This window comes from Serratia sp. NPDC087055 (assembly GCF_044900985.1).
GTDB lineage: Bacteria > Pseudomonadota > Gammaproteobacteria > Enterobacterales > Enterobacteriaceae > Serratia.
This window is the reverse complement of the sequence record NZ_JBJDOG010000001.1, coordinates 574,083-804,768: the sequence shown is the minus strand read 5'-3', so window position 1 is coordinate 804,768 and position 230,686 is coordinate 574,083. Positions and strand designations below refer to the sequence as shown.

Annotated in this window: 214 protein-coding genes and 1 riboswitch (1 of these 215 running past the window's edge); of the genes, 78 read left to right on the top strand and 136 right to left on the bottom strand. The window is 53.3% G+C overall.

Annotation, left to right across the window (positions count from 1 at the left end; translation table 11 throughout):
- Positions 1 to 92 carry the 3' portion of a glyceraldehyde-3-phosphate dehydrogenase gene (gapA, locus tag ACI2J2_RS03775; protein ID WP_404759434.1) on the top strand. It extends 904 nt beyond the left edge of the window, so only the last 92 of its 996 coding nucleotides appear in the window; its start codon lies beyond the left edge, outside the window; its stop codon occupies positions 90 to 92.
- 78 nt (positions 93 to 170) lie between these two features.
- A complete protein-coding gene (locus ACI2J2_RS03770) occupies positions 171 to 1,046 on the top strand; it encodes a D-hexose-6-phosphate mutarotase (protein ID WP_209633927.1) in 876 nt (291 codons plus the stop codon).
- Positions 1,047 to 1,161: 115 nt separating this feature from the next.
- Here the strand turns inward: ACI2J2_RS03770 and ACI2J2_RS03765 are convergent, their stop codons facing one another.
- Positions 1,162 to 1,926 carry a MipA/OmpV family protein gene (locus tag ACI2J2_RS03765; RefSeq protein WP_265553586.1) on the bottom strand — a complete coding sequence of 255 codons (765 nt, stop codon included), beginning with the start codon at positions 1,924 to 1,926 and terminating at the stop codon, positions 1,162 to 1,164.
- Between the two features lie 428 nt (positions 1,927 to 2,354).
- Between ACI2J2_RS03765 and yeaG the strand changes: the two genes are divergently transcribed.
- The 3 genes from yeaG (at position 2,355) to ACI2J2_RS03750 (ending at position 6,811) form a co-directional block, all read left to right on the top strand.
- Positions 2,355 to 4,289, top strand: coding sequence for a protein kinase YeaG (yeaG, locus tag ACI2J2_RS03760; RefSeq protein ID WP_209633930.1), 1,935 nt, complete (start codon positions 2,355 to 2,357; stop codon positions 4,287 to 4,289).
- A 189-nt stretch (positions 4,290 to 4,478) separates the two neighbouring features.
- Positions 4,479 to 5,747: a YeaH/YhbH family protein gene (locus tag ACI2J2_RS03755; protein WP_265553588.1), complete on the top strand. Its 1,269-nt coding sequence runs from the start codon at positions 4,479 to 4,481 to the stop codon at positions 5,745 to 5,747.
- A gap of 488 nt (positions 5,748 to 6,235) precedes the next feature.
- Complete coding sequence (locus ACI2J2_RS03750) at positions 6,236 to 6,811, top strand: type 1 glutamine amidotransferase family protein (protein ID WP_404759433.1); 576 nt, start codon at positions 6,236 to 6,238, stop codon at positions 6,809 to 6,811.
- Between the two features lie 39 nt (positions 6,812 to 6,850).
- Here ACI2J2_RS03750 and ACI2J2_RS03745 read toward each other — a convergent pair whose 3' ends face one another.
- From ACI2J2_RS03745 to ACI2J2_RS03720, 6 genes are all read right to left on the bottom strand, one after another.
- Entirely contained in the window at positions 6,851 to 7,513 is a 663-nt protein-coding gene (locus ACI2J2_RS03745) for an anti-sigma factor domain-containing protein (RefSeq protein WP_404759432.1), read from the bottom strand.
- Positions 7,510 to 8,070 (bottom strand): RNA polymerase sigma factor, encoded by a 561-nt coding sequence (locus ACI2J2_RS03740; protein ID WP_404759431.1) that lies wholly within the window; start codon positions 8,068 to 8,070, stop codon positions 7,510 to 7,512. The genes ACI2J2_RS03745 and ACI2J2_RS03740 overlap by 4 nt, the downstream gene beginning before the upstream one ends.
- A 64-nt stretch (positions 8,071 to 8,134) precedes the next feature.
- Entirely contained in the window at positions 8,135 to 8,695 is a 561-nt protein-coding gene (locus ACI2J2_RS03735; RefSeq protein WP_209633935.1) for a fasciclin domain-containing protein, read from the bottom strand.
- Positions 8,696 to 8,853: 158 nt separating this feature from the next.
- Complete coding sequence (locus ACI2J2_RS03730; RefSeq protein WP_404759430.1) at positions 8,854 to 9,543, bottom strand: alpha/beta hydrolase; 690 nt, start codon at positions 9,541 to 9,543, stop codon at positions 8,854 to 8,856.
- 157 nt (positions 9,544 to 9,700) lie between these two features.
- The gene (locus ACI2J2_RS03725; protein WP_404759429.1) at positions 9,701 to 10,252 is read right to left on the bottom strand and encodes a GNAT family N-acetyltransferase; all 552 of its coding nucleotides are present in this window, start codon (positions 10,250 to 10,252) and stop codon (positions 9,701 to 9,703) included.
- 341 nt (positions 10,253 to 10,593) lie between these two features.
- Positions 10,594 to 10,752, bottom strand: a complete 159-nt coding sequence (locus ACI2J2_RS03720) for a YqaE/Pmp3 family membrane protein (RefSeq protein ID WP_037419737.1) — start codon at positions 10,750 to 10,752, stop codon at positions 10,594 to 10,596.
- Positions 10,753 to 11,051: 299 nt separating this feature from the next.
- Between ACI2J2_RS03720 and ACI2J2_RS03715 the strand changes: the two genes are divergently transcribed.
- Positions 11,052 to 12,125 carry an acyltransferase family protein gene (locus ACI2J2_RS03715; RefSeq protein ID WP_404759428.1) on the top strand — a complete coding sequence of 358 codons (1,074 nt, stop codon included), beginning with the start codon at positions 11,052 to 11,054 and terminating at the stop codon, positions 12,123 to 12,125.
- A 200-nt stretch (positions 12,126 to 12,325) separates the two neighbouring features.
- Positions 12,326 to 12,502: a GhoT/OrtT family toxin gene (locus ACI2J2_RS03710; RefSeq protein ID WP_012145459.1), complete on the top strand. Its 177-nt coding sequence runs from the start codon at positions 12,326 to 12,328 to the stop codon at positions 12,500 to 12,502.
- A 51-nt stretch (positions 12,503 to 12,553) separates the two neighbouring features.
- Here the strand turns inward: ACI2J2_RS03710 and ACI2J2_RS03705 are convergent, their stop codons facing one another.
- Both ACI2J2_RS03705 and ACI2J2_RS03700 read right to left on the bottom strand, forming a co-directional pair.
- Positions 12,554 to 14,671 carry a TonB-dependent siderophore receptor gene (locus ACI2J2_RS03705; RefSeq protein ID WP_209633937.1) on the bottom strand — a complete coding sequence of 706 codons (2,118 nt, stop codon included), beginning with the start codon at positions 14,669 to 14,671 and terminating at the stop codon, positions 12,554 to 12,556.
- A gap of 404 nt (positions 14,672 to 15,075) precedes the next feature.
- Positions 15,076 to 15,366, bottom strand: a complete 291-nt coding sequence (locus ACI2J2_RS03700) for a hypothetical protein (RefSeq protein WP_209633939.1) — start codon at positions 15,364 to 15,366, stop codon at positions 15,076 to 15,078.
- A gap of 171 nt (positions 15,367 to 15,537) precedes the next feature.
- Between ACI2J2_RS03700 and ACI2J2_RS03695 the strand changes: the two genes are divergently transcribed.
- From ACI2J2_RS03695 to ACI2J2_RS03685, 3 genes are all read left to right on the top strand, one after another.
- Positions 15,538 to 16,020, top strand: coding sequence for a hypothetical protein (locus tag ACI2J2_RS03695; RefSeq protein WP_265553607.1), 483 nt, complete (start codon positions 15,538 to 15,540; stop codon positions 16,018 to 16,020).
- Between the two features lie 341 nt (positions 16,021 to 16,361).
- Complete coding sequence (locus ACI2J2_RS03690; protein WP_209633943.1) at positions 16,362 to 16,922, top strand: 3'-5' exonuclease; 561 nt, start codon at positions 16,362 to 16,364, stop codon at positions 16,920 to 16,922.
- A gap of 108 nt (positions 16,923 to 17,030) precedes the next feature.
- Entirely contained in the window at positions 17,031 to 18,224 is a 1,194-nt protein-coding gene (locus tag ACI2J2_RS03685; protein ID WP_265553609.1) for a multidrug effflux MFS transporter, read from the top strand.
- A gap of 5 nt (positions 18,225 to 18,229) precedes the next feature.
- On the opposite strand, the gene dadX is transcribed toward ACI2J2_RS03685, so the two are convergent.
- The gene (dadX, locus tag ACI2J2_RS03680; protein WP_404759427.1) at positions 18,230 to 19,303 is read right to left on the bottom strand and encodes a catabolic alanine racemase DadX; all 1,074 of its coding nucleotides are present in this window, start codon (positions 19,301 to 19,303) and stop codon (positions 18,230 to 18,232) included.
- 72 nt (positions 19,304 to 19,375) lie between these two features.
- The gene (locus ACI2J2_RS03675) at positions 19,376 to 20,680 is read right to left on the bottom strand and encodes a D-amino acid dehydrogenase (RefSeq protein WP_265553613.1); all 1,305 of its coding nucleotides are present in this window, start codon (positions 20,678 to 20,680) and stop codon (positions 19,376 to 19,378) included.
- Positions 20,681 to 21,218: 538 nt separating this feature from the next.
- On the opposite strand from ACI2J2_RS03675, the gene ACI2J2_RS03670 reads away from it, so the two are divergent.
- Positions 21,219 to 22,754 carry a SpoVR family protein gene (locus tag ACI2J2_RS03670; protein WP_037419977.1) on the top strand — a complete coding sequence of 512 codons (1,536 nt, stop codon included), beginning with the start codon at positions 21,219 to 21,221 and terminating at the stop codon, positions 22,752 to 22,754.
- Positions 22,755 to 22,816: 62 nt separating this feature from the next.
- On the opposite strand, the gene fadR is transcribed toward ACI2J2_RS03670, so the two are convergent.
- The gene (fadR, locus tag ACI2J2_RS03665; RefSeq protein WP_037419750.1) at positions 22,817 to 23,536 is read right to left on the bottom strand and encodes a fatty acid metabolism transcriptional regulator FadR; all 720 of its coding nucleotides are present in this window, start codon (positions 23,534 to 23,536) and stop codon (positions 22,817 to 22,819) included.
- A 243-nt stretch (positions 23,537 to 23,779) separates the two neighbouring features.
- On the opposite strand from fadR, the gene nhaB reads away from it, so the two are divergent.
- Positions 23,780 to 25,351, top strand: coding sequence for a sodium/proton antiporter NhaB (gene nhaB, locus ACI2J2_RS03660; protein ID WP_404759426.1), 1,572 nt, complete (start codon positions 23,780 to 23,782; stop codon positions 25,349 to 25,351).
- A gap of 124 nt (positions 25,352 to 25,475) precedes the next feature.
- Entirely contained in the window at positions 25,476 to 26,006 is a 531-nt protein-coding gene (dsbB, locus tag ACI2J2_RS03655) for a disulfide bond formation protein DsbB (RefSeq protein ID WP_037419753.1), read from the top strand.
- 622 nt (positions 26,007 to 26,628) lie between these two features.
- On the opposite strand, the gene ACI2J2_RS03650 is transcribed toward dsbB, so the two are convergent.
- Positions 26,629 to 27,075: a YcgN family cysteine cluster protein gene (locus tag ACI2J2_RS03650; protein ID WP_209633953.1), complete on the bottom strand. Its 447-nt coding sequence runs from the start codon at positions 27,073 to 27,075 to the stop codon at positions 26,629 to 26,631.
- A gap of 394 nt (positions 27,076 to 27,469) precedes the next feature.
- Here ACI2J2_RS03650 and ACI2J2_RS03645 point away from each other — a divergent pair, with 394 nt between their 5' ends.
- Positions 27,470 to 27,718, top strand: coding sequence for a CsbD family protein (locus ACI2J2_RS03645; protein ID WP_037419760.1), 249 nt, complete (start codon positions 27,470 to 27,472; stop codon positions 27,716 to 27,718).
- A 66-nt stretch (positions 27,719 to 27,784) separates the two neighbouring features.
- Here the strand turns inward: ACI2J2_RS03645 and ACI2J2_RS03640 are convergent, their stop codons facing one another.
- The 3 genes from ACI2J2_RS03640 to ACI2J2_RS03630 form a co-directional block, all read right to left on the bottom strand.
- On the bottom strand, positions 27,785 to 28,441 hold the full coding sequence (locus ACI2J2_RS03640; protein ID WP_017893079.1) for a fumarylacetoacetate hydrolase family protein: 657 nt from the start codon (positions 28,439 to 28,441) through the stop codon (positions 27,785 to 27,787).
- An 83-nt stretch (positions 28,442 to 28,524) separates the two neighbouring features.
- Complete coding sequence (locus ACI2J2_RS03635; RefSeq protein ID WP_404759425.1) at positions 28,525 to 29,586, bottom strand: lytic transglycosylase domain-containing protein; 1,062 nt, start codon at positions 29,584 to 29,586, stop codon at positions 28,525 to 28,527.
- 63 nt (positions 29,587 to 29,649) lie between these two features.
- Positions 29,650 to 29,922, bottom strand: a complete 273-nt coding sequence (locus tag ACI2J2_RS03630) for a YcgL domain-containing protein (RefSeq protein WP_209633957.1) — start codon at positions 29,920 to 29,922, stop codon at positions 29,650 to 29,652.
- A gap of 136 nt (positions 29,923 to 30,058) precedes the next feature.
- On the opposite strand from ACI2J2_RS03630, the gene minC reads away from it, so the two are divergent.
- From minC to minE, 3 genes are read left to right on the top strand one after another with little or no spacing between them, the layout of a single operon-like run.
- Positions 30,059 to 30,760, top strand: a complete 702-nt coding sequence (minC, locus tag ACI2J2_RS03625) for a septum site-determining protein MinC (RefSeq protein ID WP_209633959.1) — start codon at positions 30,059 to 30,061, stop codon at positions 30,758 to 30,760.
- Between the two features lie 25 nt (positions 30,761 to 30,785).
- A complete protein-coding gene (minD, locus tag ACI2J2_RS03620; RefSeq protein ID WP_037419763.1) occupies positions 30,786 to 31,598 on the top strand; it encodes a septum site-determining protein MinD in 813 nt (270 codons plus the stop codon).
- 3 nt (positions 31,599 to 31,601) lie between these two features.
- Entirely contained in the window at positions 31,602 to 31,871 is a 270-nt protein-coding gene (gene minE / locus ACI2J2_RS03615) for a cell division topological specificity factor MinE (protein WP_012145482.1), read from the top strand.
- A 236-nt stretch (positions 31,872 to 32,107) separates the two neighbouring features.
- Here the strand turns inward: minE and rnd are convergent, their stop codons facing one another.
- The 5 genes from rnd to ACI2J2_RS03590 all read right to left on the bottom strand — a co-directional run bounded on the left by rnd (position 32,108) and on the right by ACI2J2_RS03590 (position 38,592).
- Positions 32,108 to 33,229, bottom strand: coding sequence for a ribonuclease D (gene rnd, locus ACI2J2_RS03610; RefSeq protein WP_130381011.1), 1,122 nt, complete (start codon positions 33,227 to 33,229; stop codon positions 32,108 to 32,110).
- Between the two features lie 89 nt (positions 33,230 to 33,318).
- Entirely contained in the window at positions 33,319 to 35,007 is a 1,689-nt protein-coding gene (gene fadD / locus ACI2J2_RS03605; protein WP_209633961.1) for a long-chain-fatty-acid--CoA ligase FadD, read from the bottom strand.
- Between the two features lie 206 nt (positions 35,008 to 35,213).
- On the bottom strand, positions 35,214 to 35,804 hold the full coding sequence (locus ACI2J2_RS03600; RefSeq protein WP_265553632.1) for a Slp family lipoprotein: 591 nt from the start codon (positions 35,802 to 35,804) through the stop codon (positions 35,214 to 35,216).
- A gap of 101 nt (positions 35,805 to 35,905) precedes the next feature.
- Positions 35,906 to 36,607: a tRNA (adenosine(37)-N6)-threonylcarbamoyltransferase complex dimerization subunit type 1 TsaB gene (gene tsaB / locus ACI2J2_RS03595; RefSeq protein ID WP_265553634.1), complete on the bottom strand. Its 702-nt coding sequence runs from the start codon at positions 36,605 to 36,607 to the stop codon at positions 35,906 to 35,908.
- 80 nt (positions 36,608 to 36,687) lie between these two features.
- The gene (locus ACI2J2_RS03590) at positions 36,688 to 38,592 is read right to left on the bottom strand and encodes an ATP-dependent DNA helicase (protein WP_404759424.1); all 1,905 of its coding nucleotides are present in this window, start codon (positions 38,590 to 38,592) and stop codon (positions 36,688 to 36,690) included.
- A gap of 133 nt (positions 38,593 to 38,725) precedes the next feature.
- Between ACI2J2_RS03590 and ACI2J2_RS03585 the strand changes: the two genes are divergently transcribed.
- Positions 38,726 to 39,070: a RidA family protein gene (locus ACI2J2_RS03585; RefSeq protein WP_209633966.1), complete on the top strand. Its 345-nt coding sequence runs from the start codon at positions 38,726 to 38,728 to the stop codon at positions 39,068 to 39,070.
- Between the two features lie 50 nt (positions 39,071 to 39,120).
- Here the strand turns inward: ACI2J2_RS03585 and mdtI are convergent, their stop codons facing one another.
- From mdtI to zwf, 4 genes are all read right to left on the bottom strand, one after another.
- Complete coding sequence (gene mdtI, locus ACI2J2_RS03580) at positions 39,121 to 39,450, bottom strand: multidrug/spermidine efflux SMR transporter subunit MdtI (RefSeq protein WP_209633968.1); 330 nt, start codon at positions 39,448 to 39,450, stop codon at positions 39,121 to 39,123.
- A complete protein-coding gene (gene mdtJ, locus ACI2J2_RS03575; protein ID WP_209633969.1) occupies positions 39,437 to 39,805 on the bottom strand; it encodes a multidrug/spermidine efflux SMR transporter subunit MdtJ in 369 nt (122 codons plus the stop codon). The genes mdtI and mdtJ overlap by 14 nt, the downstream gene beginning before the upstream one ends.
- Positions 39,806 to 40,370: 565 nt before the next feature.
- Positions 40,371 to 41,012 carry a bifunctional 4-hydroxy-2-oxoglutarate aldolase/2-dehydro-3-deoxy-phosphogluconate aldolase gene (locus ACI2J2_RS03570; protein ID WP_404759423.1) on the bottom strand — a complete coding sequence of 214 codons (642 nt, stop codon included), beginning with the start codon at positions 41,010 to 41,012 and terminating at the stop codon, positions 40,371 to 40,373.
- A 152-nt stretch (positions 41,013 to 41,164) separates the two neighbouring features.
- A complete protein-coding gene (zwf, locus tag ACI2J2_RS03565; protein ID WP_209633973.1) occupies positions 41,165 to 42,640 on the bottom strand; it encodes a glucose-6-phosphate dehydrogenase in 1,476 nt (491 codons plus the stop codon).
- Positions 42,641 to 42,992: 352 nt separating this feature from the next.
- Between zwf and ACI2J2_RS03560 the strand changes: the two genes are divergently transcribed.
- The 3 genes from ACI2J2_RS03560 (at position 42,993) to ACI2J2_RS03550 (ending at position 46,486) form a co-directional block, all read left to right on the top strand.
- Positions 42,993 to 43,865, top strand: coding sequence for a MurR/RpiR family transcriptional regulator (locus ACI2J2_RS03560; protein ID WP_037419984.1), 873 nt, complete (start codon positions 42,993 to 42,995; stop codon positions 43,863 to 43,865).
- A 188-nt stretch (positions 43,866 to 44,053) separates the two neighbouring features.
- On the top strand, positions 44,054 to 45,496 hold the full coding sequence (pyk, locus tag ACI2J2_RS03555; RefSeq protein ID WP_209633975.1) for a pyruvate kinase: 1,443 nt from the start codon (positions 44,054 to 44,056) through the stop codon (positions 45,494 to 45,496).
- A 105-nt stretch (positions 45,497 to 45,601) separates the two neighbouring features.
- Positions 45,602 to 46,486: a leucine-rich repeat domain-containing protein gene (locus tag ACI2J2_RS03550; protein ID WP_404759422.1), complete on the top strand. Its 885-nt coding sequence runs from the start codon at positions 45,602 to 45,604 to the stop codon at positions 46,484 to 46,486.
- A 66-nt stretch (positions 46,487 to 46,552) separates the two neighbouring features.
- Here ACI2J2_RS03550 and lpxM read toward each other — a convergent pair whose 3' ends face one another.
- The 3 genes from lpxM to znuA form a co-directional block, all read right to left on the bottom strand.
- Positions 46,553 to 47,521 (bottom strand): lauroyl-Kdo(2)-lipid IV(A) myristoyltransferase, encoded by a 969-nt coding sequence (gene lpxM, locus ACI2J2_RS03545; RefSeq protein ID WP_265553640.1) that lies wholly within the window; start codon positions 47,519 to 47,521, stop codon positions 46,553 to 46,555.
- A gap of 149 nt (positions 47,522 to 47,670) precedes the next feature.
- Complete coding sequence (gene mepM, locus ACI2J2_RS03540; protein ID WP_404759421.1) at positions 47,671 to 48,993, bottom strand: murein DD-endopeptidase MepM; 1,323 nt, start codon at positions 48,991 to 48,993, stop codon at positions 47,671 to 47,673.
- 21 nt (positions 48,994 to 49,014) lie between these two features.
- Positions 49,015 to 49,968: a zinc ABC transporter substrate-binding protein ZnuA gene (gene znuA / locus ACI2J2_RS03535; RefSeq protein WP_404759420.1), complete on the bottom strand. Its 954-nt coding sequence runs from the start codon at positions 49,966 to 49,968 to the stop codon at positions 49,015 to 49,017.
- 78 nt (positions 49,969 to 50,046) lie between these two features.
- Here znuA and znuC point away from each other — a divergent pair, with 78 nt between their 5' ends.
- Positions 50,047 to 50,805, top strand: a complete 759-nt coding sequence (gene znuC / locus ACI2J2_RS03530) for a zinc ABC transporter ATP-binding protein ZnuC (RefSeq protein WP_209633985.1) — start codon at positions 50,047 to 50,049, stop codon at positions 50,803 to 50,805.
- Positions 50,802 to 51,587 carry a zinc ABC transporter permease subunit ZnuB gene (gene znuB, locus ACI2J2_RS03525; protein WP_209633987.1) on the top strand — a complete coding sequence of 262 codons (786 nt, stop codon included), beginning with the start codon at positions 50,802 to 50,804 and terminating at the stop codon, positions 51,585 to 51,587. The genes znuC and znuB overlap by 4 nt, the downstream gene beginning before the upstream one ends.
- A 68-nt stretch (positions 51,588 to 51,655) precedes the next feature.
- On the opposite strand, the gene ruvB is transcribed toward znuB, so the two are convergent.
- From ruvB to ACI2J2_RS03490, 7 genes are all read right to left on the bottom strand, one after another.
- Complete coding sequence (ruvB, locus tag ACI2J2_RS03520) at positions 51,656 to 52,660, bottom strand: Holliday junction branch migration DNA helicase RuvB (RefSeq protein WP_209633989.1); 1,005 nt, start codon at positions 52,658 to 52,660, stop codon at positions 51,656 to 51,658.
- 20 nt (positions 52,661 to 52,680) lie between these two features.
- Positions 52,681 to 53,295 (bottom strand): Holliday junction branch migration protein RuvA, encoded by a 615-nt coding sequence (ruvA, locus tag ACI2J2_RS03515; RefSeq protein ID WP_404759419.1) that lies wholly within the window; start codon positions 53,293 to 53,295, stop codon positions 52,681 to 52,683.
- A 112-nt stretch (positions 53,296 to 53,407) separates the two neighbouring features.
- Positions 53,408 to 53,929: a crossover junction endodeoxyribonuclease RuvC gene (gene ruvC / locus ACI2J2_RS03510; protein WP_037419817.1), complete on the bottom strand. Its 522-nt coding sequence runs from the start codon at positions 53,927 to 53,929 to the stop codon at positions 53,408 to 53,410.
- Positions 53,930 to 54,002: 73 nt separating this feature from the next.
- Positions 54,003 to 54,746 (bottom strand): YebC/PmpR family DNA-binding transcriptional regulator, encoded by a 744-nt coding sequence (locus tag ACI2J2_RS03505; RefSeq protein ID WP_209633992.1) that lies wholly within the window; start codon positions 54,744 to 54,746, stop codon positions 54,003 to 54,005.
- Between the two features lie 17 nt (positions 54,747 to 54,763).
- Entirely contained in the window at positions 54,764 to 55,210 is a 447-nt protein-coding gene (gene nudB / locus ACI2J2_RS03500; protein ID WP_037419820.1) for a dihydroneopterin triphosphate diphosphatase, read from the bottom strand.
- Positions 55,210 to 56,994, bottom strand: a complete 1,785-nt coding sequence (gene aspS, locus ACI2J2_RS03495; RefSeq protein WP_209633994.1) for an aspartate--tRNA ligase — start codon at positions 56,992 to 56,994, stop codon at positions 55,210 to 55,212. The genes nudB and aspS overlap by 1 nt, the downstream gene beginning before the upstream one ends.
- 84 nt (positions 56,995 to 57,078) lie before the next feature.
- A complete protein-coding gene (locus ACI2J2_RS03490; RefSeq protein ID WP_037419991.1) occupies positions 57,079 to 57,270 on the bottom strand; it encodes an FmdB family zinc ribbon protein in 192 nt (63 codons plus the stop codon).
- A gap of 241 nt (positions 57,271 to 57,511) precedes the next feature.
- Between ACI2J2_RS03490 and ACI2J2_RS03485 the strand changes: the two genes are divergently transcribed.
- From ACI2J2_RS03485 to ACI2J2_RS03460, 6 genes are all read left to right on the top strand, one after another.
- Entirely contained in the window at positions 57,512 to 58,090 is a 579-nt protein-coding gene (locus ACI2J2_RS03485; RefSeq protein WP_265553650.1) for a hydrolase, read from the top strand.
- Positions 58,091 to 58,137: 47 nt separating this feature from the next.
- Entirely contained in the window at positions 58,138 to 58,953 is an 816-nt protein-coding gene (locus tag ACI2J2_RS03480) for a DUF72 domain-containing protein (RefSeq protein WP_404759418.1), read from the top strand.
- Between the two features lie 102 nt (positions 58,954 to 59,055).
- Positions 59,056 to 59,451: an MAPEG family protein gene (locus ACI2J2_RS03475; protein WP_061806450.1), complete on the top strand. Its 396-nt coding sequence runs from the start codon at positions 59,056 to 59,058 to the stop codon at positions 59,449 to 59,451.
- A gap of 103 nt (positions 59,452 to 59,554) precedes the next feature.
- On the top strand, positions 59,555 to 60,298 hold the full coding sequence (cmoA, locus tag ACI2J2_RS03470; RefSeq protein WP_265553655.1) for a carboxy-S-adenosyl-L-methionine synthase CmoA: 744 nt from the start codon (positions 59,555 to 59,557) through the stop codon (positions 60,296 to 60,298).
- Positions 60,295 to 61,266, top strand: a complete 972-nt coding sequence (cmoB, locus tag ACI2J2_RS03465; RefSeq protein WP_209634002.1) for a tRNA 5-methoxyuridine(34)/uridine 5-oxyacetic acid(34) synthase CmoB — start codon at positions 60,295 to 60,297, stop codon at positions 61,264 to 61,266. Before cmoA ends, cmoB begins: the two co-directional genes overlap by 4 nt.
- 173 nt (positions 61,267 to 61,439) lie before the next feature.
- Entirely contained in the window at positions 61,440 to 63,281 is a 1,842-nt protein-coding gene (locus ACI2J2_RS03460; RefSeq protein WP_404759417.1) for an exopolysaccharide biosynthesis protein, read from the top strand.
- Positions 63,282 to 63,375: 94 nt separating this feature from the next.
- On the opposite strand, the gene cutC is transcribed toward ACI2J2_RS03460, so the two are convergent.
- The gene (gene cutC / locus ACI2J2_RS03455; protein ID WP_404759416.1) at positions 63,376 to 64,134 is read right to left on the bottom strand and encodes a copper homeostasis protein CutC; all 759 of its coding nucleotides are present in this window, start codon (positions 64,132 to 64,134) and stop codon (positions 63,376 to 63,378) included.
- 162 nt (positions 64,135 to 64,296) lie between these two features.
- On the opposite strand from cutC, the gene ACI2J2_RS03450 reads away from it, so the two are divergent.
- On the top strand, positions 64,297 to 65,448 hold the full coding sequence (locus ACI2J2_RS03450; RefSeq protein WP_404759415.1) for a MalY/PatB family protein: 1,152 nt from the start codon (positions 64,297 to 64,299) through the stop codon (positions 65,446 to 65,448).
- On the opposite strand, the gene ACI2J2_RS03445 is transcribed toward ACI2J2_RS03450, so the two are convergent.
- Positions 65,445 to 66,008, bottom strand: a complete 564-nt coding sequence (locus ACI2J2_RS03445; RefSeq protein WP_209634007.1) for a VOC family protein — start codon at positions 66,006 to 66,008, stop codon at positions 65,445 to 65,447. The genes ACI2J2_RS03450 and ACI2J2_RS03445 overlap by 4 nt on opposite strands.
- An 863-nt stretch (positions 66,009 to 66,871) precedes the next feature.
- Between ACI2J2_RS03445 and argS the strand changes: the two genes are divergently transcribed.
- A complete protein-coding gene (gene argS / locus ACI2J2_RS03440; protein ID WP_404759414.1) occupies positions 66,872 to 68,602 on the top strand; it encodes an arginine--tRNA ligase in 1,731 nt (576 codons plus the stop codon).
- A gap of 74 nt (positions 68,603 to 68,676) precedes the next feature.
- On the opposite strand, the gene murJ is transcribed toward argS, so the two are convergent.
- The 4 genes from murJ to rimJ form a co-directional block, all read right to left on the bottom strand.
- Positions 68,677 to 70,212, bottom strand: a complete 1,536-nt coding sequence (gene murJ / locus ACI2J2_RS03435; RefSeq protein ID WP_037419854.1) for a murein biosynthesis integral membrane protein MurJ — start codon at positions 70,210 to 70,212, stop codon at positions 68,677 to 68,679.
- A 122-nt stretch (positions 70,213 to 70,334) separates the two neighbouring features.
- Positions 70,335 to 71,255: a Gfo/Idh/MocA family protein gene (locus ACI2J2_RS03430; RefSeq protein ID WP_209634011.1), complete on the bottom strand. Its 921-nt coding sequence runs from the start codon at positions 71,253 to 71,255 to the stop codon at positions 70,335 to 70,337.
- Positions 71,248 to 71,892: a DUF480 domain-containing protein gene (locus ACI2J2_RS03425; RefSeq protein ID WP_404759413.1), complete on the bottom strand. Its 645-nt coding sequence runs from the start codon at positions 71,890 to 71,892 to the stop codon at positions 71,248 to 71,250. Before ACI2J2_RS03425 ends, ACI2J2_RS03430 begins: the two co-directional genes overlap by 8 nt.
- A gap of 9 nt (positions 71,893 to 71,901) precedes the next feature.
- The gene (rimJ, locus tag ACI2J2_RS03420) at positions 71,902 to 72,486 is read right to left on the bottom strand and encodes a ribosomal protein S5-alanine N-acetyltransferase (RefSeq protein WP_037419996.1); all 585 of its coding nucleotides are present in this window, start codon (positions 72,484 to 72,486) and stop codon (positions 71,902 to 71,904) included.
- Between the two features lie 345 nt (positions 72,487 to 72,831).
- Between rimJ and mdtH the strand changes: the two genes are divergently transcribed.
- The 5 genes from mdtH to ACI2J2_RS03395 all read left to right on the top strand — a co-directional run bounded on the left by mdtH (position 72,832) and on the right by ACI2J2_RS03395 (position 77,519).
- Complete coding sequence (mdtH, locus tag ACI2J2_RS03415; protein WP_265553664.1) at positions 72,832 to 74,037, top strand: multidrug efflux MFS transporter MdtH; 1,206 nt, start codon at positions 72,832 to 72,834, stop codon at positions 74,035 to 74,037.
- An 86-nt stretch (positions 74,038 to 74,123) separates the two neighbouring features.
- Positions 74,124 to 74,372, top strand: a complete 249-nt coding sequence (locus tag ACI2J2_RS03410) for a hypothetical protein (protein WP_209634017.1) — start codon at positions 74,124 to 74,126, stop codon at positions 74,370 to 74,372.
- Positions 74,373 to 74,501: 129 nt separating this feature from the next.
- A complete protein-coding gene (grxB, locus tag ACI2J2_RS03405; RefSeq protein ID WP_404759412.1) occupies positions 74,502 to 75,149 on the top strand; it encodes a glutaredoxin 2 in 648 nt (215 codons plus the stop codon).
- 28 nt (positions 75,150 to 75,177) lie between these two features.
- Positions 75,178 to 76,818 (top strand): ABC1 kinase family protein, encoded by a 1,641-nt coding sequence (locus ACI2J2_RS03400; RefSeq protein ID WP_404759411.1) that lies wholly within the window; start codon positions 75,178 to 75,180, stop codon positions 76,816 to 76,818.
- A 137-nt stretch (positions 76,819 to 76,955) separates the two neighbouring features.
- Positions 76,956 to 77,519 (top strand): lipoprotein, encoded by a 564-nt coding sequence (locus ACI2J2_RS03395; RefSeq protein ID WP_404759410.1) that lies wholly within the window; start codon positions 76,956 to 76,958, stop codon positions 77,517 to 77,519.
- A gap of 89 nt (positions 77,520 to 77,608) precedes the next feature.
- On the opposite strand, the gene yebF is transcribed toward ACI2J2_RS03395, so the two are convergent.
- The 4 genes from yebF to dbpA form a co-directional block, all read right to left on the bottom strand.
- Positions 77,609 to 77,968: a protein YebF gene (yebF, locus tag ACI2J2_RS03390; RefSeq protein WP_209634024.1), complete on the bottom strand. Its 360-nt coding sequence runs from the start codon at positions 77,966 to 77,968 to the stop codon at positions 77,609 to 77,611.
- A 70-nt stretch (positions 77,969 to 78,038) separates the two neighbouring features.
- A complete protein-coding gene (yqfB, locus tag ACI2J2_RS03385; protein WP_037419871.1) occupies positions 78,039 to 78,347 on the bottom strand; it encodes a N(4)-acetylcytidine aminohydrolase in 309 nt (102 codons plus the stop codon).
- 39 nt (positions 78,348 to 78,386) lie between these two features.
- Positions 78,387 to 78,710 carry a YebG family protein gene (locus ACI2J2_RS03380; protein WP_209634028.1) on the bottom strand — a complete coding sequence of 108 codons (324 nt, stop codon included), beginning with the start codon at positions 78,708 to 78,710 and terminating at the stop codon, positions 78,387 to 78,389.
- A gap of 88 nt (positions 78,711 to 78,798) precedes the next feature.
- Positions 78,799 to 80,181 (bottom strand): ATP-dependent RNA helicase DbpA, encoded by a 1,383-nt coding sequence (gene dbpA, locus ACI2J2_RS03375; protein WP_265553676.1) that lies wholly within the window; start codon positions 80,179 to 80,181, stop codon positions 78,799 to 78,801.
- 243 nt (positions 80,182 to 80,424) lie between these two features.
- On the opposite strand from dbpA, the gene purT reads away from it, so the two are divergent.
- Positions 80,425 to 81,603 (top strand): formate-dependent phosphoribosylglycinamide formyltransferase, encoded by a 1,179-nt coding sequence (gene purT / locus ACI2J2_RS03370; protein ID WP_404759409.1) that lies wholly within the window; start codon positions 80,425 to 80,427, stop codon positions 81,601 to 81,603.
- A gap of 33 nt (positions 81,604 to 81,636) precedes the next feature.
- On the opposite strand, the gene ACI2J2_RS03365 is transcribed toward purT, so the two are convergent.
- Positions 81,637 to 81,879, bottom strand: a complete 243-nt coding sequence (locus tag ACI2J2_RS03365) for a YoaH family protein (protein ID WP_209634034.1) — start codon at positions 81,877 to 81,879, stop codon at positions 81,637 to 81,639.
- Positions 81,880 to 81,942: 63 nt separating this feature from the next.
- Complete coding sequence (locus tag ACI2J2_RS03360) at positions 81,943 to 82,950, bottom strand: glycosyltransferase (RefSeq protein WP_209634036.1); 1,008 nt, start codon at positions 82,948 to 82,950, stop codon at positions 81,943 to 81,945.
- 496 nt (positions 82,951 to 83,446) lie between these two features.
- Here ACI2J2_RS03360 and pabB point away from each other — a divergent pair, with 496 nt between their 5' ends.
- The 4 genes from pabB (at position 83,447) to ACI2J2_RS03340 (ending at position 89,106) form a co-directional block, all read left to right on the top strand.
- Entirely contained in the window at positions 83,447 to 84,820 is a 1,374-nt protein-coding gene (gene pabB, locus ACI2J2_RS03355) for an aminodeoxychorismate synthase component 1 (RefSeq protein ID WP_265553680.1), read from the top strand.
- Complete coding sequence (locus ACI2J2_RS03350) at positions 84,817 to 85,395, top strand: CoA pyrophosphatase (protein ID WP_404759408.1); 579 nt, start codon at positions 84,817 to 84,819, stop codon at positions 85,393 to 85,395. Before pabB ends, ACI2J2_RS03350 begins: the two co-directional genes overlap by 4 nt.
- 446 nt (positions 85,396 to 85,841) lie before the next feature.
- A complete protein-coding gene (sdaA, locus tag ACI2J2_RS03345) occupies positions 85,842 to 87,206 on the top strand; it encodes an L-serine ammonia-lyase (RefSeq protein WP_209634042.1) in 1,365 nt (454 codons plus the stop codon).
- A gap of 283 nt (positions 87,207 to 87,489) precedes the next feature.
- Complete coding sequence (locus tag ACI2J2_RS03340; RefSeq protein ID WP_209634044.1) at positions 87,490 to 89,106, top strand: EAL domain-containing protein; 1,617 nt, start codon at positions 87,490 to 87,492, stop codon at positions 89,104 to 89,106.
- Positions 89,107 to 89,124: 18 nt separating this feature from the next.
- Here ACI2J2_RS03340 and ACI2J2_RS03335 read toward each other — a convergent pair whose 3' ends face one another.
- Positions 89,125 to 90,669, bottom strand: coding sequence for a TerC family protein (locus tag ACI2J2_RS03335; protein ID WP_209634046.1), 1,545 nt, complete (start codon positions 90,667 to 90,669; stop codon positions 89,125 to 89,127).
- A 572-nt stretch (positions 90,670 to 91,241) separates the two neighbouring features.
- On the opposite strand from ACI2J2_RS03335, the gene manX reads away from it, so the two are divergent.
- The 5 genes from manX to mntP all read left to right on the top strand — a co-directional run bounded on the left by manX (position 91,242) and on the right by mntP (position 95,549).
- Positions 91,242 to 92,213, top strand: a complete 972-nt coding sequence (gene manX / locus ACI2J2_RS03330) for a PTS mannose transporter subunit IIAB (RefSeq protein ID WP_209634048.1) — start codon at positions 91,242 to 91,244, stop codon at positions 92,211 to 92,213.
- 181 nt (positions 92,214 to 92,394) lie between these two features.
- A complete protein-coding gene (locus ACI2J2_RS03325; protein WP_037419902.1) occupies positions 92,395 to 93,192 on the top strand; it encodes a PTS mannose/fructose/sorbose transporter subunit IIC in 798 nt (265 codons plus the stop codon).
- A 15-nt stretch (positions 93,193 to 93,207) separates the two neighbouring features.
- Entirely contained in the window at positions 93,208 to 94,050 is an 843-nt protein-coding gene (locus tag ACI2J2_RS03320) for a PTS mannose transporter subunit IID (RefSeq protein WP_209634050.1), read from the top strand.
- A gap of 55 nt (positions 94,051 to 94,105) precedes the next feature.
- The gene (locus tag ACI2J2_RS03315; RefSeq protein ID WP_265553684.1) at positions 94,106 to 94,564 is read left to right on the top strand and encodes a DUF986 family protein; all 459 of its coding nucleotides are present in this window, start codon (positions 94,106 to 94,108) and stop codon (positions 94,562 to 94,564) included.
- 221 nt (positions 94,565 to 94,785) lie between these two features.
- Positions 94,786 to 94,972, top strand: a riboswitch (yybP-ykoY riboswitch).
- 7 nt (positions 94,973 to 94,979) lie between these two features.
- Complete coding sequence (gene mntP / locus ACI2J2_RS03310) at positions 94,980 to 95,549, top strand: manganese efflux pump MntP (RefSeq protein WP_209634054.1); 570 nt, start codon at positions 94,980 to 94,982, stop codon at positions 95,547 to 95,549.
- A 145-nt stretch (positions 95,550 to 95,694) separates the two neighbouring features.
- Here the strand turns inward: mntP and rlmA are convergent, their stop codons facing one another.
- Complete coding sequence (rlmA, locus tag ACI2J2_RS03305; protein ID WP_265553687.1) at positions 95,695 to 96,516, bottom strand: 23S rRNA (guanine(745)-N(1))-methyltransferase; 822 nt, start codon at positions 96,514 to 96,516, stop codon at positions 95,695 to 95,697.
- 144 nt (positions 96,517 to 96,660) lie between these two features.
- On the opposite strand from rlmA, the gene pgeF reads away from it, so the two are divergent.
- Positions 96,661 to 97,377, top strand: coding sequence for a peptidoglycan editing factor PgeF (pgeF, locus tag ACI2J2_RS03300; protein ID WP_209634058.1), 717 nt, complete (start codon positions 96,661 to 96,663; stop codon positions 97,375 to 97,377).
- Between the two features lie 52 nt (positions 97,378 to 97,429).
- On the opposite strand, the gene cspE is transcribed toward pgeF, so the two are convergent.
- From cspE to ACI2J2_RS03285, 3 genes are all read right to left on the bottom strand, one after another.
- Positions 97,430 to 97,639, bottom strand: coding sequence for a transcription antiterminator/RNA stability regulator CspE (gene cspE, locus ACI2J2_RS03295; protein ID WP_002221949.1), 210 nt, complete (start codon positions 97,637 to 97,639; stop codon positions 97,430 to 97,432).
- Between the two features lie 41 nt (positions 97,640 to 97,680).
- Complete coding sequence (locus ACI2J2_RS03290) at positions 97,681 to 97,797, bottom strand: DUF2627 domain-containing protein (protein ID WP_071593021.1); 117 nt, start codon at positions 97,795 to 97,797, stop codon at positions 97,681 to 97,683.
- A gap of 876 nt (positions 97,798 to 98,673) precedes the next feature.
- Positions 98,674 to 99,672 carry an MBL fold metallo-hydrolase gene (locus ACI2J2_RS03285; RefSeq protein WP_404759407.1) on the bottom strand — a complete coding sequence of 333 codons (999 nt, stop codon included), beginning with the start codon at positions 99,670 to 99,672 and terminating at the stop codon, positions 98,674 to 98,676.
- A 223-nt stretch (positions 99,673 to 99,895) separates the two neighbouring features.
- On the opposite strand from ACI2J2_RS03285, the gene ACI2J2_RS03280 reads away from it, so the two are divergent.
- Entirely contained in the window at positions 99,896 to 100,186 is a 291-nt protein-coding gene (locus ACI2J2_RS03280) for a hypothetical protein (protein WP_209634062.1), read from the top strand.
- A gap of 39 nt (positions 100,187 to 100,225) precedes the next feature.
- On the opposite strand, the gene ACI2J2_RS03275 is transcribed toward ACI2J2_RS03280, so the two are convergent.
- The 3 genes from ACI2J2_RS03275 to ACI2J2_RS03265 all read right to left on the bottom strand — a co-directional run bounded on the left by ACI2J2_RS03275 (position 100,226) and on the right by ACI2J2_RS03265 (position 102,388).
- The gene (locus ACI2J2_RS03275) at positions 100,226 to 101,593 is read right to left on the bottom strand and encodes an amino acid permease (protein WP_209634064.1); all 1,368 of its coding nucleotides are present in this window, start codon (positions 101,591 to 101,593) and stop codon (positions 100,226 to 100,228) included.
- A gap of 176 nt (positions 101,594 to 101,769) precedes the next feature.
- On the bottom strand, positions 101,770 to 102,006 hold the full coding sequence (locus tag ACI2J2_RS03270) for a DUF4060 family protein (RefSeq protein ID WP_037419924.1): 237 nt from the start codon (positions 102,004 to 102,006) through the stop codon (positions 101,770 to 101,772).
- Positions 102,007 to 102,073: 67 nt separating this feature from the next.
- Positions 102,074 to 102,388 carry a phage protein NinX family protein gene (locus ACI2J2_RS03265; protein ID WP_265553694.1) on the bottom strand — a complete coding sequence of 105 codons (315 nt, stop codon included), beginning with the start codon at positions 102,386 to 102,388 and terminating at the stop codon, positions 102,074 to 102,076.
- Between the two features lie 170 nt (positions 102,389 to 102,558).
- Here ACI2J2_RS03265 and fos point away from each other — a divergent pair, with 170 nt between their 5' ends.
- Positions 102,559 to 102,966 carry a fosfomycin resistance glutathione transferase gene (gene fos, locus ACI2J2_RS03260; RefSeq protein WP_265553695.1) on the top strand — a complete coding sequence of 136 codons (408 nt, stop codon included), beginning with the start codon at positions 102,559 to 102,561 and terminating at the stop codon, positions 102,964 to 102,966.
- A gap of 49 nt (positions 102,967 to 103,015) precedes the next feature.
- Here fos and ACI2J2_RS03255 read toward each other — a convergent pair whose 3' ends face one another.
- Complete coding sequence (locus ACI2J2_RS03255) at positions 103,016 to 103,288, bottom strand: YebO family protein (protein WP_265553697.1); 273 nt, start codon at positions 103,286 to 103,288, stop codon at positions 103,016 to 103,018.
- A 98-nt stretch (positions 103,289 to 103,386) separates the two neighbouring features.
- Positions 103,387 to 103,545: a PhoP/PhoQ regulator MgrB gene (locus ACI2J2_RS03250; protein ID WP_073963402.1), complete on the bottom strand. Its 159-nt coding sequence runs from the start codon at positions 103,543 to 103,545 to the stop codon at positions 103,387 to 103,389.
- Positions 103,546 to 103,711: 166 nt separating this feature from the next.
- Between ACI2J2_RS03250 and ACI2J2_RS03245 the strand changes: the two genes are divergently transcribed.
- A complete protein-coding gene (locus tag ACI2J2_RS03245) occupies positions 103,712 to 103,945 on the top strand; it encodes a YobH family protein (protein ID WP_209634072.1) in 234 nt (77 codons plus the stop codon).
- Between the two features lie 42 nt (positions 103,946 to 103,987).
- Here ACI2J2_RS03245 and ACI2J2_RS03240 read toward each other — a convergent pair whose 3' ends face one another.
- Positions 103,988 to 104,227: a DUF2766 family protein gene (locus ACI2J2_RS03240; RefSeq protein ID WP_004945684.1), complete on the bottom strand. Its 240-nt coding sequence runs from the start codon at positions 104,225 to 104,227 to the stop codon at positions 103,988 to 103,990.
- 201 nt (positions 104,228 to 104,428) lie between these two features.
- On the opposite strand from ACI2J2_RS03240, the gene ACI2J2_RS03235 reads away from it, so the two are divergent.
- Positions 104,429 to 104,641, top strand: a complete 213-nt coding sequence (locus ACI2J2_RS03235) for a YccJ family protein (protein WP_037419942.1) — start codon at positions 104,429 to 104,431, stop codon at positions 104,639 to 104,641.
- Positions 104,642 to 105,095: 454 nt separating this feature from the next.
- Positions 105,096 to 105,482: a helix-turn-helix domain-containing protein gene (locus ACI2J2_RS03230; protein ID WP_209634074.1), complete on the top strand. Its 387-nt coding sequence runs from the start codon at positions 105,096 to 105,098 to the stop codon at positions 105,480 to 105,482.
- 29 nt (positions 105,483 to 105,511) lie between these two features.
- Here the strand turns inward: ACI2J2_RS03230 and ACI2J2_RS03225 are convergent, their stop codons facing one another.
- The 4 genes from ACI2J2_RS03225 to lysM form a co-directional block, all read right to left on the bottom strand.
- Positions 105,512 to 105,865: a DUF1304 domain-containing protein gene (locus tag ACI2J2_RS03225; protein WP_209634076.1), complete on the bottom strand. Its 354-nt coding sequence runs from the start codon at positions 105,863 to 105,865 to the stop codon at positions 105,512 to 105,514.
- A 427-nt stretch (positions 105,866 to 106,292) separates the two neighbouring features.
- Positions 106,293 to 107,234: a pirin family protein gene (locus ACI2J2_RS03220; RefSeq protein WP_314588193.1), complete on the bottom strand. Its 942-nt coding sequence runs from the start codon at positions 107,232 to 107,234 to the stop codon at positions 106,293 to 106,295.
- A gap of 97 nt (positions 107,235 to 107,331) precedes the next feature.
- Positions 107,332 to 107,496: a hypothetical protein gene (locus tag ACI2J2_RS03215; protein ID WP_209635303.1), complete on the bottom strand. Its 165-nt coding sequence runs from the start codon at positions 107,494 to 107,496 to the stop codon at positions 107,332 to 107,334.
- Between the two features lie 455 nt (positions 107,497 to 107,951).
- Positions 107,952 to 108,398, bottom strand: coding sequence for a peptidoglycan-binding protein LysM (gene lysM / locus ACI2J2_RS03210; RefSeq protein WP_037419951.1), 447 nt, complete (start codon positions 108,396 to 108,398; stop codon positions 107,952 to 107,954).
- A 226-nt stretch (positions 108,399 to 108,624) separates the two neighbouring features.
- On the opposite strand from lysM, the gene ACI2J2_RS03205 reads away from it, so the two are divergent.
- Both ACI2J2_RS03205 and ACI2J2_RS03200 read left to right on the top strand, forming a co-directional pair.
- Complete coding sequence (locus ACI2J2_RS03205) at positions 108,625 to 108,816, top strand: YebW family protein (protein WP_012145560.1); 192 nt, start codon at positions 108,625 to 108,627, stop codon at positions 108,814 to 108,816.
- A gap of 130 nt (positions 108,817 to 108,946) precedes the next feature.
- Positions 108,947 to 109,174: a biofilm development regulator YmgB/AriR family protein gene (locus ACI2J2_RS03200; RefSeq protein ID WP_209635304.1), complete on the top strand. Its 228-nt coding sequence runs from the start codon at positions 108,947 to 108,949 to the stop codon at positions 109,172 to 109,174.
- 86 nt (positions 109,175 to 109,260) lie between these two features.
- Here ACI2J2_RS03200 and ACI2J2_RS03195 read toward each other — a convergent pair whose 3' ends face one another.
- From ACI2J2_RS03195 to ACI2J2_RS03170, 6 genes are all read right to left on the bottom strand, one after another.
- Positions 109,261 to 110,343 (bottom strand): porin, encoded by a 1,083-nt coding sequence (locus ACI2J2_RS03195; protein ID WP_404759406.1) that lies wholly within the window; start codon positions 110,341 to 110,343, stop codon positions 109,261 to 109,263.
- Positions 110,344 to 110,994: 651 nt separating this feature from the next.
- The gene (gene astE, locus ACI2J2_RS03190; protein WP_404759405.1) at positions 110,995 to 111,978 is read right to left on the bottom strand and encodes a succinylglutamate desuccinylase; all 984 of its coding nucleotides are present in this window, start codon (positions 111,976 to 111,978) and stop codon (positions 110,995 to 110,997) included.
- A gap of 11 nt (positions 111,979 to 111,989) precedes the next feature.
- The gene (astB, locus tag ACI2J2_RS03185) at positions 111,990 to 113,330 is read right to left on the bottom strand and encodes an N-succinylarginine dihydrolase (protein ID WP_209635306.1); all 1,341 of its coding nucleotides are present in this window, start codon (positions 113,328 to 113,330) and stop codon (positions 111,990 to 111,992) included.
- 54 nt (positions 113,331 to 113,384) lie between these two features.
- Entirely contained in the window at positions 113,385 to 114,857 is a 1,473-nt protein-coding gene (gene astD / locus ACI2J2_RS03180; protein WP_404759404.1) for a succinylglutamate-semialdehyde dehydrogenase, read from the bottom strand.
- Positions 114,857 to 115,891 (bottom strand): arginine N-succinyltransferase, encoded by a 1,035-nt coding sequence (gene astA / locus ACI2J2_RS03175; RefSeq protein ID WP_209635309.1) that lies wholly within the window; start codon positions 115,889 to 115,891, stop codon positions 114,857 to 114,859. Before astA ends, astD begins: the two co-directional genes overlap by 1 nt.
- Positions 115,892 to 115,943: 52 nt before the next feature.
- Positions 115,944 to 117,158 carry an aspartate aminotransferase family protein gene (locus ACI2J2_RS03170; protein ID WP_209635311.1) on the bottom strand — a complete coding sequence of 405 codons (1,215 nt, stop codon included), beginning with the start codon at positions 117,156 to 117,158 and terminating at the stop codon, positions 115,944 to 115,946.
- Positions 117,159 to 118,036: 878 nt separating this feature from the next.
- On the opposite strand from ACI2J2_RS03170, the gene ACI2J2_RS03165 reads away from it, so the two are divergent.
- The 6 genes from ACI2J2_RS03165 to ACI2J2_RS03140 all read left to right on the top strand — a co-directional run bounded on the left by ACI2J2_RS03165 (position 118,037) and on the right by ACI2J2_RS03140 (position 124,885).
- Positions 118,037 to 119,311, top strand: a complete 1,275-nt coding sequence (locus ACI2J2_RS03165) for an ABC transporter substrate-binding protein (RefSeq protein WP_404759403.1) — start codon at positions 118,037 to 118,039, stop codon at positions 119,309 to 119,311.
- A gap of 186 nt (positions 119,312 to 119,497) precedes the next feature.
- Positions 119,498 to 120,439, top strand: a complete 942-nt coding sequence (locus tag ACI2J2_RS03160; RefSeq protein WP_404759402.1) for a carbohydrate ABC transporter permease — start codon at positions 119,498 to 119,500, stop codon at positions 120,437 to 120,439.
- Positions 120,429 to 121,262, top strand: a complete 834-nt coding sequence (locus tag ACI2J2_RS03155) for a carbohydrate ABC transporter permease (RefSeq protein WP_209635317.1) — start codon at positions 120,429 to 120,431, stop codon at positions 121,260 to 121,262. Before ACI2J2_RS03160 ends, ACI2J2_RS03155 begins: the two co-directional genes overlap by 11 nt.
- 3 nt (positions 121,263 to 121,265) lie before the next feature.
- Positions 121,266 to 122,675 (top strand): leucyl aminopeptidase family protein, encoded by a 1,410-nt coding sequence (locus ACI2J2_RS03150; RefSeq protein WP_404759401.1) that lies wholly within the window; start codon positions 121,266 to 121,268, stop codon positions 122,673 to 122,675.
- Entirely contained in the window at positions 122,675 to 123,832 is a 1,158-nt protein-coding gene (locus ACI2J2_RS03145; RefSeq protein ID WP_404759400.1) for an ABC transporter ATP-binding protein, read from the top strand. Before ACI2J2_RS03150 ends, ACI2J2_RS03145 begins: the two co-directional genes overlap by 1 nt.
- Positions 123,833 to 123,892: 60 nt before the next feature.
- Complete coding sequence (locus ACI2J2_RS03140) at positions 123,893 to 124,885, top strand: LacI family DNA-binding transcriptional regulator (protein ID WP_265553732.1); 993 nt, start codon at positions 123,893 to 123,895, stop codon at positions 124,883 to 124,885.
- Positions 124,886 to 125,040: 155 nt separating this feature from the next.
- Here the strand turns inward: ACI2J2_RS03140 and ACI2J2_RS03135 are convergent, their stop codons facing one another.
- Positions 125,041 to 125,967 (bottom strand): N(4)-(beta-N-acetylglucosaminyl)-L-asparaginase, encoded by a 927-nt coding sequence (locus ACI2J2_RS03135; RefSeq protein WP_209635325.1) that lies wholly within the window; start codon positions 125,965 to 125,967, stop codon positions 125,041 to 125,043.
- A 243-nt stretch (positions 125,968 to 126,210) separates the two neighbouring features.
- Here ACI2J2_RS03135 and ACI2J2_RS03130 point away from each other — a divergent pair, with 243 nt between their 5' ends.
- Positions 126,211 to 127,185, top strand: a complete 975-nt coding sequence (locus ACI2J2_RS03130) for an alpha/beta hydrolase (protein ID WP_404759399.1) — start codon at positions 126,211 to 126,213, stop codon at positions 127,183 to 127,185.
- 1 nt (position 127,186) lies between these two features.
- Here the strand turns inward: ACI2J2_RS03130 and ACI2J2_RS03125 are convergent, their stop codons facing one another.
- The 6 genes from ACI2J2_RS03125 to ACI2J2_RS03100 all read right to left on the bottom strand — a co-directional run bounded on the left by ACI2J2_RS03125 (position 127,187) and on the right by ACI2J2_RS03100 (position 134,346).
- Positions 127,187 to 128,155: an ABC transporter ATP-binding protein gene (locus ACI2J2_RS03125; RefSeq protein ID WP_265553738.1), complete on the bottom strand. Its 969-nt coding sequence runs from the start codon at positions 128,153 to 128,155 to the stop codon at positions 127,187 to 127,189.
- A complete protein-coding gene (locus ACI2J2_RS03120) occupies positions 128,145 to 129,131 on the bottom strand; it encodes an ABC transporter ATP-binding protein (RefSeq protein ID WP_404759398.1) in 987 nt (328 codons plus the stop codon). The genes ACI2J2_RS03125 and ACI2J2_RS03120 overlap by 11 nt, the downstream gene beginning before the upstream one ends.
- On the bottom strand, positions 129,128 to 130,078 hold the full coding sequence (opp4C, locus tag ACI2J2_RS03115) for an oligopeptide ABC transporter permease (RefSeq protein WP_404759397.1): 951 nt from the start codon (positions 130,076 to 130,078) through the stop codon (positions 129,128 to 129,130). Before opp4C ends, ACI2J2_RS03120 begins: the two co-directional genes overlap by 4 nt.
- 2 nt (positions 130,079 to 130,080) lie before the next feature.
- Positions 130,081 to 131,037 (bottom strand): ABC transporter permease, encoded by a 957-nt coding sequence (locus ACI2J2_RS03110; RefSeq protein ID WP_209635335.1) that lies wholly within the window; start codon positions 131,035 to 131,037, stop codon positions 130,081 to 130,083.
- Positions 131,038 to 131,085: 48 nt separating this feature from the next.
- Entirely contained in the window at positions 131,086 to 132,774 is a 1,689-nt protein-coding gene (locus ACI2J2_RS03105; RefSeq protein WP_404759396.1) for an ABC transporter substrate-binding protein, read from the bottom strand.
- A gap of 153 nt (positions 132,775 to 132,927) precedes the next feature.
- A complete protein-coding gene (locus ACI2J2_RS03100) occupies positions 132,928 to 134,346 on the bottom strand; it encodes a PLP-dependent aminotransferase family protein (protein WP_209635339.1) in 1,419 nt (472 codons plus the stop codon).
- A 144-nt stretch (positions 134,347 to 134,490) separates the two neighbouring features.
- On the opposite strand from ACI2J2_RS03100, the gene ACI2J2_RS03095 reads away from it, so the two are divergent.
- Genes ACI2J2_RS03095 through ACI2J2_RS03085 form a run of 3 tightly spaced genes read left to right on the top strand, consistent with a single transcriptional unit; the run spans position 134,491 to position 137,059 of the window.
- Complete coding sequence (locus ACI2J2_RS03095; RefSeq protein ID WP_404759395.1) at positions 134,491 to 135,891, top strand: cytochrome ubiquinol oxidase subunit I; 1,401 nt, start codon at positions 134,491 to 134,493, stop codon at positions 135,889 to 135,891.
- Positions 135,892 to 135,893: 2 nt separating this feature from the next.
- Positions 135,894 to 136,901: a cytochrome d ubiquinol oxidase subunit II gene (cydB, locus tag ACI2J2_RS03090; protein ID WP_265553749.1), complete on the top strand. Its 1,008-nt coding sequence runs from the start codon at positions 135,894 to 135,896 to the stop codon at positions 136,899 to 136,901.
- Between the two features lie 14 nt (positions 136,902 to 136,915).
- On the top strand, positions 136,916 to 137,059 hold the full coding sequence (locus ACI2J2_RS03085; RefSeq protein ID WP_404759394.1) for a DUF2474 domain-containing protein: 144 nt from the start codon (positions 136,916 to 136,918) through the stop codon (positions 137,057 to 137,059).
- A 46-nt stretch (positions 137,060 to 137,105) separates the two neighbouring features.
- Here the strand turns inward: ACI2J2_RS03085 and ACI2J2_RS03080 are convergent, their stop codons facing one another.
- The 29 genes from ACI2J2_RS03080 to ACI2J2_RS02940 all read right to left on the bottom strand — a co-directional run bounded on the left by ACI2J2_RS03080 (position 137,106) and on the right by ACI2J2_RS02940 (position 172,800).
- Positions 137,106 to 138,194, bottom strand: coding sequence for a fatty acid desaturase family protein (locus ACI2J2_RS03080; RefSeq protein WP_404759393.1), 1,089 nt, complete (start codon positions 138,192 to 138,194; stop codon positions 137,106 to 137,108).
- Positions 138,191 to 139,273 carry a fatty acid desaturase family protein gene (locus tag ACI2J2_RS03075; protein ID WP_404759392.1) on the bottom strand — a complete coding sequence of 361 codons (1,083 nt, stop codon included), beginning with the start codon at positions 139,271 to 139,273 and terminating at the stop codon, positions 138,191 to 138,193. The genes ACI2J2_RS03080 and ACI2J2_RS03075 overlap by 4 nt, the downstream gene beginning before the upstream one ends.
- Entirely contained in the window at positions 139,266 to 140,399 is a 1,134-nt protein-coding gene (locus tag ACI2J2_RS03070) for a sterol desaturase family protein (protein WP_404759391.1), read from the bottom strand. The genes ACI2J2_RS03075 and ACI2J2_RS03070 overlap by 8 nt, the downstream gene beginning before the upstream one ends.
- Positions 140,396 to 141,013 carry a phosphatase PAP2 family protein gene (locus ACI2J2_RS03065; RefSeq protein WP_209636119.1) on the bottom strand — a complete coding sequence of 206 codons (618 nt, stop codon included), beginning with the start codon at positions 141,011 to 141,013 and terminating at the stop codon, positions 140,396 to 140,398. Before ACI2J2_RS03065 ends, ACI2J2_RS03070 begins: the two co-directional genes overlap by 4 nt.
- Positions 141,013 to 142,296 (bottom strand): F390 synthetase-related protein, encoded by a 1,284-nt coding sequence (locus ACI2J2_RS03060; protein ID WP_404759390.1) that lies wholly within the window; start codon positions 142,294 to 142,296, stop codon positions 141,013 to 141,015. Before ACI2J2_RS03060 ends, ACI2J2_RS03065 begins: the two co-directional genes overlap by 1 nt.
- The gene (locus ACI2J2_RS03055) at positions 142,293 to 143,099 is read right to left on the bottom strand and encodes an MBL fold metallo-hydrolase (RefSeq protein ID WP_404759389.1); all 807 of its coding nucleotides are present in this window, start codon (positions 143,097 to 143,099) and stop codon (positions 142,293 to 142,295) included. The genes ACI2J2_RS03060 and ACI2J2_RS03055 overlap by 4 nt, the downstream gene beginning before the upstream one ends.
- Complete coding sequence (locus tag ACI2J2_RS03050; RefSeq protein ID WP_404759388.1) at positions 143,092 to 144,108, bottom strand: NAD-dependent epimerase/dehydratase family protein; 1,017 nt, start codon at positions 144,106 to 144,108, stop codon at positions 143,092 to 143,094. The genes ACI2J2_RS03055 and ACI2J2_RS03050 overlap by 8 nt, the downstream gene beginning before the upstream one ends.
- A complete protein-coding gene (locus ACI2J2_RS03045; RefSeq protein WP_404759387.1) occupies positions 144,105 to 145,115 on the bottom strand; it encodes a 3-oxoacyl-[acyl-carrier-protein] synthase III C-terminal domain-containing protein in 1,011 nt (336 codons plus the stop codon). Before ACI2J2_RS03045 ends, ACI2J2_RS03050 begins: the two co-directional genes overlap by 4 nt.
- Positions 145,116 to 145,337: 222 nt before the next feature.
- On the bottom strand, positions 145,338 to 145,628 hold the full coding sequence (locus ACI2J2_RS03040) for a hypothetical protein (protein WP_404759386.1): 291 nt from the start codon (positions 145,626 to 145,628) through the stop codon (positions 145,338 to 145,340).
- Positions 145,625 to 145,849, bottom strand: coding sequence for a hypothetical protein (locus tag ACI2J2_RS03035; protein ID WP_209635364.1), 225 nt, complete (start codon positions 145,847 to 145,849; stop codon positions 145,625 to 145,627). Before ACI2J2_RS03035 ends, ACI2J2_RS03040 begins: the two co-directional genes overlap by 4 nt.
- 161 nt (positions 145,850 to 146,010) lie before the next feature.
- Positions 146,011 to 146,688 carry a respiratory nitrate reductase subunit gamma gene (narI, locus tag ACI2J2_RS03030; RefSeq protein ID WP_265553766.1) on the bottom strand — a complete coding sequence of 226 codons (678 nt, stop codon included), beginning with the start codon at positions 146,686 to 146,688 and terminating at the stop codon, positions 146,011 to 146,013.
- Between the two features lie 2 nt (positions 146,689 to 146,690).
- Positions 146,691 to 147,428 carry a nitrate reductase molybdenum cofactor assembly chaperone gene (gene narJ, locus ACI2J2_RS03025; RefSeq protein ID WP_404759385.1) on the bottom strand — a complete coding sequence of 246 codons (738 nt, stop codon included), beginning with the start codon at positions 147,426 to 147,428 and terminating at the stop codon, positions 146,691 to 146,693.
- Complete coding sequence (gene narH, locus ACI2J2_RS03020; RefSeq protein ID WP_209635369.1) at positions 147,425 to 148,969, bottom strand: nitrate reductase subunit beta; 1,545 nt, start codon at positions 148,967 to 148,969, stop codon at positions 147,425 to 147,427. Before narH ends, narJ begins: the two co-directional genes overlap by 4 nt.
- A complete protein-coding gene (locus ACI2J2_RS03015) occupies positions 148,966 to 152,742 on the bottom strand; it encodes a nitrate reductase subunit alpha (protein WP_265553773.1) in 3,777 nt (1,258 codons plus the stop codon). Before ACI2J2_RS03015 ends, narH begins: the two co-directional genes overlap by 4 nt.
- A gap of 323 nt (positions 152,743 to 153,065) precedes the next feature.
- Positions 153,066 to 154,319: a hypothetical protein gene (locus tag ACI2J2_RS03010; RefSeq protein ID WP_209635373.1), complete on the bottom strand. Its 1,254-nt coding sequence runs from the start codon at positions 154,317 to 154,319 to the stop codon at positions 153,066 to 153,068.
- A 47-nt stretch (positions 154,320 to 154,366) separates the two neighbouring features.
- Positions 154,367 to 155,269 carry a glycosyltransferase family 2 protein gene (locus ACI2J2_RS03005; RefSeq protein WP_404759384.1) on the bottom strand — a complete coding sequence of 301 codons (903 nt, stop codon included), beginning with the start codon at positions 155,267 to 155,269 and terminating at the stop codon, positions 154,367 to 154,369.
- Positions 155,270 to 155,370: 101 nt separating this feature from the next.
- Positions 155,371 to 156,360, bottom strand: coding sequence for a glycosyltransferase family 2 protein (locus ACI2J2_RS03000; RefSeq protein ID WP_404759383.1), 990 nt, complete (start codon positions 156,358 to 156,360; stop codon positions 155,371 to 155,373).
- Positions 156,361 to 156,366: 6 nt separating this feature from the next.
- A complete protein-coding gene (locus ACI2J2_RS02995; RefSeq protein ID WP_404759382.1) occupies positions 156,367 to 158,253 on the bottom strand; it encodes a carbohydrate binding domain-containing protein in 1,887 nt (628 codons plus the stop codon).
- Positions 158,250 to 158,993, bottom strand: coding sequence for a glycosyltransferase family 2 protein (locus ACI2J2_RS02990; protein ID WP_209635382.1), 744 nt, complete (start codon positions 158,991 to 158,993; stop codon positions 158,250 to 158,252). The genes ACI2J2_RS02995 and ACI2J2_RS02990 overlap by 4 nt, the downstream gene beginning before the upstream one ends.
- A gap of 1 nt (position 158,994) precedes the next feature.
- A complete protein-coding gene (locus tag ACI2J2_RS02985) occupies positions 158,995 to 160,056 on the bottom strand; it encodes a glycosyltransferase family 4 protein (RefSeq protein ID WP_404759381.1) in 1,062 nt (353 codons plus the stop codon).
- 1 nt (position 160,057) lies between these two features.
- Complete coding sequence (locus ACI2J2_RS02980) at positions 160,058 to 160,963, bottom strand: glycosyltransferase (protein ID WP_209635387.1); 906 nt, start codon at positions 160,961 to 160,963, stop codon at positions 160,058 to 160,060.
- Positions 160,964 to 161,104: 141 nt separating this feature from the next.
- Positions 161,105 to 161,953 (bottom strand): ATP-grasp fold amidoligase family protein, encoded by an 849-nt coding sequence (locus ACI2J2_RS02975; protein ID WP_265553781.1) that lies wholly within the window; start codon positions 161,951 to 161,953, stop codon positions 161,105 to 161,107.
- Positions 161,943 to 163,232: a flippase gene (locus ACI2J2_RS02970; protein ID WP_404759380.1), complete on the bottom strand. Its 1,290-nt coding sequence runs from the start codon at positions 163,230 to 163,232 to the stop codon at positions 161,943 to 161,945. The genes ACI2J2_RS02975 and ACI2J2_RS02970 overlap by 11 nt, the downstream gene beginning before the upstream one ends.
- 4 nt (positions 163,233 to 163,236) lie before the next feature.
- The gene (locus ACI2J2_RS02965; RefSeq protein WP_209635393.1) at positions 163,237 to 165,417 is read right to left on the bottom strand and encodes a polysaccharide biosynthesis tyrosine autokinase; all 2,181 of its coding nucleotides are present in this window, start codon (positions 165,415 to 165,417) and stop codon (positions 163,237 to 163,239) included.
- 28 nt (positions 165,418 to 165,445) lie between these two features.
- Positions 165,446 to 166,579 carry a polysaccharide export protein gene (locus ACI2J2_RS02960; protein ID WP_404759379.1) on the bottom strand — a complete coding sequence of 378 codons (1,134 nt, stop codon included), beginning with the start codon at positions 166,577 to 166,579 and terminating at the stop codon, positions 165,446 to 165,448.
- 45 nt (positions 166,580 to 166,624) lie between these two features.
- Positions 166,625 to 167,674, bottom strand: a complete 1,050-nt coding sequence (gene wecA, locus ACI2J2_RS02955; protein ID WP_209635397.1) for a UDP-N-acetylglucosamine--undecaprenyl-phosphate N-acetylglucosaminephosphotransferase — start codon at positions 167,672 to 167,674, stop codon at positions 166,625 to 166,627.
- Between the two features lie 207 nt (positions 167,675 to 167,881).
- On the bottom strand, positions 167,882 to 168,838 hold the full coding sequence (locus tag ACI2J2_RS02950; RefSeq protein WP_209635398.1) for an NAD(P)-dependent oxidoreductase: 957 nt from the start codon (positions 168,836 to 168,838) through the stop codon (positions 167,882 to 167,884).
- A gap of 181 nt (positions 168,839 to 169,019) precedes the next feature.
- A complete protein-coding gene (locus ACI2J2_RS02945) occupies positions 169,020 to 169,922 on the bottom strand; it encodes a transcriptional regulator (RefSeq protein WP_404759378.1) in 903 nt (300 codons plus the stop codon).
- Between the two features lie 1,489 nt (positions 169,923 to 171,411).
- Positions 171,412 to 172,800 (bottom strand): NarK family nitrate/nitrite MFS transporter, encoded by a 1,389-nt coding sequence (locus tag ACI2J2_RS02940; protein ID WP_404759377.1) that lies wholly within the window; start codon positions 172,798 to 172,800, stop codon positions 171,412 to 171,414.
- A gap of 363 nt (positions 172,801 to 173,163) precedes the next feature.
- On the opposite strand from ACI2J2_RS02940, the gene narX reads away from it, so the two are divergent.
- Together narX and narL are read left to right on the top strand one after the other, a co-directional pair.
- A complete protein-coding gene (gene narX / locus ACI2J2_RS02935) occupies positions 173,164 to 174,948 on the top strand; it encodes a nitrate/nitrite two-component system sensor histidine kinase NarX (protein ID WP_209635404.1) in 1,785 nt (594 codons plus the stop codon).
- Positions 174,949 to 174,982: 34 nt separating this feature from the next.
- Positions 174,983 to 175,633 carry a two-component system response regulator NarL gene (gene narL, locus ACI2J2_RS02930; protein WP_209635406.1) on the top strand — a complete coding sequence of 217 codons (651 nt, stop codon included), beginning with the start codon at positions 174,983 to 174,985 and terminating at the stop codon, positions 175,631 to 175,633.
- Here the strand turns inward: narL and ACI2J2_RS02925 are convergent.
- The gene (locus tag ACI2J2_RS02925) at positions 175,630 to 177,141 is read right to left on the bottom strand and encodes a YchO/YchP family invasin (RefSeq protein WP_404759376.1); all 1,512 of its coding nucleotides are present in this window, start codon (positions 177,139 to 177,141) and stop codon (positions 175,630 to 175,632) included. The genes narL and ACI2J2_RS02925 overlap by 4 nt on opposite strands.
- A 528-nt stretch (positions 177,142 to 177,669) precedes the next feature.
- Between ACI2J2_RS02925 and ACI2J2_RS02920 the strand changes: the two genes are divergently transcribed.
- Both ACI2J2_RS02920 and ACI2J2_RS02915 read left to right on the top strand, forming a co-directional pair.
- Complete coding sequence (locus ACI2J2_RS02920; protein ID WP_404759375.1) at positions 177,670 to 178,422, top strand: prepilin peptidase; 753 nt, start codon at positions 177,670 to 177,672, stop codon at positions 178,420 to 178,422.
- A 66-nt stretch (positions 178,423 to 178,488) separates the two neighbouring features.
- Positions 178,489 to 179,052 carry a YbhB/YbcL family Raf kinase inhibitor-like protein gene (locus tag ACI2J2_RS02915; RefSeq protein ID WP_404759374.1) on the top strand — a complete coding sequence of 188 codons (564 nt, stop codon included), beginning with the start codon at positions 178,489 to 178,491 and terminating at the stop codon, positions 179,050 to 179,052.
- On the opposite strand, the gene cobA is transcribed toward ACI2J2_RS02915, so the two are convergent.
- The 15 genes from cobA to ACI2J2_RS02840 all read right to left on the bottom strand — a co-directional run bounded on the left by cobA (position 178,999) and on the right by ACI2J2_RS02840 (position 200,220).
- The gene (cobA, locus tag ACI2J2_RS02910; protein ID WP_209635415.1) at positions 178,999 to 179,871 is read right to left on the bottom strand and encodes a uroporphyrinogen-III C-methyltransferase; all 873 of its coding nucleotides are present in this window, start codon (positions 179,869 to 179,871) and stop codon (positions 178,999 to 179,001) included. The genes ACI2J2_RS02915 and cobA overlap by 54 nt on opposite strands.
- A 13-nt stretch (positions 179,872 to 179,884) precedes the next feature.
- Positions 179,885 to 182,536 (bottom strand): molybdopterin-dependent oxidoreductase, encoded by a 2,652-nt coding sequence (locus ACI2J2_RS02905; protein ID WP_404759373.1) that lies wholly within the window; start codon positions 182,534 to 182,536, stop codon positions 179,885 to 179,887.
- Complete coding sequence (gene nirB, locus ACI2J2_RS02900) at positions 182,533 to 186,678, bottom strand: nitrite reductase large subunit NirB (RefSeq protein ID WP_404759372.1); 4,146 nt, start codon at positions 186,676 to 186,678, stop codon at positions 182,533 to 182,535. The genes ACI2J2_RS02905 and nirB overlap by 4 nt, the downstream gene beginning before the upstream one ends.
- Before the next feature lie 10 nt (positions 186,679 to 186,688).
- The gene (locus tag ACI2J2_RS02895) at positions 186,689 to 187,477 is read right to left on the bottom strand and encodes an ABC transporter ATP-binding protein (protein WP_404759371.1); all 789 of its coding nucleotides are present in this window, start codon (positions 187,475 to 187,477) and stop codon (positions 186,689 to 186,691) included.
- Between the two features lie 10 nt (positions 187,478 to 187,487).
- Positions 187,488 to 188,384, bottom strand: a complete 897-nt coding sequence (ntrB, locus tag ACI2J2_RS02890) for a nitrate ABC transporter permease (RefSeq protein ID WP_404759370.1) — start codon at positions 188,382 to 188,384, stop codon at positions 187,488 to 187,490.
- An 8-nt stretch (positions 188,385 to 188,392) separates the two neighbouring features.
- Positions 188,393 to 189,652, bottom strand: a complete 1,260-nt coding sequence (locus ACI2J2_RS02885) for a CmpA/NrtA family ABC transporter substrate-binding protein (protein ID WP_209635426.1) — start codon at positions 189,650 to 189,652, stop codon at positions 188,393 to 188,395.
- A gap of 270 nt (positions 189,653 to 189,922) precedes the next feature.
- Positions 189,923 to 191,203 carry a nitrate- and nitrite sensing domain-containing protein gene (locus ACI2J2_RS02880; RefSeq protein ID WP_404759369.1) on the bottom strand — a complete coding sequence of 427 codons (1,281 nt, stop codon included), beginning with the start codon at positions 191,201 to 191,203 and terminating at the stop codon, positions 189,923 to 189,925.
- Between the two features lie 58 nt (positions 191,204 to 191,261).
- Positions 191,262 to 192,836, bottom strand: coding sequence for an ABC transporter substrate-binding protein (locus ACI2J2_RS02875; RefSeq protein WP_404759368.1), 1,575 nt, complete (start codon positions 192,834 to 192,836; stop codon positions 191,262 to 191,264).
- Positions 192,837 to 192,969: 133 nt separating this feature from the next.
- Positions 192,970 to 193,641 (bottom strand): ABC transporter ATP-binding protein, encoded by a 672-nt coding sequence (locus ACI2J2_RS02870; RefSeq protein ID WP_209635433.1) that lies wholly within the window; start codon positions 193,639 to 193,641, stop codon positions 192,970 to 192,972.
- The gene (locus tag ACI2J2_RS02865) at positions 193,638 to 194,474 is read right to left on the bottom strand and encodes an ABC transporter ATP-binding protein (protein ID WP_404759367.1); all 837 of its coding nucleotides are present in this window, start codon (positions 194,472 to 194,474) and stop codon (positions 193,638 to 193,640) included. Before ACI2J2_RS02865 ends, ACI2J2_RS02870 begins: the two co-directional genes overlap by 4 nt.
- Positions 194,464 to 195,333, bottom strand: a complete 870-nt coding sequence (locus ACI2J2_RS02860) for an ABC transporter permease (protein ID WP_209635436.1) — start codon at positions 195,331 to 195,333, stop codon at positions 194,464 to 194,466. Before ACI2J2_RS02860 ends, ACI2J2_RS02865 begins: the two co-directional genes overlap by 11 nt.
- Positions 195,330 to 196,382 carry an ABC transporter permease gene (locus ACI2J2_RS02855; RefSeq protein WP_265553810.1) on the bottom strand — a complete coding sequence of 351 codons (1,053 nt, stop codon included), beginning with the start codon at positions 196,380 to 196,382 and terminating at the stop codon, positions 195,330 to 195,332. Before ACI2J2_RS02855 ends, ACI2J2_RS02860 begins: the two co-directional genes overlap by 4 nt.
- A complete protein-coding gene (locus ACI2J2_RS02850) occupies positions 196,382 to 197,950 on the bottom strand; it encodes an ABC transporter substrate-binding protein (protein ID WP_404759366.1) in 1,569 nt (522 codons plus the stop codon). Before ACI2J2_RS02850 ends, ACI2J2_RS02855 begins: the two co-directional genes overlap by 1 nt.
- 241 nt (positions 197,951 to 198,191) lie before the next feature.
- Positions 198,192 to 199,145, bottom strand: coding sequence for an HTH-type transcriptional regulator Cbl (gene cbl, locus ACI2J2_RS02845; RefSeq protein ID WP_209635451.1), 954 nt, complete (start codon positions 199,143 to 199,145; stop codon positions 198,192 to 198,194).
- Positions 199,146 to 199,524: 379 nt separating this feature from the next.
- Positions 199,525 to 200,220, bottom strand: a complete 696-nt coding sequence (locus ACI2J2_RS02840; protein ID WP_209635453.1) for a gamma-glutamylcyclotransferase — start codon at positions 200,218 to 200,220, stop codon at positions 199,525 to 199,527.
- Between the two features lie 373 nt (positions 200,221 to 200,593).
- Between ACI2J2_RS02840 and ACI2J2_RS02835 the strand changes: the two genes are divergently transcribed.
- The gene (locus ACI2J2_RS02835; protein ID WP_404759365.1) at positions 200,594 to 201,412 is read left to right on the top strand and encodes a siderophore-interacting protein; all 819 of its coding nucleotides are present in this window, start codon (positions 200,594 to 200,596) and stop codon (positions 201,410 to 201,412) included.
- A 473-nt stretch (positions 201,413 to 201,885) separates the two neighbouring features.
- Entirely contained in the window at positions 201,886 to 202,986 is a 1,101-nt protein-coding gene (gene chaA / locus ACI2J2_RS02830; RefSeq protein WP_209635458.1) for a sodium-potassium/proton antiporter ChaA, read from the top strand.
- Positions 202,987 to 203,026: 40 nt separating this feature from the next.
- Here chaA and lpxO read toward each other — a convergent pair whose 3' ends face one another.
- The 7 genes from lpxO to putP all read right to left on the bottom strand — a co-directional run bounded on the left by lpxO (position 203,027) and on the right by putP (position 213,033).
- The gene (gene lpxO, locus ACI2J2_RS02825; protein ID WP_209635468.1) at positions 203,027 to 203,929 is read right to left on the bottom strand and encodes a lipid A hydroxylase LpxO; all 903 of its coding nucleotides are present in this window, start codon (positions 203,927 to 203,929) and stop codon (positions 203,027 to 203,029) included.
- A gap of 235 nt (positions 203,930 to 204,164) precedes the next feature.
- Entirely contained in the window at positions 204,165 to 204,950 is a 786-nt protein-coding gene (gene phoH / locus ACI2J2_RS02820; RefSeq protein WP_209635493.1) for a phosphate starvation-inducible protein PhoH, read from the bottom strand.
- Positions 204,951 to 205,634: 684 nt separating this feature from the next.
- Positions 205,635 to 207,782, bottom strand: a complete 2,148-nt coding sequence (gene pqqU, locus ACI2J2_RS02815) for a TonB-dependent receptor PqqU (protein WP_209635495.1) — start codon at positions 207,780 to 207,782, stop codon at positions 205,635 to 205,637.
- 213 nt (positions 207,783 to 207,995) lie between these two features.
- The gene (efeB, locus tag ACI2J2_RS02810; RefSeq protein WP_209635497.1) at positions 207,996 to 209,294 is read right to left on the bottom strand and encodes an iron uptake transporter deferrochelatase/peroxidase subunit; all 1,299 of its coding nucleotides are present in this window, start codon (positions 209,292 to 209,294) and stop codon (positions 207,996 to 207,998) included.
- An 11-nt stretch (positions 209,295 to 209,305) separates the two neighbouring features.
- Positions 209,306 to 210,442, bottom strand: a complete 1,137-nt coding sequence (efeO, locus tag ACI2J2_RS02805) for an iron uptake system protein EfeO (protein ID WP_209635499.1) — start codon at positions 210,440 to 210,442, stop codon at positions 209,306 to 209,308.
- Between the two features lie 18 nt (positions 210,443 to 210,460).
- Positions 210,461 to 211,306, bottom strand: coding sequence for an iron uptake transporter permease EfeU (gene efeU, locus ACI2J2_RS02800; protein WP_209635501.1), 846 nt, complete (start codon positions 211,304 to 211,306; stop codon positions 210,461 to 210,463).
- Between the two features lie 242 nt (positions 211,307 to 211,548).
- Positions 211,549 to 213,033, bottom strand: a complete 1,485-nt coding sequence (putP, locus tag ACI2J2_RS02795; protein WP_265553825.1) for a sodium/proline symporter PutP — start codon at positions 213,031 to 213,033, stop codon at positions 211,549 to 211,551.
- 568 nt (positions 213,034 to 213,601) lie between these two features.
- On the opposite strand from putP, the gene putA reads away from it, so the two are divergent.
- The 3 genes from putA (at position 213,602) to ACI2J2_RS02780 (ending at position 218,348) form a co-directional block, all read left to right on the top strand.
- Complete coding sequence (gene putA / locus ACI2J2_RS02790) at positions 213,602 to 217,573, top strand: trifunctional transcriptional regulator/proline dehydrogenase/L-glutamate gamma-semialdehyde dehydrogenase (RefSeq protein ID WP_404759364.1); 3,972 nt, start codon at positions 213,602 to 213,604, stop codon at positions 217,571 to 217,573.
- Between the two features lie 149 nt (positions 217,574 to 217,722).
- On the top strand, positions 217,723 to 217,905 hold the full coding sequence (locus ACI2J2_RS02785; protein WP_265553829.1) for a type II toxin-antitoxin system HicA family toxin: 183 nt from the start codon (positions 217,723 to 217,725) through the stop codon (positions 217,903 to 217,905).
- Positions 217,906 to 217,934: 29 nt separating this feature from the next.
- The gene (locus tag ACI2J2_RS02780; RefSeq protein WP_404759363.1) at positions 217,935 to 218,348 is read left to right on the top strand and encodes a type II toxin-antitoxin system HicB family antitoxin; all 414 of its coding nucleotides are present in this window, start codon (positions 217,935 to 217,937) and stop codon (positions 218,346 to 218,348) included.
- Between the two features lie 31 nt (positions 218,349 to 218,379).
- On the opposite strand, the gene tcyN is transcribed toward ACI2J2_RS02780, so the two are convergent.
- The 7 genes from tcyN to ACI2J2_RS02745 form a co-directional block, all read right to left on the bottom strand.
- A complete protein-coding gene (tcyN, locus tag ACI2J2_RS02775; protein WP_209635511.1) occupies positions 218,380 to 219,132 on the bottom strand; it encodes an L-cystine ABC transporter ATP-binding protein TcyN in 753 nt (250 codons plus the stop codon).
- Between the two features lie 3 nt (positions 219,133 to 219,135).
- The gene (gene tcyL, locus ACI2J2_RS02770; RefSeq protein ID WP_209635513.1) at positions 219,136 to 219,798 is read right to left on the bottom strand and encodes a cystine ABC transporter permease; all 663 of its coding nucleotides are present in this window, start codon (positions 219,796 to 219,798) and stop codon (positions 219,136 to 219,138) included.
- Positions 219,798 to 220,598, bottom strand: a complete 801-nt coding sequence (gene tcyJ / locus ACI2J2_RS02765; protein ID WP_404759362.1) for a cystine ABC transporter substrate-binding protein — start codon at positions 220,596 to 220,598, stop codon at positions 219,798 to 219,800. The genes tcyL and tcyJ overlap by 1 nt, the downstream gene beginning before the upstream one ends.
- 114 nt (positions 220,599 to 220,712) lie before the next feature.
- Positions 220,713 to 221,705 carry a D-cysteine desulfhydrase gene (locus ACI2J2_RS02760; protein WP_265553841.1) on the bottom strand — a complete coding sequence of 331 codons (993 nt, stop codon included), beginning with the start codon at positions 221,703 to 221,705 and terminating at the stop codon, positions 220,713 to 220,715.
- Positions 221,706 to 221,832: 127 nt separating this feature from the next.
- Positions 221,833 to 222,342: a flagella biosynthesis regulatory protein FliZ gene (fliZ, locus tag ACI2J2_RS02755; RefSeq protein WP_037419066.1), complete on the bottom strand. Its 510-nt coding sequence runs from the start codon at positions 222,340 to 222,342 to the stop codon at positions 221,833 to 221,835.
- A gap of 58 nt (positions 222,343 to 222,400) precedes the next feature.
- Positions 222,401 to 223,123 carry an RNA polymerase sigma factor FliA gene (locus ACI2J2_RS02750; RefSeq protein WP_209635520.1) on the bottom strand — a complete coding sequence of 241 codons (723 nt, stop codon included), beginning with the start codon at positions 223,121 to 223,123 and terminating at the stop codon, positions 222,401 to 222,403.
- Positions 223,124 to 223,306: 183 nt separating this feature from the next.
- Positions 223,307 to 224,362, bottom strand: coding sequence for a flagellin (locus ACI2J2_RS02745; protein ID WP_404759361.1), 1,056 nt, complete (start codon positions 224,360 to 224,362; stop codon positions 223,307 to 223,309).
- A 280-nt stretch (positions 224,363 to 224,642) separates the two neighbouring features.
- On the opposite strand from ACI2J2_RS02745, the gene fliD reads away from it, so the two are divergent.
- The 4 genes from fliD (at position 224,643) to ACI2J2_RS02725 (ending at position 228,024) form a co-directional block, all read left to right on the top strand.
- Entirely contained in the window at positions 224,643 to 226,040 is a 1,398-nt protein-coding gene (gene fliD / locus ACI2J2_RS02740) for a flagellar filament capping protein FliD (protein WP_404759360.1), read from the top strand.
- Between the two features lie 27 nt (positions 226,041 to 226,067).
- Positions 226,068 to 226,478: a flagellar export chaperone FliS gene (gene fliS / locus ACI2J2_RS02735; RefSeq protein WP_209635526.1), complete on the top strand. Its 411-nt coding sequence runs from the start codon at positions 226,068 to 226,070 to the stop codon at positions 226,476 to 226,478.
- A complete protein-coding gene (fliT, locus tag ACI2J2_RS02730) occupies positions 226,478 to 226,846 on the top strand; it encodes a flagella biosynthesis regulatory protein FliT (RefSeq protein WP_209635536.1) in 369 nt (122 codons plus the stop codon). Before fliS ends, fliT begins: the two co-directional genes overlap by 1 nt.
- A gap of 311 nt (positions 226,847 to 227,157) precedes the next feature.
- Positions 227,158 to 228,024, top strand: a complete 867-nt coding sequence (locus ACI2J2_RS02725; protein WP_404759359.1) for a helix-turn-helix transcriptional regulator — start codon at positions 227,158 to 227,160, stop codon at positions 228,022 to 228,024.
- A gap of 551 nt (positions 228,025 to 228,575) precedes the next feature.
- On the opposite strand, the gene ACI2J2_RS02720 is transcribed toward ACI2J2_RS02725, so the two are convergent.
- Entirely contained in the window at positions 228,576 to 229,490 is a 915-nt protein-coding gene (locus ACI2J2_RS02720; protein WP_404759358.1) for a LysR family transcriptional regulator, read from the bottom strand.
- A gap of 145 nt (positions 229,491 to 229,635) precedes the next feature.
- Between ACI2J2_RS02720 and ACI2J2_RS02715 the strand changes: the two genes are divergently transcribed.
- A complete protein-coding gene (locus tag ACI2J2_RS02715; protein ID WP_209635542.1) occupies positions 229,636 to 230,235 on the top strand; it encodes an NAD(P)H-dependent oxidoreductase in 600 nt (199 codons plus the stop codon).
- Between the two features lie 45 nt (positions 230,236 to 230,280).
- Here ACI2J2_RS02715 and fliE read toward each other — a convergent pair whose 3' ends face one another.
- Positions 230,281 to 230,595: a flagellar hook-basal body complex protein FliE gene (gene fliE, locus ACI2J2_RS02710; protein ID WP_209635544.1), complete on the bottom strand. Its 315-nt coding sequence runs from the start codon at positions 230,593 to 230,595 to the stop codon at positions 230,281 to 230,283.
- Between the last annotated feature and the right edge of the window lie 91 nt (positions 230,596 to 230,686).

Sequence of the window (230,686 nt, the reverse complement as noted above, 5' to 3'; positions counted from 1 at the left end):
GCGACACCTTCGTGAAACTGGTTTCTTGGTACGACAACGAAACTGGCTATTCCAACAAGGTTCTGGATCTGATCGCTCAGATCTCCAAATAATGGATTGATGTTAAGTGATGATGAGGGCGACATTTGTGTCGCCCTTTTTTGTTTCTACGGCGAACAAAAGGCAATCTGATGAACGAAAAGATTTTCACCCTACCCGTTACCGAACAAATTTCACCTTACATCAGCCAACGTCAGCTCGACGAACTGCCTGTGGTGGTCGTTTCCCACCCCAAAGTACGCGCAGCAATCTCGTTGCAAGGCGCACATCTGTTGGCCTGGCAACCTAGCGGTGAAAAACCGGCTATTTGGCTGAGCAACAACACGCCGTTTAAAAAAGGCAATGCCATCCGCGGTGGCGTGCCTATTTGCTGGCCCTGGTTTGGCCCGGTGGCAAAACCCTCTCACGGCTTCGCCCGCAATCAGCCGTGGAGCCTGACGGCGCATGACGAAGACGAGAACGGCGTCATACTGACATTCACGCTGAAAGACAATGAGCAAACTCGTAGCCTGTGGCCCCATGCCTTTACGCTGATTGCTCGCTTTAAGCTGGGTGAAGAATGCGAGATAGAACTGGAGTCACATGGTGACTATCAAGCAACCGCTGCGCTGCACACGTATTTCCAGATCGGTGATATTGCACAAGTTAACGTTGCCGGTCTCGGTGAACCTTATATCGATAAGGTCGCTGGCGGTTCAGAAGCACGCCAGGTGGGCGATGTGACCTTCGTGGGGCAAACTGACCGGGTTTACACCAAGCCAGATGCTTACAGTCTGATTAAGGACGCATCGCTGCGGCGCACCATTGAGGTTCATCATCACCATATGAGTGATGTGATTGCCTGGAATCCAGGGGTGGAATTGTCTTGCAGCATGGCAGATATGCCAAACGACGGTTATAAAACCATGGTTTGCGTGGAAACAGGTCGCGTCAGCAAGCCTCTGGTGGCTGCAGGTGAACAACCGGCACGTTTGGCTGTGACCTTCCGCATTCGTAGCAACGCGTAGTCTTTCTTAGTGCGGTCAATAAGACCGCCTTCCGTTACCGCACCAAGAGTGTGCAAAAGGGGCGTAAACGCCCCTTTTTGATGCACGTGTTGCACACTATTTGTGCGCAGCTGGATTAGAAGCTGTATTTCACGCCTGTCATCAACAGCCCGGTGTAAGATTTATCCACCATTGGGCTATCTTTCACTTCGTCAGACAGTTTGACATAGCGACCGACAAAGAAGGCATCCCAATCCTTGTTGATCTTGTAGTTAGCGCTCAGCTCAACATAAGGTGCCCAGCTATCGCTCGGCGTGTAGCTGTCAAGACCACTGCGGCGAGACTCGTCTTCACTCACGCCAAAGTAGTATTTGTTCTGGTTTTTGCTGCTCCACATCACACCCACTCCGGGTACCAAGGTAAAGGCGTCCAGATCAAATTTGTACAGATAGGCCAGGTCACCGACGATACCGTTGCTGTAATTCAGCGTATCACCTGTCAACGTCGTCCGCAGGATGCCCCACTCGGCAAAATGCGAATAAGCCAGGCCGGCCATCAGCGTGCCGCGACGTTTGTTCAACTGCTTCATGCGATCGTCGTCGCTGTCACCTGGGCGGTAACCCAACGGCGAGTAGTAGCCCATCAGGCTCAGTTGATTTTCCTGATCTTTCCACAGGTAATAACCGGCAGTCAGCGTCCGGAAGTAGAAGTCGTCACCTTCATAATTAATAACGGGTACCGGGTACACGCGGTCCTGATAACCACGATACGGGTCCGGACTAACCAGTGCGGAAGCACCGAGTGACCAAGTTCCTGCCTGAACACTTTGCGCACAAACCATTGCGGAAGCGATAATTGCTAGCGTTTTGAGTTGAAAAATCTTCACTGGTTCTTTTTCCATAAATAACAGAGTTAATTGCGGACATAGTTTATGTGAAAAATTCGTTACGCGCTGAATCTTTACAATGGAAAACGACTAAGATCGAATAACTTAGAACAGAAATATGAATTAATCATGGCAGAACAGTGACGTTTTTTGCCGCAGGCCGCGCCAGACAAGGCATTTGATACGCCTGTAATAACTGAGTCATTGATATGACTTAAAAAAAGCTTTTTATGACGCAGGAAATTTTCCGGTATGCAAACTAAGCTTAAATCAGAAGGTGAATGAATCCTGAGCCAGTGGCAATACAGCGCAACTCGCGATTATAAGCGCACCAAGTTGGCATACGGGTTGCTGTACTCAGGGATAACTTCTTCTTTCGGGGGCCACAAGACTATCACTAGCTCCCTTTAACCTGTGCTAATAACGAAAGGACGGGCATCGCCATGAACATATTTGACCACTATCGCCAGCGCTACGAAGCTGCCAAGGACGAAGAGTTCACACTGCAGGACTTTCTTACCATTTGCCGGCAAGATCGCAGTGCATATGCCAATGCGGCCGAACGTCTGCTGATGGCTATCGGTGAACCAGTTATGGTCGACACCGCGCTTGAGTCGCGCATGTCTCGCCTGTTCTCCAACCGCGTGATCGCACGCTACCCGGCATTCGAAGAGTTCTACGGCATGGAAGAAGCTATCGAACAGATAGTCTCTTATCTGAAGCATGCCGCGCAGGGCCTCGAAGAGAAAAAACAAATTCTTTACCTGTTGGGCCCTGTGGGCGGCGGGAAATCATCGTTGGCGGAACGCCTGAAGGCGCTGATGCAACTCGTACCGATTTACACACTGAGTGCCAACGGCGAACGCAGCCCGGTCAACGATCATCCGCTGTGCCTGTTCAATCCGCAGGAAGATGCCAATATTCTGGAAAAAGAATATAACATTCCTAATCGCTATCTCGGTACCATCATGTCCCCGTGGGCGGCTAAACGCCTGCATGAATTTGGCGGAGACATCACCAAATTCAAAGTGGTGAAAGTGCGCCCTTCCATCCTGGAACAGATCGCCATCGCCAAAACAGAACCGGGTGATGAGAACAACCAGGATATTTCTGCGCTGGTAGGTAAAGTGGATATCCGCAAGCTGGAAAACCACGCGCAGAACGATCCGGATGCCTATGGCTATTCCGGCGCCCTTTGCCGTGCCAACCAAGGGATCATGGAGTTCGTAGAGATGTTCAAGGCACCGATCAAGGTGCTGCACCCTCTGCTGACTGCCACCCAGGAAGGTAACTACAACGGTACCGAGGGGATTTCTGCCCTGCCGTTCAGCGGCATTATTCTGGCCCACTCCAACGAATCCGAATGGGTGACCTTCCGTAACAACAAAAACAACGAGGCATTCCTGGACCGTGTTTATATCGTTAAGGTCCCGTACTGCCTGCGGGTGTCGGAAGAGATAAAAATCTACGACAAACTGCTGGATCACAGCGAACTGACCCATGCCCCATGCGCCCCTGGCACACTGGAAACGCTGGCTCGCTTTACCGTGCTTTCACGCATGAAAGAGCCTGAAAACTCGAGCATCTACTCTAAGATGCGCGTCTATGATGGCGAAAGCCTCAAGGATACCGATCCGAAAGCCAAGTCGTATCAGGAATACCGCGACTATGCGGGGGTTGATGAAGGCATGAACGGCCTGTCCACCCGTTTTGCATTTAAAATCCTCTCAAGGGTGTTCAACTTTGATCACGCTGAGGTCGCTGCTAACCCGGTACACCTGTTCTACGTACTGGAACAGCAGATCGAACGCGAGCAATTCCCACAGGATTTGTCGGAGAAATACCTGGAACATCTGAAAGGCTATCTGATCCCGAAATACGCCGAGTTTATCGGTAAAGAGATCCAAACGGCCTATCTGGAATCCTACTCGGAATACGGCCAGAACATTTTCGACCGCTACGTGACCTATGCAGATTTCTGGATCCAGGATCAGGAGTACCGTGATCCGGATACTGGGCAACTGTTCGATCGCGAGTCCCTGAATGCTGAACTGGAGAAAATCGAAAAACCCGCTGGCATCAGTAATCCGAAAGACTTCCGCAACGAAATAGTCAACTTCGTGCTGCGTGCCCGGGCTAATAATAGCGGTCGTAACCCTAACTGGACCAGCTATGAGAAGCTGCGTACCGTGATCGAGAAGAAAATGTTCTCGAACACCGAAGAGTTACTGCCAGTGATTTCGTTTAACGCTAAAACCTCAACGGATGAGCAGAAGAAACACGACGACTTCGTCGACCGTATGATGGAAAAAGGCTACACCCGCAAACAAGTGCGTCTGTTGTGTGAATGGTATCTGCGGGTCAGGAAGTCTTCATAACGACTATATCCAAAGTCGTTGGCGGTTGTATCGACGGCAACTGAGCCTTTCCCCGGGTGCGTACAAAGAGTACGTGGCCTGGGGTAAGCCGGGAAACCAACCAAAATACAGCCTCAAGTATGGCGGATATAATGAGAATTGGCGTCATGGAGATGGCATAGCAAGTTGGCAACGTCGTTTGGGGGATGTATGGCGTATTTTATTGACCGACGGCTTAATGGCAAAAACAAGAGCATGGTTAACCGCCAACGTTTCTTGCGCCGTTATAAGTCGCAAATCAAACAGTCGATTGCCGAAGCCATCAACAAGCGTTCGGTCACCGACGTAAACAGTGGAGAATCCATCTCGATCCCCACTGGTGATATCAACGAACCAATGTTTCATCAGGGTCGCGGTGGCACACGCCATCGCGTTCATCCAGGTAACGATCATTTCGTGCAGAATGACCGTGTCGAACGCCCTCAGGGTGGCGGGGGCGGTGGCAGCGGTCAAGGTAACGCCAGCCAAGACGGTGAAGGCGAGGACGAATTCGTCTTCCAAATTTCCAAGGACGAATATCTTGACCTGCTGTTTGAGGATCTGGCGCTGCCGAATCTGAAAAAGAACCAGTATAAGCAGCTTACAGAATACAAAACCCATCGGGCTGGTTACACCGCCAACGGCGTACCGGCCAATATTAGCGTGGTCCGTTCGCTACAAAATTCGCTGGCGCGACGTACTGCGATGACCGCCGGCAAACGACGCGCGTTACATGCGTTGGAGGACGAACTCACCCAGATGGAAAACACCGAACCGGTGCAACTGCTGGAAGAGGAAAGGCTGCGCAAAGAAATTGCTGAATTACGCAAAAAAATCGAAAGCGTGCCCTTTATTGATACGTTTGATTTGCGTTACAAAAACTATGAGCGCAGACCGGAACCTTCAAGCCAGGCAGTCATGTTCTGCCTGATGGACGTTTCCGGCTCAATGGACCAGGCCACCAAGGACATGGCTAAGCGTTTCTATATCCTGCTCTATTTATTCCTGAGCAGAACCTATAAAAACGTAGATGTCGTCTATATCCGTCACCATACTCAGGCAAAAGAAGTGGATGAACAGGAGTTCTTCTATTCGCAAGAAACCGGTGGGACTATCGTTTCCAGCGCGCTGAAACTGATGAACGAAGTGGTTGAAGAGCGTTACGATCCTGCGCAATGGAACATCTATGCTGCACAGGCGTCAGATGGTGACAACTGGGCCGATGACTCACCGTTGTGTCATGAGTTGTTGGCAAAACAACTGCTGCCCATGGTGCGTTATTACAGCTACATCGAAATCACGCGTCGCGCCCACCAGACGCTGTGGCGGGAGTATGAAGACTTGCAGGCGAAATTCGACAACTTTGCCATGCAGCATATCCGCGAACCGGATGATATCTACCCCGTATTCCGCGAGCTATTCCACAAGCAGACCGTGTAATTAACATTGTGAATCGCAGCCGGCTAATCTCATTAGCCGGCTGTTTTTTTGCAGGATAAGCACGTTCTTTCAGCACCAAGCCTAAACGACGATAAGGCACCAAGCCTGACGCTTATCCTACAGCCCCACAATCCTCTTCTCTGCGAACATTCCGTGATCTTGGCGGGATAAATGCGTCGCAATTTTGTTGAGGATATTCTGATACCTGCGTCATTTCGTCTTTTCCCCTTGTCGCTGAAATTTAGCTGCGGTACTGTCGCCATCTGGACACACACCACACCAAAATCAGAATAGAATCCAGTTTGTCGCTATCATCCCTTAATCCCGCCGCTGTGCGGGATTTTTTTGATATCAGCCTTGGCAAGACAATGAGATAGCACGTCACAAACCCTACTGACAGAAATTGGCAGTGGCAGCCTTTAAGCTGGGTACTCCTGCGTGGGGTAACGCCTCGCTCCACGCCAACAAATGCAGGGAAAGACGCACCAATGAAACGCGCTATCACCGTTATTACTGACAACTTTTCCGATTGGGAAACGGCTTTAATCAACTCAACTTGCCGCGGTTATTATGGTTTTGATATCCGCTTTGCGGCCCCAAATGGTGACCCGGTCATCTCTTCCAGCGGTATGTTTGTGACGCCGCAATTGTCGATCGAAGCCATCCGGTTGGACGACATTGATTTGTTAATCATTTGCGGTGGTACGGCATGGCAGACAAAAGAAGCGCCTGATATTAATGGCCTGGTGGCTGAGGCATACAGCAAGAATATCGTTGTCGCAGGCATTTGCGACGGAACCCGGGTACTGGCACAGGCGGGCGTGCTTGATAACTGCCGTCATACCTCTAATTCGGCAGAAAACCTGTCATCAGTACCGGACTATCGGGGAGGTGCGCACTATCAAGACGTGCCTTATGCCGTGACCGATCAACGTATTGTGACAGCGCCGGGGAGTGCCCCCGTCAGCTTTATGGCAGAAATTTTAGCGACGCTGGGGATCAGAGACCACAACATTCAGGCTTATCTGGCAATGCACGCGGCTGAACACAGTAAGCCGGTTTAATCCGCTTGCGCAATGACCACCGCAACGGCCCATAAGTCACTACAGTGAAACGAGCTGCCCAGCATACAGAACTGGCCCTGTAGGCTGTCCAGTGGGGGATCCACCCGCAGGTTCCAGGCTGATGGCGATGGTCATTCCTTTGGACAACTGAAGCTGATCCAAAGTCAGCCTGGTCACGTCTCTCGCCGCAACCACACCAAGCGACACCGGTTTTTCCCCGACGGGTATCGCCCACAGTTGCAGACTGTTTGTCGCAGCAATTTGTTGTGGATTAACTGGGGTGAGTTGCAGATGTTTTACCGCTTTGTCGAGACTGACAATCCACTGCTCGCTACCGCGTTGCCCACTACTCAGCACCAACGCAGGGGTAAACTCCGGCGGTTGTGCGATAAAACGCGGCACCAGCACCACCGCGGCCAAACCCGCGGCGAGTGCCCAGGCGAGATAATCCCAGCGCCACTGGCGTTGGCGTGACAGCGGTGGCAGGCTAAGTTGGATTTTCTTCCATACCCGTTCCGGCGGCGTTATCGGGATCAACGCGTGATCAAGAGGCGCTAATAACTGCTGCCAACGTGCCACCAATGCGGCCAGCTCTGGCTCGTGGCGAATTCGCTGTTCCAGTTTGAATCTCGCCGGGCCGCGCAGCGTGCCTAACGCATACTCCGCAGCCAGGGCTGAGTCATACTCCCCCCGGTTTTTCATAATCCCACGCAGTCTTTTAGATGGTCGAGAGCTCGGCGGATCCAGCTTTTAACCGTGCCAAGCGGTTGTTGAAGATAAACGGAAACTTCACCGTGCGACATTCCCTGATAATATGCAAGCACGATACTTTGTCGTTGATCGGTGGGCAAATGATCCAGACACGCCGTGAGCTTTTCTCCCTCTTGCGAGCGTTCCAACGCCTCGGCTGGTTCAGCGAAACTGTCACCGTCACCATCAAAATCAACCAGCTCATCCTCGCGTTCTGCCGCCTTTCCGCCCGCACTTCGTAACCAGTCAATAGCGCGGTTGCGCACAATGTGTGTCAACCAGGTCAGTGGAGAACTGAGCAGCGGATCGTAACTGGCTGCCCGATTCCATACGCTGATGAAGCTCTCATGCAGCACGTCTTCTGCCCAAGATTGCCGCCTGAGGATACGCAAGGCAACGGCATACAAACGCGGTGACGTTTGGCGATAGAGTTGTTCAAAAGCCTGGCGATCGCCACGTCCAATGGCTTTCATCATCGCCACATCATGTTCTGGTAAGGGTTCAGTCATGTCCCATCCTGATTAAGGTGCGGGGGCTGTCGCTCAGGCCGCCCGCACCAAGTATAGACCCAATTTATTTAGGCATCAGGACGGTATCAATAACATCGATCACCCCATTATTCTGGAACACATCATAGGTGCTGATATTCGCAATATTACCCTTTCCATCTTTAAGCTGAATATTGTGTGGCCCATTGTTCATGATCCACAAAGGTTGCCCATTCACCGTTTTCAATTCTGCTGTTCCCTTGCCGTCATGGATTTTTTTCTCCAGTTGTTTCATGTCATACCTGCCTGCTACGACGTGATAGGTCAGCACGCTGGTGAGCAACGCCTTGTTTTCCGGCTTCAGTAAATTATCGACGGTACCCGCCGGTAATTTGGCAAAGGCAGCATTGGTGGGCGCAAAGACAGTAAATGGCCCTTTCCCCTGCAGAGTATCCACTAACCCAGCAGCCTTAACCGCAGCCACCAGGGTTGAATGGTCTTTGGAGTTAACCGCATTTTCGATGATATTTTTACTCGGATACATGGCTGCACCACCGACCATAACCTGATCACCCATCATGGCAGCAGCAGACACACCGCTGAACAAGACTGATGCACATAAAACGCCAGTAATAAGCTTTTTCATGACCATTTCCTCGAAGGTAAGGGAGGTAAACTTTTGCCTCACATTCTGATATACGTACGAGGAGATGCTTTTGGATGCAGCTGGAGAGAAATTATTTAAGCAGTCAATCTCTATAAATGAAAAACCCCACGGCAGTGGGGCCTTGAAGCGAACAACCTTTACGAAGCCTTCGCTGCTTCATCAATTAAAGCCGCCACTTCCTGAGGGTGCGAAGCGAGAGAGGCATGACTGGCATTCAAGGTAATGACTTTTTTCGCTTTTAACCGCGCTGACATTCGCTGTTGATTCTCTGGCGCAATCATCCGGTCATTACGGGAGATTTGATACCATGATGGTTTGTGCTTCCACGCAGGCTCAGTAATAGCATTACCGAAGGTACTGGCCAACGGCGCCTTTTGCGTCACAGCCATCACCAGAGCTTCATCGGCAGCAAGATCCTGACAGAAGCTTTCGTGAAATTTATCCGCTTTGATCCATAAATAACCGTCACTGTCCGGCATTAGGTTCACTGCCGCAACGGGAGGATGTTCTTGCGTAATTCCACCCGCGCTTTCACCCGCGTCCGGTGCAAACGCGGCGATATACACCAACCCGACGACGTTCGGTAGATTACCCATTTCACTAATAACTGCACCGCCATAAGAATGTCCGACCAAGAGCACCGGGCCGCCCTGCTGTGCGACCATCTTACGCGTGCGTTCAGCATCATCAGCCAACGATGTCAGCGGCAGTTCTACGGCGTGAATGGAGTCATATCCCTTACGCGACAATTCGGTAATGACGTTGCTCCAGTGCGCTGCACCGCCCCAAAATCCATGAACCAGGACAACTGTGGGTTTTGTCTTCATTACTGATTCCCTCTTTAACGTGGAGGCGCTACGTCAAACTCGTTCATTGAGTGCTGTGATCCTCTCAGCATCCTCTGCCCTGAATCAAAACGCCTTATATGCCCTGTTGTATATAGTGCACACCTATCGTTTTCAGCAATAGCTCCGAATAGTTAACTTATGGGGCATCCCTCCTCGCACTCCATTCGGTACGGGTTATTTCCCAGATTTCCGTAAGCATGCGGCCACCCACATAGTCATTTTCTTTTGTTGCGACCACACGCATACCGCTCTGCATAGAAATAGATCGTGACGCCAGGTTATCCTTTGCCTTGGGCACCCTCAACACAGTTTGCTCCAGCACATTGAACCAGTAATCTGTCACGATCTGACTGGCTTCCGTCATCAATCCCTGACGTTGCCATTCTTGGGCAAGCCAGAAACCCCGGTTGCTGCCACCGTCAAGACTCAGGTTAATCACACCGATCAAATGCCGTTCATCCTCTTGGCGCCGGATAGACCAAAACCAGCCAGTCCCTGCCGCCATCGCCGGTAATGCCACATGATTGATAAATTCAAGCGCGGCACCATCAGGGTATGGCCAGGGTATTTGGCATGTCATATGACGTACGATTTCCCATCGTGGAAACAAACGCTGAATATCTCCAGCATCGGCACGCTCCAATGGGCGTAATACCAATCTACCGCTGACTAATACAGGAATATCCAAGGGAAAGTCTCCAATACTTAGGGCTGGTCTGGCGGCAAAGCACTCCTTCGCTGACATTAAAACTAGGATTTATACCCATTACGATCTAAAATCTCATGTAAAAACAATAAGAAGTAATTCCACCAAAATCGAAAGGGAAGTTTTACATGAAGGAAATGATCTCTATCCTTTTTATCGCAGGCCTTTTGGCCATGCTGTTTTCATGGCTGTTTGTCTATGGCCTCAACATCCATTAGGGTTCCATAAAATAAAAAACCCCGACATGTACAAACGCCAGGGCCTATTGTGCTACACGACATTCACGGATGCATTTCCATTGAAAACACCGGGAAATTAGACAGTTATTGCTTCGTCTGGATCCAGAATGCGTGGATCAACCCTGGGAAGTAGCCCAATAAGGTTAAGATGATATTGAGGATAAACGCCCCGCCGATGCCTTTATCAAGCAATACACCCAGTGGCGGCAGGATGATGGTAAATACGATTCTCCAAAAGCCCATAATTGCACCTCATTTTGTTCTACATGACACCAACATATTACATTATCTTAACATTTTCAAATGGCAAGACAGTATCGGTATCAAATCATGGGTGTGAATTTCATTATGTCATATACATAGATCATGCCATTTATCACATGGAACAATTTCTGTACCGATGCATGAACACATAACTTAACTGAAAAAACGACTCATTTATGTAACAATGATGCTTCATGTACATCGCTATCGTACGGTGGATGAGTTGGATTTATACTATAAGAAACCGGTTAATCATTTGAGTGAGCAAGAATCAACCAATGTCAAATAAAATGAATCCCTGGCTGGACGTTTGCCGTTCTATGGCAATATTACTGGTTGTATTCTCCCACGGTAGAACCTTCCTTACTCCAGTGATTCCACATGCGCAGACACTCAAGTTTGGCGGTTTTTTAGGCGTGGAGCTATTTTTTGTTTTGTCTGGTTTTTTAATAGGTCGCATACTCATAGATAAAACAAGAAATGCTACCACACCAATGGGCTGGATTACCCTGTTTTGGGCTCGTCGATGGTTAAGAACATACCCTAGCTACTTGCTTTTTCTAATCATTAACTTACTAATCTTAAATAATATAAGGCCCGATGTCTTTCCTCAATTGATACGGTATATTACATTTACCCAAAGCCTGCTCACTCCTCACCCAAGCTTCTTTGGCGAGGCATGGAGTTTAGCCATTGAGGAGATATTTTATTTTCTGACACCGATACTCCTTGGTGTACTCCTTAAAATTACCGGTGATTTTAAAAAATCATTGGGGCTCACCCTTCTTATTTTATTTATCATTCCGTTAGCCCTAAGAATCAATGCCGCAACAACGACTATGACCTTTAATGAGATAAGGTCAACGGCTTTATTTAGGGTCGACTCCCTCATGTTCGGCGTTTTGGCAGCTTGGGCCTATCATGAGTCAATGCAATTGAGAAACCTGTTAATAAAGGTCTGTAGTTTAGGCATTCTATTGTTTCCATTAGTTATTTATATCGCCGCGCAACCAGATACAGTAATGGACGAAAATAGATTTCTGAAAATATTCTTTTTCAACATAGCTAACATAAGCTGCATTAGTTTGATAATCTTAGGGATAAATTTACCTGTTAACAAATATGTAACTTACTGCTCATCTAGAATTGCCCGCTGGTCTTATGCAGCTTATTTAACAAATTTGCCAGTACTATTCCTAATTCACCGTCTATTTCCACAACCTGTGGGGTTGAGTTCACACCTGATTATTTGGTTTATATTTACTCTCAGCGTATTTTTTTCCGCATTTATTGTTTATACATTTTTTGAGCGTAAAGTACTCACATATCGTGATCGGGTGTTTAACCGCTAACATAGACGGAGTTTGCTTTTGGTACAGTACCTCACCTTTCTCTGTCCTAATAAATGAGAAGTGTCAGTACATTATTGTAAAAAGCCATTATAAACAAAGGGGTCTTTAGGATGAGAGCGCATAAAAAACCAATAAGCATTGATTATGTAGAATTAAGCTCCTAGAATTCACAGATTAAAAATACATCTGGGATCGGTTTCATGTCGTCGCTGTGGGTTGCAACACAATACTTTTATTTAATTGGCCTGTTAGTCTCTATGATTTTTACCTACCTGGTCAGTCGGGACACGATTAAGATTCGTTTTATCAGTGCATTAACGATTGGTTTGACCTGGCCTCTGAGCTTGCCTGTAGTGTTGATGTTCTCCTTGTTCTAACGCTATAGAAACCGCCCCGCCAAACATCGACGGGGCGATATTGCCCTTTCTTTAGAAGTCGTATCCGACCGTTGCCACCAAGGTACGCTCCGCTCCCCAGTAACAATAACCGGTGCCGTAACACGCAGCAACGTACTCTCTGTCCGTCAGGTTATTCACGTTCAATTGCACATAGGCACCTTTCAACGACGGATTAACGCGGTCTAAATTCATTCGTACCGAGGCATCGAGTAGCGTCACGGAAGGAATACGCAGCGTATTTTCATTGTCCGCCCACTGTTTACCGATGTAACGCGCCCCAGCCCCCACCTCAACGCCGTAAGCCGTCGCGTATTTTCCCCACAGTGACGCCATTTGTTCTGGCACCAAATACGGTGTATTGCCGTCGTTGCCATCAATTGCGTCTTTGAACTTCACTTTGTTATAGGTATAGCCAGCAATCAGATCGAAACGATCGGTGATCTTGCTGCGAGCCTCGAGTTCAACACCTTGAGAATGCACCTTACCGGCAGGCAGATAATAACTTTGCTGTACAACGCGGTTGGCTACATCTTTCTGCGTCAAGTCATAAAGCGCCACGCTGTAGATTGATGAACTGCCTGGCGGCTGGTACTTCAAACCCACCTCATATTGCTCGCTGGTGCTCGGTTTCAACATATGTCCGTTCTGATCGGGCAGCGCCTCCGGCGTCACCGCCGTGCTATAACTGGCATAAGGTGAAAAACCACTATCAAAATGATAAAGCAACGACGCACGTCCGCTGAAGTTATCATCACTACGCGCATCGCTAGTGCCCGTGTTGAGCACCGTATTTTTTGAATCTATGCGGTCAAAACGGCCGGACAGATTCAGATACCAGTTCCGCAGACTGATTTCATCCTGTAAATACACCCCCGTCTGCTCATAGTGACGCCTGGAATCGGTATGCGTCAGATGGGTTAACCCCGCGCCACCGGACACGCCGGTATAGGGATTCAACGTAGAAGCCCCTGCTGACTCATCCCACAGATTGTTACGAAAGCGCTGGTAATCCAGCCCCAGCATCACTTTATGTTCCAGCAAGCCGGTAGCAAAATCAGCTTCAAGTTGATTATCGACAGCAAATGCATCCAACGAGGTCGCGGAACCGCTGTAATAGCGGTTCAACAATTGGTGTTCTGGATCCCAGCCAATCTGGTATACCTGCTGTAATTCAACATTGGAATGGGTATAGCTGGCATTTTGCCGGAATGACCAAACATCGTTAAAACTGTGTGAGAAAACGTAGCTGTAGATTTGTTCCCAGCGTTTGAACACATTACGGCTGCTTTCGCCGTCGAAGAACCCTCGGCCCAGTTTGTCTCCTGAGCTTGAGTAAAGGCTCCCATCTGCCGGCACCGCGCTGTGATAGCCGCCAGAAGGATCCTTTTGCAAATAGGCTTTTAACAACAACGAGGTATTCTCGTCCGGCTGCCACAGTAATGACGGTGAAATAGCATAACGTTCTTCGCGCTGGTGGTCATACATGGTTTCACTGCTGCGCGTCATTCCCGTCAAGCGATAAGCCCATTGATCCGATAATGGCCCTGTCACATCAAAGGCACCGCCTTTAGTGCTATTGTTACCGGCACTGAGATTAACGTGCCCCTGCGTGTCGAACTGCGGCCGCTTGGACGTGAGCGCGACCAACCCACCCGGAATGCTTTGCCCATACATCACCGATGAGGGCCCTTTAATAATATCGATACGCTCCAGGAACCAAGGGTCAACCTGCAAGGCATTGTAAGTGCCGCCGTCACTCAACAAACGTAAACCATCAAGGAAAGTATTATTAACGTCACCACCATGAAAACCACGTAACGCAATGGTGTCATAGCGCGTCGCACCACCGGAAAAATTGGTAAAGACACCCGGTGCATATTTCAACGCATCGTTAACCGTCTGGCTACTCTGATCGGTCATCTGCTGGCGCGTAACCACCGAGACAGACTGCGCCGTCAGGACCAGGGGGGTATCGATTTTAGTGGCTCCCTGGCTGGTAGTGGCCTGGTAGCCTTGTGTTTGTGCCTCTGCCGTGTCTGCGGTTTTTGCCGTGACGACCAACGTATCTTCAGCTAACGACGTCAATGGCAGGAAGATCGCGAATGCACATAAAACACGCGACCTTTTGACAGGAAAAATAATCGACATGCTTGTAATCCCTAGTAAATATCATTAAATCGCACTCTATGAGCCAGCTCGCCCGTTACAACGAGTAATGCGTCCACAGAGGCTTACAAAATGTAAATACTAATGATAATCACTCTCTTTATCCATAATGATTTACACTATACGTTGGCTTTTTATGAGCCTCCGAAGTGACTCAGCCCACGGGTGCCCCCATAGTCAGAATGGACATATCTTATTGAAAATAAAAAAGTGCCAGCTCTAGGCTGGCCATAGAAAAGGAGTAAATGTGACAGGTACGTACCGGATTGGGTGGCGCATAAGGGGCTATCCCTTCTCACCCTTCCTCGTTAAAAATGATAACGATTATCATTATATTTTGAAAGGTGCTTAGTATCTACAACTTTTACAGCATTGAGCAGTGACCTTCAACGAGGTCTGGTGAACCGGGCATACAAACGTCCTATCGCAAACAGCGTTCCCCAAACCAGAACATTCAACCCACCCCATACGACGAATACGTATATAAAGGTTTGATAAATGGGAATGCCCCGATCGGCGGAGAATGGATTAAAATGCCAAAATCGAATAATGACGAAAGGGTTTAAGTTAAACCACTTAAAAAAGAAAGCGACCAGCATTGGCGGAAGCAAAAAATAAAGACCCAGCGTAAAAATCAACAGATATGCTGCGAAGCGGCTATTTTTATAATCTTTCATATCAATGAATTACCATTAGAATTCAACTATTAACGCCAAAGGCCGTATTGTCCGATACAGACCTGACATACCTTGATTAGTTCCCATTCGGGGCCAAAATAAAGCCTGTTTGGCGTTTCAAATTCATTTAGTTTTTGGGTGCTATAACGCTAGTCAGCTCAGGAGGCTTCAATGATACCGGACTATTGCCCTATACCACCAACCCCCAAAAAACTCAAAGTCATCTATGGCTGGTATATATATACCGTCTATGCACAGTTGATCTTTAATGTTTACCTGGCGGTATATAACGGCTGTGTCAGGCACCCGATTGAAGCGCCGTTGATCTCAGTGTGCCACAGCCTGTTCATCGCATTTATTCTCTATCAGGTGTTGAAAAAACGCACGCATTTCGCGTGGGTTATGTTGGCCTATTACATTCTGATGCGACTGTATTACGCCAATGTGCTGCATATCGAATTCAATGCATGGAGCCGTGGGCTGGTATTCATTTTTCTGACGCTGCTGCTTACGGGCACCGTCGCCGTAGGGCAACTGGCAACGCCACCCCTGCGTCAAGATTGGTTGGCACGCCTGGGCTGGCGGCAATGGATAACACTGGCTAGTTTGGCAGGCATATTGACACCGTTGATTACCATCGATTATTTGGGCTGAGCGCCGGTCATTGTCTTGGGATGTGAGGCTCAGAGATATCTACCAGACGGCATACTTTGGTGTAGTTGTTAGACTTTTCACATATTTTATCAGTGACAAAAACGCCAAGGTAGCTCAATACCAGCAGATAACCGACCATACACAAAATGAAAATAAACGTTCTCACCGATAGAACCAACCCGACAACAGAACCCTGAGTATCATACCTCGGTTACCCTGCCTTAGACTATTTCAAAGTATTCTTTAAATCCGCCGGTCATTTCAGACATACAGGCCTGACGGCGCATCCTCGCCCGGTTTGTAGTAAGATTATGCACGACCTCACTTAGCCGGGAGCCCCAATGCACCATCTCATGTTAGACATTGAAACGCTGGACATAAAGCCAAGCGCTGTGATTCTGGTCGTTGCCGCTGTCTTTTTCGATCCCCAAACCGGCCAACTGGGCGCCGAGTTTGAAAACGCCGTGAGTAGCCAAAAAGATCAACCCGGCAGGACCATCAGCCTGGATACCGTCGCCTGGTGGGCGAAACAATCAGATGGAGCCCGTAAGCTGGCTTTCGGTGGCACTGAGACACTTAAACGAACGCTGACCAACCTGAGCCGGTTTATCCATATGAACAGCACCGACCCGGTAAAAGTCTGGGGTAACGGTAAAGAATTCGACTGCGCCATTCTCGAACATGCCTTTCAGCAGCTTGAAATGCCGTGCCCCTGGAAGTTTTGGGATACGCAAGACGTTCGTACCGTGATCACGCTGGCCGAACTGCTGGGTTTCAATCCCAAGAAGGAACGGGCATTCGAGGGCACGCCTCATCGCGCCTTGGATGACGCCAAACATCAGGCGCGCTACGTGGCAGATACGATCTCAGCACTTTACTACCGCAAAAACTCTGCACTGTAAGCGGAGCAGACAGGCGAAGCGATAACCAGCCTATGTTTTGCCCCTTTCTATTTAACGCCAGAGTCTCTACTCTAGCCCTCTTTGTCACTCGGACGTGCTGTTTTTGTTATGCAAAAATTTCTGTTTCTGCTTCTTAGCCTGGTACTTCTCGGCCCGCTGGGCATCGATCTTTATTTGCCGACTATCCCCGCGATCGCTCTCGGCCTTAACAGCAGCGAAGCGCTGATTCAGTCCACTATTTCGTTGTTCATTCTGGTATTGGGCCTTGGGCAGATTATCGCCGGCCCGTTGGTGGATAACTACGGTCGCAAGCCGGTGGCGTTGGCAGGTATTGTTATTTATATGCTTGGCGCGGCCATGGCGGCGTTGGCAACCACGCCAACGGTGTTTGTTGCCTCACGGCTGCTGCAAGGTGTCGCGGTTTGTTGCACTGCGGTAGTGGCATTCAGCGGTGTGCGTGACCGAATGAACGGTGACGATGCGGCGCGCGCCTTTGGTTTTCTCAACGGCACGCTGAATATTATCCCTGCACTGGCACCGCTGCTCGGCGGTCTGCTAGCTGAAGCCTTTGGCTGGCGCGCACCGTTCTGGTTCCTGGTGTGTTACGCCCTGGCTGTCTTGATACTGATCGCCCTGCGGCTGCCAGAGACTCGCCCGGCGGATACTGTGCGTGTCAAAGGATTACCGGTGCGACAATATGCCCGAATTCTTAGCGACCGCCGCTTTTTGTCCTTCGCCGTAGTTAACTCTGGGGCGATGGGGATGGCGCTGACGTATGTTTCGCTAGCGCCTAACGTGTTGATGGGAACCGCCGGCCTAACCCCGTTGCAATTCTCACTGGTGTTTGGCGCTAACGGCTTTTGGATCATGCTGGTGAGTTTTTTCGCCAACCGGATTATTCACAAGGTCGGGCGGCCAGTATGCCTTGCGACCGGCGGGCTGTTGATGGGCATCGGCTGTGTTGGATTGCTGCTTGGCGTGTTCTTGCTGTCAGGCCCGGCGCAAACTCACTGGCTGGCTTATATGCTGCCTGTCGCCTGTGCCTGCGCAGGGCTTGCCTTTGTGATGGGGCCGGCAACCAGCTACGCGCTGGAGCCGTACTCTAACGAGGCTGGAGTTGCCTCTGCCCTGGTGGGATTTGTACAGATGGCCGGTGGTGCGGGGCTAGGCTTGTTGGCAATGGCACTGCCGTTGCAACCCAAGCTGTCACTCGCACTGGTGATGCTGGTGGGTTGCCTGCTGGCGCTGCACGCGCGGCAGCGCAGCAAGCAAATTAAAGGTCAATTGAAGAAAGTCGCCTGAGGCTTTTAAGCCTCAGTGGTCACGGGTACCCTGGCGGCCAACGCCGTCAGTAATTCATAGCCCAACGTGCCTGCCGCGGCAGCAACATCGTCAACCGGCAGGCGTCGTCCCCAAAGCTCTACTTCCGCCCCAATTTGGGCATTTGGGCATAGCGTTAAGTCAACCACCAGCATATCCATTGAAACCGTACCCAACGTCCGCGTCAGCACACCGTCTACCCAGACAGGTGTCCCGGTCTGCGCATGGCGCGGATAACCGTCTGCATAGCCACAAGCAACTACGCCAATACGCTGCGCACCTTCGGCACGGTAGCGCCAACCATAGCCAACCTGATCGCCGCGTTTCAACGTTTGAATCCCTATGATCTCGCTGCTCAGCGTCATGGTGGGCTGCAAACCGCTCTCCGCAATGTCACGCCATTGCCCGCTGGGCGAAGCGCCATAGAGCACAATACCTGGCCGCACCCAGCTACCATGGGTTTCTGGGTGCCACAACGTGGCGGCAGAGTTAGCTAAACAACGCGGCAAAGGGATAGACGACGCCGCGTCTTCAACAACCCTCATTTGCTCTACCACTCCCTGAGGGCCATCAGCAGTGGCGAAATGACTCATCACCGTCATGTTCGCAATATTGCTTATCTCCCTCGCTTTCAACCAAACCGCGTGCAAACGTTCCGGTGCAAATCCCAGACGATTCATACCGCTGTTCACTTTCAGGTAAACATCCAGTGGCGCCGACAGTTTAGCTTCAGCTATCGCCGACAATTGCCAATCACTGTGCACCGATGTGGTCAAACGATAGCGATCGAGCAAGGCCAAATCTTGCGGCTTGAAAAAACCTTCCAGTAAAAGAATCGGCCCCTGCCAGCCAGACTCTCTCAAGGTAATGGCTTCAGCGAGATCCAACAGAGCAAAACCGTCGGTCTGTGCCAAACTGCGCCAAATATGTTTAATACCATGACCATAGGCATTGGCCTTTACGACCGACCAGACTTTAGCGCTGGGGGCAAAACGCCGAACAACCTGCAGGTTATTTTCAAATGCGCCAAGGTGCAACGTGGCGGAAATCGGGCGAGGCATGGGCACTCCTACGGGCCTGCGAATGCCGTCACGGGACAACGCCCGTGACGACAACATCAATAAATTGGGTTCTTAACGCGCGGGATGCACATCATTTAAAGGGCCGGCGTAGCGGTTATGAAATCCAGCGCTGTATCGCGCCACCCCCAGGTCCTCCGAAGGAATAGCCGGCGTGATACCGGAAATGAGATCAGAAAGTAGCTGCCCAGAACCGCAGGCCATTGTCCACCCCAGTGTGCCGTGTCCGGTGTTCAGGAACAGGTTTTTCAGCGACGTTTTACCGACAATCGGCGTGCCGTCCGGCGTCATCGGGCGCAGACCTGTCCAGAACGTCGCATCTTCCACCCGCCCACCGTTAGGGTAAAGATCGCGTACTACCATCTCCAGCGTCTCGCGCCGTTTTTGCTCAAGCTGGGTATTAAAACCGACAATTTCCGCCATGCCACCGACGCGAATACGCTGGTCGAAACGGGTGATGGCGATTTTGTAGGTTTCATCCAGTACGGTCGAGAATGGGGCAGCAGCCTCATCCGTGATCGGGATGGTCAGTGAATAGCCTTTCAGCGGGTATACCGGGATCGACACGAGGTCGCGCAACAGCGCTGTGGAATAGGACCCGAAAGCAACCACGTAACTGTCAGCCTTGAAGATTTCGCCGCCGCACTGTACGCCACTGATTTTATCGCCTTCAACCAGCAAGCGATCAACGCTGCGGTTATACAAAAAGGTGACTCCTGCTTGTTGTGCCAGTTTAGCCAGTTGCTGGGTAAACAGTTGGCAATCACCGGTTTCGTCGTTTGGCAGTTGAAGCCCGCCGGTCAGCTTGTGCGCGACCTGGGCCAATGCGGGCTCAACGCTGGCCAGTTGGTTCGCTTCCAACAGCTTGTAAGGCACGCCGGCATCTTCCAGAACAGCAATATCCTTCGCTGCACTTTCAAACTGTTGCTGCGTTCTGAACAGTTGCAGCGTACCGCCTTGGCGGCCTTCATACTGGATGCCGGTTTCCTGGCGCAATGCTTTGATACAGTCGCGACTGTATTCTGCCAACCGCACCATCCGCCCTTTATTGGTCATATAGTGTTCAGTATTGCAGTTTTTTAGCATCTGCCACATCCAGCTTAACTGGAAACTGCTGCCATCAAGACGAACAGCGAGCGGCGCGTGGCGCTGGAACATCCACTTGATCGCCTTCAGCGGCACACCCGGCGCCGCCCACGGAGCCGCATAGCCCGGTGAGATTTGCCCGGCATTCGCTGCGCTGGTTTCCATCGCCGGACCAGGCTGACGATCAATCACTGTGACCTCATGCCCCGCCTTCGCCAAATACCAGGCGCTCGCAACACCCACAACTCCACTACCTAAAATTACCACTCGCATCGCTGACTCCAGCTCAAGGCATCACAAAGCATAATCTTCTGCTCACAGGAAATTAACTCAGTGGAAAAATCCGTCCAACATCTTAGTCATCAAACGTGACAACATTCACAATTAATTTATCGTTCATGGCCGGTTCTTTTGCAATAGCTACCTATAAATAGCGATAAGATGTTGTGAAAGCCCGATTTTAGAGCGAAACAATGACCCATATGCTATCAATGACAGCATTGATAGCATAGAAAAAAACCCTAGTACGCAACATGGATTTAACAGAACATAAAAATGAAACACCCGCACATAAACAGAATAAAAAACCATAAAAATGACATTAAACTGCCATAACCTTTTGTAAGCCTTCAGCCCCCCTACAGCAGAAAAAACTCACGATAAAAGCCCTCAGGTACATCATTATTGGGAATCGGCGAGACAGATCGTTGAATTTTTAAGCTTTATATCATTATTCCCTCTGCCCAGATTGAGCTACGATTGATCTAGGGTCTGCCGTTTGAGCAAGGTCCGTAATAACGAGGGTGCGCTGATGACTACTTCAACACATGACAAGGTCAAGGAAGATAAACGTCTGAGTGATGGACCGGACTGGTCGTTCGAGCTGCTGCAGGTGTACCTGGAGCACATCGATCGCGTGGCCAAACATTACAAGCTAGACACCTATCCGCATCAGATTGAGGTCATCACCTCTGAGCAGATGATGGACGCTTATTCGAGCGTCGGCATGCCGATTAACTATACCCATTGGTCATTCGGTAAAAAATTCATTGAGACCGAGCAGCGTTATAAACATGGGCAGCAAGGCCTGGCCTATGAAATTGTGATTAACTCTAACCCCTGCATCGCGTATCTGATGGAAGAAAACACCATCACCATGCAGGCATTGGTTATGGCGCATGCCTGCTACGGGCACAACTCCTTTTTCAAGAATAACTATTTGTTCCGCAGTTGGACCGATGCCAGTTCTATTGTCGATTATCTGTTGTTCGCCCGTCACTACATCAGCCAGTGCGAAGAACGCTACGGGGTTGAAGAGGTAGAGAAGCTGCTTGATTCCTGCCATGCCTTGATGAATTACGGCGTTGATCGTTACAAACGACCGCAGAAGATTTCATTGGTTGAAGAAAAAGCTCGCCAGAAAAGCCGCGAAGAGTACCTGCAAAGCCAGGTAAATACGCTATGGAAAACCCTGCCGCGTGTCGAGCGTGAAGAGGCCCCTGAGCAAGCTCGCCGTTATCCAAGTGAACCTCAGGAAAATATCCTCTATTTCATGGAGAAGAATGCACCGCTGTTGGAACCGTGGCAGCGCGAGGTTCTGCGCATTGTGCGTAAAGTGAGCCAGTATTTTTATCCGCAGAAGCAAACGCAGGTGATGAACGAAGGCTGGGCGACATTCTGGCACTACACCATCCTTAATCATCTGTACGATGAAGGCCGGGTCACCGAACGTTTTATGCTGGAGTTTTTACACAGCCACACTAACGTGGTGTATCAACCGCCTTACAACAGCCCTTATTACAACGGTATTAACCCGTATGCACTGGGCTTTGCCATGTTCCAGGACATCAAACGCATCTGCCAATCGCCAACCGAGGAAGACCGCTATTGGTTCCCGGACATCGCTGGTAAAGATTGGTTGGAAACGCTGCACTTCGCCATGCGTGACTTCAAGGATGAAAGTTTTATCAGCCAGTTCCTGTCACCGAAGATCATGCGCGACTTCCGGCTGTTCACCGTGCTGGATGACGATCGTAATAACTATCTGGAAATTGCGGCAATCCATAATGAAGCGGGTTACCGGGCGATCCGAGAAGAGCTTTCAGCGCAATATAACCTGAGTGACCACGAGCCAAACATTCAGATCTGGAATGTGGATTTACGTGGCGATCGCTCATTAACGCTGCGCTATATCCCGCAGGACCGTGCACCACTGGACAAGAGCCGGCGTGAAGTGATGAAACACTTACACCGTTTGTGGGGGTTCGACATTATTTTGGAACAGCAAAACGAAGACGGTAGCGTCGAGCTACTGGAGCGTTGTCCGCCGAGGCCCACACCGTTATAGCCTTACAACCATAACAAAAGGGGCGCCATTGGCGCCCCTTTTACATCATGCGGGAATGTTGGTTAACGACGCGCTTCGGTCAGATCACTCGGCATGGTGCCTTGCATGCTCTGCCAGATAGCACCGCTGTCTTTACCGTAGTTACGCACGCAATCCATTACCTGATCGTACGACTTCTCATGACACAGCGTTGACAGCTTGCTGTAGAAGGTCAACGCCAGTTTGCGCGATTCAGGGTTTGAGAAATAGTAGCGGCCAACGCGGGTATATAACCCTTTCAACCCGTTAAAAATCAGGCCGTAAATCGGGTTACCGGAGGCAAACGCCAAACCACGGAAAATTTCGTAGTCCAGCAGATTGAAAGCATCAGCTTGATCTTCCACCTGGGTGGCTTTCGCTAACACTTCCTGAGCGGCCTCTGGATGATTACGCACCGCTGCGCGAATAAAGATCGCCGCAATATTGGTGCGAACAGACAGCAGGTTGTCGATCAGTTGCGGGACGCTTTGGTGATCAAGGCGTGCCACTGTCTCAAGAATATTAAGGCCTGAGGTTTCCCAGAAATTATTTACTTTGGTCGGTTTGCCATGCTGAATGGTCAGCCAGCCATCACGGGCCAGGCGTTGTAAAACTTCGCGTAACGTGGTGCGTGTAACACCAATCAACTCTGAAAGCTCACGCTCCGCGGGCAAAATAGAGCCAGGGGGGAAGCGATTATTCCAGATACTCTCGATAATGTATTCTTCCGCGAAACCGGCAGGACTCTGCGCCTTTATGACCATGTGTTTGACGTTCCGTAGCGACGATAATGAGTAATAGTAGTCGGCTGATCATACCAGATCGCCAAAGCATGACATAGCGTGAGCGAAAAACATTAAACGAAACTGTGCATAAAGTGGCAAAAATTGTGCAAAAACACCGCGTCAGAGAAATTTCACGTCGTAAAGCAAGCCCAGGTTGCAACTGCCCCGGCAGCATTGTTAGGGTATTATGCGATAACTTATTTTCAGGACGTATAACGCATAATGGAAACGACCTTACGCAGTGCCCTGGTGAAAAACTTCCTTGGGCAATCACCTGACTGGTACAAACTGGCCATTCTTATTTTCTTGGTGGTCAACCCGCTGGTTTTCTTTTTCGTCGACCCGTTCATTGCCGGTTGGCTGTTTGTCGTCGAATTTATTTTCACCCTGGCTATGGCGCTGAAGTGCTACCCCCTGTTACCGGGCGGTTTGCTGGCGATTGAGGCCGTGCTAATCGGTATGACCAGCCCCGACCGTGTAAGCGAGGAAATTGCTCATAACCTGGACGTCCTGCTATTGCTGGTATTTATGGTGGCAGGTATTTACTTTATGAAGCAGTTGCTGCTGTTCGTCTTCACCAAGCTACTGCTGAACATTCGTTCTAAAATGCTGCTTTCTTTGGCATTCTGTTTTGCGGCCGCGTTATTGTCAGCGTTCCTCGATGCACTGACGGTCGTCGCGGTGGTTATCAGCGTCGCAACCGGATTTTATTCGATCTACCACAACGTGGTGTCGAACCCGTCCGACGGCAATGCCGACGTCAATGATGACAGTGGGCTGATAAACGACGATAACAAACAGACGCTGGAACAGTTCCGTGCCTTTTTACGCAGCCTATTAATGCACGCAGGTGTCGGTACCGCGCTGGGTGGCGTAATGACCATGGTGGGTGAACCACAAAACCTGATCATTGCCAAAAGCGCCGACTGGGGGTTTGTCGACTTTTTCCTGCGCATGTCACCCGTGACTCTACCGGTACTGGTCTGCGGCCTGTTGGTCTGCCTGCTGCTTGAGCGTTTCTGCATATTCGGCTACGGGGCAAAACTGCCGGATCGCGTACGCGAAGTGCTGACAGAGTTTGATCGCCAGGCGACTGCCGGGCGCAGCAAACAAGAACAGGTTAAGTTAGCGGTCCAGGCACTTATCGGCGTTTGGTTGGTTGTCGCGTTGGCCTTTCACCTTGCGGAAGTGGGCCTGATTGGCCTGTCGGTGATTATTCTCGCCACTTCCCTGTGTGGTGTCACCGATGAGCACGCCATCGGCAAAGCCTTCCAGGAAGCCCTGCCCTTCACCGCTCTACTGACGGTATTTTTCACCGTGGTGGCCGTGATCATTGAGCAACACCTGTTTACCCCAGTGATTCAATTTGTTCTGCAGGCAGAGCCTTCTTCTCAACTTTCGCTGTTTTACCTGTTCAATGGCCTGCTGTCTTCAGTCTCTGACAATGTGTTCGTCGGTACGGTTTACATTAATGAAGCACGCGCCGCGTTTGAAAATGGTGCCATTTCTCTGAAACAGTTCGAAATGCTGGCGGTCGCCATTAACACCGGGACCAATTTACCGTCGGTCGCCACGCCAAATGGGCAGGCCGCCTTCCTGTTCTTGCTGACCTCCGCCCTGGCACCACTGGTACGTTTATCCTATGGGCGAATGGTATGGATGGCGCTGCCCTATACTGTGGTGTTAACGCTGGTCGGGCTACTGTGCGTACAGTTTACTTTGGCGCCCGTGACCGATCTGCTTACCCAGTGGCATTGGTTGACGTTGCCGTCCATCGACGCCGCTGTACGCTAATCCTGTAAACCCTCTCCGCTGCCAGCGACTATTTTTGTGCTGAATACGCCTCAAGTGGCTGGCAGCAGGGTTGAATTGGTTTACACTGCCGGTTCAATTGCTTACTGCATGGAAGAATAAATATATGTTGCAATTCTTTAACCGTTGCTCGCAGGGGCGCGGTGCTTGGCTGTTGATGGCCCTGACTGCATTGGTACTGGAATTAGTTGCACTCTACTTTCAGCACGTAATGCTGCTGCAACCCTGTGTGATGTGCATTTACGAACGCTGCGCATTGTTTGGTATTCTGGGCGCCTCGCTGCTCGGAGCCATTGCACCCAAAACGCCGCTGCGCTATGTCGCTATCCTGCTGTGGATTTACAGTGCCTGGGAAGGCCTGCAACTGGCGTGGAAACACACCATGATCCAGCTGCATCCTTCGCCGTTTAATACCTGCGATTTCTTCGTCAGCTTCCCTTCTTGGCTGCCACTGGATAAATGGCTACCGGCGGTGTTTCATGCGTCGGGCGATTGCTCCGTGCGCCAATGGGAGTTCCTGACGCTGGAAATGCCACAGTGGCTGGTCGGCATCTTCACTGCGTATCTGCTGTTCGCCATTATCGTGCTGCTCGCACAATTTGTTCGTCCGCGACGTCGCGACCTGTTTGGCCGCTAAGCGCGAAAGAATAAAAAACGGCGCCCCAGGGCGCCGTTTTTTATCGAGTTACTGATGATCTTCAGAGGTAAATCGGTATTAAGTATGTGTAAGGTAATAAACAAGCACAATCAGTGCACCAGCCACGGCAAACAGACGTATCATTTTCATTGTTTTACTCTCGGAACTTAGCGTGAGAGCGGTCAAACTACCTAACCTTATGTATAAAAAGAAGCATCCGAACGGGATCCAGTGCGTAATTTACATAACATTAAGTTAGGAGCGAGAAAAGCCGTATGCGAGGGCGAGCAAATTACGCGATCAGGATTAACAGCCTGAACGTTTGAGGCGTTGAAAATCTAAACCCATCTGCTTCATACAAAAAAACTCATCATAGTGATGCATTATTGCATCAATATTTTGATGAAGTTTTGCCGAAAAATCCTTATAGTATCTGCAAGTTAGTATCACCGATTTCCCTGGTGTTGTTGTGTGTCTTGCCCCTCATCTTTGCAGGGGCTTTTTTCCCTCTCTTGCATACCGTTTTTTTTGATCACGTCCAATTCTGAAGATTCACCCGCTATACGCCGCCCCGAGCAATACAACGCGTTAGCCAACCGTAAATCCATTGAATTTCAGCGTATTAACGAGCCCAGTCAGGTTTGTTCAGAATGTGATCTTGCCAGTCCACCACTTCGCTTTCGCGTACAGCAATATGGCGCACCGTAATACGTTCACCGTGCATCGCCGCTTTGGAACCGCTAACCAGCGGATGCCATGGGAATAAAGGTTTACCTTCACCAATCAGGCGGTATGCACACGTCGGCGGCAACCAGTCAAACGTCGTAAGATTTTCCCGCGTCAACTTGATGCAATCCTCTTCCAGTTCAAAGCGGCGCTCATAATTGCGGCACTGGCACGATTTAATATTCAGCTGGTTGCAGGCTACGTTGGTGAAATAAATCTCGTCGGTATCTTCGTCGATCAGCTTATTCAGACAGCATTGCCCACAACCGTCGCACAGCGATTCCCACTCTTGTTCTGACATTTCAGCCAGCGTTTTTTGTTGCCAAAAAGGGGTTTGTGACATGTTCGCGTCCGGTATAGGTAAATGAATAGATAACCTGCGTACAGGTTTTGAGGGTGCACTATATAGATATCCCAGCCAGATAGGAAGGCTGAAAACACAATATAATCATAGCGATAAAAAAACATCGCTTAAAAAAAACGCTATTTAAAACAACGGTATTTAATATTAAACGGCATCACTGCCAGACGATTACGCCATGTCTTCGGTGGGTGAACACAACGTGCCTATCGTTCAATTATACGTACAAATCGCAGGTCCATCACCCTTTCGTTTTCCTCAGACGCTTAACAACCCACAGGATAAGATTCCTCTCATAAAGCACGTTACGCCGCCCCAATCAGCATAATCCTGCTATGGTTAATGTTCGCCTTTATACGAAGATAGGGAGCCAAGTATGTTTGGGAAAGCAGAAGATAAAGTGAATGAAGCTGCCGGCGCCGTGCAAGAAGCCTTTGGCAAAGCAACAGATTCGCCGGAACATCAGGTTAAAGGCGCGGCCCGTAAATACGCCTCTCAGGCTAGCTACGCAGCACGTGATGCAGCCGATACGGTAAGGACCCAAGTTGAATCCAACCCACTGGCTGGTGTGGCTATCGCCGCGGCGGTTGGTATTGTTTTCGGTTTCTTGTTGGGCCGTAAGTAACCTTTCACTCAGCTCTGACCGAAAAAAAGGCCCTGCGGGGCCTTTTTACGTTGTTCCAGTGTGGTTTCAAATCACACGCGTCGTTAACGACTTACCGTTGAGAGTGATTTTCAACATGTCGCCCGAGTTCATTGGGCCAACACCTTGCGGTGTACCGGTAAGAATAATGTCGCCAGCACGCAGAGTGAAGAAACGGCTCATATAACTGATCAGCGGCAGGATCGGCGTGATCATGTCACGGGTATTGCCCTGCTGACGCACTTGGTCATTCACTGTCAGAGACAATTCTGCGTTTTGCGGATCGCCAAACTCTGCAACGGGAATGAAGCCGGAGATCGGACAGGAACCGTCAAATCCCTTGGCTTTTTCCCACGGTTGCCCCGCTTTCTTAAAGCCGGCTTGCAGTTCACGCAGCGTCAGATCAAGCGCCACGCCGTAACCGGCAATAGCGCGGGCCACACGATCTTCATTCGCTTGCTTTAACGGCGTGCCGATCAGCACCGCAAGCTCCACTTCATGATGCACCGAACCGAACTCTTTGGGGATCGCCACCGGCTGACGGATATCACAGAGCGCCGTTTCAGGCTTAATAAACACTACCGGTTCTGCAGAGGTTGCACTGCCCATTTCCTTGATGTGGTCAGCATAATTACTGCCGACACAGACCACTTTATTCACCGGAAAATCAAGTAATGAACCCTGCCAGTCTCTATGTTGATACATACTACCTCTCCCTACAATCATGTAGGGGCTTAGCATGCTAAGCCCGTTATTCCACGCTCTGGTGGAGGCACCGTGGTCTTTATCTATTGCCCGATGCCGTCAGCCATCATACCCACACCGATCGCAAAATAGTAAGAGCGATTCCAGTGCATAATTGTGCGGAAGTTATCATAAACCAGGAATGCACGGCCTTGCATGTCATCGGGCGTGATCACCCAACCACGTAAGGTAGAATGCGGCAAAGCTGAACCGTCAGGGCGGCGCACACCACGCTTTTGCCATTCATTCACGCTGTGCGCCTGACTGTCTTTCAACCCTGCATTATCGGCGTTGAAACCGGCAGGCAGTTTCACCTCTCGGCCCCAACCAACACCGGGTTTCCAGCCTTCACTCGACAGATAATGAGCCGTCGAAGCAAACACATCGTCAACGTTGTTCCAAATATCAATACGGCCGTCCCCATCGCCGTCAACCGCATAGTGAAGGAACGAGGTCGGCATAAATTGACACTGTCCCATCGCACCAGCCCAGGAGCCTTTCAGCTGTTCACGGCTAACATGCCCCTGTTCAAGGATTTGCAACGCCGCCATCAACTGCTGGCTGAAGAAGGCCTCACGACGGCCTTCAAATGCCAAGGTGGCAAGCGCGGATATCACATCCTCGCGCCCCTGAATCTTGCCAAAGGCACTTTCCATCCCCCACAGTGCAACCACATAACGTCCCGGAACACCATAACGTGCAGTGATGTGCGACAGTTGCGGCTGATACTGCCGGTACAAGGTTCGCCCTTGCGCAATCTTGGCTGCAGGCAACACCCGCTTAAGATAATCATCCAGCGTAATTTTCTTTTCTGGCTGACTGCGGTCTGCCTTTATGACCCGATCAACAAAATGCACATTGGCAAAAGCACTTTCAACGACGGCAGGACTGATACCCTTCACCAATGCCTGGCGCTTTAGCTGCTCAACATAAGCTGGGAACTGCACGGGATCACGGCCGGTTTCGGCAAGCGTACTCTGCGCCGGAGGGTTGGTCGCCCCCGCTAAAGCAGCTTGCGGCGGAGTAACAACCTGCGCCTCGGCACGCTGGCCGACACATCCCAGCGTCAGCAGAGTCAACACCGTCGTTATCGCCGACAATCTCATTACACAGCTCCTTTGTCAGTTTAGGGTCACTGATCCAGCGTAGCTCCTGTGCACCAACGACGGTTATTTTTTATCGTTAGACAAATGCAGGTTTAATAAATTTTCCAACGGCGGTGGAACCTGCAGATAAAACCCTTCTTCTTTCAGGGCTTCCTTCACTTTTTCAATATCCGCCGAGGCTAACTTTTCCCGACCTTCAAGAGAAAGCGTCATGGCCAATTGCGGCGTACCGAAACTTTTCATCAGATCTTCGGGCACGCGAGAGAAATCGTCTTTTTTTTCGACATAAAGATAAGTTTGATCGCGTTTCGAGCTTCTATAGATCACACAAAGCATGTTTTTAACTCTATTTAATTGGGGCAGCGTCTTGCCTGGATATAACTCTGACTATAACATGCTTATAGTACTTCGGAATATCGCACCCCGATTGGTATTCCGGGGATTTAAAGTTGCTGAGACTGAGTCAGGATAGATGTCACAATCGCCAATTGAGCTAAAAGGCAGCAGTTTTACCCTATCGGTTGTTCATTTGTATAATTCGGAACCCGAGGTAATACGTCAGGCATTACTAGAAAAGGTGGAGCAAGCGCCTGCCTTTTTGAAAAATGCCCCTGTTGTTATCAACGTTGCAACGCTAAACGGCGACGCAAACTGGAAAGAACTTCAACAGGCTGTCACGGCAGCAGGACTGCGCGTTGTAGGTATCAGCGGTTGCAGAGATGAGCGGCAAAAACGCGCGATAGCCCGTGCTGGACTGCCATTATTGAACGAAGGCAAAGGCCAAAAGATGGCTGCCCAGGAACCGGTGCCCGCACCTGTCCCCGTGGTGGATCCCAACGCCCCCGCCAAGACGCGCATCATCAGTGCTCCTGTCCGTTCCGGCCAACAGATTTATGCCCGCAATAGCGATCTGATTGTGACCAGCAGCGTCAGCGCCGGCGCCGAATTAATTGCCGATGGCAACATTCACGTCTACGGCATGATGCGCGGTCGTGCGCTGGCCGGTGCATCAGGTGATACACAGTGCCAGATTTTTTGCACGCACCTGGGTGCTGAGCTAGTCTCTATCGCAGGGCAGTACTGGTTGAGCGACCAAATCCCGTCCGATTATGTCGGGCAGGCCGTACGACTCAGCCTGTTGGATAACGCTTTAACCATACAACCTTTAAATTAAGCCCTTTTGACAAGGAATCCATTTCATGGCACGCATTATTGTTGTTACATCGGGTAAAGGGGGCGTTGGCAAGACCACTTCAAGCGCGGCCATCGCTACCGGCTTAGCCCAAAAAGGGAAGAAAACCGTTGTCATCGATTTCGATATCGGTCTGCGGAATCTTGACCTGATCATGGGCTGTGAACGCCGGGTTGTTTACGATTTCGTCAATGTGATTCAGGGTGATGCCACACTGAATCAAGCGCTAATCAAAGACAAACGCACGGAAAACCTCTTTATCCTGCCAGCATCGCAAACACGTGATAAAGACGCGCTGACCCGCGATGGCGTCGAGAAGATCCTCAACGATTTGGGCGAGATGGATTTTGACTTTGTAGTCTGTGACTCTCCGGCCGGGATCGAAACGGGTGCGCTGATGGCCCTGTACTTCGCTGACGAAGCCATCATTACCACCAACCCGGAAGTCTCCTCGGTACGTGACTCTGACCGCATCTTGGGCATTTTGTCTTCCAAATCCCGTCGTGCTGAGCGTGGCGAGTCCGCGATCAAAGAACACTTGCTGTTGACCCGTTATAACCCAGGCCGCGTTAGCCGTGGCGACATGCTGAGCATGGAAGACGTGCTGGAAATCCTGCGCATTCCACTGGTCGGCGTTATCCCGGAAGATCAGTCCGTACTGCGGGCATCTAACCAGGGTGAGCCGGTGATTCTTGATGCTGAGTCAGATGCCGGTAAAGCCTATGACGATACCGTTAGCCGCTTGTTAGGGGAAGAACGCCCCTTCCGCTTCATTGAAGAAGAGAAGAAGGGTTTCCTGAAACGCCTTTTTGGGGGATAAACCATGGCATTACTAGACTTCTTTCTGTCCCGCAAAAAGCAGACAGCCAATATAGCCAAGGAACGGCTGCAAATTATCGTCGCAGAGCGCCGACGCGGGGACAGCGAGCCCCCGTATCTGCCTGATTTAAAACGCGATATTCTGGCGGTAATTTGCAAATACATCCAAATCGACCCTGAGATGCTGCACGTACAGTTTGAGCAGAAAGGGGATGATATTTCGGTACTTGAACTCAACGTGACATTACCGGAATCGGAAGAAGTAACTAAATGAGTGTGACGCATTAATTACCCCCTGTATATTTTCTTGCAGGGGGTAACTGTATGCATAACCAGTTATTGAGATAAAAAAGACCCCATTATCATTTTACCCTTTGGGATTAATCTCAATTAATCTTGCGTCACTGTTGTTTAGAGTAAATGCTGGTAGTAAGAGTCAGTACTTCTATTATCCCTAATAAATAATCAGAGCAGTGTTTCCTTACCCTGCCCTGACTTTTTAAAATCCGATTAATAATCCTTCAGAATGTCCTGAAGCGGCGTCGATAATAAATCACCTCGCCAGCCGCTGACTAATTCTGGCAAGTTGTCGCCACCTTTCAATTTCCAATGCCAATTCAGCAACTGATTAATCTGTCGACGTGATGCCAGCAATTCGCTGCTCAGCCCACTTTGCTCACTGACAATGACGATCGCCGCTTTGATTTCCTTGAACACCTTCTTATAACCGGGCTGATCGACCAGGTTCGACAACGGCTCAGGCAAGACGGATTCATCCAGCTCGGCAGCTTCAGCAACCAAGGCCAATAGCGTTTTACCGTGATAGCGAATTTCCGGGCCGCTTAGCCCAAGTGAGTCCAGTTCTCCCAAAGACGTCGGCATATGACGCGCCACCTGCCAGAGGTTCTCTTCGCGCACCACGAAATTCACTGCCAGATCACGTTCACGCGCCTGGCGCAGACGCCATTCCGCCAGTTTTTGTAAACACCCCAACTGACGCGGACGTAATTGCCAGGCATTGGTGATTTCACGGTAGGCCAATTCCGGCGCCAGTGTCTCGCTACGGCGTTGACACAACAACAGGCATTCATTGCTTGCTGCTGCCGTCCAACCGGCCTCCTCCGTCTCCTGCACGAGCCGTTTGGCCATGGGCAGCAGATAGAACACATCCGCAGCGGCGTAGACACATTGTTTTTCTGTCAGTGGACGAGCGAGCCAATCGGTACGGGCTTCGCTTTTATCCAGATCCACCTGCATATATTCCGACACTAGCGTCGCAAAGCCGCACGATAATGGTCGACCGGTAAAGGCAGCCAGAATCTGGGTATCCACCATCGGCGTCGGCAACGTTTTGAACGCATTGAGGAACACTTCCAAATCCTCACTGCCGGCATGCAGGAACTTCACTATCTGGGTGTCACTGAGCAACTCGATAAATGGCTGCCATTGCTTGATTGGCAAAGGATCAATCAGGGAGAGTTGTTCACCGTCGTATAACTGAATCAGACCTAACTGAGGATAGTAGGTGCGCGTTCTGACAAATTCGGTGTCCAGCGCAATCTGGGCATGCTTTTTCGCCTGCTCGCAGACCTGCTGCAATCCGGCATCGGTAGTGATCAACTGATAGTTCAAAACATCATTCTCTTGGTCGCTTTCATGATTCAAACACAACAACGCCGGCATTCACCGGCGTTGTTGATCTGTAAGGCGTGGATGCTGACCTAGGCGGCATTGGCCGCCGCAGGTTTTTTCTGCTCATCACGCAGTTCTCGCCGCAAAATTTTACCGACGTTAGACTTCGGCAACTCGTCACGGAACTCAACAATTTTAGGCACTTTATACCCGGTAAGCTGCCGACGGCAATGTGTCAACAGCTCTTCTTTGGTCAGAGAGGCGTCTTTCTTCACCACGCAGATCTTGACCGTTTCACCGGAAACCTCGTTCGGCACGCCAATCGCCGCACATTCCAATACTTTCGGATGCTGACTGACCACGTCTTCGATCTCGTTCGGGTAGACGTTAAACCCGGACACCAGAATCATGTCTTTCTTACGATCAACGACGCGCACAAAGCCCATGTCATCCACTGTAACGATATCACCGGTCGCGAGCCAGCCATCTTTTAATACTTCATCCGTCGCGTCCGGCCGTTGCCAGTAGCCTAACATAACTTGCGGCCCTTTGACCCACAGTTCACCCGGCTCACCGACAGGAACATCATTGCCATTATCATCCACCAACCGAATATCCGTAGAAGATACTGGCAGACCGATGCTGCCGCTATAGTGCTTCAAATCGTGCGGGTTGCAGGTGACCAAGGGTGCACACTCTGTCAGACCATAGCCTTCCAGCAAGTGCTTACCGGTCGTTTCTTCCCATCTGTCCGCCACCGCTTTCTGCACCGACATGCCCCCGCCTACCGAAAAGCGTAGCGTCGAGAAATCCAATTGATGGAAATCGCTGTTATTCAGCAATGCATTGAACAAGGTATTCACCCCGCTTAGCGCGGTAAACGGATAACGGCCCAGTTCCTTGACCAACCCCGGAATATCACGCGGGTTAGTGATCAGGAGGTTGCGGCCGCCTAGCTCGATAAACAACAGGCAATTCACCGTTAATGCAAAGATGTGGTAAAGCGGTAATGCGGTGACAATCAGCTCCTGACCGTCACGGAACAGTGGCTCGTAGGCGGCTTTGGCCTGCGCTACGTTCGCTTGCATATTACGGTGTGTCAACATCGCGCCTTTCGCCACACCGGTAGTCCCCCCGGTATATTGCAAGAACGCCAGGTCGGAATTGATGATATCAGGTTTAACATACTGCTGGCGGCGCCCGCGTTGCAGTGCGCTGCGGAAAGATATCGCGGCAGGCAGGTGATATTTTGGGACCAGCCGTTTGATGTATTTCACCACGAAGTTAACCAAGGTGCCTTTCGCAGTAGAAAGCTGGTCGCCCATACGTGTCAGGATCACATGTTTGACTTGGGTGTTGAACACCACTTTTTCCAGCGTATGAGCAAAGTTGGAGACAATCACGATGGCAGTGGCGCCACTGTCGTTCAGTTGGTGCTCCAACTCACGTGGCGTATAAAGCGGGTTAACGTTTACCACCACCATACCGGCACGCAAAATACCAAACAGCGCGATCGGATACTGCAAAAGATTCGGCATCATCAAAGCGACACGATCGCCTTTCTGCAACCCAAGCTCGTTTTGCAAGTACGCTGCGAAGGCGCGACTGCGCTCTTCCAGCTTACGATAGGTCATCACTTCGCCCATGTTAATGAAAGCCGGTTGATCCGCATAACGCTTAACCGCATTCTCAAACATTTCGACCAAAGATGAATAACGATCGGCATCGATCTCTGCTGGAACATCTGCCGGGTAACGTTTTAACCAAACCTTATCCAAGGTATTACTCCTGAAATCATTACTCATTATCATCGCAGCCCCTAACCCGCAGCCAAACCATAACAATATTTTAACTCAGCGGACCAGTTTGGGTTTTAAACATTATTCAGGTTGCGATGTACGTCACTAATTGGCGCTAATTCCCTGCGCCAAAAGAAAAAGGCGGCCGGAGCCGCCCTAATAAAATCGTTAACAACAAGCGAGCATTACTCGGTGACGATGGTTTGCACCTGCACCGGGCCAGGATTATACCAGCCGTAACCGACGCCCCAACCTGGGCCCCAGGTACCGCCACGCCAGCCCCACGGCCCCATCGGCGCAGGTGGCATCATCACCTGTTGAGTCAGGTGCCAACGTTTGTAGCCGGTGGCGTTCATGGTGACAAACTTGTAGGGTGTCATTCCAATCTTGCCGTCTCTTACACCCGTGATCGGGCCAACAACGGTAACCAACTGGCCTTTGAAATCAACTGGCTCCAGGAAACCGTTCACCGACGCCAGCAGCCTCCCCTGCGACGGTTCGCCCAGGATCGGCCGTGCGCCTGAATCGAGCGGAACCGTAGCGATTTCCAATACGGTCTTTCCCTGCTCGTTCGCAACATTCACCACGGTTCCGCCAAAACGGGCTTCAGCCCCCACAAACAGGTTCGGCGCATTCTGAACCGAAGTGAGCTGCTGGACCGGCGTTGCCGTACTTCCTTTGATCGCATCAGGTACAGAGACACAACCCGACAAAGCGAGCGCACCGCAGGCAATAGCCAGCAGCGACATTTTTTTACTTACAGTGTGAGTTAACATCGTCGCAATCTCCTGAAATAGCTGTAACTTTGACATCAATACACAAAGCAAGTTGCAGACCATTCATTTCCTGGCATCAACCAAAGCACAATAGGCTACGGCTATTCGCGACCGGGCAGTTTTTTCCAGGTAACTTCATTGCGCAAATAAGTTGGCTCGGCATTTTCTACCTGTACCGCCAGCCCGTTTTGCCAGGCTTGCACCGCTAATGGCAGCATATCTTCCGCATGCGGCAGCAATATTTGGCCATCGCGCAGACTTAATGCCGTGCCAGCGACCAGGTCTGGGTAGGTTTGCCAGCCGGTGCCAACATGTGCCCAATCGCCTTGCAGACCTTGCGCTCGCGCCAACGCCTGCGGCGGAGAAAGCACCGCCTCACCTTCGCTCTCCAGCCAGTTACCGTCTTGCTGACGCTCAAACTGGCCCCAGTAAACCTCACCCATGCGTGCATCTATCGCAGCAAGAACGCGATTTGCGCCAGTCACGCGCCAAGCCCCTTGCGCCATAGTTTGCAACGTAGAAATGCCCAGTAATGGCAACCCGGCACCCAAAGCCAACCCCTGCGCAATACCAATGCCAATACGCACGCCGGTAAAGCTGCCAGGTCCACGGCCAAAGGCCAGAGCATCGAGCTGATTAAGGGTTACACCGGATTCCGCCAGCACGTGCTGCACCATCGGTAAAATGCGTTGCGTATGCTCACGTGGGCACAGCTCAAACAGGGCGTGGATCTCGCCTTGATTCCAGAGCGCAACGGAACAGGCTTCCGTCGCTGTATCGATCGCTAAAATTCGCGTGGACATGCCAACCTCAGGCGGGAATAAAACAGGGTTTTTCATACAGGGCGCGCATTGTAGCACAGCCCTGCTGTCACGCCTATCCGCTAGCGCGCTGCCTGCAAGAAGGCGATCGCTTGAGCGATATCGCGGGTGCGTGGCGTCGGCGGTAAACTGTTAAGGAACACTTCGCCATAGGGTCGCATCACCAAGCGGTTATCACAGATCACCAGCACGCCGCGATCGTCAGTATCGCGAATCAGGCGCCCAACGCCCTGTTTCAGGGTGATGACCGCATCCGGCAGCTGCACGTCGTTAAACGGATCGCCACCACGTAGCCGGCAGTCTTCAATGCGGGCTTTCAACAAGGGATCGTCGGGCGAGGTAAACGGCAGCTTGTCGATGATCACGCATGACAGGGCATCGCCACGCACGTCCACCCCTTCCCAGAAGCTGCTGGTCGCCACCAACAGCGCGTTGCCAGCCTCGACAAACTGCGCCAGCAATTGCCCTTTACTGGTTTCCCCCTGAAGCAGTACCGGCAACGTCATGGTCGCACGAAACTCTTCCGCCAGTTCACGCATCATCTGGTGGGAAGTACAAAGGAAGAAACAGCGGCCGTTATTGGCCTCAATCAACGGGCGTAGCATGCGCGCCAGTTGCCGAGCACCTCCGGGCTGATTGGGAGATGGAAGAAAGCGCGGCACACACAATAAGGCTTGTTTTGCATAGTCGAATGGGCTGGCCAGCAACAACGTTTTGGCTTTGTTCAGACCCAAACGATCGGTGAAATGCCCCATTTGCTCATTCACCGACAACGTTGCCGAGGTGAAAATCCAACTGCCTGGTTTTTCATCCAACAATTCACGGAAGCGGTCAGCCACCGTCAGCGGCGTTAACGCCAGCACGAAATGGCGTGAGTTGCACTCATACCAGTAGCTGAACCCCGGTTCGTTGACCTCTTTCAAGCGTTTGAGACGTGCACGGTACAGTGTGGCCCGTTCGAAAGCAGCATCCAGCAGAGCCGAGCGCCCCAGAGACAGTTTGACGACGTCGTAACACAACTCCAGAGCGTCATCGAGCAGCAGCAAAGCGCGCTGTACGTTTGGCTGACTCAGTACCTCACGCAGGTTCCCTCGAAACCCCGGTTCGCCCAGCATCAAACGGAAGTCCTGGGTACTTTGGCTGAGCCGGTCTGCACTTTTTTGGAGCTGAGCGGCGTCGCGAACTTCGGTTCGGTAGGCAATGGAAATGTCTTTGGCCAGATCCAGCAATTGGCGGCTGGTCAACTGTTTACCGAAGTACTGACTGGCGATGTCCGGGATCTGATGCGCCTCATCGAAGATCATCACGTCTGCTTCCGGGATCAATTCAGCAAAGCCGCCTTCTTTCACCACCATATCTGCCAGGAATAAATGATGATTCACAACCACCACATCTGCATCCATCGCACGGCGACGCGCCTTAACCACAAAGCAATCTTTATACAGCGGACAGTCACTGCCCAGACAGTTATCGTTAGTGCTGGTCACTAACGGCCAGACGAAGCTGTCTTCCGCGACGTCACTGCAGCTACTGATATCGCCTTCTTTGGTCATTGACGACCATTTGCGCAGATGAACCAGATCGATCAACGCCTGCCCAGCCAGCTCCCCGCCCGCCATCGACTGCTGCTCCAGACGCTCCAGGCACAGGTAGTTTGACCGCCCTTTCAGTAACGCCATCTTCCCCTTGTACTTCAGTGCCTTAGCGACGGTAGGCAAATCGCGCGCGTAAAGCTGGTCCTGCAGCGCTTTCGAACCGGTAGAGATGATCACTTTACGATCGGCCCGCAGTGCCGGTACCAGGTAGGCGTAGGTTTTACCGGTGCCGGTGCCCGCTTCGACCACCAGCTCCTGCTTGAAGTTAATGGCCTCTGTGACTGCTTCCGCCATCTGCCGCTGTGCTTCACGCGGTTTGAAACCCTTGATTGCCTGCGCCAGGGCGCCGTCTGTTGCGAAATCGTCTGTCACGCTATCTCTCTGCCGATGTAATTCAGCGTTGATTATGCCAATCCTGATGCACGGCTACCACCGACTTTCTCATCAAGCATTTATGTCGATGGCTGTGATACCCTTAAGGCGATGATGATATGGAGATAAATGAATGAATATCGAACGAATTGATCCGGACAAGCGCTGGTCAGAAGCAGTTGTTCATAACGACACAATCTATTACACCAGCGTGCCGGAAAATCTGGATGACGACGCCACCGCGCAGACCGCCAACGCCCTGGCGGCGATTGATGTGATTCTGGCCCGTGTTGGCTCAGACAAGAGCCGGGTGCTGGATGCCACCATTTTTCTGGCTGACGGCGCAGACTTTGCTGCCATGAACGCCGCCTGGGATGCCTGGGTCGTTGCTGGTAGCGCCCCTGTGCGCTGCACGGTAGAGGCTAAATTGATGAACCCGAAGTACAAGGTTGAAATCAAAATCATTGCCGCACTGTAAAAAAAAAACGCAGACGGTAACGCCTGCGGTTTTTACTTGTTGTCTGCCGATTAAGCCAGTTTGATAATGACCATCCCCGCCAGCAACAAGGCCAGGCCGATCCAACCTTTGGCATTCAATCGCTGACCGAACAAGATCCAACCGGCTGCGATAGTCGCGGCAATACCAAATCCGCCCCACAGTGCATAAGCCACCGACAGATCAATCCCCTTCACCGCCTGTGCCAGGGCACTGAATGCCCCCAGTACCGACAGCAAAGACAACAGACCTAACCAAATTTTACGGAAACCGTCTGACATCTTCAGGAAGATGTTGGCGACAATTTCCAGCACAATCGCCAGTCCCAAAAACCCAATGTGGTACAACTCAAGCTGTTGCATGGTTGTCACCTCGCGGGCTGGCCTGTTTTCGTGATTTGCGGGTACCCGACTTCACCAACAGGATGCCGGCAATCAATGTCACCAGACCCAGGACTTTCAGTACCGAGATAGGTTCATCAAACCACAGCACGCTGAACAAGGTAATGAACAGGATACCGATACCTTCCCACAATGCATAAGCAACACCTAAGGCAACACGCTTTATCGCTAATGACAGCATCACGTACGACGCTGTGATCATGATATACATCACGATATGCCCCGTCATGCCACCGCTGATGCTGGCGTATTTCATTGACAAGGTACCGATAATTTCGGCCACGATGGCCAAACCTAAAAAGATCCAATAAATCATAATTTCTCTCCCAAACGGCGAATAACGCACGCTAAGGCATATTTATCCCGATTTATCTCGTCAGACAGGCGCAACAAGGCGCTGACGACGCAGAGATCCCTGGGGATAAACTGACCCAAACGTAATAAAGAAGTTTGCCCGGCTACGCGGAATGACGAAGGACTGAGCCTGTCACCAGCACCGGTTAAGGGAGAAAGACGCTATAGCTCGCTGCACCAGTGATGCTCACTGGCAAGGATGGCAGATAGGAAAAGCTGGCAAGTAGAGGTTCTGAGGGTAATTCCATTAGTTGTCATCATAAGTATTCTCTATTCTCAGCCGCACATTATCTTGTTACACGGAGTGCGATTTGCCCAATATCCTCATCAAGTAAAATTTTCAACTGTGATAGTTGTACCACAGCAAAAATTATAAAGCAAACCCCCGTTTTCGCAAAAACCATATAAAAAAAGTTTAAAAATAATAAAGTTAAGTAATTTAAAAATAAAAAAAGGCTCAACATTGTGTTGAACCTTCACTTGGAACGGGTCGGCCAATAAATCGACAAACCCAGGCTCGGCGCGGGTTACGCCGTGGCACCACTGACGGCGGTACGCGCCAGTTCAGTGATGCGTGCGTAGTCGCCCTTTTCCAACGCATCGGCTGGTACTAACCAAGAGCCGCCAATACACAGCACACTATTCAGCGCCAGATAATCACGGTAGTTATTCGGCGTTATGCCGCCCGTCGGACAGAAGCGCACCTGTGGGAATGGCCCACCGATTGCCTGTAACGCTTTCACCCCCCCATTGGCTTTCGCCGGGAAGAATTTGAACTCGCTCAGGCCATGATCCATCCCCAGCATCAGCTCTGAAACAGTGCTAATGCCAGGAATTAACGGAATGGGACCTGACGTTGCCGCCTTCAGCAGCGCCTCTGTCAGGCCCGGGCTAATGGCGAATTGCGCCCCCGCATCGGTCACAGCCTGTAATTGCTGTGGGTTAATCACCGTACCGGCACCAATAATCGCTTCCGGCACCTCCGACGCGATAGCACGAATCGCCTCCATGGCGCAGGCGGTCCGCAATGTAACCTCCAGTACGCGCACGCCACCGGCTACCAACGCCCTGGCCAACGGCACCGCATGTTCCAGCTTATTGATCACAATCACAGGAACGACCGGGCCTGCGGTCAGAATTTGTTCTGCGCTGGTTTTCCAGTTTTTCATTGTTACTTCTCCATGACTTACGGGTTATCAATGGCACGCCCCTGCCACAGGGCTCCGCGAATTCACGCAGGCGTCCGGCCGTACCCCAAGTGATGTTGCGCCCCGGTATTGCGGGCAAAAAAATGCCGGCAGATAAACTGCCGGCAGAGTCATTACTCGAACTCGTTCCAGGAACGGCCATCGCGAGTAATCATCGCGACTGAGGCTACCGGCCCCCAGGTGCCGGATTGATACGGTTTCGGCGCTTCGTTATCGGCTTTCCACGCATCCATGATGGAGTCAACCCACTTCCATGCCTCTTCCACCTCGTCGCGACGCACAAACAACGCTTGAATGCCGCGCATGGTTTCCAGCAACAGGCGCTCGTAAGCATCCGCGACGTGCTCCTGGTTGAAGGTTTCGGAGAAGCTCAGATCCAGCTTGGTGGTTTGCAGACGATGCTTGTGATCCAGACCAGGCACCTTGTTCAACACCTGAATCTCGATACCCTCATCCGGCTGCAAACGAATGGTCAGTTTGTTCTGCGGCAGTTGCTGGTAAGAATCGCTGAACAGATTCAATGGCGGGTTTTTGAAGTAAACCACCACTTCGGAACATTTGGTCGGCAGACGTTTACCTGTACGCAGGTAGAACGGCACACCCGCCCATTGCCAGTTATCAATATCCACACGAATGGAGACGAAGGTTTCGGTATTGCTGCTTTTGTTCGCCCCTTCCTCTTCCAGATAACCTGGCACTTTTTTACCCTGCACGAAACCGGCAGTGTACTGGCCACGCACCGTGGTTTCACGAACATTGGTCTGATCGATACGACGCAATGAACGCAGCACTTTCACCTTCTCGTCACGAATACGGTCGGTGGTCAGATCCGCAGGGGGTGACATGGCAATCATGGTCAGAATTTGCAACAGGTGGTTCTGGATCATGTCACGCATTTGGCCAGCCTGGTCAAAATAGCCCCAGCGCCCTTCAATGCCCACTTCTTCCGCCACGGTGATCTGCACGGAGTCGATAGTACGGTTGTCCCAGTTGGACGCGAACAGCGAGTTAGCAAAACGCAATGCCAACAGGTTCAGCACGGTCTCTTTACCGAGATAGTGGTCAATACGGTAAACCTGGGATTCGTTAAAGTATTCCGCAACCTGATCGTTGATCACGCGTGACGACGCAAGATCGGTGCCAAGCGGCTTTTCCATTACGACACGGGCCGGCTCGTGGTTCAGCTTGGCTTCGCCCAAGCCTTTGCAGATCGCGCCGAAGGTGCTTGGCGGCATTGCAAAGTAGTTGATGGTGGTACGATGTTTCTGATCCAGCATTTTACCCAATGTGGCAAAATTCTTGCTGTCGTTCACATCCAGGTTGCAGAAGTCCAGGCGCGCGCTCAGCGTGGCCCAGAGTTCGTCATCCAATTTTTCTTTCATAAAGGTGCCAAGCGCTTCCTTGACCACCTTGATATAGGCTTCTTTATCCCACTCGGCACGGCCGACGCCAATAATACGGGTATCCGGGTGGATATGACCGGCTTTCTCTAACTGGTACAGGGAAGGCAACAGCTTACGACGCGCCAAATCGCCTTTCGCGCCGAAAATAACCAGGTCACACGCCTGGGCTGTAGAGGTTACCGCCATGTTCATCTCCTCGTTGCAGGATATTTGTAATTTTCTTACATTACTAATGTACTCTCTTTAACTACGGCCAGTAAACCCGGATCAAAAGTAGAAAAAAAGCCCTAGAAATTGCAGTGTTAAGCGTTATCGGGCATAAATGCCGCTGACCAAACGAAAAACTGTAATTTTCTGTCTTTTTTGACACTCTTTTACCATTATGAAAGTTAGACACAGGTCATGTTCTGATGAAAAAAGACTGCATACCCTCTGTCTACACTGCCAACGGTCTCCAGCACGTAGTATATTTTCACTAAACCGGCATTGATTTCTCCTTTGATTGAAATCGACATACCCTATGAGTGACTCTCGTTATATGAATACGCTGGAAAAAATCCAGAGCCATCTGGAGCTACTGAGCAAATCTGAACGGAAAGTCGCAGAGGTGATCCTCGCCTCTCCACAGACCGCCATTCACTCCAGCATTGCGACGCTGGCCAGGATGGCGGACGTCAGCGAGCCTACCGTCAACCGTTTTTGCCGCCGTCTTGATACCAAAGGCTTCCCTGATTTTAAACTGCATCTGGCACAAAGTCTGGCCAATGGCACACCTTACGTAAACCGTAACGTGGAGGAAGATGACAGCGTCGCATCCTATACCGGTAAAATTTTCGAATCCGTCATGGCGAGTCTGGATACAGTAAAGGCAAATTTAGATATTGCAGCAATCAATCGTGCTGTTGATCTGCTTACCCAGGCAAAAAAGATCTCTTTCTTTGGTTTAGGTGCCTCGGCAGCCGTCGCCCATGACGCCATGAACAAGTTTTTCCGCTTCAATATTCCGGTAGTCTACTTCGATGACATCGTCATGCAACGTATGGGGTGCATGAACTCCAGCGAAGGTGATGTGGTGGTGTTAATCTCCCACACCGGTCGCACCAAAAATCTGGTGGAAATGGCGCAGCTGGCGCGAGAAAACGACGCCACGGTGATCGCCATTACCTCACGCGACACCCCTTTGGCACACGAAGCAACGTTAGCCTTGCTGCTCGATGTCCCTGAAGACACCGACGTTTATATGCCCATGGTGTCTCGAATTGCACAATTAACGCTCATCGACGTTCTCGCCACCGGATTTACCTTGCGTAGAGGGGCCAAATTCAGAGATAACTTGAAGCGGGTCAAGGAAGCGTTGAAAGAATCGCGCTTTGATAAGGGTGTCGTTATCCCCAACAATTTCGACTCGTAACCGATGTGAAAAAAACTGTCGGTCAGGATAACCTGAACGGCAGCATTAGAGGCAGTACCCTGTTAAAACGCTCATGCGGGTAACCCGAGTGAAACATCAGTGTAGTAAAATTACATTTCACTCCTGGTTTCGTTATCCGACGTTATCGCAACACCAATAATTTGCTTCACCAGTCAACGGAGTAATACATGTCCAGACGGCTCAGAAGAACCAAAATTGTTACCACCCTGGGTCCGGCTACTGACCGCGACAATAATCTGGAAAAGATCATTGCCGCTGGCGCTAACGTAGTTCGGCTAAACTTTTCCCACGGCAGTGCTGAAGATCACCAAGCTCGCGCGGACAAAGTGCGCGAAATTGCTGCCAAGTTGGGACGTCACGTCGCTATTCTGGGTGACCTGCAAGGGCCGAAGATTCGTGTTTCCACCTTTAAGGAAGGCAAAATTTTCCTTAACATCGGTGACAAATTCCTGCTCGATGCCAACATGTCCAAGGGCGAAGGCGATAAAGAAAAAGTCGGTATCGACTATAAAGGCCTGCCTGCCGATGTTGTGCCGGGCGACGTGCTGCTGCTGGATGACGGCCGCGTACAATTGAAAGTGCTCGAAGTTCAGGGCATGAAAGTCTTTACCGAAGTCACCGTTGGCGGCCCACTGTCCAACAATAAGGGTATCAACAAACTCGGTGGCGGTCTGTCCGCAGAAGCCCTGACTGAAAAAGACAAAGCCGATATCGTCACTGCGGCAAAAATCGGCGTTGACTACCTGGCGGTTTCCTTCCCACGTACCGGTGAAGATCTGAACTACGCACGCCGTCTGGCACGCGACGCAGGCTGCAATGCCAAGATCGTATCCAAAGTTGAACGCGCTGAAGCCGTGTGCAGCGATGAAGCTATGGACGACATCATCCTGGCGTCTGACGTGGTCATGGTGGCACGTGGCGATCTGGGCGTCGAAATCGGCGATCCTGAGCTGGTCGGCATCCAGAAAAAACTGATCCGCCGTGCCCGTACGCTGAACCGCGCCGTGATTACCGCAACCCAGATGATGGAGTCGATGATCACCAACCCGATGCCAACCCGCGCCGAAGTCATGGACGTGGCGAACGCCGTGCTGGATGGTACCGACGCCGTTATGCTGTCGGCTGAAACCGCAGCCGGTCAGTATCCGGCAGAAACCGTAGCGGCAATGGCGCGTGTTTGTCTGGGCGCTGAGAAGATCCCAAGCATCAATGTCTCCAAACACCGCCTGGACGTGCAATTTGACAACATTGAAGAGGCTATCGCCATGTCTTCAATGTACGCGGCAAACCACCTGAAAGGTGTTACCGCACTGATCGCCATGACCGAATCTGGGCGCACGGCTCTGATGATGTCACGCATCAGTTCCGGCCTGCCGATCTTCGCCATGTCACGTCATGAGCACACGTTGAATCTGACTGCACTGTACCGCGGCGTTACGCCGGTGTATTTCGACAGCCATAACGACGGCGTCATCGCCGCCAATGACGCAGTGAACCGCCTGCGTGATAAAGGCTTCCTGGTGTCCGGCGATCTGGTCATCGTCACCCAGGGTGACGTGATGGAAACCGTGGGCACCACCAACACCAGCCGTATCCTGCGCGTCGAGTAATCACTGCTGCTGCCGGCCGTTAACTCGGCCGGCATTTTTCCCCACTCTGCCCTTTCCCCTGTTAAACTCCCCTCCAGTCGCCGCTCGGCAAACGGAGAGCCATTGATGCTTCATCAACACCCACAGCAAAACTACAGCCTAAACGCGCTGAATTTGGACAGCCAGGGGCTGGAACATTTGGATGATGCCTGCCTGCAAGGCAACGCACTGCTGAAAATCAGTTTATACAACAACCGACTCCGCCAGCTCCCTGCGCAAATGTTCAAACACACCGATCTGCAGGTGTTGAATATTTCCTGCAATCAACTTTGTGAACTGCCGATCGGCATTGGCCAACTGCAACATCTTGCGATGCTGGATTGCGGCCACAACCAAGCCACTCACGTCCCTGCAGAAATCGGTGAGTTGCACAATTTGACCTATTTATATCTGAGTGATAATGCCTTTTGCGATCTGCCCATTGAGTTGGGCCAATTACGCAAATTGCGCTATCTGAATGTGACTGATAACCAGCTGACTCAGTTGCCGGCCGCTATCGTTCAGCTCAGCGCCTTGCAAGAACTCCGGTTGTACAACAACCAAATTGCTGCATTGCCTGGCTCTGTTGGTCAGTTAACGGCACTGCGAGAACTGCATCTGATGAACAATCGCCTGACGGCATTGCCGAATGAGCTCTCTCAGCTGTCCGAGCTGGCGGTGCTGGACGTTGAAAATAACGCCATCGGTCTGCTGCCAGACGCATTTTGTCACCTCAGCAACCTGACTGACCTCAACCTCCGGGCCAATCAGTTACAACAGTTGCCCGCCGATTTGGGCCAATTAACCGCACTGACCACGCTTGACCTGCGCGCTAACCGTTTAAGTACTCTGCCGGACAGTATGGTGAGCTTGACCCGTTTACGACGCTTGGATCTACGCTGGAACAGCTTTGCCCATATGCCTGCCGTGTTGGAACCCCTGATAGCTCAAGGCTGCATGGTGCATATTTAAGCCCCGTAACAAAAAGGGCCAGACCCCCGAAGATGTCTGGCCCTTGGCCGTCAGCAAAAACTGGATTTAGCGATATAAATCGTCACGTGAATAGGGTTCAATTTCCCCTTCTTTACGCGTTTTCAACAGTTTTAGGATCCAGGTGTACTGTTCTGGGTTTGGCCCCACCAGATTCTCAACCTCTTCATTCATTCGCCGTGCAATATAGTGATCATCCGCCGTGGCCAAGTCATCCATCGGCGGGCGAATATGAATATCCAACATGCTGGTTTTGCCATCATAGACCGGGAACAGCGGGACAATAGCTGCGCGACAAACCTTCATCAAACGCCCAACGGCCGGCAATGTGGCCTTATAGGTCGCAAAGAAGTCGACGAACTCGCTGTGTTCTGCTCCGTGATCTTGATCGGGCAGATAATAACCCCAGTAACCCTGGCGCACTGAGCTGATGAACGGCTTGATGCCGTCATTCCGGGCATGCATTCTGCCGCCAAACTTGCGACGCACCTTATTCCACAGATAATCGACTAGAGGATTGCGTTGGTTATGGAACATCGCCGCCATCGGCTGGCCGCGAGCAGCCATCAGCATTGCCGGTACATCTACTGCCCAGCCATGCGGTACCAGAAAGATCACGTTACGACCTTCTTCACGGATTTTATCCAGCACCTCTTCACCGTGCCACCGAACGCGCTTCAACACCTTTTCCGGTTTAGTGCAGGCCAGTTCCGCCATCAGGATCATCGATTGTGGCGCTGTGGCGAACATCTCATCAATGATGTGCTCACGATCGCTTTCCGACACCTCTGGCAAGCAATACAACAAGTTGATACGAGCACGACGCCTTGCGCCTTTAGCAACCTTGCCTGCCAGTTTACCAATCGCACCAAGCACCGGATCGCGCAGGCGCGCAGGCACCAGCGAAATACCGGCCATCAGCCCTGTTCCTAACCAAACGCCCCAGTAGCGCGGGTGGTAAAAGGCTTTCTGAAATTGCGGGATGAACTCAGGATTTGATTTTTTTTCGTTTTGCATGCACAAGCTCTTAACTTAGCGGTTCGGCTAATCATAATTGCAATGATTGATTTTGCAATTAACAACGGCGAAGCGCCAATATAAAACAACATCGGCCCGTAATCAGGCCGATGGAATCACTGGCGCGGTAACGCGCCCCGACAAATGCATTAATCTAGCTGCAGTTGAGGAACCACTTCTTTCACCTGCGCCAGATAATCGCTGCGATCTTTACCGGTCAGCCCTTCAGAGCGTGGCAGTTTCGCCGTCAACGGGTTCACCGCCTGTTGGTTAGTCCACATTTCAAAGTGCAGATGTGGGCCGGTAGAACGGCCGGTATTGCCGGATAATGCGATGCGGTCACCACGTTTCACCTTCTGCCCTGGCTTGACCAACAGCTTTTTCAGGTGCATATAGCGCGTGGTGTACTGACGACCATGACGGATCGCCACATAGTTACCCGCAGCTCCGCTACGTTTGGCGATCAACACCTCACCGTCACCGACAGCCAGCACCGGGGTGCCTACCGGCATCGCAAAGTCGACACCTTTATGCGGTGCAATACGCCCTGTCACAGGGTTAACGCGGCGCGGGTTGAAGTTTGAGGAAATGCGGAACTGTTTCATGGTTGGGAAACGCATAAAGCCACGCGCCAAACCAGAACCCTGACGATCGTAGAATTTACCGTCCTCGGCACGAATGGCGTAATAGTCTTTACCGCCGCTACGCATGCGAACACCCAGTAACTGGCTCTGCGCACTCTTGCCGTCAAAATGTTCACGGGACATTAACACAGAGAACTGATCGCCCTTGCGCAACTTACGGAAGTCCAACTGCCACTGCAACGCTTTGATCACTGCATTGATCTCAGCACGACTCAGGCCGGCATTGCTGGCGCTGCTGACAAAACTGCCGTTTAAACGACCACTGATGACATTGTTGCGCCATTCGCCTTGCTGAGCTTCCTGGGTTTCTTTGAAGGTATTGCCTGTACGATCGTAGGTGCGGGTCTCACGTCGAGACACTTCCCACGTCAAACGCTGCAAATCGCCGGCTTCGTTCACTGTCCAGGACAGTTGTTGGCCGATTTTCAGATTACGCAGATCGCGGTTTTGCGATGCCAACAGCGTGACGTCCGACATATCGATGCCATATTGGGTCAGAATGCTGCCCAGCGTATCGCCCGTCGAAACCACATATTCATGCACTCCATCCTCGCCGGCGACCTTCTGGTCCAGCTCATCCTGTGGGATGTCATCATCGGGGGTGGGTTGGTCAACGTCGATAGGTTCACTGGCTTCAGGTAACAAGGAACGTAATTGGCTGGATTCTAATTCAATGCTCTTAACGATGGGGTTATGTTCTGGGTGATAAACAAAAGGCCGCCAAACAGCGACGGCCAATGTAACGACTGTCAACGACCCCAGCATGACGCGGTGGGGCCGTGGCAGGTTGTTATACGCCAGAGCGATAGTTCGGACTATCTGCTGCACTCGATTTTATCCTCATAATCTTTACTTCAGGCAGCTCACGTACTGGTTTGACAACTGAGTCAGGAAGTTCCCGTAGCTGTCTTTACCCAGTGCGATGCCGATGCCCAGCGGATCCAGCGTTCCTGAACGCACATTGGTCCCTTTGGCAACAGCATTGATTACGGCTGGCCTGAATTGTGGCTCAGCAAAAACGCATACTGCTTTCTGCTCAACCAACTGTGTTCGAATTTGGTGTAAGCGCTGTGCTCCAGGTTGGATTTCGGGGTTAACGGTAAAATGGCCCAATGGGCTCAAGCCGAAGTGTTTCTCAAAATAGCCATAAGCATCATGAAAAACAAAATATCCCCTACCTTGCACAGGCTTAAGCATGTTACCAACATTTTTGTCAGTTTGCGTCAGCAGATTCTCGAACTGGCGCAGGTTTGCGTCTAATTTGTCCTTATTTTGTGGCATAAGTTCCAATAACCTGTCGTGAATCGCGATCGCGGTCACTTTTGCCACTTCTGGGGACAGCCAAACATGCATATTATATTCACCGTGATGATGCCCGTCGCCCTCATCATGGTCGGCATGATTATGCGCATCTGTTGCATGTTCATGATCGTGGTCATCATCTTCGCCTTTCATCAGCAAAGGTTTCACGCCACTCAGTTCGCTGATGGCGACCTGGTGTTTAACCGCTACTGGCGCTAACGATTTTGTCAGGAAGGCTTCCATATCTGGACCTACCCATACCACCAGATCCGCGGCACGCAAACGCTGAATATCGGAAGGCCGCAGCGCGAAGTCATGCGGTGATGCACCGTCCGGCAACAGAACCTCCGTTGGCGTTACCCCATCAGCAATTGCCGAGGCGATAAAGCCCAATGGGCGAATGGACGTCACCACCGCCGCAGAGGCGTTGCTCAGCGGTCCCGCCATTATCAATGCACTGGCCAGTAGCGTGCGTTGTAACCATTTATTTTTCTGTGCCATTATCCGTAATCCCGTCGTTTTCGTTAGCGAAGCGTGATATTATAACATTCGGTTAGTTCTGCAAAATGTAATCATGAGATGTCCACACTGACAACGCTAAAAAATATCTCCGTATCCTTTGGCAACCGTAAGGTGCTGTCGAATATTTCGCTCAGCCTGCAGCCGGGTCGTATCCTGACGCTGCTCGGCCCAAACGGTGCGGGCAAATCCACGCTGGTACGCGTGGTGTTGGGGCTCATTGCACCAACGGAAGGCACACTGGCACGTGAGCCTGGCTTACGTATCGGGTATGTGCCGCAAAAGCTGCACCTCGACGCTACCCTCCCGCTTACCGTCAGCCGCTTTATGCGCCTAAAACCCGGCGTTAAAAAAACCGATATCCTGCCAGCGCTTAAGCGTGTACAAGCTGCGCACCTGATTGATCAGCCAATGCAAAAGCTCTCTGGCGGTGAGAACCAGCGCGTGCTGCTGGCTCGGGCCTTACTGAATAAACCGCAGTTGCTGGTGCTGGATGAACCCACGCAAGGGGTCGACGTCAATGGCCAACTAGCGTTGTACGATCTGATCGATCAACTGCGCAAAGAATTAGGCTGCGCGGTACTGATGGTTTCCCATGACCTGCATCTGGTGATGGCGAAAACCGACGAAGTGCTGTGCCTCAACCAACACATTTGTTGTTCCGGTGCGCCGGAAGTGGTGTCGATGCATCCTGAATTTATCGCCATGTTCGGCAACCGTGGCGCAGAACAACTGGCGGTCTATCGCCACCACCATAATCACCGCCATGACCTGCAAGGACGAATTGTGTTGAAGAAAACCGGGGGCCGTGAGGCATGATTGAACTGTTATTACCTGGCTGGCTCGCCGGGGTGCTTCTTGCCGGTGCCGCAGGGCCACTCGGCTCTTTTGTGGTTTGGCGTCGGATGTCTTATTTCGGGGATACTTTGGCGCACGCCTCACTCTTGGGTGTGGCGTTCGGCCTGCTGCTTGACGTGAATCCGTTCTACGCGGTGATTGCCGTCACGCTGGTGTTGGCACTGGTGCTGGTGTGGCTGGAGCGTCGTCCGCAACTGTCCGTTGATACCCTGCTCGGTATTATGGCGCACAGCGCGCTCTCGCTGGGATTGGTGGTGGTTGCTCTGATGTCCAACGTCCGGGTCGATCTCATGGCCTATCTGTTTGGCGATCTGCTGTCGGTCACGCTCAACGATATTTGGATGATTGGTATTGGCGTTACTCTCGTGCTGCTGATCCTGTGGTGGCAATGGCGTAACCTGCTGTCGATGACCATCAGCCCGGAACTCGCGCACGTTGACGGCGTTAACCTGGTGCGAGCACGCACCGTGTTAATGCTGGTCACAGCCCTCACCATCGGCCTGGCAATGAAATTCGTCGGCGCGCTGATTATCACTTCACTGTTGATTATCCCAGCGGCTACCGCACGGCGTTTCGCCCGCACACCGGAACAAATGGCCGGATACGCGGTACTGGTTGGTGTGCTTGCGGTGACGGGGGGGTTAGCCTTCTCGGCATTTTACGACACGCCGGCCGGCCCGTCGGTAGTTCTAAGCGCAGCCGTGCTGTTTGTTTTGAGCCTATCCAAAAAGCAGCATGCCTGATTCCCCGTGCAGATATGAAAAAGGGCCGCAATTAGCGGCCCTTTTTCATGCAGATGACCACGCAAGACTTACTCTTCGCGCACCATACCAAAGTGCTTATAAGCATGATTGGTAGCCATGCGCCCACGCGGTGTGCGCTGGATAAAACCTTGCTGGATCAGGAAAGGCTCGATAACGTCCTCGATCGTTTCTCGTTCCTCGCCAATCGCAGCCGCCAGGTTATCCAAACCAACAGGTCCACCGGTGAATTTGTCGATAATTGCCAGTAGCAGCTTGCGGTCCATGTAGTCGAAACCTTCCGCGTCAACATTCAACATGTCCAGCGCTTGCATCGCCACATCGCCGCTGATCACGCCATTGGCGCGGACTTCGGCGAAGTCGCGCACTCGGCGCAGCAAACGATTAGCGATACGTGGAGTCCCCCGCGCGCGACGAGCCACTTCATGCGCCCCTTCGTCCGACAGATCCAGCCCCAGGCAGTTAGCGCTACGTGAAACAATGTGCTGCAAATCGGCAACCTGATAAAACTCCAGGCGTTGCACGATACCGAAACGGTCACGCAATGGCGATGTCAGCGAACCGGCACGGGTGGTTGCGCCCACCAACGTAAAAGGCGGCAAATCGAGCTTGATCGAACGTGCAGCGGGGCCTTCGCCGATCATAATGTCCAGTTGATAATCTTCCATCGCCGGATACAGCACTTCTTCTACTACTGGAGAAAGGCGGTGGATTTCATCAATAAACAGAACGTCGTGCGGTTCGAGATTGGTCAGCATCGCCGCCAAATCCCCTGCCTTCTCCAGCACCGGGCCGGAAGTGGTACGCAAATTAACGCCCATTTCATTAGCAACGATATTGGCCAGCGTGGTTTTACCCAACCCTGGAGGGCCGAAGATCAGCAAATGGTCCAGCGCATCGCCACGCTGCTTGGCCGCCTGAATAAAGATTTCCATCTGCTCGCGGACATGCGGCTGACCAACATATTCCGTCAGCAGCTTCGGCCGTATTGCGCGATCAAGAATTTCTTCTTCATTGATCGGCTCGGCAGAAATCAGGCGATCGGCTTCAATCATTCTCTACCTCTTATCGGCGCTTACAGCGCGGCGCGCAACGCGTCGCGGATCAGGGTTTCGCAATCGGCACCCGGCTTGGCGATTTTACTTACCATGCGGCTGGCCTCTTGCGGTTTATAGCCCAATGCCACCAGCGCAGAGGCGGCTTCAGCTTCAGCATCCACCTCGACGGTTTGTGCGGAAGTGGCCGGCAGCGTGATTTCGCTGCTGCTGTTAAACAGATCGCCATTAAGCCCTTTGAAGCGGTCTTTCATTTCTACGACCAGGCGCTCTGCGGTTTTTTTGCCCACGCCCGGTAATTTCACCAAGGACGTGATCTCTTCGCGTTCCACCGCACTGACGAACTGTTGCGCAGACATACCGGACAAAATAGCCAACGCCAACTTTGGCCCTACGCCGTTCACTTTGATCAACTCGCGGAACAGCGCACGCTCTTGTTTATCATTAAAGCCATACAGCAGTTGTGCATCTTCGCGCACCACAAATTGGGTAAACACGATAGCCTCTTGCCCCAGCTCCGGCAGCTCATAAAAACAGGTCATCGGCATATGCACTTCATAGCCCACACCGTTTGCCTCCAGTAATACCAGTGGCGGCTGCTTTTCCAGAATATATCCTCTGAGACGACCTATCATTTACCCTCCTGCTGAATTCCTGAGCATGACCTTCTGCCATGCCGTGCTGGTAAAGCTTATAACATAAAAAAGGCTGGATGAATATCCAGCCTCAGTTATCGCTGATTAAGCACTACTTTAAACGCCCACGCGCCAGGTTCAACCGCCCTTCACTCATCCTCAGCACATTTTGACTGAGGTGGCAGTGGGTAATGGCAATTGCCAAGGCATCGGCGGCATCAGCCTGGGGGTTAGCCGACAGTTTAAGCAACGAACGCACCATATGCTGCACCTGTGCCTTTTCCGCCGCGCCCGTGCCGACCACCGTCTGCTTTACCTGTCGTGCCGCATACTCAAACACTTCCAGATCCTGGTTCACGGCAGCGACAATCGCCACGCCGCGCGCCTGCCCAAGCTTGAGCGCCGAATCCGGGTTTTTCGCCATAAACACCTGCTCAATGGCGAAAAAGTCCGGTTTAAACTGGGTAATGATTTCGCTGACGCCGGCGTAAATCAGCTTCAAACGCGTCGGCATGTCATCCACCACGGTGCGGATGCAGCCGCTGGCGACATAGCTTAACTGACGGCCTTGCTGACGAATAAGGCCGTAACCGGTGACGCGCGATCCGGGATCGATACCGAGTATGATCGTCATCCCTACACCCACCTTGCGTTAAGCATTAATGTTGCCAGGCGCTGCCACGCAGCAGCGCCATACTTCAAGCTGATTACAGCGTAGCTGCAACTTCGTCGGAGATCTCACCGTTGTGGTAAACCTCCTGCACGTCGTCACAGTCTTCCAGCATATCGATCAGACGCAGCAACTTAGGTGCAGTTTCTTCATCCATATCGGCCTTGGTCGATGGGATCATGGAAACTTCCGCTGACTCAGCGGTAAAGCCAGCAGCAGTCAGTGCATCTTTCACTTCGCCGAGATTTTCCCACGCGGTGAACACGTCGATCACCCCATCGTCGTAGCTGACGATATCCTCAGCGCCGGCTTCCAGTGCTGCTTCCATTACCACGTCTTCATCCAGACCCGGTGCGTAAGTGATTACGCCTTTTTTGGTGAACAGGTAAGCCACTGAACCATCGGTGCCAAGGTTTCCGCCGCATTTCGTGAAGGCATGACGCACTTCTGCCACGGTACGGTTACGGTTGTCACTCAGGCATTCGATCATGACGGCAGTGCCGCCCGGGCCGTAACCTTCATAAATGATGGTTTCCATGTTGGAATCATCATCACCACCCACACCGCGTGCGATAGCACGGTTCAGGGTGTCACGCGTCATGTTGTTAGACAGCGCCTTATCGATCGCCGCGCGCAGACGCGGGTTAGCACCCGGATCGCCACCGCCCAGTTTCGCAGCCGTCACCAGCTCGCGAATAATTTTGGTGAAAATTTTACCGCGCTTGGAATCTTGCGCTGCTTTACGGTGCTTTGTGTTGGCCCACTTACTATGACCTGCCATAAAAATCTCCGAAAAAATTACTGGACTGAATTAATCACAAACTCTTCAATCGCCTGCTGATTGCTCCAGGACTTGGTCAGTTTCACGGCTTCCGCCGCGTCAAGCCACTGGTAGGCGTGATGCTCGGTAATCACCGGATCTCGCTCTTCAGGCAAAGCCAGACAGAACCAATGCTCTTTATTGCGCGTGGTCCCCGGGGCATAGCGATGTCGCAAATGGACAAAGAGTTCAAACTCCACACAGCGCTGGCAATCGAACAACGGCAGATTCTCTGCTTCGATATCGATGCCGACTTCTTCCTTGACCTCACGCCGCGCGGCATGCGGCGGCGATTCTGCGTCCTCCAGACTGCCGGTAACCGACTGCCAGAATTCCGTATCATCGCGCCGCTGTAACATCAGCACCCGGCCACTGGAGATGGCATAAATCACTACCAGAATAGACTCGGGTCGCTTGTAGTTCATCACTCGCTCTCTTGTTCCGCAGAGGCTTTCTTTACCACACAGATAGCCAGCTCCTGCAACGACGCCGGATTGGCGAAGCTGGGTGCTTCGGTCATCAAACAGGCCGCAGCCGTGGTTTTCGGGAAGGCGATAACGTCACGAATGTTGTCCGTACCGGTCAACAGCATCACCAGACGATCCAAACCGAAGGCCAGCCCGGCGTGCGGTGGTGTACCGTACTTCAATGCGTCCAACAAGAAACCGAATTTCTCACGCTGTTCGTGTTCGGTAATGCCCAGGATGCTAAAGACCGTTTGCTGCATTTCACTGCGGTGAATACGTACAGAACCGCCACCCACTTCATAACCGTTAATCACCATGTCGTAGGCGTTGGCAATGGCGTTGGTTGGCGTTACGGCCAGCTCTTCCGGGCTCATGTCGCGTGGTGCCGTGAACGGATGGTGCATCGCTGCCAGACCACCTTCACCGTCCTCTTCGAACATTGGGAAGTCAACCACCCACAGCGGTGCCCAGCTGTCCAGTTTAGTCAGTTCCAGATCGCGGCCCAGTTTCAGACGCAGCGCACCCATCGCATCAGTCACAATCTTGAAGCTGTCGGCACCGAAGAACAGAATATCGCCAGTCTGTGCGTTGGTACGCGCCAGGATGGCTTCCAGAACGTCCGCACTGAGGAATTTGGCGATAGGGCTTTGTACACCCTCCATGCCGGCGGCACGGTCATTAACCTTCAGCCAAGCCAGGCCTTTAGCACCATAAATATTAACGAATGCACCGTACTCGTCGATCAATTTACGGGTCAACTGCGCGCCGCCAGGAACGCGAATGGCAGCGACGCGGCCTTTAGCATCGTTGGCCGGACCGGAGAAGACTTTGAACTCCACGTCTTTTACCAGATCGGCAACGTCCACCAGCTCCAGCGGGTTACGCAGGTCTGGCTTGTCAGATCCGTAACGGCGCATGGCCTCTTCGAAGGTCATGATCGGGAAATCGCCCAAATCAACGCCCTTCACGTCCAGCCACAGTTCACGTGCCAGTTTCTCCATCACTTCACGCACCTGTTCGGCAGTCATGAAAGAGGTTTCCACGTCGATCTGGGTAAATTCAGGCTGGCGATCAGCACGCAAGTCTTCGTCACGGAAGCACTTGACGATTTGATAGTAGCGATCGAAACCGGACATCATCAGCAACTGCTTGAACAGCTGTGGTGACTGCGGCAGCGCATAGAATTTGCCTTTATGCACGCGACTCGGTACCAGATAGTCACGCGCGCCTTCCGGCGTAGCTTTAGTCAGCATCGGTGTTTCGATGTCGAGGAAGCCGTGGCTGTCCATAAAGCGACGCACAAAGCTGGTGATTTTAGCGCGGGTTTTCAAGCGGTCAGCCATTTCAGGACGACGCAGATCCAGGTAGCGATACTTCAGGCGCGCTTCTTCGCTGTTAACCTGGTTGGAATCCAGCGGCAATGGTTCGGAGCGGTTGATGATCTCCAGGGCATGGGCGAAGACTTCGACTTCACCGGTGGCCATATCTTTATTGATCTGGCTGTCCGGACGCGCACGCACTGTGCCGACGATCTGGATGCAGAATTCATTACGCAGGTCATACGCCTTATCGAACGCGACCTTCTGGTCTGGATCGAAGAACACCTGCACGATGCCTTCGCGGTCGCGCATATCAATAAAGATCAGGCCGCCCAGATCGCGACGACGGTTGACCCAACCACACAGAGTGACTTCCTGGCCCACGTGGGACAGATTCAACTGCCCGCAATATTCAGTACGCATACGCTATCCTTTTGGCTTAAGCCGATGCCGCGCGGGCTTTTGGCACCTGCCACACGGCTGTTTTCTGATAATTTCTGATGAACTCTATTTCTTGCCCGGTTTGAAGTCTGTTGCATACCAACCGGTGCCCTTTAACTGGAACCCCGTGGAAGAAATCAGCTTGGTTAACGCGGGCTGCCCACACGCCGGACAATCTGTCAGCGGCGCATCGGAAAATTTTTGCAGTTTCTCTAACCGAAGGCTGCAAGCACCACATGCATATTCATAAATCGGCATAGGTCTTTGGCGTAAAGTGTGTTGAAAAAAGGCGATCATTATAAAGGAAATTCATGCGCCAGATAAGTGCGAACACAGCTTTGTTGCAGCACTAAATGACGTGTTTTTGCCCGAAATAACACATTGATTAACAAATTTCCCATTAACCGGTGACCCTTTTTTCACGTAGCCTGAATCAACACGTGTTTGGCGCGCGGTTTCGTTTGCGCGCATTTTATCCACCTCGTCACGAGATATGACCATGTTGAAACTTGATGCCCACACCACTGCCCTGGTGTTGATTGATTTGCAAAACGGCATTCTACCCTATGCCGGGGGGCCGCACAGCGCCGAGAGTGTTGTTGCCCATGGTGCACAGTTAGCCGCACATTTCCGTTCATTGGCGGCCCCGGTGATCCTGGTGCGCGTCGGCTGGTCAGACTCCTTCGCTGAAGCGCTGAAACAACCGGTAGACAAGCCATCTCCCGCGCCAGCTGGCGGGCTGCCTGCCAACTGGTGGGAATTTCCTGACGCTCTGGCAGTGAGTGACAGCGACATTCTGGTGACCAAACGTCAATGGGGCGCATTTTATGGCACCGATCTTGACCTGCAACTGCGTCGCCGCGGCATTAAATCCATTGTGCTAGGGGGAATTGCCACCAATATTGGCGTGGAATCTACCGCCCGCGCCGCCTGGGAACACGGCTACGAATTGGTGATCGCCGAAGACGTGTGCAGCACAGCAAACGCTGAAATGCACCAGTTTGCTTTCGACAATATCTTCCCGCGGCTGGCGCGTGTACGCAGCACTCGCGAAATTCTTGCCGCACTTAACGAGTAACGTTAACGTGTAGACTGACGGGAATAATTAAGGAAGAAGCAAGCCTGATGTATATCGGACTCCCACAGTGGCAACACCCGGCCTGGCACCGTATCGGGCTGCGCGATCTGGCGGATTACAGCCGCTATTTTAATTGCGTGGAAGGCAATACCACCTTCTACGCGTTGCCTAAACTGGACATTGTCCAGCGCTGGCGCGATATGACCAACGACGATTTTCGCTTTTGTTTCAAGTTTCCCGCCACCATCAGCCATCAGGCCGCGCTGCGCAACTGCGCCGCTGAACTGCAGGCCTTTTATCAGTGTCTGAGCCCCGTTCATCAACGCATTGGCCAGCTTTGGCTTCAATTGCCTGCGGCTTTTGGCCCGGCTGAATTGCCGGCGATGTGGCAATTCTTTGATGCATTGCCGAAAGAATTTACTTATGGCGTGGAGGTTAGACACTCCGCGTTCTTCGGCAAGGGGGAAGAAGAGCGGCTGTTAAATCAGGGGTTACATCAGCGCGGTATCAATCGGGTCATCCTTGACAGCCGGCCTGTACATCATGCCATTCCCAACAGCGCTGCTGTACGTGACGCACAACAGAAAAAGCCTAAGCTGCCGGTGCACGCCTTGGTCACGGCCAACAACCCGCTGGTGCGTTTTATTGGTGGCGACGTCTTGCAGGACAACCTGCGCTGGTTCGATGCCTGGCAGCAGAAACTGCCCCTTTGGCAACAAAAACACCAGCCATTTCTGTTTATACATACGCCGGATAACGGCGACTCTCCCCAACAAGCGCAGAAAATCTGGCAGCAGCTGTATCAGGCAATTCCGAATTTACCCTCGCCACCGGACTGGCCGGAGCAGGATGCACTGTTTTAACCGATTAATCTGACTGATTACATCAGATTTTTCCTCGCGACAGTGATTGCAATGGCAGCTATGATGCTCGCTGCCAGTTTTGGTTAGGGAATGGAGTTAAAAATGGTAAGCGCGCTTTATGTAGTGCTCGGCGCATTGTTGTTGATCAAACTCTCTTATGACGTGGTTAGGCTAAGGATGCAATACCGGGTTGCTTACGGCGACGGGGGCTTTTATGAGCTACAGACCGCCATCCGCGTTCACGGTAATGCCGTAGAGTACATTCCTATTGCAGCCGTACTGCTGGTGCTCATGGAAATGAACGGCGCTGAAATATGGATGATCCATATTTGCGGCCTGATGCTGATGGCCGGTCGCCTGGTACATTACTACGGCTTACGTAATCGTGAAGTTCGCTGGCGTCGTTCAGGCATGGCGGCAACCTACATTTCGTTGGTGCTAATGGTATTAGCCAACATTTTCTATCTGCCATGGGATCTTATTTTCAGCCTGCATTGATCCCCTGTTGCTCCTCAGGCGGCTACGCCGCCTGCTTCCGCTGCGCTTTCTTGCCGTTATCTGTTAGAATATGCCCCTTCGAATTCTGAACTGATTTGCCGCTATGCCAAACCGCGATACTCTTTTTTCTGCCCCGATCGCCAAATTAGGCGACTGGACCTTCGACGAACGCGTTGCTGAAGTGTTCCCCGACATGATTCAGCGTTCCGTCCCCGGCTATTCCAATATCATTTCAATGATTGGCATGTTGGCTGAACGTTTCGTTCAACCCGGCAGCCAGGTGTATGATCTTGGATGCTCTCTGGGCGCAGCAACGCTGTCGATGCGACGGAATATCAAGGTGGCGGGTTGCAACATCATCGCCGTCGACAACTCTCCGGCCATGGTTGAACGTTGCCGCCGCCATATTGATGCCTTCCGTGCCGACACGCCGGTAGAGGTTATCGAAGCGGATATCCTCGATATCAAAATCGAAAACGCCTCGATGGTCGTGTTGAACTTTACCCTGCAATTCCTCGAGCCCGCAGACCGTCTGCGCCTGCTGGAAAAGGTCTACCTTGGGCTACGTCCGGGTGGTGCGTTGGTATTGTCAGAGAAGTTCAGCTTTGAAGATGCCGACGTCGGCGAATTGCTGTTCAACATGCATCACGATTTCAAACGCGCCAACGGCTACAGCGAACTGGAAATCAGCCAGAAGCGCAGCATGCTGGAAAACGTTATGCTGACAGACTCGGTAGATGCCCACAAAGCCCGTCTGAAACAGGCCGGTTTTGAACATGCGGAAGTTTGGTTCCAGTGCTTTAACTTTGGTTCACTGATCGCCTTGAAATCGGGGGCCACGGCATGATTGAGTTTGGTGATTTTTACCAGCGTATCGCGAAAAGCAACCTCAGCCACTGGCTGGATACTCTCCCTGCCCAGCTCAGCGCCTGGCAGCGTGAATCGCTCCATGGCAAGTTCAAGCAGTGGTTTAACTCCGTTGACCATCTGCCTGCACTGACACCAACCCGTCTCGATTTATTGAATGGTGTGCGTGCCGATATGGACTCACCGCTGTCACCGGGCCAGTTGGAAGGCATCGAGAAAATGCTGCGCACCATGATGCCGTGGCGTAAAGGCCCGTTCTCCTTGTACGGCATTGATATCGATACCGAATGGCACTCTGACTGGAAATGGGATCGCGTATTACCGCACATTTCACCACTGGCCGGTCGTACCATTCTCGATGTCGGCTGCGGCAGCGGTTATCACCTGTGGCGTATGCTGGGTGCCGGTGCCCAATTGGCGGTAGGTATTGATCCGATGCAACTGTTCCTGTGTCAGTTCGAAGCGGTGCGTAAGCTGTTGGGCGGCGATCAACGTGCTCATCTGTTGCCCCTCGGTATCGAACAACTGCCAGAGTTGGCTGCCTTTGATACCGTCTTTTCGATGGGGGTGCTCTATCACCGTCGTTCGCCACTGGATCACCTGTACCAGTTGAAAAACCAATTGGTCAACGAAGGCGAGCTGGTACTGGAAACGCTGGTGATAGAAGGCGATCGCAATCAAGTGCTGGTCCCGGGTGACCGTTATGCGCAAATGCGCAACGTGTACTTTATTCCGTCGGCTGAAGCCCTGAAGTGCTGGCTGGAGAAATGCGGTTTCGTCGATGTAAAGATCGCCGACATGTGCGTAACCAGTACCGATGAACAGCGTCGCACCGATTGGATGACCAGCGAGTCACTGGCCGAGTTCCTCGATCCAAACGATTCGAGCAAGACCATCGAAGGCTATCCCGCCCCACTGCGTGCCGTGTTAGTGGCGAAAAAGCCTTAACCCCTTCCTGCTTTAAGGGCTCAGCACATGTTGGGCCCTTAACACATGGTAAAAACCCCACTCCTAACACTTTCGTCTCAACGTGTTGTGTCATGTCTCACCGACACGGGAGCGTTGCATTAAAAATGTTCCCTTCTCCTACAATGGCGATGACCCCAATAGAGGATAACGCCATGACGACATTACAATATATCGATAGTATCAATGCACTCCGAGCCTATGCACCTACTGAGAATGGTCAAGTCGTATTTCTGATTTCCCATCAGGCGGGTAGTCATCAAGGATCCGGTAAGTTCTACTATGACACAACGGATAGCACCAGCATCGACAACAATGGCACAGTGATTGTCACCGCCTCAGGCGCGCGTTGGAAAAGGTTCGGCAATAGGATCACCTTCGACGATTTTGGTGCAGACCCAACGGGTTTAACCTCTTCAGATGATGCTGTAGAAGCCGCCATCAAAGCAGTCTCTTCACTGAAGAACAAGATCGTCTTTACCAGCAATAATGCACAATATCTGCTTAACAGAGCCACTGCGATTACCGTTCCTGCGGGAGTCACCCTAAAAGGGAATCGCACAGCCATGGCACAAGGGCCTTCCAGCAATACGACCAACGGCCCTGCCCGCGCGGGGCTTACGGACGACAGTGCATTTATTATCCGTAAGCCGGTGGGGGTGACATGCTTCAGCTGTGCTCGAGACGTGGTTTTTGATGGCTGGTCATTCTTGTATCCAGATCAGATCTATACCGCGGAAAGTAGTGCGCAATTCAGACAGTACGGGGCAACGATCACTTCAACAGGCACGTTGTCGGTATCACATTGTCGCTATGTAGGTGCTTATGACTTCGTTAATGCTAGCGGCGAAGCCAACTACTTCGATAGTATTTACGGCTGGGCTATCCGTTGTGATTACAAGATCTCCGGGAGCCGAGAAATAAACAGATTTACTAATGTTCATGTTAATCCTAACGTCGTTCGCCCGACAGAAAAAGCAGTCACAGCCTCACTAACAGTGGAAGGTTCATGCGCTTTTAACCTGGATCGCCATGACAATACCTTTTTGACCAACGTTTTCGCCTATGGCAAAAAAGTCTTCCTGAGATCCACGACGTTAGGAACCAGCTACTTAGGTGGCGTCAGTCTGACCAACTTTATGGCCGATCGTAACGGCACCTGTTTTGAGATCGACTCTGACTCTGCAGCAAATATTCAGATCGCCAACGGCTCTTACATTAATGATTATGGTGATCTCGACGGGGGGTTCCTGGTGTTAAAAAAATCGGTATCTCGCCAAAATATTACGCCGGTTCACATCACCAATGTGACATTTTCTACCGCCAATAATCCTAAAGGTACCCTTTCACCGCAGGCTATATATTTTGCGGCTGACAGTGGCTATCAGTTGGCTTTCAGTAACAGCGTTATGCCGCTATGGACGAATGGCGCACTTAATAACGCCAGCGGATATAACCTGCTCAGAGGGGAAATCACTATTGCCCAGCGTGTATATCAGCTGACCTCTGCACCGCAGAACTACCTTGATAATGCCAGCCTGGTTGATGTCGATACCACTAGTCAGCCAGTCAACTGGTCAATAGATGGTAATTTGACGGCAAACAGCAATCAAATCACATCAACCGGTGCTAACCCAAGATACAAGGGCATTCTGCAGCGCATTCATCGGAGTATCGGTAATAGAACCTTTTGGGCAGTCGCCTCATCCATTGGTGACCCAAATGCGAGTGTGCCACCTGGCACGCCTGAGCCAAGTGTTTCAACAGGAATATGGGCACGGAGTTTTAACGATAACTATACCGATCTTATCGAAAGTGACACGGTACCTTGGGTACAGATAGGCAACCTGTTTTATGCACAGTTTTATATGAGTAACACCCGGACAATCCACGATATCCTGGTCAACCCGGGTTCAAACGGTAACACAGTGAGAATTCTTGCTTGTGGTATCAGTCCAGGACAAATTTTCGATTTTAGTTCCCTGTCTCTATTCTGAATGACATTAAAAAGGCCCCGATATAATCGGGGCCTGCTATAAGTTTATGCGCGTACCATGGCTTCTTTCCGTCTAAACAACGATAGCTGGGTACTTATGCACTCTGGGCCAACGGATCAACCAGTGCCAACGCGTTTTTCATCGCCTCTACCATTTCGCCATCGACGCAATAGTGGCTAAATTCATCAACCTCGCTGTCTGAACACATGGTCACGCCAGCCTTGCGATAGCGCATGGTCGAAGGCACTTCATGGCCGGATGAGCTATGCACTTCCTGAATGCCAATATCAACGAACTTGTGCAAGTTACTGAGCCGAACTCCTGCCCCTGCCATAATCACTGGCCCCTGGCTAGCCTGCACCAGATCACGCAGCAAGGGTAAACCCAGCTCTGCATTTTGCTGCTGACCGGATGTCAGTATCCGCGCGACGCCCAACTGTGTGAGCTGATCAAGCGCGGCCATCGGGTTTTGGCACATGTCAAAAGCACGATGGAAAGTCACCGCCATATTGCCGCTCAAACGCATCACTTCGCGCATACGCGGCAGATCGATATGCCCTTCTTCATCCAGCATTCCAACTACCACGCCGGCAAAACCCATGTCGCGGATTTGCCCAATATCGTGCTTTATTATGTCAAAATCTACGGCGCTATAACAAAAATCGCCGCCCCGCGGGCGAACGATAGGATGTACAGGTACGCTGACGCGCTCCCGCGCCAGACGTAATGAACCGTAGCTGGGTGTCAGCCCCCCCTCACTCTGACTGGCGCACAGTTCTATACGATCGGCACCTGCCCGCTCAGCCGTCAGCGCACAATCGACGCTATAGCAACAAACTTCCAGTTTAATCATTGTCACCCCCAGATGACGGCTAACATGTGACAGTAATTGTTAATTCTTCCATTTCTCACGTAGGCTCATACAGAGCCCCTAAATAATTGGAGCTGCATCACGTAACAAAAATGCAACGTCAATATGACGGACATAGGTATAAACCAGCTCAGGGTAGTAACTATGGCATTCAATTTTGATCAATGGGTAGACCGTAGTCACAGTGACAGCGTTAAGTGGGATAAATATCGTGACCGCGACATTATTCCGCTCTGGGTTGCTGACACCGACTTCCCTTCCCCCCCCGCTATCATCGATGCATTACAGCAGCGAGTGGCCCATGCCGTGTTCGGCTATGGGCATCCATCCCCTGAACTCATTGAGGTTTTTAGCCAGCGTATGCTAGAACGCTATAGCTGGCGTATCAATCCTGAATGGCTGATTTTCCTGCCTGGATTGGTTTGCGGTCTAAATTTATGCGTGCGGGCTTTTACGGCTGAAAACGAAGGCACGCTGGCACCATCACCGATCTATCCCCCGTTTCGCAAAGCGGCGAAATTCGCTGGGCGCTCGCAGTTGCAGGTACCGCTGGCGCTGAAGGAGAAGCGATGGGTGTTAGATTTCACCGCCATCACGGAACAGCTCAATGGCAAAGAAAAATTACTGCTGTTGTGTAACCCGCAAAATCCGGGCGGCACTGTCTATCGCAGGCAAGAGCTGTTACAGCAACATTCGTTCGCTCAAAACCACGATCTGATCGTCTGTTCCGATGAAATCCATTGTGATCTCCTGCTTGAACCAGGGTGTCAGCACATCCCCTTTGCCACGTTAAATGAGGATGCCGCCCAGCGCAGCATTACGCTGATGTCGCCGTCGAAAACCTTTAATATTGCCGGACTGGGTGCCTCGATGGCGATTGTGCCCAACCCTGCTTTGCGGCAAAAGCTGATCCGCACACGCAGTGGCATCGTACCTGAAGTGGATATATTGGCGCTGGTTGCCGCACAGGCAGCCTACCAGCATGGGCAAGAGTGGTTGGACGAACTGTTGGTTTATCTGCGTGCCAACCGTGATTTGGTGACCGAGCGTATTAATGCCATGCCCGGCCTGCAGCTACAACCGATTGAGGCAACCTACCTGGCGTGGATAGACTGCCGTCAACTGGCCGTCGATAATCCGCATGCCTTTTTTGAACGGGCGGGCGTTGGATTAAGCCCGGGCCTGGATTTTGGTAACCGGCATTTTGTCCGCTTGAATTTTGGTTGTCGGCGCGAGCTACTCATCCAAGCGTTGGATCGTATGCTGATGGCCACCCACTCACTAATGCCAGGCTAACGTTGTTCGCTGGCGACAACGTCCCTAATCGAGTAGGGGTGAAACTTGATCGTCACGCTGCCGTCGGTGATCGCCAACGTCGGGTTCGGCAGACGCTCCCCATCAGTCTGTGGCGAACTCTGTTTCAGTTTTATCCCTTGAGCCAATAGCGCTTCATCAGGCAACTGAGCCAGCGCGCGCGCGTAAAGCGTGGCAGGATCGCCACCCAGTACCAGTTCCACATGTTCCCAGCCTTCATGCGGATAACGTTTATCACCGGGATAAGGCAACTCAATACAGTCAATCTGCCAAGGTCCCACGTTAAGGGGTTGTTGAAGATCAAACAGGTAAATAGGACGCCCCTTGATTATCGCCTCAGACAACAGTGAGCCACACTGTTGTAGCCCTTCGCGCCAGCGATCGGCCGTTGTGTTTTGATGGCAGCGTACCGATATGTGGTCCGCACTGAACTGTGTCAAATCCAGGTGCAACTTCTCGGCAAACCGGTTCAGTGCCTGTTCAAAGCGCGGCAGATCCAGCACCAAATCGTTAAGCTCGGCAATGGCCGTAAAAGTCGTCATAAAATCCTCGAAACAACGGAAAGCGATTTTCAGGTGGTGTAATTTACACGCCGAAGGCTCAGCTATCCATACGGAAACCTTCGGCAAGCGGACTTTTTTGGTGCAGAGTGCGGCCATCAACTCAATCAGGAATGCAGCTGGTTATAAAAAGCACAAAATAACAATTTATTTAGATTTTATTACAGCCGTGTTTCGTTTTTCCCAGTTTTTAATTCCGAAAACTCATTGTTGCATAAGTTTATAACGTTTAATCATGACGTGAGACTTAAGAATACTACTAACTTATTAAGTTATAAAATCGCAATAACAAGAGATACATATGATTAAGAAGACAGCACTCACTGGCACAATAGAAATGAAAAAACAATAAGTTTTTTATTATAACTCATTGTTTTTAAAAACATTAAAATAAAAACAACATAAGAATCATCCTAAACAAGATTTGTGCAATTGCGTGAAAATATCAATTAAGCTACTTTAGTGAAAATTGAGTTTGAGATAATTAGTTATGATACTTTTAATAATGTCCCTGCTATTGATAGTTATTGCCGCATACGCGATATTCCGTCATTTCAAATCACGCCGCAATAACACGTTAGACGGTGGTCGTCGGAAAAAAAGGCACTAGCTTTGCCTATTTTGGTCTCTTCATTCCCTCTCTTTTTTTATCCGTTTACTCCTCTCATTTAGCGCTCCGCGACTTTCAGCTTATCCCTCGCCAACTGCTGACGTCCTCCCTCAAATCGGTTACAATTACAGGCTGTTTTGTGGTGGGCCGCCGTCTTGACGTGCAGCCAGAAAACCACCTTTGAATCCCGTAGGGGCATGGCACACGGCCCCTCGTTCGTCATTAAGGTAACCCGGTGAATATTCAGGTTCTTCTTTCAGATAAAGTCAGCCAGGCGCTGATTGCCGCAGGCGCGCCAGCCGATTGCGAAGCGCAGGTCCGTCAGTCAGCAAAAGCACAGTTTGGTGACTATCAGGCCAATGGTGTGATGTCCGTTGCCAAGAAACTTGGCATGCCACCCCGCCAATTGGCAGAAAAAGTGGTGCAGCTCCTTGAGCTCGGCGACATCGCCAGCAAAGTGGAAATCGCCGGTCCAGGCTTTATCAATATCTTCCTGAACAGCGCTTGGGTCGCACAGCAAACCGACCGCGTATTGAGTGCGCCAAAACTGGATATTGCCCCTGTCGAACAGCAAACCATCGTTATCGACTACTCAGCCCCTAACGTGGCGAAAGAAATGCACGTCGGCCATCTGCGTTCCACCATTATCGGTGACGCTGCTGCACGTACGCAGGAGTTTTTGGGCCATAAAGTGATCCGCGCCAACCACGTCGGCGACTGGGGCACCCAGTTCGGTATGTTGATTGCCTATCTGGAAAAAATGCAGAACGAAAACGCCAGCGATATGGATCTGTCTGACCTGGAACAGTTCTATCGTGAAGCGAAAAAGCACTATGACGAAGACGCAGAGTTCGCCGCGCGCGCGCGCGCCTACGTCGTTAAATTACAAGGTGGCGATCAATACTGCCTGAAAATGTGGCGTAAATTGGTCGACATCACCATGGCGCAAAATCAGCTGACCTATAACCGGCTGAACGTGACCCTGACCGAAGACGATGTCATGGGCGAAAGCCTGTATAACGCGATGCTGCCTGGCATCGTCGCCGATCTCAAGGCTAAGGGGCTGGCAGTAGAAAGCGAAGGCGCAACCGTGGTATTCCTCGATGAATACAAAAATAAAGACGGCGAGCCTATGGGCGTCATCATCCAGAAGAAAGATGGCGGCTACCTGTACACCACTACCGATATTGCCTGTGCTAAATACCGCTATGAGACGCTGGGCGCCGATCGGGTGCTGTATTACATCGACTCGCGTCAGCACCAGCATTTGATGCAGGCCTGGACCATCGTGCGTAAAGCCGGTTATATCCCGGACTCTCTCTCGCTCGAACACCACATGTTCGGCATGATGTTGGGTAAAGACGGCAAGCCGTTCAAAACCCGTTCAGGGGGCACGGTAAAACTGTCTGATCTGCTGGATGAGGCCGTCGATCGTGCCGCTAAACTGATCGCCGAGAAAAACCCGGACATGCCTGCAGAAGAAATGCAAAATCTGGCCAATGCCGTTGGCATCGGTGCGGTGAAGTATGCCGACCTGTCAAAAAGCCGTACCACCGATTATATCTTCGACTGGGACAACATGCTGGCGTTCGAAGGTAATACCGCGCCTTATATGCAGTATGCCTATACCCGTGTCTCTTCCGTATTTAAACGTGCCGGCGTCGACGAAAGCAATCTGACCCTGCCGTTGGTCATGACGGAAGAACGCGAGATTGCATTGGCGACACGCCTTCTGCAATTTGAAGAAGTCATCACCACCGTAGCACGTGACGGCACACCACACGTGATGTGTAGCTACCTGTACGACTTGGCGGGCCTGTTCTCCAGCTTCTATGAACACTGTCAGATCCTGAACGCAGACAGCGAAGAAGCTCGTCAAAGCCGCCTGAAACTGGCCTTACTGACCGCGAAGACGCTGAAAGCCGGGTTGGATACACTGGGTATCGAAACCGTCGAGCGTATGTAAGCCATCCGCGCTGAATACGCAAAAGGGTCGCCGAGGCGACCCTTTTTTACGCGTTGAAAACGGGGAATCTCTGCTTATGCCACTCGGCGGGCAAAGTCGCGTGGACGGAAACCCAATCCCCCCAATACACCAAAGTAGGCCACGACACCGGCGACAACCACCAGCGACAGACGCAATAAACGCTCAAGCATATTGCCTTGATCCCAGGCAGGCATCAGCCACATCACACAAACCAATACCGCTGACATCACAATCACCGCAATCACCAACTTGGTCAAGAACATTGCCCAGCCCGGCTGCGGGTGGAAAATCTTCTGCTTACGCAATTGCCAGTAGAGCAGTGAGGCATTAAGGCAGGCGCCCAAACCGATCGACAGTGAAAGGCCTGCATGTTTCAACGGGCCAATAAACATCAGGTTCATCACCTGGGTCAAAATCAACGTGATAATGGCGATTTTAACCGGCGTTTTGATGTCCTGACGCGAATAAAAACCGGGGGCCAATACCTTCACCACAATTAACCCCATCAAGCCCACCGAATAGGCGACCAATGCGCGCTGCGTCATCGCGGCATCGAAGGCGCTGAACTTGCCGTACTGGAACAGCGATACCGTCAACGGTTTGGCCAAAATACCCAGTGCAATGGCACTCGGCAACGCCAACAGGAAGCACAGACGCAGCCCCCAGTCCATTAATCGGGAATACTCGTCGTGATTACCGCTAGAGAAACTTTTTGCCAACGACGGCAGCAAAATCGTGCCCAGTGCCACGCCCAACACGCCAGAAGGAAACTCCATCAGACGGTCCGCATAATACATCCAGGATACCGAACCAGAGACCAGAAATGAGGCGAAAATGGTGTTGATTATCAGCGAGATTTGGCTCACGGAGACGCCAAAAATTGCGGGCCCCATCTGACGCATTACCCGCCATACACCGGCATCGCCGAGCTTGAGACGCGGCAGCACCAACATGCCAATCTTCTTCAGATGTGGGAGCTGGTAACCCAGTTGCAGCACCCCGCCGACCACCACCGCCCAGGCCAGTGCCATGACCGGAGGATTGAAGTAAGGCGCGGCAAATAGCGCAAAGCCTATCATGCTCACGTTCAGCAGCGTCGGCGCAAAAGCGGGGATCGAAAAGCGGTTCCAGGTATTGAGTATCGAACCGACCAATGAAGCCAGCGAGATCAGCAGAATATACGGAAAGGTGACGCGCAACAGCGATGACGTCAGAGCGAACTTGTCCGGTGAGTCGACAAAGCCCGGCGCGGTAATGTAAATCACCCAAGGGGCCGCCAACATACCAAGCACCGTCACCAGCGCCAACACCAACGTTAACAGACCTGAAACGTAGGCAATAAAAGTACGTGTAGCCTCTTCCCCCTGCTGACTTTTATATTCGGCCAGGATAGGCACAAAAGCTTGGGAAAACGCCCCTTCGGCAAAAATACGCCGCAATAGGTTGGGAAGCTTGAATGCCACGAAGAAGGCATCTGTTGCCATACCGGCACCAAACACCCGCGCCACGATCGCGTCACGGGCAAAGCCCAGCACCCGTGAGAACATCGTCATAGAGCTGACGGCTGCCAGTGATTTTAGTAGGTTCATGTGGTTTTTCTGATACGCCCTGTAAATGTTGACGCCTGCATCAGCAGGCGTCAGTAAAACTATCGGCTCAGTTTACCCATCCGCAGCAGAATAGCTACCGCCATATGTTACATAGAGTTATCTTACAAACCGGCATCACGCAGCAGCGTTTCAATCACCCGTTGGGCGGCAATGGCCTGCTCTCCAGCCGTTTCTGGTGCAGTGTGATTACTCACAGAAGCGATAAAATGGCGAACCGCACCGTCAAAACCCCGTTGCGCCAGCGTGGTTTGCCACCCCGGGGCCGGTTGTTCCAAAACACCCTGGGCGTCTTCACGCCACCACTGACGCATATCGTTCAACTGATATACCGCGCCATCCGACACTGCCTGCACGCTTTCGCGTTGGCTGCCAGCACGGCGATGCATACTGGTAGTTATCTGTGTTTCACCACATTCAAAATGATGCTCGGCATATAACAGCTCACCGCGCTCTGTGCCACGCAGGCAGCCGCTGAGCAACTGCACAGCGCCGCCGCCCAACCATAATGCGGTATCCACCACATGCAGATAGTCATCCAGCAAGGTAAACCGCATATTATTGGGCCCAACGCTGTCCGCACGGTGTTTTTCCATGCGGATCGACGCAGGTTGACACATGTCTTGTTTCAGTTGTTGATACAAGGGTGCAAAACGGCGGTTAAACCCTACCATCAGCGCTTTACCCTGTTTTTCTGCCAGGGCAATCAGTTGCTCCCCCTGCTCCACGGTTTCGGCCAACGGTTTATCGACATAAACGTGAACGCCATGACGCAACAATTCACCGATCACCTGAAAATGGCTGGCGGTACTGCTGTGAACAAACACCGCATCGCATTGCTGTGCCAGACTGTCTAACCCCGAGAAACAGGCCATACGGTAGCTGTCACATATTGGCTGTGCTTTTTGTTGATTGGGAGAGAAACCGCCCACCAAAACCCAGTCCACCGCCTGGCTGAGGAGCGGTAAATAGGCTTTTTGAGCAATCCCTCCCAACCCCACAACACCAACGCGCAATTTACTCATCTGCACCCCGAGCCAATAACGACTGCAATTGTTGTTTGAGCTGCGCCACTTCGTGTTCCAGCGCAGTTACGCGTTCGTGCAATTCTGTCTCTTCAGACGGTAACACCTCAGCAGGTGCCTCATCGATTTGGCCACAGAACAAATGCATGAACCGGCTTTCACGTTTGCCCGGCTCCCGCGCCAGACGCACCACAAAGGGGCCATCCTCACGCGCGCTCAAATTGGTCAGCACCTGTTCCACTTCAGTGACGTCATTAAATTCATGCATGCGATTGGTACGGGTGCGGAGCTCACCGGGCGTTTGGGCGCCACGCAGCAATAACGTCGTGATTATCGCCAATTCTGCCGCAGACAGCTTTAACTGACCGAACTCTGAATTGCAGAAACGGTGTTCATATTTAACGACCCGATTACCGAACCCACTTAATGTCCGTAAGAAATGCTTCTTCAGGAGCAGATCAAGAAGTTGCTGCACGTCATTTTCCGCCAGATCCATCACAGGTTCACGGTTGGTTTTCTGGTTACAGGCCAACGTAATGCCGTTAAGGGAAAGGGGATACTGATCTGGCGTCGTGGCCTGCTTTTCCAACAGGCAGCCGATCACTCTGGCTTCTTTAGCGCTTAATTCATATTTCATTGTTTGGCCTCAGCGTGGCGGTAGCCATTCTTTATTGGTTAATGCGGTCAATACGTGATCCCGCCACTGCCCGTCAATCAGCAGATAATCCTTGGCATAACCTTCACGTTCAAACCCTAACCGGGTCAACAATGCGCCGCTGCGCTGATTATGCGGCATATAGTTAGCCATGATGCGGTGCATACGTTGCTGACGCAGCATATAACGGATAGCGGACTGCAACGCCTCGTACATCAGTCCTTGTCCCTGCCATTTCTCAGCTAATGAATAGCCGAGGAAACAAGCATGAAACGAACCGCGCAGCACGTTGCTGAAGTTCGCCACGCCTTGCACTTCATGTTCGTCGGGATCAAGCAGGATAAAATAGTAGGCGCTGCCCTGCTTTTGCATTTCGGTGATCATTCCCAGCCGCGCCTGCCATCCGGATGGATAACAGTGGCTTTCATCACGCACGGGCTCCCAGGGTTTGAGAAATGCACGATTTTCGGCATAGTATTCCGCTAACCGGTAAGCGTCGCGTTCATGAACTAAACGGACGACCATCCGATCGGTGGTGAGGCGTACTTTTGGTGATGCAGAGCGGTAGCCAAACATCATTTCCCCCGCAGTCAGAACGGTTCGATAAGAAGTATTTATTGGGCGCATGTCCGGATAATAATCCTGCGGCAGACTTATCCTGAATCATTATGTCTTAACGACCAGCGCAGAACCGCATATACCCTCATTTAATATAACCGCAGCCAGCCCAGGAGGTAAAACCCAGACAGCTCAGTAAATAAGCGATTGGCCATTTTACGGCTATTTTTGTGCGGTTTTGCCGCGCAGGTAACGTATTGACGATAAAAAAATATTATCTACCCCGCCCCTATCGGCAATCCTGGATTGGGTACAAACTAGAGCGGTCGCACTCCTCTCCCTCTTAATTGCTCGTGGTGAAGCATGTCTCTGGTATCGCAAGCTCGGAGCTTGGGTAAATATTTTCTATTACTCGATAACCTGTTGGTGGTTTTAGGCTTCTTTGTGGTCTTTCCACTTATTTCGATCCGCTTTGTCGATCAGCTTGGCTGGGCGGCCGTCGTGGTCGGCGCTGCGCTAGGTTTACGGCAGTTAATCCAACAAGGTTTGGGGATCTTCGGTGGTGCGATCGCCGACCGATTTGGCGCCAAACCGATGATTGTCACCGGTATGCTGATGCGCGCCGCAGGCTTCGCGACGATGGCAATGGCCGATCAGCCCTGGTTGCTCTGGTTTTCTTGCGCCCTTTCCGCCCTCGGCGGCACGCTGTTTGACCCACCACGCACTGCGTTGGTCATTAAGCTCACCCGTCCACATGAGCGCGGCCGCTTTTACTCCCTCTTGATGATGCAAGACAGCGCTGGCGCGGTGATTGGTGCCTTGATCGGCAGTTGGCTGCTGCAATACGATTTCCATTTTGTCTGCTGGGTCGGCGCAGCCATTTTTGTACTGGCAGCGGGCTGGAACGCCTGGTTATTGCCTGCGTACCGCATTTCCACCGTACGCACGCCGATGAAGGAAGGCATGATGCGCGTGTTGCGCGATCGCCGTTTCCTTACCTACGTATTGACACTTACCGGGTATTACATGCTGTCGGTACAGGTCATGCTGATGCTGCCCATCGTCGTTAATGAAATCGCCGGTTCACCGACCGCGGTAAAGTGGATGTATGCCATTGAAGCTGCGCTGTCGCTGTCACTGCTTTATCCATTGGCACGCTGGAGCGAGAAACGTTTCCGCCTGGAACAACGGCTGATGGCTGGCCTCCTGCTGATGACGCTCAGCCTGCTGCCAGTGGGGTTGGCAACCAGTCTGCAGGGCGTCTTTACGTTGATTTGCTGTTTCTATCTCGGCTCAATCATCGCTGAACCGGCACGTGAAACCCTGAGCGCCTCGCTGGCAGATCCGCGGGCACGCGGGAGCTATATGGGGTTCAGTCGCCTCGGGTTGGCACTGGGTGGCGCGTTGGGTTACACCGGCGGTGGTTGGATGTATGACACCGGTCACGCGATGAACATGCCAGAACTGCCGTGGATCCTGCTCGGCATTGTCGGTTTTATTACCCTGTTTGCGCTTTATTGGCAGTTCAGCCCACGAGGTGCCACCACTGCGATTGTGCGCGGAGGCTGAGTTTTTTCTCTAAGTTGCCAGAAAATCAGCCGAATTTCTCACAGCTGCTATCCTGATAGTAAAAACACAAACGGGAGACGTTGGCGATGAGTGATGAAAACAAATTACCGCAGTTGCTGGAACACATGGTGCTGAATCTGCGTATGCTTTACGCGCGCTCAACATTGGTAGAAAAGGCGCTGGCCCACATTATTGCCGAGAATGCCGGCCTGAAGAATGACATTGTCAAACAACTGCAGATCGTCAATGCCACCACCGAGCGTGATAAAATCGATTTGGAAGAGGCGCGAATGCATCTGATAGAAGTGATTAATTCCGTCCCGACAAAAAAATAATCCCCGCATTGATCCGCGCTAAATGCGCGGATCAAACAACAATAACGCACCTTCCAGCAAGAACTCTTCGCGACAGCCTCAGTATGCTGTGATAACTATTGCTATTAAAACCTGACAACCGGAGCAAGCATGAAACTGTTTATCTACGATCATTGCCCATTCTGCGTTAAAGCCCGCATGATTTTCGGCCTGAAAAACCTGCCCGTTCGCCTGGTCACCTTACTCAGCGATGATGAAGCGACGCCTGTCAGTATGATTGGCAAGAAAATGGCCCCTATCTTGCAAAAAGATGACGGCAGCTATCTGCCTGAAAGCATGGATATCGTGCACTACGTCGATAATCTTGATGGCAAACCGCTGTTGACGGGGAAAACCAACCCAGCGATTGCCGACTGGTTGCAGCGCGTCGGCAGCTATAGCCTTTACTTATTGCTGCCCCGTTTTGCCAATGCTGACTTCGAAGAATTCGCCACTGACGGTGCACGCCAATACTTCACCGATAAAAAGCAGGCATCAATCGGCAGTTTTGCGAAGCACCTCGGTGACAGTGCCGATTTGATTGCCCAATTGGAAACGGACCTCCAGGCACTTTCCAGGCTGATTGTCTCCCCTGAAGCAGTAAAGGGTACGCTGTCTGAAGACGATATTCACCTGTTCCCACTGCTGCGTTCGTTGTCGATCGTCGCCGGGCTGACACTTCCGGAAAACGTGGAAGCCTATCGCAACCGTATGGCACAGCGTAGCGATATACCGCTGTTGTTCGATATGGAACAGTAATCCCATGCAATAAGGATATAGCGCGCAAATGTTAAAAATGGTGCTCGTCACTGCCCGCGATCGGGCAAGGCTGAAAGAGATTTCTGCGGTACTCATCCGCTACGGATTACAAGATGTCATTCGCCTGCTCGGCCTGAGCACCCTGCTGGGCAGCAATGACGTGGGCAATCAGCCACAAGACAGCCAAACATTGCCGCAGCGTTTGCGCGCCGCACTGGAAGCGCTCGGACCCACCTTTGTCAAATTTGGCCAAATTCTGGCAACTCGCTCAGACTTGCTGGATTCAAGTTGGACTGACGAACTTGATCGTCTGCACAGTCAAGCCGCCACCTTACCCTGGGGCGAACTGGCGCCACAAATTACAGCGGACTTGGGTGGGGATCCTCACAACCTGTTTGCTGAGTTTGACGACGTGCCTCTGGCGGCTGCATCAATGGCGCAAATTTACCGTGCCCGGCTGCACAGTGGTGAAGCCGTGGTGATCAAAGTGCTGCGCCCCGGCCTGGCGAAAACCATTCATGCCGATTTGCGCCTTCTGGCCTATTTGGCGGAAACCGTAGAGCAGCAAAGTCCGGCATTGGCTCGTTATCGACCACGTCAGATGGTACGAGCGCTGGCAACCGCACTTAATCATGAACTGGATCTGACTCACGAAGGCAATAACTGTGAGCGGGTCGCCCAACAGTTTGCACAGCAACCCGATGTCGTCATCCCGAAAATTTATTGGCCGCTGTCGTCAAAGCGCCTGCTAGTGCAGCAATTTTTGCCCGGTATAGCACCGGAAAATCCGCAACAACTGGCAGCGGCAGGCTTCGATGGCCCGCTGCTCGCACGACGCGGCGCTCAGGCCTTTATGAAAATGGTGCTGGAGCACCGTCTCTATCACGCCGATCCGCATCCGGGCAACGTTATGGCCCTGGCGGATAACCGTGTCGGCTTTATCGACTTTGGCATGGTCGGCCAGCTTTCCGAACGGCGACGCAATCAGCTATTGCTGTTGCTGCAAGCCATTGCTGAAAGGGAATCCGGAGGGATCGTCAATACCTTGATCGCCTGGTCAGACAGCGATCCTTTGGATCTTCTGGATCTGGAGTTGGCGGCCCAAAACTTTCTCGATAAGCAAGCCTCTGCCACCTTAACGTTGGGCAAGGCGCTGGCTGATTTGCTGGTAATGGCACGCGAACATCAGCTGGCGCTACCGCCGGATCTGGTGCTGTTGTTCAAGGCCTTAATCACCACAGATGGTGTACTGCACCGCTTAGATCCCAACTTCGATATCATCGCGACCCTAAAACCCATGCTGCAACAGGTCATGTTGCAACGTTACGCCCCAGAAGCGGTGCGGCGACGCATGCTGGCACTGGGCGGTGAGGCACTCGACGCAGGTGAAGAACTCCCGCAGACGCTACGCCTGTTAATGCGTCGGCTGAAGCGCGGTCAGCTCAGCGCCGACATCAACCTCAAGAACATTGATCAGCTGAGCAAAGCATTGGAACGGGCCGCCGTCACACTGGCCATAGCCATCGTCACCGCCGCCTTCGCTCTCGGCCTGGCACCTTTCCTGATGCAATCATCGGTGCACCTATGGGGCATCCCGCTGTTTCCTGCACTGGGTGCACTGGCCTGTCTTGGTGGCGTGTTGTTGTTGGTGCTGCGTCTGCGGCGCTAAACAATTTCAGCGTTATCCGATAGGTCATGTCAGATTTCCCGCGCACTATCAATATTATCCCAGGTTCCGGAATGAGCGCTGTATACTGCGCCCATAGCAATCAGGGCGCTTTAGTCGCCCCTTACATGTGAGTACTTATGAAGAAGATTTTAATGGGTGTTGCTGCCCTGGCGTTCGTCGGCGCATTGGTCGGTTGCAATCAGCTGACCCAGTACACGCTCAGCGAGCAAGAAGTGAACGACTACCTGCAAAAACATAACGATTACCAAAAGCAGATCGGTGTGCCGGGGTTGCTGGACGCCAATATCGTACTGACTCAATTGCAGAGCCAAATTGGCCGCAGTGAGCCCGGCAAGGTTACCCTTTCTGGCGATGCGAAAGTGAATATTACCTCGATTCTCGGCCCGCAGACGGCAGATTTGAAGCTAACGCTGAAAGCGCAACCGGTCTATGATCGTGAGCAAGGCGCGGTATTCCTGAAGGACATGGAATTGACTGGCTATAGCGTGCAGCCGGAGAAAATGCAGACAGTGATGAAAGCGCTGACGCCGTATCTGAATCAGTCGCTAAAATCCTATTTTGATCAAAAACCGGCCTACGTTCTGAACCCGGACAACAGTAAAACAGAGGCAATGGCCAAGAAACTGGCCAAAGGATTGGAAGTAAAACCGGGTGAATTGGTCATCCCATTTACTGACTAACACTAGCCTGGAACAAACAGCCCGCTGAATAAGGCGGGCTTAATATTTTCAGGCAGGCAAACGTAAACGACACCGCCAGAAATCGGGTATTACTGTGGTTCACTGTAGGTGATTTTGCCCGCATTGCAATCGAGGGTGACGTTGTAGGTTTTATCCTGCTTAGTGCCGCGCACTGTCAACGGCACCTGCCAGACGGCATCTTTGCCGGAAATAGCGTCCGGGCTTACCCATGCGATCGGGGTAGCGGTACCCAGCAGCTTTTTATCCGATTCCCAGCGTGTAATGCGGTTTTGTAGATAATCGCGTTTCACCTGTGCAGCAACGTCTGCCGGTTGCAGACCCGCGCATTGCGCCACTTTGGCGCTACGTTGCTCTTGCGCCTGCACCGTCGTGGTTAAACCTGCCATGGCCAACAGTGCTACGGCTAAACTCAGACCTGTTGTTCTCATATTCCCTCCAGTTGTGATTTACGCTATCCGCAGGCATTTGCCCTTGGCTCACAACTGGTCTGGCGAAAGATCAGCGCTTCGCGAAGGTGATGACAAACAGCTCATCCAGCCCCGGATAGATTTCCTTGATCACCTGCTTCAGCTCGCTGAGCGACATGTTTTCCTGCCGAGCATGCAGCTCGGTTAACGCATCCAGCCGTACCGGCGTGACTGACAGGACTTCAATCATGCAAAAGAATACGTTGTCTTCATTACGGCTAACACGTAAGACCTCACCGGGTTGAAAGTGAGATTCACTGGCATCCCGAATGGTGATGGTCTTGAGACCGGCCAAGATGTCTTGTTCAAAGCGACTGAAGAAAGTTATTTCACGGCTCATTCTAGATCCTTTTTCATCACATTGCCGCAACATAAGTCATTATGCTGCCTGCTTTTCTGACGCAGATCCCTCTTTTGTGGTAGCGACAGGTTTTTCCGCTTTAACTTTGGCCGGTTTCTTCGGTGTTTCCACCGGCGCGGCGCCGCGCAGGATTTGCCCCAGCACGTCTTTATTCTCCGCCAGGAAGAAACTCAGCCCTTCACGTTGCTCGTCATCCAGGCTCAATGGCGCCTGTTGCAACCATTCACCGAGGCTGTCGGCCAGATCCAGCATTTTGTCGTAAGCATCGGCTTCTTTCTTGGTTGCGAAAGTCATCTTTTCCTCACCGTTTCTCACCACCACATAGTGAACTTCAACTGCCATATGCGCATTCCTCAAAGGTTAGAATACTGTAATTCCATACAGTATAAGGTGATTTTACGCAGGGATGCAAGTGCACCCCTGACGTGATTTATTTCAACAACCGCACCTTGCAGTTCTTACCCTTGATTTTACCCTGTGTGAGCTGTTGCAGTGCCTTACGGGCGCTCGCCTTGCGGATCGCCACATAAGCATGCACGGGGAACATGTCTATCTTGCCCACTTCTGCTGCCGTTAACCCGGCGTCGCCGGTCAAGGCACCAAGAATGTCACCAGGACGGATTTTGGCCTTACGCCCACCGTCGATACACAAGGTGACCATCTCGGCTTCAAGTGTCGTATGGCTCGCGCCACTCAGTTCAGACACCGGTGCCCAGTTAACTCTTATCTGCAAATACTCTTCAATCGCATGCGCACGCGCCATTTCCTGCGGTGTGCACAGGCTAATTGCCAGGCCGCTCAGGCCAGCGCGGCCGGTACGACCTATACGGTGTACATGCACTTCGGGATCAAATGCCAGTTCATAATTGACAACCAGTTCCAGCTCTTTAATGTCCAGACCGCGTGCAGCAACGTCGGTCGCCACCAGTACACGGCAGCTACGGTTGGCAAAGCGCACCAGAACCTGATCGCGATCGCGCTGTTCCAGATCGCCATGCAGCGCCAATACGCTTATGCCTCGCGCTTCCAGCGCTTCATATACGCTCTGGCAATCACGTTTAGTGTTACAGAACACCACGCAGGAAGACGGTTGATAATGACGAATGGCCGACACCAACACCGCAGGGCGCTGATCGCGGGTGGTTTCATAGAAACGTTGTTCGATGGTGGTTTGTTCTTCACCGTCGTCCACTTCCACATTTAACGGATTGCGCTGTACGCGGGCACTGATGCGTTCAATACCGCTCGGATAGGTTGCCGAGAAAAGTAGCGTCTGACGTTGCGGCGGCGTATAGCTGATGACATCGTCGATGTCATCGGCAAAACCCATGTCCAGCATGCGGTCGGCTTCGTCCAAGACCAGCACTTTCAGTTCGTCCAACACCAGCGTTTTCTTACGCAGGTGTTCCTGAATACGCCCCGGTGTCCCCACGACAATATGCGGTGCATGCACCAGGGAGTCGAGCTGTGGCCCCATAGGCTGGCCACCACACAGGGTCAAAATTTTGATGTTTTGAGTGAAGCGGGCAAGGCGGCGCAGCTCTTTGCTCACCTGGTCCGCCAGTTCACGTGTCGGGCACAGGATTAGCGCCTGCGCAGCCACTTGGGCAACGTTAATTTTATCCAGCAGGCCGATGCCGAATGCCGCCGTTTTACCGCTGCCGGTTTTTGCTTTGGCACGTACGTCCTGCCCTTTCAGGATGGCGGGCAATGCAGCAGCCTGCACCGGTGTCATTTCGGCATACCCCAATTCGTTGAGGTTGGCCAACTGTTCGGCTGGCAGCGGCAGGGAAGAAAAAGAAACTGTGCTCACGGCGATAACTCTTATATGGCAAATGGAATGGCGGCGCGCCCATGGGCAGCACCGAATTAACCGCAGATGATAACAGAGATAGGGGGGATTACGGATTTCACACATAAAAAAAGCCGCCACTTGCGGGTTTTGACGGCGGTGGCAGCAATAGGTTGGCCTTCGGCTGCACACGCAAACGTTTTCGTATATACTGCACGCCCATTATCAGACCGCTTTACACTCCACAGATCCAGGTACGAGACTATGTTAACTATTGGAACCGCCCTGCGCCCCTCCGCCACCCGCGTTATGCTGCTCGGCTCCGGCGAGCTGGGTAAAGAAGTTGCCATCGAATGCCAGCGTTTGGGACTGGAAGTGATCGCTGTTGATCGCTACGCCGATGCTCCCGCCATGCACGTGGCACACCGCAGTCACGTTATTAACATGCTGGACGGCAACGCGCTGAAAGCCGTGATTGAACAGGAACGTCCTGACTATATCGTGCCAGAGATCGAAGCCATTGCCACCAGCATGCTGGTTGAGCTGGAACAGCAAGGACACCATGTGGTGCCCTGCGCCGAGGCAACGCGACTGACCATGAACCGCGAAGGCATCCGCCGCTTGGCCGCAGAAACGCTCGGTCTGCCCACCTCGCCTTATCGGTTTGCTGATGACAAAGTGACATTCCAGCAGGCTGTCGATGACATCGGCTATCCCTGCATCATCAAGCCGGTCATGAGTTCATCCGGCAAAGGCCAAAGCCTGATCCGCCGTCCGGAACAGCTAAACGCAGCCTGGGAGTATGCCCAACAGGGTGGCCGTGCCGGGGGCGGTAAAGTGATTGTCGAAGGTCTTGTGGAGTTCGACTTTGAAATCACCCTGCTCACCATCAGTGCAATTGATGGCGTGCATTTCTGTGCGCCAATCGGCCATCGCCAGGAAGATGGGGATTACCGCGAATCATGGCAACCTCAACAGATGAGCGATCTGGCGTTGAGCCATGCGCAGGCGATTGCGGAAAACGTGGTGAAAGCATTGGGGGGTTTTGGTCTGTTCGGTGTAGAACTGTTTGTGTGTGGGGACGAGGTTATTTTCAGCGAAGTGTCCCCACGGCCGCATGATACCGGCATGGTGACCTTGATTTCGCAAGATCTGTCCGAGTTCGCCCTGCACGTTCGCGCTTTCCTGGGTCTGCCCATTGGTGCGATCCGCCAGTTCGGGCCTTCGGCATCCGCAGTCATTCTGCCACAGTTGACCAGCCGTGACCTGCGTTTCAGCGGTCTGGACCACGCGCTGGTCGGTCACAACCAACTGCGTTTATTCGGTAAACCGGACATTGACGGTCAACGTCGGATGGGTGTCGCGCTGGCTACGGCAGAAAACATAGCGCTGGCGGTAGAATCAGCCAAACAGGCTGCGGCTGCGGTCGTGGTTGAAGGGTAATTCTTTGGGGCCGGCTTGCCGGCCCCTGAAATATCAATAGTTTTCGTCTTCTTCCGAGTCATCATCAGCCAGATCGTCCGGCCGTTCCTGATGCTCTTCATCGTCTTCGTCATCAAACAGCACGCTGACCTGGTCACCCTGGTGTTTTTCGCGGATTTCCTGTGCAACGCGCGCAATGGCTTCACCACTGCTCATGCCTTGTTCCATCAACGAATGGATACGATCAGCAGCTTCCTGCTGCTCTAGATGGCTCAGGGACGGCATACCTGCAAGCATGTGATTCTCTCCGGCAAAATGGAGAGCGAGTATACCCCCTAAACCGACGGATCCCAACGCTTGTTATTCAGCAGCAGGTTGCGAAACATGCTCACCGTGCCGCCACTGTTTCAGACGATGGAGCCAGAGTATGACGTGCCAGCCTTGTTTTAGACCACGCGCATTGGCGAACATGGCGCGATCAATACCGCGTTGGTAGAATTCATCGGTGATTTGGCACTGTGCAGCCAGTTCAGGTTCACGGCGGATACTGTGGCAAATACCCAATGCTTCGCGCGTGATTTGCCAATGGAAAGCCGGCCTGATGTCGATTTTTCTCGCGTAACGCTGGTTAAGTACCCTCAGCATCTCCACGATTTTCATATAATGGCGCTGATATTCCACGTTGGCTTTACCAATACGGCGGCGATTGCTAATCGATTGGTCATGAACACGCTGGCGATACAGCGCTTTGCTGATATATTTCACCCGCTTGGCATTAAACATCACTTCGGTAGTCCAGGGAATGTCTTGGTGATGTAAACCCGGCTCGAAATACAACTGATGCTGTTTAATAAAATCAAGGCGATAAACGGCTAACCACACCACATGAATAAATTTTCTTGATTTCAGCGCGCGCTCCAACCATTGAACACCGCTTATAACCTGTGTATCGCCCAGTCGTTTGAGTGGAATAATCGGTTGAAGCTCACCCTCATGGGAAAAATAACGTTCACCATTGCACTGCATAACATCCAGCTGATTTTTTTCGGCCAGTTCAATCAAGGTTGAATACATCTCAGGCGCCAGTAAATCATCCGCGTCAGGAAACGCGACATATTTCCCTTTGGCAACGGCCAACCCGGCATTGCGTGCGCAGGACACACCCGCGTTACGCTGATCAATGACAGTAATGTGTGGGTGCTGTCGGGCATAACGATGGGCGATATCGCCAGAGCCATCGCTGGAACCGTCATTGACGATGATCACTTCCAATCGCTGTTCATTTTGGGCCAGCAATGAAGCCAGAAAAGGCTCAAACAGCTCGCCCACGTTGTGCAACGGGACAATAACACTCAGCATTAGGGGCATAGGCAGCTCTTCGTAAAAAGTAACGAATGAATATTCTTAAAATATCAGGGTGCATTTAAATAAAATGAAGCACTTGCCAGTCGATTTACTCGAAGGCATACATGCGTCTTGTTACCATTTATATTTTTATACGTACGCTCTCACAGGCAGTAATTCATTACCCAAATTACAGAACACCTTGGCATTGTTAATAAAATAATCGCCTGTACCATCAGCCAATGATAACAACCAAAAACAATAACCGAGTGAAACTAATAGTTTAATTTTCCGGTTGTCATTTAGATACAAAAATATATCGAGCGTTGACTGATGTAATTATTTTTAACATAGTAAACTTTAGCTAAAGTCGCAAAAAATGCTTCATTTGCAAAATTGTTTACCCACCGTTTATGTAAAGTGTGCTTCAACCACTGATACCAAGACATGCACCCGCCGGTTGAATATGGCAGAATAGCCAACAGAAACAGCCGTCTGTTAGTCAGGTTTATTGAGGCCCATGAGCATAACTGCACCGAATCTTAAGTCTTTACCTTATACCCGCACTGCACTGTTAGAGCTGTTTGCACCGCTTGCACAGCAGCCTTGGGCGATGCTGTTGCATTCCGGTTTTGCCGAACACCCACACAACCGTTTCGATATCCTGGTCTCCGCCCCCTGCGCTACCTTAACCACACGGGATTCCCTCACCGAGATCCACTGCGGTGAAGCGCATTGGCAATCTTCGGAAGACCCTTTCAGTCTGTTGCAACAGCAACTGGATCAACTGAACCTGCACCCGGCGATGGATACCTGCCTGCCCTTTCAGGGCGGCGCACTGGGGTTGTTCGGTTATGATTTGGGTCGCCGCGTGGAAAAACTGCCGCAATTGTCTCAGGCAGATATCACACTGCCGGATATGGCGATCGGCATTTATAACTGGGCTTTGATTGCCGATCATCACCGACAAACGCTGACACTGCTGAGTTATGACGATGTAGAGCAGCGCTGGCAATGGCTCAAGGGCCAACAACCTGAAACCCGACGCGCATTCACGTTGACCCGTAGCTGGCAAGCCAATATGACGCGGCAACAGTACGGTGAAAAATTTCAGCGCATTCAGCGTTATCTGCGCAGTGGTGACTGTTATCAAATCAATCTGGCACAGCGATTCTCTGCTGAGTATCAGGGCGATGAATGGCAAGCATTTCAGCAATTAAGCGCCAGTAATCGTGCGCCCTTTTCTGCCTTCTTGCGCTTGCCACACAACACCGTCATGAGCGTTTCACCCGAGCGTTTTCTATGGCTGGAAGATCACCATATCCAGACGCGTCCCATTAAAGGCACCTTGCCACGCCTGGCCGATCCTGAGCAGGATGCTCAGCAAGCGCAACGGTTGGCGAATTCCGCCAAAGACCGCGCGGAAAACCTGATGATTGTCGATCTGCTGCGTAATGATATTGGCCGTGTCGCCGAACCTGGCAGCGTGAAGGTTCCCGAGTTATTTGTGGTAGAGCCCTTCCCAGCGGTGCATCATCTGGTTAGCACTATCACGGCGACCCTGCCGGAACACACCCCTGCGACGGAATTGCTGCGCGCGTGTTTCCCCGGCGGTTCCATTACCGGTGCCCCCAAAGTGCGTGCGATGGAGATCATTGAAGAGTTGGAGCCACAACGACGCAACGCGTATTGCGGCAGTATTGGGTACATCAGCGTCTGCGGTACCATGGACACCAATATCACCATTCGCACACTCATCACCGAAAACAACCGTATTTACTGTTCCGCCGGTGGCGGTATCGTTGCCGACAGCCAGGAACAGGCGGAGTATCAGGAAACCTTTGATAAAGTTGGCCGCATCTTGCCACAACTGGGGGAGTTTACCGCGTCGTGAACCAGCAGACTTATCCAACCTCATTGGCAGCCTTTATCAGCCGTTTTCAGTTGCAGCTGCCACAGGCGTCGCAAATCTCACATAACGTTCGCCCGGCGGCAGTGTTGATACCTATCATCTGCCGCCCTGAGCCGACGTTGTTGCTCACCCGCCGCGCCGACTCGCTGCGCAAACATCCTGGACAGGTCGCCTTCCCTGGCGGCAAAACTGACGCCGACGACGGTTCATCGGTGATCACCGCCCTGCGGGAAGCTTATGAAGAAGTGGCGATCCCACCGGAGGCGGTGACCATCCTGGGGCAACTGGCACCCCTCGACAGCAGTACCGGCTTCCAGGTCACCCCTGTTGTGGGGCTTATTTCTCCAGATGTACGATTCGTCGCCAACGCAGATGAAGTTGCCGATGTTTTTGAAATGCCATTACACGAAGCATTGACGCTATCGCGCTATTACCCACTCGATATTCAGCGTGCCGGTCATTCCCACCGCATTTATCTTTCTTGGTATCAGAGCCAATTTGTCTGGGGATTAACCGCCGCCATCATCCGGCGCCTGGCGCAGCAGGTCAGTATTTAGCGTCAATTCCGTGACCGCGATCACAAGCCAAACGGTTACCTGCGTAGTTGGCGCGGGTAAAGCGATCGGCATCACTTCATTTGTTTGCTTTTTCAACTACCGTTCTGGCTATCAGAGTTTTAAAAAAACTGTAAACCCTCTCTTCAACCTTACGAAATACCTGTAAAATACTGCCGTCCGGGATAAACCACTATTTTAGCAAGGTTTAAACTGGCCGCGTTCAGCACGGGAAGCAGGCGCGATTGCCATTAACGGAGTTTAGGCAACGGAAGGTTCCAGGGCCGGCCGAATGTCTGAGGCAATCACTAACAGAAGTAACACCACGGATTATTTTATTTCATGCGAAAAAGACAACCGAACCCGTACGGTCCTTTTACAATATCGCTGTTCCCTGCGCGGTTTTTAACCGCTGCAGCCATAACAATATGCCTCTAAGGAGTTTTAGCGTGATTAGCGTTTTCGACATGTTTAAGATCGGCATCGGCCCGTCCAGCTCTCATACGGTTGGACCGATGAAAGCCGGCAAACAGTTTGTCGACGATCTGGTAAATAAAGGCCTGATGCCTTCTATCACGCGTGTTGCTGTAGATGTTTACGGCTCACTCTCATTGACCGGTAAAGGTCACCATACCGATATCGCTATCATCCTCGGCCTGGCAGGTAACATGCCGGATACCGTTGATATCGATAGCATCCCGGGTTTTATTCGCGATGTAGAACAACGTCAACGCCTGATGCTGGCCAATGGCCAGCATGAAGTCGATTTCCCGCGTGATGGCGGCATGGTTTTCCGCAGCGACAACCTGTCACTGCATGAAAACGGCATGCAAATCCACGCCTTCGCCGGGGATAAACAAGTTTACAGCAAGACTTACTATTCTATCGGCGGGGGTTTTATCGTCGATGAAGAAAACTTCGGCAAGGCCGACGAGCATGAACTGAGTGTCCCATATCCGTTCAGTTTTGCTCGCGAAATGCTCGATCACTGCCGTGAAACCGGGTTGTCCCTGTCAGGCATGGTGATGCAAAACGAACTGGCATTGCACAGCAAACAGGACATCGAAACCTATTTCGGCAACATCTGGCAGACCATGCGCGCCTGTATTGATCGTGGCCTGAATACCGAAGGCGTGTTGCCGGGGCCGCTGCGTGTTCCACGCCGTGCATCCGCCTTGCGCCGTCTGCTGGTTTCCTCAGATAAACTGTCCAGTGACCCAATGAACGTGATTGACTGGGTCAATATGTTTGCACTGGCAGTGAACGAAGAGAACGCGGCAGGCGGCCGTGTTGTCACGGCGCCGACCAACGGGGCTTGCGGCATCGTACCGGCCGTGCTGGCGTACTATGACCACTTTATTGAGTCCGTTAGCCCAGACATTTACATCCGCTACTTTATGGCTGCGGGTGCCGTCGGTGCGCTGTACAAGATGAACGCCTCTATCTCCGGTGCCGAAGTCGGCTGTCAGGGTGAAGTGGGCGTGGCCTGTTCAATGGCTGCGGCCGGTCTGGCTGAACTCTTGGGCGGTAGCCCGGAGCAGGTGTGCATCGCGGCAGAAATCGGTATGGAACACAACCTGGGGCTGACCTGTGACCCGGTTGCCGGCCAGGTTCAGGTGCCGTGCATCGAACGTAACGCCATTGCTTCCGTGAAGGCGATCAACTCCGCACGCATGGCTTTGCGCCGTACCAGTGAACCTCGCGTATCGCTGGATAAGGTGATCGAGACCATGTACGAAACCGGTAAAGATATGAACGCTAAATACCGCGAAACCTCTCGCGGTGGTCTGGCGATCAAAGTGCAGTGCGACTAACGTCCTCACCCCGCCTTCACGGCGGGGTTTTTCTTGGTATGAACGCTGAGTAATCAAACCGCTAACACACACCAAGTGACAATGTCACGATAAAATATGTCGACACTGTCACGCCGATCCTGCGGTTAACCCGCAATTTAGCCCTCTGTTTCGCCAAATTTAAATAATTTACTGGGTTACCATCACTCTTGTATAACGACAGGCTAGAATTAGCCAAGTATCATTTAGGGCAGTTTGGCCTGGCGGTGATTTTTGGGCTGGCTTACCGAACAAGGATTTAGTGATGTTGATGACCCAACTTACCGTGACCAAATACCGTTATTACCGTTGGCTACTGGCCGGGGCGGTTGGGTTGGCTATTCTGCTACTCTCACTCTATACCCGTTATTACCAAGAACTTGGTACCATCGAACAAAACCGACAGTTTCTCGCTACCCGCACCGTTGCCAAAATTAATGATTTACTGACGCCCGCCCGACAACAAGCCGAACGATCCATGCCGATGTTGGACCAATCTTGTGAAACCGCAATGTCAGCATTGCGTTTCCGCGCCGCACAAAACCAGGCCTTACGTGCCATGTTATTGGTCAAAGATGGTGTTATTTACTGTTCCAGCCTGTTCGGCGCACGTAAGTATGATTTCAGCGCTATTTTACCCACCGTAGCAAACGATGGCGCGACACTGGTGCTGCGCCCTTCGTTAACCGTCGCCAAAGGGGTACCTACGCTGATCATGTGGACACCCGTTGCGCCAGGTGACAACCGCAACGGTGTGTTACACGTTTTCAATATAGAATTGCTGGCAAACTTTCTGCTGGAGCCTCAGGAACCCTTTGCACAGCGCGTGGTGTTAAACGTCGGCAATTACAGCCTGGAATACGGTCGTCGAGAGATCTTGCGCAGCGATACGCTGACGGCAGACCTACGGTATACGGCAAAATCTGCGCAGTATCCCTTCTCTATCTCATTATTTGGCCCACAGGCTAACATGCTGGCGCTGACGGCACTGCCGCGTCATATCCCATTGTCGCTGTTGATCAGTCTGCTGGCAGCCTATGTGGTGTATCTGCTGACAGCTAACCGCATGAGTTTGTCATACCATATTGGCCATGCCATTACCCATCGCGAGTTCCGTGTTTACTGTCAACCTATCATCAATGCCGAAACCGGCAGATGTGTTGGTGTTGAAACCTTGTTACGCTGGAAAAACAAACGTCAGGGCTGGATTTCACCTGATGTATTTATCCCGCTGGCAGAACAGCATGGCTTAATCATCTCCCTCACACGCTACCTGATAACCACTGTGGTAGAGAACCTGCATTTGTTCCCGCCACGCCCTTCGTTTTATATCAGCATCAATGTCGCCGCCGAGCATTTCAACGGGGTTACTATCATCGACGACATCCGCCGTCTGTGGCTGCCAGCCCATCCGATGCCGTCACTGATGCTGGAACTGACCGAGCGTACCGCATTGTCGGAAATTCAGTATGAGCAGATTAAAACGCTGAAAGAAATGGGTGTCATGCTGGCCATTGACGATTTTGGAACCGGGCATAGCTCTCTGAGTTATCTGAAAAAACTCAGCCCTGACGTATTGAAGATCGATCGCGGTTTTACTGCGGCAATCGGCACCGATGCGATTAACGCGACGGTCACCGATACCATTATTACCCTGGCACAGCGTTTGAAGCTGAAACTGGTGGCTGAAGGGGTAGAAACGGCCGAACAAGCGGATTATCTACGCTCACGTGATGTGAACGCCTTGCAAGGTTTCTATTTTGCCAAACCCATGCCGATCAATGTATTTCCGTTGTGGCTACAGCAATATGAATCGCGGTTACGGGCAATGAACAAGCGGGAAGAACGTCAAAGAGAAGAGGAACTCAAGCCGGAGGCATAATGCCCCCGGCCCGTGATATTACTGGTGCTCCTCGTCGTGAGGTTCCACTTTTGTGATACGCACCAGCTCGATACGGTACTCAGACACCTCGACGATTTCAAAACGCAGTCGATTAAGTTCTACCACATCACCCACGACCGGCATTTGGCCGTAGTGTGCCAGCAGGAACCCCGCCAAGGTGGCGTAATCCGCCGTTGGGCTAACCAAGTCTTCACAGTTTAGCGCCTGCTCCAGCGAGTGCATGTCAGCACCGCCTTTCACCAGCCAACTGTTGGATTCCACCACGATATCCGGCGTTTCATCCTCATCAGGGAATTCACCTGCGATCGCCTCCAACACATCCAGTGGCGTAACCAGTCCCTGCACTACGCCAAATTCGTTGGTGACGACGACCAAACGCCCTTTGGCACGTCGCAAGACTGCCAGCAGGTTAATCACGTCCATGGTCTCCGGCACGACGATCGGCGGTGTGCGCGCAGCGAATTCTGCGATATCTTCGCCCCGCTCTACTGCCACCAGCAGATCCTTGGCACGAACCACACCGATAATCTCATCCAGGGAGTCACGGCACACCGGGAACAGGCTGTGCGGCGTGTCCAGCAATTGTTCACGGACTTCTTCCCGTGAACGATCGCAATCCACCCATGAAATTTCGGTGCGCGGCGTCATGACGCTACGCAGGGAACGGGAGGCCAGCGTCAAAACACCGCTGATCATATAGCGTTCTTCTTCTGCGAAGGTTTCGTTTACCGGCATCGGCACTGCTTCATCTGTCTGCTGTGCTCGCTGTTGCCCCATCAAACGCATAATCGCTTCGGCGGTACGCTCACGCATAGGACGATGCGCCTGATGCTTGATAAAGTTACGGCGCGCGATTTGGTTAAACAGCTCAATCAGGATCGAGAAGCCAATCGCAGCGTACAGATACCCTTTCGGAATATGCATGCCAAAGCCTTCGGCGATCAGGCTCAAGCCGATCATCAACAGGAAGCTCAGACACAGCACCACGATAGTCGGATGCGCATTCACGAAGTTAGTCAGCGGTTTGGAAGCCACCAACATCACCACCATCGCGATAACCACGGCCGTCATCATTACCGCCAGGTCGTTCACCATCCCCACCGCGGTAATGACCGCGTCGAGCGAGAACACCGCATCAAGGATCACAATCTGCACCACAACAGCCCAGAACTTGGCGTAGCCCCGGTTAGCGCCATCTTGATGTGTTTGTCCTTCCAGCCGTTCGTGCAGCTCCATGGTGGCCTTGAACAACAGGAAGACACCACCGAACAGCAGGATCAAATCACGGCCAGAGAAGCTAAAGTCCGCCACGCTAAACAGCGGCGTGGTGAGCGTTACCATCCAGGAAATGACCGACAACAGGCCCAGACGCATAAACAGCGCCAGCGACAGACCGAGTATACGGGCTTTATCACGCTGCTTCGGTGGTAGCTTGTCGGCCAAAATGGCGATAAACACCAGGTTGTCGATACCCAGTACAATTTCCAACACCACCAGTGTCAGTAACCCAGCCCAAATTGAGGGGTCCATTAAAAATTCCATATCAGACTCCGAAAAAAAGACAGGATGGCCGAGCGATGCTCAGGCGTGACGATGCCGACGCAGGATTTGCGCAAACAACAGCAAGATAACGGGATTGCAGTACCGGGAGATGGCCGAACGGCCGTGTGATTTGTGCTACGCCAGCAGGTGGCGGGTGGAACCTTGAAAAACAGTAACTTCGGTGACAGTCCATAGGGTGGGCTGAGGCCCTTCACTCCTAAATATGAAAGAAGAAATACTCTAGCAGGAATTTTTTTGCCGGCAAAGAAGCTTTTTTACGTTCTGCATCGTCTTGTAACAGCTCTGTTGTTTAATTCCGCAAACACCGCGTTAAGACTTATCCGAGCGTTCAATAACAGAGCAATGTCACAAAATTTATTTTTTCACTCACTAAAATAAATGACGCTAACGTGGTTCAACGCGCACAGGCTTTTGAAACTGCGCGAGAAATGTTAAGAGCGGGTTTCCAAATATCTACCATAATGTATCTGAACCGCGGAAGTGACTGCCAGGAAGCAAATGAACTAAAGAACGACACAATCCGTGCATGAAGTTCAATGAGGAGGTAGCGAGTGGCAATAGCTATTATCATCGGCACACACGGGACCGCAGCGGAACAATTGCTGAAGACGACGGAAATGCTATTAGGCGAACAGGACAACGTCGCTTTTATAGATTTCGTCCCCGGTGAAAATGCCGAAACGTTAATCGAGAAATATAACGGAAAAATCAGCGGACTCGACACCAGCGGTGGCGTCCTGTTCCTGGTGGATACCTGGGGCGGCAGCCCTTTCAATGCGGCGAGCCGTATCGCCGTCGATAAAGAAAACTATGAGGTCGTCACCGGGGTTAACATTCCCATGCTGGTGGAAACATTCATGGCAAGAGACGACAACCCTGGCTTTGACGAATTGGTCGCGCTGGCGTTGGAAACTGGCCGTGAGGGTGTGAAAGCCCTGAAGAAACCAGCAGAAGAGAGTGTTAAGCCCGCGGCACAACAGAGTTCTCCCGTCGCAAAACCCGCAGCACCACAGGCACCTCTGGGCCCCAATGACCACATGAAGATCGGCCTGGCCCGCATCGATGACCGTTTGATCCACGGTCAGGTCGCGACCCGTTGGACCAAGGAAACTGACGTCACTCGCATTATCGTTGTCAGTGACGAAGTCGCCGCCGACCACGTTCGCAAAACCTTACTGACTCAGGTGGCCCCGCCCGGCGTCACCGCTCACGTGGTTGACGTAGCGAAAGCCATCCGCGTCTGGAATAACCCGAAGTACGCGGGTGAACGCGTGATGTTGCTATTTACCAACCCAACTGACGTGTGGCGTTTGGTGGAAGGCGGTGTGGACATCAAATCGGTGAATATCGGTGGTATGGCATTCCGCCAGGGTAAAACCCAGGTAAATAACGCCGTTTCTGTCGACGAAAAAGATATCGAGGCGTTTAAGAAATTAAACGAGCGCGGTATTGAATTGGAAGTGCGTAAAGTCTCGTCCGACAGCCGGTTAAAAATGATGGACCTGATTAACAAGCTCAATTAATGGCGACATTTCCCAAGATAATTGGAGTGGCATCGCAAAGGCACGTCTGCGAATCACCCGAAGCATAACGAACGATGTGACGAGGGTAAGCGGATTCAGCCAACAAAGATGCGGCTTCAAGTAGGAAGGGTATAGCCAATAATTATTTTACTCAGAGATCTTTGGTCATAGGAGAAGTGCAATGGAGATTACGACTCTTCAGATTGTACTGATATTTATCGTTGCCTGTATCGCCGGGATGGGTTCCGTCCTCGACGAGTTTCAGTTCCACCGTCCGCTGGTCGCTTGTACCCTGATCGGTTTTATTCTCGGTGATATGAAGACCGGCATCATCATCGGCGGTACGCTGGAGATGATCGCCCTGGGCTGGATGAACATCGGTGCGGCAGTTGCGCCAGATGCTGCGTTAGCGTCAATCATTTCTACCATTCTGGTTATTGCCGGCGGGCAAAGCGTCGGTGCCGGTATCGCCCTGGCCATCCCCTTGGCGGCGGCCGGACAAGTTCTGACCATCATCGTACGTACGCTGACGGTCGCCTTCCAGCACGCCGCGGACAGCGCGGCGGAACGCGGCAGTTTGCGCGCCATTACCTGGTTGCATATCTCTGCCCTGCTCCTGCAGGCGATGCGTATCGCTATTCCGGCGGTTATCGTCGCTATTTCAGTGGGTACTTCAGGCGTTCACGCACTGCTTAACTCGATCCCGGAAGTTGTCACCAGCGGCCTGAACATTGCCGGTGGGATGATCGTCGTCGTCGGTTACGCGATGGTGATCAACATGATGCGTGCCGGTTATTTGATGCCATTCTTCTACCTCGGCTTCGTGACCGCTGCCTTCACCAACTTTAACCTGGTCGCGCTGGGCGTCATCGGCGTGGTGATGGCCGTGCTTTATATCCAGCTCAGCCCGAAATACAACAAGTCTCAGGTTGTACAAGCCGGCCCGGCGAATAATGACCTCGATAACGAACTGGACTAGGAATAGGTGAGAGACATGGTTGATACAACAGCTCAAAAGAAACTCACGCCAGCCGATATTCGCGGTGTGTTTATGCGCTCGAATCTGTTCCAGGGTTCATGGAACTTCGAACGTATGCAAGCGCTGGGTTTTTGCTTCTCAATGGTACCGGTGATCCGTCGCCTGTATCCGGAAAATAACGACGACCGCAAACAGGCGATCAAACGCCACCTGGAGTTCTTTAACACCCACCCTTACGTGGCAGCGCCGGTGCTTGGCGTAACCATGGCAATGGAAGAACAACGCGCTAACGGTGCGCCTATCGACGATGCGGCCATTAACGGTATCAAAGTCGGTTTGATGGGGCCACTGGCCGGTGTGGGTGACCCGATCTTCTGGGGGACCGTACGCCCGGTATTTGCCGCGCTCGGTGCCGGTATTGCCATGAGTGGCAGCCTGCTTGGCCCGATATTGTTCTTTGTCCTGTTCAACCTGGTGCGCCTGTTGACCCGCTATTACGGCGTGGCTTACGGTTATCGCAAAGGGGTGGATATCGTCAATGATATGGGTGGCGGCTTCCTGCAAAAACTGACGGAAGGAGCGTCCATTCTCGGCCTCTTTGTCATGGGGGCGTTAGTCAACAAGTGGACGCACGTGAATATCCCGCTGGTCGTCTCGAAAATCACAGACCAGACCGGGCATACCACGGTCACCACCGTGCAAACCATCCTCGATCAGCTGATGCCGGGGTTGGTACCTCTGCTGCTGACCTTCGGGTGTATGTGGCTACTGCGCAAAAAAGTGAATGCGTTGTGGATCATCATCGGCTTCTTTGCCATCGGTATCTTCGGTTACTGGGTTGGTCTGCTGGGTCTGTAAAGGTGTTAACAGCCGGGGGGAAACCCCCGGCTTTTTTTATTTGTGGAGTTGAAAGATGTCGCTGACCGATGGCGTATTACTGATTTTCACCGCACTGATGCTGGTGTATGCGATTTACGATGAATTCGGCATGAACTTGCTGAAAGGCAAAACGTTACTGAAAGTGCAGTTGAAGCGTCGTAATCGGGTTGATTGTCTGATCTTTGTTGGCCTCATCGCCATACTTATTTACCGTAATGTCACCACCCAAGGTGCGGCATTAACCACCTATCTGCTTATTTCTTTAGCACTGATCGCTATTTATATTTCTTATATCCGCTGGCCTAAATTGTTGTTTAAAGCGCAGGGCTTTTTTTATGCAAATGCCTTTATTGAATATAACCGTATTAAAGCCATGAATTTATCTGAAGATGGCATTCTGGTCATAGATTTGGAGCAGCGCCGATTACTGATTCAGGTGACTCAATTAGATGACCTGGAGAAGATTTATCACTTTTTTGTTGAAAATCAGTGAATAAAAAATAACCTCATCCCGACAAGCAGCCCACCCCGCGCTGAATGTGGGTAATTAATCACCAGCGCACAAGGCTACCTGATTATTATTTACGCAACATTGTTGCACTAGCCTACATTATATTCCTTCTTGCACACTCCATTAATGAAAACAATTATCAATTCCAAACCAATATCCGTTGGGAATAAAGGTTGTTGCCGGCGGAAATAATATGGTATGGTTGCGCCGTCATTGGGGAGTAGCCGGTTTCTGGACAATAAAACGCCAGAAACGCCCGTATCAACATACTCGTTTTTTCATTAAAACGTGGTGCGGGCAGCCAGGTAAGGTTGGCGAGACCATAGACACGTAACTCCGTCGTATGGTTGGGGGTGGGTTACGTGTATATGGAGCCGCCCGGCCGAGGCTATTTAACATGAACTTGTCAGCTACACTCATTCTCGCTTTTGGTATGTCTATGGATGCGTTTGCCGCATCGATCGGCAAAGGTGCCAGCCTACATCAACCCCGTTTCCGTGAAGCACTGCGCACCGGACTGATCTTCGGTGTGGTCGAAGCTATTACGCCAATCATTGGTTGGGGTATCGGCCTGTTTGCCAGCCAATACATTATGGAATGGGATCACTGGGTCGCTTTCTCGCTGCTGTTTATTCTCGGCACGCGCATGATTGTAGAAGGCGTCAGAAACCGCCCAGATGAAGTGGAAAAAGTGAAGCGCCACGGGTTCTGGTTACTGGTCGCTACCGCGATAGCCACCAGTCTTGACGCCATGGCTATCGGTGTCGGCCTGGCCTTCTTGCAAGTGAACATTGTGCATACCGCCATGGCCATTGGCATGGCCACCATGATTATGGCGACAATAGGCATGATGATTGGTCGCTTCATCGGTCCACTCCTCGGCAAACGTGCGGAGATCCTTGGCGGTGTGGTCTTGATCGGTATCGGCGTCAATATCCTGCTGGAGCATTTGGGCTACCTTGCCTGATACCGCTAAACGCGAGAAAACCTGCCAACGGCAGGTTTTTTTGTTTCTGTCCCCGATCAATCCATCTTGCCATCCGGCGCCTGCGGGCGGCTGGCAGCGGTAAACGCAAGGACGCATTCAGCAAACCGACAACCTACACGCCGGCTTAATCAGCACGTCGGCGATAGAGCGCAATGACGAAATCCGTTTCGCACGCAAAGCGCTCACAGGCGCTCAGGCGTTGCTGGACCTCCGGGGAGGCCCGCCAGGCAAACGGCGTCATTTGCAACAGGTTGGCTGCCTGTTCTCCCGGAAGCGTCATCAGATACGACAGCGATTCAACCCGTTCACAGTCAAAACCCGCGAATTGCTCATCCTGTTCGTCATGCAGTTGCACCTGCTGGTAGACCTGTTCTTTCAACTGATACAAATGGCGTGGGCCAGGCGATACCGTCACCACTGCCCCGCCGGGTTTGACTACCCGCGCCAGTTCTTCCGCCTTGCAGGGTGCATAAATACGCAGTATGGCGTCTAAAGAACCGTCGGCAAACGGCAGGCGGTGGCTTGATGCGACACAGAATGACACCGCCGGGTAACGCTTGGCCGCATAGCGAATTGCCACCTTCGCGACGTCCAACCCATAAACCCTGACCCCACGCTGTTGCGCCAACCGCGCGGCGACCTCCGCCGTGTAATACCCTTCACCGCAACCGATATCCAGCAGAGCCTGTGCGTCAGAAGACAACGCGTGATCCAGCAACTCTGCCACGCGTTGCTGCAAAGGTTGATAGAAACCCGCATCAAGGAATGCACGCCGTGCCTGCATCATCTCTGCACTGTCACCCGGCTGTTTCGAACGCTTATGCTGCACCGGCATCAGATTAACGTAGCCCTCTTTGGCACAGTCAAACTGGTGGTTAGCGTCACAACGCCATTGCTGATGAGAAAAATGAAGCGGCTGATGACACAACGGGCACTGATAAGACATGGTTTGGGTTCCAGAGAGATACGGCGCGGCTAGTCTAAAGAAGGCGTCTATGCGATGCAAGGCACATCCCGTATGGGCCTAGCCAAGGAGGAAAAAAACTGGCTACACTGACGTTAAGTTTTCTGACGCAGGCAAAAACGTTATATGACTGATTACTCTCCACTGCTCAACACCATTCCGTCCATTCAACACGGTTTCGGGAACAAGAGCGCACTGCTTCCTGGGCATTTACAGCCCTACTGCACCACCTTGCCGGAAAAAAAGCAGGTTCACGGCACGCGCATCGTTGACGTCACACAGGCAGCGCAACCTTGTGGTGAAGCTGATGGGTTCTATACCACCCAACCTGGCATTTTGCTTAGCGTGTTAACAGCGGACTGTCTGCCCGTTATTTTCAGTCGTCATGATGGTTCAGCGATTGCAGCCGTGCACGCTGGCTGGCGTGGGCTGCTGGACGGTATTCTGGAGCAACTGGCTGCACGTATCCGCCGTGATGACTCAACGGCCAACTGGGTGGCTTCCATCGGCCCTGCTGCCGGTCCATGCTGCTACGAGGTAAACGAAGAGCTGGTTGCGCGCTTCAAGCAACAGTTACCACTGCCCATGGCGTTAATCAGCCCCCACTATCGCCATTTGGACTTGGCGGCCATTGCCGAATCCAAACTCCGCGAGTTAGGGTTTGCCGGCGTTGACCTTGCCGGGAGCTGTACCATCTGCACGCCAAACACGGATCCTCTGCAGCCGCAGCGCTTCAAATACACCAGCTACCGGCGGAACAGCCACCGACGTGAGCAAGATCCGAGCCATCCGGGTATTACCGGACGTAATCAATACGCAGGTATTATTATTACCGGCGGATAATAGAAACGAAAAAACCCGCACCAAGGCGGGTTTTTTGTACAGCTGACGCTGATTAGATTGCAGTAACGTTTACTGCAGATGGGCCTTTCTGGCCATCTTGGATTTCGAACTCAACGTTCTGGCCTTCAGCCAGGGTTTTGAAGCCGTTACCCTGGATTGCAGAGAAGTGTACGAACACGTCTTTGCTGCCGTCAGCTGGAGTGATGAAACCGAAACCTTTAGACTCGTTGAACCACTTAACTTGACCTTTGATCTTTGCCATCTTGAGTATTTCCTTTGGATTGTTTAAACCGCCCGTAGGCGTTACATAGACAAACTAGAGTCGTTACTGCTTGAGGCACTAAGATAAGGATCGGCAGAGAAGCGGTATTCAACGCTAACGTTTTTACTCAGAACTTCTTTACTGAAAATGCCACACATATACAGAACTGTACCTCGTTTTACCCAGATGCGTTATCACATACTCTGTATTCGATGGCAAGCCATTTTTAATCACTGATGGAGCTGTCGCACATATTTGAAACGGTCGAGAGCAACATAAGCTTAAATAGACTAAAAGATGTTGAAGCCATAGCTATTTTCTGCTTAACACTTACGCCGCGCTACACTCCGCATCCTGACTGAATTTTAACAATTCTTTCATCCAATTGACCCACGCATGTTGCAACATATAAACCCTGCTTAACGCTTAGAACGTTAAAAATTTTGAATCTTTATGGAATTTCTTATACAACATTTGAATATCGATGAACGGGCGCATTGGATATCGGATGATCCGACCATTAGGCCGCCATCTGGATGGCTCAACGCGAATACCACCGCCCGTCCACTACTCCGCCTACCCGCAGCAGTGAAATAATACAGAGGCTCATTATTGCCACAAGGGAGCATGAACATAATTTGTGCAGCGACGTTATCGCCCAAAAAATCAAATAACGTGCCACTTTAGGGTGCATAAGCATGCAAAATCAGAATTTACGCACTATGACCGTGCAGCAGCGATAAATAGCGGACTCATAACGGAGATTAAATAACGGCAATAACATTGAGGTTTGTGGGAATGTACCGCGGAATTAAATCTTAAAAACAGAATGGGTATTTGCTCGGCCAATAACAATGTCCATTTGGTGTATTAATTTTACCTTTTCGCACGCATTGTCTCTATTGATAACGATACCGCGCCCCCGGTACTGGATTAACGCCCGTAACAGCCCCCTACGGCTACAACCCGCAACCAGGCTGGCCTGCGGGCAATCACATTGAGCATACCGGCCATGCAGACCAAAGGGTTAACGCTTAAGAGTTAGATTCAAACGCGATGCGCTCACCAATTTTGATTGGCCGGAACTGATGCTGCTCGATTCCCGCCGCACTCAACGCCAGATTTAATTGCTGAGGCGGTTCATCCAAAGACTCGTCAGCTAACTCAAAAACCCCCCAGTGGATCGGAATGACCCGTGGCGCATTTAATTGTTGATACAGCGTCACCGACTGCTGCGGATCCATATGCTGTTCCTGCATGAACCAGAGTGGTGCATAAGCGCCAATCGGCAAAGCCGCAACGTCAAACGGCCCTAAACGGGTGCCAATATCCGCCAAGCGCTCCGAATACCCGCTGTCGCCCGAGAAATAAAAACGCAGCGACGGATGATGTATCACCCAACCACACCACAGGGAACGGTTACGGTCCCAGAGCGTGCGCATACTCCAGTGGCGCGCAGGCGTGGCGTAGAACGTCAGATCGCCCAATTGCAGGCTATCCCACCAATCGAGCTCTTCAACACGCTGCAGACGATAACGCCTGAACCAATTTTTCAGCCCCAACGGGACAACAAAGGTCGCGTGTGGAAAACGCCGTGCCAACTGCCGAACCGTACGTCGGTCAAGGTGGTCATAATGATTGTGTGAGATTAAGACCACATCCACGGTGGGTAACTGCTTCACCGTCAACGGCGGTGGCGTTTTACGCTTTGGGCCATAGAAACTCAGCGGCGATGCGCGTTCCGACAATACCGGGTCGATCAGGATATAGCGGCCATCAAGACGCAGCAGCATTGAAGCATGTCCCAGCCACCAGATGCTATTATCGCTGCCGCTAAGGTCGGCTCGCTGCCACCAGCGCTCGGTAAACTGCTGATACCCCATTTGCGGCGGTTTGGGTAACCCCTGCTGCTTACGTTCATCCTGCCAGCGCTTTAAATCCCCCTCCCGACGCAGTGAAGGCTCCGGGTTACGAAAGCCCTGCGGGGTATGGTGCGACTTGGCGGCATCATAGTAACGATTGGTTATCTTCATCCAGTTGCTCTCCTGACCACTGCGGACACCCCTGCACGGGCAGGTTCGCCAGCATAACAAGATTCGCGAACATCACGTGTTGTGAACCGTGCTCACCGTGGGGACCTTTTCGCGTATTGTGTTGTCACAGTCCTTGCGAGAATGCCAGGGCCGCCTAGAGCCTGTTAAGCATCTCTTAAGATCCTTGTGATTTACTTATAGGACATTCAGAAAAGGAGAAGTTATGAGCCGTTCTACATCACGCAAATCACGTGTTCGTATGGGCCGTATCCGCAGCGCGATGCTGGCGCAGATGCAGTATTGGAAAATGTATGCCGCAATGAAGCTACGTCGGGTACGTGTGCCGGCACCGCTGATGGTGTTATTGGGTGCGCTGGTCAGTTTCTTCATGCTGGGCGTGCTGATGCTTAGCGTGGTCGCTATCGATATCATCACCACCCTGTTCCTGCTGTGCAGGAAACTCTTGGGGTTGGGCCGCACGGATCCAGGCAATGCCTTTATGCCACGCAGCTAAAGCGTGAACCGGAGGCGCATCAAGCGCCTCCGTTAACGACTACCGACGTACTTTCGCGTTTTTACGGCGCGTCAGCATAAATCCTATCCACAACAGCAAGATCCACACCGGCATCAACAAGACCGATATACGGATCCCTTCGCTGAAATACATGATCACCAGAATCAGGCTGAGGAACACCAGGCACAGATAGTTGCCAAACGGGTACCACAACGCCTTGAACACCGGGATGACGCCTTGGCGATTTTTCGCCGCACGGAACCGCAGGTGTGCCAGGCAAATCATCACCCAGTTAATCACCAGGGTGGACACCACCAGCGCCATCAGCAACTCAAACGCCTTACCGGGCATCACATAGTTGATCAGCACACCCACCGACGTCACCAGGGCCGACAGCGCAATTGACAGCATTGGCACACCGCGCTTGTTTACGCGTGTGAGTGCCTTGGGGGCATTCCCCTGCGTCGCCAAGCCAAACAGCATGCGGCTGTTGGCATAGACTCCGCTGTTGTATACCGACAGCGCGGCCGTCAGTACCACCACGTTAAGGAGCGTCGCCACCAGGGTGCTGTCCAGCGCATGGAAAATCATGACGAACGGGCTACCGCCTTCCACGACTTTGTCCCACGGATAGAGCGAAAGCAGTACCGTCAACGAACCAATATAAAAAATCAGGATGCGATACACCACCTGGTTAGTGGCCTTTGGAATGCTGCGACGAGGGTCTGCCGCTTCGGCGGCAGTGATACCGACCATCTCCAGCCCACCAAATGAGAACATGATCACGGCCATCGCCATCACCAGCCCTTCGACGCCATGCGGCATAAAACCGCCCTGTTCCCACAGGTTATTGATGCTGGCTTGCGGACCGCCATTGCCACTGGCTAACAGCCAGGCGCCAAAAACGATCATGCCGACGATTGCCACCACCTTGATGATGGCAAACCAAAATTCGGTTTCACCATACAACCGGACATTCACCAGATTGATCGCATTAATCAGTACAAAAAACACGGCGGCGGAAACCCAGGTCGGGATGTCTGGCCACCAATATTGAATATAAATGCCAACGGCCGTCAGTTCGGCCATACCGACCAAAATGAACATCGCCCAGTAGTTCCAACCCGACAGAAAGCCGGCGAAATCGCCCCAGTATTTATAAGCAAAATGGCTAAATGACCCGGCTACCGGCTCCTCAACCACCATTTCACCCAATTGGCGCATAATCAAAAAAGCGATAAAACCGCCGATCGCATAGCCCAATAGCACCGAAGGGCCCGCCATTTTAATGGTTTGCGCGATGCCAAGAAACAGCCCGGTGCCAATGGCGCCCCCCAGGGCGATAAGTTGTATGTGTCTATTTTTCAAGCCGCGTTTTAGCGGGGTATCCTGCTGCTGACCGCCCATCTTATCCTCATTTGGCGTGGGATCCTGTCGCTTCTGCGCAAGATTTCGCCAATTAATAAATGTATCTGCGGGCGGCTTTTTAACACTTAACCCCGTGAGCATCAAGGAGTAGCGCCCCGGCAAGGGTGGCCAGGGCGCTATTTTATACGGGGAATAACGGCAAAGTTGGGGCGTTTTTAACCCGACAAACCGCACAGTTTAGTGAGATTCCGGGCGCCGATCATCAGCGTTGCGACGTAGGATTGGCGGCGAGTTACCACCTCTACGGCCACACGATCGTTTTGATATTTTATCAGGTAGGTTGAAGGCCAGCCCTGTCGGCGCTGACCGAAGCTTTCGGCATGACGATCGATTGCCGCATGGGCAATCACCAGATGAGACAAGTTTTTATCACCTTTAATAATGCGCTTCATAAACAGGCTCCGCCAGAGACAGTTCTGTTGTCATAAAAAGGGAAAAATCATCAGTAATTCTGGTGTTTCAACGTACCATTTCGCTGTTTTGCTGACTCAGCAGGAAGCAGATCATCGCGGCGCGCAGTGGGCTGTTGCTGTCTGCCTGCCACTCGCCACGCTGGGTAATCATACGGGCCTGCCACTGCGGGTTATCACTTTGGCTATCGGCATTCAGACTGATTTTGTTGGCGCAGATAATCGGCCAGGCATCGGAGGGATTCTTGCAATAATCTTTACCTTTAACGCCGCCATAGGGATACCATTTATCCGGATTTTCTCCGGTGATCAACGCAATGCTGCGGTTCACCTCGGCGTCGCTTTCTTCATACCATTTAATCATCGGCTTTATCCATCTTTCGTAGAGTTGGCGCTACATTACGATGCCAATACGACAGATTTATGACAACAGGATGGCTTTTCACATTATCCATACTAATGTTTTTCAGGCTTTAACTTTTCACCGCGGCTGATTACACTTTTCCTGGTTTATCTTGCTCTGGAATGACCCTCATGCTTAACGGACTTAACCACCTGACACTCGCGGTTTGCGACGTCAATCGTAGCTTCGATTTCTATAGCAACCTGTTGGGCTTTGTGCCGCATGCTCGCTGGCAAAACGGAGCCTATTTGTCTCTTGGGGAGCTATGGATGTGTTTGTCATTGGACCCCGCACGGGCAGTAAACGCAGCAAGCGACTATACCCATTATGCATTTAGCGTTGCTGCGGCAGATTTCGCCGCGGTTGCATTGCGGCTGCGTCAGGCAGGCGTTAAAGAGTGGAAAACCAACCGCAGCGAGGGGGAATCGCTGTACTTTCTCGACCCCGATGGGCATCAATTAGAAATACACAGTGGTGATTTGGCGAGCCGCCTTGCGGCATGCCGCGCACAGCCCTATCAGGGGATGGAGTTTTTCTGAGCACGGCGGGTGGCGTAAGGCTCGCCCCACCACCCGGCCCACTCATTGATTAACGCTCAGGGATAAAACCTTTGAAATCCAGCGCAGGACTGAGATCATCATCGTCAGTTACGCTCTCGCCACGCGCGCTCTGCGCCAGGCTTTTCAATAATGCCGTTTGCTGACGCTGCTGCTCGGCAATGTCCTGCAGCAGACGAATTTGTTCATTGGCACGCACACTGGCGCGATTCACCAGGAACCAGACCCATAATCCCACCACCAGCGCCAACCCGGCGATGGCCAGCGATACCAGGCCATTAAGACCAAAACCTAAATCGTACATGGAAACCCTACCTACTGCTAAAAACAGGCGGACATCTTAGCACTCTGGATATGGGCGCGAACATCGTGATTGAAAATTGTTACGCACCGCTGCGCAGTTCACCATGGAACAAAGCGGGTGACGGAGCAAATCCCCAACGCAAAAGTGCCTCCTTCATCGCAATAGCTATCCAGCGCCAGCAGATAAAAAAATACGCAGGCCGCGAGGAAGGCGATTATCACGAAGATTTTTTTCCGCAACAAATTTAGCAGCCTCATTGTTATCTTGATAATCTATTGAACATGCTATCACAGACAACTTAAACGAAGTTTAACCTGTCGTTTAGAAACCCGCTTGAAGGCGATTTTTCAGATTGTTACCGTTGCCGCCGATGTCTGCGCATGGCTATATCATCGCAGCGACAAAACATAACAAGGAGTCCCAATGGGCAAGCTGATGAAATGGGTGGTAACGCTGGCGGTGCTGTACGGCGTATTTTTATTTTCGGGGTATGGCGTGCTGGTCGGCAGCAATAAAAACGTGGGTGGCTTAGGATTACAATGCAAGTACATGACAGCGCGCAATCTGGTGATAGCGCAATATCTGCACGGTGATAACGGGCTGATTGGCGTGTCGGACTGCCCACTGTTTAAGAAAATCGAAACGGTGGTGGATTAATCACCACCGTCCAGAACCGCCGCTGCGCGGCGGTTCCCGCACTTAGTTGCGGGTAAACTTCATTTCAATCAGAGCAATCGCTTTTTCGATCGCCCGCCGGGTCACGGGATCAGCACCGGCAGGGTGCGTGGAAAAATCGATGCTTTTCAGTTGGCTTGCCATCTTGTCACGCACCTCGGTTGGTGCAATAACGTCGATAACATCCAAAATCTGCTTGATCACCAGTTGACAGGCAACCAGGTCGGAGGCCAATTCCTGATCGTTGCTCAGCATGTCAGACATAATTACTTTCCTTCTTAATTCAGACGCCGCACAGAATAGCATGCCGCCTGGCGCTTTGCCGCCTCCTGTCCGTTTGCCACTGAATTTTCAACGTTCTTGCGCATTGCACGTCAAAACACGCGACTAAATTGACCTATACTCAAGGTTTGAACGCTGTGTCTATCGACGTAACCCTCAGCCACAACCCAACAGGAGAAAGTTATGGCAAACCACAATGTGAAATCCTGGGCTACCGTGCGTGAAACCTCGGTTGAGATTGCCGAAGCTATTTTTGAACTGGCAAAAAATGATGAAGTTCTGGCACAAAAAATCTGGGAAGAAGGCAGTGATGAAGCGCTGCAAATCGCATTTGCCAAAACCAGTGCCGACCAACTGTACTGGGGAGAAGAAACCGTAGAGCGGAAAAACGTCTGATTGGATTGCACTTACCAATAAAAAGCCCGGGTCACTTACGCGCCCAGGCTTTTTCGAAAGTCTATCAACCCCCATTTGGGGTTAGGCTGTTCCCTGATATCACGGCTCTTCACCTCCCACACCTTCCGCATTATTCATTCTCATCACCGGCGTCACCATGAAAGCGGCAACACCCACAATTACAACCAGAGTAATAATCACTGTCATTAACATGCGATCACCCCATCAACGCTGAATTGTCACGGCTGACTCTGCTTAGGCTATTATTTATTGCGACCTGAACCACTTTATCAGCGGTAGCGGGCAACTTCAGATTAGCCGTTTTCCCTTCTCACTGACAAGCCACTTAACGATGGTTTTTCCGAATAATTTCACCTTGGTGCGGGCGGCTTTTTGTCCGTGGCGGCAAGTTGTGTATACTTCAGCGCTATGTAGATCTCACACAGACGCACTGATGATACAAGAACATCACCTCTCATTAGTCTGCGCCCTCAGTAAATGGGTCGAAACTCACCTTGGACGAGTGATCCATCTCGAAGAGCTGGCCGAATACTCCGGTTACTCTCTGTGGCACATGCAGAAGCTGTTTAAAGAAGCGACAGGGACCTCGCTGGGTAAGTACATCCGTGAGCGTAGGCTTGCCGGTGCGGTTTACCAATTGCGCAGCAGTGACGCCTCTATTTTTGACATCGCGCTCGATTTTGGTTTTGGCTCACAATCACATTTCACGTATATGTTCAGAAAACGGTTCAATATCACGCCTTATGATTTTAGGCAGGATCTGAGCGTGGATCTGCACATCGCTCCGCCGCTGCACGTTATTCATCAGAAAACCGCCTGACTCGCTTTCCCGCCGCCCCTCACGGCGGGTTAATGCACCCATATCACGATCAACAAGGCAACCAATGCAGGCAGCGCTTGTACTCTGAGAATCTTACGGCTTGCCGTTAACCCACCGAAGACCCCTGCCACCAACACACAGCCCAGGAAGAACACCTGCACAGCGGGATCGGCACGCCAGACGCCCCATACCAGGCCTGCCGCCAAAAATCCGTTGTACAGCCCCTGATTGGCGGCCAATATCCGCGTTGCCGCCGCAAACTCTGCGGTGGTCGCGAACACGCGCCTGCCCGTCGGCTTCTGCCAAAGAAACATTTCCAGGATCAGGATATACAGATGAATCGCGGCAATTAACAACACGACTACGTTAGAAAGAATTATCATTGCACTTCACAAGGTTAATCAGCTATTGGTTTAATAAGTATTAACCGTTTTTAGAATATTGAGAATATCCAGTCATAAAAAAACCCGCCGCAGCGGGTTTATTGCATAATCATTCAGAGTTAGTTCAGAGCAACAACCAGCATGGCTGCTATTGAGATCCAAAACACCGCCGTTGCAATAACAACATGGGACAATCTTGCACGATAGAGTACTTGGCTCATAATAACCTCACAGACTTCTGACTAGCGGTAGATAACATCACTTCTTGGAAGTTATCTTAATCCACTGCTCCGACCATTTATTTGCGCCAGATCACTATTTCCCAGATAAACTATATCGGTACGAAAACATGGAGTTGTGATCACATTAATTTAACGTTAATAGAGCCAAATGAATAAAACACTCCCGCTGTTATAGCTCGAAGATATCAAACATCGCTCCAGGGCAGGTGTGGCGCGGCCATCCGAGGGCCTGAATAGCCAACAACATCGGGGAAACGTATATTCCCCTGCTCCCAGTCACGCTGTGCACGCGTAATCTCTGCCTTGCTGTGCCCAACAAAATTCCACCAAATGAGAATCTCCTCGTTTAATGGCAACCCACCGATGAATAATGCACGACTACCCTTCGTGCCATGTAACTCGATACGGTTAAGATTCTTACCTAAATAGGCAAATTCATCAGGTGAAAATTTTTCATCATTAACCTCAAATGCACCAATAAGGGGCAAAAAGCCTATTTCAAAATCTTCTCGCACAGGAAGCTGCAAATATCCGTCTTCCTGCCATTCCAAATCAATGGCGATTAACGGTGAAAACGTTATAACGGGAGAACGGTATTGTTGAAATTCTCCCACCAGCAACGTCTGCTTAACCCCAGCGCTCAGCCAAGACGGCAAGTCTGAATAATGATCAAAGCGCGGCGACATGTCAGCATATTCGGCGGGCAACGCAATCCACAGTTGTGCGGCATGTAAACGTCGGTCCTCCCCTGTAGATTGCTCCGTATGTGCAATACCGCGGCCTGCGGTCATCAGGTTTACCTGACCAGGGCGTATGACCTGCTCACTGCCCAGGCTGTCACGGTGCAACACTTCGCCTTCAATCATCCAGGTAAAGGTTTGCAGCCCAATATGGGGATGTGGCCCGACGTCCATACCCTGTGACGAACCGCTAAATACCGACGGGCCGGCGTGGTCAAGAAAACACCATGCGCCAACGGTGCGACGTTCACGTGTGGGTAATGCACGATTAATCGCAATACCGCCGACTTCAGCATTGCGCACGGCAATGCGTTGGATCTGGCGCACACCGTCGACGACGGGACAATCACGGGAAGATGAAGAGTAAGTTGGGCGGGAATTGCTCATCGTAAAACACCTCCAGAACGGCACACAGATTGAGTAAGTTGCTGGACGCCAGCTTAGCATGAGCAAGCGACCAGAACGCAACCTGGGAGGCAGAACGCTAAGGCGCCCTTATATAGCAACCTTTTATATCGACTTCATCGCGCGCATGCTTTAGATCAGAAAAATAAGTGACACCGAAAAGTATTGATACGACCAGCAGCACGGAAACCAAAAGGCCAATAATGGCCAGCAGCTTGGTTTCATCGTGGAGATTGTGCTCCATTTTATCCCCTGTAATGAACGACGTCATGTCAGCCACAACGTGACTGACAGCGTAAAAATGATCAGGGAGCAAGACGCTATTGCCAGCACAATGATAGCAAATTGCGCATCTCCCAAAGTTTCACGGTATTTTTTATCTTGTGAGGTAGTACGCTGTTGTTTCACAGAATCTATCTTAACTCATCACGCGTTAACGTTATTGTGAGGGGTGGCTGATAAATAAAAAGCCCGCCATGGCGGGTTTGTCAGATTCCGCGCTCGATACCGCTCAGACCTCAGTTGGGCTGAGACGCTATCAATTTTCCTCATCAGGGTCAACACTCCCCCCAGATGACAAGGATGAACGGCGTGGGACATTCATAAGTTTTATGGAAAACAAAGAATAATTAGACCAACTTATACCGATTGAGATTAAAAAGCCCGACCAACGATCGGGCTATAGCAAACGCGTCTGAATTATTGCGGAATACGCAGTACTTGACCCGGATAGATCTTATCTGGGCTAGACAACATTGGCTTATTCGCTTCGAAGATTTTGTTGTAGAGGTTCGCGTTACCATACACTTCTTTCGAAACAGCGCTCAGGGTATCGCCCTTCTTCACCGTGTAGAAACGGCTCTCTGCGGCAGATTGCTCTACCGTCACCTTGTCTTCTACACCACTGATGCCGGCCACGTTGCCGAGTGCCACCAGAATTTTCTCTTTCAGCTCTTGGCTGGCTGCATCGCCCGTCACCACAGCTTTACCGTCCACCACCTGTACATCGACCTTATCGGTGCCAGGCAAACCCGTTTTATTGAGATGGTCCTTCAGTTTGGCGCTTTGGTCTTCGGCAGTTGCATTGCCGGTCACTGTGTCCCACAGTTTTTCGCCCGCTTCTTTGACGAAGTTAAACAAACCCATATTCACTCCTTTCGATGGTTACAATGTTGCGTTGACTTAAGGCTTGTTAAGCTTAGCACTGCAAGAGGGATATTCAATTGGCCCTGAGGTATTAAGCGGTTAGAGTAATCCGAAAGTGCCACCTTTCGCTGCCAATCCGCCTCGTCGGGCCGAGCCAGGCATGAAACAATCGCCAATCTTACCTACAATAAGGGAATGGAAAGCTTGACGAAGGACATGAGACGCAATGTACGCTCTGGTGATGTTTGTCTGTTATCTGGATGGTGGCTGCGCTGATATCGTGGTGGACGTCCTGCGCGATGAGCGCCAGTGCCTGATCAGTATGAAAGAACAAAATCTGCGTCACGCCGGCTGTTTCCCGTTTGAGGACTTCATCGACGGCTTCTGGCTCCCCGCCAACGAATATGCGCCAATGTAAAATACCCGTCGACTTTTCTGCTAGTTTCTTCTGAGGAATTTCTGAATTCACTGGAAAGCCGGCATACCAACGATGCTTTATGCCACGATTTTGATAAATTGCTTCACCCGAACGATATGGAGACGGCACCATGCCCGTATCTACCCTTTCAAACGAACATTATGAAGCCCTATTGCGCGACGTCAGCCTGGCTGTTGGTGGCGCCGTTATTCAACTGATCAATCTCAATAAAAAAGTATCCGGCAATAATATTTTGGCGCATTTGGTGAATGAAATTGAGCATGAAACCAATCAGCAGCGCTTTGCTACCTTGCGCTCCGCCATCGAAGTCATGGGCCAGGCCCCGAAAGGACGATAAAGCCCCAATAAATAAGGCAGAGCTTGCGCTCTGCCTGGTTACCAATTTTTCCCGACACAGGAAGAAGAAGGTAATAGCGTTGAAACTTAGAAACGATAGGTCAGGTTAACTGCGACAATATCGTCGGTGCTCAGTTTCAGCTTGTTATCGTCGTTCAACTGGTTGATTTTGTAGTCAACGTAGGTGTACATATTTTTGTTGAAGTAGTAAGTCGCACCCACTTCCACGTATTTCACCAGATCGACGTCACCAATCCCTTCGATATCCTTGCCCTTAGACTGCACGTAGGCCAGGGAAGGACGCAGGCCGTTTTCAAATTGGTACTGGGCCACAACTTCAAAGTTCTGTGTTTTGTTGGCAAAACCAGAAATACCGTTGCCGCTGATTGGCGTCATGTTGCGCGTATCGGCATACATCGCTGCCAGATAAACCTGGTTGGCATCATATTTAATTGCCGTGGTCCAGGCCGTTGCGCTGTCGCCTTTACCGTAATCCAATTTTTTCTGATCGCTAGTACGGTTAGAGTCAGAGAATGCTGCCGCTACGCCGATGCCCGAGCCGCCGATGTCCTGATAATCCAGGGACATACCGTAACCATCACCGTTTTGCTTAGTCACTGAACGGCTGTCACTGTCGTTTTTACCCTGGTACTGCAACGCCAGGTTCAGGCCTTCTACCAAACCGAAGAAATCACGGTTACGGTAGGTTGCCAGGCCGTTAGAACGCGCGGTCATGTAGTTGTCGGTGTAGCTGTAGGAGTCGCCGCCGAATTCCGGCAGCATGTCGGTGTAAGCTTCTGCGTCGTATACGACACCGTAGTTACGGCCGTAATCGAATGAACCGTAGTCGGCAAATTTCAAGCCCGCAAAGCCCAGACGGGTTTTGGTGCCTTTGCTGCCTTGCGCTTCATCGTGGTTGGCTGCGACTTGGTATTCCCATTGACCGTAACCGGTCAGTTGGTCATTGATTTGCGTTTCGCCTTTAAAACCCAGACGAACGTAAGTCATATCACCATCTTCACCTTTATCTTTGCTGAAAACATGTTTGGCAGCAACGCGACCGTACAGATCGAGTTTATTGCCATCTTTATTATAAATTTCAGCCGCGTTGGCAAATGAGGTGATTGCCCCAAGGGCAATAGCTAAGGCTAATACACTGCGTTTCATCATTTATTTTCCTAGATATTATAATTTTTAAAATCCTGCCCATCACGCCCAATTTATGGTTTGGGCTGTGATCTTTATCATTTAGTGTTTTATGAGCGCCCCTAATTAAGGAGCCATGTGACATTAGCATCATGAATGCAAACTTAAAATAAAAAAGTTCATAAAACACCGTGGATAAAGCATGTTTATTTGTAACTAAATATTACATTAAAGTAAAAAACAAATCATTGATTAATAATGATATTTGCCACATATCTTATAACCATATTGGTGCAATGCACCATTTAGGTGCAAATTGGTTTCTTTTTGTATGCTTTCCATTCGATCGGCAAATATCATGAAAGTTAGCATGGTTATTAATAACGTTACTTATTTCACATTTTTATCTGAGTAAAGTCACCACGTGAATTTAAGGCGTTCAATCACGTTTTAATCGAATCTTTTACCGCTTAGGATAATTAATTAGATCCAACGCATCAAAAATGACAGCAGGGAATGATTAAAGAAAAAAATGGCAATGACGAACCAGAGGATATAAAGAGGGATAAATAAGAGGAATTTGCAGCATGATATAGTGTTGTTATTTAAGGTTGCAGCTAACATCGCTACAACCTTAAATTTCTTAAGTATAAAAAGGTATTTGGTACTAACACTTCAATACAGCGTGCTACGCGGTGCTTCAATCAACACCATGCCGGCACGCAATCCCAATGCGACCTTAGGGTTAGGGAACAAGATCCACTCGCGCGCATGCTGAACCCGATACTCTTCACCGGGTTGCTCACACAACAGGGTCCCCTGCTTCAGTTCGGTAAAGTTGGCGGTGTCGTCACTGAGATGCAGCCTAAATTCCTCACTGCGCTTGATAAGCGATCGCTCCACACGGAATACCCGCAGTGCGTCGCCAGGGCGTTGCGGTAAAGGCTCATTGCTCACCGCAGCCTGCAAAGCGCGGTTGATAGCGGCAAATTGCTGCAAGTCGTTACTGCCAAACGGCCGTGCCTTACCCAGTTCCAGCGTACAACTGGCTGCCCCCACGTGCTCACTGGTGAAATGGCTGAAGGTGCCACCGGGCGCACTGTGGATCACTAACGCATCCAGGTCGGCAGCATCCAACAATGCCAGCATGTCCGCACTGTAAGGCCTTGTCTGGAAAGGTAGAATGCCGAATCGTGGCAACCGCGAGTCGCGGATCGCCGTATGCAGGTCATAATGGAATCGTGCCGCTTTCTCAGCATCGAAAAATGTCGCGACAATCTGTTCGAGTTGTTGTGCCCGCGCGGTTTCGCCACTGTGGTCAAAATCGCGATAACGGCCACCGAACATCCGGTTCATGTCACTGTGCAAGTAGCGCTGGCCAGCCCGCATCGCCGCAGGATTACCCAGCACGACCAGCAAGCGAACGGCTAACGGACGGGCTCCGGAGAGCACATCCTTGACCAACTGATTCAGCAATTCAATCGGCGCCGTTTCATTGCCGTGGATACCCGCGGAAACGACCACAGCGTGCTGATAATCCTGCCGCGGCGTGATTTCCAGCAGGCCTTCTCCCAGCCAACGCCAGTGCAAATTTTCGTTCTCACCCTGCTGCTCGGCGGGAACCTGCCCCGCCAGCGTCAGGGCCAACAGATCAAACATGGTGGCTTCGCCTATTGTTGGAATGGATAAACCGAGCCCAACCCGAGAATCGACGTCAGGGCATCCAGTGCATCACGCCCTTCACGCAGCAGTTGCGGATCGGCCAAATCATTTTGCGTCAGGCGATCGCGGTAGTAGCGATCAACCCACTCATTCAGGGTAACGAACAGCGTATCGTTCATCATTGCACGTGGATTTACCGCCCGTAACTCTTGCTCATTCAGCGCCACACGCAGCCGTAAGCAGGCGGGTCCACCACCGTTACGCATGCTTTCACGCAGATCAAACACCTTGATTTCATCGATCGGCCCACCGGCGGCAACCATCTCCGTCAAATAGCCCCAAACACCACGATGTTGACGCGATTCTTCCGGCACCACGATCATCATTTTGCCATTGGGCTTAGTCAGGATCTGGCTGTTAAACAGATAAGTCGCGACCGCATCGGCCACAGACACGCGTGCTGTCGGTACTTCAATTGCCACCAACTCGCTGTCCAACGTCGCCATCTTACGCCGCACGTCATCCAGCGCTTGCTGCTGTTGATAAAATGCCTGTTGATGGTGGAACAACACATTCTGGTTACTGACGGCAATGACATCGTTATGGAACACACCCTGATCGATCACGGCCGGGTTCTGTTGTACGAATACCGTATGCTGCTCATCCAACTGATGGAGACGCGCAATTGCCTCGCCTGCTTCACGCGTTTGGCGTGCCGGATAACGCGTCGGAGCCGTTTCACCGCCAAACTCCTGGCGGCCGTAGACAAACATTTGCACACTACGTTTACCGTAGTCGCCGCCCAATCGGTTATGGTTAGCTGCACCTTCGTCACCAAACAGCGCCACCTGCGGCAAAGCCTCGTGGTGCGCAAAATGGCGTGGATCGTTAAAAATCGCCCGTAGCACGCCAGAGGTCGTCTCAGCCTCAATCGCGCGGTGGAATTTATTGTTCAAGTTGGCGGCAGTGAAATGCACCTTGCCATCGGCACTGTCAGCCGACGGTGATACCGTGGCCGCATTGGCGGTCCACATGCAAGATGCCGAACTTAATGCGGACAACAGACGTGGAGACTGTCGCATAGCCTGTGCCAACACCGCCTCATCGCTACCGCTGAAGCCTAACTTGCGCAGCATTGGCACGTGAGGTCTTTCCTGTGGCGGCAAAACGCCCTGCTGAAAGCCAAGATCTGCCAGTGCTTTCATCTTCAACAGCCCCTGCTTGGCCGCCAGCTTTGGGTTCGACACGCTGTTTTGATGCTGTGTCGATGCCTCATTACCAAATGATAATCCGGCATAGTGATGCGTCAGGCCCACCAGACCATCGAAATTGACTTCATATCCTGACATGCTGTTCTCCTGGGGCCGAGCAGGCTCGGCCCTGCGCAACAAAACGCTGAGTGCTTAGTTAAATGAGAGTCCTGGCGACAGGCTCGCCGGCAACGTCAGGCTTTCGCTTTCCAGCGACGCCATTGGCCAGGCACAATAATCCGCTGCGTAGTAGGCACTTGGACGGTGGTTGCCGGAGGCCCCAACACCGCCGAACGGTGCTGCACTTGACGCACCGGTCAATGGCTTGTTCCAGTTGACGATACCCGCGCGAGCTTCCAGCAACAGGTGATCAAAACGCTCACGCTGCGGCGACACCAGACCGACCGACAGGCCGTAGCGCGTCTGGTTGGCGATACGCACCGCTTCATCAAAGTCGTTATAGCGAATGAGGGTGGTCAGTGGGCCGAAGTATTCTTCATCCGGCACGTCCCGCACGCCAGTCACATCGATAATGCCTGGGCTCAGCAACGCACTGCCGCTTTCCAGCCGCTGCATGGTCAATAAGGCTTTTCCGCCCAACGCCAGCAAGTGATGCTGCGCCGCCAGCATTTTTTCTGCTGCTGCCGACGAGATTACCCCGCCCATAAACGGCTGGGGTTCAGCATCCCAACGGCCTATGCGCAGCGCGCTCGCCACCTGTACCAAACGCTCGATAAAGGCATCGCCCTCACTGCCACGTTTCACCAAAATACGGCGCGAACAGGTGCAGCGCTGACCCGCGGAAATAAATGCCGATTGAATGGCCAGATTAACCACCGCATCGCGGTCTTCAATCTGATCAACAATCAACGCATTGTTACCCCCCATTTCCAAGGCCAGAATTTTTTCAGGCTGCCCCGCCAGTTGACGATGCAGGTGATAACCGGTGCCGGCGCTGCCGGTAAACAACAGGCCATCAATATCCGCACGGGCGGCCAATGCCTCGCCGGTTTCACGCCCGCCTTGCACCAGGTTGATCACCCCATTGGGCAAACCGGCCTGCTGCCACAGCTTCAAGGTTTCTTCGGCGGTCTGCGGCGTCAATTCACTCGGCTTAAACACCACGGTGTTGCCCGCCAGCAGCGCCGGGACAATGTGACCATTGGGTAAATGGCCCGGGAAGTTATAAGGCCCAAACACCGCCAGCACCCCGTGCGGGCGGTGGCGCAATACGGAAACACCGTCCGCCATCGCCGTCTGGCTAACGCCGGTACGGGTCTGATATGCCTGCAGTGAAATCCCCACTTTACCGATCATTGCCTGTACTTCGGTCAGCGTTTCCCAGCGCGGTTTGCTGGTTTCACGGCTGATCACCGCCGCCAAATGCGGTTTGTGTTCTTCCAGCAACGCAGCAAAACGTTTCACAATCTGCTCGCGTTGCTCAAAAGGCGTGCGAGCCCAGGTTGGGAACGCCGCACGAGCGGCTTCACAGGCCGCAGCGACATCGCTGCCATCGGCGGCGTTGGCCTGCCACAGCGGCTGATTATCGACCGGATCGGTTTTACTGAACTCAGCGCCATGGCCTTGTTGCCATGAGCCATTAATAAAGAGTGCAGGATGTGACATTACGCTTTCTCCTGTGCAATAAGGGGGATAACCCGCACCGGGCTGCCTTGTTCAACACCCAGCGCTGCAGCGGTGGCGGCATTGAGATGCAGACGGTCGTCATACAGATCGGCATTGACCAACAGTGCGCGGTAATTCTGATAATGATCGTTGGCCACCAGATAGAGCGGCGCATCAGCGCGCATCGGGGTCTCATCCAGCACCACTTTCACCAGGCGGCTTTGTTTGACCGCACGAATATGGTCGATTTCCGCTTCCAACGTTGGGCCACCGTCGAAGATATCGACATAACCTTGATAACGCAGGCCTTCCGACTCCAGTACCCGGCGTGCCGGTACTGTCTGCGGGTGCACTTCACCAATCACTTTTTGCGCGTCTTCAGCCAGGAAGTCGACATACAGCGGGTGCTTCGGCATCAGCTCGGCAATAAATGCCTTTTGCCCGGTGCCGCTAAGGTAGTCCGCCTTGGCGAACTCGATAGAAAAGAAGTGGTTCCCGACGCTCTCCCAGAAAGGTGAGCGGCCATTCTCATCGGAAAAACCACGCATTTCGGCAATCAGCCGTTCGGAGAAACGCTCACGGAAGGCGGCGATAAACAGGAAACGCACCTTCGACAGCAGTTTGCCGTTTTCGCCGTGGCGGTAGTCCGGGTCAAGGAATAACGTACATAATTCGGAATGACCGGTGTGATCGTTGCTGAGGAACAGCGTCGGCACCGATTTATACACATTCAACTGTTTGGACGCATGCACCTGGGTCCCGACGCGGAAGCTGTACCACGGCTCTGAGAGCCCAACGGCCACTTCAATGGCGCAAACCCCTACGGCCTGCTGACGCTCGCTGTCCTCCAGGACAAACAGATAACACTGGTCACCACGCGGAAGTTCGCCTTGCCAGGTTTTTAACGCCCGCTCAATGCGTGCCGACAAGGTATCTTCATCTTGTGGCAGGGAAGTGAGACCGATGCCGGACTTACCGGCCAGCGTCAATAAATCAGCCAAATCGCGACGCTCTATAGGGCGAATAATCATCATAATGCGAACCTCGTCTTGATCAGGCTGCGCCGGTAAGGGCGCAGCCTGTGTATTAGCTGCAAATCCGCGCCACGGCTCGCGCGAATCGCGCCAGCCCCTCTTTCACATCCTGTTCCGGGATGATCAGTGAAGGGGTAAAGCGCACCACATCCGGGCCGGCAATCAGGGCAATCACACCTTCTTCGTTGGCCAATTGCGTGATCTGTTTCGCCTTGCCGGCATAATCTTTCGTCAACTGGCAACCAATCAACAGGCCACCACCGCGGATTTCAGAGAAAATCGGATATTGCTGATTAATTTTGTTCAACCCGTCGAGGAACCACTGGTGGCGCTGTTTCACCCCATCCAATACTTCTGGCGTATTGATGATAGAGAACACCGCCCCCGCCACGGCCGTCGCCAGCGGGTTACCGCCGTAGGTGGTGCCATGGGTGCCGACACCCAGCGTTTTGGCCAGATCATCCGTCGTCAGCATGGCACCAATAGGGAAACCACAGCCCAGTGCTTTCGCGGTGGTTAACACGTCCGGTACCACGCCGTATTGCATGTAGGCATACAGATCGCCAGTACGGCCCATGCCGGTTTGCACTTCATCGAAAATCAGCACCGCATCATGGCGATCGCACAGCTCACGCAGGCCCTGCAGGAAAGCAGGATCGGCAGGTAATACACCGCCCTCGCCCTGGATCGGCTCAACAATCACCGCACAGGTATTGTCATTGATCGCTTCAGCCGCCGCGGCCAAATCGTTAAATGGTGTATGGGTGATCCCACCCGGTAACGGGGCGAAATCTTTTGAATACTTCGGTTGCCCACCCGCTGAGACAGTAAACAGCGTGCGGCCGTGGAAGGCGTTGTTAAACGCGACAATCTGGTTTTTGCTGCCGTTGCCTTTATCCAGAGCGCGTTTACGCGCCAACTTGAGTGCCGCTTCGTTGGCTTCCGCACCGGAGTTGCAGAAAAACACCTTATCGGCAAAGGTGGCGTCAATCAGCTGCTTTGCCAAACGCAGTACCGGTTCGTTGGTGTAGCCGTTGCCCAGATGCCACAGTTTGCCCGCCTGCTCCACCAGCGCTGCCGTCACCACGGGGTGAGCATGGCCCAACGCGTTTACCGCGATACCACCGGCAAAATCGATGTAAGACTTACCCTGTTGATCCCAGACCTGCGATCCTTCTCCCCGAACCAAAATAAAATCAGCGGGGGCGTAAACCGGGACCATCCAGTCATCGAAAGACTGGCGGGTAACTGCGATTGGCTGTTCCATAATGACCTCATAACTTCAGCAAAGACTGAATTTTGACTGTAAGGGCCGTTCCTGCCCGGATGTTCCACAACAAAACAAGAAAAACAGCGCCGTTGAATCTCCTTTTCGACCGGTGATAACTCTGCCTCTCACCGTCTATTCAGAAACAAATCTGTTACATCAAACGCGTTTTTCGCTATTTATGCCGGGAATCAGGTCCTGGAACGGGGAATAAATGTTAACGAGCAGTTAAAATACATGCCGTTTGATAAAGAGTGTAGAGCAGCTATCGTGCCAAACTGGGATTTCCGGCAATTTTTTGGTTTTTTTACGCTAAAACAACGGCTTACAATGCATACTTATTCAATAAATATGCATTGGTAATGAATAATTGGAAAAATAAGGCGAAAAATCATCGTTGGCTGCGAAATCCTATTCAATTACAAAAAACTTCAATATTTCTGATCGCGCTCGCAAAAATAATTTGGCCTGACATGCGCCCCATCACACTTTTGCCCCACTTCAGTGCAGGCACTGCACCCTATGAGAGCAAACCCACGCCAGCCAAGGCTCTGCGCAGCACATCGCGGCGCATCATTGTGCATGCGCACACGCAACCCCCGCGCCAGATCTCATATTTGTTAACTTACTGAACAAATTGTTGACAGTCTGAGGACGCGATAATAGGTTAATTTCAATGGAACACGTGTTCCATGATAAAAAAAACGCACCCACCCTAAATAATTCGAGCCGCAGGAAAGCGGCAAAACATGAGTCCCCAGGCGCTGGCCTAAGCCAGCCACGGGGGTGAGCTCCATGGATGGGCCGAGTCACGCAGCGACACCGCGGCGGCTTGAAGTAGGACGGGTACACATCGACTGCACAGCATCGGGGTTATCATGGCTCATTTCTGCTTGCGTACTAACCATAGGATCACCGGGGTCGCACTGGCCGTGCTGCTGGGCCTGCCCCTTTCTGCCAGCGCCACTACCCGCATTACCTTCGCCAACTATTTGCCGAATGATTACATCAATAAGGTGATTAAAGATTTTGAAGCGGCGCACCCGGACATTCAGGTGCAGTCGATTAAATGCGGCTTCTCTGACTGCCACCAAAAGCTGACGACCGCGTTGGCCGTCGGCCAAGGTGCCGCCGATATCTTCAGCGTCAGCACCATTAAGCTGGGCAGCTTCGCCAACTCCGGTGGTCTGAACAACCTGAGCGCCCCTCCGTTCAGCATCGACAGCCAGGGCTGGCAGTTTGATCCTTCAATGATCAGTCTGGCAAAAGGCAACGACGGCAACATCTATGGTGTGCCTTACGATACCGGCCCGGTAATCATGATCTACCGGAACGACATGGTGCAAAAGGCGGGAACGAAGATTGAGGACATCACCAAAAGTTGGGACAGTTTTATCGCCTTTGGTGAGAAATTGAAAAAAGAGCAAGGCGCTTACCTGTTGCCTGCCGCCACCAGCCTGATCAACCCACTCGTGGTGGGCATGAACAGTGAACCGGGCAAACCCGTGTACACCAAAGACGGTAAACCCAACCTCGACTCCCCTCAAATCAAACAGTTGATGACGGTCATCAAAACGCTGTATGACAAAGGATTAGCCGCCTCGCTCGACGGCTCAACCAATTCGCAGGAATACATCAAGCTGTACCGTCAGGGGAAACTGTTCGCAGATATCGACGGCCCCTGGGACGAAGGCCGTATTGAGCAAGAATTGGATCCGGACGGTGCCAAAGCCGGGTTGTGGCGCGTGACCGACGTACCGGGCAACATCAAGGTCAATGCTGGCGGCACCACGCTGGTGATCCCAAAACAAAGCAAAAACGCCGACGCGGCCTGGCAGTTCATTCAATACTTTATGCAACGTGACGTGGTGATCGACGCGGCCAAAACCGCCGGTACCTTACCTGCCCGTCTCGACGTGTATAACGCGCCCTACTTTGACACGCCGAGTCGCATTCTCGGCGGTCAACATTCGATGCGCTACTACGCCAGTCTGGTGCCGGACCTGAAGCCGGTTGCCTCAGCGCCGGAAGATAATATCGCCAACGAAATTCTCAATGAAGCGGCGAAGAAAATTCTGGTGCAGCATCAGGATATCGACAGCACCCTGCGCGATGCCAACAAACTGCTCGAGCGGCGGATGCGCGCGTTGTAATCATCTATATCCGTCATATTTCAAGCTGCAGGTGTGTTGGCCTCAAGCACTCCCCCCAGTCACTTACTGATGTAAGCTCCTGGGGACCCATGCTCTTGCCGCCTTCCTGCAACTCGAATTATTTAGGATATAACTCCAGCGTTTTTTTGACGCCGATTTTATATTTTCCACCGGTTCGGGGAGTCTATGCGTAAGCGATTTTTCAAAGGGCTGCTGCACGATCACCGCACCGCCTACCTGCTGTTGCTGCCGTTTATGCTGCTGTTCGCGGTGTTTAACGCGTTCCCGATCTTCTTTTCGGCGTTTCTGTCATTTCAGTCATGGAACCCGGTAAAGGGCCTCGGTTCGATGAAGTTTGTCGGGCTGGATAACTTTTACTACGCCTTCACCGACGATGCCTTCTGGGTGTCGCTGGTCAACACCATCAAAATCACGCTGGTGTCGGGCCTGTGCCAGCATCTGTTTGCGATTACGCTGGCTTACTCCTTGCTGCATATCATCGTGCGCGGCAGACGTTTTCTGAAGGCAGCCATCTTCCTGCCCTACATTACCTCTTCCGTGGCCGTTAGCCTGATTGTGTTCAACCTGTTTTCCCCCGTCGGCATGGTTAACGAGCTTCTCAGCGGGTTAGCGACCAAACTGCACCTCGGCACGTTAGCCGCCGCATTGCCCATCAACTTCTTTGACAGCGACTGGATCCGTTTCACCATCGCCAATCAGGTGACCTGGAAATTTACCGGCATCAATACGGTGATTTACATGACCGGCCTGGCATCTATCTCACCGGACCTGTACGAGGCCATTGAGCTGGACGGTGCGAGCCGTTGGCAGAAATTCCGCTATATCGCGCTGCCGCTGTTGGCACCTTTTATCTTCTTCGCCACGCTGATGACGCTGATTGGCAACATGCAGTTATTCAACGAACCGATGATCTTGACCCAGGGTACGGGCGGCGTTGACAACAGCGGCCTCACGGTGTCGATGTACGTCTACAAAACCGGCTGGTCCTACCTGGATATGGGAACGGCTTCGGCGATTTCCTGGATCTTGTTCCTGTTGATAGCCGTAGTCAGTGCCTTGGTGTTTTGGGGCTTCGGCAACCGGGGAGGTGTGAAAAATGATCGCTGAAGGCCGCCGTTTCGACACCGGAAAACTGGTGATTTATCTGTTGGTATCCCTGTTCGCGTCGTTGTCGCTGTTTCCGTTCTATTGGTCTGCCTTGCTGGCGACGCAGGACACCCGCAGCATCATGGGCATGTCTCTCCGCTTTGGCACGCATCTGGTGGAAAACTTCCGCGGGTTGGAACAACAGGTTCCGTTTACCCGTTCGCTGCTTAACACCCTGTATGTCACCGCCATGGCCACCTTGACCAGCGTGTTGGTTTCCGCTGCTGCGGGCTACGCTTTCAGCGTTTACCAGTTCAAGGGTAAGAAAGTGCTGTTCACTACGCTGATGCTGACCATGATGGTCCCCAGCGTGGTCAATCTGGTGCCTTACTTCTTCGTCATCAAAAGCGTGGGCCTGCTCGACCAGTTCGCCGCCGTTTGGCTGCCTGCCGGCGTAAACATCTTCGGTATCTTTCTGGTTCGCCAATACGTGAGCGCTTCATTACCCAGCGAAATCCTCGACAGTGCACGCATGGACGGCCTGAATGAATTACAGATTTTCTTGCGTATCGGCCTGCCTTTGATGCGCCCAGCATTGCTGACCGTGGCGATCGTTGTGGTGGTCGACACCTGGAACAACTTCATGCTGCCGTTGGTGGCGTTACAGTCACCGGATAAACAAATTCTTCAATTGGTACTGCGCAGCCTGAGCGGAGCCACCGCCACGCCGTGGAACCTGGTAATGACCGGCAGCTTCCTGGCCATCGTGCCACTGCTGATTGCCTTTATCTTCTCGTCCAAACAAATGATGGAGAGCCTCACGCGTGGGGCGGTCAAAGGGTAACTTATGCAATCAATCGATATTTACAGCGTAAAGGGCGCGGCTGCGCACCAGCACGTCATCCTGTTTGCTGCCACAGAGGAGCAACTGCCCGCCACACTGCAAGATGCCGGGCTGCAACGGGCAAGCGTCGGTGTACTTTATCCACTGGGTGAAAGGCGATTTGGCCTCAACGTCGGCCCCCGTCTGACCCCTGCCGCGCTGCAAGATGCCGGGGCCGTTATCGCCGCCGGGCAAAAAGACTTTGGGCTGCAGCAGCTGCGACTGACGTTGGTCCCGGAACTGACAGCAGACGATGAGACCTGGCGCTGGCTGCTGTTTGGTTTGCGTCTCGGCGCTTACCGCTATCAGCATAATGCCAGCGTAACGCTGGCCGATCCGACGCTGCGGCTGAGCAGCCAAGATGCCGCAACGCAAGCCTTGTGCGATTGGGCAAACCTGCATGCCGAGGGCGTGATCGCCGGCCGCGAGCTGATGAACAAACCCGCCAATATTCTCTACCCTGAAAGCTTCGTGGAGGCCGTCGCGCAATTGCCGTTCAGCCATCTGCATCAGGAGGTGTTAGGGGATGAACAAATGGCTGCGCTAGGCTTTGGCGGTCTGCTGGGCGTTGGCCAGGGCAGTGCCCGGGCATCGCAGTTGCTGATACTCGATCACCATCCAGCCAATGCTCGTCACACCCTGGCGCTGGTCGGCAAAGGCGTGACCTTCGACAGCGGTGGCATCAGTATCAAAGGCGCGGCGCGCATGAGTACCATGAAGTTTGATATGGGCGGTGCAGCCGCGGTCGTGGGCGCAATGCGTATCATCGACGCGCTGCAATTGCCGATCCGTGTCATTGGCCTGTGTGGGCTGGTGGAAAACATGCCCTCTTCACGCGCCCAGCGCCCTGGCGACGTTGTAACCATGCACAACGGCAAATCGGTGGAAATCATTTCGACTGATGCCGAAGGACGCATGGTGTTGGCGGACGTCATCAGTTATGCCCAGCAACGCTTCCAACCGGACTATCTGTTGGATATTGCGACCCTGACCGGTGGTGCAGGCGTAGCGCTAGGCAAGGAATATGCCGCCATGATGGGCAACGACGATGCGTTTCTGGCTCAGGTTACCCAAGCAGGCAACGCTAGCGCAGAACCGGTATGGCCCATGCCACACGGCGGCTGGTATCGCGGTGTGCTGAAATCTGAATTTGCCGATTATCGCCACGGTGGTGAGGATCCGCACGGCAGCCCGTGCGTGGCCGCAACCTTTATCAGCGAATTCGTACAGCCGGGTCAACGCTGGGCGCACCTGGACATCGCCGCCATGTCGACGGATATGCCGCACCGCAAGCTGTACGCCAACGGTGCATCCTCATTCGGCGTGCTATTGCTGGCACGACTCAGTTCCCTGCTTGCACAAACGGAGCACTGATGGCTTACGTAGAACTGGTTGATATCAACAAACGCTATGACAACGGCTATCAGGCCGCCAGCAACGTCAATCTGCAGGTGGAGAAAGGCGAGTTTGTGGTGCTGCTCGGTCCGTCAGGCTGCGGTAAATCTACCACGCTGCGGATGATTGCCGGGTTGGAAACCCTGTCTTCCGGTGAATTGCTGATCGACGGCGAACGCATGAATGACGTGCTGCCCAAATACCGCGACATCGCCATGGTATTCCAGAGCTATGCGCTGTACCCGCACATGACGGTGTACGAAAACATGGCGTTGTCGTTGAAAATTAAAGGAATGGCTAAAGCAGAGATCGCTAGCCAAATTGCGGCCGTTGCCGACATGCTGCATCTGACCGAGTTTCTAAAGGTCAAACCGGGCCAGCTTTCCGGCGGTCAACGTCAGCGTGTGGCGCTGGGGCGTGCCATCGTCCGACGCCCCAAGGTATTCCTGTTTGATGAGCCGTTGTCCAATCTCGACGCCAAACTGCGTAATCGCATGCGCCAAGAGCTGTCGGCACTGCACAAGGCCATCGGTGCCACCATAATTTATGTCACTCATGACCAGGTTGAAGCCATGACCATGGCCGATAAAGTGGTGATCATGAATCAGGGTAAAGTACAGCAGATTGGCACACCGCTGGACCTCTATCACCGGCCAGTTAACCGCTTTGTCGCCGAGTTTATTGGCTCACCGCAGATGAACTTGTTCGATGTGCAGGTACAGGTTCAGGGGACGCAGATTGTGCTACAAGGCGATTCTGGCTTGCTGCTGCCCGTGAACACCGCCGAATTTCCGGCGCTGGCGACAAAAGCGGGCGAGTGGCTGACGCTGGGTTGCCGACCGGAAGCGTGCAGCATCAGCGCACCGCAGGTGGAACCGCAGGTGGAACCGCAGGTGGAACCGCACCTGCGCGGTACGCTGGTGTACAGTGAAAATCTGGGTGCAGAAAGCAATCTGTTTGTTCAGGGTGACAATGGCGCACAATACATCGTGAAGCAACACACTCAGCAGCACTACCCGCAGGGTTTGCCGCTGGCGGTGACGCTGGATACCACTGCCCTGCACTTTTTTGACCCAAACAGCGGCGAGCGTCTGGCACCACACGGGGAAACAGTGTTGCCGGCCGGCATTCTGTGAGACCATACCGCCGCTGCCCCTCTTACCGCAGCGCCCCGTTTTCCGTTGAGTACTTGCGCCATGCCGATTAAAAAAGTCACGTCTCACGATGTCGCCCGCGTAGCCGGCGTTTCACGCACCGTGGTTTCCCGCGCCTTTTCCAATCAAGGCCGGGTATCGCAAAAAAATCGTGAGTTGGTGATGCGTGTGGCCAGCCAGTTGGGCTATGCACCCGATGCGATTGCCCAAAGCCTGCATACCGGTAAAACCGGGTTTGTCGCGGTCGTGGTTAACCACTTTCATGACCTGTCTGATTTGGAGTTTTTCGATCGTTTGGTGGAGCAGTTGCAAAACAGCAACCGGCAGGCGGTGATGATCCGATTGGAAGGCATTGAAGATCCGGCCAACTACCTCAAACAAACCATTTCTTATCATGTTGATTCCGCCGTGGTGTTCGCCGACAACATTAGCGCTCGCACAGCGAAAGATCTGTTCCGCATCGCCACACCGATCATGCTCAATGGGTTAGCCGGTGACGCCCTGTGCGATGCGCTCAACGCCGATGAAGCACCCAGCCTGCAACAACTGGCAGCGCTAATGGCGCAAAAAGGCCAACGACATGTGGCGCTCCTTGGTGGGCGCAGCAGCGCCAAAGGCGAACAAGTGCGCCAGCAGACCTTTTTAGCCCATGCGGCCACACAGCAACTGCAGATCGTGGCGCAACTCAGCGGCGACTACAGCTATCAAAGCGGTTTCAAACTGGCACCACAGCTGCTGGCAGCGCAACCGGCCCCACAGGCCATCTTCTGCACGGCCGATTCGATGGCGATGGGTGTGATGGATTATATTCGTTTGCATACGCCGCTGCGCATCCCACAGGACGTCGCGGTCTACGGCTTTGACGATATCCCGATGGCCGCCTGGCCAAGCTACCAACTGACCTCGGTGCGCCGGGATATCAGCGCGATGATCGCCGCCATTGTCAGGCTGGTGGAGTTACGCAGCAGCAGCCCGCAGGCCGCACCGCAGCAAGTGACCATTCCCACCGAACTGGTGGTGCGTGCCTCTTGCTGAACGAGCCGCTTTCGGCGGTTCAGGCTGTCGTCATCCCCGTGAAAAGGCTAAACCCGCAGGGATCGAACAGGGTCGACCCGCGTTACCCCATGGATTCTGCTCTTGGGCGCAGCATGCAGCGCCCCACCCCACCTCTTAACCCCCAGAGCACTGTGTCAACGGGTGGTTATGATCTCGGCATCGCGCAATTCTGGTGCCGCCATACCGGTTTGCCACAGCCAGTATTGGATGGGGCCTGGGCAGTTCAGGCTCACCACCTTGTGATTGCCGTGTTTATCGACGGCATGGATCGTCACCCCTTCGGTATAACCGTCCTTCAGGTAGTTCAAATCTTCGATCGCTTCATACACCGCCTGATCCAGCGTCATCCCCATCTTCATGTACAACACGACGGCACGGCTGGTGCCGCAACGAATGGTCATTTCCCCGGTATGCGTACAAGCACAAGCGCCGTAACGGCTGTCGGCATACGAACCGCTGCCGATAATTGGGCTATCCCCCAATCGCCCCGGATATTTCCACGCCCAACCCGAGGTAGACGTGGCTGCGCTCAGTGTTCCCCCGCCATCAAGCGCTAAAAACACCGTAGTGTCACGTACACGTTCGGGATCGGTGGCATTGTTAGACAGCCCGGCCAGCGGAATATTCGGCCAGTCACGTCGCTGTTCTGCGCTCATCGCCTGTTCCAGCTTGTCCCACCATACGCGTTTGGAATCGGCGATCAGGTTATCACCCGCCAGCGCGCCAATTTCGGCAGCAAACCGGGCGGCTCCGGCACCCACCAGAATTTCGTGGTTAAGATCTTCCATCACCCGGTACGCAACCTCCACCGGATGCAGGTAGCCTTGTAACGCCCCCACAGCACCGGTGCGCAAACTGTCACCATCCATTACCGAGGCATCCAGTTCCATCTCACCCAATACGTTCGGCCAGCCACCATAACCAACAGTACGCACACTCGGGTCCAGTTCCACCAACTTGATGCCATCAACAATGGCGCGCAGGCCGTTGTGTCCCTGCTGCAGCCGTTCGGCAGACAGAGCGATACCCGGATGCCCTTCAGAATTTGCAATCACAATCATAAGGTTATGTTTCCTGCACGGCGTTGAGCGCCAAAAGAGATGCACCGGGGCCTCCGGTGATTGCCGCCAATGGAACACGTGTTCCATTAATAACTAAAAAGTATCGTTGCCCCGTTGAAAAGTCAAACTCAGGCGGCGAAAAGCGTGGTGCAACACGTCTTTTCACTGCGTGCTGTACGGACAGCAAACACCTGTCGTTCGACTACACTGTGATCTCGACCGCAAAACGCTTGAGGAGCCAAAATGCCTAAAAAAACTGTAGATCCAAGCCAACCGGCAGCACAGCAGGATATCCGTGCCTTTCTGGACGCGTTGAATGCAGGTGGTGGCAAGCCGATGGAAGAGATGAAACCGAAAGAGGCGCGTAAGGTATTGGAGGGCGCACAACGCAGCGTCGACGTGCCACTTCGCGAGGTCGAGATCAACGAGAAGACGATCCATGTCGAGGGGCAGGACATCCTGTTGCACATCGTGCGTCCAGCCAAGGTTAAAGAAGCGCTGCCGGTATTTATGTTCTTCCACGGCGGTGGCTGGGTGCTGGGTGACTTCCCTACCCATGAACGGCTGGTACGCGATTTAGTCTACAGCGCAGGTGCCGCAGCGGTGTTCGTCAACTATACCCCCTCGCCGGAAGCCCATTACCCGACGGCCATTAATCAGGCCTACGCCGCCACTGAATGGGTGGCCGAATACGGCGAAAAAATCAACGTCGATGGCTCCCGCCTGGCCGTGGTCGGCAACAGCGTCGGTGGCAATATGGCGGCGGTGGTCAGCCTGATGGCCAAAGAAAAAGGCACCCCGGCGCTGCGCTGTCAGATCTTGCTGTGGCCCGTGACGCACGCCAACTTTGACACCGAGTCCTATCATCAATTTGCCGAAGGCCACTTCCTGACGCGCAACATGATGAAATGGTTCTGGGACAACTACACCACCGATAAAGCACAGCGTAAGGAAATTTATGCTTCACCGCTCAACGCCACGCTGGCACAGCTAAAAGGCCTGCCGCCGGCGCTGGTCCAGACCGCTGAACTGGACGTACTGCGTGATGAAGGTGAAGCCTATGCCCGGCTACTGAACGCTGCCGGGGTAGAGGTCACCTCCACCCGTTACAATGGGTTGATCCACGATTACGGCCTGCTGAACCCCATCGCCCATGTGCCGGCAGTGCATTCCGCCATCCATCAGGCCGGGCGAGCGTTGAAGCATTATCTGGCCTAGGTTATTCGGCATAATGGCAAGCCACCCTATGTCCCACCGCCACCGTACGTAACGCCGGGGCCAATTCCCGGCATTGTGCGGTCGCCCGCGGGCAACGGGTATGAAAACGGCAGCCGTGCGGCGGTTGCGCAGGGTCAGGCAACTCCCCCTGGGCCATCGCCTGCGGCAGCCGTGAAGGATCCAGACGAGGTACCGCCGCCAGCAACGCCCGGGTATAAGGATGCCGTGGCTGCCGGAATAGGCTATCGCGATCGGCGCTCTCCACAATCTGACCGAGATACATCACCGCCACGTCCTGACACAAATGCTCCACGACGCCAAGATCGTGAGAGATAAACAGGAAGGTCACCCCTTTCTGCTCCTGAAGATCGGAAAACAGGTTGATGATCTGTGCCTGGATCGAAACGTCGAGTGCCGAAATCGGCTCGTCCGCGACGATAAATTCCGGCTGCAGGATCAACGCGCGGGCAATACCGATACGTTGGCGCTGACCACCGGAAAATTCATGCGGAAAACGCCCATACTGTTGCGCCGATAATCCGCAGATCTTCATAGTGTCAATCACCCGGTCACGCAATTCACTTTTATGCGCCAGCCCATGCTCCATCAGGGCCTCACCGATGGCATCGCCAATACGCATCCTCGGGTTTAGCGAACTGTATGGGTCTTGAAACACCAACTGCATCTTCGGGCGCAGGGCACGCAATCGGCGGGGACTGAGCTTATCCAGCGCCTGCCCGTTGAATAACACTTCACCGGCCGTTTTGTCGTGTAGCCCCAACAACGTACGGCCTACGGTGGTTTTCCCACTGCCCGACTCACCGACCAGGCCGAAAACAGTGCCTTTGCGAATACCAAAGCTGACATCATCCACCGCCCGCAGTTGTCCGGTTGTCTGGCCAAACACCCCTTCACGCAGCGGAAAATGCTTCTTCAAGCCTTTCACTTCCACCAAGAGATCAGACGGCATGAAAACGCCCTCCCGCATTGATAAAACAGGCAGATTGGCGCTGCAAAGTCCCGTACAAAGGCGGAATGCCGTCACGGCAACGTGCACTGGCCTGAGCGCAACGATCGGCAAAGGCACAGTGATCGGGCAGATTGGCGAGATCGGGCACCTGACCGGGGATCGAGTACAGTCTGCGCCGCCGCTGGCCGGCGACCGGCCGTGAAGCCATCAATCCCTGGGTATAGGGATGTTGTGGGTTGGCTAACACCTCCCGCGTGTCCCCCTGCTCGACAATGCGTCCGGCATACATCACGACCAGCCGATCGGCCATCTGGGCAATCACGCCAAGGTCGTGGGTGATCAACATCATGGCCATGTTATTTTTACGGCTCTGCTCACGCAGCAGCGCCAAGATCTGCGCCTGCACGGTGACGTCCAACGCCGTGGTGGGCTCATCGGCAATCAGCAAGGCCGGCCGACAGCTGATGGCCATGGCGATCATAACGCGCTGCAACATACCGCCAGAAAGCTGGTGCGGATAACAGGTCATCAACTGTTCTGCTCGCGCCAACCCGACCTCGGTAATCAGCGCCGTCGCCTCACGCCAGGCGGTCTTTGGTGCTGTCCCTCGATGGCGGATTAACGGCTCCACCAATTGTTCGCCGATCGTCAATACCGGGTTCAGCGCGCTCATCGGTTCCTGAAATATCATGGCCAGCCGGTTGCCGCGCAAATCACGCATTTGTTGCGGACGCAGTTTGAGCAAGTCCTGCCCATCAAAATGAATTTCACCGCCGTCGATCTGTGCCAGCGGCTGCGGTAACAGCCCCATCAGCGCCATCGCGGTGACGCTTTTGCCGCAACCTGACTCGCCGACGATGCCCAGCGTCTGTCCGGCATGGAGTTCAAAGCTGACTTGCTGTACCGCACGCACCTGCCCTTGTTCGCCATTGAAAGCCACCGACAGTTGATTGAATGCCACCAGTGGTCGACTCATCGTTTCACCCCGTTCATTTTCGGATCGAGTGCGTCCCGCAGGCCGTCACCCAGAATATTAATCGCCACTACGGTGATAAAAATGGCCAACCCCGGCGGCATCCACAGCCAGGGGCGACGCTGAAAATCGATCAGGCTGTTGGCCGCATCCATCATGTTGCCCCACGACGGCGTCGGCGGCACCACGCCCAGCCCCAGGTAACTGAGCGCTGACTCGCTGAGAATGGCGTTGGCGACACCCATGGTCGCCACTACAACCAAAATCGGAATGGTATTCGGCAACAGGTGACCAAACAAACGTCGGCGCGTGGACAGGCCCAAGACTTCTGTCGCCAACATAAAATCACGCTCTCGCAATGACAGGATCTGCCCGCGCACCAACCGCGCCAGGGACGGCCACCCCAGCAGGCTGAGCATGATCATCACCATATAAATGCGGTAGTCCGGCGAAACATCCAGTTCGGACAACATCGCCCCCATGATAATCAGCAATGGCAGGCTGGGAATGGTCATCAACAGATCGGCAAAGCGCATGATCAACTTATCCACCAGTCCCCCCAGATAACCGGACAGCGCGCCCAGCAGGTAGCCGAGCGTGACTGACAGCAGCATGGAGACCAAACCTATGGTCAGCGAGATGCGGCCTGCCAACAACAGGCGGGTATAGATATCGCGACCGAGAAAATCTGTCCCTAGCCAATGTTCGGCATTAGGCGCGTGGTTAATGTTTAGCGCATCGCCGGCATCGTCCTGCCACGGCGAAAACATCGGCCCAAAAACGCAGAGCAGGGTCAAAACCAGCAGCAGCAACAGCGAGGCCATCGCCAATCGGTGGCGACGCAGCCGTTGCCAGGCCTGTGCAACCGGTGGCGGCGACATTTGCGCCAGGGCGGGTAATTGCGCCTGCCGCCAACGACGACGGCGCCCAAAAAACAGCGTTGCCAACATACTCACCTCAAACGAATTCGCGGATCGGCATAGGCGTACAGAATGTCCGCCAGCAGATTGCCCAAAATGGTCAGCACCGCCAGAAAAAGCGTAAAGCCCATCAACACCGGGTAGTCGCGCGCAGCCAGAGAGTCAATGTGAATGTGCCCCGCGCCGGGCCAGTTGAAGATTTTTTCAGTGATCAACGCACCGGAAAACAGCGCGGGCAATTCAAACCCCAGTAGCGTAATGATGGGTAACAGCGCATTGCGCAGCGCATGTTTGACGATCACCGTTTTTTCCTTCAGACCTTTGGCCCGGGCGGTACGGATATAATCCATGCGGATCACGTCCAGCATGCTGGCGCGGAAATAGCGCGTCAGGGTCCCAGCCTGCAACATCACTAATGCCAGTACCGGCAACAACAGATGTGCCGCCACTTCCCCCACCCAGGCCAATCCGGTCGCGTCACTGCCCGTTCGCAGCATGCCGCCCGCCGGTAACCAGTGCAGATCGACGGCAAACCATTTGATTAACAGCAAACAGAGGAAAAAAGTCGGGAATGACATTGCGCCGAACACCGCCACAGTGACCAGATGATCAAACAGCGAATAGGGTTTCATCGCCGACGCCACGCCGACCGCCAACGCAATGCCCCAGTAGAGCACCAGTGCCACTGACGCCAGCAGGAATGAGTTCCAGATGTACTGATTCAGCAAGGTGCTGACCGGGATCTGGTACTGTAACGAAAAGCCGAGATCGCCTTGCAGCAGGCGACCAAGCCAATGCAGATAGCGGGTGAACAGCGGCTGATCCAACCCATACAACGCCCGCAGCTCGGCAGCCCGTTCCGCAGTAAGGTTGATGTTGCCGTCAATAAAGTCGCCAGGCGTCAGCGCGAAGATGAAGAAAATCAACAGCGAGGCCAGTAACATCATCGGAATGGTTTGCAGCAAACGGCGCAGGATAAAATTTCTCATGGTGTTTTCCATCACCACCGCACGGCATCGCGCGGCGGCGCATTGCCGTTACTGAGCCAGTTTGACGTCCGGCAAACTGCCCGTCAGGCCGTTGTAAACATCCGGCTTAAAACCGCTGACGCGCGCACTGCTGGCGCTGAGCACTTTACGGTTCCCCAGCAGGATCACCGGTGGATCCTCCGCCAGTACCTGGTACAGCTTATGGTACAAAGGCTTGCGCTGTTCAATATCCAACGTGGCGTTAGCGTGGCTAATCAGCTGATCCACCTGCGGATTGCTATAGCCGGTTTCACTCATCTGGCTGATGAAATCGCGTACCCCGTCATGCGGGTCATTCAGCCCGCTGGTGCTGAGCGATGCCAGGTCATAATTACCCACCTTGCGTTGGGCCAACAGCGCATTGAAGTCCAGCACCTGCGGCTTTAATAGCACCCCAATCTGCCGGTAGTTGTCTTTGGCAATGGGCACCAATGCATCGTTAATCAGCTTCTTGGTCACCAACAGCGTCAGTTCCAGCTTTTTGCCGTCTTTCTGACGAATACCGTCTGCACCCGGCACCCAGCCAGCCTGATCCAGCAGGCGTTTCGCTTTGTTGACGTCGTAAGCATAAGGATTGATACCCTGCGGATCATAGGCCCAGGAAACGGGAGAAATAGGCTGGTTAGCCACAGTGCCGTAACCCTGGTACACCACCGTAATCAGTTTCTGACGATCCAGGCCGTAGATCAGCGCCTGACGTACGCGCGCGTCCTGTAACGCCGGGCGCTTAAGGTTAAAATCCACCCGGCTGTAATCGCTTGAGCTGTACAAGTTGATGTTGGCGAAACCCAAGAGTTTTAACTGCTCAATATCATCTGGCTTGGAGGTGAAGGCGTCATAGTCGGTTTCACCGGTTTGGAACAGCTGGAAGTTGGTCGTCGGGTTGGTTACGCGGTAAATAAAGCGCGCCACCGCCGGCTGACCCAGGTAGAAATGAGGGTTAGCGTGGAAGCGAATCTCCTGCCCTGGAATGTATTTGTCGTAAATGTAAGGGCCGTTGCCTAACGGCTTGCCATTCAGTGCGCGAACGCTTTCCAACTTACCGCGCTGATAGTCCTTGCCGTAATACGTCTTCGACAATACCGGCCCGCCAATCAGCTGCAGCGTGGTAGCGCCCGGCTGGGTGGTGGTGATCTGAATCGTCCGATCGTCGATCACGTTCAATCCGCTAATGCTGGGTGCTGTGCCGTTCTTGTATTCGGCGCCACCCTGAATATGCGCCGGGGTAATGTCGGTTTCACCGTCATAGGCCGGGTCATGCAGCAGCGTCAACGTAAAGGCGATGTCTTCGGCTTTGATAGGTGAGCCGTCACTGTTGACCAGATTAGGGCGCAGCTTGATGGTATACACTCGGTTATCCGGGCTGACTTGCCAGGACTCAGCCAACCGCGCCACCGGTTTCCCTTCCCTGTCCAGGCCAATTAACCGGGTGAAAATCACGTCGGTGACGTTCTCATCCCAGCCGTTGGTAAACAGATAAGGGTTAAAGTTGCCCTGTGGCTCGAGAATACCCGCCACCACGGTGTCTTTTCTCAGCTTGGCAGCGGCCGGCACCAAACTGGCATCGCTCGCCGGAGTGATCCCCTCGGTTAACGTTTCTGCCTGTGCACTGCATGAAAGACCTATCGCGGTGGCCAGCGCCAACGGCACCAAACGTTTTTGCAACAGCCTGTTTATCTTATTTTTTATTCTGCTCACCCCAGCCCCTTGTCTACCCGTTGATAAAATGTGACAAAATTTATCGCAGAGTAATGGGCGGCCGGAGGGCTGTCTAACAACGAAACCGGCATTCCATTGCCGGAAAAAGCATTATGAATTTTTCTATTGCGAAACCCGATTGCTCAGCGTGGCTCAGTCTGCCGGTTCAAGCTGCCGGATAAGTTTGGCTAAGGTTTTGATCGCTGCCTCGTGCTTGTCGCTCCAGTCAAAAGAAGCGTTCAAGCGGAAGCAATGGTTGAAATGATTGCCGGTAGTGAACATCCTGCCCGGTGCAATACTCACCCCCAGAGCCAGCGCACGCTGGTATAGCTCCATCGACGACAACGCCGGATCCAGCTCCAGCCACAGGAAATACCCCCCGTCGGGTTGGCTGACTTTCACCGTGGACGGGAAATGATGGGCGATAGCTTGACGCATCATACTTTGGCGCTGCGCCAGCAACCGGCGCAAGCGCCGCAGGTGTGTATCGTAACCGCCGTGTAGCAAATAATCGGCGAGCGCCAACTGCGTAGGGACGCTGGTCGATACGGTGCTCATCAACTGCAACCGTTGGATTTGCTGGGCATAGCGCCCCGCCGCTACCCAACCGACACGAAAGCCCGGTGCCAGGCATTTGGAGAACGACGAGCAATGCAGGATCTGCCCGCCACTGTCCAGCGCTTTGGCCGGTTGCGGACGCTCGGCGCTGAAATACAGCTCGCCGTAAACATCATCCTCGATCAACGAAATCTGGCGCTCGCGCAGTACGCTTACCAACCGCTGTTTATTTTCCTCCGGCATGCTGGCGCCCAACGGGTTCTGGAAGTGGGTCATTAACCAACAGGCCTTGATCGGGTACTGCTCTAACGCCTGTTCCAGCGCGTCCAGATCGATTCCGTCCTGCGGATGCGTGGCGATCGCCACCGCCTTCAACCGCAGGCGTTCCAACGCCTGCAATGCGCCATAAAAAGCCGGAGATTCAATCGCCACGTAATCCCCCGGCTGCGTCACCGCCTGAAGACTCAGGCTCAATGACTCCATCGCCCCGGCAGTAATGACTATTTCGTCCGGCGCTACCTGCATACCACTCAGCGCATAACGCTGGGCGATATGCCGCCGTAATGCATCATTGCCGGGCGGCAGGTTAGCCAGTGAACTGTGCGGCGTAAGTTTGCGCGCAACGCTGCTCAACGCCCGCGCCAGTTTAGGTTGAGCAAACAAGGTGGCGTCGGGGAACGCCGAACCGAAAGGAATAATAGCCGGGTCTTTGCACGCCTGTAGCACATCAAAAATAAAGGTGTTGATATCCACCTGTTCACTCAGCAACAGTTTTTCACCGTGCACCGGCTGTGGTAAGGGTTGCGGACGCGCCGCCACGTAATAACCGGACTGCGGCCGTGCAACGATCCACCCCTGACTCTCCAACAGTTGGTAGGACTGCACTACCGTCATCAGACTCAATCCCGCACGTTTACCGCTTTCACGCAGTGAGGGCAGTTTATCCCCCGCCCGCCATACCCGGTTCTGGATCTGTTCACGAATCTGTTGTGCAAGCTGCTCATATCTGGTCATAGGCCCTAACTGTTATATGAAAAAGTGAAATAACTGTCACTATTATAGTTACTGTACTCCGTGATTAACTTAGCGCCAAGCTTTCCACAGAAAAATTACCGCTATACTGAAGAGGTTATTTTATGTTCAACCCAAGGAGGCGCCATGCTGGGTCTTGATGCACTAGAACTTGCCAGAATACAGTTCGCCTTCACCGTTTCTTTCCATATTATTTTCCCTGCAATCACCATCGGCCTGGCCAGTTATCTGGCGGTGCTGGAAGGTTTGTGGCTGAAAACGCGCAATGAAACCTACCGCGACTTGTATCATTTCTGGTCGAAAATTTTTGCCGTTAACTTCGGCATGGGCGTGGTTTCCGGCCTGGTTATGGCCTACCAATTTGGCACCAACTGGAGTTTCTTCTCCGAGTTCGCCGGCAGTATCACAGGGCCGCTGCTGACCTATGAAGTGCTGACCGCCTTCTTCCTGGAAGCGGGTTTTCTGGGCGTCATGCTGTTTGGCTGGAACCGTGTCGGCCCTGGCCTGCACTTTTTCGCCACCTGCATGGTGGCGCTGGGTACACTGATTTCCACGTTCTGGATCCTGGCGTCCAATAGCTGGATGCAGACGCCTCAGGGGCACGAGATCATCAACGGCCAGGTGGTGCCGGTCGACTGGCTGAAAGTGATTTTCAACCCGTCATTCCCGTATCGACTGTTGCATATGTCAACCGCCGCCTTCCTGTCTTCGGCGTTCTTCGTTAGCGCCTCCGCAGCCTGGCATTTATTGCGCGGCCGCGACACGCCAGCCATGCGTAAAATGTTGTCGATGGCCATGTGGATGGCACTGATTGTCGCCCCAATACAGGCGATGATCGGCGATGCCCACGGCCTGAATACGCTAAAATACCAGCCGGCAAAAATTGCCGCCATCGAAGGTCACTGGGAAAACCCGCCGGGGGAAGCCACGCCGCTGATCTTGTTCGGTTGGCCGGATATGCAGCGTGAGGAAACCCGCTTCAAGCTGGAAGTTCCCTACCTCGGTAGCCTGATCCTGACCCACAGCCTGACCGAACAGGTCCCGGCGCTGAAATCCTTCCCACCGGAGGACCGCCCTAACTCCACGGTGGTGTTCTGGTCATTCCGCATTATGGTGGCCCTGGGTATGTTGATGATCCTCGCCGGGGTCTGGAGCCTTTGGCTACGCTGGCGTGGCGGGTTATATCAATCGCGCCCGTTCCTCTATTTCATTCTCTGGATGGGGCCTTCCGGCTTGCTGGCGCTGCTGGCGGGTTGGTTCACGACCGAGATTGGCCGCCAGCCATGGGTCGTTTATGGCCTGCTGCGTACCAAGGATGCCGTTTCTGCGCACGGCGACCTGCACATGAGCATCAGCTTATTGGCGTTTATCATCGTTTACTGTTCGGTATTCGGCGTGGGCTATTCCTACATGATGCGGTTGATCCGCAAAGGGCCGCAGCAGCATGAAAACCATGAAGACGATACCGACGGCCGACCGGCACGACCGCTCTCCGCAGTAAAAGACACCTTGGACGACAGGAGCTGAACATGGGTATTGATCTTCCGTTGATTTGGTTTGTGATCATTGTGTTCAGCACCATGATGTACGTGGTAATGGACGGTTTTGATTTGGGTATCGGCATCCTGTTCCCGTGGGTAAAGGACAGCGGTGACCGCGATGTGATGATGAACACCGTCGCCCCGGTATGGGACGGCAACGAAACCTGGCTGGTCCTGGGCGGCGCGGCACTGTTTGGTGCCTTCCCGCTGGCCTACGCCGTGATCCTCGACGCACTGGCTATTCCGCTCACCCTGATGCTGTTCGGGTTAATCTTTCGCGGTGTGGCCTTTGAGTTTCGCTTTAAAGCCCGGCCAGAAAAGCGCCACATTTGGGACAAGGCATTTATTTGGGGGTCGATCTTTGCCACCTTCAGCCAGGGGGTGGTGGTCGGGGCCATCATTAACGGCTTCCCGGTCAACGGCCGTACCTATGCCGGTGGCGCACTCGACTGGCTGACGCCGTTCGCGCTGTTTTGCGGGCTGGGGCTGGTGGTGACTTATGCGTTACTCGGCTGCACCTGGCTGGTGATGAAAACGGCCGGCGACCTACAGGCGCGTATGTATTGGTTGGCAACGCCGCTGCTGGTGATCCTGCTGCTGGTATTGGCCGTCGTCAGTATCTGGACGCCCATTGCTCACCCGGAAATCGCCACACGCTGGTTCACGTTACCTAACCTGTTTGTGCTGCTGCCAGTGCCTATATTGGTGCTGCTTAGCGCCTGGGGCATCCGGCATGGGGTGAAAAATGCCGCGCATTACTCGCCGTTCTTGCTCACCCTGCTGCTGGTATTTCTGGGGCTCAGCGGATTGGGCATCAGCATTTGGCCACTGCTGATCCCACCGTCCATCACCCTGTGGCAAGCCGCCGCGCCACCGCAAAGCCTCGGTTTTATGTTGGTGGGGGCGCTCTTTATCATTCCGATTATTTTGGTTTATACCTTCTGGAGCTACTACGTGTTCCGCGGCAAGGTCAGCCATGAACATGGCTATCACTGATGAGGGAAGAAACTATGCAGGATAAAACCTCACCCACCCCTTGGTGGAAACGCATCGGCTGGCTGGTCGTGATCTGGAGTGCCAGCGTGCTGGGGCTGTTTGCCGTCGCGTCGATGTTCCGGCTGTTGATGAATGCTGCGGGCATGAGAACGCATTAACCCAGGCGCTGTCTGGCAAGCGTGGGCGGTAAAATGCCCACGCTAATCACTCCCCCGGTTTTCGCCCCATCGCGCTCAGAAAACGCTGTTGCAAATGCAGCAGCTCCCCCAACGCCAACACCCGATAGTCGATCCCAAAACGCGGCGCCACCTCAGCAATAATACGGCTCAAGGCCGGGTAATGCCGGTGACTCCAATGCGGAAACAGGTGGTGTGTCAGATGCAAATTGGCACCGCCCAACCAATAGCCCAGCCAACGCGGCCGGAGAAACCAGTCAAACGTCGTGGCGAACACATGATGATACCAGCCGTGCGGTAGCGGCCCCTGCGCCGGCGCCTGATAAAACTTCGCCTTGGCCCAATGGGTACCGATAATCAGCATCACAAACAGCAATGACGAAAGCATCTGGCTCAGCAAATACACCAGCACAAGTTGCCCCACGCCTATCGCTGGCGACAACAGGTAACAGGGTATCGCCAACGCCAGCAGCACATGAGCGGTTTTGCCCATCAAAAACACACTCCAGCCACGGATCCCCCGTTGCGCCATTCGTGCCGCGACCCGGGTTCTTCCCGCCCGATCCAGCCAATCGAACAACCAGATGTAATACGGGAAGGTCATTGCAGCCACCAGCGGCCAGTAAAAACGCTGAGCACGCATAAAAGGCCGCCAATGCTGGAATGGCGTCTGACGCAGTACGCCGTTGGCGTCGATATCGGGATCGTAATGCTCTATGTTGTTGTGTGCATGATGAAAAATAACGTGCCGCACCCGCCAGCAATCAGGATCTAATCCCAGTGGAATGCTCACCAGGCAATTCAGCCAGCGATTGGCCCACGGTTGCCTGAAAAATGCGTTATGCGACGCATCATGAACCACGTTTACCGTGAGGAACATTCCAATAAAAATAAAACCGAAGTAACAGGCAAAAAACGCCCAAAAGCTGTGTTGTTGCAGGCTCAGGCCATAACAAAACGCACACAGCGCCAGCAGTAGCAACACCTTGGCCAACATGCCCCTATCCGCAAAACGGTGGTCGCGGTTTTCGGCCAGGTAATGCTGCGCGGCCTGCATCAATGCACGATGCAGGCCAGAGTCATCACGCTGAAAAGCCAGCGGGCGCAACGCGGTCATGGCTGCCCCATCCGGCGTAAGAATTGCTGTTGCTGCGCCAGCAGCTCAGTGTAACCAATGCAGCGATAGTCCATACCATGCTGTGCCGCCAGCTGCGCCACTATGGCGGCCAGCGCCGGATAATGCCGGTGATTCCAACCGGGGAACAGATGATGGGTCAGATGATAATTCAACCCGCCGGTCAGATGCCGTAACGCACGCGGCGAGGTTTCCCAATCGCACGCGGTAGCAAAATTGTGTCGATACCAGCCGTGCGGCATGCTTTCGCCTTCCGGCACAGCGTAAAACTCAGCCTGCGCCCAATGGGTGCCCAACAACAAAAACACCACCAACAGTGAGGCACACATCTGACTGAGTGCATAAGCCAGCAGAACCCATTGCCAACTGATGCCATTTTGTTGACACAACACCAGCGGTACGGCCAGCACCAGCAGCAGATGGCCAATCTTGCACAGGATAAACACGGCCCAACCGCCGCGCCCCGGTAAAATATTCTTCTCATGCAAGGGGGTTTTCCCCATGCGATCCGACCAGTCAAAAATCCAGGCGATATAGGGCAGCGAGAGTGCGGCAATCACCGGCCAATACAGATGCTGATAGCGCATGTGTTTACGCCAGCGTTGAAACGGCGTTTGGCGAAAGAAGCCATTTTCCTCGGTATCCAAATCGTAATGTTCAACATTGGCATAAACGTGGTGATACTCCACGTGCCGCACGCGCCAATAATCCGGATCCACCCCCAGCGGCAACGTGACTAACCGCCCTACCAGCCGGTTGGCCCAGGGGCTGAGCAAAAAGGCATTATGCGAAGCATCGTGATTCACATTCACGTTGAGCAACATCCCCATCATCACAAACAGGAAATAACAGCCGAAAAACGCCCACGGCTGTTGCTGCATCAGACTCAGCACATAAAAAGCGCAGCACAGCACCAGCAGCAGTGCCGCTTTGGCCAGCCGCCAGCCGTCAGCATAACGGTGGTCGCCCACCAAATAGGCGTGCGCGGCCTGTTTGAGCGCACGATGAAACGCCTGTTCTCCATCGGCGGGAAAACGCAGCGGTGGAAGCGTATCAGCCATGCGACACCCCCGCCGGGACCGGCTTTTTCGCCCGGCCCCATCCTAATGCCACGCAAACACCGTGCAGTGCGATAACGGCCATCGCAATTTGCCAATAGCGCTGCGACCACCCAAGATAACCGATGAACAACAGCGGAATACTCAGCGTAATCAGCAACCAGGCAGCAATCGCCCAGCGATGTCCTTCTGTCATGCCCCCCAACGCCATTGACCCAAACGCCAGCAGGACCAACAACGCCATTTGCGGCCAGCTCACGTCACTGTAGCCGTAGCCGTACTGGTAAACATAACCAATGACCAGCGTAAACAGCAGCATCGCGCCGCTGAACACGCTCAGCGCCGAGCAACGGAAACGCCCCGTGGCCACTTTAGGCCGCCAGGACAGGCGTAAGTAACGCAAGAAAGGAAGATTGCTCGCCCAGAACGGATTCGCAGACGGCTTCTCGCCGCTGACGCCGTACACAAAGGGCGTTTCAGGCAGGTTAGGGCAAAAAGTACCGAACAGTTTGTCCCAGAAGATAAAGCTGCCACCAAAATTTTTGTTCGAATAGGCCATGTCTTTAACGTGATGCACCCGATGATGCGCCGGCGTGACCAGGATTTTTTCCAACAGGCCAAGCTTGGGGGTTAGCGCATTATGGTTAAACAGCTGAATGCTGTAGTGCAGGATAGACACCGTGACAAACACTGACAACGGCACCCCCAGCAGCGCCAATAATAAAAAGAACGGGATTGACGTAAGTGACGAATACCAGGAATTTCGCACCCCCAGCGAGAGATTGAAATGCTCCCCCTGGTGATGCACCACATGCACTGCCCACAGTACCCGTAAATAATGGTGCAAGCGGTGCAACCAGTAAAAGCCGAAGTCCCACGCCAGCAGGGCAAACAGCCACATCAGCACCGGTGGCCAGCTATCCAACAGGCCCAGGCTAAAATGCGCCGCCACGTAGCCATAGCAGGTGATCTCCAGCCCGCGAAACAGCCACAGCATGATATGACCGGAGTTCAAATTGAACACCAGATCGTGCCAGTTCACCTGCCGCCGCTGGGCGTACTGCAACACCAGCGCCTCGCCAATGACGACAAACAGCATGAACACGATTGGCAACGCCAGTTCGCTCATCCTATTTCTCCTTTGACGGCATTTCGCCGCACGCTATGTAGGCGCTGCACCACCCAACCGGCAATAAACGCCAACAGAGCCCCACTGACCAGATCAACCAGCAAATGGCGACGCAATTGCAGAATGGAAAACGCGATCGCCAGTGCCCATAACATGAGCAACGCCGTTCTCACTTTACGCTGCCTATCGCTCAATGCCCACACGGCCAGCACCGTTAGCGTCATGTGAAGCGAGGGCAGGCAATTTTGCAGTGAATCGACCTGGGTCAAGGCCGCCAGCAGTTGCGAACTTATTCCGTCGCCCTTGTCTTGCGGATACACCAACGTGGTTGGCCACAACAGGTATACCGCTCCTGCGCCCACGGCGGCCAATTGCATCGCCGCTCTCAGCCATTTGACCCGCTGAATCGGCGCCAACAGATAGCCGAGCGGGACAATGATAAAGAAGGACAGGTACAACCAAATGGCTGACGGGCTAAACGGGATCCAGCGGTCAATTGCCGATGGCGGGAGAACGGTGCCGGTTCCTTGTAGACGATCGGTTAAAGTATAAACGACGCCCACACATCCCCAGCCCAGCAACATTTGCCACAGCCGGTACACTACCGTCTTCATCATGCACCCGCCCGGCGGATAATCCGCCTTCTCTTACGATCAAACTGCGGCATCACCGCCTGTACCGTCCGTTGCCACTCCAGATTGGCGATGGCAATGCCCTGCTGTTCAAACAATGCGGCCAGCTGCGTCTGACAGTGTGCCAGCTCGGCCTCGCTACAGTCGGCGATCAGGTGCAATTGCTTCTCACCCTCTTGGATCAGCCGATAATCGCTGGTCAGCGGCAACGCATTGGCAATCACGCGGCTGCACACGTCGGCAAACACCACCTGCGGCTGTTCAAACTGATTGGGCAACACCAGTTGATCGTCACGCCGCCCTTCGATACGCGCAATCGCCATTGAAGGCTGCCCACAAGGACAAGGCTCTGTCTGTTTGACCAACACGTCATCCAGCCGGTAGCGAACAATGGGCTGGGTGCTACGGGTAAAGTCCGTGATCAACGGTGTAAAACGCTGCGCATCGATCCACTGCGGTTCAATATGCAAGAATTCTTCATTCAGATGCAGAGTGCCGTGCGAACACGTGGCGGCCAGGAAGCCCTCAGTGGCCTGATACACCTCCCCCACCACGGGAAAGACCTGCGCAAGCAGACGTCGGTCTTGTTCTTCCAACACCTCCGCCACCGAAATCACCTTCTTGACCTCAAGACGAATCTGTTTGGCTAACACCGCCAGCGCCAATGCGCGCAGTACCTGCGCCGGTGCGACAATGATGGTCGGTGCTTGCTGCTCTAGCCGAGACAGCTGTGGGGTAAAAGGCGCAAAGAGATCGTAAAACGCCAGGCTCAGCCAACGATTGTTCACGCTGTGATACAGGTTGTTGTCCGCCCGCAGAAACAGCGCAACGCGCTCACCGGCAAACAGACCGTCCGGCAGCATTTTCGCCAGCATGCCTCCGGCCCAAACCTGCTGTTCACGCGGGCTGACGACAAAAATGCCACGCTGCCCTGATGTTCCCGACGACAGACCGACGCTGTATTTCCCGATTTTCGGCGTAAAATCCCGCTCGGCTTCGCTGCGCTGCGCGCAGGCCAACAGCGTATCCCGTTGCAACCCGGCCGTGTTCATTTGATCGAACTGCGCCATCATCAACGCCTTGTCCATCTGCGGCCAGGTGGCTATCGCTTGCCGGTTGAAGCGCCTAAAGTACGGGCTTTTGCTCAAGACGCGCCGTGCGAATCGTTTTAACTGCCTGTTCTGGTATCCCACCAAAGACTGGCGATCGGAAAAGGCTAAACGGCGCGCCCGAAAGTAGTGCCACAGTGTCATTAACGGGATCATAAGTCGCCCTCATGGCACAGCAGGATCTCGGCGTTGCCACTCGCCCACAGCTGGTTCAGCCGCTCCAGCGTGCGGTAATAGGCGTTGGCATCCTCCATCACCAGGTTGGCCAACCGTGAAGGCCCGCGCAACTGCTGATAGCTTAACGGAGACCAGGCGGCGTCGCTGGCGAGCAGCGTCCAGCCGTTATCGGTGAGGATAAACGCACCGATATGGCCAGCAGCGTGTCCCGGCAGATCTACCAGCACGATGTGCCCTTCGCTGCCCGGTAACGCATAGCCGCGATCGAAGGGGGCCAGCAGCGCTGGCAGACTGACCTGAGGAAAACTTTCGATAAACGCCAGGTTTGTCTCAAAGCTTTCTGGGATCAGGCCAGGGATAAAGGCGCGTTTTAATGCGGCAAAGCCGCGCAGCTCACGGGTTTTCCGCCAACCGTCACCGGAACAGATAAAGTCGAGGTGTGCAAAATCACGCAGCCCGGCGACGTGATCGGCATGAAAATGTGAAACGATTAACGCCTGAATATCATTGGCATCATAGCCAGCGGCGCGCAATTGTTGCGCCAAGGATGCGTTGGCGTCGAAATACACCGGCGTCATCTGCCGGTAGATACGGAAAATGCCGGACTCTGTCTGCTGCTGGAAATAATGTGCATAGCCGGTGTCCCACAGCCAACGGCGTTCTCCCACTTCCAGCAGGTAAGCGCGCGCCGGGAATTTGCACACCCGGAACCCGGCGCCACGCAGCGCCATACAACCGATGTGGGTACAGTACCCCACTTCAAACACCGTCACCTTAGCCATAGGTCACGCCTCCCTGCTGTTTAAGCCACTCAGCGGTCAGGCGGATCCCTTCCTGCATCGAATAACGGGGTAAATAGCCCAGTTCTTCGATGGCGCGGGTCGGGCTAAGCGTCATATCGAAATACACCGCTGCCACGCTATAACGCGTGAGCAAGGGCTCTTTGCCGGTAAAGCGGGCCAGCAGCTCCAGCCCCCCAGCCAGCACACTCAGCAAGGGATACGGCACAGACTGTAGCCGATAATCTACCCCCATCTGCTGACGCAGCAACGCATCCAGCATATCCGCCAGCCGCTGCGGTTGGTGGTTTGTGATGTTGTAAACCGCACCGGATGGCAAACGGGGCTGGCGGCTCGCCAGCTCCATCGCATGCACCACGTTGAGTACAAAGGTCAGATCCAGCCGTGCTTTCCCTCCGCCGGGCAAGCGCAGTACACCGCGGTCGCGATCCAGCTGTTGCAGCAGACGTGGCACAATCACTCGGTCGTGTGGGCCGAATAAACCTCTCGGGCGCAGAATAACGTAGGTCGTTTGCGGGTAGCGCGGCACGGCCCCCAGTAACCGCTGTTCCGCGGCATATTTACTGGCCGCGTAATGATTGGCGAAGCGTCGCGCACGGTATCCTTCCTCAACATCTTGATGAGGTTTGAAATCGAAATAAATTGCCGGCGTAGAAATATGAATAAAGCGCTGCACGCCGCACGCCCCTGCCGCCTCAGCCAGCTTTTCTGTGGCAACCACATTGGCCTGATAAAACTCGGCCTTGCTGCCCCAAGGGGAGGACTTTGCCGCACAGTGCCATACCCAATCGCAACCCGCCATCAGTTGCCGGCACTGTTCCGCCGTGGCCTGCGTTAAATCCAACGGACTAAACTCGGCCCCCAACTGCCTGAGCTCGTCGCCGGCTTGCTTATCGCGCCCGGTAGCACGCACCTGATAGCCTGCGTCCAGCAACCCCTGTGCGGCATTGCGGCCCAGCCCACTGGTGGCTCCCGTGACCAACACCTTCACGGCAGCAGTACCATGCCAGCCAGGGATAACCCGGCGGCGGTGCCAATGAGCATCACCGGCTTCCCAGGGTTAAAGCGTCCGTTGGTCACCGCGGCATGCAGAGCCGTGGGAATAGACGCGGCCACCTGATTGCCGTGATAGCGGTAAATGTCCACCAGCACCTCGCTGGACACATGCAGCCGCTTACGCATATGTTCAAGTGACAGATGACTGGCCTGATGCGGCACAACCGTGGCGATCTGCGCCAACGTCAGGCCGCTGGCGGCCAGCAGACAAGCAAGGTAGTCTTCGATCAACGCCGAGGCCTGACGGAACAGCTGTTTACCTTGCATATGAAACAGGAAGTCGCTGCCGGTCATACCCGCCCGTGGATTACGGCGGGTGCCCCCGGCGCGGATCTCACACAGTTCACTGCCTTCGGGGTAAGTTTCCACCAGGCTTGCCAGAATGCCACTGGTTCCCTCACCCCGCTCAACAATGGCACAAGCCGCGCCATCGCCAAAAATCAGCGAGGACTCTTCATGATCCCAGTCGATGCCGCGCGAGGCCAAATCTGCCGAGATAATCGCAATACGTTTATAGGTGCCGGTATTGAGCAAACCGGCAGCCACTTGCATCGCAGAGATAAAACTGACGCAGCTGCTGTTAATGTCAAAGCCTGCCGTACCGGGTGCCAAACCGGCGATTTTGAGAATGTGCGCCGCAGTACAAGGCAGCGCCTGCACCGAGATCGCAGACGCGGAAATCAATAAGTCGATGGATTGCGCGTCGATATTGCAACGGGCCAAGGCATCCTGTAACGCAGCCACCGCCAGCTCAGCCTGACTCGCATCATCAGCCGCGTGATAACGATGAACGATGCCGGAGCGTTTTTCGACGTAACCGGCAGGCTTACGCAACAACCTGTCCAGTGTGGAGGATTCGACGCGATTAGGCGGTAATGCCGCCCCGGTAGCGATGACCTTCAGAGGCAGCAACGCAGGTGACGAAAAAGCGTGTATTGTCATTATTGTTATTGATTAACCTGAATATCCATAAAGCGATCTCCCGGCGCTACGCTACTGGCAGCGACGAGTCATCCCCGGTTTTAAATCCCAAAATGCCCGCATACAGGGGCTATTGATTGTTTTTATAGCTTACGAATAGCCGACATCCATCGACAGTAAGTGTCACCATACTGAGATAGTAAGTTTACGGCAAGGAAGCAAAAATGCATAAATTGGCAAACATTATCTGGTGGGACTGTGAGGGAAGTATCTGGTGGGACTGTGAGGGAAGTAAAAGGAGATCACCAGTGTGACCAGAGGCAGTGCGCCAATCTTCAACAGCTCGAACACCTGCCTGATAGACTCATTTTGATCCCAGTAGGCGTGGGCGACAAAAACGCCCACGCTGATAACGAAGATACCGCACAACACCTGACGCGCCAGCCGCAGACGCTCCATTTCATCGAACACTAATGTCGGGTCCAAATACAGTGTTTCTGCATCCACTTTTGCATTCTGGTTTTCGGTCTTCATGGGAAAACCCCCACGACCTGACCCACCGCCTCCAGCACCTCACCGTTCTCGCGCACAATACCAAGCGAGGACCCATCTTGCTTCGCCCACTGCCTGTCAGCAATGCTAATTAGCGCAAAAGCCAGGCGGATCACATCCGTTTTCGCCATCCCATGCCGCTTAGCTATATCGTTCAGATTATCGTCGATTTCATTTGATAATCGAATTGGCAAACTGCGCATCCCCCACCTCCTGTGGCTGTCTGTTAGCAGGGAAAGCTTACTTCACCAGCAAGCGTTGTTCAATTAGCGAACTGCGTAACATCTCGCATATTCAGCAGGTTGCGAGAAATAAACCGTTATCGATACCGTCAGACCTGAGTGAAATAGAAGGCAAACTGCAGCTATCGACGGTTGCGCACCAACTGATAACGGCGAGTCAGATACTCTACCGGCACACTCCAGATATGCACCAAGCGGCAGAATGGGAACAGCACGAACAGCGTCATCCCCAGTACCATATGCAGTTTAAAGATAGGGGCAACACCCACCAGATGCTGTGACGCACCGGTGTGGAACGTCACCACAGCCTGCGCCCAGCCCACCAGTTTCATCATCTCGCTGCCGTCCATATGTTGGGCGGAGAACGGAATGGTCAGCAGACCGAGGCACACCTGCACCACCAACAGCGTCAGGATCATAATGTCGCCAAAGCTGCTGGTCGCCCGCACCCGTGGGTTAGTCAGGCGGCGTTTCAGCAACAGAGCACCGCCGATCAATGTCATCACCCCGCAGGCACCACCGGCGATCATGGCCAGTTTCTGCTTAACATCAATCGGCAGGAAGGATTCATACATCCAGTGCGGCGTCAGCATGCCAAGGAAATGCCCGGCAAAGATACCCAAAATACCGATGTGGAACAGATTGGAGGCCAGGCGCATGCCCTTTTTATCCAGCATCTGGCTGGATCCTGCGCGCCAGGTGTATTGGCCGTAATCGTAACGTAGCCAGCTGCCAATCAGGAAAATCGCCCCTGCCAGATAGGGGTAAATATCGAAGAAGAACTGATTTAAAAATTGCATGATTAGCGTCCTTTGGTTCCGGTTAGCGCATCCGTCAGGTCCAGGTATTGCGGCGCAACCGCACCGGCAAAACGCCGTTGGTGCGCCACCTGCTGCGCCGAAGCGCAGCCCTGCTCGCCTAAATTGCCCTGAGAAATAAATCGCACCTGTTCCTCCTCCCATACCGCATCTAGCGCCTGCGGCGTGTCATCACGGGCTTCTTTTGCGACCTGGGATTCCAGCGTTTTCGCCTGCACCTCACTGCCAGATAACGCCAGCAGCAGGTCAAACAGCAGCGCATACGGGCTTTCTCGCTGTTGTAACCGTGCACCCAGCAGCGCCAGGATTGGCGCGATATCCTGCAGCCCCCCTGCGGCCTGTTCCTTGCTGCGGCTAGCGAGATACTCCAGATACAGCGGCAGAAAATCCGGCAGTTCACGGCTGTCGATCGCCAGCCCGGCTTCGCGGTATTGCGCCATCAAATCGACCATGGCTTGCCCGCGGTCGCGCGATTCGCCATGGACATGCTCAAACAACAGCAGCGAGGTGGCACGCCCCCGGTCGAACAGCTCGCAATAGTCGGCCTGTACGTCCAACAGCGGGCGGGCACAAAAACGGCGAATAAACAGGATCAGCTGTGCACTATGGTGCAAATCCAGTTCGCTGGCCGGTTCCAGTGCTTCCACCAGCGCCTGTTGGTGGTCAAACAGCGCCTGTTCCGGGTAGTCCAGCAGGCGAGCAATCACTTTCAGGCTGATCATGAGGCATCCTCCTGACGGGGCGTTTTTTGGCTTACATCAATAGCGTCAATGCGACGACTGTTGAACAGGTTGAATTTACCGTCGCTGCCGTGGCAACCGTCGCCAAAGCTAAAGCCGCAGCCTTTGCTTTCAGGGAAAGCTTCACGTGCCAGTTCGCGGTGGCTGGACGGGATCACAAAGCGGTCTTCGTAGTTGGCAATCGCCAGATAACGATACATTTCCTGCGCCTGTGCCTGGGTCAGCCCCACCTGTTCCAGTGCGCTGGTATCCAGCACGCCGTCAACGGTTTCGGCTCGTTTGTAGTGGCGCATTGCAAGCATGCGCTTGAGCGCCAACAGCACTGGAGCGGTATCCCCGGCAGTCAGCAGATTGGCCAAATATTGCACCGGGATACGCAGGCTTTCCACGTCCGGCAGCACGCCGCTGTGCGCCAGTTCACCGGCATCGGCGGCGGATTGAATCGGTGACAACGGCGGCACGTACCACACCATCGGCAGCGTGCGGTATTCCGGGTGCAACGGCAGCGCCAGCTTCCAGTCCATCGCCATCTTGTAGACCGGTGACTGTTGGGCAGATTCGATCACCCCTTGCGGAATACCGTCGGCCAACGCCTGGGCAATCACCGCCGGATCATGGGGATCGAGGAAGATATCCAACTGACTTTGGTACAAATCTTTGTCGTTTTCGGCCGCTGCCGCCTGCTCGATGCGGTCGGCGTCATACAACAGCACGCCCAGATAACGGATACGACCGACACAGGTTTCCGAACACACTGTTGGCTGGCCGGATTCAATGCGCGGGTAGCAGAAGATGCACTTCTCGGACTTGCCGCTTTTCCAGTTGAAATAGATTTTCTTGTACGGGCACCCCGTCAGGCACATACGCCAACCACGGCATTTATCCTGATCGATCAGCACAATGCCGTCTTCGCCACGCTTGTAGATAGCGCCACTTGGGCAGGTCGCGACGCAGGCCGGGTTAAGGCAGTGCTCGCACAGGCGCGGCAGATACATCATGAAGGTGTTTTCGAACTGGCCGTACATCTCCTTTTGCATATTGTCGAAGTTTTTGTCCTTCGAACGCTTGGAGAATTCGCCACCGAGGATCTCTTCCCAGTTTGGGCCATTTTCAATCTTCTTCATGCGCTGGCCGGTGATCAGCGATCGCGGACGGGCGATCGGCTGATGCTTGCCCTGCGGCGCGGTATGCAAGTTTTGGTAATCGTAATCGAAGGGTTCGTAGTAATCGTCCAGCGCCGGGACGTCCGGGTTAGCGAAAATCTTCGACAACAGGCCGACGCGGCTGCCCATACGTGGTTCCAGCTTGCCGTTGATTTTACGGATCCAACCGCCCTTCCACTTTTCCTGATCTTCCCAGGCGTGCGGATAACCGACGCCGGGCTTGCTTTCTACGTTGTTGAACCAGGCGTATTCCATGCCCTCGCGGCTGGTCCAGACGTTCTTGCAGGTCACAGAACAGGTGTGGCAACCGATACACTTGTCCAGGTTCAGCACCATGCCAACTTGCGAACGAATTTTCATTTTACTTTCTCCTGCTGGCTGCCCTGCGAATCGTCGTTACCTTCACCGTCTAACCAGTCGATACGGTTCATCTTGCGCACCACCACGAATTCGTCGCGGTTAGAGCCGACGGTACCGTAATAGTTGAAGCCGTAAGCCAGCTGCGCGTAGCCGCCAATCATATGGGTCGGTTTCGGGCAGACACGCGTCACCGAATTGTGAATACCCCCGCGTTGGCTGGTGATTTCCGAGCCAGGAATATTCACGATGCGTTCCTGCGCGTGATACATCATGGTCATACCGGACGGAATGCGTTGGCTGACCACCGCCCGCGCCGTCAGCGCGCCGTTGGCGTTAAAGGCTTCGATCCAATCGTTATCCTCAATGCCCAGGTCTTTGGCGTCCTCCTCGCTCATCCAGACGATTGGCCCGCCGCGCGACAGGGTCAGCATCAGCAGGTTGTCGCTGTACGTGGAGTGAATGCCCCATTTCTGGTGTGGCGTCAGGAAGTTCAGCGCCTTCTCTTTGTTACCGTTCGGCTTCTGGTTCAGCAACGGCTGCGCGGCACGGGTGTCAATCGGTGGGCGATACACCAGCAGGCTCTCGCCAAAGGCACGCATCCACTCATGATCCTGATACAGCTGCTGACGGCCGCTAAGGGTGCGCCATGGGATCAGCTCATGCACGTTGGTATAGCAGGCGTTATACGACACATGTTCGTCTTCCAAACCTGACCAGGTCGGGCTTGAAATAATTTTGCGGGGCTGGGCCTGAATATCGCGGAAGCGGATTTTTTCGTCTTCCTTGTTCAGCGCCAGATGGCGATGGTCACGACCGGTCATTTTACCGAGCGCGTCCCATGCCTTGACCGCAACGTGCCCGTTGGTTTCCGGGGCCAGTGCCAGGATCACTTCGGCAGCATCAATGGCGGTATCAATCCTCGGCCGGCCGGCGGCCGCGCCATCGGCCTTCACGTAATTGAGTTGTTTCAGGAAGTCGACTTCAGTCTGGGTGTTCCAGCTAATCCCTTTCCCGCCATTGCCCAGCTTATCCAGCAGCGGCCCCAGCGAAGTGAAACGCTCATAGGTCGCCGGGTAATCACGTTCTACCACCATGATGTGCGGCGCCGTTTTACCGGGGATCAGATCGCACTCGCCTTTCTTCCAGTCTTTGACGCTATAAGGTTGTGCCAGCTCGGCAGCAGAGTCATGCTGGATTGGCAAGGTCACCACATCGGTTTCTTGGCCCAAATGCCCGACACACACCTCGGAAAAGGCCTTGGCAATACCTTTGTAGATCTCCCAATCGCTCTTCGAATCCCAGGCAGGATCGACCGCCGCCGACAGCGGGTGAATAAACGGATGCATATCCGAGGTATTCATGTCGTCTTTTTCGTACCAGGTGGCCGTCGGCAGCACGATATCGGAGTAAAGACAGGTGCTGGACATGCGGAAATCGAGCGTGACCACCAGATCCAGTTTACCTTCGCCGCCGTTATCCAACCATTCCACTTCCTCGGGTTTTGCCCCACCCTGGTGGCCCAGATCCTTGCCCTGAATCCCATTTTCGGTGCCCAGCAGGTATTTGAGCATGTACTCGTGGCCCTTGCCGGAGGAACCCAACAGGTTAGAACGCCAAACGAACAGGTTACGCGGGAAGTTCTGCGGGTTGTCCGGTTGTTCAGCGGCAAAGTTCAAGGTGCCTTTTTTCAACCCTTCAACGGTGAAGTCCAGTGGCGACTGGCCTGCGGCTTTCGCCTGCGCCGCCAAATGCAGCGGATTGGTGCCCAACTGAGGTGCCGATGGCAACCAGCCCATGCGTTCGGCACGCACGTTGAGATCGATAAGGCTGCCACCAAAGCGAGACTTGTCCGCCAACGGCGACAACAGCTCTTCGGTACCGACAGTTTCATAGCGCCACTGGCTGGAGTGGTTATAGAAGAATGACGTACTGTTCATATGGCGCGGTGGCCGTTGCCAATCGAGGCCAAACGCCAGCGGCAACCAACCGGTCTGTGGACGGAGTTTTTCCTGGCCAACATAGTGCGCCCACCCCCCACCGCTCTGACCCACGCAGCCGCAGAAGATCAACATATTGATCAGGCCACGGTAGGTCATGTCCATGTGGTACCAATGGTTGACGCCCGCCCCCACGATAATCATCGACCGGCCGTGGGTTTTCTCGGCGTTATCGGCAAACTCGCGGGCAATACGGATAATATGCTGGCGTGAAACACCGGTGATTTGTTCGGCCCAAGCGGGGGTATAAGCCTTGATGTCGTCATAGCTGGCCGCGCAGTTGGCATCACCCAGACCACGTTCCAGGCCGTAATTGGCTAAGGTTAAATCGTAAACACTGGTCACCAGCACGTCACTGCCATCCGCCAAACGCAGGCGTTTTACCGGCAGCTTGTGCAACAGGATCTCGTCCAGCGCCACGCTGTTGAAGTGCTCGCTCTCTGCACCACCGCTTTTAATGCCGCCAAAGTACGGGAAGCCGACCTCTGCCACATCGTCATGTGCGCCCAGCAGGCTGAGCTGTAACTCGACTTCCTGCCCGTCTTCACCGGCACGTTGTTCCAGGTTCCATTTGCCCTGCTCACCCCAGCGAAAACCGATCGACCCCTGAGGGGCAACCAATTCACCGCTGCGTTGATCAACGGCGACCGTTTTCCACTCTGGATTGTTTTCCTGGCCCAAACCGTCAACCAAGTCGGCTGCCCGCAGCAAACGGCCCGCGGCATAATGCCCCTCTTCGCGCGGTTCCAGCATCACCAGCATCGGCATGTCGGTGTAGCGGCGCACATAGTCACGGAAATAACCCACCTCACGATCCAGGTGGAACTCTTTGAGCATCACGTGGCCCATCGCCAACGCCATGGCGCTGTCGGTGCCCTGCTTCGGATTGAGCCACTGATCGCACAGCTTGGCGACTTCGGCGTAGTCCGGCGTCACTGCCACTGTTTTGGTGCCTTTGTAGCGCACTTCAGTGAAGAAGTGTGCATCCGGGGTACGCGTCTGCGGCACGTTGGAGCCCCAGGCGATAATGTAGGAAGAGTTATACCAGTCGGCCGATTCCGGCACGTCCGTCTGCTCGCCCCAGGTCATTGGCGAAGCCGGCGGCAAGTCGCAGTACCAGTCGTAGAAGCTCAGGCAGGTGCCGCCAATCAGCGACAGATAACGGGCGCCGGCGGCGTAGGACACCATCGACATTGCCGGGATCGGTGAGAAGCCGATAATGCGGTCCGGGCCGAAAGTTTTGGCGGTGTAGACGTTGGACGCGGCGATCAGCTCATTCACTTCTTGCCAGCTGGAACGCACAAAACCCCCACGTCCGCGTGCGACTTTGTAGCTTTTAGACTTTTCTGCATCACTGACGATTGAGCCCCAGGCATCGACCGGATCGCTGTGCAACGCCTTCGCTTCACGCCAAAGTTTAATCAGGCGTTTACGCATCAGTGGGTATTTCAGTCGGTTTGCGCTGTACAGATACCAGGAGTAGCTTGCGCCGCGTGGGCAACCGCGTGGTTCATGGTTTGGCAAGTCGGGACGGGTGCGCGGGTAATCGGTTTGCTGGGTTTCCCAGGTCACCAGACCGTTTTTCACATAAATCTTCCAGCTACAGGAGCCGGTACAGTTCACCCCATGGGTGGAACGCACAATTTTATCGTGCTGCCAGCGGCTACGGTAGCCGTCTTCCCAGTCACGGTTGGTGTTCAGCGTCTGGCCATGGTCGCCAGAAAAGGGTTCCGCCAACTGCTTAAAATAGCGGAATCGGTCTAGAAACTTGCTCATCCGGAGCTCTCCTGAAGGCTTTTATAATCTTATCGTTATAAGGAACGACGTTGCTCAATCTGCCGCCAGCCTACTCAGGCGACTCAGGCGGCAAATTGATTGCGATCAAGAGAACGGAGGGAGAATAACGGCGGCAGCGTCGTGCCTACCCCTAAAGTATCAGGGCTTAATGTGAATTCAATTCACTGAAAATAAAAAAGAAATCATGACGTAAACATGGGGCGGGATGTGCTGCGGGGTGCGTTGGGGTATTTGGGGGTAGGATGCGGGTCGGCGCCCGCCTCCTTCACTCTGATGCTGTTGTTGGTGGTGGGTAAGGCGCGTTACCCCAGATCCATCTCATGCCCTATCCACTCACCGCTGTCGCGGTTAATCACGCGCAGATACTGCTCATAATCCTGTTCGCCATAAAACAGATTCAACAGCGGTGTTTTGTAGAACTGCTGCCACATTTGCCCCAACATGATCGGTCGGCGTGGGACATAAATGTTCTCAATGAGGTTATAACCTGTCGCCATCAACATGAAACACAGGAAGAAGTAGTTAAACCTGCCGCGGATAAACGAACCCTGATGAGCAATGTAGTAAAACAGCAAAAATACCGATGCCACGCTGGCATAGCGGCTGGCTGCCTGTAGCGAACTGGAACACAGGAAAACAAACACCACCAGCCAGGCCGCATAGTTTTTGATGTCGCCAACCTGGTTGTGCATCGGGTGGGACAACATGAATACGCCGAGAAACAGCGCGGGGAATAACACAATCAAGAAATTAATCATCCCGTTAGCGTTACCGGACGTCAGGTAATCGCTGGCATACATCCCTGAGGTATACACATCGGAATAACTGTTGATGCCGGAAATCGTAATATGGGAAACGATAAACGGCAGTGCGAACTTCGCGGTCAGCAACGCAATGGCACTCAATACCACCGTCAGTAAGCGGTTCAGACGCATCACTTTACTGCACAGAAACACCCCAACCAGCAGCATGCTGGAAAAGTGAGTCAGCATGGCAAACAGCATCAGGCTTGCGGCGAGTGGGCGGTTGAGCTTATGGCAAAACAACACCATTGCCAGGGTCATCACCGCCATCGAGAAACCAAAGCGCAACCCCATGGCAATGATAAAGGGGTTAATCAGGAACAATACCGCCAGATGCAACAACACAAACTGCCGCGCCGAAAACACCTTACCGGTGTGCCGCATAACAATATTCAACGCACTGAGATAACAGTAGACCGACAGCCCCACGTAGAGCCCAGGGATAACAAAAAAGGGAATACCCAGCGTTTTAAAAATATAGAAGTTGGCGTACAACACCACATCCACCTTGCCCTGAATGACATCTCCCAGGCGGGTGGCCGAGTTGATGGCATCGTAATTGGCAAAATGACGGTAGAGATCCGCCAAGGGCGGGATCTTGATGAAAATGAAGAAAAAGCACAGTGCTATCAGCAGATAAGCCGCCGAGTTTTTCTTTCCCACCCGCAGCGTGGCAATACTGTGCAGCAACGCAAAAAGCGGAACCGTCAGCAACAGCACGCTGCCAATCAACGTCGAACGTTCAAAGCGCATAATCTTCCTCTGGAGGGGCGTTGTTCTTTATCTTTTCGGCTAACGCATCAGAACGGCAGGCCACGGAAAAACACGTTACGGATGATATTCTTCATATACACACCGGCCATCAGGCCACTGTTGATGTAGATGATGCCCTTTAACCCATACAAAACACCCACCAGACGGCTCTTGCAGTCTGTAATGATGCGCGAGTTAATGCAGGTATGGCGCAGGCGCATGATCTTGCGCGCTCGAGGCGATATTTGCGGCATCAGCCGCTGTTCGAACTGCATTTTATTGCGATAACCGATAATGCCTTTCGGGCTGGAGGTGATCCGCTCACCATCATGGTCGTTGTGCACCGCCAACCGTTCATGCAAAGTGCCAATGCGAGCCCCGGCAGCCAGTAGCCGGTAAAGGAAGATATGGTCCTGGTAGCGCGGGGTGTTGAAGAAGCCACGTACCGCAATCGCCGTACTGCGCCGCATCATGATCATCGGCGTGTAAGCCACACCAGCCAACATAAAGTCTTCCAGGCCCTCGCAACGCGCCCGATAGTAATGCTCAGCGCTGATCTGCCCCGCTTGCAAAATGTCCATATCGCACAGGCTAACGTCGTAATGACCCTGCTGCATAAACGTCAACTGACGCGCGATTTTTTGTGGATGGTAGTAGTCGTCATCATCCAAAAACGTAATGTATTCCCCACGTGAACGCAGGATCCCGCTATTACGCGCCTGAGCCCCCCCGCCGTTGTGTCGACGTGGATAATAAATAATCTGCCCCCGCTCGATATACTCGGCCAGACGTTCCTGGGTCGCAAGACGATGGGCATCGCCCTGTGGATTATCATCCACCACGATAATTTCCAATGGGCGGTGCGTTTGCGCCAATACACTGTCAATAGCGCGAGCCAGCAGCTCACTGCGGCCATAGGTGGGTATTATGACGCTGACGGTGATACTCATAGTTTGGTTCTGCCTGTTGGGGGCGAGCAAATTCGCCCCAGTTGACATGGGCGCAGTAGGCAGCGCCCGACACAATGGAGAAATGGACGAAAACTGCGCCGCTATCCGCGCAGGTTATACAAACGCGCCATCAGGTAGTACGCCAGTGGGCTGCGGTAGAACAGCCGATTCTTGCGGCTGAGCATTTTGCGCTCTTCAGCTCGCAGACCGGAGTAACGGCGTTTCAGTTCGCGCGTTTCTCGCAGCGCATCACGCAGTCCAAAAAAGTCCAACCCGACCAGCAAGCGTGCCTTCAACGTCGTGACGAAAAGAATCGAATACAGCCCATGGCCGGCCCCTTGCCGGCGCCCGCTGTCCGCACCGTCGATCGCATAATCCAGATCGTCCAGATCGCGCCTTTTTGGCGCTCGTGTAATGCCCTTCGGGTTGGCGCGATACCCGATCAATGGGGTGTCACAGACCACAATGCGCTCCGCTTTCAGATACAGCTGCGGAATTAACTGAATGTCCTCGAAGTTGCGGCCAACCGGAAAACGCGCTTCGTCAAAGAGGGTTTTCCGGTAAATACGCGCCCAAGCGAACCACATGCTGCGGTTGAAGCTGTCCGCCAGCAGTGCCATATGGCTTTCGCTGTGCTGTGGTGCGGCATTGCCGGGCACAATCGCCATCGTGCAGTCGGGTTGGATCTTTCCATTACGACGGATCGCCGAGAAACGCTGGGCATTGAACGCCACAATGTCCGACAGCGGATTATCTGCCAGCAAACGCCCCAGAATGCTGAAGTACCCTTCCAGCAGAACATCATCGGAATCCAGAAAGCCGACATAACGCCCCTCGGCCAAGGCGATACCGTTGTTACGCGCTGCGCTCAGCCCCTGGTTGTCCTGGCGCAGGATGCTCACCCGTCGTTTATGTTGCGGGTAGCGGCACAGCACCTCTTCGGCAATGCTCATGGACCCATCCGGGCTGCCATCATCCACGATGATCACCTCTGCCCAGTCAGTCAGCTGTTGGAACACCGAGCACAGGCATGCCTCAATATAAGCCTCAACCTTATAGACCGGAATAATCAGGCTCAGGGTGGTATTCATGACAGGTTATCCTTTATTTTCTGTTTGACGTTGCATCCATACTGCTCGGCTACCCATTGACGGCAATTCTGCGTCGATCTGCCCACGCCCTTCGGCCTGCCAGCCTGTAGGCAAATCAAAACGTGCCGACATTGGCCGATAATACGGGTTGGCTATCAGCACCAGGCCGCGCCCACCATTGATAAACAAGCGGGCAGGAATGGCAGTATTGTTGCCTTGCAGCAGCGTGCTTTCACCCGAGAGCAGATAGGGGTCAAAACTGACAATCTGCTTGCTCACGCTGGCGACGCCTTGCCAGATGGCATCGAACTCCTGCTGGCTAAAACCACCGCGTTGGCGCTTGTAGAAGAGGTCGGTATAGGAATAGAACAGGATGCCCTTGGCACCGCCAATCAAGCCTAACCAAGCCTGGTTGCGGATCTCCGCCTCCGTAGGTTGACGTGGTTTACGGCTCGGCGCGTAGGCAGCGTGATCCATAATCTGCATCACCAACCAGGCTCCTTTCACCTGGCGCGCAACCTGGCTGGTCACACGGGTGTACTCAAGTGTGCGCGTCAGATCGGCATCTCTGCCAACCGGGTAAGGATCGCTGGCCAACACGTCCGAACTGTTGAAGTAGGCGTTGAGCGTGCCGGTTTTGTCCAGCACCTGGAACGTCAGGTGATCGGGATCCAATTGTTTCACCTGCAGGTGTTTCTGCTCAATCTGCGGCACATATTCTGGCCCCAACTCATCGTTGATGTACCAGGCCAGCAGGTTGGGTTCGTTCTTGAATTTTTCCACGTAGCTTGCCGTCAGTTGCGGGTAACTCAGGTGGGTGTCTGGCGCAAAACGGGTACCGGCGTACATATCCTTGAGCGAGAAAATCACCTGTAAACCGTACTGCTGCGTTTTGCGAAAATAATTGTATGGATCGCGACCGGTACCGTAATTGTAATTAAGCAGCGTGTTGAAACCGGCATCGCGGATGCGTGCCAGATGTTCGTCCGTTGCCATCTCACCATACATATAGATGCCAAGTGGGAAGAAGCGCTTACCCTGTTTGAGGGTGTAACCCTGCGCATCCAACGCCACTTTGGGTTGAGCACGGCCCACGCTGATGGGCATTTCGCTACGCTGGCTGCGCTGCGAAGCCACATCCGTCACCTGTTGTTGTAAGCGATACTCCCCGGCGGCCAGCCCCGCAGGCAGCGGAAATTCCACCGGCTGTTTCGCACTGATGCTATAGCGGCGACTGTCACGTTTCACCGGGGTGTTTTTGTCGTTAACCAGCGTACTGTCGACCTGAACCTGCTGCGGATCCACCACTTCAATCAGGCTGGATGCCGAGCCCTTGCTGCTGCGCATTTGATATAGCGCCGGTGCGACAGGTTGCCGGCAGGCGTAAACATCATCGAACCAGGCATTACCGGTCGTGCCTTGGCGTAGATACACCCCGAGCACGACCTTCACTGCCCGCGGCGGCACCCGGAAGTCGCCCGTGACCGGCTGCCAACCGCTGGTACCCAATACCCCCTGCGGATAGCTACCGGCTAAAAAGCGGTCCTGGTCGTCATAGCTTTCGATAAACAGGCTCGCGCCCTGATTTTCTCCCTTACCCTTCAGGTTCTCACCACGCACCCAAACACCGAAGGCCACCTGCTGGCCCGGTTTAACCGGCAGTGTCTGCACCATATTGTGGTAATTGGCGGGATTGTGGTTTTGATAGAACAGGCTGTGCTGACCGCCGTGCCCACCGGGCACCACCTCAGCGGAAGCCAACGACCAACCTGCTCCCCCTTGTTCAAAGCCGGGGTTCGTCAACAGATTGTCGCCACAAGGGGCGGCATTAACCAGCCCCGTCCACCCGGCGCCCGCCAACAGGCAGGCCGACGTTAGCGTGCTGAGGTTCATTGTCTTTTCATCACCGCGCTGTACAAATAAGAGAAGAACAGATAACAGGACTTCTGGTAGGACAACCCCAGATGACGGCGGTAAATCTGCCATTGCCAATCCGCAGCCTGGATCTTATTACCGGACAACGACTGGGCAGAAAGGCGGTAGAAGGCCAGTGGCTCTGGAATGCAATACGCCAGATGGTTACGGGCTTTCTCCAGCACCGACAGCCACATCACGTAGTCCTCATGACCGACCTTGCTCTGATACACCTTGCCGACCTGACGTTGGTTGTACATACCGGTCAGATTGCCGATCCAGTTACTTTTCAGCATGTCGTTGTAGGCGATAATCTCTCCGGCACCGCGGTAGTTTTTTACCTGGGCAGGGTCATCTATAAAGGTGTAATAATGGGAGCATACGACGTCATAACGATCGGTTTTCAAGATACCGACCTGGCGCGCCAGCTTGTTGGGGTGCCAGACATCGTCGCTATCACAAAACGCAATATAGTCGCCGCGCGCGGCTTCAATCGCGATATTGCGGGTTTCGGCTACGCCTTGGTTGGTGTTATTGCGAATGTAAGTCAGACGATCGTGAATAAAGGGCTTCACCACATCGGCGGTATTGTCCGTTGAAGCATCGTCGATCACATACAGGTGATAATCCTGGTACGTCTGATTCAACACACCCAGAATGGATTGTTTGATAAAACCAGCGGCATTGTAGGCCGGCATGATAACTGACACTTTTTCCATCTTAACCTCCAGCGATAAGCTGTTGCCATTGGGGATAAATACGCTCGGGGATAAACTGCTGCGCCCGCGTCAGCGAATGCAGGGAGAAACGCTGACGCAGTTCACCGTCATCAATCAACGCCAGCGTACGCTGGCTGAACGCGTCGATATCGCCTTCAGCCACCAGGTAGCCGTTATCACCGTCGTCGATCAGTTCGGCAGGCCCCGTCTGACAGTCAAACGCCACCAGCGGTAGACCAAAACTCATCGCTTCAATCAGCACCATCGGTAATCCTTCATAACGCGATGTCATCAACAGCATCGACGCTTGGCGATAGTGGCTGGCGATGTCAGCCGTCGCCGGCAGCAGCGTGATCTGTTCAGTAAGACCGGCAGCCTCAATTTGCTGCTGTAACGCCGCACGATCCGGACCATCACCGACGATATGCAACCGCCAGCCCGCAGCCTGCTGGGCCACGCCCTGCCAAGCCGCGATTAACCGGTCAAACCCCTTCTGATAACACAATCGCCCCACCGCCAACGCAACCGGTTGTTGCAGGGCCGGTTGCGGCGGTTGCACCGGGAACGGTGAAACGTTCTCGATAACCCGACATTTCCGCTCAGGCACCCAACGACTGATGATCGACAGATCCTTCTTCGTCAGCAGCACCGTGCGGTCACCCAGCCGATAAACCAGTACCTTCAACCACTTCATCGGCCAGGCGTACTGGTGAAAACTGACATGCTCACTCAGTAGCAGACGACTGTGTGGGCACAGCAAACGCAGATACGGCACCATGATTGACGAAAGTTTCCCCATCGACACAGTGACGATAACGTCGTAACGACCCCGCCGCAGTGTCCACGCCAGTCGCCAAGGCCAGAGCAACGTTCTGCCGGGCATAAAACGTAACGTCACGTCGGTCTCTAACGGATAAAACGCCCGATCGCCGCTGATCGACACCAGATCCACCTGGTGGCCCAAACGCGTGGATAATGCATTGGCCAGATTGCTGGCTACCCGTTCGGTACCGCCTTTCTCGGCGATGTTCTCAATCACAATCGCTACTTTTCGTTGCTGCATGTCATCTCCGAAATCCCTCGCGGGCGGTACGCAACAGACGCCCCCCCAACGGAAACAGCCCCAATCTGGCCAGGCAGTCCCCATACAATTTAATTGCCTTAAACTTACTGCTAAGGGCATGGTGTTCTGTGCGTGATGAGTAATAGTTGAAAGCCTGCAAATTCTCGCTGTACAACGAAGCCAGCAGATGTTTGCAGGCAAAACCGCTGATATAACGCCCGCTGGCGTTGAGGTATGCGTCAATAAATTGTTCACTGGCGTCGATGCTCATCCGGCAGCGATCGGTGTCGGCATCACCGCAACGGATAAATACCCCGCGCCCTTCATCAAATGCCACTTTCGCCCCCAGGTTGGTGGCATTAACCAAAAACCCCCAATCCTGGTATTTGTAGAGAAACTCCGGAAATAAAAATCGCCGGTCAGCTTTTTTACGCAGGCTGATGGTGGAAGTCCGAATGTCACCCATATCCAGGAATAAAAAATCCGCGCCCGTTGCGCCTTCCTTGTAATCAAACATATAACTGCGGGTATTTCTGTCACTCACCGTGGTGTAGTTACCAAAGACAATATCAATCCGTGTATCCTGATGGCGTTTCAGACGCCGGATAATATAATTTGTACTGAATGAGTCTTCCGGTTCCAGAAAGAAAACCACGTCTGAACTCGCCAAGCGAAAACCGGTATTGCAGGATACCGCCGTATTACTCCGTGTTTTACTTTCATGCAAACGCGCCCGGTGATTAGCAACCAACAGGCTGCGCATTTTGTCCAACTCTTGTTTATCTGAAGCATTATCAACCACGATAATTTCATAATCGAACCCGGAGCAAGCATGGGTCATGCGGGCTAATGTTGTGGCCAGACTGGCTGAGTTATTAAAAACGGGCATGACAATTGATAAGTCCATTTATTACCTCAACAATATATTATCATTTGGCAAAAAAATAATGATGCCAACGGAATAGTTTGTTATCCCAGCATATCCTTGTCCGGTTATTATCCCCCATACTGACGCGGGTAAAATGCACGCAGCCTACCGGTTATTCAGCTAATCCTGGAAATAACCTCCCCACTCCTGTTCAATGGTTTCCGGCGTCAACCTTTGCAAGCCGGCTCCTGGGGTAAACGTCAGTTCACCAAAATAAATACGCTCCTCCACTTGATAAAAATCGACCCGAACATAAGAGAACTGCTCTGCGACCTGGGTTGCCAATGCCAGCATTTTCTCCAGCTTACAGGGCTTGTCCATAGGTACGTCACTATTGGGAACGCCCAACCGGATCTCGGTACGGTTCCAGTTGGCGTCAAAAAAATCCCGACGGTGATCGGTAAAACGCAGATAATCAATCTGGATAAAGAACCGAACCTCCCCACCACGATTAAAACAATGAATCTTAATGTCATTGGGTGTCTTGCCGTCTTCAAGCAGCATTTTCTCAACCATGACGCAGGGCGTAATGTCCTTATAATGACGCTCACGGTAGACCTGATAAAAATTCTGACGTAACCAACTGTTGGTTAACACCCTCAATTCATTAAAGCTGGTCTGGCTTTTATCGAACACCAGCTTGTTATAGCCACTGCCGTGGTTTGCCTTGATGACAAACGACGTCGGCAATCCCTGATACATCGACTCCGTTAATTCGCGCCCCTGTGCATAAAGTTCGATGAGGTATTCTGCCCCCCACAACTTTTCAATATACTCTCTCACCAGATATTTATCGGATAGCTGAGTATACATCGCCAAAGGATATACCTTCCTGCGCATCAGTTTTTCGCTATATCCCACTGGCTTCGCCAAATGTGGCACTTTACGAAAAAACAAAGCATATTTTAACTGATGATATAATGCGTCGGGTATATTGCGGTAAAAACCCTTCACCAGATTATTTAGCATAAAGTTCTCGCACCTTCCCTATTAATTGAGGTAAACAACGGTAGCAGGTGACCTGCAGCCGGGTAATTTGTCCTCTTCTGAAAAAGCCATTAAGTACAAAAAATGAAACAAACTCGGTGACCAAGGTTGAAACCGCCGCCCCCCAAATGCCATAACGCGGTATCAACACCAGATTCATCAGAACATTGGCCAATGCGGCCAACGGCATTTTTATGGCGATAAAGCGGTAACCACCAAACAACACAATGGCCCGGTAGGACACCGTGCCCATCACCGAAAATAACGACGTCACCGAACACAGTGCCAGAATAGTGGCGGTTTCGCGGTAACTGCAGCCAAACATCAAGGCCACGATCGGACCTGGAAACAGTGATAACAACACTATCACCGGCATCGAAAGCAATAACACCACCAGATACAACAACCGAATGCGCCCTTCCTGCTCGGCCAATGTGCGCGCATTTGCCACTCCTGGCATCATCGAGGTGATCAAAGCTATCGGTACGAAGATCCATCCCTGACTCAAGGTGATGGCTGCGCTATAAAGCCCGACGCTGTGCTCACCCACATAGTTGCCGATCATGATCTGATCGATACGCGTGTAAATGACAATCGACAAACCGGAAACGGCCAGCGGCAACCCCACCTTCAACAAATAACGACCATAACGCCGTTGGTGGCGCCGGCTGATGGGCATCATGCCGCCCTGTTCACGACGAAACAGGACCCACCGTACTGCGTAGGGAATCAGGCTGCTCAGCACATAGGGAATGGCAAACCACGCCAACGACAGCTGGGCGTGCACTAGCGCCAGCCGCAAGATGATCGACAACAACAGCGCCAGGTTATTGATCAACGTGTTCAACTTGGATTTCAGCAGCGCGTCGTAATAAATCTTGTAAACGTCCTGAATGGAGAAATACGCACTGGCGAGCATCAGCGCCATCATCATTTGGCTGGTCCGATCCTGCGTCAGCAGTGCCCAAGCCATCAAGGGCACGGCGATCAGCGCAAAAAGCCGACGCCGCAATCGCATGGAGGCCAGCATCAGACGAATACCGCTGTGCCGCTGCCGTGCAACACGGTTGAACAACACCGCATCGGCCCCCAATTGCACCAGCGGCACGGCAATGGCGATCACGGACAGCAAGTAATTGATCAATCCGTATTGGGCCGGCCCCAGATAACGCGCCACATAGACCGAAACGAAAATGCCCGACAGGCTTAGCGATACCCGTTCCAACATTAACCACAGGGAATTCATCAGCATCGCTTTCATGCGGTTACTGAACCTTTTCCTGATGACTAGGGTAGGCAAAGGTATAGTAACCGGCGTCGTTAGCCGTTTTCTTCACCATCCCGTTCAGGATCACCCCTTTAATGACCACACCGTTTTGCTCGAAACGTCGGATGCTGGTTTCGATCTGTCGGACGGTATTGACCTCAAAACGCACCACCATCAGTGAGGTGCCGGCGTGATGCCCGACAATCGCAGCATCCGTCACCGCCAGTACGGGAGGGGTGTCGATCAACACCAGATCGTAGTGCTGGCCCGCCCAGTGCAGGAAGTCAGCGAAACGTTGATGCATCAGCAATTCAGACGGATTGGGTGGAACCTGGCCCCGAGGCACGAAATCCAGATTCGCAATGTCCGTTTTCTTGACGGCCAGGTCTGGCGCAATCAGTCCTGACAGCATGTCAGACAGCCCACCCTTGGCGCTGTTGTTCAGCCAACGATGCAGAAAACCTTTGCGCATATCGGCGTCAATGAGCAACACCCGCTGGCCCGCCTGCGCGATCACCACCGCCAGGTTAGTGCTGGTGAAACTCTTACCGCTGGCAGGACTGGCGCCCGAAACCATCAGAATATTGTTTTTGGCTTCCATCATGGCGAAGTGCAGGCTGGTGCGCAGACTGCGAATCGCTTCGACGGACAAGTCGTCCGGCGCTTCCTGCGCCAGGATTGGCAACTTGTCGCCACCATTTTTGGTCAGCAGTTGCTGTTGAGCACGGTTACGCTTTTGTTGCCATGGCGACAACGGCACGGTGGCATACACACTGATCCCCCGTTTTTCCAGCGTATCGGTATCGCTGATGCCACGATGCAGCGCCGCGCGTAACACCACCACCGACGCCGACAGCACGCCCCCCAACAACAGCGCGAAGAATACGATCATCACTTTTTGTGGCTGCACCGGGCGCAGGCCGGTTTCCGCCTCATCGATAATGCGAATATTGCCCACAGTCCCTGCCTTGCTGATGCTCAATTCCTGCTGCTTGTTCATCAACTGCATGTACACTTGCTGATCCACCTGTACGTCTCGGGTCAACCGCAGAATTTCCTGCTGGGTTTTCGGCAGCGTTTGCACCTGTTTACCGAGGCGAGCCTTTTCTGCTTCCAGCGTGGCGCGCTTTTCTAACAGTGCGCGGTAGGCGGGATGCACACGGGTATAAAGTTTGGAAATCTCTGCTTCTTTGAACGTCAGCTCATTTAACTGCCCCTCAAGCTGAACCTGGGTATCCAGCACGGATTTGGCCTCCAGTGACAGATCCACCGAATCGTTCTGCTGACGGAACTGGTTAAGCTGATTCTCGGCGTTGTTGAGCGAGGTCTGCGTGCGTGGCAGTTGCTCATGCAGGAAAGCCAGCATACGCTGCGCCTCTTCCGTCTTGCGATCCACGTTCTGTTGCAGATAGTTGTCGGTGATACTCTTCAACACCGCCTCTGCACGCTGTGGATCTTCGCCCGCCAGGCTGAACGTCATGATGCCGCTTTCTTTACCGCCAGGGGCAACATCAAGCATGTTGCGCAGATCGTCCACCGCTCTTTGTCGTGGCACATTAACCACCGTGAAGGTCGTGCCCGGCAAGGCATCCAGCGCCGTCACGTTGATCGCCCAATCCCCCTGCTGCAATGCTTGCCCTACGACACCGCTGAACAGCGTTTTCCCGTCATAGCTCAGGCTATAACGTTGTTTGTCCTCCACCGTCAGCGTTAATTCCTGCCCTTGCATCACCGCTGGCGTCTTCATTCCTGCGATACGCAATGCCGGTGGCGTTTCTCCGCTAAGGCGGGCGATGCCCTTGCCGAACAGCGGAAAATAATCAGGACTGATACGCACCGTCAGGCCAAGATCGTCCACGGTTTTGCCAATCACGTAGCGCGATTTCGCCAGGGAAACCTCATCCTGCGTCGCCGAGTTCTGCCCAATTGAGCCGATTGAACTGTCCAGCGTTTCACGCAGTAACGAATCGCCCGAAAGCTGCTTTTCTACCTGTACCAACGCGGTCGCCTGATAAATAGGCGTCGCCATCAATGCATAGGCACAGCCCAGTATGCCGGCCACCCCCGTCACCAGCAGAATACGCCAACGGTTGTCCCACAAAGGGCCAATCAACCGCTCCCACTCCAATTTGTCGTCCTGCTCAGCCATTACAATTGGCAATGCATTGTTCTTCATCATCAGTATTCCTTAAGTCACCGTGGCGGCTTTACCAGTTACGGATCCGCAACGTGGCCTCGCTGAGGTCGTTGAAGCTGGAAATAGTCGGTACCAATTGGCTGATCAAGCGATTCCAACGCGCTATCGGTGCCGCCGTGACATACACCACGTCATAAGGTTCCAACTGGAATTCGGTGCCCATCGCCAGCGCAGCGGCGTCGGACAAGTCGAACTGATACAGCGACGCCAGACGCTTCAGTTGTTTACCGCCGTTCGGTCGGATCACAAACACGCCCGTGGCGTCGGCCACCGTTTGACTGATGCCTTCAGAACTGCCCAGCGCCTCGGTCAGCGTCATACCACTCCGGTCCATTTTCAGCGTCGACTGCTTGCCAACCTCACCCATCACAAACACTTTGAGTTCGTCGTTGCGCGGCACATAAAGAATGTCACCCGGTGCCAGCAAACGGTTCTGGCTGATATCGCCACGTTGCATCAACGCCTGCAGGGAAATCGGCTGTTCCTTGCCGTCGTGCGTCAGCACCACGTTGCGCCAGTCAGCGTTATCGGTCAGCCCTCCGGCCGCGTTAATCGCATCAAGAATCGTCAGTGGCACGTTGGTCACGGCCTGCTGCCCTGAGGTTTTCACTTCGCCAGTCACGTACACCTTCTGCGAACGAAATGCGGCAATGCTGACATCTACCTGCGGGCTTTCTACGTAGGTCGCTAATCGAGCGGCGATTTGGTTGCGCACTTCAGTGACCGTTTTACCGACGACCTGTACCCGACCAATGTAGGGATAGAAAATAGCGCCGTCGGCGTGTACCCAGTTACCGGTGTCACTGGCACTGCGGTATTGCCCTGCTGGCGTGGTCAACTCGGGGTGATCCCAGACGGTGACATTCAGCACGTCGCCGACACCGATACGGTACTGGTAACTTTGCAGGCGCTGGTCCAGTGCCAGGTTGGGCCGCGCCACCGGCTCTATCCGGCGCATTTTTTCCAACAACATCGGCGTGACGCGGTACACCTGGACCTGCTTGTCCAGATCGAAGTTTTCGTCCTGTTGGATGACTTTTTCTTTTCCCTGAGTCGGGAGGTGTGAACCCGGAAACGCTGTGCAGCCGCTAAGCAAGGCGCTGGACAGCACCAGTGGCATCAAATGAGGCAAGTGAAGGTTCATAACAGTACCGTGAAAAACGGGCCACCGTTGCGGCCCGTGGGAGGATTAACGATCGGCGGTAGGGTTATCCGTAAAAATCCTTGCCTGGCGCGGTTCGTGCAACAGGGCAAAATAACCGAAGAAACAAAATACAAATGCCAATAGCATTTGGTAATCCGGCAGTTTCAGGACTTCACTGCAGATGCCGACACAGGCCAACGTGACCGCCAACATGCAGCTCATCCCCAGAGCCTGCCGCGCGTTGAGACCGCGGCGCATCAAAATATGGTGCAGATGATCACGACCCGCCTTGAACGGGCTTTGGCGGCGCAGCAGACGGCGCACCATCACAGTGACCATGTCCATCAGCGGAATGGCGATCAGCCACAGCGCGGTCACCGGCCGGATGACGGCATCCGGTCCTTGTGTAGCGATAACCAATAACCACAACACGCTAAAACCAATGACCATGCTGCCGGCGTCACCCATAAAAATTTTATTGCGCGCACCAAAGACGCTGAGGTTGAACAACAGATAGGCAGCCAACGCCGCAATCAGGCTCAGGCACCACAAAGCCTGTTCGTCATGTCCTGCCAGTCCGAATAAAATGGCCAACGCCAAAAAGGTGACGCAAGACAGTGCCCCCAGTTGGCCGTCAATCCCATCGACCATGTTATAGGCGTTGATCGCCCCCCATACCGCCAGTGGCGTGACCAGTAACGCGGCATAGCCCAACAGCAGTTCTTGATGGCCCCACAGGTAGCCGAAAGAAGTAAGTTGCATCCCTGCCACCAGCATCATCGCCAGCGCGATCCCTCCCTGCACAATGACGCGCGGCGCCACCGGCAGATCGAAACGGTCATCAAGCACGCCCAGCATCACCAACGCGGTGACGCACAACAAATAGGTCGTGCTGTGTGGCAACCAGTCTGGCTGCCAGAACGTCACAAATGTAATGCTGAGATAAATGGCGATTCCACCGACCAGCGGAATATGCCCCTGATGGCGTTTGCGCGCATTGGGCTTATCCACTAATCCCACGACCAGCGCAGCGCGGCGGGCAATAATCACCAGCACCAGTGCCAAAATAAATATCACGCTCAGTTGATATAACATTGTTCCTCCAGCGAATAAGCACGCTACCGCCCTTGAGTTACAGCTCCCAATGCGCTATTAAAAATTAATCTGTAGAGGCGCCGCATGACGCGCCCATATTGCATGCGGTCCCACTACACTCTGTTGCCGCAATAGTCGGGGCGACGTTATTCACCCCGACTGCCAGCGACGAAAAATAAATAACCTTTGCCCGTGAGAAAGTTATCTCTAGGAAAATTCGTGCTTAATTGTTTTTTCGATTGCCGAATCAAGATCGACTGGCGCCACGAAATCACTTTGTACACTGCTCTTAAATTGCGTTCTGGCGCAGAATTTCTGTACACGAACGCGGCTAATAGGGAATTTACGGTGACTTATTTTACTCACCATATCTAATGCCGTTGCACCGCATATTCCAAATAAATAGGGAATGCGAATAGTCTTATTATTTCGCCCTAATGAAGACGAAATAACGTCGACCAACTGATTCATGGTGAAGTCCGGTTTATCAACATAATTACTGACCTGATATGTCGCCTGCTGATCCAACGCATGCTCCAGCCTGGCCGCAATATTTTCAACATAGGCCATAGACTTCATATTATTACCACTGCCAATCATCACAAATCGGCCGCTGGCGATCTGCCGGAACAAGTTATAAACGTTGCCACGGTTGTTTTCGCCAAACACCACCGTGGGTCGGATAATGGTTAACTTGTTGCTGGCGTCGGCTTTGCGCCAGGCCTCGTAGACATATTCAGCCTCCAGCTTGGACTTACCGTAATGGTTAAAGGGTTCAAAAAGCCCTTCTTCATCGGTTTCTTTGGTCACAAAACCGTAGACCGCCACGGATGAAGTAAAAATAATTTGCGTGATATTTAACGCGGAGGCCGTCAGGCAGACATTACGCGCACCATCAACGTTAACCTGATAATACAGTGAGATAGGGTCGACATTGTCCTGATGTTCAGCCGCAAGATTAATCACGGCGTCACAACCAGCCAGGGGCTGCCGCAATGTTTCGGGTTGAGTTACATCGCCAAACTGATAGAGCTCAGGAAATTGCTCGCTCTGCTTCTTATCCACGATGGTCAACACCAGGTCGTTACGCGCACTCAGGCGTTTAACCAGACGCGTTCCGATAAAGCCAGAACCCCCGATGATAGCTACTTTACGCTTATCCATAATTTGTCACTCAGCTCGGTTTTCCATTATTCCTGCCACAGCATTTTGGCAGGACGCTTATTCGCGCTAAATCATGGAAACCAGACTGGACAAATCATTCTTCACTTTCAAATAACAAATAATGAAATAATAGTCTTTGAAAAATGTAAAATTATGGGGAAAGATGAAATCGTCTTACGCGCTAATTTTTAACATCGTAAGCAACCTGATATTGCATGGTTTTGTTCGGCAATATAAGATTAATCTTACCGCTCCCTTGAACGCTGGACGTTTCATATTTCACCGGTTGTTTCAATCGCCCTTCTTTGGGATCGACGCATTCTATGGTTGCCAGCTCCAGGCTCTCGCCTTCATACAAGCAAAGCAACGTTTGCGGACTATTGGTCCGAGCGTTGTTCAACGTCAGGGTCAAAACAACACGCGTATTGTTTTGAATGTCATTGATAATGGGTGGCCGAGTTTGATTTCCCAAAACATATGAAAAATGTGAAATAATTAGCAAGGATACGAATACCGACAGGTATTTCACAACTCTGACGGCAGGAACGGAGAAAAAACCTACGGGTGTGACCGGCTTTTTTCTTATTGTTGCGGTATTTTTAAGCGATTCGGGAACCTCAACGGGGGAAGACGGTATCCTATCTTCCTTATGTTGATCTATTTCCTCAGCGGTAACCTCATCATCTTTATTTGTACTTTCAGAAATATCCGCTTGAATATTATCTTCAGTTTCATCACTGATATTCCATATTTCGTCGTCGACATATTCATCCTCTTCAGAAATAAAGTGAAAAGCAGCCTTGTTTTCCACCTTATATCCCAGGCGTGGAATAGTTCTGATAAGGGTGTGCTCAGTATCTCCAATCTTTTGACGGATTGATTTAATTGTTTGATTTATCGTTGAATCCGAACAGTAAGTTCCTTTCCATATATTTTCTATAATTTCCGTACGTGTAACCAATTCTGGGGATCTGGCGACAAGAAGTGAAAGGATTTGATACTCCTTCCAACGCAGGCGGAATTTTTCCCTGGACGGTGTCAGAACATCTAGATTCCTAATCTTTATTCTTTTATCAAGATTCACTTTTAATTTCCTTAGCGTGCCTGTCCTGCACACTTTGTATAGAAATATGAAAAAATGTTCAAGAAATTAAATGTAAACTCAACAGGTTGCATTCATCAGATGTTTATTTTTATAAAAATTTGCTGATTTCATTTTTTACTTCCTCTCTCAAACGGAGGATTAGATTCTCTGAATGTCTCTATTTCCCTGTTGGTAACATGGTTTCTTATCATGTTAATCTGCAACAAAACAAACACAATGCCATGTTTTTTAACAAGAAAGCAAATTATGTTGTTTGCTTGTTAATTACATGAAATTGTGAAATTTCATAATAACGTCAGAAAGTATCACCTGCTTTTCCGCTTAATCTGATTGTCAGATAGCCTACAAAAAGCCTACGAAAACAGAATGAGAGTTATCTGATTTAATCCTTCACATTGTATTGAACTAAATATAGCACCAAATACAAAGGCATATTGCCAACTTGGTGACACACGTCTCGAATAATGAAAAAACTCAGGTTTCATTATCCTGACAAACCTCATTACACGCACATTTTCTTTGTAAGGATTCAGACAGGAAAATGAACAATATCCTTCAATGACATTTCAGCTCATCATTGACCAAAAAAAACAGAACCTGAGAGATGCATCTATAAACAAAGGAAAAATCAGTGCAGGATAATAAGAATATTACCTAAAGGCAGGAAATTTCACTCGGGGCGTAAAAATATCACATGGAAGAGAGAAAGAAACAGCCCCTCCCCTCTTGGAGAGGAACAGATTATACCCGAGCGCGGAATGCGGGATCGGTTACACCTTGTCAGCATTTTTTATTCGGTCCCTGTAGGCTCAGTGCAGGTAGAATTGCCGTAAATACCCTCTATTTCTCTGTAGCCACAATGAACGGCAATTGGAGGGGCCGAAGGCGTGGCCCCTCCACCCGCGCCTTCGCTTAACACCGTCAGCCCTTCGGGTCCCCTCGCTGCACCTGCGTTGTCGGGCGGGTCGGCTACGACAAACGCCCCTGTTAGTCTCGCCTCAACCGGCCTTCCCTGGCCGGTTGCCCCTGACAACGCCGTCTTGCTCGGCAGCCGGTGATGCGCACCAAGGTCAACACCCGAATCGGCAACCACCGGGCAACCCAGCCACTCAGTGTGACGTTGCGCGATGAAAGACAGTGAACATGATGAGATGAGCACGGGGTTGGGCGCCCTGAAGACGTCGAACGCAAGAACAACGAATAGGCGAAACCGCCATGGACGGCGGTTTCAGGCGAGACAGGCAAGGACGCCTGTCGTAGCCGGCCGTGATGCGGTGTGATGAAGTGAGAGCCGTTGGCGCAGCCAACCGTCTGAGTGGGCAAGAGCGCGGGTTGCAAGGGGCCGCGCTTACGGCCCCTTGCTCGGTCGAGGCGCATGAGCCTCATGGTGCTTCGCGCGCTTATCGACCGAAAAGAGCGTTGAACTCGCTAAAAAAACCTACGTGGCCAACATTATCCGAACGTGTGATTACTTTTTACGACCGTAGACCACCCAAGTGATCACAACACAGAGCACATAGAATACCAGGAAGACTTTCATCGCCCCTGCTGGTGAGCCCGTCAGCGCGAGCGAAGTACCGAATGCCTGTGGAATAAAGAAGCCGCCAGCGGCACCTATTGCCGAGATAAACCCCAGCGCCGCCGCAGAATCGGTGACCGCCTCACGCTGTGCACTCTCGTCGCTGCCGCCGCTAGCTTTAACCCGTTCGACGGTGATTTTCCGAAAGATCACGGCAATCATCTGGAAAGTCGAGCCGCTGCCCAAACCGGCTGTCAGGAACAACAACATGAATACGCCGTAAAACGCCATAAATGAACCGCTATCACCGGCACCCGGTAAGGTCAGGAACAGCAATGCGGCAAACACCGCCATCAATATGAAGTTAATCAGCGTGACGCGAATGCCGCCAAAGCGATCGGACAGCGCCCCGCCCACAGGACGAGCTAAAGCACCAAGGAAGGGACCGAAGAAAGCATAATGCAGAATCACAACGTCCGGGAATTGTGTTTTAGACAGCATGGCGAAGCCGGCGGAAAAACCGATAAAGGACCCGAAGGTTGCCAGATACAACAGGCTCAATACCCACAGATGACCGCGTTTAAGCACCGGTAACTGCTGACGCAGCGACGCTTTGGAGGCCGCCAGATCGTTCATGCCAAACCATGCGAACAATGTACCTATCAACAAGAACGGTACCCAAATCCAGGCCGCATTTTCCAACCACAGCTGACTGCCGTCCGGTTGTGTTTGGCCAGTACCGCCAAATACGCCGAATATGGCCACGGAGATCACCAGTGGGGCGACCAGCTGCATCACGCTAACGCCTAAATTGCCCAAACCGCCATTGAGCCCCAGGGCGCCCCCTTGCCGTGCTTTAGGGAAAAAGAAGCTGATGTTGGCCATGCTGGAAGCAAAGTTGGCGCCAGCAAAACCGCACAACAACGCGATGATGACAAACACGCCATAAGGGGTGGTGGCGTCTTGCACGGCAAACCCCAGCCACAGGCAGGGTATCAACAGAAAACAGGTGCTGAACGCCGTCCAACGGCGCCCACCGAACAGCGGGATAACAAACGAATAAGGCACACGCAGAATAGCACCCGACACAGAAGGTAACGCGGTGAGTAAAAACAGCTGATCGGTAGTGAAATTGAAACCGACTTTGTTCAGATTAACCGCCACCGCGCTGAACAACATCCAAACGCAGAAAGCCAACAGTAGGCAGGGAATGGAAATCCACAGGTTGCGGTTGGCAACGCGTTGACCGCGCTGTTGCCAGAATGCGGCATCCTCAGGCTGCCAGTCCTGAATAACCGCGCCTGTTTTTTTTGATAATGACGTTGCAGATTGCGACATAAAAACCTCAGACACAGGGTGATAATTCCGCCCACCCTAGGCGGCGATCCCCCCGGCAAAGTTGATGTAAATCAACCCGGATGCAGGTAGCAAACGCGCGGAAAATCCCCACCAGCCCTTTATGAGTAAGGCGCGCTTTCCCGCAAAAACAATACAAATCAAAAGATTAAAAAATACCCGATGTCATCCTGATGCATCCGCAGCCCAGCCAGGAAACTAGGGGGTACTTCGTTAGAGGTATGGGGTTATGCGCGGGGATAATGAAAAATAATGCTGAATCGTTACTCTATTCACTGGCATCACCTGCTCCTGCACTCAGGTTTCCAGTTGTTGCATTGCGTTACCGCCGGGGATCCAAAACCTATGAAACGCCTGTTAGCTCCGCTTTCCATCGTTAACCAGGTAGCTATATTAATGCTGCTTCTGGGCATATTGGGCGTTGCTGGCATGAGCATTTCTGCCTGGATGTCGCAAAGCATTCAAGGCAATGCGCACGCCATCAATAAAGCCGGTTCCTTACGTATGCAAAGTTACCGTCTGTTGGCACAAGTGCCTTTGAATGCCCACAGCGAAGCGCTGATTCGCGAACTGGATCAGGACGCAAACAGCCCTGATTTGCAGCGTTCGGTACAACAAGAGCAACTGACCGAACAATTTCAGGCACTGCACAATTACTGGCAATTAACGCTGTTGCCACAGCTGCGCAATGCCCAGCGGCCAGCAGAGGCTGCCGCCCAGGTTGCGCATTTCGTGTCACTGCTGGATACGCTGGTTTCCGATATCGACCATCACACCGAACGCCGGCTGTTGACAGTCACCCTGGTGCAGGCGGTGTTTATCGTACTGACATTGCTGCTTTTGGTCGGCACCATTTGCTATCTGCGCCGTCGCCTGCTGCACCCGTGGCGCCAACTGGTGGAGATGGCGCTGTCAGCAGGCCGTGGCGATTTTAGTCGACGCTTTGCTCAACGCGGCCATCAGGATGAAATGGCCTCGCTGGGCGGCGCGTTGAACACCATGTCCGACGAATTGGCCACAATGTATAACGGGCTGGAACAACGCGTTGCGGAAAAAACCGCCGACCTGCAGCAAAAAAATCAGGTGTTGAGTTTTTTGTATTGTGCCAGCCGCCAATTACACGCCAATGAACCGCTGTGCAGCCGACTGACGCCCATCCTCAATAAGCTGCAAGCCCTGACGCCATTACGTGCCATTCAGGTGCGATTGTACGAAAACAACAGCCAAGAACAGTTTGTCCAATTGAGCGGCAACCAGCCGCTTCGACCGGAATACTGCAACAACCCGGTATGTAGCGCTTGTCTCAGCGATGACAGCCCACAGCACGCCGATCTCCCTTTACTGAGCTGGAGCTTGAGCGACAAGCTGGGAGATTACGGCGTCATTATCGCGCAACATACGTCACAGCAGCCGCTGAACGACGACCACCAGCAGTTGATCAACACCCTGGTTGAGCAGTTGACCAGCGTGCTGGCTATTGAGCGCCAGGTTGACCATCAACAACAGCTCATGCTGATGGAGGAACGCGCAGCGATAGCGCGCGAACTGCATGATTCCATTGCCCAGTCGCTGTCATGTTTGAAGATGCAAACCAGTTGCCTGCAAATGCAAGGGGCCGAGCTCTCACCGGCGAATTTGGCGCTGGTTCAGCAAATGCGCGAAGAACTGAACATTGCCTATCGGCAACTGCGCGAATTGCTGACCACTTTCCGTCTACGGTTAACCGAGCCGGGGCTGCTGGCGGCATTGCAGTCGACGGTTCAGGAATTTAGCCAACGGCTCGGCATCACCATCAACCTCGATTATCAATTAACGCCACGTACAGTGCCTGCGTATCAGGCCATCCACCTGTTGCAGATTGCCCGCGAAGCCTTAAGTAACATCCACAAACATGCCCAGGCTAGCCGGGTGAACATTCAGGTCATCAATCAACGAGGGGAAGTGACCCTGAGTGTCAGTGATAACGGTCGTGGGCTGCCGGAAAATACCGCCCGCCCTGATCATTACGGCCTGATAATTATGCGCGATCGCGCCAAAAGCCTGCACGGCCGCTGCGAAATACTGCCCTGCAACGGCGGCGGCACTGAAGTCCGGGTGGTATTCAAACCGGACAACCACGCCATCGACTAAGAGCCGATCCCAATCGGCTCTCATGGGAGAAAACATGACAACTGAAACTGCCGCCACCATTTTACTGATTGACGACCACCCAATGCTGCGTAACGGCGTAAAACAGCTCATCGGCATGGATCCGCGCCTGCAGGTGATCGCCGAGGCCGGTAATGGTGAGCAAGGCGTCACACTGGCCGAAGAGCACGATCCTGATCTGATCCTGCTTGACCTCAACATGCCGGGTATCAACGGGTTGGAAACGCTGGATCGTTTGCGAATGACCGCACTCTCCGGGCGTATTGTCGTGTTTAGCGTCTCGAATCATGAAGATGATGTCGTCAGCGCGCTAAAACGCGGCGCCGATGGCTATCTGCTTAAAGACATGGAACCGGAAGAGTTGCTGAAAGCTTTGCATCAGGCGGCGACCGGTCAAATGGTACTCAGCGAAGCCTTAACGCCCATTCTGGCCGCCAGCCTGCGTGAGAACCGCCCCAGCGCCGAGCGCGATATCCAGCAGCTCACGCCGCGCGAACGCGACATTCTTAAGCTGATCGCTCAAGGCCTGCCGAATAAAATGATCGCACGCAAATTGACCATCACTGAGAGCACCGTCAAGGTGCACGTTAAGCACCTCTTAAAAAAAATGAAGCTGAAGTCGCGCGTTGAGGCCGCAGTATGGGTATTACAGGGTAAGAACGGTTAGTTATCGCCGTATAACGGCCCAGTCTCTGCCGGGATAGCCGGCGTTTGCAGTATTTTTGCCGGTGGCAGACCTTCCTCGTTACCGGCAGACAGCGTCAAAGGCGTTGTCACCTGCAGTTGGATCCAGTTTGAGGTTACCAACTGGTGCTTGTCATCCTCCAGCGTAACCGATAAACGGTAACTGTTGCTGGCACCCGGTGCGTCATCCCATTGCGGCACAATCAGGCTCCATCCATGCGGATCGTTGCTGTTTTGTGACGGCGTCAAGCTCAAGGCCTGGGTGTCTCCCTGCCAGCTGACGTGGGTGATCTTGTTGGTGGTTTTAATTTCCAAGACCAACGGCAGCGTTTCCCCCGGATTCAGTTGCCAGGGGGGTGTCGCCAGGAACACCTGTAGCGTTTTGCGCTGGCGGAACGCCATCACCGGCACATTTTTGCGCTCGATGTTGTCATAACGGCTGCCGCGTAACGACTTGGCCTGCGCAACATATTCTGGCGATATCTGTTTCACCAAAGGCACGCCGAGCCGATAACTTAGCGCCAACTCAACCTGATCCTGACTCACGCCACCCTCACCCATCTTATGCAACGCTTTCACCGTGACCAAGGGAACCGGGGTGTAATTTACCCCCAACTGCATAGCCCGCGGGTCATTTTGCTTTTTACCGCTGCCAAACAGATCGACATTCTCTCCCCAATACTGCTCATAGCTGAGCGAGCCACCAATCTGGCGATAAAATGGCAGGTAGCCTTGCGTAGTAATGTCATAGCCCTTCGCCGGCCGGCTAAGAAACTCCGCGTTATCGGCCTGTTGCGCCAGGGCTGATAACGGGTAGTAATAGTTTGCTGAGAAACGCAGGAAATCGCCCCAGGCCTCCGCTCCCAAGCTGGCGCGGTTGTGATGACGTTCGAAATCGCTGTCGAGCACCGTGTTATACCCGAGTAACCAATCGCCAGCGACCCAGCGCTGCCCAACGCCAAGATTGCCGAGCGAACCGCCCGTTTGCTGCAGCAAACCTATCTGGCTGTAGGTCAGCAGGCCGTTGACATCATAAAGCGGGCTGAACAACTGCCCGCTGCTGCCGGCAAAATCCCCGCGATCGGACATGGCCAACGACAGTTTGGCGGTCCCCAGTGGAGAGAGCAATTCCTGAGCCTGTTGTTGCAATACATCACTGGCTTGGCCCACGGCATAGTTTTCGGCACGGGCACGCACCTGCTGGCCCGAAACGTTATTAAGATTACGTTCCCCCAACTGCTTGGCCATGGTGGCCCACTCTTTCTCGCGTTCGGCATCATTCGACGTGTTGCTGCCCAGCTCAGGAAGACTATCGTCCGCGGTGGGTTGTGGGGTCACGGTGTCTGGCGCTGGCGGGGACTCGGCATAGGCGGGTAACGCACAGGCAAACGCCCCCAACAACCACGCGGCCGGTGAACAACCAGCAAGGCGGGAGAGGACATGAACGGCTTCTCTCATTGTACAACGTGTTTTTTGTATAACGTCTGTCATTACGCAGTCGCCGCCGCCTCATCCAGAAGGCTTGGCGCATAAACCTTTTTTTGCTGCCGCCACTCCAGGCAACAGACACCCCAAGGATCACACACTGGCTGAACAGAGGGCGTTTCTCTGCCGGGTGCCGGGACACCAAAGTGCATCGTAAAACCCAAAGTCTAATCGGTTTCTGATGAGAAACAATCGGATAAACCTCATTTGGCATTGTGACACCGTCACACAAAGCACCACTCGGCAAGAAGAGGTTGCCGTCTTCGGGCTACGGCTTTCATCCCCCCAACCCAAAGGGTAAAATTCACTTTATTTCACTCTCAATTTTGCCTAAAAAAAACGCACACCAAAATACAAAATCATATCAAAACACTGATTACCAATATTAATTTAAAACCTCAGCGCGTTTGCGCTGCCAAGTGCAACACGTTGCGGCCCACCTCGCAAGACTGAAAAACGGCAAATCATTCACTCCCTTCCCACCGGGTTTTGCCGCTATTTTGAACACTACTTTCAGTTCAGCAGGGACATTTTATGTTTAGTGGGCCACCGTTCGAGCTCTGGTATCGCGGGTTTTTTATCCTGGCGATGCTCCTTCCGGCCGCGGCAGCAATACGGCTGATTGATTTACTGTCACAGGGGCTTACGCCACCGCCATCCCCCCCGAAAATACGGTGGGTCTGGTGGATCGCCCTGGGTGCCGGCATGGCGGCACTGCCTTTCAGTATCCCGCTACCACAAGGGTTCTTCTTACTGTCGGCGGCCGCCCTCTTGCTCGCACTGGCGTTCATCGACTGGCAATACCGCTTACTGCCCGATCGCTTGACACAACCGTTACTGTGGGCCGGATTGTGGGTTAACCAGCAGGGTTACTTTACCTCGCTGAGTGAGGCGGTCACGGGCGCAATCGCCGGTTACCTGTCGCTGTGGCTGCTCAATGCGGCCTATAGATGCAAACGTAAAACTGACGGCATCGGCCAAGGCGATTTTAAACTGCTGGCGGCATTGGGTGCCTGGACGGGATGGGCTGCTTTACCGGTGCTGGTCACCGTCGCGGCCGCCGCCGCTCTGTGCACCACGGTTTTGGCCTGTTTATTGCGCAAAACCGACGGGCATTCCCCGCTGCCATTTGGCCTTTATCTGGCCATTTCAGGTTGGTGGATTCTATTATCGATGGCCGACATGGGCATCGTGACCTTCATCAAGGGAAATTCCTTAATTTCAGCTTATTTCACCCCAATGGCAGACAGGCTCTCCCCTTTGGCCACTGTTATAGCCGACTGTTGATCCGGCTGTTATAGCGGGCAAGCCTCTGCGCCACTATGCTTTATTTAAGCAAACACAGGAGGCTGTATGATCGGTCGTGGTTTATCCGCACTCGCGCTCAGCGTGATATTTACGGGTTCGTTACCCTTTGCGGCGCAAGCCGCCAGCACCTTTACCCTCAGCTCACCGGCGTTTCAGGATAACGGTATGCTGGCGCAGAAATATGCCGGCGCCACCCCTGGCAACGCCAGCTGTACCGGCGATAACGTTTCTCCACCGCTAAGCTGGGCCAACCCCCCCGTAGGCACCAAAAGCTTCGCCTTGTTGCTGTCCGATCCAGAAGGCAAAGCCGGTCTGGGCGTCAGCCATTTAGTCGCCTATGGCATCCCTGCCAGCATCAACGGATTCGCTGAAGGCGATCTCACCCAAGGCAAAGGCTTTGTCGGTGGCAAAAACTCACCGGGTACCGCGGTTTATCATGGCCCATGCCCGCCCGCTGGCTCTGGGCTGCATCACTACACGTTTGTGCTGATCGCCACCGATCTCCCCCCGCATGCACTTGGCCCCGGATTAACCCGTGAACAGCTACTGGAAAAACTACAGGGCCACGCCAAGGGCGGTGCGGGCATTATCGGCCGCTTCGGCCAATAGAGGGCTAAAGGCCCGCGCCTTTTGGGGCCGCACAGCGTTGACCGTCACAGGGCGGTGCAGACTGACCACCTCACCAATCACCAGCAGGCTGGGTGACATAGGCCGCTGATTGACGATCAACGCCGGTAGTGAGGACAAAGTACCGATTAATACTCGCTGTTGCGGTTGCGTACCGCGCTCAATGATAGCCAAGGGGGTCTGTCCCGCCATGCCATGGCGTATCAGCTGTGCCGCAATGGTTTCACTCAGGGTCAGCCCCATATAAAACACCAGCGTCTGGCCTGCGGTAACCAGGCTTTGCCAATCCAGATCCACTTCACCGCTGCGGCAATGTCCAGTGACAAAACGCACCGATTGCGCGTAGTCGCGATGGGTCAGCGGAATACCGCTCGCCGCCGCACATCCGCTGGCAGCGGTAATACCCGGTACCACATGACACGGCACGCCATGGCGCTGTAATTGCACCATTTCTTCCCCGCCACGGCCAAAAATAAAGGGGTCCCCTCCTTTCAACCGCACCACCCGATTACCCGCCTGCGCCAGTTCCACCAGCAGGTGTTCGATCTCCACTTGCGACAGGGTGTGGCACCCCATGGATTTACCCACGTCGATTCGCAACGTCTCCAGCGGCAGCAATGCCATTACCGCCGGGGAAACCAGGCGATCGAACACCACCACATCCGCCTGGCGGATCACCCGCAGCGCTTTCAAGGTCAGCAGCTCGGCATCCCCTGGTCCGGCCCCCACCAGCCATACCTCACCGCCACGTACCGGCTGTTGCCTGTCCCCGGCACACAGCAGTTTATCAATCACGTTCATATCGACACCTCCGCTAAGCTACCCGTTGGGACGCATGCTGTTGAATCAGTTTTTTCAGTTCTGGCAGACAAGAACCGCAATGGGTGCCGCATTGCAGGCTGGCTCCCAACGCCTTCGCGCTATGACACCCTGACTGGATCGCCGCAATGATGCGATTTTCCCCTACGCCAAAGCAGCTACAAACCGTCGCACCCGCCGCAGGTTGATCGGCGGCTCCACGCCCTGCCAGCAGCGCCAGCCGTTGCGGTCCGCTGGCGGGTGCCTGTTTAAACGCAGTAAGGATCGCCGGTCGATCGAGCGCGGGTGCATGCTGGCGGGCATAAAACGCCAATTGCACCTCGCCTTGCCGCCAGCCAATCAGATGCAGACCCCGCTGTGCCAGCTGTGCCGTTTGCAATGTCAGGCCCGCCAACGTGAAATGCTGCTGTAACCAGGCTTGCCAATCTTCAACCGGTTGCTGCCCAGCCATGATGTAGTGCGTCAAGCCGTCCTGCGCGACCCGGCTCCAGTAAATGCCCTTGGGCGCGGCTACCTCAGCACGCAAAAAAATCTCCGCCTGCCAACTCACTGGCCACGGGCTTACTCGCACCGGCGCATGTTTGCTTTCTGGCTGCCCGGAATCGGCATCCACCACGGGTGGGATCAGGCTGTCAACCCGCCCCTGTCCGGTAAATTGGCCGTTCCAGTGCATAGGAACGAACACGCTGCCGCGACGTTGCCCTGGACTGCACTGCGCTCGTGCCAGCATCCAGCCATGCGGAGAGCTGAGCCGTACCACGCTGCTGTCAGCAATCCCCAACTCGGCGGCGTCCTGTGGATGTATTTCACAGAAAGGTTCGCTCAAATGGCGCATCAGCCGCGCCGCTTTACCGGTGCGTGTCATGGTGTGCCATTGATCGCGGATACGCCCCGTATTCAGTACCAGTGGATAGCGCTGCGATACCGCATTTTGCGGCAGGCGCGGCGTCACCGGCAGTAATCGCGCCTTGCCGTCAGCATGGAAAAATCGCTTATCACCAAACAAGCGCAGGCAACCGGCAGGATGTTGTTCATTCACCGGCCACTGCACCGGCGTCATGCCTAACCATTGCTGCTTATCCCATCCCGCCAACAGGCCGATGTCAAACGCGCGCGTTCCGTTATTTTCAAATGCGGACAGTGCTGCATGTTCGCTGAAAATCTCTGACGGATGCTGGTAACCAAATGCCTCACCATAACCCATACGTTGCGCAACCTGGCTGAGGATCCACCAGTCAGCCCGGGCTTGTCCCGGTGGCGACAGAAAAGCACGCTGGCGTGAAATGCAGCGTTCAGAGTTAGTCACGCTGCCCTCTTTTTCCCCCCAGGCCAGCGCCGGCAAGCGAATATGCGCCAACTCGGCGGTATCGGTCATTGCCATTACGTCGGATACCACCACCAGCGGGCATTGCTTCAGCGCCTGCCGCACGGCATCGGCATCGGGCAGAGAGACCGCCGGGTTGGTGCCCATGATCCACACCGCTTTCACCTGCCCGGCCGCTATCGCCTGAAACAACGCCACCGCATTCAGCCCCGGCTGGCGGGCGATGCGGGGTGATTGCCAAAAACGTTGTACCCGGTCGGTCTCTTCGGCACTGAATCCCATATGCGCTGCCAGTTGATTGGCTAACCCACCCACTTCGCGTCCGCCCATGGCATTGGGTTGACCGGTTATCGAAAACGGACCGCTGCCCGCCCGACCAATGCGTCCCCCCGCCAGGTGCAGGTTGATAATCGCATTGCATTTATCCGCACCACTTGCGGACTGGTTAATGCCCATCGAATAAAGCGTCACCCAGTTGTAGGACGTGGTCAGCAATTGGAAAAACGTCAGTACTGTCCGCAGCGGCAATCCGCAAAACTCTGCGACCCGCTGCGGCGTCCACTCTGCTGCCGCTGCCAATGTCGCCTCTGTGCCACTGGCATGCTGTTGCAAAAAGGCACTATCCAGGCCGTCCTGTTCAACCAACCAACACAGTGCGCCCGTAAATAACGCGGCGTCAGTGCCGGGTTGCAGCGGCAAATGTACGTCGGCAATATCACAGGTTGCCGTCTCTCGTGGGTCAATCACCACCACCCGCATCTGCGGGCGTTGCTGCCGCGCGTTCACCAGACGCTGATAGACCACCGGGTGCGCCCACGCAGTGTTAGAACCGGTCAATATCACCAAATCCGCCTGTTCGATATCTTCATAACAACAGGGCACGGCATCGCCACCAAATGCTCGCTTGTAGCCAACCACGGCAGATGCCATACACAACCGGGAGTTGGTATCGATATTGGCCGCACCAATGAATCCTTTCATCAGTTTGTTCGCCACATAATAGTCTTCGGTCAGCAGTTGGCCTGAGGCATAAAACGCCACGGCCTGCGGCCCATGTTGTTCAATAATATGGTTAAAACGCTGTGCCACTTGCCCAAGCGCCCGCTCCCAGGTGGCTGATTGGCCATCGACCTGCGGTTGCAGCAGGCGGCCCGCCAGATCCAGCGTTTCACCCAGCGCACTGCCTTTTACACAGAGCCTCCCCTGATTGGCCGGGTGCGCAGTATCACCGCCAATCGTCAACGCACCGTTGTTCTGCTGCGCTATAGTCACCCCACAGCCAACCCCGCAGTAAGGACAGGTGGTGCAATGCACGGCGGTCATGATGTTACGTCCAGCGTTTCGGGCAACGCACTCCGTACCCCCAATGGCGTGCTACACACCCACACTCGGTCTGCCTCCACCTTTACCGGCCAGGCGGTGACCCTGCGTTCGGCATTATCCACGCAGATGCCGTCGCTCAGGCGGAAACGTTGTTTGTACAGCGGGGAAATCACGACGGGCTCGCCCCCCACGTCGCCGAGCAACCCGCGTGCCAGCACATTGGCGTCACTGTCAGGCTCTTGGTTAGCCAGCGCATAAACACCGCTGCCCGGTAAATTAAACAGGGCGATTTGCCGCTGCCCCAGACGGGCCGCAATTCCCGTATTGTCCGGAATATCCACCAGTGCGCAGATATCCAGCCATTGTTCTTTTGTGTTCGGCGCCGGTTGCACCTCGATCACCTGGCCACGCTCCTCCCCCGTAGCCGGACGGCGTTGCCCGCGCTCCGGCTGCCAGACGATTGCCTCATCGGGCTGCTCGCTGTTAACAAACGGACGGAACAGCTTCAGACGATCCGGACTGGCGAGCGTGGTTTGCCATTCACATTGGTAATGGCTGACCACAGTTTCCATTTCGGCATCCAATTCGCTACCGATCCCCAGGCTGTCCTGCAAAACCACTTCACGCAGGTAGTCCAGCCCCCCCTCAAGATTGTCCATCCAGGTGCTGGTGCGCTGCAGGCGATCGGCAGTACGAATGTAGAACATCAGGAAACGATCGACCGTACGGATCAGCGTGGCGGTATCAAGATCGCTGGCAAACAAATCTGCATGGCGTGGTTTCATGCCGCCGTTGCCGCACAGGTACAGGTTCCAGCCTTTATCGGTTGCTATGACCCCAACGTCTTTGCTCTGCGCCTCCGCACACTCTCGGGTGCAGCCGGAAACCGCCATCTTGATTTTGTGCGGCGATCGCAACCCCTTGTAACGGTGCTCCAGATCGATAGCCAGCGCGGTAGAGTCCTGCACGCCATAGCGGCACCAACTGGAGCCAACGCAAGATTTTACCGTGCGCAGTGACTTGCCGTAGGCATGCCCGGTCTCAAACCCGGCGTCGATCAATTGCTGCCAAATCTCCGGTAATTGCTCCAATCGTGCGCCAAACATGTCAACCCGCTGGCCGCCGGTAATCTTGGTGTAGAGTTGATAGCGCAAAGCGATTTGACCGATGGCGATCAGCCCTGCCGGGGTTATTTCACCGGCCGGTACCCGCGGCACCACCGAGTAAGTCCCGTCTTTTTGGATATTGGCAAAGAAGCGGTCGTTGGTATCTTGCAGGGGCAGATGCGGAGGTTTGAGCAGATACTCATTCCAACACGACGCCAGAATAGATCCCACCAGTGGTTTACATACTTCGCAGCCGTGACCATGACCATGCCGAGCCAAGAGCTCATCAAAGGTGCGGATATGGCCAACGCGAACCAGGTGATACAGCTCCTGGCGTGAGTAAGCGAAATGCTCGCAAACGTCTTTTTTTACTACCACGCCACGCTGCTGCAGTTCATGTTCCATCACGTGTTTAACCAGTGCAGCGCAACCGCCACAGCCGGTCCCCGCTTTGGTGCAGGCTTTCACCGCGGCCAAATCGCCACACCCTTGGGCCACTGCGTCGCTGATGTTGGCCTTGCTGACGTTATGACAGGAGCAAATCTGCGCCGTTGCCGGCAGCGCCGATACCCCCAGTGCTTTCGGCATCACCCCGGACGAGGTGGGTAAAATCAGGCTTTCCGGTGCGGCAGGCAACGGCATATCATTGAGCATCATTTGCTGTAGTGTGCTGTATTCGCTACTGTCACCTACCAATACCGCGCCCAGTAACCGTTTACCGTCGGCATCGATGACCATTTTTTTATACACCTGCGCCGGGCCATCGACCCAATTGTAACTTTGGCTGCCCGGCGTATGCCCGTGGGCATCGCCGATCGAGGCAACCTCGACACCCAACAGTTTCAGTTTGGTGCTCATGTCCGCGCCGCAGAACACGCTATCGTGCCCCGCCAAGCAATCCGCCAGCGTACGCGCCATCTGATAACCCGGTGCCACCAGTCCGAAAATTTGCCCGTTCCACAACGCACATTCGCCGATGGCGTAGATCGCCTCATCACTGGTTCGACACTGGCTATCGATCACGATGCCACCGCGTGCGCCCACCTCCAGCGCCGCAGCGCGAGCAAGTTGGTCACGGGGACGAATTCCGGCGGAAAAAAGAATTAAATCAGCCTCTAAGCGTTCATCATCAGCAAAAACCATGCAGTGACGGTGTAACGAACCGTCAATAATCGCCTGCGTTTGTTTACCGGTATGCACGCTGACGCCCAACGCTTCAATTTTTTTGCGCAGCATGGTCGCACCACCGTCATCGAGCTGTACCCCCATCAGGCGCGGGGCAAACTCGACCACGTGGGTGTTCAAGCCAAGCTGGCGCAGCGCGTTGGCGGCCTCCAACCCGAGCAAGCCGCCGCCGACCACCACCCCCACGCGGGCAGTGCTGGCGCAGTCCGCAATGGCGTCCAGATCCTCAAGTGTGCGGTAAACCAGGCAACCCGGACGGTCGTTGCCTGGAATGGGCGGAACAAAGGGGTAAGAACCGGTTGCCAGTACCAGTTGGTCATAGGCCGTTTCACGTCCTTCGGCATCAATCACGCATTTACGTTGGCAATCGATAGCGCAAACTGCCTGTCCCAAGCGCAGCTCTATACCGTTCTGCTCGAAGAAGCCAGCCGCCACCATTGACAGCGAGTCTGCACTACGGCCGGAAAAAAACTCGGACAAATGTACCCGGTCATATGCCGCGACCGGCTCTTCGCCAAACACCACAATGTGGTACTGCTGGTGCAACTCGCGAATAACCAGTTGTTCCAGGAAGTGATGCCCAACCATGCCGTGTCCGGCAACCAACAGAACGGGTTTGTGCATATCAGAAATCCTCTCTTCAGACGCCATTGGCGCCTCAGGTTCACTATGGCCAAACAACAGGGCATCCGGTTGTTGAACCGGTTGGCTAAGCTGTTGCAGATAAAAGGCGCTGTCCTGAGCGTCGCCATACAGCACCACGCCCTGTAATCTGCCGTCACGTACCAGCAACCGACGGTAATGCTGCACCTGTGGATCTTCAGCGTGATAAGTCTCAGTCTGCGCGTCTGCCGCCATTTCCCCAGCGCTGAATACTTCAATCCCGCTCACCTTCAGACGGGTATGCAGTGGGGTCGGTCGATAACCCGCCACTGATTCACCACTCAGTTGTTGTGCCAACAGCCCGGCCTGCTGCCAGCAAGGCGCCACCAGGCCGAAGGTTGTGCTGCCAAACTGGGCACATTCACCGATGGCGAACACGGTGGGATCGTCAGTTTGCATCCGATCGTTGATCGCAATGCCGCGATCGCAAGCCAGTCCAGCAGCCTGTGCAAGGCTGATCTCAGGTCGTACACCCATGGCAATGACCACCAGTTCACAGTCCAGTTGTTGCCCATTGCTCAACGTGGCGCGGCTCACCCGATCGCTGCCATGAAATTGGTTAACCTCACACCGCAACCGGCATTCGATACCCCGTTGCCGCAAGGTATGTTGCAGCATCCGTCCTGCGTGTGCGTCTAACTGCCGCTCCATCAAATGCTCGCCACGGTGCACCACGGTGACCCCCATGCCGCGCTGCGCCAGCGCCGCCGCCGCTTCAATACCCAAAACCCCGCCCCCTACCACCAACGCTGGTCTGCCTGTGCCGCAGTGACTCAGCATTGCCTCAACGTCATCCAGCGTGCGAAAGCCATAAATGCCCTTTAATGTCCCCCCCTCTACCGAGGGCCGTAACGGGCGCGAACCGGTAGCGAACACCAGCAGGTCATAAGGCAGTTGATGCCGGGCCGTGATTACGCACTTTTGCTGCCGATCGACCCTCAACGCAGGCTCTCCAGACAGCAGTTGCACACGGTGTTGCCGATACCAGTCATCGTCATGCAGCAGGGTATCGGCAAACGTCTTGTCTCCTGCCAGCACGGGTGACAGCAAAATACGGTTGTAATTGCCGCGTGGCTCATCACCAATTACCGAGATGGCATAACGCTCAGGTACTCGCTGGCACAGGGTTTCCACCAACCGCATACCGGCCATGCCGTTGCCAATCACCACCAGTTTGGATTTGTCCATCTTCTGGCTCTCATGCCGCTTTCGCGTGCTTCTCATAAAGGAACTTCAGCACTTGCTGACGGTAATGGTGATAGTCCGGGGAGTCCGCTAGCTCAACCCTTGAGCGTGGGCGTGGCAGTGCCACGTGCAGAATTTCGCCGACGGTGGCCGAGGGGCCATTGGTCATCATCAATACCCGATCCGACAGCAGCACCGCCTCGTCCACATCATGAGTAATCAGCACCAGGGTGGTATGCAAACGCTGCTGGATTTCCATCACCGCATCCTGCAAATGTGCGCGGGTCAGCGCATCCAGCGCACCAAAGGGTTCGTCCATCAAAAGTACCTTGGGTTTCATCGCCAGCGCGCGAGCAATGCCGACGCGTTGTTTCATACCGCCAGAAATTTCGTGTGGCCGTTTGTGTAGCGCGTGACTCATGTGCACCAACGCCAGGTTGTGTTCGATCCAGTCACGCATTTCGCTGCGGTTCATCTCTTGGCGAAACACCTGATGCACCGCCAACGCCACGTTCTCATAGGTGGTCAGCCACGGCAGCAGCGAATGGTTTTGAAACACGACGCCCCGGTCCGGGCCAGGCCCGGTAATATGCTGGTTATCGCACAACAGCACGCCGTCACTGGGCAACGTAAGCCCGGCAATCAAGTTCAGCAGGGTTGATTTACCACAGCCGGAATGGCCGATCAGGCTGACTGTCTCTCCGGCCTGAATATCAAAACTCACCCTATCCAGTGCGATAAATTCCCCTTGTGGCGTAGCAAAGCGCTGGCTGACGTTTTGGACCTGAATAATGGGTTTCATGGCGTGCTCCTTAACGACTCTGATAGCTAAAACGTTTTGCCAACAACATCAGCCCCTGCTCTAGCAGCAACCCGACCACGCCGATCACAATGATGGCGATAATGATGTTTTCGACGTTGAGGTTGTTCCACTCATTCCAGATCCAAAAACCGATGCCGACGCCGCCGGTCAGCATTTCTGCCGCCACGATCACCAGCCAGGCAATACCTATCGACAGGCGCACGCCGGTCAATACGTAAGGCAGCACCGCCGGGAAAAGTATTTTGCGCATCACCGTCCACTCCGACAGCTTGAGCACCCGCGCCACGTTGAGATAATCCTGCGGAATACGCGTGACGCCTTCCGCGGTATTGAGGATCATCGGCCAGATCGAACAGATGAAAATGGTCCATGTTGACGCCGGTTCCGCACGTTGGAACAGCAGCAGACCAATCGGCAGCCAGGCCAATGGGCTCACCGGGCGCAACAGCGAAATGATCGGGTTAAGCATGTTGGCCAGAAACGCAAAGCGCCCCAGCAGAAAGCCGGCAGAGATCCCCACCAGCGCCGCCAGCCCAAAACCCGTCGCCACGCGCTGCAACGAAGCCAACACGTTCCAGCCAATACCCTGGTCGTTCGGCCCGGCGGAATAAAATGGATCGGCAAACAGCACCAGAGCCGCCTGCCAGGTGGCCCAAGGCGTAGGAAACCCCTTGCTGTTAAGCGCCGCTATTTGCCACACCACCAAGGTCAATATCACCCCCAAAAGCGCAGGTATCCCGCGACGAAAACACCGCTGAAGGTATAAACGCCAACGAGGAGCACGCGGCGACGACGGAGTGCTCGGTCGCTTCAATGGCACAATTTGCGCACTGACTTCCACACCTGATGACACAGGAATATCTCTCCGTTCAGCCAGATTCTTCATTGGTTACCTCAGCGCTTTAAAGTGAAACCGTTGGCGTATTCCGCCGGATTGCTGCCGTCCCATCGTTTGCCGTCAAACAACGTGCTGGTGCGCATATCGCTGGCGGGCAAACTCACCCCACCCACCGCGCTGGCTGCCTGTTTGTAGATCTCAATACGGTTTATTTTCTGGGCAACGCCCAGATAATCAGGTTCGGTATTCAGCAGGCCCCAACGCCGATGCTGTGTCAGGAACCACATACCGTCGGACAAATAGGGATAGCTCACCTCCCCATCGTGGAAAAAGCGCATCGCGTGGGCATCTTGCCAAGACTTGCCCAGGCCGTTTTGATACTGACCGAGCATGCGACCGGTAATGATTTCCGGTTTGGTATTGATATAGGCGCGCCCTGCCACGGTGTTCGCCGTTTCCTGGCGAGTGGCATCTGAACTGTCGATCCAGCGTGCGGCATCCAATACCGCAGCAGTCAGCGCACGCGCACTGTTGGGGTGAGTCGCCACCCAGTTACCTGTCGTACCCAGCACCTTTTCCGGATGATCGGGCCAAATATCCTGACTGGTGATCGCGGTAAATCCGATGTTCTCGGCAATCGCACGTTGGTTCCACGGCTCACCTACGCAGAAGCCGCTCATGTTGCCGATCTTCATGTTCATCACCATCTGCGGCGGCGGCACCACGACGTTACGTACGTCATCAAACGGATGGATACCGGCGTTCGCCAGCCAGTAATACAGCCACATGGCGTGGGTACCGGTTGGGAAGGTTTGGGCAAAGGTATAAGTCCCTTTGGCGCTGGCATCGACAGCCTTTTTCAACGTCGCCGCATCGGTGACACCGGCTTGTTTCAACTGATTGGAAAGCGTAATCGCCTGACCGTTATTGTTGAGTGTCATCAACACGGCCATATCATGCTGCGGCCCTGCGGCACCCAGCTGCAGGCCATAAACCATGCCGTACAACACGTGCGCCGCATCCAGCTCGCCGGACAGCAATTTATCGCGCACCGCTGCCCAACTGGCTTCCTTGCTTGGGATGATTTTGATGCCGTACTTCTGATCAAACTGTTTCACCGCAGCCATCACCACAGACGCGCAGTCGGTGAGAGGAATAAAGCCCACGCGGATCTCTTTTTTCTCCGGTGCGTCAGAGCCTGCGGCCCAGGCAGCATTCATCAGACCGGGCAACATCATGCTGCCGCCCAGCGCCGCGCTACCGGCCAGAAAACGGCGGCGCGTCAAGCTAAGCCCCGGGGGTTTTGTGTGCGTCATCAGCAAGTCCTTCAATCAGGCGATAAAATAAAAAAGGCGTCCCATCAGCACATTCCACCGTTGGGGTGAACATGCTGAAAGGACGCCTTTATCCAAAATATTATTGGTAACCCGACCGCCATTGGCCGGGTTACGTTTTATTTAATGCAGCTTGCGTGCCAACTCCGTAACCCGTGGATTTTCCGGCGCAACGCGCCACCGCGCCTTGCATTGTGGTTTTTTCTGCACAGTCGCAAGGCAGTAACTGCACTGACTGTGTGCATATACTCCTTAGGGAGTACCTCCTGCCGGTGGCAAAATATCCGCTACCGCCAGCATGGCGTTGGCGATATCAATCAGCCGCCGATTTTGGTTCATCGCCATGTTGAGCAGTAACCGGTGGGCCTGTGCCTCCGTCAGCCCCCGATGCTGCATCAGCAGCCCTTTGGCACGCTCAATTTCTTTGCGCTCATGCAGTGTTGCCCGCGCCGTTGCCAGTTCCTCCGACAAGACCTGTAACCGTTGTGACTGCTGTTGGATCAGCTCCAGCATCGAGCGTCCCAGACGTGGATTGATGCCGTCCCCCACCAGCGGCGACGCATCCCCCAAGGGCGCGGCCACGAACACTGCGTAGCTTTCTTTCGCCTGCGGCGGAACGTCACCCACGCAATCCGTCGCTAGCGCGCGCTGGGCCTGCGCCAGACTATGGCGACAACTGGCCATCAGTGCCTCTTCCAACCGGTCCTCAATGTGCTTCATCAGATCGATACGCGCACTGGTAATCTCGAACCAACGCAGGCTGCTATCAGCGCGATCGCTCAGTTGCAATTGGGTGCACGCGATACGACGCAGGCGCTCAAATTCGCGGTCATCCTGCTGTTGCATACGTTGCCATTGGTCTAACGAGGATTGATCGGCAAACTCACTGAAGGTATGAAAACAGCGCTCCTGTCCCTCAATAAGCATCAAAAGTTGTTGGTGTGCCGTATTATCAAAACGCATAGCGGCGAAACCGGCCGAGCCGATCGCCCGCTCTTGCCCCGCCAACTCCTTGCCCTGCATAAAGCTGAACATAGCGATCAAAGCGCGTGCCGTTCTGGGATCCACGCAGGCATCCGCCGCTTCGAATACCAGCGCCAACAAACTGTGAATGATGTCATTGAACGTGTTCATTGCCACAGGTTGCAACATCTGCCGCTGCTGCACTTGACGGCGAAGTTCAGGCAAAGCCGTAAGATTATGCAACGCGCAGGCAATACGGCTGAACAGACGGCTGGCGCTGACCAGCGGAGCGCTATTGTCGTCCAACTGCGCCAACTGTCGTTGCACTTCAAGCTCGGCCTGCTTCACGTCCTGAGCGCGTCCGGCTAGCCGCTCGCTGAACAGCGCTCCTTGCGAACAGAGGTAAATATTGACGGTACCGCGTTCCCGCTGGAGCACATGGATCAGTTGGCTGACCCGACCAACCAACTTCCCCATCTGCAACAGCTGCTGCAACAGGGTAATTTCACAACGTTTTGAAGCCAGCAAAAAATCGCCGGCGCGAGAAGGGAAAGCGTGATTACGGCTCATGACAGGATCCCCGAGTCGGTAAATACACCTCATCCTGCAAAAGCCGTGCCGTGGGGAACTACTTACTCACGCGATCCAGGTACAGCATGCTGTTGGCGATATCCACGTTGGCGTCTTTGACGTTATCGCGCAGAGCCACCAGGGTTTGCCCCTGTAGCGCCACGACGTAAGGGGAACTGGCCTGCACTTCGCGCTGAAGTGTGGCATAACGTGCAGCGCGTTGTGCGCCATCGCCTTCCGCCGCTGCCGCACGAGTTTCTGCACTCAACGCCGGGATATTCCACTGGGTACGCCAGGCCAGGGTTTTCGGCCCATCCGGCACGTTGTAGGCGAAGGCGCTGGCGTTGGTGTTTGGATCCAAATAATCGGCGCCCCAATAGGTGAAAATGGCCTGGAAATCACGGCTGCGCATTTTGCCCCACAGGTCACTCTCCACCACCGGATGGATAGCCAATTGCAAACCCGCCTTGGCAAAGCTGGCCTGCAACGCTTGGGCTATATCGGTATACGGCGGTTGGTTGATGACGATCAGATTAATGCGCGTCCCTTCGGCGATCCCGGCGTCATGCAAAATCCGTTTGGCCTTGTCCACGTCGAGTCTGAACGGTTGATTGTCGATGGCACCGTCCAGCCCCAGCGGCAGAAATGCCTGATGGACGCGGTATTGCCCCTTCAACAGGGTGTCAGCAATCGCCTGGTAGTCCACCAGCCAGCGCGCCGCCTGCCACAGGGCGGGGTTACTCAACGCCGGTACCTGTTTGCTGCCGGTGTTGAAACCGAGGTAATAGACCTTGGCCGAGTCCTGCTGTTCTATGCGGATACCCGGTTCTTTACGCAGCGAATTGAACTGATCGGCCCCCAGATCATAGGCCACGTCTGCGTCCCCCTTGAGTAACAATAACCGTCGAGTCCCGGCATCGCTAACATTCTTTAGCAGCACCGTTTTCAGTTTTGCCTGCGGTTGAGCGTAGTCGTTGCGACTGAACAGCAGTGCCTCATGCGGGACATAGTTGCTGACACGATAGGGGCCGGCCCCTGCGGAATTCGAGCGCAACCAAAGGTTGCCGTAGTCTCCCTGTTGGCTGTGCTCATTCAACAGCTTTTCATCGACGATGGACGCTACCGGTGCGGTCAATAGCCGCAACGCCAGTCCGCTGCCGATGTTGGCCGACCAGCTCACGCGTAACTGGCTGTCACTCAGCTTCGTCAATTGACTCGCAACATTATCCGGCGTCCAGCCTAACTCACCGAGAATAAACGACGGTGCCTTGTTCAGCTTTACCGCACGCACCAGCGAGAAAATCACGTCTTCGGGCCGCACCGGGTTACCGGAAGCAAAGCGTTGGTTAGCCTTCAGGGTAAAAATCAGGCTGTGGCCGTCCGCCCCCGCCACCCACCCACTGGCCAGCTCCGGGGCCAGTTTTTCCGGTGTGGTTCGGTCCGGCGTAAGTAACCGCTGGTACAAATTGACCAGGTTGGCCGAACTGACGGTTTCAAAGCTCTCCGCCGGATCCAGGCTGATGATGCCTTCCAGCGAACTGACCACCACCAGCGTGTCTTTTGGGGTGACCGCCTGCGCACCATAACTGGTTACCAGGGCACTGAATAATAAGGTCGGGATGAACCGTTTCATGAGATGCACTCTCCAAAGTCACGCGGATGCGCTATTTTTCGAGTGTAGGGGCAGCGGCTTAGCAGAAGAACGACTATAAATTGCTTTATTTATTACCAAGATGGATATGCCCGCCGCGTTGGCGGGCATAGGCTCAAGCAAGGATCCGGCCCTGCGCCATCGCCACCGAGCGATCGCACATGTGATCGATAACATCGGCATCGTGACTGACCAGGATCATCGTTAAATCTCCCGCCTGTTTCAGTTCGTTGAGCAAATTGAGGATCTCCGCCTGCACTGACATATCCAGTGCCGAGGTGGGCTCATCGAGTAACAACAGCTTGGGTTTTAGCAACAGCGCGCGCACTATCGCCACCCGTTGACGCTGCCCGCCGGAAAGCTGATGGGGATAGCGATCCAACAAACGGGGATCTAAGCCTACCTGACGAAAACCGGCGCTGATTTTCTGCTCGATATCACTCTCTTTCAGCAATTTCAGCGGCTCCGCCAATGTGCGCAGCAAGCGGTGTTTGGGGTGCAGCGACGCGTAGGGATCCTGAAAGACCATTTGTACCTCACGCCGCAGCGTGCCGGTAAAAGGCCGCCCCGGCTGGAGGTCACGGCCCAACAGGTGGAACTCCCCGCTCCAGTGTTCATTTAACCCGGCCAGCACCCACAGCAGCGACGACTTACCGCAGCCGGAAGGGCCAACGAGGCCGAAACACTCACCCTGTTCTATATGCAGGCTGACATCATGCACCACCGTGCGCAATTCATAGCCCTGCCGGTGGCTGACACTGAGATTGTCTAGGGTAATCAGGCTCATTTCAGTGACTCCAGCAGCGCACGATCCAGCACAGGCAGCTGTTTGCCGTGCGTTTCCCGGCTTGGCCGACATGACCACAGCGTGCGGGTATAGGGATGAGTGGCCGTGGCCAGGCGATCGGCAGGTAACTGATCCAGCAGTTCACCCTTGTACATCACCAGCACCCGTTCGCAGTAATGCGCCACCTGCTGTAAATCATGACTGATCAAAATCAGGCCCATATTACGTTGCTCAACCAGATTTTCGATCAGTTGCAGGACCTGATCGCGCATCTGGTGATCCAGCGCTGACGTTGGCTCATCGGCAATCAGTAATTGCGGATCGTTAATCAGCGCAATCGCCAACATCACGCGTTGCCCCATGCCCCCGGACAGCTGGTGCGGGTAGCGTTGACGTAGCGCAACCGGATCGGGCAACCCCACCGCGGCCAGCATATCCAGCACCTTCTCCCGCCGTTCGGCACGCCCAAGGCGGGTATGTAGTAACAGCGGCTCTTCCAACTGACGGCCAATTTGTTGGGTCGGATTCAGCGCATGTTTGGGATCCTGCATCACCATTGCCACTTTGTTACCACGCAGGCGGTTCCACTGACGTTCATTCAGCCGCGTCAGATCGTCTCCCCCTAGCGTCAAACGCTGCGCCTGCAACTGTAACGGTGGCGGCAGCAGCCCCATCAAGGCGCGTGCAGTCAACGATTTGCCCGAGCCGGATTCGCCCACCAGCGCCATCCGTTCCTGGCCCATGCTGAAAGAAATCCCTTTTACCAACGGCTGTGCCCCTGGCAATGCCACCGTCAGCCGTTCAACGGTCAATAAGTTGTTATCAATGCCCATGACGAGGATCCATTTTATCGCGCAGGCCATCGCCCAACAGGTTAAAGGCCAGGCTGGCAAACAGGATTGCTCCGCCCGGTGCGGCGGCCACCCACCACTGATCAAAAATCACTTTACTGCCTTCGGCGACCATCGATCCCCATTCCGCAGTGGGCGGTGCCACACCCATACCGAGAAAACCTAAACCAGCGGCAGACAAGATAATCCCGCCCAGACTCAATGCAGCACGCACCACCGCACTTGGCAGGCACAACGGCAATATATGGCCAGCCATCAGCCGCAAACCGCCAATGCCCTGCATACGCGCGGCCGCCAGATAATCACTGCGGCGCAACGCGAGCGTTTCCGCCCGTGCCTGCCGGGCAAACGACGGCCAACTGGTCAATGCCAGCGCCAGAGCGCCATTCATCAACCCGGGGCCTAGCACCGCGACAAACGCCAACGCGATCACCAGGCTTGGCAATGACAGAAAAATATCGGTGACACGCATTAGAATGCGCTCGACCCAGCCACCGAGGTAACCGGCGCTGATGCCCACCAACAAACCAATAGGAATGGTCAGCAGCAGGATCAATGACACCAGAATTAATGTTGGCCGCGCGCCATAAATGACCCGTGACAACAGATCGCGGCCAAAGCCGTCAGTCCCCAGCCAATGACCGGAGGACGGCGGCAATAGCCGCATCTCTATATGCTGTAGATTGGGATCAAAGGGGGCCAACCAGGGAGCCAGCAGTGCGGTGAGGATCAAAATCGCCACCAGCGTGGCGCCCAACGTCAGCGTGGTCAACTTGCCACGCGAGCGGTAAACGGCAGCCGGCTCGCTCTGGGGTTCATGTTCAGAAAGGTATTGGCTCATCGGGTTCGCGGGTCCACTAAATAGGTCAGCGCGTCAGCCAGCGCGTTAAGCACCACAAAACAGGTACCGATCAACAAGGTCGCGCCAAGAATGGCTGGCGTATCCGCGGCAAACAATGCCGTAGTCAGATAACGCCCAACGCCCGGCCAGGCAAACACTGTTTCAGTCAACACTGCACCTTCCAGCAGGCTGGCATAGGACAGCGACAATACCGTAATCAGTGTACCGAGCACGTTGGGAAACACATGGCGCAACAAAATGCGCGTGCGGCTGGCACCTTTGGAGCGCGCCAGGGTCACGTACTCTTTATTGCACTCTTCCAGCATGGCTGCACGCAGCAAGCGGGTGATGCCCGCCATCGACAGTAATGCCAGTGCCACCACCGGCAACCACAAATGACTGATGGCGTTATAGAACATCTCCCGATCGCCGGATAACCAACTGTCGATCAGGATAAACCCGCTGCGGGGTTCCATGCTGTACAGATAGATGTCGTCCAGCCGGCCCGGCCCTGCAGACCAATGCAGCGTGGCGTAAAACAACAACAGCCCCAACAGGCTAAGCCAGAAGATGGGCACGGAATACCCGATCAACGACAGCAGACGGGCCACGTTATCTAGCCACCCCCCCGGTTTAATCACCGCGAGAAACGCCAGCGTAATGCCACCGACCGCACCGAGGAGAATGGCGCACGTCGCCAGCTCCACCGTCGCCGGGAAGGTGCGCAGCAAATCACTCAAGACCGGCTGCGAAGTAATGCGCGAGATGCCCATATCCCCGTGGGCCAGATGAACCAGATAACGCCAGAATTGCACCGGCAAAGGTTGATCCAACCCCAGATCGTGACGTACCTGGGCATAAGTAGCTTCGCTGGCGTGATCGCCGGCGATCTGCAACGTAGGGTCAATCGGCGCCAAATGCGAAAGCATAAAGGTGAATAACAGTAGACCAAGCAGCGTTAGCGCCAAAGACAGCAAGCCGGTGAACAGCCTGCGCCCCCAGCGCCAACTACGCCGGGCGAACCCGGCGGAGGAAATACGGCTTATCATTACTTGCTGACCTTGCTGTAGAACACCATGTCAGGGTTAATGCCCTGTTCGTAGCCTTTGAGGTTGTCACGCACTGCAATCAGGCTCCGCGCCTGCAAGCCAATCACGAACGGCGAGCTTTGCTGAACGGCCTGTTGCAACTGTTGGTAATCCGCCACCCGTTTGGCGGTGTCATTTTCCGCCGTTGCCGCCAGCGTCAATTTACTTAGCGCAGGGATTTGCCAATTTGCACGCCAGGCCAAGGTCTTGCTACCGTCTTCCGGGTTATAGGCGAAAGCCGCGGCGTTGGTGTTCGGATCAAAATAGTCCGGCCCCCAGGAGGTCAACGTCGCATCGTAGTTCAGGGATTTAACCTTGGTAGAGACTTGCGCACTGAGGCCCGGCACCAGATCCACCTTTACCCCACCTTGCGCAAAGCTGGCCTGCAATGCCTGCGCAATATCCAGATACGGCGGCTGATTGTTGACTTCAAGCTTAAAGCTGACATTTTTAAGACCGGCCTTCGCCAGAATATCTTTGGCCTTGCTCGGGTTAAAACTGTAAGGCTGATCTTTTAACGCCCCCAGGTATCCGTCTGGCAGGAATGCCTGATGCGTCTGGAACTGGCCTTTCAACAGATCGTCAGCAATGCCTTTATAGTCGAACAACCAGCGCGCCGCTTCCCAGAAGGCCGGGTTACCCAATGCCGGTGACGCCTTGGCGTTGAACTGCAAGAAATAGAGCGACGCATACGGGATAGCCAGCGGCTTGACACCCGGCTTACCTTTCAGGGCCGCCATCTGGTCTGCACCCAGGTTACGCGCAATGTCCGCATCCCCCTGCTCAATCAGCAAGCGGCGGGCAGCCGGATCAGGTACGTTTTTGATCAGGATGGTTTTCAGGTTTGGTGCGCCTTCCGGCGAGGTGGGATTGGCATCAAGCACCACCACTTCGTGCGGTACATAGGTACGGATTTTATACGGACCACTGCCCGCGGAATGGTTATTTAGCCACTGGTGGCCCAGATCATCACCCTGCTGATGCGCCAAGGCTTCTTTGGCATCAACAATTGAGGATACCGGAGCCGAAAGCAGGCTCAGCACAAACGCCGGGCTGACGTTTTCACTCCAACTGATTTTTACCCGTTGGTCATCCACTTTGCTCAGGTATTGATCGACGTTTTTCGCATTCCAGCCCAGTTGAGTGAGGATAAACGACGGCTCTAAATTCAACTTCACCACGCGCGACAGCGAGAAGATTACGTCTTCCGGGCGTAACGGGTTGCCGCTGGCGAATTTCGCATCCGGGCGCAGTGTAAACGTCAGGCTGCGGTTATCGCTGCCCGCCTGCCATTCACTGGCCAGCGTCGGCTTAAGCGCGATCGGGTTTTGAGGATCTGACTGAATCAGGCGCTGGTACAGGCTGTTGAACGACTGCACCGTGGTTAATTCAAACCCCTGGGCCGGGTCAAAGCTAACAACGTCATCGATTGATTGGGCAATCACCAAGGTATTGGCGGGGGTTGCCGCCTGGGCACTGAAACTGGCTGCCACAGCCAAAAACACCAAAGAGGGAACGAACGCTTTCATCAAAATCTCTCCAACCGGATGGAATTTATAGTAATTTCGCGAGTGTATGTGAGAGCCATCGGCAGGCGAAGGTACTTAAACAACTATAGATATTCTTTTTATGTCTATAGCTGAGATTTTGATTATTAAGCAGGCGACGCGCTGCTAACAGCACGCAATCAACGCCGCCTGGTTTGAAAGCGGTATCCACGTTATCTTTCGCCGGGCACGGCGCCTGGCCCGGTTTCCATCATCTTCAGGATCAAATTTGGTAGTCGATCACCGTATCCAGCTGTGACGAAAATACCTTGTCTTTGATTTCCGTCAGCGACAGCGTCGGGTTACATAGCTGGATAAACCGCCATGCATAGTTACGTTGTAACTGACTGCGTTTCAATCCTAACCAAACGGTGTTGGGTTCGAACAGGTGCTCCGCGTTAAGGCTGACCAGCCCGTGGTCGCGTTCCTTCTCGTACGACATGTCTGCCAACACGCCAACCCCTAGCCCCAATTCGACATAGGTTTTGATCACGTCGGAATCCTGTGCACTTAGAGCGATATCCGGCGTCAACCCGGCGGCTTTAAACGCGCTGTCCAGCCGTGAGCGGCCGGTAATGCCCTGTCGATAAGTAATCAGCGGCAAGGTGCTGAGCATTTCTAGCGTCACCTGCGGTTGGCGAGTCAGTTCATGCCCTTCCGGCACCAGAATGGTGTGATGCCAGCGGTAATAGGGAAACGCCGCCAGGGATTCATCACTCATCAACCGCTCGCTGGCAATACCTATATCGGCTTCACCGGAAGCCAACATACCGACGATTTCCTCAGGGCTGCCCTGATTCAGTACCACGCGCACCCGCGGATACAACGCCCGGAACTCTTTAATCACCCCCGGTAAGCTGTAGCGCGCCTGGGTATGAGTGGTCGCAATGTGTAGCTGCCCAGTGTCGTTGCTGCTGAATACGTCCGCCAAACGGCGGATATTATTGGCGTCATTCAGGATGCGTTCAGCCACGACCAGCAGCTCTTTACCCGGCTCTGTCATGCCTAATAAACGCTTGCCGCGACGAATAAATATCTCAATGCCCAGTTCTTCTTCAAGCTCCCGAATATGACGGCTCACCCCAGATTGGGAGGTAAATAACGTGTTGGCCACCTCGGTCAGGTTATAGTTGCAGCGCGCCGATTCCCGAATGATTTTTAATTGTTGAAAGTTCATCCACTCCCCCCTGTCGAGCAATATTGTTAATCACAGTGATACGGAATCTGACCTGAGGGGACAAATAAGAAATAACCTTTAGTTATGCATTTTCATGCTAAGTGGATTTTTCACCACGGTGAATTCATTGTTTCTTCGGCTAAAATAAAACAATCCTTTCAAAATTAAACAGATATATATCCACAGCTAAATTGTGGGTTATGTATTCATACAGAATAAAGTTATTAACTATAGGTATTAGATATATATGGCCTAAATCATTCAACTGACATCGCAGTGGTACGACTCAGGTAAGACCGACGGATGAACCGCCAAATATGAAGGGGATAAACGAAAAGAGGTTCAGCATGCTGAACCTCTCGAAAATGCAGGGTGTTGATCACGCCGTCGCTTCGCCGCCGATAGGGCCTGAGGTATTTTGTTGCAGCCACTGCTGTACATAGCTAACCAAGTCACCAATGCAGTCGTCCTTCATGCCGTGGTTTTTCAGCTCGTTATCCAGTGCGAACAGGTACTGGGCATTGGTGCCTAATGGCCCGCTGGCGCTGGCGATCAACGGGGCGATCACCTGATGGCTGGTGTCTTCTTCAAACAGTGGATGCTGTGAGTTCATGACAAACACCAACGCGGTGACGACTTCACCATCGGCCAACCGAAGATCGCACCAGGTCGGCAAATAGCAGTTGGTCACCATTTCGCGTTTCCACAGCAGCTCCAACTCTTCGCGCAGTTTGCTTTCGGGCAGTCGGAACGCCAAGCCTGTGGTATTGCCGCCCTCTTTCAATGCCAGCATACGCCCAGGTTGATGCAGCGTACCGCGCCCGGCGGTTAGCCGCAGGCAGAAAGCGCGATGCCAGCCATGCAGCGTGGCCGGTCGCACCTCTTCAGATTCAAACACCGGATTCCACATCAATGAACCGTAGCCGAAGACCCACACGGGGCTATTATCTGGCCGACGGGATAAAGTACAATCCAGCGAGGCCGCACGCTGCTCTGATGTCAGTAACAGCGACTCCTCAATGGTGCCGAATGCTGTTTTGCAATCCGCATTTTGCAGAAAATCTCGCGTTAACACCTTAACAACCTCCCGGGAATAGGATTGCTCATACTCCCTAGCCACTGTTCAATCTTAATTATTGAGTGCGGAATTTTATTAATTAATTACCTTTCGCACGTTAATAATGACCTTATTCTTTTCTCGGTGAGCAATCAAGTTTCAAACGATGTTTAAGGTGAAAAAGTATTTGTACTCGTGAGCAATAATATCGAAAGTTAAAATACTAAATCTAAGCATGTCGAGATTTCGCTTTTTTGCATTCGTTACCCCCGGAGATCCGAGAGCGACCCAATCACCGATTTGTGTGGCTAGCGCTGCGCCAATCAGCAAACAATTCTCATTATCAAATGGCATGATATACTCACCGCCAAACGAACATAAGGAGAACCCCGTGACTACCGAAGCCCCACGCTCACGCGCGCCCTACCTGATTGCAGTCAGTGCCATTCGCGATATTACCCCACACCTGCGCCGTATCACCTTTACTGCGCCCGACCTGGGTTATTACCCGGCTAACGCTGCCGCCGCACACATTAAGGTTTTTCTGCCGCTTGAAGGCCAGATGCAGCCTGACTTGCCAACGCTGACCGAAAATGGCCCACGCTGGGCGGCAGATGCAGTACGCCCGATCGTCCGCACCTATTCCATCCGTGCGGTACGCCCAGAACAGGCAGAAATCGATATCGAGTTTGCGATACACGATCACAGCGGCCCGGCCGTTAATTTTGCCCGTGAGGCTAAAGCCGGCGATAAAATTGGTATCAGCAATCCCGGCGGCCCTAAACCGATGTTGCCAGAGGCTGATTTCTATTGTCTGGCTGGCGATCCGTCTTCATTACCTGCGCTGGCAGCATTGTTGGAAAATTTACCGGCAGCTAGCGAAGGCCATGCCTTTATCCGTGTCGATAGCGCAGCCGACGTGATCGACCTGAAAAAACCTGCGGGCTTTGAACTGAGTTGGATTATTGGTGGCACCGAGAAAACAGCAGAATTGGTTACGCAGTTTTGCGCCTTACCCTTGCCACAAGCCGACACCCAATACTGGCTGGCGGGTGAAGACCGGCTGGTGGTCGAACTGCGCCGCTACCTGCGCCGTGAGCGCCAATGTGATCGTAATCAGCTTTATGCCGTACCTTACTGGCGTGAGGGTCTAAATGAAGAGGGTTATCATAATAAACGGCATGAAATTATGGATAATATTGACGCCTGACGATATTTTTTCCCTTTATTAACCATACAATAGATGCAGAGACTGCAATTTATGTGCCGTTAATGAGTAAAATTCAGCTCACTGCGTAAAAGTAAGTAAAGAAAACCGCATCCGATGCGGTTTTTTTGTTAATCTAGTCACAGATCCCCAAAATAATCCTGCTGCATCGCGGCTGCACGCGTTGACCCGCAAGGTGAGGCCACGGATGAGCCGAATCGCAACGCAGCTAAAAAAATGCGGCTTGAAGGATAAGAGGGACAACGCAAGCCTAGGCTTTTTTACGTTAACAACATCACATCATTCCCCGGCGCGAGCCACTGGGTGTATCCTATTATTATTAAATGTAAATATACCCACTGCATTTCAAGCTGCGACTTGCAAGGCGACGGGTAAACATTCTGGATGCGCAGAGCTGTCCTTAATGGCAGTCAGCGATGACGGGACCACGCTGTTTGAGAAGGAGTACCATCGAAATGAAGTCGCAAAACGATCCTGGCCGATCCAAATCCCGCCACACTGAATACTCACTGCTTTTCCCGATTGCCGCACTGGTGGTACTGAATCTGTGGGGCACTACCAGCAATTTCCCGCTGATCGTCGGCATTAACATTGTTGCTCTGATCGGTATTCTCAGCAGCGCCTTCAGCGTCGTCCGCCATGCCGACGTGCTGGCTCACCGTTTGGGTGAACCCTATGGCTCGCTGATCCTCAGCCTGTCCGTGGTCATCCTGGAAGTGAGCCTGATTTCCGCGTTGATGGCGACCGGCGATGCCGCGCCGGCGCTGATGCGCGATACGCTCTATTCCATCATTATGATTGTCAGTGCCGGGCTGGTGGGTTTTGCCCTGCTGCTTGGCGGCCGCAAATTTGCGACCCAATACGTTAACCTGGGTGGCATTAAGCAGTATTTGATGGCCATCTTCCCGCTGGCAGTGATTGTATTGGTGTTCCCAAGTGCCCTGCCAGGTGGCAACTTCAGTACCGGTCAGGCGCTGCTGGTCGCGGTCATTTCCGCGGCTATGTACGGTGTGTTTCTGGTTATCCAAACCAAAACTCACCAGAGCCTGTTTGTCTACGAGCATGAAGATGACGATGGCGATCCGCACCACGGTAAGCCTTCCTCGCACAGTAGCGCCTGGCATGCCGGTTGGTTAGTGGTGCATTTGATTGCGGTAATCGCGGTGACCAAGTTCAACGCCAATCCGCTGGAAGGTTTGCTGACCAAGGTAAATGCACCGGCGCAGTTTACCGGCTTCCTGGTCGCACTGTTGATCCTGTCACCTGAAGGTTTGGGCGCACTGCGCGCGGTCTTGAACAACCAGGTGCAACGCGCCATGAACCTGTTCTTCGGCTCCGTGCTGGCCACCATCTCCCTGACGGTGCCCGCGGTGACCATCATCGCCACGCTGACCGGACAAACGCTGATCTTCGGCCTGCAAACCCCGCATATCGTCGTGATGCTGACGGTGTTGCTATTGTGCCAGCTGTCGTTCTCGACCGGCAGAACCAACGTACTGAACGGCACTGCGCACCTGGCGCTGTTCGCCGCTTATATGATGACTATCTTTGCCTGAATAACCGATGGGCGCACGTGCTGCGCCCATCGTCTTTACACTATATTGCGAAAAACACGCCCGCCGCGATACCGCCAAACAAAATCCATTTAATGATGTAATAGCCAGTACGGTTCCACGCTTTTAACCGTTTCCCCACTTTACGCACCGCATAGATGTACTTGAACAGCTTATTGACGCCACCGGTGCGATCGCCCTCTTCATTTGGCGCGGTAGCCGCACTCATCAGGTTGCGGCCCAACCAATGATTGATAGCTTGCGCCCAGCGAAAACGCATTGGCCGCTCGATATCACAAAACAGAATCAGCCGGTTCTGCCCACTCTGGTTTTCGGCAAAATGCAGATAGGTTTCATCAAACATCACGCCCTCGCCGTCGCGCCAGCTGTAGCGCTCACCGTCCACTTCAATAAAGCAGCGGTCATCATTCGGCGTAATCAACCCCAGGTGATAACGCAACGAGCCGGCGTAAGGATCGCGATGCCGCGGCAAACGGCTACCGTCCGGCAGTTCGGCAAACATTGCTGCCTTGACCGAAGGCAGGCTGCGCAGCAGCGCGGTCGTTTGCGGGCACAGGCTCATCGCCGATGGATGGCTGTCTTCATACCACTTGAGATAAAAACGCTTCCAGCCGGTTTTGAAGAATGAATTGAAACCGGCATCGTTAAATTGATCCGAGGCTTTAATCTGCTGGATCGCCATTAACTGCTGCCCTTCATCACGAATGGTTTGCCAATTATCCCGCAGCACCTGTAGCTCTGGGAATTGCTCCGGCTTCAAATAAGGCGTGGTCGGCACCCGTGAAAACAGATACATAAAAACATTCATCGGTGCGGTAAAGGTGGAATGATCCGAAAGCTGCCGCCAGAAGTTATAACGCACCCGGCCACGGTAATGCACATACACAACGCATAAAATAAATAGAAGTAAAATAATGTATTTCATGATTGAACCGCATTGAAGATCCCAACACCCTGTACGCCAATCCAGCGTACACCCCAGTTATTTCCTTTTGGCGGATGAACCGCGTCGCCCTTCCGGAACACCACTAATCATTAACGCTAATTAAACGGAAATCTATACAAAAAACCACAATAATTTACACAAAAGCTAAACGAGCGGGGATTAATGGCAGGCAAGAAAAAGGCCGCCGAGGCGGCCTTTGGTGAGCAGGCAGGTGTTAACTGTAGGCGTTGAGCGTGCGCTGGCACAGGGCGGAGCGGACGCAGTCTTGTTTATCAAAGCGGATGATGCCGATCATGTCATCCTCTTCGAAGCGCTCCATCGCGTCGCTGAGGCCGGACTTCACGCCGCGCGGCAAGTCGCATTGGGTTATGTCACCATTTACGATTACCGTTACATTTTCGCCCAAGCGGGTCAGGAACATCTTCATCTGGCTGGCAGTGACGTTCTGGGCTTCATCCAGGATAACCACCGCATTTTCGAAGGTGCGCCCGCGCATGTAGGCGAAAGGCGCGATCTCTACCTTGCCGATTTCCGGACGCAGGCAGTATTGCATAAAGGACGATCCTAAGCGGCGCACCAGAATGTCATACACCGGGCGGAAATAAGGGGCGAACTTCTCAGAAATATCCCCGGGTAAGAAACCGAGGTCTTCATCCGCCTGCAGAACCGGACGAGTAACAATTATCCGATCCACTTCTTTATGTATAAGGGCTTCTGCCGCTTTCGCGGCGCTGATAAATGTTTTGCCGCAGCCGGCTTCACCGGTGGCAAAAATCAACTGCTTCTTATCTATGGCTATTAAGTAATGACCCTGAGCTTCGGTTCGTGCCAAGATGGGAGAGCTGTCGCGCTTGTCTCGCGCCATGCCGATAGACTCAACACCACCCATTTGTACCAGCGAGGTTACGGACTCTTCTTCAAGCTGGCGATGACTACGAGCGTCACGACGAATAACGCGTTTCGCTTCACGACGTGCTTTGATCACTGCTTTTTGTCTCATAGTGGCACCTTACAGTTTGTTTCACCTACCGCAACGGCCTGGCCGTGCGATTATGTTTCACATACAGATGCGATTTTGGCTCCCTTTTGAGCCAGCGATAGCCAATAGAAAACGTGAATACCCGGCAGGCATTTCGGCATGTCGATTTTTCACGGGACAACGCGGTTGTGACATTAAACGTAGAGTAGAAAGTGACAAGAGTTTGTGTTGACGGGAATGCGTTTTGGTCAGGAAAAGAGTGTCGGAGAGAGAGCCCTCGTTACAACGAGTCATCAGGAAAGGTTTGTTATTTTCTCTTTCTAGCCCAACCAAGGACTTTACCATTAGCGATCCCCGCAGTGATATTTACAGCTTCGAGCTGTGCACCGTGTGAAAACTACCGCCAGATGATTACAGTATAATGACATTCATCTCTCGCGCGTTGCTAAAATGTAAAAAAGATTAATATTTTTTGTTTTCAGCCGCTGCAAGAACACTATATCACGCCGAATACGTCATTCAATAAAATTTTTTAATGATTAAATATCAATATTTTATGATTAAAATCGGCAAATGACATTTCGGTTTCCTGATTAAATTTTAAACAAACAAAAAACTGCCGTTCTTACCCCATTTATAAATAAAAAAGGCGGGAAAGCTCCCGCCCTGGTGTTCTTTGATTACGTCAGTACCGTCTCGTCACGCCTACTCAAAGGTATAAGAAACGCTCACTCCGCCGCCCCAGTTTCTCCCCGGAGCCGGTTCGTAGTAACGTCCATTGCCTTCATTGACGATCACCGAACCTACGTATTGTCGATCGAACAGATTGTCCACCCGACCGAAAACATTCAGCATCCAGTTTCCCATCGGATAACGGTAGCCGGTATTCAAGCCCACGGTTGTATAGGCCGGAGCCTGTTCAGTGTTGGCATCGTTCACCTCGATGTCACTCATATAGCGAATCTCCGCACCGGCATACCAGCCTTCCGGTGGGGACCAGGCCAGCGAAGCATAGCCCATGTTGCGTGCGATGCCCGGCATACGGTTGCCACTGGGCACGTTGTTCGCCGCCGAGCACTGGCTGTCCCCGCAGACATCATCGCGGTAGCGTGCATCCAGCAACGTCCAGGCCAACTGCACCCGCCAGTCGTAAGCGAACTGCTGATCCAGTGCCAGCTCCAGCCCGCGTCTGCGGGTTTGCCCGGCATTTTTGTAACTGGTGCGCCCGTTGCTGCTTTCATCTACCACAATTTCATTGCGTGTGTCGGTCTGGAAAACGGCTGCGGTCAACAAGCCATTGCCAATACGGGTTTTACTGCCCAACTCCACCGTGTCACTGGTCGCAGGCTGTAAACCAAAGTTAAGCCCAGCCTGATCGCCGGAGCGGTACGACAGCTCATTAATGGTCGGTGTTTCAAAGCCGCGACCGGCTGACAGATACAGGTTCCAACCGCTCATCACGGCATAGTTGAGGGAGCCGGCCGGCAGCCACTGGTGATAGCTTGCGCTGCCACTGTCATCGCCGTTACTGCCGGTGATGTAGTGATCGTTGGAGTCGAAATTGACGGTGCTGTAACGCATCCCCACATCCAGCGTCAGTTGTTGGGACAACTGCCACGACGTTTGCAGGTATGGGTCCACATTCCACATCAGGTTGCGCTCGTTCCGACGCAACGCACCCTCAGTGCCCAGTTCCGTAACGCCATTAACCCGAGTAAAGTTTTCATACCCTTTGCGCTGTTCGGTCATGGTTTCATAATCCAGCCCACCGGTCAGGGTATAAGGCACGCCCAGTTCGCCACGGTGCGTCCAGCGAGTATCAATCCCCTGATAGTGACGCGTCAGGTCAATCACCCCGCCAGGATGCTGCGCGCTGCGTTGTTGCACCGCAACCGGTATCGATTGATATTGCGTGGTTTCACGCTCGCCGGCGTACATCATGATGCTCAAGTCATCATTGACGCCCATTTGGCGCTCGTAATGCAAACCGGCCTGGGTTTGCGACGTGCTTTTACGCGTATTGTACTGATCGGCGCGTGGCGCCTGCCGGGGATTATCATGCCATTCGGCTGACGTCAGGCCACCGGGATCATTGGCATTGATATCGACACTGTTGAACAGCAGCGTAAGCGTGCTGACATCATCGATACGCACGCCCAGCTTGGCATTACCGAGATTTTTCTGCGCACCGCTGTGATCGCGGAACCCCTGAGTGGTGAAACGCGTGCCTGAAATGGTGTAGTTAACATCACCCGCGTGGGTTCCGTCACCGGTTGCCCCGGTCGCCTTGACGCCATAGCGCCAGGTGCCGTAACTGCCAAAGTATGAACTGGTCTCAAGGCGGGTGGGCTGTTGGCCGGTTTCGGTTTCCACGTTCACCATACCGCCAGACGCGTTGCCGTAAAGTGCGGAAAATGGCCCGCGCAACACTTCCACCTTTTCGACCGAATTCAGATCTATGTTCGACGTTTGCCCTTGCCCATCAGGCATGGTGGCAGGAATGCCGTCAACATAAATACGCACCCCGCGCACGCCATACATTGAGCGTGCGCCAAAACCGCGCACCGATAACTGCAAATCTTGCGCATAGTTCTGGCGATTTTGGATTTGCAGACCAGGCACGCTACCCAGGCTTTCCGACAGGTTGATCTGCGGCCGTGCTTCACGGATTTGATCGCCAGTGACCACGCTAACGGCCGCCGGGGTTGAGAGTTCAGAAAGACCGCTGCGCTTGGCAGTGACCACCATGGTCTGTTCGCTATCCTTGTCCTGCGCAAAGCTGGCAGAAACAGGCAGTAGAGCCGGAATAACCAGCGCTGAAACTGCCAACCGGTTTTTATGAGTGCTTTTCATCAGGAGAATGCCGTTAAAGGGACAGAATGATATGAACCATTTGGAACGTTATGGCCAACATGTTAATGCTTTTAACAAAAAATGAAAATAGTTAGCCTAATTAAAGCCCGGTCCATCAATAGCGCAAGGCCACTGTTGATTTTAATTAACCGAGGTTCATCGTGAAGAGCTGAAATAAGGAGGCGGGGAAGTCCCCGCCCAATGAGATGTAATTTATGCCTTTAGCAGCCCGCTACCCAGGTAATCATTGGCGTCTTTTACCCCCGGCAGCGCAAAGAAATAGCCGCCACCGATAGGTTTGACATACTCTTCCAGTGCCTCGCCGTTCAGGCGTTTTTGCACCGTCAGGAAGCCTTTTTCCAGATCGGCCTGGTAGCACACAAACAGCAGCCCCATTTCCAACTGGCCGGAATTGGATACGCCGATCGAATAGCTGTAACCACGGCGCAACAGCAAATTGCTCTGCGTTTGTGGCGTACGCGGGTTCGCCAGACGGATGTGCGCATCCATCGGGATCATTTTGCCCTCGGGATCTTGGGCGTAGTTCGGCTCGTCATGTTCATGCTTCATGCCAAGCGGCGCACCACTGTGCTTCTCGCGCCCAAAGATGGTTTGCTGTTCCTGCAAGGGTGTGCGGTCCCAGAACTCGACGTGGAAGCGGATAATACGCGCAGCCTGATAGCTGCCCCCTACCGCCCACGCAGGTTCCCCGGCGTTGTCAGCCACCCACACCACCTGGTCCATCAGCGGTTTGTCGTCGGTTTTCGGGTTGGCGGTACCGTCCTTAAAGCCCAACAGGTTGATCGGCGTTTCTTTGCCTTTGCTGCGGGCAGCATGAGCGGATATAAATCCTTCGCGTTTCCAGCGCACGCTGAGCAGATCCGGCGAATGCTTGATAATGTCACGCAATGCATGGATCACCGTCTCATTGGTATTCGCGCAAATCTGCAACAACAAATCGCCGTGGCACAGGCTGGCATCTAATGAATCGTTGGGGAAACGCGTCATTTTCTGCAATCGCAGCGGTTTGTGCGCCTGCAGACCGAAACGCTCGTCGAACAACGAGGTCCCAACCGACACGGTGATGGTCAGGTTATCGGGATAAATCTCCGGCCCCATAATGCCCGAATCGAGCGGTGGCAGCTTGGGATCAACCTCCGGGGCCTTACCGCCCGTGGTCAAAAAGGCAATGCGGGTGGTCAGCAGCCGAAATAGCCGCTCCAAATCCTGCTTGTTGCTTGCCAGTACGTCGAACGCCACCAGCATCATTGCCGCCTGCTGCGGGGTGAGAATACCGGCCTGATGTACACCATAGAAGGGTTGCTTCTGCCAACGTTCATCCTGCGGTACCGCCAGCGGTTCAGCGGCGCTATCTTTTGCCTGAGCCAAACGGCTGCTGCCCAACGCCAAAACGCCGAACCCTAACCCTTGCAGCAAACGCCGACGCGACGGTGACGCCGCGCCCTGGGGTTGCTGATGCGGCCCGTTTTCCGGGCCGATCTTGTTACTCATAGTGCTTTGCCTCAATCCAGACCCAGAACGCCACGCAGTTGTGACAGGTCTTCCGCCAGGGTGGTGATTGGCCCTTTCATGGCTTTACGATCGGCATCCGTCAGCTTCTCGTAAGACTCATAGCCCTCTTTAGTTTTATATTTCGCCAAGATGGTATCCACGGTTTTGAAGTTGGCGTCAATCTTGTCCAACAACGGCTTGTTGGCCTTAACCAACAGCGGGCGCAGCAGGTTCACAATTTTTTGTGCACCGTCGACGTTGGCTTGGAAGTCCCACAGATCAGTACGGCTATAACGATCTTCTTCACCACTGATTTTGCTCGCGGCCACTTCCTCGATCAAACCGGCTGCACCACCGACCACTTTGCTTGGCGGGAAGGTCAGATCGTTCACGCGTTTTTGCAGTTCAACGGTGTCGTTATACAGTTGCTCCGCGTATTTGCTCATGTCTTTGGTGGTGTTGTCGGCAAACAGCGCTTTTTCCAGACGGTGGAAACCGGTGAATTTCGGATCTTCCGCTTTCTTCTCGTAATCATCTTCACGGGCATCGATACTGCCGTCCAGATCAGAGAACAGCTCAGCAATAGGTTCAATGCGCTCGTAGTGTTGACGTGTCGGGGCATAGAGTTTGCGCGCCAGCTCCACGTTGCCGGCTTTTACCGCATCGGTGAACAGTTTGGTCTGTTTGACCAGCCCTTCCACTTCCTTGGTCACGTAAACTTTATATTCAGCAATCGGCCCAACCAAATCCATCGCATTAGGTTTGCCGTCAGTGGCCGCGCCGGCAGCAGCCGTCACGATCAATTTACCCTTCGGATTACTGAGCAGGCCGCAGGTCATGTCGTACTCACCCGCATCGAGATTGGCCGTCATTTTCTGAGTGAAGCCCGGCGCGATATTCTCGCGCTCTTCCACCACCATCACCCCTTTCAGGATTTCCCATTCAACGTTTTTCTGGCTGGTGTTGTGCACCACAAATTGGGTTTTACCGGCCGGCACGGTCAATTGCATCGGCTCACACTGTTTGTCGTTTACGGTTATCTTTACCTGCGGCACGTCCGCCGCTAAGGCGTTGGTGCTCAGCGCGAACGCCGGGAGAGCCAGTAATGCTGCGTGCAACGCCTTGCGGCGGAATAACGGAGTAGACATACAAGATTCCCTCTTAAATTAATGATTGATTTTACGTTGCGCCGAAACCGCAGCCGGTTCCGCACGCTGCGGCAGGAAAAAGAAAATCAGAGCCGGGATCAGATACAAGAAATAGACCACCACTTCACTCACCGTCGGTGCTTCCTGGTAGCCGAAAATCCCCTCAAGCAGGGTGCCAAACAGTGAATGGGTTGAAAGGTGGTTGCTGAAATCGAAGGCAATATCCTGGAAATGGTTCCACAGCCCGGCCTCGTGGAAAGCACGAATCGCGCCTGCGGCCAGACCGGCAGCAACGAACAGAATAAACAGGCTGGTCCATTTGAAGAATTTGGCCAGGTGCAGCTTCACACCGCCCCAATAGATCACCATGCCCAGAATGATCGCGGCAACCAGGCCCAGCACCGCACCGATCGGGGCCGCAATCCCCACGTCTTGCTGGAAGGCCGCCAGCAGGAAGAACACCGACTCTAGCCCTTCGCGGGCAACGGCAAAGAACACCATCGCCACCAGCGCCCAGCCCTGGCCTTTGCCGGAGTTGAGCGCATTGTCGATCGCCCCTTCCAGATGCACCTTGACCGACTTGGACACTTTACGCATCCAGAACACCATATAAGTCAGGATAAACACGGCCACCACGGCGACAATGCCCTCGAACAGTTCTTGCTGCTTCTGGGGGAATTCACCGGTGGTTTCATTGATGAAAATGCCAAGCGCCAGGCACAGGGCAGCGGCAACAATCACCCCTATCCATACCACGCCTAGCCATTGACCCCGCTGCGTGCGTTTTAGGTAGCTGGCGATCAGGCTGACGATTAACGCAGCCTCCAACCCCTCACGGAACATGATAAGGAAGGGAACAAACATAAGTAATAACCCCTAAAAAGGCATCTGCTGCAAAGCGCCCGCACGCCGAAACGGCGGCAACGCCAATGTAAAGAAAAGTAAAACACAACGATAGTGATTATCATTCTGGCTGGCGGAAATACAAGAGCGGCAAGGGTGATTTTTTCTAATCAAATGTCGCCAGTTGTTTCAGGCAGATGATAGCAAGGCGAGAAATGACAAAGGACGCATTAAGCGTCCTTTGGTCTTGCACGACGAGAGCGTTAAACGGTTTTGAACTCGGCTTCAGCCTGTTCGAAACGTTCGGTAATGGTCGTCGAAGGTTTGCGCCCCATCAGGCTCACCACGACGATGGCGACGCAGCCAAGCAGGAAGCCAGGGATAATTTCATACAGCCCCAACCAGGCAAAGTGTTTCCAGACGATCACGGTGCCCGCTCCCACCAGCATACCGGCCAATGCGCCATTACGCGTCATGCGTGACCACATCACAGAGATCAGGACGACCGGGCCAAAGGCCGCGCCGAAACCGGCCCACGCGTAGCTCACCAGACCCAATACGCGGTTTTCCGGGTTTGCTGCCAGTGCGATAGCCACCAACGCCACGACCAGCACCATGATACGCCCTACCCACACCAGCTCACGTTGGCTGGCACCTTTACGCAGGAAGGCTTTGTACAGGTCTTCGGTAATGGCACTTGAACAAACCAGCAGTTGGCAGCTTAGGGTGCTCATTACGGCCGCCAGAATCGCCGACAGCAGAATGCCCGCAACCCACGGGTTGAACAGAATCATCGCCAGTTCGATAAACACGCGTTCGCCGTTCTGCGACACATTACCCGCCAATTCCGGGTTGTTGGCGAAGTAGGCAATGCCGAAGAAACCAACGGCAATGGTGCCAGCCAGACACAGAATCATCCAGGTCATGCTGATACGGCGTGCGCTGCGGATAGTGCGGTGAGAGTCTGCGGCCATGAAACGCGCCAGAATGTGTGGTTGACCGAAATACCCCAAGCCCCAACCCAGCAGCGAAAGAATAGCCACAAAGTTCAGGCCTTTCAGCATGTCGATATTGGCCGGATTCTTCGCCTCAATCACCAGCATTGACGTGTCGATCCCCCCAACGGCAAAGATCACAATCACCGGCGTCAAGATCAGCGCGAAAATCATCAGGCTGGCCTGTACGGTGTCAGTCCAGCTCACCGCCAGGAAACCGCCAATAAAGGTATAAAGGATAGTGGCAGCAGCACCGGCCCACAGCGCCGTTTCGTAGCTCATCCCAAAGGTGCTTTCGAACAGGCGCGCGCCGGCCACGATACCGGAGGCACAATAGATGGTGAAGAATACCAGGATGACAATGGCTGAAATCACCCGCAACATCTTGCTGCTGTCTTCAAAACGGCTAGTGAAATAATCCGGTAACGTTAGGGCGTTATTGTTGGCCTCGGTGTGAACACGCAGCCGCCCCGCCACCAGTTTCCAGTTAAAGTAAGCGCCGATCGTCAGGCCAATGGCAATCCAGCTTTCTGAAATGCCGGACAGGAAGATGGCGCCCGGCAGGCCCATCAGCAACCAGCCGCTCATATCTGATGCGCCGGCAGAGAGCGCGGTCACTACGCTACCCAAGCTACGACCGCCCAGAATGTAGTCGTCAAAGTTATTGGTTGCCCGGTAGGCAAGTAAGCCGATTAACACCATCCCGAAGATATACACCAGGAAAGTCACCAGCATTGGTGTGCTCATTGTCATGAAATTCTCCACTCTCATTATTATTTCGCGCTGTATTGCGATAGTTACTGCTTGCCAATCCGCCGGAACGTGGCGAAATGCGGACACCCCGCAGGTGAAATATAGTTTCCACCCGTAATTGTCTGACCGCTGGCTATCCTAGTTGACCTGTTCATTACCCAACAAGACATTTAACAACAAAGTTACACAAAGTTTACCCTGCGTCACATTTAACCGCTCTCAAAGTTGCACCAGCTACACCCCGAAAGAGTTGCACCTCATACAAACGCGGCCTTACCCCTGAAATTACTGGGGATAACACGCCTAAATACCCTATTCACCCCCGTTGTTTATCCTGTCTGTCAAAAGCAGCAGCAAGAACCGTGCCGGTTATCGATGTTAAAAAACTGATGAAACTCACACTTCGCTCATCAGCTTGATTTAACAAGGTTGCACAAAGTTGCAACATGCAGGATATTGTCTGCATTCATCACAGCACACAACGCACGAACCTATCCCCACAGGCTATTTGGCCCGCAGTGTGTATAGCCTGATGGGATAGGTTCTTAAACACAGGAGTTGGATTGGCATGGGCACTACCACAATGGGCGTGAAGCTCGACGAGGCAACGCGCGATCGCATCAAAAGCGCAGCACAGCGTATCGATCGCACGCCACACTGGCTGATCAAACAAGCCATCTTTAATTATCTCGAACGTCTCGAGAACGGTTCCGATATTCCTGAAATTCCTGCACTTGCCGCCGCCGGCCAGGCCGAAGCGGACGACATTATGCCGCAAGTGCAAGAAGAGTCCCACCAGCCATTCCTTGAATTTGCAGAACAGATTCTGCCCCAGTCGGTTAGCCGCGCTGCCATCACGGCGGCTTATCGCCGCCCTGAGACCGAAGCGGTGCCGATGTTACTTGAACAGGCGCGATTACCTGCCGATCTTGCCAAAGCTACCCATAAGATGGCTTACAGCATCGCAGAAAAATTGCGTAACCAAAAAAGTGCAAACGGCCGCGCCGGGATGGTGCAAGGTTTGCTGCAAGAGTTCTCGCTTTCCTCACAGGAAGGCGTTGCGCTGATGTGCCTGGCAGAAGCCCTGCTGCGTATTCCAGATAAACCAACCCGTGATGCGCTGATCCGCGACAAAATCAGCAACGGCAACTGGCATTCCCACCTCGGCCGCAGCCCGTCTCTGTTTGTTAACGCCGCCACCTGGGGCCTGCTGTTTACGGGCAAACTGGTGTCGACCCATAACGAAGCTAACCTGTCTCGCTCATTGAACCGTATTATCGGCAAAAGCGGTGAGCCGCTGATCCGCAAAGGCGTGGATATGGCGATGCGCCTGATGGGTGAACAATTCGTTACCGGTGAAACCATCGCCGAAGCGCTGGCTAACGCCCGCAAGCTGGAAGATAAAGGTTTCCGCTACTCTTACGACATGTTGGGTGAAGCTGCCCTGACCGAAGCTGACGCCCAGGCTTATCTGGTGTCCTACCAGCAAGCCATCCACGCGATCGGCAAAGCATCCAACGGCCGTGGCATCTATGAAGGCCCGGGTATTTCGATCAAGCTTTCTGCACTGCACCCGCGCTACAGCCGCGCGCAGTACGAACGCGTCATGGAAGAGCTTTACCCGCGCTTATTGTCACTGACGCTGCAAGCGCGCCAATATGACATCGGCATTAACATCGATGCCGAAGAAGCCGACCGTCTGGAAATCTCACTCGATCTGCTGGAAAAGCTGTGCTTTGAGCCACAATTGGCAGGCTGGAACGGCATTGGTTTCGTTATCCAGGCCTATCAGAAACGTTGCCCGTTCGCCATCGATGCGGTGATCGACATGGCACAACGCAGCCGCCGCCGTCTGATGATCCGTCTGGTGAAAGGCGCTTACTGGGACAGCGAGATCAAACGCGCCCAAATGGACGGTCTGGAGGGCTATCCGGTATATACCCGCAAGGTCTACACCGACGTTTCCTATCTGGCCTGCGCGCGCAAACTGTTGGCTGTGCCAAATTTGATTTACCCACAGTTCGCTACTCACAATGCCCATACCCTGAGCGCCATTTACCATTTGGCGGGCAATAACTACTACCCAGGTCAGTATGAGTTCCAATGCCTGCACGGCATGGGTGAACCCCTGTATGAGCAAGTCGTGGGTAAAGTGGCTGACGGTAAGCTGAACCGCCCTTGCCGTATTTATGCCCCGGTCGGCACCCATGAAACGCTGCTGGCGTATCTGGTACGTCGCCTATTGGAAAACGGCGCCAATACCTCATTCGTTAACCGCATCGCCGACGCCACGCTGCCGCTCGACGAGCTGGTTGCCGATCCTGTCAGCGCAGTCGAAGCTCTGGCTGCGACGGAAGGTCAAATTGGCCTGCCGCATCCACGCATCCCGCTACCACGCGAACTGTACGGCGAGAAACGCACCAACTCCAGCGGCCTGGATCTGTCCAACGAACAGCGTCTGGCCTCCTTGTCCAGCGCACTCTTGACCAGCGCCACGCATCCATGGCGCGCAGAGCCAATTATCGACGCTGAGCTGGATCAAGGTGTTGAGCAACCGGTGATTAACCCTGCCGAACCGGGCGATGTCGTCGGTTACGTACGTGAAGCCACCGAAGCGGAAGTCAGCCGGGCGCTTGATGCCGCCGCCGCCGCCGGCCCAATCTGGTTTGCTACCCCACCGTCCGAACGCGCCGCGATCCTTGAACGCGCCGCTGAACTGATGGAAGGTCAGTTGCAGAGCCTGCTGGGTATTCTGGTGCGCGAAGCCGGTAAAACCTTTAATAACGCCATCGCAGAAGTCCGTGAAGCGGTCGATTTCCTGCATTACTACGCAGGCCAGGTACGTGATGACTTCGCCAATGACAGCCATCGCCCTCTGGGCCCGGTCGTCTGTATCAGCCCGTGGAACTTCCCCCTGGCAATCTTCACCGGCCAGATTGCCGCGGCACTGGCAGCAGGCAACAGCGTGCTGGCCAAACCGGCAGAGCAAACCCCACTGGTTGCCGCGCAGGCCGTGCGTATTCTGTTGGAAGCCGGTATTCCGCAAGGCGTGCTGCAACTGTTGCCAGGCCAGGGCGAGAGCGTTGGTTCGGTACTGGTTAACGATGCCCGCGTCCGCGGTGTGATGTTTACCGGTTCTACCGACGTCGCCGGTATCCTGCAGCGCAGCATCGCCGGCCGTCTGGATCCGCAAGGGCGTCCAACCCCGTTGATCGCCGAAACGGGCGGCCTGAACGCCATGATCGTGGACTCTTCGGCGCTGACTGAACAGGTCGTAACCGACGTAGTCGCTTCCGCTTTCGACAGCGCTGGCCAGCGTTGCTCTGCCCTGCGTATCCTGTGCATTCAGGAAGACGTGGCAGATCACACGTTGCAAATGTTGCGCGGTGCGATGGCCGAGTGCCGCATGGGTAACCCGGAACGCCTGTCTACCGATATCGGTCCGGTGATCGATGCCGATGCCAAAACCGGTATCGAACGCCATATCCAGGCGATGCGCGCCAAAGGCCGCAAGGTTTATCAGGCAGCGAAAGGCAATGCGCAGGATGAGAAAGAGTGGTCACGCGGCACCTTCATCAAACCAACGCTGATCGAACTGGACAGCTTTGATGAGCTGCAAAAAGAGATCTTCGGCCCAGTGCTGCACGTAGTCCGCTTCCAACGCACCAATCTGGAGTCGCTGGTCGATCAGATCAACGCCGCCGGTTATGGCCTGACGCTGGGTATCCACACGCGTATTGATGAGACCATTGCCCGCGTGACTGAGCGCGCCAAGGTCGGTAACCTGTACGTCAACCGCAACATGGTCGGTGCAGTCGTCGGCGTACAGCCGTTCGGCGGCGAAGGCCTGTCCGGCACCGGTCCGAAAGCCGGTGGTCCGCTGTACCTGTATCGTTTGCTGGCTAACCGCCCAGATGATGCCGTGCAACGCACTCTAAACCGTCAGGATGACGAACGCCCGCTGGAAGCCACCGCACGACCACAGCTGCTAAAAGCACATCACGCGCTGGAACAATGGGCAGTAGCCGATAAACAACCGGAACTGGTTGCCTTGGCACAGCGTTACGCCGAATTGGGCCAGGGTGGCACCATGCGTCCTCTGCCAGGCCCGACCGGCGAACGCAACACTTATGCCCTGCTACCGCGTGAGCGCGTTCTGTGCCTGGCCGATAACGAGGCCGATGCCTTGACGCAGTTGGCTGCGGTACTGGCAGTAGGCAGCAGCGTGTTGTGGCCAGAAGCCGAGCTGCAACGCAGCCTGTATCGCCGCCTGCCGGCAGCCGTTCAGGCCAGCATCAGCTTCAGCAAAGATTGGCAGCAGGATAAGGTCGAATTCGACGCCGCCATTTACCACGGCGACGCCGATCAGTTGCGTATCCTGTGTGAGCAAATCGCCCAGCGCAGCGGTGCAATCGTGTCAGTGCAAGGCTTTGCCCACGGCGAAACCAATATCCTGTTGGAGCGCCTGCTGATAGAACGCTCGCTGAGCGTGAATACCGCCGCCGCCGGCGGCAACGCCAGCCTGATGACGATCGGTTAATCGGTAGCACGCCTCCAATCTGCGAACCTTCCCGCAAACCCTGCACTCATGCAGGGTTTTTTATTGTCTGTACCACAGCAGAACGCTAGCGTATCAATCTCGTTGCCAATGAGTGTGTATGGTGTGTATCATTAAGGGATGGTAAGTGCGTGAAAAGTTCAGAACTGATCGGGCTGTTAGAACGGGAAGGTTGGGTTTTAGAGCGAATAAAGGGAAGCCATCATCAGTTTAAACACCCGAGATCCCGCCTGGTGATCACCGTTCCACACCCGCGTAAAGATCTGAAACCAGGGACACTGCGCCAAATCATGAAAGATGCCGGACTGTGCTGACAGAGCACCTTAAGTTAACAGGAAAAATTATGTTCTACCCTGCTTATGTACATTCAGAACACGACGGCAGCGCCAGCGGTTTCTTCCCCGATGTGCCGGGCTGCTATTTTGCCGGTGATACCCTCGACAAAGCCTTTGAGGACGCTAAAAGCGCGCTGGATGCGCATTTCGAACTCCTGAGCGAAGACAACCAGCCTATCCCGCATCCGCAAGCTGTTTCCTTCCATCTGGCACAGGATAACGACAGCCTGAACGGCGGGCAGTGGCTGTTGGTCGATATCAATATGGATAAGTTCGATGGGCGTGCGGAACGCATCAATATCACCCTGCCGCATCGTCTGCTGAACCGGATCGATTCACTGGTACAACAGCATCCGGGCTACGGTAGCCGCAGTGCCTTTTTGGCCGCAGCTGCCCGTAATGAATTATTGAAAGTCGGTTAGTCGAAAGCCAGGGGGCAAAATGCCCCCCTTCTTACTGATTCAAAAACTTATCGAGGAATTGTTGAGTGCGTTGGTGTTGCGGGTTAGCGAACAGTTCTTTCGCTGGACCTTGCTCAACGATGCGACCGTGATCCATAAAGATGGCGCGGTCGGCCACATCGCGGGCAAAGCTCATTTCATGTGTCACAATCACCATGGTGCGCTTTTCTTCCGCCAGCGAACGAATGGTGTTGAGCACCTCGCCCACCAGCTCGGGATCGAGCGCGGAGGTCGGTTCATCAAACAGGATCACTTCCGGTTGCATCGCCAGCGCACGGGCAATCGCCACCCGCTGTTGCTGCCCACCAGAGAGACGACGCGGATAGGCCGACTCTTTGCCGTTCAAACCCACTTTGGCTAACAGTGCCCGTGCACGTTGTTCAGCCGTAGTCTTTGATTCACCTTTAACGATGACCGGGCCTTCAATAATGTTCTCCAGCACCGAACGATGCGGGAATAAATTGAAGTTCTGGAATACAAAGCCCACCTGTTGGCGTAAAGCACGCACCAAGGTTTTCTGTTTGCTCAGCGGTTTTGAACTGTCGATTTTAATATCACCAACCTGAATAGTGCCCGAATCCGGCACTTCCAGCAGGTTGATACAACGCAGCAACGTGGTTTTACCCGAGCCGCTGGGCCCGATAATCGCGACCACCTCGCCCGTAGCGACCTCCAGATCAATCCCATGTAGCACCGTTTGACCTTTGAATTTCTTGGTCAAATGTTTTACTTCAATGGCACTCATGCATTACTCCTGATCCTGGCGGTTTACGTGGGCTTCCAGACGGTTTTGCAGCGCTGAGAGCAACGTCGCCATCACCCAATAAATCAACGACGCCGCCAAATACATGGTAAAGACTTCCAGCGTGCGCGAGGTAATCAGCTGCGCCTGACGGAACAGCTCCGGCACCTGAATGGTCGCCGCCAGCGAGGTGTCTTTCACCAGGCCGATGAAGCTGTTGCCCAATGGCGGTAATGCGGTACGCGCCGCCTGCGGCAAGATCACCCGGCGCAGCGTTTGCCAGCGGGTCATACCGATACTGGCCGCGGCTTCCCACTGCCCTTTTTCGATCGACGAAATTGCCGCTCGCAGGGTTTCTGAGGTATAGGCTGCCGTATTGAGCGACAGGCCAATCAACGCCGCCGGGAAGGGATCAAACTCGATACCGAACTGCGGCAAACCGTAGTAAATCATGAATAGCTGCGCGATCAACGGCGTGCCGCGGAACAGCGACACATAAATGCGCGACAGCCACGACAGCGGCCATAACGGCGAAAGGCGCATCAGCGCCAGCACAAAACCGAGCAGTAAGCCAAGCGCCATGCCCCCCAGGCTGAGCTGGAGAGTGAGTATCGCGCCCCGCAATAAAAATGGCGCTGAATCCAGCGCCAGTTGGATACTTTCGTGCATTATTTAGTTACGTCCGCGCCAAACCATTTCTCAGAAATCTTCGCCATCGTGCCGTCTTTTTGCATCTCGGCAATGGCCTGGTTAATCGCAGCCAGCAGTTCCGGGTTGTTTTTGCGAACCGCAACGCCTGATTCCTGACGAGAGAACGCCGGGCCGGCGACGGCCAGGGTATCACCGGTTTTCTTCACCAGATCCAATGCGGCCAGACGATCAACCAAAATGGCGTTGATGCGGCCTACGCGCAGGTCCTGGTACTTGGTTGGGTCATCATCATAAGTACGCACGTCAACACCCTGCACGTTGTCGCGCAGCCATTGTTCGTAGTTAGTGCCCAGACCGACACCGACTTTCTTGCCTTTAAGATCTTCCGGCTTGGTGATGGTGCCTTCATTGCCCTTCTTCACCAGCGCCTGAATACCGGAGACGGTGTAAGGCGTGGAGAAATCGTATTTCTTCTGGCGTTCTGGAGAAATGGTCACCTGATTGATCACCACATCGATACGTTTGGAATCCAACGAGGCCAGCATACCGTCCCACTTGGTCGGATTTAGTTTGGCTTTAACACCAAGATGCTGTGCCAGTGCATTGGCGAAATCCACTTCGAAGCCCGTCAGCTTGCCATCTTCCCCCTGGAAGCTGAACGGCGGGTAGGTGCCTTCCAGCCCAACCACCAGCGTCCCGTGATGTTTTACCTGCTCCAGCAGGTTATCGGCGGCATAGGTTTGCGTGCTCAACCCGGCTGTCAGTGCCAGGGTCATCACGCCCATTAGCAATTGACGACGAACTTTAGAAAAGACCATAAACACCCCATCTGTTGTTTATCTTTTTTGATATCAGCACTTTAACAGTGTGACCGCCTGCATGAAGGAATATAACCTTATAAATATAGTTCAAAATGGAATAACAGATTGCGTTCACACCTGCGGGTGGTAGGCAAACAACGCTGGCGCACCGCCGGTATGAATAAACAGAATCGGGCCGTCATCGCGGAAACGCTGTTGGGCAATGCCGTCAATCAAGCCAGCCATCGCTTTGCCGGTGTATACCGGATCCAATAACACCCCTTCCTGCTGTGCTAACAGCTGTATCGCCGCCAAGCCTTCTTCATTTGGCATTCCATACTGCGGCGCAAAGTAATCGTCCCACAGTTGGATGGGGCTCAGTTCGTCGATGTCTAACGAACAGGCCAGCGCTTTTTGGATCAGCTCAACCTTGGGCAGTTGATCAATCACCTTGCGTGATACGGTCACACCAATCAGCTCAGCCTCCGGCAACAGTTGTTGCAGGCCAACCGCCAGTCCAGCATGTGTACCGGCACTGCCGGAAGCTACCACGATAGAACTAAATTCGACGTTGCTGCGGCGGCTCTGCTCGGCAATCTCCAGTGCACACTGGACGTAACCTAGCGCACCCAATGCATTAGATCCCCCCACAGGCACCACGTAAGGCCGGAAACCTTGCACTTCAAGACGAATCGCCAAATCGGCGAGCTGTTGCTGGGGATCGTGCAGCGCATCACACATCACCACTTCCGCATTGAACAGCCCAAGCAATAGGCGATTGCCATTGGTCAGGTAGTTTTCTTCTTTGGTGTCGATCGGATTTTCCAGCAACGCCACGCAGTGCAAGCCCAGCTTGGCCGCTACCGCTGCCGTTTGGCGCACGTGGTTAGATTGAATAGCGCCGGCAGTCACCAGCGTATCTGCGCCCTGACGCAAAGCATCAGCAGCCAAATACTCCAGTTTTCTCAGTTTGTTACCGCCCATCGCCATCGGCGTGACATCGTCACGTTTGATGTAAATTTCACGACCGAGATAATCTGAAAGGCGAGACAGTTTTTCGAGCGGTGTCGCAGAGCCGACAAAATCGAGGCGCGGGAACTGCGCCAGTTGTTGTTGCAGATTCACAACTTCCCCCAGGGAATAAAGTATCAACATCTAAAAGATAGATTTAGCAGATGTGGACTTAATAATCACTCTTTATTCGTGATGGGGGATAGACGAAAACCCCGGCTGGTGCGCCGGGGAGAGCAGATCAATAGCTTTTCTGCCAGGCGAGATACTGGTCGTATTTACGCAGGGCAATACGGTAATTGTTATGTGCCGCAGAAGGCAGCTCTTCGATAATGCGCTGATGGCTGGCATTGTTGGCGAACTTGTCTGCCGGATAGTTGCGCTCCACCAACATCTCATCCAACCGGCGCAAGCGCACGACGTATTCGCGGATGGTGCTGTGGCTCATTTCGGTCTGCTCAAACAGGTACTGTTTAAACGCCATAATGTCAAAATAGCTCGGATGGCTATTACAGGAAATCTCGCTGCAGAAACGGCACAACGCGGTCAGTTCATTTTGCACATTCAGCCAAACATGGTCATCAATTGGCTGGTCCATGCGCGCAATCGCGTCTTTGTTAATGATCTTGCCGCGAAACACTAAGGCCATACGATCCAATAGCTTGCCACATTGGGAACAGTGGGTCTGGCTGTGTTTGTAATCTTTCAAATAACGGCTCAGCGGCCGTTTTTTCAATAATATTCCTGGCATAGGGACAGTCCGATTATCGCAATGGTGATCAGGTTGAAGGGTAACGGTTGAAGACATGTCAGTTTTCGCTCGCCAGACGCGCACGCAGGCGTTTAATCGCCTGGCTATGCAATTGGCTGACACGCGATTCCCCCACGTCCAGCACGGCGCCGATCTCTTTCAGATTCAACTCTTCCTGGTAATACAACGTCAGCACCATTTTCTCGCGATCCGGCAACGCCTCGATGGCGTCGATCACCCGTTGGCGCAGGTTCCCCTCCAACAGATGATGTAACGGATTGGCCTCTTCGTGCCCTTCCAGCAGCGGTTCCGCGCTTTCGCCATGCTCTTCCCGCCATTCGTCGTAGGAAAAAAGCTGGCTGTTATTGGTGTCCAACAGAATTTGACGGTACTCATCCAGTGATATATCCAGCGTCTGTGCGACCTCTACTTCACTGGCCGGCCGACCTAGCCGCTGTTCCAGTTGTCGCATCACCTGCGCGACTTCACGCGCATGGCGACGCACGCTGCGCGGCACCCAGTCACGGCTGCGCAGCTCATCGAGCATGGCACCGCGGATGCGTTGCACCGCGTAGGTGGTAAAGGCTGTTCCTTGCAGGGCGTCATAACGCTCAACGGCGTTCAACAACCCGATTCCGCCTGCCTGCAGCAGATCGTCAAGCTCCACGCTGGCGGGCAACCTAACTTGCAGGCGCAACGCCTCGTGGCGCACTAACGGTACGTAGCGCAACCAGAGAGAATTTTTGTCCATCACGCCTTCGGCGGTATACAGATCGCTCACTATGTCTAAAACCTGCGGATAAGAGAGTCAGCGCTATTATCCGTAGGGGGCAAAATGCCAATCGGCTGAACAGTCGTACAAAACAGGCCTTATTTGCGCCATGCAACATCCACGCAGTGCGCGACCATAAAAAAACCCCGCCGGAGCGGGGTTCTTTGCGACAGGTTAATCGAGGAGAGTCGATTAACGCAGCAGGGACAACACGTTCTGAGTAGACTGGTTAGCCTGTGCCAGAACAGAGGTGCCAGCCTGTTGCAGGATGTTTGCACGGCTCATGTTAGACACTTCGGTCGCGTAGTCAGCATCTTGAATACGAGACTGGGAAGCAGACAGGTTGTTCACGGTGCTGTTCAGGTTGTTGATAACAGAATCGAAACGGTTCTGTACCGCACCCAGGGAAGAACGCAGGCCGTCAACCTGAGACAGTGCTTTGTCCAGGGTGTCCAGTGGGGTTTTAACGTCGGTTACAGCTGCACCTTCGGTAACTTTACCATCGGCTGCAACGGTAGCAACTTTGTATGATTTAGTGCCGTCTGTAGCAACAGTTTGCACGTAGAAACCATCTTTACCGTCTTTGTCTTTACCGGCAACAACAGTTTTACCTGCTGCCAGAGCAGAGCCTGCTTTGTCATAAGCTACATCAGCACCGCCAGTGGTGGCTTTCAGCGTCGCGCCGTCAGCAACTTCAGCGCCAATTTTGGTGCCTTTGTCGGTCACGTTGAAGGTGTCCAGGCCCAGTTGCTTAGAATCGATCTTTTTCAGGTCGATATCGATGGTTTCACCGTCGTTAGCGCCAACCTGGATGGTCAGTTTCTGATCGCTGCTCAGGACTTTCACGCCGTTGAAATCAGTCTGCTCAGAGATACGGTTGATTTCAGACAGACGCTGAGTGATTTCGTCCTGGATGGATTTCAGGTCGCTGCTTGAGTTAGAACCAGTTTGCGCCTGCACAGTCAGACGACGGATGTTCTGCAGGTTGTCGTTAACTTCGTTCAGAGCGCCTTCAGTGGTCTGCGCCAGAGAGATACCGTCGTTGGCGTTACGGGAAGCCTGAGTCAGACCTTTGATGTTAGCAGTGAAGCGGTTAGAGATTGCCTGACCCGCGGCGTCATCCTTGGCGCTGTTGATACGCAGGCCAGAAGACAGACGCTCAATCGCAGCACCCAAAGAGGACTGAGATTTGTTCAGGTTGTTCTGCGCCATCAGAGACAGGCTGTTGGTGTTAATTACTTGTGCCATTATATGCTTTCCTTACGAGTCAGTTGCGATCTTCGCAACGTAGTTAAAAGGTTCGGGCTGCTTTGCCCACGGCGTCAACCACCGTCCCATCAGGTATCGGCCCTCCCCCTGCAACCTTTAGAAATTTTTTATTTTTTTTTGCATATTCAGCAATAGGGTAATTAACGCAGTTTTTCCCTCTTCTATTGCGCCATCGGTTTTTTATTTTTTCGGTAAACTTTTTCTCCACTGGGCCGATAACGCGTAAAGCGAATAAAGTCATTATCAAGGAGAATTACCAATGGCATCGATCAGTTCATTAGGCCTCGGCTCAGGGCTTGACCTCAACGGTTTACTGGATAAGCTGACCAAAGCGGAACAGCAGCGTCTGACCCCTTATACGACCAAGCAGTCGAGCTACAACTCTCAAATCACCGCCTACGGGACGCTGAAAAGCTCGTTGGAAAAGTTTGACAACTTGAGCAAAGAACTGGCGAAAGAAGATTTCTTTAAAAGCACTACCGCCAGCGAACACGATGCATTCAAGATCACCACTAACGCCAAGGCGGTCCCAGGCAACTATGTGGTGGAAGTCACCAAGCTGGCGCAGGCTCAAACCCTAACAACGCAGGCCGCGATCGGCGATCAGACCACCAAGCTGGGTGCAGAGGGTGCAACCGATCGCTCCATCAGTATCACCGCCGGCAACCCGCCAAAAGAAACCAAGATCCCTCTGAGCGACGATCAAACCTCGCTGGTGGAAATGCGTGACGCCATCAATGGTGCCAAGGCTGGCGTCACCGCAAGTATCATGCGCGTGGGCGACAATCAGTATCAGTTGGCGATCAGTTCTTCCACCACTGGCGAGAACAACAGGGTCTCCATTCAGGTCAATAATGATGACCAACTGGGTGATATCCTGAATTACGACTCCAAACGCAGCACCAGCGCGATGAAAGAAACGGTGAAAGCGCAGGATGCCGAGCTGGTGGTAAACGGCACTGCCATTAAGCGCAGCACCAACTCGATCAACGATGCCCTGCAGGGCGTAACCATCGATCTGAAGACAAAAACCAAAGACGCCGAGCCGCAAAACCTGGTGATCAGCACCAATACCGCCGGCACCACCGACAAGATCAAAGAGTGGGTCGACGGCTATAACTCGCTGCTGGATACCTTTAACTCGCTGACCAAATATACCCCGGTCAAAACCGGCGAGGCGCAGAATGCCAGCAACGGCCCCCTGCTAGGGGACAACACGCTGCGCGGCATTCAGTCATCGATTAAAAGCGCTCTCAGCGCCGCACAGGATAACCCCGAGCTGAAAGGCCTGGGCAATCTGGGTATCTCAACCAATACCAAAACCGGCAAATTGGAAATCGACAGCACCAAGCTGAAAAAAGCGCTGGATGATAAACCCGATCAGGTCACCAACTTCTTCGTCGGGAACGGAAAGGACACGGGTATGGCCACCGAGATCCATAACGAGATCCAGAGTTATATCAAGTCCGGCGGTATCATCGAAAACTCGACCAAAAGCATCAATACCAACCTCGACCGCCTGAACAGCCAGATAACTACGGTCACCGCCAGCATTCAAAACACCATAGATCGTTATAAACAACAATTCGTACAACTGGACACCATGATGTCCAAAATGAATGGCACCAGTAACTATTTGAATCAACAATTTAAATAACCACTTTTTAACCAGGTAAAAAAAAGCATGTATAACCGTAGCGGCACTCAGGCCTATGCGCAGGTCAGTTTGGAAAGCGGCGTGATGAGCGCCAGCCCGCATCAGTTAATCGTGATGCTTTTCGATGGGGCGCTTAGCGCCCTATTACGCGCACGGATACTGATGAACCAGGGGGATATCGCCGGCAAGGGTCAGGCACTGTCAAAGGCCATCAATATTATTGATAACGGCCTGAAAGGCGGGCTTGACCACCAGCAAGGCGGTGAAATGGCCGATAGTCTGGCGGCACTGTATGACTATATGAAGCGGCGCTTGATGCAGGCCAACCTGCACAACGACGAAGCGGCGATCACCGAAGTGGTCAAATTGTTGGAAAATATTGCTGACGCCTGGCGCCAGATTGGCCCTAATTATCACCCTTCTCAGGACGCCGTGTAATGGAACGTCAACAGCAGTTGTTAGCCGCCTATCAGCAAATTTTTACCCTGAGTAGCCATATGATTGTGCTGGCACAAACCGGCCGGTGGGAAGAACTGGTTGAGCAGGAACTGGCCTATGTGACGGCGGTAGAAAAAACCGCCGCCTTTACCGGTCAGGCTGGCCCGTCGATGGCACTGCAGGAGTTGCTGCATCATAAACTGCAGCAAATCCTGGACAACGAAACCGAGTTGAAACGTTTGCTGCAGCAACGCATGGACCAATTGAAAGAATTAATCGGCCAATCAACGCGCCAAAACGTGGTCAACAACACCTACGGTCAGTTTCACGATCGCGCTCTGCTGCTAGGAGAGCCACAAATCAGGTGAAATCGTAACAATAACGGCGACGTTGGGATAAGGAGCAGCATGTACTATTATTCCCCGGTTAAGTCAGGATATTAATCCATGGCATTTGAATTATTCAGATAATGGGTAATTAGTAAAAATGCACAATTTGAGCCTTGCTCTCACTTTCACGGATAAGCATCACTCCAACACGGACGTTTTCTGTTCAGCAGGAAATTTATTTTTGATAGATAAAACACGTCGTTGTGCTTCACAACGTATGGAAAAAAGTTGCTCCAACGCCCATCAAAGCGTAAAGATATTCACAGATAATGGCTGCGAAATGAATATCGATGGAACGTACAATTAATATTTGTCCTGGAATTGGTGCATCGGCACACATCATTCAGCATACTGAATTATTATTCCCTTCAGTTTATTTTGAGCAACCACATCTGTATCTGGTACAACAAGGCCACAAGCGTATACGTTGGCAACAACGAGAAATCATCGCTCATGCGGGCGAATTGTTGATCATCGACGGAGGCCAAACCGTAGATATAATTAACGGCCCCTCAGAAGATGGGGTTTTCAGTTGCCAGTTGCTGACCTGCGATCCCCTGTTGTTCACCACACCATCAGCCACCGTCGAAACCGCCCCCTCAACCCCCTTCGATGCGGTGCTGGCGTTACGCAACCTGCCCTGTGCCTTGATGCACAGTTTTGAGACCACCAGCCTTGCACTGGCTCTTAAGCATCGTTTCCCAACGGTTATCATTCGCCACAAAATGTTAGAAATCCTGCTCTGGTTAAAACAATTCAACGTCCACTTTATGCATAACGAGATTAGGAATTTAACCCAGCGCGTGCGTCGTTGCCTGGCAACCGATCCCCATAATATCTGGACGGCGGCCGAGGTAGCGGAAACATTGTCGATGAGTGAAGTGATGTTGCGTCGCAAGTTGTCAGCAGAGAATACGTCGTTGCGCAATCTGATGATCGACGTGCGTATGAGTAGTGCATTGGCGCTTCTGCAATCTACAGATTGGCCCATATCCGTCATTGCACAACATGTGGGTTATGAAAGCTCGTCACGGTTCGCAGAGCGTTTTCGCAAGCGTTTCGGTTTTGCTCCCACGGCAATCCGCGGGCACCAGCGCGCAATGGAACCCAGCACGCCTCGCCCCGATCACTTCAGCATGATGCAAGCGCAGGAGTGATGGCCACACGCGTAAATTAAATCATTGGACAATGAAGTCGTTGTTTTTGTAAACAGGATTGGCACAAAACGACCAGGTGGGATAGCATCAACGCAGCATTAAAACGGTCAGAAGTGAATAAACCATGCTCAACGAAAAGCTGCTGTTTTCCCTGGTTGTATTACTGCTCGGCATGTGGTTGTTTGGCTTACTGTATGAAGAAGAAGCCATGCGAATGTTGGCGGGAAAATAAAACAGTAAGGCCACAAACGTGGCCCCAATTGTTTTAACTTTGTTTAATTAAAATGCTTATTAATACAGTTAAAACGATAAGTATTAAAATACTTAACAACCGCCATCTGCGTTCACTTTTACCGCTCATTATATTACCTGGTAATTGAAAGGTCTTTACACCCTGGAATTATAATGCAGCGATAAACATGGCAATTTGCGTTACATCGTACTTTCTCCCCTTCTACTCCGGCGATTGGTGTTCGTTGCGTTGCCGTTATCGCCATGATCAAGCCACTGATTATTCACAATGACATCACTACAGCACAGTCATTCGGTGATCAAGGCGCAACAAGGGCCAATCGGGCAGGAAGTTGCGCAACTAATTGGTCCACCGCCAACCTAACTTTTAACGGTTGGTAAGCGGCATGGGGCCAAACGGCACTAACGGGGAAATCTACGCTGCCAAAGCGGCGCATTATCGCCACCAAGCGACCTTCAGCAAGGTGCTCACGAGCAAGCCAATACGGTAGCCAAACCACGCCGGCACCGCTTACCGCAGCATTGGCAATAGCTTGCATATCATCCATCACGATTCTTGCCTGCGGCCTGATTTCTTGCAGGCTGTTGTTGCCGTCCCTGAGTTGCCATTTCTGGACACTGCCGGCACGTAAATACCCTACCGCCTGATGTTGGCTCAGTGCTTGTAACGACTGCGGTTCGCCATAGCGCTGTAAATAGGCCGGTGACGCACAAAATGTCATGCCGTGGTGGCCTAACTGCCGACCTATCAGGCGACTGCTGTCAGGCAAGGCACCAATACGAATAGCCAGATCAAACCCTTCGTCGATCAAGTCCACTGTGCGATCGCTAAAGGAGAGTTCCAGCGTCAATTGCGGATGCTGTATCGCCATTTCCGTCAGTAGCGGCGCAATGCACAAATGGCCGAACAGCACGGGCATTGACACACGTAACCTGCCGCTGGCTTGCACTTTACCGCTATCGAGCAAAGCCTCGGCATTGTTGATCGTCGCCAGTGCCTGTCGACAATGCTCATAGAACAACACCCCCTCATCCGTCAGACTTTGACTGCGCGTCGTGCGCAGGAAAAGCATGACCCCCAGACGCGCCTCCAACCGAGAGATAATTTTACTGATGGCAGAGCGTGTCAGATGCAATTTTTCAGCCGCGTTGGCGAAGCTGCCCGCCTCCGCGACGGCGACAAATACCGGGATGCCGTTTAGTTCTGTTCTCACCGTATTGCTTCCTTTTTGGAATCAATGATGTGAAACACTATCACCACTGGTGAATATTCAGCAATGTTAACATGCGTTATCTCGAACACCCCAAGGGGCCAACTGACGCATTGGGGCTTATGCAGACACTCATCAGGAAAAGATCATGAACAATATCTTGGTACTCAAATCCAGCATCATGGGCGATCAATCCCACACGAATACATTGATCGACGCCTTTTTGACCGAACGCAACACCAAGGGGCTTCAGGATAACGTCGTAATACGCGACTTGGTTTCGCTCGACTTACCCGTGCTGGACGCCGAATTGTTTGGCGCATTACGTGGCAGCGAGTCCCCCAGCCCGCGGGCCAAAGAGGTGGTGGCACTCTCGGATCAATTAATTGCCGAGCTTAAAGCCAGCGATCTGGTGGTGATTGGTGCGCCGATGTACAACCTTAACGTGCCGACACATTTAAAGAACTGGTTTGATTTGGTGGCACGTGCCCGCGTCACGTTCAACTACACGTCGACTTATCCGGTCGGTCTGGTTGAAGACGTGCGTGCCCTGGTGATCAGTTCGCGCGGCGGCATACATGTGGGTAACGAAACCGATGCGGTCACCCCCTACCTGCGTTCCGTTTTAGGCTTGATGGGCATCAGTGAAGTGGAATTCGTTTATGCGGAAGGCCTGGATATGAAACCACATGGACGAGATCGGGGTATGGAAAGTGCCCACCATCAACTTGCTGCGTTACTTTCCTGATCGTCATTTCCAACAAACATGGCCTCAAACACGAGGCCATGCTCATCACACCGCCATATTCATCACTTCCTGGTAGGCGGAAACCAGCTTATTACGCACCTGTACGCCCATCTGCAGTGAGACTGAGGATTTTTGCAAATCAACCATGACGTCATTTAAGCTTATGCCTGGCACGCCCACTTCGAAATCCTGCGCCTGTTTGCGTGCGGCCTGCTGGGTATCACTGATCTTGCCGATCGCGGCTTTCAGTTCGCTGGCAAAGTTGACGCCCTGTGCCGGCGCACTTTGCCCCATTGTCCCCGCCTGAATCGCCGTGGCCTGCAGTTGCTGCAATACCCCTTCAATGCCCTGAATTGCCATTCTGACCTCAATAAAAACGTTGTTGCCGGACGTTGTTGCATCAGGCACTACTTTGATGATCCACACCCTATCACAGCGTTTTTATCCTAAA

Excerpts from the sequence above, each read along its gene's own strand:
- ACI2J2_RS03770 (WP_209633927.1), top strand. The coding sequence starts at position 171 with ATGAACGAAAAGATTTTCACCCTACCCGTTACCGAACAAATTTCACCT.
- ACI2J2_RS03765 (WP_265553586.1), bottom strand. The coding sequence starts at position 1,926 with ATGGAAAAAGAACCAGTGAAGATTTTTCAACTCAAAACGCTAGCAATT.
- yeaG (WP_209633930.1), top strand. The coding sequence starts at position 2,355 with ATGAACATATTTGACCACTATCGCCAGCGCTACGAAGCTGCCAAGGAC.
- ACI2J2_RS03755 (WP_265553588.1), top strand. The coding sequence starts at position 4,479 with ATGGCGTATTTTATTGACCGACGGCTTAATGGCAAAAACAAGAGCATG.
- ACI2J2_RS03750 (WP_404759433.1), top strand. The coding sequence starts at position 6,236 with ATGAAACGCGCTATCACCGTTATTACTGACAACTTTTCCGATTGGGAA.
- ACI2J2_RS03745 (WP_404759432.1), bottom strand. The coding sequence starts at position 7,513 with ATGAAAAACCGGGGGGAGTATGACTCAGCCCTGGCTGCGGAGTATGCG.
- ACI2J2_RS03740 (WP_404759431.1), bottom strand. The coding sequence starts at position 8,070 with ATGACTGAACCCTTACCAGAACATGATGTGGCGATGATGAAAGCCATT.
- ACI2J2_RS03735 (WP_209633935.1), bottom strand. The coding sequence starts at position 8,695 with ATGAAAAAGCTTATTACTGGCGTTTTATGTGCATCAGTCTTGTTCAGC.
- ACI2J2_RS03730 (WP_404759430.1), bottom strand. The coding sequence starts at position 9,543 with ATGAAGACAAAACCCACAGTTGTCCTGGTTCATGGATTTTGGGGCGGT.
- ACI2J2_RS03720 (WP_037419737.1), bottom strand. The coding sequence starts at position 10,752 with ATGGGCTTTTGGAGAATCGTATTTACCATCATCCTGCCGCCACTGGGT.
- ACI2J2_RS03715 (WP_404759428.1), top strand. The coding sequence starts at position 11,052 with ATGTCAAATAAAATGAATCCCTGGCTGGACGTTTGCCGTTCTATGGCA.
- ACI2J2_RS03710 (WP_012145459.1), top strand. The coding sequence starts at position 12,326 with ATGTCGTCGCTGTGGGTTGCAACACAATACTTTTATTTAATTGGCCTG.
- ACI2J2_RS03705 (WP_209633937.1), bottom strand. The coding sequence starts at position 14,671 with ATGTCGATTATTTTTCCTGTCAAAAGGTCGCGTGTTTTATGTGCATTC.
- ACI2J2_RS03700 (WP_209633939.1), bottom strand. The coding sequence starts at position 15,366 with ATGAAAGATTATAAAAATAGCCGCTTCGCAGCATATCTGTTGATTTTT.
- ACI2J2_RS03695 (WP_265553607.1), top strand. The coding sequence starts at position 15,538 with ATGATACCGGACTATTGCCCTATACCACCAACCCCCAAAAAACTCAAA.
- ACI2J2_RS03690 (WP_209633943.1), top strand. The coding sequence starts at position 16,362 with ATGCACCATCTCATGTTAGACATTGAAACGCTGGACATAAAGCCAAGC.
- ACI2J2_RS03685 (WP_265553609.1), top strand. The coding sequence starts at position 17,031 with ATGCAAAAATTTCTGTTTCTGCTTCTTAGCCTGGTACTTCTCGGCCCG.
- dadX (WP_404759427.1), bottom strand. The coding sequence starts at position 19,303 with ATGCCTCGCCCGATTTCCGCCACGTTGCACCTTGGCGCATTTGAAAAT.
- ACI2J2_RS03675 (WP_265553613.1), bottom strand. The coding sequence starts at position 20,680 with ATGCGAGTGGTAATTTTAGGTAGTGGAGTTGTGGGTGTTGCGAGCGCC.
- ACI2J2_RS03670 (WP_037419977.1), top strand. The coding sequence starts at position 21,219 with ATGACTACTTCAACACATGACAAGGTCAAGGAAGATAAACGTCTGAGT.
- fadR (WP_037419750.1), bottom strand. The coding sequence starts at position 23,536 with ATGGTCATAAAGGCGCAGAGTCCTGCCGGTTTCGCGGAAGAATACATT.
- nhaB (WP_404759426.1), top strand. The coding sequence starts at position 23,780 with ATGGAAACGACCTTACGCAGTGCCCTGGTGAAAAACTTCCTTGGGCAA.
- dsbB (WP_037419753.1), top strand. The coding sequence starts at position 25,476 with ATGTTGCAATTCTTTAACCGTTGCTCGCAGGGGCGCGGTGCTTGGCTG.
- ACI2J2_RS03650 (WP_209633953.1), bottom strand. The coding sequence starts at position 27,075 with ATGTCACAAACCCCTTTTTGGCAACAAAAAACGCTGGCTGAAATGTCA.
- ACI2J2_RS03645 (WP_037419760.1), top strand. The coding sequence starts at position 27,470 with ATGTTTGGGAAAGCAGAAGATAAAGTGAATGAAGCTGCCGGCGCCGTG.
- ACI2J2_RS03640 (WP_017893079.1), bottom strand. The coding sequence starts at position 28,441 with ATGTATCAACATAGAGACTGGCAGGGTTCATTACTTGATTTTCCGGTG.
- ACI2J2_RS03635 (WP_404759425.1), bottom strand. The coding sequence starts at position 29,586 with ATGAGATTGTCGGCGATAACGACGGTGTTGACTCTGCTGACGCTGGGA.
- ACI2J2_RS03630 (WP_209633957.1), bottom strand. The coding sequence starts at position 29,922 with ATGCTTTGTGTGATCTATAGAAGCTCGAAACGCGATCAAACTTATCTT.
- minC (WP_209633959.1), top strand. The coding sequence starts at position 30,059 with ATGTCACAATCGCCAATTGAGCTAAAAGGCAGCAGTTTTACCCTATCG.
- minD (WP_037419763.1), top strand. The coding sequence starts at position 30,786 with ATGGCACGCATTATTGTTGTTACATCGGGTAAAGGGGGCGTTGGCAAG.
- minE (WP_012145482.1), top strand. The coding sequence starts at position 31,602 with ATGGCATTACTAGACTTCTTTCTGTCCCGCAAAAAGCAGACAGCCAAT.
- ACI2J2_RS03600 (WP_265553632.1), bottom strand. The coding sequence starts at position 35,804 with ATGTTAACTCACACTGTAAGTAAAAAAATGTCGCTGCTGGCTATTGCC.
- tsaB (WP_265553634.1), bottom strand. The coding sequence starts at position 36,607 with ATGTCCACGCGAATTTTAGCGATCGATACAGCGACGGAAGCCTGTTCC.
- ACI2J2_RS03585 (WP_209633966.1), top strand. The coding sequence starts at position 38,726 with ATGAATATCGAACGAATTGATCCGGACAAGCGCTGGTCAGAAGCAGTT.
- mdtI (WP_209633968.1), bottom strand. The coding sequence starts at position 39,450 with ATGCAACAGCTTGAGTTGTACCACATTGGGTTTTTGGGACTGGCGATT.
- mdtJ (WP_209633969.1), bottom strand. The coding sequence starts at position 39,805 with ATGATTTATTGGATCTTTTTAGGTTTGGCCATCGTGGCCGAAATTATC.
- ACI2J2_RS03570 (WP_404759423.1), bottom strand. The coding sequence starts at position 41,012 with ATGAAAAACTGGAAAACCAGCGCAGAACAAATTCTGACCGCAGGCCCG.
- zwf (WP_209633973.1), bottom strand. The coding sequence starts at position 42,640 with ATGGCGGTAACCTCTACAGCCCAGGCGTGTGACCTGGTTATTTTCGGC.
- ACI2J2_RS03560 (WP_037419984.1), top strand. The coding sequence starts at position 42,993 with ATGAATACGCTGGAAAAAATCCAGAGCCATCTGGAGCTACTGAGCAAA.
- pyk (WP_209633975.1), top strand. The coding sequence starts at position 44,054 with ATGTCCAGACGGCTCAGAAGAACCAAAATTGTTACCACCCTGGGTCCG.
- ACI2J2_RS03550 (WP_404759422.1), top strand. The coding sequence starts at position 45,602 with ATGCTTCATCAACACCCACAGCAAAACTACAGCCTAAACGCGCTGAAT.
- lpxM (WP_265553640.1), bottom strand. The coding sequence starts at position 47,521 with ATGCAAAACGAAAAAAAATCAAATCCTGAGTTCATCCCGCAATTTCAG.
- znuA (WP_404759420.1), bottom strand. The coding sequence starts at position 49,968 with ATGGCACAGAAAAATAAATGGTTACAACGCACGCTACTGGCCAGTGCA.
- znuC (WP_209633985.1), top strand. The coding sequence starts at position 50,047 with ATGTCCACACTGACAACGCTAAAAAATATCTCCGTATCCTTTGGCAAC.
- znuB (WP_209633987.1), top strand. The coding sequence starts at position 50,802 with ATGATTGAACTGTTATTACCTGGCTGGCTCGCCGGGGTGCTTCTTGCC.
- ruvB (WP_209633989.1), bottom strand. The coding sequence starts at position 52,660 with ATGATTGAAGCCGATCGCCTGATTTCTGCCGAGCCGATCAATGAAGAA.
- ruvA (WP_404759419.1), bottom strand. The coding sequence starts at position 53,295 with ATGATAGGTCGTCTCAGAGGATATATTCTGGAAAAGCAGCCGCCACTG.
- ruvC (WP_037419817.1), bottom strand. The coding sequence starts at position 53,929 with ATGACGATCATACTCGGTATCGATCCCGGATCGCGCGTCACCGGTTAC.
- ACI2J2_RS03505 (WP_209633992.1), bottom strand. The coding sequence starts at position 54,746 with ATGGCAGGTCATAGTAAGTGGGCCAACACAAAGCACCGTAAAGCAGCG.
- nudB (WP_037419820.1), bottom strand. The coding sequence starts at position 55,210 with ATGAACTACAAGCGACCCGAGTCTATTCTGGTAGTGATTTATGCCATC.
- aspS (WP_209633994.1), bottom strand. The coding sequence starts at position 56,994 with ATGCGTACTGAATATTGCGGGCAGTTGAATCTGTCCCACGTGGGCCAG.
- ACI2J2_RS03490 (WP_037419991.1), bottom strand. The coding sequence starts at position 57,270 with ATGCCGATTTATGAATATGCATGTGGTGCTTGCAGCCTTCGGTTAGAG.
- ACI2J2_RS03485 (WP_265553650.1), top strand. The coding sequence starts at position 57,512 with ATGTTGAAACTTGATGCCCACACCACTGCCCTGGTGTTGATTGATTTG.
- ACI2J2_RS03480 (WP_404759418.1), top strand. The coding sequence starts at position 58,138 with ATGTATATCGGACTCCCACAGTGGCAACACCCGGCCTGGCACCGTATC.
- ACI2J2_RS03475 (WP_061806450.1), top strand. The coding sequence starts at position 59,056 with ATGGTAAGCGCGCTTTATGTAGTGCTCGGCGCATTGTTGTTGATCAAA.
- cmoA (WP_265553655.1), top strand. The coding sequence starts at position 59,555 with ATGCCAAACCGCGATACTCTTTTTTCTGCCCCGATCGCCAAATTAGGC.
- cmoB (WP_209634002.1), top strand. The coding sequence starts at position 60,295 with ATGATTGAGTTTGGTGATTTTTACCAGCGTATCGCGAAAAGCAACCTC.
- ACI2J2_RS03460 (WP_404759417.1), top strand. The coding sequence starts at position 61,440 with ATGACGACATTACAATATATCGATAGTATCAATGCACTCCGAGCCTAT.
- cutC (WP_404759416.1), bottom strand. The coding sequence starts at position 64,134 with ATGATTAAACTGGAAGTTTGTTGCTATAGCGTCGATTGTGCGCTGACG.
- ACI2J2_RS03450 (WP_404759415.1), top strand. The coding sequence starts at position 64,297 with ATGGCATTCAATTTTGATCAATGGGTAGACCGTAGTCACAGTGACAGC.
- ACI2J2_RS03445 (WP_209634007.1), bottom strand. The coding sequence starts at position 66,008 with ATGACGACTTTTACGGCCATTGCCGAGCTTAACGATTTGGTGCTGGAT.
- murJ (WP_037419854.1), bottom strand. The coding sequence starts at position 70,212 with ATGAACCTACTAAAATCACTGGCAGCCGTCAGCTCTATGACGATGTTC.
- ACI2J2_RS03430 (WP_209634011.1), bottom strand. The coding sequence starts at position 71,255 with ATGAGTAAATTGCGCGTTGGTGTTGTGGGGTTGGGAGGGATTGCTCAA.
- ACI2J2_RS03425 (WP_404759413.1), bottom strand. The coding sequence starts at position 71,892 with ATGAAATATGAATTAAGCGCTAAAGAAGCCAGAGTGATCGGCTGCCTG.
- rimJ (WP_037419996.1), bottom strand. The coding sequence starts at position 72,486 with ATGTTTGGCTACCGCTCTGCATCACCAAAAGTACGCCTCACCACCGAT.
- mdtH (WP_265553664.1), top strand. The coding sequence starts at position 72,832 with ATGTCTCTGGTATCGCAAGCTCGGAGCTTGGGTAAATATTTTCTATTA.
- ACI2J2_RS03410 (WP_209634017.1), top strand. The coding sequence starts at position 74,124 with ATGAGTGATGAAAACAAATTACCGCAGTTGCTGGAACACATGGTGCTG.
- grxB (WP_404759412.1), top strand. The coding sequence starts at position 74,502 with ATGAAACTGTTTATCTACGATCATTGCCCATTCTGCGTTAAAGCCCGC.
- ACI2J2_RS03400 (WP_404759411.1), top strand. The coding sequence starts at position 75,178 with ATGTTAAAAATGGTGCTCGTCACTGCCCGCGATCGGGCAAGGCTGAAA.
- ACI2J2_RS03395 (WP_404759410.1), top strand. The coding sequence starts at position 76,956 with ATGAAGAAGATTTTAATGGGTGTTGCTGCCCTGGCGTTCGTCGGCGCA.
- yebF (WP_209634024.1), bottom strand. The coding sequence starts at position 77,968 with ATGAGAACAACAGGTCTGAGTTTAGCCGTAGCACTGTTGGCCATGGCA.
- yqfB (WP_037419871.1), bottom strand. The coding sequence starts at position 78,347 with ATGAGCCGTGAAATAACTTTCTTCAGTCGCTTTGAACAAGACATCTTG.
- ACI2J2_RS03380 (WP_209634028.1), bottom strand. The coding sequence starts at position 78,710 with ATGGCAGTTGAAGTTCACTATGTGGTGGTGAGAAACGGTGAGGAAAAG.
- purT (WP_404759409.1), top strand. The coding sequence starts at position 80,425 with ATGTTAACTATTGGAACCGCCCTGCGCCCCTCCGCCACCCGCGTTATG.
- ACI2J2_RS03365 (WP_209634034.1), bottom strand. The coding sequence starts at position 81,879 with ATGCTTGCAGGTATGCCGTCCCTGAGCCATCTAGAGCAGCAGGAAGCT.
- ACI2J2_RS03360 (WP_209634036.1), bottom strand. The coding sequence starts at position 82,950 with ATGCCCCTAATGCTGAGTGTTATTGTCCCGTTGCACAACGTGGGCGAG.
- pabB (WP_265553680.1), top strand. The coding sequence starts at position 83,447 with ATGAGCATAACTGCACCGAATCTTAAGTCTTTACCTTATACCCGCACT.
- ACI2J2_RS03340 (WP_209634044.1), top strand. The coding sequence starts at position 87,490 with ATGTTGATGACCCAACTTACCGTGACCAAATACCGTTATTACCGTTGG.
- ACI2J2_RS03335 (WP_209634046.1), bottom strand. The coding sequence starts at position 90,669 with ATGGAATTTTTAATGGACCCCTCAATTTGGGCTGGGTTACTGACACTG.
- ACI2J2_RS03325 (WP_037419902.1), top strand. The coding sequence starts at position 92,395 with ATGGAGATTACGACTCTTCAGATTGTACTGATATTTATCGTTGCCTGT.
- ACI2J2_RS03320 (WP_209634050.1), top strand. The coding sequence starts at position 93,208 with ATGGTTGATACAACAGCTCAAAAGAAACTCACGCCAGCCGATATTCGC.
- ACI2J2_RS03315 (WP_265553684.1), top strand. The coding sequence starts at position 94,106 with ATGTCGCTGACCGATGGCGTATTACTGATTTTCACCGCACTGATGCTG.
- mntP (WP_209634054.1), top strand. The coding sequence starts at position 94,980 with ATGAACTTGTCAGCTACACTCATTCTCGCTTTTGGTATGTCTATGGAT.
- rlmA (WP_265553687.1), bottom strand. The coding sequence starts at position 96,516 with ATGTCTTATCAGTGCCCGTTGTGTCATCAGCCGCTTCATTTTTCTCAT.
- pgeF (WP_209634058.1), top strand. The coding sequence starts at position 96,661 with ATGACTGATTACTCTCCACTGCTCAACACCATTCCGTCCATTCAACAC.
- cspE (WP_002221949.1), bottom strand. The coding sequence starts at position 97,639 with ATGGCAAAGATCAAAGGTCAAGTTAAGTGGTTCAACGAGTCTAAAGGT.
- ACI2J2_RS03290 (WP_071593021.1), bottom strand. The coding sequence starts at position 97,797 with ATGTGTGGCATTTTCAGTAAAGAAGTTCTGAGTAAAAACGTTAGCGTT.
- ACI2J2_RS03285 (WP_404759407.1), bottom strand. The coding sequence starts at position 99,672 with ATGAAGATAACCAATCGTTACTATGATGCCGCCAAGTCGCACCATACC.
- ACI2J2_RS03280 (WP_209634062.1), top strand. The coding sequence starts at position 99,896 with ATGAGCCGTTCTACATCACGCAAATCACGTGTTCGTATGGGCCGTATC.
- ACI2J2_RS03275 (WP_209634064.1), bottom strand. The coding sequence starts at position 101,593 with ATGGGCGGTCAGCAGCAGGATACCCCGCTAAAACGCGGCTTGAAAAAT.
- ACI2J2_RS03270 (WP_037419924.1), bottom strand. The coding sequence starts at position 102,006 with ATGAAGCGCATTATTAAAGGTGATAAAAACTTGTCTCATCTGGTGATT.
- ACI2J2_RS03265 (WP_265553694.1), bottom strand. The coding sequence starts at position 102,388 with ATGATTAAATGGTATGAAGAAAGCGACGCCGAGGTGAACCGCAGCATT.
- fos (WP_265553695.1), top strand. The coding sequence starts at position 102,559 with ATGCTTAACGGACTTAACCACCTGACACTCGCGGTTTGCGACGTCAAT.
- ACI2J2_RS03255 (WP_265553697.1), bottom strand. The coding sequence starts at position 103,288 with ATGTACGATTTAGGTTTTGGTCTTAATGGCCTGGTATCGCTGGCCATC.
- ACI2J2_RS03250 (WP_073963402.1), bottom strand. The coding sequence starts at position 103,545 with ATGAGGCTGCTAAATTTGTTGCGGAAAAAAATCTTCGTGATAATCGCC.
- ACI2J2_RS03245 (WP_209634072.1), top strand. The coding sequence starts at position 103,712 with ATGGGCAAGCTGATGAAATGGGTGGTAACGCTGGCGGTGCTGTACGGC.
- ACI2J2_RS03240 (WP_004945684.1), bottom strand. The coding sequence starts at position 104,227 with ATGTCTGACATGCTGAGCAACGATCAGGAATTGGCCTCCGACCTGGTT.
- ACI2J2_RS03235 (WP_037419942.1), top strand. The coding sequence starts at position 104,429 with ATGGCAAACCACAATGTGAAATCCTGGGCTACCGTGCGTGAAACCTCG.
- ACI2J2_RS03230 (WP_209634074.1), top strand. The coding sequence starts at position 105,096 with ATGATACAAGAACATCACCTCTCATTAGTCTGCGCCCTCAGTAAATGG.
- ACI2J2_RS03225 (WP_209634076.1), bottom strand. The coding sequence starts at position 105,865 with ATGATAATTCTTTCTAACGTAGTCGTGTTGTTAATTGCCGCGATTCAT.
- ACI2J2_RS03220 (WP_314588193.1), bottom strand. The coding sequence starts at position 107,234 with ATGAGCAATTCCCGCCCAACTTACTCTTCATCTTCCCGTGATTGTCCC.
- ACI2J2_RS03215 (WP_209635303.1), bottom strand. The coding sequence starts at position 107,496 with ATGGAGCACAATCTCCACGATGAAACCAAGCTGCTGGCCATTATTGGC.
- lysM (WP_037419951.1), bottom strand. The coding sequence starts at position 108,398 with ATGGGTTTGTTTAACTTCGTCAAAGAAGCGGGCGAAAAACTGTGGGAC.
- ACI2J2_RS03205 (WP_012145560.1), top strand. The coding sequence starts at position 108,625 with ATGTACGCTCTGGTGATGTTTGTCTGTTATCTGGATGGTGGCTGCGCT.
- ACI2J2_RS03200 (WP_209635304.1), top strand. The coding sequence starts at position 108,947 with ATGCCCGTATCTACCCTTTCAAACGAACATTATGAAGCCCTATTGCGC.
- ACI2J2_RS03195 (WP_404759406.1), bottom strand. The coding sequence starts at position 110,343 with ATGATGAAACGCAGTGTATTAGCCTTAGCTATTGCCCTTGGGGCAATC.
- astE (WP_404759405.1), bottom strand. The coding sequence starts at position 111,978 with ATGTTTGATCTGTTGGCCCTGACGCTGGCGGGGCAGGTTCCCGCCGAG.
- astB (WP_209635306.1), bottom strand. The coding sequence starts at position 113,330 with ATGTCAGGATATGAAGTCAATTTCGATGGTCTGGTGGGCCTGACGCAT.
- astD (WP_404759404.1), bottom strand. The coding sequence starts at position 114,857 with ATGTCACATCCTGCACTCTTTATTAATGGCTCATGGCAACAAGGCCAT.
- astA (WP_209635309.1), bottom strand. The coding sequence starts at position 115,891 with ATGATGATTATTCGCCCTATAGAGCGTCGCGATTTGGCTGATTTATTG.
- ACI2J2_RS03170 (WP_209635311.1), bottom strand. The coding sequence starts at position 117,158 with ATGGAACAGCCAATCGCAGTTACCCGCCAGTCTTTCGATGACTGGATG.
- ACI2J2_RS03165 (WP_404759403.1), top strand. The coding sequence starts at position 118,037 with ATGGCTCATTTCTGCTTGCGTACTAACCATAGGATCACCGGGGTCGCA.
- ACI2J2_RS03160 (WP_404759402.1), top strand. The coding sequence starts at position 119,498 with ATGCGTAAGCGATTTTTCAAAGGGCTGCTGCACGATCACCGCACCGCC.
- ACI2J2_RS03155 (WP_209635317.1), top strand. The coding sequence starts at position 120,429 with ATGATCGCTGAAGGCCGCCGTTTCGACACCGGAAAACTGGTGATTTAT.
- ACI2J2_RS03150 (WP_404759401.1), top strand. The coding sequence starts at position 121,266 with ATGCAATCAATCGATATTTACAGCGTAAAGGGCGCGGCTGCGCACCAG.
- ACI2J2_RS03145 (WP_404759400.1), top strand. The coding sequence starts at position 122,675 with ATGGCTTACGTAGAACTGGTTGATATCAACAAACGCTATGACAACGGC.
- ACI2J2_RS03140 (WP_265553732.1), top strand. The coding sequence starts at position 123,893 with ATGCCGATTAAAAAAGTCACGTCTCACGATGTCGCCCGCGTAGCCGGC.
- ACI2J2_RS03135 (WP_209635325.1), bottom strand. The coding sequence starts at position 125,967 with ATGATTGTGATTGCAAATTCTGAAGGGCATCCGGGTATCGCTCTGTCT.
- ACI2J2_RS03130 (WP_404759399.1), top strand. The coding sequence starts at position 126,211 with ATGCCTAAAAAAACTGTAGATCCAAGCCAACCGGCAGCACAGCAGGAT.
- ACI2J2_RS03125 (WP_265553738.1), bottom strand. The coding sequence starts at position 128,155 with ATGCCGTCTGATCTCTTGGTGGAAGTGAAAGGCTTGAAGAAGCATTTT.
- ACI2J2_RS03120 (WP_404759398.1), bottom strand. The coding sequence starts at position 129,131 with ATGAGTCGACCACTGGTGGCATTCAATCAACTGTCGGTGGCTTTCAAT.
- opp4C (WP_404759397.1), bottom strand. The coding sequence starts at position 130,078 with ATGTTGGCAACGCTGTTTTTTGGGCGCCGTCGTCGTTGGCGGCAGGCG.
- ACI2J2_RS03110 (WP_209635335.1), bottom strand. The coding sequence starts at position 131,037 with ATGAGAAATTTTATCCTGCGCCGTTTGCTGCAAACCATTCCGATGATG.
- ACI2J2_RS03100 (WP_209635339.1), bottom strand. The coding sequence starts at position 134,346 with ATGACCAGATATGAGCAGCTTGCACAACAGATTCGTGAACAGATCCAG.
- ACI2J2_RS03095 (WP_404759395.1), top strand. The coding sequence starts at position 134,491 with ATGCTGGGTCTTGATGCACTAGAACTTGCCAGAATACAGTTCGCCTTC.
- cydB (WP_265553749.1), top strand. The coding sequence starts at position 135,894 with ATGGGTATTGATCTTCCGTTGATTTGGTTTGTGATCATTGTGTTCAGC.
- ACI2J2_RS03085 (WP_404759394.1), top strand. The coding sequence starts at position 136,916 with ATGCAGGATAAAACCTCACCCACCCCTTGGTGGAAACGCATCGGCTGG.
- ACI2J2_RS03080 (WP_404759393.1), bottom strand. The coding sequence starts at position 138,194 with ATGACCGCGTTGCGCCCGCTGGCTTTTCAGCGTGATGACTCTGGCCTG.
- ACI2J2_RS03075 (WP_404759392.1), bottom strand. The coding sequence starts at position 139,273 with ATGGCTGATACGCTTCCACCGCTGCGTTTTCCCGCCGATGGAGAACAG.
- ACI2J2_RS03070 (WP_404759391.1), bottom strand. The coding sequence starts at position 140,399 with ATGAGCGAACTGGCGTTGCCAATCGTGTTCATGCTGTTTGTCGTCATT.
- ACI2J2_RS03065 (WP_209636119.1), bottom strand. The coding sequence starts at position 141,013 with ATGAAGACGGTAGTGTACCGGCTGTGGCAAATGTTGCTGGGCTGGGGA.
- ACI2J2_RS03060 (WP_404759390.1), bottom strand. The coding sequence starts at position 142,296 with ATGATCCCGTTAATGACACTGTGGCACTACTTTCGGGCGCGCCGTTTA.
- ACI2J2_RS03055 (WP_404759389.1), bottom strand. The coding sequence starts at position 143,099 with ATGGCTAAGGTGACGGTGTTTGAAGTGGGGTACTGTACCCACATCGGT.
- ACI2J2_RS03045 (WP_404759387.1), bottom strand. The coding sequence starts at position 145,115 with ATGACAATACACGCTTTTTCGTCACCTGCGTTGCTGCCTCTGAAGGTC.
- ACI2J2_RS03040 (WP_404759386.1), bottom strand. The coding sequence starts at position 145,628 with ATGAAGACCGAAAACCAGAATGCAAAAGTGGATGCAGAAACACTGTAT.
- ACI2J2_RS03035 (WP_209635364.1), bottom strand. The coding sequence starts at position 145,849 with ATGCGCAGTTTGCCAATTCGATTATCAAATGAAATCGACGATAATCTG.
- narI (WP_265553766.1), bottom strand. The coding sequence starts at position 146,688 with ATGCAATTTTTAAATCAGTTCTTCTTCGATATTTACCCCTATCTGGCA.
- narJ (WP_404759385.1), bottom strand. The coding sequence starts at position 147,428 with ATGATCAGCCTGAAAGTGATTGCTCGCCTGCTGGACTACCCGGAACAG.
- narH (WP_209635369.1), bottom strand. The coding sequence starts at position 148,969 with ATGAAAATTCGTTCGCAAGTTGGCATGGTGCTGAACCTGGACAAGTGT.
- ACI2J2_RS03015 (WP_265553773.1), bottom strand. The coding sequence starts at position 152,742 with ATGAGCAAGTTTCTAGACCGATTCCGCTATTTTAAGCAGTTGGCGGAA.
- ACI2J2_RS03010 (WP_209635373.1), bottom strand. The coding sequence starts at position 154,319 with ATGCGCTTTGAACGTTCGACGTTGATTGGCAGCGTGCTGTTGCTGACG.
- ACI2J2_RS03005 (WP_404759384.1), bottom strand. The coding sequence starts at position 155,269 with ATGAGTATCACCGTCAGCGTCATAATACCCACCTATGGCCGCAGTGAG.
- ACI2J2_RS03000 (WP_404759383.1), bottom strand. The coding sequence starts at position 156,360 with ATGAATACCACCCTGAGCCTGATTATTCCGGTCTATAAGGTTGAGGCT.
- ACI2J2_RS02995 (WP_404759382.1), bottom strand. The coding sequence starts at position 158,253 with ATGAACCTCAGCACGCTAACGTCGGCCTGCCTGTTGGCGGGCGCCGGG.
- ACI2J2_RS02990 (WP_209635382.1), bottom strand. The coding sequence starts at position 158,993 with ATGGAAAAAGTGTCAGTTATCATGCCGGCCTACAATGCCGCTGGTTTT.
- ACI2J2_RS02985 (WP_404759381.1), bottom strand. The coding sequence starts at position 160,056 with ATGCAGCAACGAAAAGTAGCGATTGTGATTGAGAACATCGCCGAGAAA.
- ACI2J2_RS02980 (WP_209635387.1), bottom strand. The coding sequence starts at position 160,963 with ATGGACTTATCAATTGTCATGCCCGTTTTTAATAACTCAGCCAGTCTG.
- ACI2J2_RS02975 (WP_265553781.1), bottom strand. The coding sequence starts at position 161,953 with ATGCTAAATAATCTGGTGAAGGGTTTTTACCGCAATATACCCGACGCA.
- ACI2J2_RS02970 (WP_404759380.1), bottom strand. The coding sequence starts at position 163,232 with ATGAAAGCGATGCTGATGAATTCCCTGTGGTTAATGTTGGAACGGGTA.
- ACI2J2_RS02965 (WP_209635393.1), bottom strand. The coding sequence starts at position 165,417 with ATGATGAAGAACAATGCATTGCCAATTGTAATGGCTGAGCAGGACGAC.
- ACI2J2_RS02960 (WP_404759379.1), bottom strand. The coding sequence starts at position 166,579 with ATGAACCTTCACTTGCCTCATTTGATGCCACTGGTGCTGTCCAGCGCC.
- wecA (WP_209635397.1), bottom strand. The coding sequence starts at position 167,674 with ATGTTATATCAACTGAGCGTGATATTTATTTTGGCACTGGTGCTGGTG.
- ACI2J2_RS02950 (WP_209635398.1), bottom strand. The coding sequence starts at position 168,838 with ATGGATAAGCGTAAAGTAGCTATCATCGGGGGTTCTGGCTTTATCGGA.
- ACI2J2_RS02940 (WP_404759377.1), bottom strand. The coding sequence starts at position 172,800 with ATGTCGCAATCTGCAACGTCATTATCAAAAAAAACAGGCGCGGTTATT.
- narX (WP_209635404.1), top strand. The coding sequence starts at position 173,164 with ATGAAACGCCTGTTAGCTCCGCTTTCCATCGTTAACCAGGTAGCTATA.
- narL (WP_209635406.1), top strand. The coding sequence starts at position 174,983 with ATGACAACTGAAACTGCCGCCACCATTTTACTGATTGACGACCACCCA.
- ACI2J2_RS02925 (WP_404759376.1), bottom strand. The coding sequence starts at position 177,141 with ATGACAGACGTTATACAAAAAACACGTTGTACAATGAGAGAAGCCGTT.
- ACI2J2_RS02920 (WP_404759375.1), top strand. The coding sequence starts at position 177,670 with ATGTTTAGTGGGCCACCGTTCGAGCTCTGGTATCGCGGGTTTTTTATC.
- ACI2J2_RS02915 (WP_404759374.1), top strand. The coding sequence starts at position 178,489 with ATGATCGGTCGTGGTTTATCCGCACTCGCGCTCAGCGTGATATTTACG.
- cobA (WP_209635415.1), bottom strand. The coding sequence starts at position 179,871 with ATGAACGTGATTGATAAACTGCTGTGTGCCGGGGACAGGCAACAGCCG.
- ACI2J2_RS02905 (WP_404759373.1), bottom strand. The coding sequence starts at position 182,536 with ATGACCGCCGTGCATTGCACCACCTGTCCTTACTGCGGGGTTGGCTGT.
- nirB (WP_404759372.1), bottom strand. The coding sequence starts at position 186,678 with ATGGACAAATCCAAACTGGTGGTGATTGGCAACGGCATGGCCGGTATG.
- ACI2J2_RS02895 (WP_404759371.1), bottom strand. The coding sequence starts at position 187,477 with ATGAAACCCATTATTCAGGTCCAAAACGTCAGCCAGCGCTTTGCTACG.
- ntrB (WP_404759370.1), bottom strand. The coding sequence starts at position 188,384 with ATGAAGAATCTGGCTGAACGGAGAGATATTCCTGTGTCATCAGGTGTG.
- ACI2J2_RS02885 (WP_209635426.1), bottom strand. The coding sequence starts at position 189,652 with ATGACGCACACAAAACCCCCGGGGCTTAGCTTGACGCGCCGCCGTTTT.
- ACI2J2_RS02880 (WP_404759369.1), bottom strand. The coding sequence starts at position 191,203 with ATGAGCCGTAATCACGCTTTCCCTTCTCGCGCCGGCGATTTTTTGCTG.
- ACI2J2_RS02875 (WP_404759368.1), bottom strand. The coding sequence starts at position 192,836 with ATGAAACGGTTCATCCCGACCTTATTATTCAGTGCCCTGGTAACCAGT.
- ACI2J2_RS02870 (WP_209635433.1), bottom strand. The coding sequence starts at position 193,641 with ATGAGCCTGATTACCCTAGACAATCTCAGTGTCAGCCACCGGCAGGGC.
- ACI2J2_RS02865 (WP_404759367.1), bottom strand. The coding sequence starts at position 194,474 with ATGGGCATTGATAACAACTTATTGACCGTTGAACGGCTGACGGTGGCA.
- ACI2J2_RS02860 (WP_209635436.1), bottom strand. The coding sequence starts at position 195,333 with ATGAGCCAATACCTTTCTGAACATGAACCCCAGAGCGAGCCGGCTGCC.
- ACI2J2_RS02855 (WP_265553810.1), bottom strand. The coding sequence starts at position 196,382 with ATGATAAGCCGTATTTCCTCCGCCGGGTTCGCCCGGCGTAGTTGGCGC.
- ACI2J2_RS02850 (WP_404759366.1), bottom strand. The coding sequence starts at position 197,950 with ATGAAAGCGTTCGTTCCCTCTTTGGTGTTTTTGGCTGTGGCAGCCAGT.
- cbl (WP_209635451.1), bottom strand. The coding sequence starts at position 199,145 with ATGAACTTTCAACAATTAAAAATCATTCGGGAATCGGCGCGCTGCAAC.
- chaA (WP_209635458.1), top strand. The coding sequence starts at position 201,886 with ATGAAGTCGCAAAACGATCCTGGCCGATCCAAATCCCGCCACACTGAA.
- lpxO (WP_209635468.1), bottom strand. The coding sequence starts at position 203,929 with ATGAAATACATTATTTTACTTCTATTTATTTTATGCGTTGTGTATGTG.
- phoH (WP_209635493.1), bottom strand. The coding sequence starts at position 204,950 with ATGAGACAAAAAGCAGTGATCAAAGCACGTCGTGAAGCGAAACGCGTT.
- pqqU (WP_209635495.1), bottom strand. The coding sequence starts at position 207,782 with ATGAAAAGCACTCATAAAAACCGGTTGGCAGTTTCAGCGCTGGTTATT.
- efeB (WP_209635497.1), bottom strand. The coding sequence starts at position 209,294 with ATGAGTAACAAGATCGGCCCGGAAAACGGGCCGCATCAGCAACCCCAG.
- efeO (WP_209635499.1), bottom strand. The coding sequence starts at position 210,442 with ATGTCTACTCCGTTATTCCGCCGCAAGGCGTTGCACGCAGCATTACTG.
- efeU (WP_209635501.1), bottom strand. The coding sequence starts at position 211,306 with ATGTTTGTTCCCTTCCTTATCATGTTCCGTGAGGGGTTGGAGGCTGCG.
- putP (WP_265553825.1), bottom strand. The coding sequence starts at position 213,033 with ATGACAATGAGCACACCAATGCTGGTGACTTTCCTGGTGTATATCTTC.
- putA (WP_404759364.1), top strand. The coding sequence starts at position 213,602 with ATGGGCACTACCACAATGGGCGTGAAGCTCGACGAGGCAACGCGCGAT.
- ACI2J2_RS02780 (WP_404759363.1), top strand. The coding sequence starts at position 217,935 with ATGTTCTACCCTGCTTATGTACATTCAGAACACGACGGCAGCGCCAGC.
- tcyN (WP_209635511.1), bottom strand. The coding sequence starts at position 219,132 with ATGAGTGCCATTGAAGTAAAACATTTGACCAAGAAATTCAAAGGTCAA.
- tcyL (WP_209635513.1), bottom strand. The coding sequence starts at position 219,798 with ATGCACGAAAGTATCCAACTGGCGCTGGATTCAGCGCCATTTTTATTG.
- tcyJ (WP_404759362.1), bottom strand. The coding sequence starts at position 220,598 with ATGGTCTTTTCTAAAGTTCGTCGTCAATTGCTAATGGGCGTGATGACC.
- fliZ (WP_037419066.1), bottom strand. The coding sequence starts at position 222,342 with ATGCCAGGAATATTATTGAAAAAACGGCCGCTGAGCCGTTATTTGAAA.
- ACI2J2_RS02745 (WP_404759361.1), bottom strand. The coding sequence starts at position 224,362 with ATGGCACAAGTAATTAACACCAACAGCCTGTCTCTGATGGCGCAGAAC.
- fliD (WP_404759360.1), top strand. The coding sequence starts at position 224,643 with ATGGCATCGATCAGTTCATTAGGCCTCGGCTCAGGGCTTGACCTCAAC.
- fliS (WP_209635526.1), top strand. The coding sequence starts at position 226,068 with ATGTATAACCGTAGCGGCACTCAGGCCTATGCGCAGGTCAGTTTGGAA.
- fliT (WP_209635536.1), top strand. The coding sequence starts at position 226,478 with ATGGAACGTCAACAGCAGTTGTTAGCCGCCTATCAGCAAATTTTTACC.
- ACI2J2_RS02725 (WP_404759359.1), top strand. The coding sequence starts at position 227,158 with ATGGAACGTACAATTAATATTTGTCCTGGAATTGGTGCATCGGCACAC.
- ACI2J2_RS02715 (WP_209635542.1), top strand. The coding sequence starts at position 229,636 with ATGAACAATATCTTGGTACTCAAATCCAGCATCATGGGCGATCAATCC.
- fliE (WP_209635544.1), bottom strand. The coding sequence starts at position 230,595 with ATGGCAATTCAGGGCATTGAAGGGGTATTGCAGCAACTGCAGGCCACG.